The 223960-nt window shown below is 67.1% G+C and carries 203 protein-coding genes and 8 pseudogenes (1 of these 211 running past the window's edge); 127 read left to right on the plus strand and 84 right to left on the minus strand.

Going from position 1 to position 223960, the window contains the following annotated elements:
* Positions 1-1494: thioredoxin family protein (locus AC2A1N_RS18830; RefSeq protein ID WP_484373139.1), on the minus strand; the 1494-nt coding region annotated here is incomplete at its 3' end.
* Positions 1495-1590: 96 nt separating this feature from the next.
* Entirely contained in the window at positions 1591-2040 is a 450-nt protein-coding gene (locus AC2A1N_RS18835; RefSeq protein ID WP_061480007.1) for a GNAT family N-acetyltransferase, read from the minus strand.
* A 66-nt stretch (positions 2041-2106) separates the two neighbouring features.
* On the opposite strand from AC2A1N_RS18835, the gene AC2A1N_RS18840 reads away from it, so the two are divergent.
* The 9 genes from AC2A1N_RS18840 (at position 2107) to AC2A1N_RS18880 (ending at position 13194) form a co-directional block, all read left to right on the plus strand.
* Complete coding sequence (locus AC2A1N_RS18840) at positions 2107-3042, plus strand: TIGR03571 family LLM class oxidoreductase (RefSeq protein WP_061480006.1); 936 nt, start codon at positions 2107-2109, stop codon at positions 3040-3042.
* Between the two features lie 125 nt (positions 3043-3167).
* A complete protein-coding gene (locus AC2A1N_RS18845) occupies positions 3168-3479 on the plus strand; it encodes a DUF3817 domain-containing protein (RefSeq protein ID WP_242893664.1) in 312 nt (103 codons plus the stop codon).
* Between the two features lie 154 nt (positions 3480-3633).
* Positions 3634-4830 carry an MFS transporter gene (locus tag AC2A1N_RS18850; RefSeq protein ID WP_242893640.1) on the plus strand — a complete coding sequence of 399 codons (1197 nt, stop codon included), beginning with the start codon at positions 3634-3636 and terminating at the stop codon, positions 4828-4830.
* The gene (locus AC2A1N_RS18855) at positions 4827-6020 is read left to right on the plus strand and encodes an isochorismate synthase (protein WP_242893638.1); all 1194 of its coding nucleotides are present in this window, start codon (positions 4827-4829) and stop codon (positions 6018-6020) included. The genes AC2A1N_RS18850 and AC2A1N_RS18855 overlap by 4 nt, the downstream gene beginning before the upstream one ends.
* Positions 6017-7669 (plus strand): (2,3-dihydroxybenzoyl)adenylate synthase, encoded by a 1653-nt coding sequence (locus AC2A1N_RS18860; protein ID WP_242893636.1) that lies wholly within the window; start codon positions 6017-6019, stop codon positions 7667-7669. The genes AC2A1N_RS18855 and AC2A1N_RS18860 overlap by 4 nt, the downstream gene beginning before the upstream one ends.
* Positions 7669-8301: an isochorismatase family protein gene (locus AC2A1N_RS18865; protein WP_484373143.1), complete on the plus strand. Its 633-nt coding sequence runs from the start codon at positions 7669-7671 to the stop codon at positions 8299-8301. The genes AC2A1N_RS18860 and AC2A1N_RS18865 overlap by 1 nt, the downstream gene beginning before the upstream one ends.
* On the plus strand, positions 8301-8558 hold the full coding sequence (locus AC2A1N_RS18870) for a phosphopantetheine-binding protein (protein ID WP_019659922.1): 258 nt from the start codon (positions 8301-8303) through the stop codon (positions 8556-8558). Before AC2A1N_RS18865 ends, AC2A1N_RS18870 begins: the two co-directional genes overlap by 1 nt.
* Complete coding sequence (locus AC2A1N_RS18875) at positions 8555-12445, plus strand: enterobactin synthase subunit F (protein WP_242893634.1); 3891 nt, start codon at positions 8555-8557, stop codon at positions 12443-12445. Before AC2A1N_RS18870 ends, AC2A1N_RS18875 begins: the two co-directional genes overlap by 4 nt.
* Complete coding sequence (locus AC2A1N_RS18880) at positions 12436-13194, plus strand: 2,3-dihydro-2,3-dihydroxybenzoate dehydrogenase (protein ID WP_242893632.1); 759 nt, start codon at positions 12436-12438, stop codon at positions 13192-13194. The genes AC2A1N_RS18875 and AC2A1N_RS18880 overlap by 10 nt, the downstream gene beginning before the upstream one ends.
* Before the next feature lie 149 nt (positions 13195-13343).
* Here the strand turns inward: AC2A1N_RS18880 and AC2A1N_RS18885 are convergent, their stop codons facing one another.
* The 4 genes from AC2A1N_RS18885 to AC2A1N_RS18900 are packed head-to-tail and all read right to left on the minus strand — an operon-like array spanning position 13344 to position 17265.
* Positions 13344-13778, minus strand: a complete 435-nt coding sequence (locus AC2A1N_RS18885) for a DUF2894 domain-containing protein (protein WP_429001061.1) — start codon at positions 13776-13778, stop codon at positions 13344-13346.
* Positions 13702-14340 (minus strand): OmpA family protein, encoded by a 639-nt coding sequence (locus AC2A1N_RS18890; protein WP_061479995.1) that lies wholly within the window; start codon positions 14338-14340, stop codon positions 13702-13704. The genes AC2A1N_RS18885 and AC2A1N_RS18890 overlap by 77 nt, the downstream gene beginning before the upstream one ends.
* Positions 14337-16601 carry a DUF802 domain-containing protein gene (locus tag AC2A1N_RS18895; protein WP_242893630.1) on the minus strand — a complete coding sequence of 755 codons (2265 nt, stop codon included), beginning with the start codon at positions 16599-16601 and terminating at the stop codon, positions 14337-14339. The genes AC2A1N_RS18890 and AC2A1N_RS18895 overlap by 4 nt, the downstream gene beginning before the upstream one ends.
* A gap of 10 nt (positions 16602-16611) precedes the next feature.
* Positions 16612-17265, minus strand: coding sequence for a DUF3348 family protein (locus tag AC2A1N_RS18900; RefSeq protein WP_242893627.1), 654 nt, complete (start codon positions 17263-17265; stop codon positions 16612-16614).
* Between the two features lie 146 nt (positions 17266-17411).
* On the opposite strand from AC2A1N_RS18900, the gene AC2A1N_RS18905 reads away from it, so the two are divergent.
* Entirely contained in the window at positions 17412-18335 is a 924-nt protein-coding gene (locus AC2A1N_RS18905) for a M14 family metallopeptidase (RefSeq protein ID WP_242893624.1), read from the plus strand.
* 51 nt (positions 18336-18386) lie between these two features.
* On the opposite strand, the gene AC2A1N_RS18910 is transcribed toward AC2A1N_RS18905, so the two are convergent.
* The 4 genes from AC2A1N_RS18910 to AC2A1N_RS18925 all read right to left on the minus strand — a co-directional run bounded on the left by AC2A1N_RS18910 (position 18387) and on the right by AC2A1N_RS18925 (position 20736).
* Positions 18387-18779 (minus strand): diacylglycerol kinase, encoded by a 393-nt coding sequence (locus AC2A1N_RS18910; RefSeq protein ID WP_242893620.1) that lies wholly within the window; start codon positions 18777-18779, stop codon positions 18387-18389.
* An 82-nt stretch (positions 18780-18861) separates the two neighbouring features.
* The gene (locus AC2A1N_RS18915; RefSeq protein WP_061479990.1) at positions 18862-19488 is read right to left on the minus strand and encodes a hypothetical protein; all 627 of its coding nucleotides are present in this window, start codon (positions 19486-19488) and stop codon (positions 18862-18864) included.
* A 49-nt stretch (positions 19489-19537) separates the two neighbouring features.
* Positions 19538-20068, minus strand: a complete 531-nt coding sequence (locus tag AC2A1N_RS18920) for a Cif family virulence factor (RefSeq protein ID WP_061479989.1) — start codon at positions 20066-20068, stop codon at positions 19538-19540.
* Positions 20069-20103: 35 nt separating this feature from the next.
* Complete coding sequence (locus tag AC2A1N_RS18925) at positions 20104-20736, minus strand: YbbD-related protein (protein WP_242893617.1); 633 nt, start codon at positions 20734-20736, stop codon at positions 20104-20106.
* A 483-nt stretch (positions 20737-21219) separates the two neighbouring features.
* Between AC2A1N_RS18925 and AC2A1N_RS18930 the strand changes: the two genes are divergently transcribed.
* Positions 21220-21537, plus strand: a complete 318-nt coding sequence (locus tag AC2A1N_RS18930) for a hypothetical protein (RefSeq protein ID WP_061479987.1) — start codon at positions 21220-21222, stop codon at positions 21535-21537.
* A 50-nt stretch (positions 21538-21587) separates the two neighbouring features.
* On the opposite strand, the gene AC2A1N_RS18935 is transcribed toward AC2A1N_RS18930, so the two are convergent.
* The 5 genes from AC2A1N_RS18935 to AC2A1N_RS18955 all read right to left on the minus strand — a co-directional run bounded on the left by AC2A1N_RS18935 (position 21588) and on the right by AC2A1N_RS18955 (position 26564).
* Positions 21588-21935 (minus strand): RcnB family protein, encoded by a 348-nt coding sequence (locus AC2A1N_RS18935; protein ID WP_021204235.1) that lies wholly within the window; start codon positions 21933-21935, stop codon positions 21588-21590.
* 134 nt (positions 21936-22069) lie between these two features.
* The gene (locus tag AC2A1N_RS18940) at positions 22070-23506 is read right to left on the minus strand and encodes an efflux transporter outer membrane subunit (protein WP_242893614.1); all 1437 of its coding nucleotides are present in this window, start codon (positions 23504-23506) and stop codon (positions 22070-22072) included.
* A complete protein-coding gene (locus AC2A1N_RS18945; RefSeq protein WP_484373149.1) occupies positions 23503-24387 on the minus strand; it encodes an HlyD family secretion protein in 885 nt (294 codons plus the stop codon). The genes AC2A1N_RS18940 and AC2A1N_RS18945 overlap by 4 nt, the downstream gene beginning before the upstream one ends.
* A 1-nt stretch (position 24388) precedes the next feature.
* Complete coding sequence (locus tag AC2A1N_RS18950; protein WP_154350967.1) at positions 24389-24598, minus strand: DUF1656 domain-containing protein; 210 nt, start codon at positions 24596-24598, stop codon at positions 24389-24391.
* Positions 24599-24602: 4 nt separating this feature from the next.
* Positions 24603-26564: an FUSC family protein gene (locus tag AC2A1N_RS18955; RefSeq protein ID WP_242893608.1), complete on the minus strand. Its 1962-nt coding sequence runs from the start codon at positions 26562-26564 to the stop codon at positions 24603-24605.
* A 79-nt stretch (positions 26565-26643) separates the two neighbouring features.
* Between AC2A1N_RS18955 and AC2A1N_RS18960 the strand changes: the two genes are divergently transcribed.
* Positions 26644-27438, plus strand: coding sequence for an AraC family transcriptional regulator (locus AC2A1N_RS18960; protein WP_061479982.1), 795 nt, complete (start codon positions 26644-26646; stop codon positions 27436-27438).
* 35 nt (positions 27439-27473) lie between these two features.
* Here AC2A1N_RS18960 and AC2A1N_RS18965 read toward each other — a convergent pair.
* Positions 27474-27602 (minus strand): annotated as a pseudogene (locus AC2A1N_RS18965) (alpha/beta fold hydrolase); the annotation flags it as partial.
* A 265-nt stretch (positions 27603-27867) separates the two neighbouring features.
* On the opposite strand from AC2A1N_RS18965, the gene AC2A1N_RS18970 reads away from it, so the two are divergent.
* From AC2A1N_RS18970 to AC2A1N_RS19000, 7 genes and pseudogenes are all read left to right on the plus strand, one after another.
* Entirely contained in the window at positions 27868-32583 is a 4716-nt protein-coding gene (locus tag AC2A1N_RS18970) for an RHS repeat-associated core domain-containing protein (protein WP_484373152.1), read from the plus strand.
* Between the two features lie 521 nt (positions 32584-33104).
* Positions 33105-33632: pseudogene (locus AC2A1N_RS18975) on the plus strand (RHS repeat domain-containing protein); the annotation flags it as partial.
* 407 nt (positions 33633-34039) lie between these two features.
* A pseudogene (locus AC2A1N_RS18980) lies at positions 34040-34216 on the plus strand (RHS repeat domain-containing protein); the annotation flags it as partial.
* A 170-nt stretch (positions 34217-34386) separates the two neighbouring features.
* Complete coding sequence (locus tag AC2A1N_RS18985; protein WP_154350965.1) at positions 34387-34827, plus strand: YbbD-related protein; 441 nt, start codon at positions 34387-34389, stop codon at positions 34825-34827.
* Positions 34828-35002: 175 nt separating this feature from the next.
* Complete coding sequence (locus tag AC2A1N_RS18990; RefSeq protein ID WP_154350964.1) at positions 35003-35326, plus strand: hypothetical protein; 324 nt, start codon at positions 35003-35005, stop codon at positions 35324-35326.
* 491 nt (positions 35327-35817) lie between these two features.
* A complete protein-coding gene (locus AC2A1N_RS18995) occupies positions 35818-36207 on the plus strand; it encodes a hypothetical protein (RefSeq protein WP_154350963.1) in 390 nt (129 codons plus the stop codon).
* Between the two features lie 150 nt (positions 36208-36357).
* Entirely contained in the window at positions 36358-36837 is a 480-nt protein-coding gene (locus tag AC2A1N_RS19000; RefSeq protein ID WP_242894338.1) for a hypothetical protein, read from the plus strand.
* 19 nt (positions 36838-36856) lie between these two features.
* On the opposite strand, the gene AC2A1N_RS19005 is transcribed toward AC2A1N_RS19000, so the two are convergent.
* Positions 36857-37231: a hypothetical protein gene (locus tag AC2A1N_RS19005; RefSeq protein WP_049413538.1), complete on the minus strand. Its 375-nt coding sequence runs from the start codon at positions 37229-37231 to the stop codon at positions 36857-36859.
* Between the two features lie 566 nt (positions 37232-37797).
* Here AC2A1N_RS19005 and moaA point away from each other — a divergent pair.
* The 11 genes from moaA (at position 37798) to AC2A1N_RS19060 (ending at position 45768) form a co-directional block, all read left to right on the plus strand.
* Positions 37798-38778 carry a GTP 3',8-cyclase MoaA gene (gene moaA / locus AC2A1N_RS19010; RefSeq protein ID WP_154350961.1) on the plus strand — a complete coding sequence of 327 codons (981 nt, stop codon included), beginning with the start codon at positions 37798-37800 and terminating at the stop codon, positions 38776-38778.
* Between the two features lie 8 nt (positions 38779-38786).
* Complete coding sequence (gene moaCB, locus AC2A1N_RS19015) at positions 38787-39785, plus strand: bifunctional molybdenum cofactor biosynthesis protein MoaC/MoaB (protein ID WP_154351730.1); 999 nt, start codon at positions 38787-38789, stop codon at positions 39783-39785.
* A complete protein-coding gene (locus AC2A1N_RS19020) occupies positions 39782-41035 on the plus strand; it encodes a molybdopterin molybdotransferase MoeA (protein WP_242894334.1) in 1254 nt (417 codons plus the stop codon). The genes moaCB and AC2A1N_RS19020 overlap by 4 nt, the downstream gene beginning before the upstream one ends.
* Positions 41035-41295: a MoaD/ThiS family protein gene (locus tag AC2A1N_RS19025; protein WP_005413671.1), complete on the plus strand. Its 261-nt coding sequence runs from the start codon at positions 41035-41037 to the stop codon at positions 41293-41295. The genes AC2A1N_RS19020 and AC2A1N_RS19025 overlap by 1 nt, the downstream gene beginning before the upstream one ends.
* A 3-nt stretch (positions 41296-41298) precedes the next feature.
* Entirely contained in the window at positions 41299-41799 is a 501-nt protein-coding gene (locus AC2A1N_RS19030) for a molybdenum cofactor biosynthesis protein MoaE (RefSeq protein ID WP_061479973.1), read from the plus strand.
* 107 nt (positions 41800-41906) lie between these two features.
* Entirely contained in the window at positions 41907-42449 is a 543-nt protein-coding gene (gene mobA, locus AC2A1N_RS19035; protein ID WP_242894331.1) for a molybdenum cofactor guanylyltransferase, read from the plus strand.
* Positions 42446-42811, plus strand: coding sequence for a hypothetical protein (locus AC2A1N_RS19040; RefSeq protein ID WP_242894329.1), 366 nt, complete (start codon positions 42446-42448; stop codon positions 42809-42811). Before mobA ends, AC2A1N_RS19040 begins: the two co-directional genes overlap by 4 nt.
* Positions 42812-42879: 68 nt before the next feature.
* On the plus strand, positions 42880-43656 hold the full coding sequence (locus AC2A1N_RS19045) for a helix-turn-helix domain-containing protein (RefSeq protein ID WP_154350957.1): 777 nt from the start codon (positions 42880-42882) through the stop codon (positions 43654-43656).
* 23 nt (positions 43657-43679) lie between these two features.
* Positions 43680-44423, plus strand: a complete 744-nt coding sequence (modA, locus tag AC2A1N_RS19050) for a molybdate ABC transporter substrate-binding protein (protein ID WP_484373158.1) — start codon at positions 43680-43682, stop codon at positions 44421-44423.
* Positions 44424-44426: 3 nt separating this feature from the next.
* Positions 44427-45110, plus strand: coding sequence for a molybdate ABC transporter permease subunit (gene modB / locus AC2A1N_RS19055; RefSeq protein WP_484373160.1), 684 nt, complete (start codon positions 44427-44429; stop codon positions 45108-45110).
* The gene (locus AC2A1N_RS19060) at positions 45100-45768 is read left to right on the plus strand and encodes a sulfate/molybdate ABC transporter ATP-binding protein (RefSeq protein ID WP_484373162.1); all 669 of its coding nucleotides are present in this window, start codon (positions 45100-45102) and stop codon (positions 45766-45768) included. The genes modB and AC2A1N_RS19060 overlap by 11 nt, the downstream gene beginning before the upstream one ends.
* A 93-nt stretch (positions 45769-45861) precedes the next feature.
* Here the strand turns inward: AC2A1N_RS19060 and AC2A1N_RS19065 are convergent, their stop codons facing one another.
* From AC2A1N_RS19065 to AC2A1N_RS19085, 5 genes are all read right to left on the minus strand, one after another.
* Positions 45862-47391 carry a diflavin oxidoreductase gene (locus tag AC2A1N_RS19065; RefSeq protein WP_484373164.1) on the minus strand — a complete coding sequence of 510 codons (1530 nt, stop codon included), beginning with the start codon at positions 47389-47391 and terminating at the stop codon, positions 45862-45864.
* The gene (locus tag AC2A1N_RS19070) at positions 47388-47816 is read right to left on the minus strand and encodes a PAS domain-containing protein (RefSeq protein ID WP_242894460.1); all 429 of its coding nucleotides are present in this window, start codon (positions 47814-47816) and stop codon (positions 47388-47390) included. Before AC2A1N_RS19070 ends, AC2A1N_RS19065 begins: the two co-directional genes overlap by 4 nt.
* Positions 47817-47951: 135 nt before the next feature.
* Positions 47952-48506: a ubiquitin family protein gene (locus AC2A1N_RS19075; protein ID WP_484373166.1), complete on the minus strand. Its 555-nt coding sequence runs from the start codon at positions 48504-48506 to the stop codon at positions 47952-47954.
* Between the two features lie 591 nt (positions 48507-49097).
* A complete protein-coding gene (locus tag AC2A1N_RS19080; protein ID WP_134968986.1) occupies positions 49098-49412 on the minus strand; it encodes an AzlD family protein in 315 nt (104 codons plus the stop codon).
* Complete coding sequence (locus tag AC2A1N_RS19085; RefSeq protein WP_242894464.1) at positions 49409-50140, minus strand: AzlC family ABC transporter permease; 732 nt, start codon at positions 50138-50140, stop codon at positions 49409-49411. Before AC2A1N_RS19085 ends, AC2A1N_RS19080 begins: the two co-directional genes overlap by 4 nt.
* A 127-nt stretch (positions 50141-50267) precedes the next feature.
* Between AC2A1N_RS19085 and AC2A1N_RS19090 the strand changes: the two genes are divergently transcribed.
* From AC2A1N_RS19090 to AC2A1N_RS19160, 15 genes are all read left to right on the plus strand, one after another.
* Positions 50268-50732: an Lrp/AsnC family transcriptional regulator gene (locus AC2A1N_RS19090; RefSeq protein WP_242894466.1), complete on the plus strand. Its 465-nt coding sequence runs from the start codon at positions 50268-50270 to the stop codon at positions 50730-50732.
* Between the two features lie 535 nt (positions 50733-51267).
* Positions 51268-51948 carry an STN domain-containing protein gene (locus AC2A1N_RS19095; protein WP_343235607.1) on the plus strand — a complete coding sequence of 227 codons (681 nt, stop codon included), beginning with the start codon at positions 51268-51270 and terminating at the stop codon, positions 51946-51948.
* Between the two features lie 16 nt (positions 51949-51964).
* Positions 51965-52495, plus strand: coding sequence for an RNA polymerase sigma factor (locus tag AC2A1N_RS19100; RefSeq protein ID WP_061479455.1), 531 nt, complete (start codon positions 51965-51967; stop codon positions 52493-52495).
* A 69-nt stretch (positions 52496-52564) separates the two neighbouring features.
* Positions 52565-53545 (plus strand): FecR family protein, encoded by a 981-nt coding sequence (locus AC2A1N_RS19105; protein ID WP_242890711.1) that lies wholly within the window; start codon positions 52565-52567, stop codon positions 53543-53545.
* 58 nt (positions 53546-53603) lie between these two features.
* A complete protein-coding gene (locus AC2A1N_RS19110; RefSeq protein ID WP_005416804.1) occupies positions 53604-54155 on the plus strand; it encodes a hypothetical protein in 552 nt (183 codons plus the stop codon).
* 120 nt (positions 54156-54275) lie between these two features.
* The gene (locus AC2A1N_RS19115; RefSeq protein WP_061479453.1) at positions 54276-54857 is read left to right on the plus strand and encodes a hypothetical protein; all 582 of its coding nucleotides are present in this window, start codon (positions 54276-54278) and stop codon (positions 54855-54857) included.
* A 57-nt stretch (positions 54858-54914) separates the two neighbouring features.
* On the plus strand, positions 54915-55352 hold the full coding sequence (gene gspG, locus AC2A1N_RS19120; RefSeq protein WP_242890713.1) for a type II secretion system major pseudopilin GspG: 438 nt from the start codon (positions 54915-54917) through the stop codon (positions 55350-55352).
* Between the two features lie 9 nt (positions 55353-55361).
* Positions 55362-56267 (plus strand): type II secretion system minor pseudopilin GspK, encoded by a 906-nt coding sequence (gspK, locus tag AC2A1N_RS19125; protein WP_061479458.1) that lies wholly within the window; start codon positions 55362-55364, stop codon positions 56265-56267.
* Complete coding sequence (gspL, locus tag AC2A1N_RS19130) at positions 56264-57427, plus strand: type II secretion system protein GspL (RefSeq protein ID WP_242890715.1); 1164 nt, start codon at positions 56264-56266, stop codon at positions 57425-57427. The genes gspK and gspL overlap by 4 nt, the downstream gene beginning before the upstream one ends.
* A complete protein-coding gene (gene gspM / locus AC2A1N_RS19135; protein WP_242890718.1) occupies positions 57424-57951 on the plus strand; it encodes a type II secretion system protein GspM in 528 nt (175 codons plus the stop codon). Before gspL ends, gspM begins: the two co-directional genes overlap by 4 nt.
* On the plus strand, positions 57948-60329 hold the full coding sequence (gene gspD, locus AC2A1N_RS19140; protein ID WP_242890721.1) for a type II secretion system secretin GspD: 2382 nt from the start codon (positions 57948-57950) through the stop codon (positions 60327-60329). Before gspM ends, gspD begins: the two co-directional genes overlap by 4 nt.
* Complete coding sequence (gene gspE, locus AC2A1N_RS19145; protein ID WP_111200557.1) at positions 60326-61759, plus strand: type II secretion system ATPase GspE; 1434 nt, start codon at positions 60326-60328, stop codon at positions 61757-61759. Before gspD ends, gspE begins: the two co-directional genes overlap by 4 nt.
* A 7-nt stretch (positions 61760-61766) precedes the next feature.
* The gene (gspF, locus tag AC2A1N_RS19150) at positions 61767-62966 is read left to right on the plus strand and encodes a type II secretion system inner membrane protein GspF (protein WP_061479448.1); all 1200 of its coding nucleotides are present in this window, start codon (positions 61767-61769) and stop codon (positions 62964-62966) included.
* A 254-nt stretch (positions 62967-63220) separates the two neighbouring features.
* Positions 63221-64396, plus strand: coding sequence for a substrate-binding domain-containing protein (locus AC2A1N_RS19155; protein ID WP_134969228.1), 1176 nt, complete (start codon positions 63221-63223; stop codon positions 64394-64396).
* Between the two features lie 199 nt (positions 64397-64595).
* A complete protein-coding gene (locus tag AC2A1N_RS19160) occupies positions 64596-76979 on the plus strand; it encodes a filamentous haemagglutinin family protein (protein ID WP_484373173.1) in 12384 nt (4127 codons plus the stop codon).
* Positions 76980-77338: 359 nt separating this feature from the next.
* On the opposite strand, the gene AC2A1N_RS19165 is transcribed toward AC2A1N_RS19160, so the two are convergent.
* The 3 genes from AC2A1N_RS19165 to gspH are packed head-to-tail and all read right to left on the minus strand — an operon-like array spanning position 77339 to position 78755.
* A complete protein-coding gene (locus AC2A1N_RS19165; protein ID WP_242890726.1) occupies positions 77339-77953 on the minus strand; it encodes a prepilin-type N-terminal cleavage/methylation domain-containing protein in 615 nt (204 codons plus the stop codon).
* A complete protein-coding gene (gene gspI / locus AC2A1N_RS19170; protein ID WP_242890728.1) occupies positions 77950-78312 on the minus strand; it encodes a type II secretion system minor pseudopilin GspI in 363 nt (120 codons plus the stop codon). The genes AC2A1N_RS19165 and gspI overlap by 4 nt, the downstream gene beginning before the upstream one ends.
* Entirely contained in the window at positions 78309-78755 is a 447-nt protein-coding gene (gene gspH / locus AC2A1N_RS19175; protein WP_061479443.1) for a type II secretion system minor pseudopilin GspH, read from the minus strand. The genes gspI and gspH overlap by 4 nt, the downstream gene beginning before the upstream one ends.
* 115 nt (positions 78756-78870) lie before the next feature.
* On the opposite strand from gspH, the gene AC2A1N_RS19180 reads away from it, so the two are divergent.
* Positions 78871-79320, plus strand: coding sequence for a general secretion pathway protein (locus AC2A1N_RS19180; RefSeq protein ID WP_242890730.1), 450 nt, complete (start codon positions 78871-78873; stop codon positions 79318-79320).
* 90 nt (positions 79321-79410) lie between these two features.
* On the opposite strand, the gene AC2A1N_RS19185 is transcribed toward AC2A1N_RS19180, so the two are convergent.
* Complete coding sequence (locus AC2A1N_RS19185; RefSeq protein ID WP_242890732.1) at positions 79411-79746, minus strand: hypothetical protein; 336 nt, start codon at positions 79744-79746, stop codon at positions 79411-79413.
* A 201-nt stretch (positions 79747-79947) separates the two neighbouring features.
* Here AC2A1N_RS19185 and AC2A1N_RS19190 point away from each other — a divergent pair, with 201 nt between their 5' ends.
* The 6 genes from AC2A1N_RS19190 (at position 79948) to AC2A1N_RS19215 (ending at position 86732) form a co-directional block, all read left to right on the plus strand.
* On the plus strand, positions 79948-81564 hold the full coding sequence (locus AC2A1N_RS19190) for a ShlB/FhaC/HecB family hemolysin secretion/activation protein (protein WP_242890734.1): 1617 nt from the start codon (positions 79948-79950) through the stop codon (positions 81562-81564).
* A 38-nt stretch (positions 81565-81602) separates the two neighbouring features.
* On the plus strand, positions 81603-83387 hold the full coding sequence (locus AC2A1N_RS19195; RefSeq protein WP_242890742.1) for a DUF2341 domain-containing protein: 1785 nt from the start codon (positions 81603-81605) through the stop codon (positions 83385-83387).
* A 10-nt stretch (positions 83388-83397) separates the two neighbouring features.
* Positions 83398-83811: an ExbD/TolR family protein gene (locus AC2A1N_RS19200; protein ID WP_049413909.1), complete on the plus strand. Its 414-nt coding sequence runs from the start codon at positions 83398-83400 to the stop codon at positions 83809-83811.
* Positions 83812-83850: 39 nt separating this feature from the next.
* Positions 83851-84516: a cell envelope integrity protein TolA gene (gene tolA, locus AC2A1N_RS19205; protein ID WP_005416762.1), complete on the plus strand. Its 666-nt coding sequence runs from the start codon at positions 83851-83853 to the stop codon at positions 84514-84516.
* Positions 84517-84559: 43 nt separating this feature from the next.
* Entirely contained in the window at positions 84560-86305 is a 1746-nt protein-coding gene (locus AC2A1N_RS19210; RefSeq protein ID WP_242890756.1) for a putative porin, read from the plus strand.
* 97 nt (positions 86306-86402) lie between these two features.
* On the plus strand, positions 86403-86732 hold the full coding sequence (locus tag AC2A1N_RS19215) for a hypothetical protein (protein ID WP_005416760.1): 330 nt from the start codon (positions 86403-86405) through the stop codon (positions 86730-86732).
* A 110-nt stretch (positions 86733-86842) separates the two neighbouring features.
* Here the strand turns inward: AC2A1N_RS19215 and AC2A1N_RS19220 are convergent, their stop codons facing one another.
* Entirely contained in the window at positions 86843-87241 is a 399-nt protein-coding gene (locus AC2A1N_RS19220) for an OsmC family protein (protein ID WP_134968770.1), read from the minus strand.
* A gap of 321 nt (positions 87242-87562) precedes the next feature.
* Here AC2A1N_RS19220 and AC2A1N_RS19225 point away from each other — a divergent pair, with 321 nt between their 5' ends.
* The 10 genes from AC2A1N_RS19225 to AC2A1N_RS19270 all read left to right on the plus strand — a co-directional run bounded on the left by AC2A1N_RS19225 (position 87563) and on the right by AC2A1N_RS19270 (position 98632).
* Positions 87563-88066, plus strand: coding sequence for an RNA polymerase sigma factor (locus AC2A1N_RS19225; protein WP_065177682.1), 504 nt, complete (start codon positions 87563-87565; stop codon positions 88064-88066).
* Between the two features lie 82 nt (positions 88067-88148).
* Positions 88149-89105, plus strand: coding sequence for a FecR family protein (locus AC2A1N_RS19230; protein WP_231352136.1), 957 nt, complete (start codon positions 88149-88151; stop codon positions 89103-89105).
* Between the two features lie 182 nt (positions 89106-89287).
* Positions 89288-92410 carry a TonB-dependent receptor gene (locus AC2A1N_RS19235; RefSeq protein ID WP_484373179.1) on the plus strand — a complete coding sequence of 1041 codons (3123 nt, stop codon included), beginning with the start codon at positions 89288-89290 and terminating at the stop codon, positions 92408-92410.
* Positions 92411-92462: 52 nt separating this feature from the next.
* A complete protein-coding gene (locus tag AC2A1N_RS19240) occupies positions 92463-93227 on the plus strand; it encodes a Slam-dependent surface lipoprotein (protein WP_134968720.1) in 765 nt (254 codons plus the stop codon).
* Positions 93228-93317: 90 nt separating this feature from the next.
* Positions 93318-94772 carry a surface lipoprotein assembly modifier gene (locus AC2A1N_RS19245; protein WP_154350934.1) on the plus strand — a complete coding sequence of 485 codons (1455 nt, stop codon included), beginning with the start codon at positions 93318-93320 and terminating at the stop codon, positions 94770-94772.
* A 136-nt stretch (positions 94773-94908) separates the two neighbouring features.
* The gene (locus AC2A1N_RS19250) at positions 94909-95313 is read left to right on the plus strand and encodes a response regulator (protein WP_005416747.1); all 405 of its coding nucleotides are present in this window, start codon (positions 94909-94911) and stop codon (positions 95311-95313) included.
* A 9-nt stretch (positions 95314-95322) separates the two neighbouring features.
* Complete coding sequence (locus tag AC2A1N_RS19255) at positions 95323-96909, plus strand: sensor histidine kinase (protein ID WP_242890774.1); 1587 nt, start codon at positions 95323-95325, stop codon at positions 96907-96909.
* 70 nt (positions 96910-96979) lie between these two features.
* Entirely contained in the window at positions 96980-97321 is a 342-nt protein-coding gene (locus tag AC2A1N_RS19260) for a type II toxin-antitoxin system prevent-host-death family antitoxin (protein WP_484373182.1), read from the plus strand.
* A gap of 3 nt (positions 97322-97324) precedes the next feature.
* Entirely contained in the window at positions 97325-97951 is a 627-nt protein-coding gene (locus AC2A1N_RS19265; protein WP_242890776.1) for an ATPase, read from the plus strand.
* A gap of 63 nt (positions 97952-98014) precedes the next feature.
* A complete protein-coding gene (locus tag AC2A1N_RS19270; RefSeq protein WP_484373184.1) occupies positions 98015-98632 on the plus strand; it encodes a hypothetical protein in 618 nt (205 codons plus the stop codon).
* Positions 98633-98686: 54 nt separating this feature from the next.
* On the opposite strand, the gene proP is transcribed toward AC2A1N_RS19270, so the two are convergent.
* Both proP and AC2A1N_RS19280 read right to left on the minus strand, forming a co-directional pair.
* Positions 98687-100174 carry a glycine betaine/L-proline transporter ProP gene (gene proP / locus AC2A1N_RS19275; RefSeq protein WP_484373186.1) on the minus strand — a complete coding sequence of 496 codons (1488 nt, stop codon included), beginning with the start codon at positions 100172-100174 and terminating at the stop codon, positions 98687-98689.
* Positions 100175-100422: 248 nt separating this feature from the next.
* Positions 100423-100551, minus strand: a complete 129-nt coding sequence (locus AC2A1N_RS19280; protein WP_258010766.1) for a hypothetical protein — start codon at positions 100549-100551, stop codon at positions 100423-100425.
* 180 nt (positions 100552-100731) lie between these two features.
* Between AC2A1N_RS19280 and AC2A1N_RS19285 the strand changes: the two genes are divergently transcribed.
* Both AC2A1N_RS19285 and AC2A1N_RS19290 read left to right on the plus strand, forming a co-directional pair.
* Positions 100732-101148: a host attachment family protein gene (locus tag AC2A1N_RS19285; protein ID WP_134968715.1), complete on the plus strand. Its 417-nt coding sequence runs from the start codon at positions 100732-100734 to the stop codon at positions 101146-101148.
* Positions 101149-101153: 5 nt separating this feature from the next.
* On the plus strand, positions 101154-101477 hold the full coding sequence (locus AC2A1N_RS19290) for a thioredoxin family protein (protein WP_242890789.1): 324 nt from the start codon (positions 101154-101156) through the stop codon (positions 101475-101477).
* A gap of 59 nt (positions 101478-101536) precedes the next feature.
* Here the strand turns inward: AC2A1N_RS19290 and AC2A1N_RS19295 are convergent, their stop codons facing one another.
* The gene (locus AC2A1N_RS19295) at positions 101537-101779 is read right to left on the minus strand and encodes a hypothetical protein (RefSeq protein ID WP_032962604.1); all 243 of its coding nucleotides are present in this window, start codon (positions 101777-101779) and stop codon (positions 101537-101539) included.
* 462 nt (positions 101780-102241) lie between these two features.
* On the opposite strand from AC2A1N_RS19295, the gene AC2A1N_RS19300 reads away from it, so the two are divergent.
* Positions 102242-104593 carry a GH92 family glycosyl hydrolase gene (locus tag AC2A1N_RS19300; RefSeq protein WP_242890799.1) on the plus strand — a complete coding sequence of 784 codons (2352 nt, stop codon included), beginning with the start codon at positions 102242-102244 and terminating at the stop codon, positions 104591-104593.
* A 143-nt stretch (positions 104594-104736) separates the two neighbouring features.
* Here AC2A1N_RS19300 and AC2A1N_RS19305 read toward each other — a convergent pair whose 3' ends face one another.
* A complete protein-coding gene (locus tag AC2A1N_RS19305; protein WP_242890807.1) occupies positions 104737-106110 on the minus strand; it encodes a sensor histidine kinase in 1374 nt (457 codons plus the stop codon).
* Complete coding sequence (locus AC2A1N_RS19310) at positions 106103-106777, minus strand: response regulator (protein ID WP_049411549.1); 675 nt, start codon at positions 106775-106777, stop codon at positions 106103-106105. The genes AC2A1N_RS19305 and AC2A1N_RS19310 overlap by 8 nt, the downstream gene beginning before the upstream one ends.
* A 62-nt stretch (positions 106778-106839) precedes the next feature.
* On the opposite strand from AC2A1N_RS19310, the gene AC2A1N_RS19315 reads away from it, so the two are divergent.
* From AC2A1N_RS19315 to AC2A1N_RS19325, 3 genes are read left to right on the plus strand one after another with little or no spacing between them, the layout of a single operon-like run.
* Positions 106840-108084: a TolC family protein gene (locus tag AC2A1N_RS19315; protein ID WP_278252395.1), complete on the plus strand. Its 1245-nt coding sequence runs from the start codon at positions 106840-106842 to the stop codon at positions 108082-108084.
* Complete coding sequence (locus AC2A1N_RS19320; protein ID WP_231352133.1) at positions 108084-109256, plus strand: efflux RND transporter periplasmic adaptor subunit; 1173 nt, start codon at positions 108084-108086, stop codon at positions 109254-109256. The genes AC2A1N_RS19315 and AC2A1N_RS19320 overlap by 1 nt, the downstream gene beginning before the upstream one ends.
* A complete protein-coding gene (locus tag AC2A1N_RS19325) occupies positions 109253-112330 on the plus strand; it encodes an efflux RND transporter permease subunit (RefSeq protein ID WP_242890811.1) in 3078 nt (1025 codons plus the stop codon). Before AC2A1N_RS19320 ends, AC2A1N_RS19325 begins: the two co-directional genes overlap by 4 nt.
* A gap of 139 nt (positions 112331-112469) precedes the next feature.
* Here AC2A1N_RS19325 and AC2A1N_RS19330 read toward each other — a convergent pair whose 3' ends face one another.
* Entirely contained in the window at positions 112470-113213 is a 744-nt protein-coding gene (locus tag AC2A1N_RS19330) for an SDR family oxidoreductase (RefSeq protein ID WP_061479418.1), read from the minus strand.
* 105 nt (positions 113214-113318) lie between these two features.
* On the opposite strand from AC2A1N_RS19330, the gene AC2A1N_RS19335 reads away from it, so the two are divergent.
* Positions 113319-114272, plus strand: a complete 954-nt coding sequence (locus AC2A1N_RS19335; protein WP_061479417.1) for a LysR family transcriptional regulator — start codon at positions 113319-113321, stop codon at positions 114270-114272.
* Between the two features lie 19 nt (positions 114273-114291).
* Here the strand turns inward: AC2A1N_RS19335 and AC2A1N_RS19340 are convergent, their stop codons facing one another.
* Genes AC2A1N_RS19340 through dkgB form a run of 4 tightly spaced genes read right to left on the minus strand, consistent with a single transcriptional unit; the run spans position 114292 to position 117332 of the window.
* Positions 114292-114615 carry a MoaF-related domain-containing protein gene (locus tag AC2A1N_RS19340; RefSeq protein ID WP_061479416.1) on the minus strand — a complete coding sequence of 108 codons (324 nt, stop codon included), beginning with the start codon at positions 114613-114615 and terminating at the stop codon, positions 114292-114294.
* Complete coding sequence (locus AC2A1N_RS19345; protein WP_082783332.1) at positions 114612-115550, minus strand: cyclase family protein; 939 nt, start codon at positions 115548-115550, stop codon at positions 114612-114614. Before AC2A1N_RS19345 ends, AC2A1N_RS19340 begins: the two co-directional genes overlap by 4 nt.
* 19 nt (positions 115551-115569) lie before the next feature.
* Positions 115570-116517 (minus strand): TIGR03571 family LLM class oxidoreductase, encoded by a 948-nt coding sequence (locus AC2A1N_RS19350; protein WP_061479415.1) that lies wholly within the window; start codon positions 116515-116517, stop codon positions 115570-115572.
* Between the two features lie 11 nt (positions 116518-116528).
* Positions 116529-117332, minus strand: a complete 804-nt coding sequence (dkgB, locus tag AC2A1N_RS19355) for a 2,5-didehydrogluconate reductase DkgB (RefSeq protein ID WP_061479414.1) — start codon at positions 117330-117332, stop codon at positions 116529-116531.
* A 118-nt stretch (positions 117333-117450) separates the two neighbouring features.
* On the opposite strand from dkgB, the gene AC2A1N_RS19360 reads away from it, so the two are divergent.
* Positions 117451-118353, plus strand: coding sequence for a LysR family transcriptional regulator (locus tag AC2A1N_RS19360; RefSeq protein WP_061479413.1), 903 nt, complete (start codon positions 117451-117453; stop codon positions 118351-118353).
* 73 nt (positions 118354-118426) lie between these two features.
* Here AC2A1N_RS19360 and AC2A1N_RS19365 read toward each other — a convergent pair whose 3' ends face one another.
* Entirely contained in the window at positions 118427-118903 is a 477-nt protein-coding gene (locus AC2A1N_RS19365; RefSeq protein WP_061479412.1) for a MerC domain-containing protein, read from the minus strand.
* Between the two features lie 32 nt (positions 118904-118935).
* Here AC2A1N_RS19365 and AC2A1N_RS19370 point away from each other — a divergent pair, with 32 nt between their 5' ends.
* The 8 genes from AC2A1N_RS19370 to AC2A1N_RS19405 all read left to right on the plus strand — a co-directional run bounded on the left by AC2A1N_RS19370 (position 118936) and on the right by AC2A1N_RS19405 (position 125554).
* On the plus strand, positions 118936-119469 hold the full coding sequence (locus tag AC2A1N_RS19370) for a ZrgA family zinc uptake protein (RefSeq protein WP_061479411.1): 534 nt from the start codon (positions 118936-118938) through the stop codon (positions 119467-119469).
* Positions 119466-120161 carry an ATP-binding cassette domain-containing protein gene (locus tag AC2A1N_RS19375; RefSeq protein WP_061479410.1) on the plus strand — a complete coding sequence of 232 codons (696 nt, stop codon included), beginning with the start codon at positions 119466-119468 and terminating at the stop codon, positions 120159-120161. The genes AC2A1N_RS19370 and AC2A1N_RS19375 overlap by 4 nt, the downstream gene beginning before the upstream one ends.
* The gene (locus AC2A1N_RS19380; protein WP_061479409.1) at positions 120154-121407 is read left to right on the plus strand and encodes an ABC transporter permease; all 1254 of its coding nucleotides are present in this window, start codon (positions 120154-120156) and stop codon (positions 121405-121407) included. Before AC2A1N_RS19375 ends, AC2A1N_RS19380 begins: the two co-directional genes overlap by 8 nt.
* A 2-nt stretch (positions 121408-121409) precedes the next feature.
* On the plus strand, positions 121410-121961 hold the full coding sequence (locus AC2A1N_RS19385; protein ID WP_061479408.1) for a DUF3299 domain-containing protein: 552 nt from the start codon (positions 121410-121412) through the stop codon (positions 121959-121961).
* Positions 121951-122571, plus strand: coding sequence for a DUF3299 domain-containing protein (locus tag AC2A1N_RS19390; RefSeq protein ID WP_061479407.1), 621 nt, complete (start codon positions 121951-121953; stop codon positions 122569-122571). The genes AC2A1N_RS19385 and AC2A1N_RS19390 overlap by 11 nt, the downstream gene beginning before the upstream one ends.
* Entirely contained in the window at positions 122571-123311 is a 741-nt protein-coding gene (locus AC2A1N_RS19395) for a hypothetical protein (protein WP_061479406.1), read from the plus strand. The genes AC2A1N_RS19390 and AC2A1N_RS19395 overlap by 1 nt, the downstream gene beginning before the upstream one ends.
* 148 nt (positions 123312-123459) lie before the next feature.
* Positions 123460-124992, plus strand: coding sequence for an MFS transporter (locus AC2A1N_RS19400; protein ID WP_061479405.1), 1533 nt, complete (start codon positions 123460-123462; stop codon positions 124990-124992).
* A gap of 4 nt (positions 124993-124996) precedes the next feature.
* Positions 124997-125554 (plus strand): TetR/AcrR family transcriptional regulator, encoded by a 558-nt coding sequence (locus AC2A1N_RS19405; protein WP_061479404.1) that lies wholly within the window; start codon positions 124997-124999, stop codon positions 125552-125554.
* Between the two features lie 128 nt (positions 125555-125682).
* Here AC2A1N_RS19405 and AC2A1N_RS19410 read toward each other — a convergent pair whose 3' ends face one another.
* Entirely contained in the window at positions 125683-126561 is an 879-nt protein-coding gene (locus AC2A1N_RS19410) for an AraC family transcriptional regulator (protein WP_061479403.1), read from the minus strand.
* Positions 126562-126667: 106 nt separating this feature from the next.
* Between AC2A1N_RS19410 and AC2A1N_RS19415 the strand changes: the two genes are divergently transcribed.
* Positions 126668-127204, plus strand: a complete 537-nt coding sequence (locus AC2A1N_RS19415; protein ID WP_061479402.1) for a carboxymuconolactone decarboxylase family protein — start codon at positions 126668-126670, stop codon at positions 127202-127204.
* A 38-nt stretch (positions 127205-127242) separates the two neighbouring features.
* Here AC2A1N_RS19415 and fdhD read toward each other — a convergent pair whose 3' ends face one another.
* Entirely contained in the window at positions 127243-128091 is an 849-nt protein-coding gene (gene fdhD / locus AC2A1N_RS19420; RefSeq protein ID WP_061479401.1) for a formate dehydrogenase accessory sulfurtransferase FdhD, read from the minus strand.
* 483 nt (positions 128092-128574) lie between these two features.
* Here fdhD and AC2A1N_RS19425 point away from each other — a divergent pair, with 483 nt between their 5' ends.
* Positions 128575-129114, plus strand: a complete 540-nt coding sequence (locus AC2A1N_RS19425; RefSeq protein WP_484373196.1) for a DUF411 domain-containing protein — start codon at positions 128575-128577, stop codon at positions 129112-129114.
* Positions 129115-129230: 116 nt separating this feature from the next.
* On the opposite strand, the gene blaL1 is transcribed toward AC2A1N_RS19425, so the two are convergent.
* Complete coding sequence (gene blaL1, locus AC2A1N_RS19430; RefSeq protein ID WP_242890852.1) at positions 129231-130103, minus strand: L1 family subclass B3 metallo-beta-lactamase; 873 nt, start codon at positions 130101-130103, stop codon at positions 129231-129233.
* A gap of 206 nt (positions 130104-130309) precedes the next feature.
* Between blaL1 and AC2A1N_RS19435 the strand changes: the two genes are divergently transcribed.
* Entirely contained in the window at positions 130310-130576 is a 267-nt protein-coding gene (locus AC2A1N_RS19435; protein ID WP_154350913.1) for a hypothetical protein, read from the plus strand.
* A gap of 9 nt (positions 130577-130585) precedes the next feature.
* Entirely contained in the window at positions 130586-131758 is a 1173-nt protein-coding gene (locus AC2A1N_RS19440; protein ID WP_484373199.1) for a low temperature requirement protein A, read from the plus strand.
* Positions 131759-131827: 69 nt separating this feature from the next.
* On the opposite strand, the gene AC2A1N_RS19445 is transcribed toward AC2A1N_RS19440, so the two are convergent.
* The 8 genes from AC2A1N_RS19445 to pip form a co-directional block, all read right to left on the minus strand.
* Entirely contained in the window at positions 131828-132379 is a 552-nt protein-coding gene (locus tag AC2A1N_RS19445; protein ID WP_061480325.1) for a DUF1697 domain-containing protein, read from the minus strand.
* Positions 132376-133017 (minus strand): response regulator transcription factor, encoded by a 642-nt coding sequence (locus tag AC2A1N_RS19450; protein WP_061480324.1) that lies wholly within the window; start codon positions 133015-133017, stop codon positions 132376-132378. Before AC2A1N_RS19450 ends, AC2A1N_RS19445 begins: the two co-directional genes overlap by 4 nt.
* Positions 133010-134065 carry a sensor histidine kinase gene (locus tag AC2A1N_RS19455; protein ID WP_134967826.1) on the minus strand — a complete coding sequence of 352 codons (1056 nt, stop codon included), beginning with the start codon at positions 134063-134065 and terminating at the stop codon, positions 133010-133012. The genes AC2A1N_RS19450 and AC2A1N_RS19455 overlap by 8 nt, the downstream gene beginning before the upstream one ends.
* A 162-nt stretch (positions 134066-134227) precedes the next feature.
* Positions 134228-134965 (minus strand): MgtC/SapB family protein, encoded by a 738-nt coding sequence (locus AC2A1N_RS19460; RefSeq protein ID WP_061480322.1) that lies wholly within the window; start codon positions 134963-134965, stop codon positions 134228-134230.
* A gap of 30 nt (positions 134966-134995) precedes the next feature.
* The gene (gene mgtA / locus AC2A1N_RS19465) at positions 134996-137755 is read right to left on the minus strand and encodes a magnesium-translocating P-type ATPase (RefSeq protein WP_242890872.1); all 2760 of its coding nucleotides are present in this window, start codon (positions 137753-137755) and stop codon (positions 134996-134998) included.
* Positions 137756-137818: 63 nt separating this feature from the next.
* A complete protein-coding gene (locus AC2A1N_RS19470) occupies positions 137819-138118 on the minus strand; it encodes a hypothetical protein (protein WP_005416698.1) in 300 nt (99 codons plus the stop codon).
* 293 nt (positions 138119-138411) lie between these two features.
* Complete coding sequence (locus AC2A1N_RS19475; protein ID WP_061480319.1) at positions 138412-138711, minus strand: EF-hand domain-containing protein; 300 nt, start codon at positions 138709-138711, stop codon at positions 138412-138414.
* 320 nt (positions 138712-139031) lie between these two features.
* Positions 139032-139979: a prolyl aminopeptidase gene (gene pip, locus AC2A1N_RS19480; protein WP_242890874.1), complete on the minus strand. Its 948-nt coding sequence runs from the start codon at positions 139977-139979 to the stop codon at positions 139032-139034.
* 114 nt (positions 139980-140093) lie between these two features.
* On the opposite strand from pip, the gene AC2A1N_RS19485 reads away from it, so the two are divergent.
* Both AC2A1N_RS19485 and AC2A1N_RS19490 read left to right on the plus strand, forming a co-directional pair.
* Positions 140094-140759: a TraX family protein gene (locus AC2A1N_RS19485; RefSeq protein ID WP_242890882.1), complete on the plus strand. Its 666-nt coding sequence runs from the start codon at positions 140094-140096 to the stop codon at positions 140757-140759.
* A 462-nt stretch (positions 140760-141221) separates the two neighbouring features.
* Positions 141222-141578, plus strand: coding sequence for a hypothetical protein (locus AC2A1N_RS19490; protein ID WP_061480316.1), 357 nt, complete (start codon positions 141222-141224; stop codon positions 141576-141578).
* Positions 141579-141657: 79 nt separating this feature from the next.
* Here the strand turns inward: AC2A1N_RS19490 and AC2A1N_RS19495 are convergent, their stop codons facing one another.
* A complete protein-coding gene (locus AC2A1N_RS19495; protein WP_242890897.1) occupies positions 141658-143046 on the minus strand; it encodes a phosphatase PAP2 family protein in 1389 nt (462 codons plus the stop codon).
* 373 nt (positions 143047-143419) lie between these two features.
* Here AC2A1N_RS19495 and AC2A1N_RS19500 point away from each other — a divergent pair, with 373 nt between their 5' ends.
* From AC2A1N_RS19500 to AC2A1N_RS19520, 5 genes and pseudogenes are all read left to right on the plus strand, one after another.
* Entirely contained in the window at positions 143420-143707 is a 288-nt protein-coding gene (locus AC2A1N_RS19500) for a hypothetical protein (RefSeq protein WP_134967820.1), read from the plus strand.
* Positions 143707-143928, plus strand: a complete 222-nt coding sequence (locus tag AC2A1N_RS19505) for a hypothetical protein (RefSeq protein WP_242890899.1) — start codon at positions 143707-143709, stop codon at positions 143926-143928. Before AC2A1N_RS19500 ends, AC2A1N_RS19505 begins: the two co-directional genes overlap by 1 nt.
* Positions 143901-144033, plus strand: a pseudogene (locus AC2A1N_RS19510) (autotransporter outer membrane beta-barrel domain-containing protein); the annotation flags it as partial. The gene AC2A1N_RS19505 and the pseudogene AC2A1N_RS19510, both read left to right, overlap by 28 nt.
* A gap of 86 nt (positions 144034-144119) precedes the next feature.
* Positions 144120-144947, plus strand: a complete 828-nt coding sequence (locus AC2A1N_RS19515) for a hypothetical protein (protein ID WP_484373205.1) — start codon at positions 144120-144122, stop codon at positions 144945-144947.
* A gap of 167 nt (positions 144948-145114) precedes the next feature.
* Positions 145115-146548 carry an autotransporter family protein gene (locus tag AC2A1N_RS19520; protein ID WP_484373207.1) on the plus strand — a complete coding sequence of 478 codons (1434 nt, stop codon included), beginning with the start codon at positions 145115-145117 and terminating at the stop codon, positions 146546-146548.
* Between the two features lie 121 nt (positions 146549-146669).
* On the opposite strand, the gene AC2A1N_RS19525 is transcribed toward AC2A1N_RS19520, so the two are convergent.
* A complete protein-coding gene (locus AC2A1N_RS19525; protein ID WP_242890903.1) occupies positions 146670-148865 on the minus strand; it encodes a TonB-dependent receptor in 2196 nt (731 codons plus the stop codon).
* Between the two features lie 238 nt (positions 148866-149103).
* Between AC2A1N_RS19525 and AC2A1N_RS19530 the strand changes: the two genes are divergently transcribed.
* Genes AC2A1N_RS19530 through AC2A1N_RS19540 form a run of 3 tightly spaced genes read left to right on the plus strand, consistent with a single transcriptional unit; the run spans position 149104 to position 150967 of the window.
* On the plus strand, positions 149104-149706 hold the full coding sequence (locus tag AC2A1N_RS19530) for a TetR/AcrR family transcriptional regulator (protein ID WP_061480310.1): 603 nt from the start codon (positions 149104-149106) through the stop codon (positions 149704-149706).
* 12 nt (positions 149707-149718) lie between these two features.
* Entirely contained in the window at positions 149719-150831 is a 1113-nt protein-coding gene (locus AC2A1N_RS19535; RefSeq protein WP_241776799.1) for a DNA glycosylase AlkZ-like family protein, read from the plus strand.
* 13 nt (positions 150832-150844) lie between these two features.
* Positions 150845-150967, plus strand: a complete 123-nt coding sequence (locus AC2A1N_RS19540; protein ID WP_260619799.1) for a hypothetical protein — start codon at positions 150845-150847, stop codon at positions 150965-150967.
* 116 nt (positions 150968-151083) lie between these two features.
* Here AC2A1N_RS19540 and AC2A1N_RS19545 read toward each other — a convergent pair whose 3' ends face one another.
* From AC2A1N_RS19545 to AC2A1N_RS19555, 3 genes are all read right to left on the minus strand, one after another.
* Complete coding sequence (locus AC2A1N_RS19545) at positions 151084-151677, minus strand: mechanosensitive ion channel domain-containing protein (RefSeq protein ID WP_061480309.1); 594 nt, start codon at positions 151675-151677, stop codon at positions 151084-151086.
* A gap of 6 nt (positions 151678-151683) precedes the next feature.
* A complete protein-coding gene (locus tag AC2A1N_RS19550) occupies positions 151684-152550 on the minus strand; it encodes a glucose 1-dehydrogenase (protein WP_019659796.1) in 867 nt (288 codons plus the stop codon).
* A gap of 100 nt (positions 152551-152650) precedes the next feature.
* Positions 152651-153034, minus strand: coding sequence for a sensory rhodopsin transducer (locus tag AC2A1N_RS19555; protein WP_242890907.1), 384 nt, complete (start codon positions 153032-153034; stop codon positions 152651-152653).
* 59 nt (positions 153035-153093) lie between these two features.
* Here AC2A1N_RS19555 and AC2A1N_RS19560 point away from each other — a divergent pair, with 59 nt between their 5' ends.
* Entirely contained in the window at positions 153094-154080 is a 987-nt protein-coding gene (locus tag AC2A1N_RS19560; protein WP_242890909.1) for a TIGR03885 family FMN-dependent LLM class oxidoreductase, read from the plus strand.
* Here the strand turns inward: AC2A1N_RS19560 and AC2A1N_RS19565 are convergent.
* A complete protein-coding gene (locus tag AC2A1N_RS19565; protein ID WP_484373211.1) occupies positions 154050-155636 on the minus strand; it encodes an alpha-amylase family glycosyl hydrolase in 1587 nt (528 codons plus the stop codon). The genes AC2A1N_RS19560 and AC2A1N_RS19565 overlap by 31 nt on opposite strands.
* 160 nt (positions 155637-155796) lie before the next feature.
* Here AC2A1N_RS19565 and xth point away from each other — a divergent pair, with 160 nt between their 5' ends.
* Entirely contained in the window at positions 155797-156588 is a 792-nt protein-coding gene (gene xth / locus AC2A1N_RS19570; RefSeq protein WP_154350895.1) for an exodeoxyribonuclease III, read from the plus strand.
* Here xth and AC2A1N_RS19575 read toward each other — a convergent pair whose 3' ends face one another.
* The 6 genes from AC2A1N_RS19575 to AC2A1N_RS19600 all read right to left on the minus strand — a co-directional run bounded on the left by AC2A1N_RS19575 (position 156589) and on the right by AC2A1N_RS19600 (position 161655).
* On the minus strand, positions 156589-158307 hold the full coding sequence (locus AC2A1N_RS19575) for a sensor domain-containing diguanylate cyclase (protein ID WP_242890929.1): 1719 nt from the start codon (positions 158305-158307) through the stop codon (positions 156589-156591). It lies immediately after the preceding gene.
* 120 nt (positions 158308-158427) lie between these two features.
* Positions 158428-158622, minus strand: a complete 195-nt coding sequence (locus tag AC2A1N_RS19580; protein WP_061480303.1) for a hypothetical protein — start codon at positions 158620-158622, stop codon at positions 158428-158430.
* Entirely contained in the window at positions 158622-159257 is a 636-nt protein-coding gene (locus AC2A1N_RS19585; protein WP_061480329.1) for a DNA-3-methyladenine glycosylase, read from the minus strand. Before AC2A1N_RS19585 ends, AC2A1N_RS19580 begins: the two co-directional genes overlap by 1 nt.
* A gap of 72 nt (positions 159258-159329) precedes the next feature.
* Complete coding sequence (locus AC2A1N_RS19590) at positions 159330-160289, minus strand: cation diffusion facilitator family transporter (protein ID WP_061480302.1); 960 nt, start codon at positions 160287-160289, stop codon at positions 159330-159332.
* Positions 160290-160358: 69 nt separating this feature from the next.
* Complete coding sequence (locus AC2A1N_RS19595) at positions 160359-160928, minus strand: AprI/Inh family metalloprotease inhibitor (RefSeq protein ID WP_180867125.1); 570 nt, start codon at positions 160926-160928, stop codon at positions 160359-160361.
* An 82-nt stretch (positions 160929-161010) separates the two neighbouring features.
* Positions 161011-161655 carry a TetR/AcrR family transcriptional regulator gene (locus AC2A1N_RS19600; protein ID WP_242890931.1) on the minus strand — a complete coding sequence of 215 codons (645 nt, stop codon included), beginning with the start codon at positions 161653-161655 and terminating at the stop codon, positions 161011-161013.
* 123 nt (positions 161656-161778) lie between these two features.
* Between AC2A1N_RS19600 and AC2A1N_RS19605 the strand changes: the two genes are divergently transcribed.
* Both AC2A1N_RS19605 and AC2A1N_RS19610 read left to right on the plus strand, forming a co-directional pair.
* Positions 161779-164067, plus strand: coding sequence for a TonB-dependent receptor (locus AC2A1N_RS19605; RefSeq protein WP_242890933.1), 2289 nt, complete (start codon positions 161779-161781; stop codon positions 164065-164067).
* A 17-nt stretch (positions 164068-164084) separates the two neighbouring features.
* A complete protein-coding gene (locus tag AC2A1N_RS19610; protein ID WP_242890935.1) occupies positions 164085-164981 on the plus strand; it encodes a tyrosine-protein phosphatase in 897 nt (298 codons plus the stop codon).
* Positions 164982-165074: 93 nt separating this feature from the next.
* Here AC2A1N_RS19610 and AC2A1N_RS19615 read toward each other — a convergent pair whose 3' ends face one another.
* The 9 genes from AC2A1N_RS19615 to AC2A1N_RS19655 form a co-directional block, all read right to left on the minus strand.
* Positions 165075-165332, minus strand: coding sequence for a hypothetical protein (locus tag AC2A1N_RS19615; RefSeq protein WP_061478325.1), 258 nt, complete (start codon positions 165330-165332; stop codon positions 165075-165077).
* Positions 165329-166681, minus strand: coding sequence for a TFIIB-type zinc ribbon-containing protein (locus tag AC2A1N_RS19620; protein ID WP_242890936.1), 1353 nt, complete (start codon positions 166679-166681; stop codon positions 165329-165331). Before AC2A1N_RS19620 ends, AC2A1N_RS19615 begins: the two co-directional genes overlap by 4 nt.
* Before the next feature lie 20 nt (positions 166682-166701).
* Entirely contained in the window at positions 166702-167841 is a 1140-nt protein-coding gene (locus AC2A1N_RS19625) for an SPFH domain-containing protein (protein WP_061478323.1), read from the minus strand.
* 137 nt (positions 167842-167978) lie between these two features.
* On the minus strand, positions 167979-169283 hold the full coding sequence (locus tag AC2A1N_RS19630; RefSeq protein ID WP_227836742.1) for a transporter: 1305 nt from the start codon (positions 169281-169283) through the stop codon (positions 167979-167981).
* Positions 169284-169332: 49 nt separating this feature from the next.
* Positions 169333-170082, minus strand: coding sequence for a hypothetical protein (locus AC2A1N_RS19635; protein ID WP_242890938.1), 750 nt, complete (start codon positions 170080-170082; stop codon positions 169333-169335).
* Between the two features lie 13 nt (positions 170083-170095).
* On the minus strand, positions 170096-170800 hold the full coding sequence (locus AC2A1N_RS19640; RefSeq protein WP_069138471.1) for a C39 family peptidase: 705 nt from the start codon (positions 170798-170800) through the stop codon (positions 170096-170098).
* A 99-nt stretch (positions 170801-170899) separates the two neighbouring features.
* Positions 170900-172216, minus strand: coding sequence for a hypothetical protein (locus tag AC2A1N_RS19645; RefSeq protein WP_061478319.1), 1317 nt, complete (start codon positions 172214-172216; stop codon positions 170900-170902).
* A 43-nt stretch (positions 172217-172259) separates the two neighbouring features.
* Positions 172260-172838 carry a hypothetical protein gene (locus AC2A1N_RS19650; protein ID WP_278252399.1) on the minus strand — a complete coding sequence of 193 codons (579 nt, stop codon included), beginning with the start codon at positions 172836-172838 and terminating at the stop codon, positions 172260-172262.
* A 35-nt stretch (positions 172839-172873) separates the two neighbouring features.
* Positions 172874-173404: a hypothetical protein gene (locus AC2A1N_RS19655; RefSeq protein WP_242890946.1), complete on the minus strand. Its 531-nt coding sequence runs from the start codon at positions 173402-173404 to the stop codon at positions 172874-172876.
* Positions 173405-173801: 397 nt separating this feature from the next.
* Between AC2A1N_RS19655 and AC2A1N_RS19660 the strand changes: the two genes are divergently transcribed.
* Positions 173802-175157 (plus strand): sigma-54 interaction domain-containing protein, encoded by a 1356-nt coding sequence (locus AC2A1N_RS19660; RefSeq protein WP_061478316.1) that lies wholly within the window; start codon positions 173802-173804, stop codon positions 175155-175157.
* A 7-nt stretch (positions 175158-175164) separates the two neighbouring features.
* On the opposite strand, the gene AC2A1N_RS19665 is transcribed toward AC2A1N_RS19660, so the two are convergent.
* Together AC2A1N_RS19665 and AC2A1N_RS19670 are read right to left on the minus strand one after the other, a co-directional pair.
* Entirely contained in the window at positions 175165-176046 is an 882-nt protein-coding gene (locus AC2A1N_RS19665; RefSeq protein WP_061478315.1) for a TolB family protein, read from the minus strand.
* Positions 176043-177083: pseudogene (locus AC2A1N_RS19670) on the minus strand (hypothetical protein). Before AC2A1N_RS19670 ends, AC2A1N_RS19665 begins: the two are co-directional and overlap by 4 nt.
* 91 nt (positions 177084-177174) lie before the next feature.
* Here AC2A1N_RS19670 and AC2A1N_RS19675 point away from each other — a divergent pair.
* The 4 genes from AC2A1N_RS19675 to AC2A1N_RS19690 are packed head-to-tail and all read left to right on the plus strand — an operon-like array spanning position 177175 to position 179222.
* Complete coding sequence (locus AC2A1N_RS19675) at positions 177175-178101, plus strand: LysR substrate-binding domain-containing protein (protein ID WP_061478313.1); 927 nt, start codon at positions 177175-177177, stop codon at positions 178099-178101.
* Positions 178098-178559, plus strand: coding sequence for a helix-turn-helix domain-containing protein (locus AC2A1N_RS19680; RefSeq protein WP_061478312.1), 462 nt, complete (start codon positions 178098-178100; stop codon positions 178557-178559). The genes AC2A1N_RS19675 and AC2A1N_RS19680 overlap by 4 nt, the downstream gene beginning before the upstream one ends.
* A gap of 10 nt (positions 178560-178569) precedes the next feature.
* Positions 178570-178995, plus strand: a complete 426-nt coding sequence (locus tag AC2A1N_RS19685; RefSeq protein WP_061478311.1) for a VOC family protein — start codon at positions 178570-178572, stop codon at positions 178993-178995.
* On the plus strand, positions 178992-179222 hold the full coding sequence (locus AC2A1N_RS19690) for a hypothetical protein (RefSeq protein ID WP_061478310.1): 231 nt from the start codon (positions 178992-178994) through the stop codon (positions 179220-179222). Before AC2A1N_RS19685 ends, AC2A1N_RS19690 begins: the two co-directional genes overlap by 4 nt.
* 7 nt (positions 179223-179229) lie before the next feature.
* Here the strand turns inward: AC2A1N_RS19690 and AC2A1N_RS19695 are convergent, their stop codons facing one another.
* From AC2A1N_RS19695 to AC2A1N_RS19705, 3 genes are all read right to left on the minus strand, one after another.
* Positions 179230-179925 (minus strand): HAD family hydrolase, encoded by a 696-nt coding sequence (locus tag AC2A1N_RS19695; protein WP_242890961.1) that lies wholly within the window; start codon positions 179923-179925, stop codon positions 179230-179232.
* Between the two features lie 104 nt (positions 179926-180029).
* Positions 180030-180770 (minus strand): DNA/RNA non-specific endonuclease, encoded by a 741-nt coding sequence (locus tag AC2A1N_RS19700; RefSeq protein WP_072167103.1) that lies wholly within the window; start codon positions 180768-180770, stop codon positions 180030-180032.
* A gap of 311 nt (positions 180771-181081) precedes the next feature.
* Positions 181082-182095: a hypothetical protein gene (locus AC2A1N_RS19705; RefSeq protein ID WP_242890963.1), complete on the minus strand. Its 1014-nt coding sequence runs from the start codon at positions 182093-182095 to the stop codon at positions 181082-181084.
* A gap of 159 nt (positions 182096-182254) precedes the next feature.
* On the opposite strand from AC2A1N_RS19705, the gene AC2A1N_RS19710 reads away from it, so the two are divergent.
* Positions 182255-183829 carry a S15 peptidase family protein gene (locus AC2A1N_RS19710; RefSeq protein WP_242890965.1) on the plus strand — a complete coding sequence of 525 codons (1575 nt, stop codon included), beginning with the start codon at positions 182255-182257 and terminating at the stop codon, positions 183827-183829.
* Between the two features lie 531 nt (positions 183830-184360).
* On the opposite strand, the pseudogene AC2A1N_RS19715 reads toward AC2A1N_RS19710, so the two are convergent.
* Positions 184361-185056, minus strand: a pseudogene (locus AC2A1N_RS19715) (TonB-dependent receptor plug domain-containing protein); the annotation flags it as partial.
* Positions 185057-185204: 148 nt separating this feature from the next.
* Here AC2A1N_RS19715 and AC2A1N_RS19720 point away from each other — a divergent pair.
* The 3 genes and pseudogenes from AC2A1N_RS19720 (at position 185205) to AC2A1N_RS19730 (ending at position 187475) form a co-directional block, all read left to right on the plus strand.
* Entirely contained in the window at positions 185205-186368 is a 1164-nt protein-coding gene (locus AC2A1N_RS19720; protein ID WP_229298448.1) for a serine hydrolase domain-containing protein, read from the plus strand.
* Positions 186365-186839, plus strand: a pseudogene (locus AC2A1N_RS19725) (trypsin-like serine protease). Before AC2A1N_RS19720 ends, AC2A1N_RS19725 begins: the two are co-directional and overlap by 4 nt.
* A 78-nt stretch (positions 186840-186917) precedes the next feature.
* Positions 186918-187475, plus strand: a complete 558-nt coding sequence (locus AC2A1N_RS19730) for a hypothetical protein (RefSeq protein WP_082783285.1) — start codon at positions 186918-186920, stop codon at positions 187473-187475.
* On the opposite strand, the gene AC2A1N_RS19735 is transcribed toward AC2A1N_RS19730, so the two are convergent.
* Genes AC2A1N_RS19735 through msuE form a run of 3 tightly spaced genes read right to left on the minus strand, consistent with a single transcriptional unit; the run spans position 187432 to position 190127 of the window.
* On the minus strand, positions 187432-188466 hold the full coding sequence (locus AC2A1N_RS19735) for a methionine synthase (protein WP_061478303.1): 1035 nt from the start codon (positions 188464-188466) through the stop codon (positions 187432-187434). The genes AC2A1N_RS19730 and AC2A1N_RS19735 overlap by 44 nt on opposite strands.
* Before the next feature lie 39 nt (positions 188467-188505).
* The gene (locus AC2A1N_RS19740) at positions 188506-189483 is read right to left on the minus strand and encodes a DUF1852 domain-containing protein (protein ID WP_061478302.1); all 978 of its coding nucleotides are present in this window, start codon (positions 189481-189483) and stop codon (positions 188506-188508) included.
* A 56-nt stretch (positions 189484-189539) separates the two neighbouring features.
* Positions 189540-190127 (minus strand): FMN reductase, encoded by a 588-nt coding sequence (gene msuE / locus AC2A1N_RS19745; protein WP_242890979.1) that lies wholly within the window; start codon positions 190125-190127, stop codon positions 189540-189542.
* A gap of 75 nt (positions 190128-190202) precedes the next feature.
* On the opposite strand from msuE, the gene AC2A1N_RS19750 reads away from it, so the two are divergent.
* Positions 190203-191117 carry a LysR family transcriptional regulator gene (locus AC2A1N_RS19750; RefSeq protein ID WP_061478300.1) on the plus strand — a complete coding sequence of 305 codons (915 nt, stop codon included), beginning with the start codon at positions 190203-190205 and terminating at the stop codon, positions 191115-191117.
* Positions 191117-191986: a methylenetetrahydrofolate reductase gene (locus AC2A1N_RS19755; protein ID WP_061478299.1), complete on the plus strand. Its 870-nt coding sequence runs from the start codon at positions 191117-191119 to the stop codon at positions 191984-191986. The genes AC2A1N_RS19750 and AC2A1N_RS19755 overlap by 1 nt, the downstream gene beginning before the upstream one ends.
* A gap of 6 nt (positions 191987-191992) precedes the next feature.
* On the opposite strand, the gene AC2A1N_RS19760 is transcribed toward AC2A1N_RS19755, so the two are convergent.
* Positions 191993-192271 (minus strand): hypothetical protein, encoded by a 279-nt coding sequence (locus AC2A1N_RS19760; protein WP_061478298.1) that lies wholly within the window; start codon positions 192269-192271, stop codon positions 191993-191995.
* A gap of 205 nt (positions 192272-192476) precedes the next feature.
* On the opposite strand from AC2A1N_RS19760, the gene AC2A1N_RS19765 reads away from it, so the two are divergent.
* On the plus strand, positions 192477-193004 hold the full coding sequence (locus AC2A1N_RS19765; protein ID WP_242890982.1) for a DUF6622 family protein: 528 nt from the start codon (positions 192477-192479) through the stop codon (positions 193002-193004).
* Between the two features lie 108 nt (positions 193005-193112).
* Complete coding sequence (locus tag AC2A1N_RS19770) at positions 193113-193487, plus strand: hypothetical protein (RefSeq protein WP_242890984.1); 375 nt, start codon at positions 193113-193115, stop codon at positions 193485-193487.
* 61 nt (positions 193488-193548) lie between these two features.
* On the opposite strand, the gene AC2A1N_RS19775 is transcribed toward AC2A1N_RS19770, so the two are convergent.
* Positions 193549-194451, minus strand: coding sequence for a LysR family transcriptional regulator (locus AC2A1N_RS19775; protein ID WP_010485668.1), 903 nt, complete (start codon positions 194449-194451; stop codon positions 193549-193551).
* Between the two features lie 109 nt (positions 194452-194560).
* Between AC2A1N_RS19775 and AC2A1N_RS19780 the strand changes: the two genes are divergently transcribed.
* From AC2A1N_RS19780 to AC2A1N_RS19800, 5 genes are all read left to right on the plus strand, one after another.
* Entirely contained in the window at positions 194561-195682 is a 1122-nt protein-coding gene (locus AC2A1N_RS19780) for a 4-oxalomesaconate tautomerase (RefSeq protein ID WP_242890998.1), read from the plus strand.
* A 75-nt stretch (positions 195683-195757) separates the two neighbouring features.
* The gene (locus AC2A1N_RS19785) at positions 195758-196816 is read left to right on the plus strand and encodes an ABC transporter substrate-binding protein (RefSeq protein WP_242890986.1); all 1059 of its coding nucleotides are present in this window, start codon (positions 195758-195760) and stop codon (positions 196814-196816) included.
* Positions 196817-196830: 14 nt separating this feature from the next.
* The gene (locus tag AC2A1N_RS19790) at positions 196831-197664 is read left to right on the plus strand and encodes an ABC transporter ATP-binding protein (RefSeq protein ID WP_484373225.1); all 834 of its coding nucleotides are present in this window, start codon (positions 196831-196833) and stop codon (positions 197662-197664) included.
* Positions 197648-198424: an ABC transporter permease gene (locus AC2A1N_RS19795; protein WP_005409726.1), complete on the plus strand. Its 777-nt coding sequence runs from the start codon at positions 197648-197650 to the stop codon at positions 198422-198424. Before AC2A1N_RS19790 ends, AC2A1N_RS19795 begins: the two co-directional genes overlap by 17 nt.
* 134 nt (positions 198425-198558) lie before the next feature.
* Positions 198559-199992, plus strand: a complete 1434-nt coding sequence (locus tag AC2A1N_RS19800) for an OprO/OprP family phosphate-selective porin (RefSeq protein WP_242890992.1) — start codon at positions 198559-198561, stop codon at positions 199990-199992.
* Between the two features lie 24 nt (positions 199993-200016).
* Here AC2A1N_RS19800 and AC2A1N_RS19805 read toward each other — a convergent pair whose 3' ends face one another.
* Positions 200017-201264, minus strand: coding sequence for an arsenic transporter (locus AC2A1N_RS19805; RefSeq protein WP_242890994.1), 1248 nt, complete (start codon positions 201262-201264; stop codon positions 200017-200019).
* A 451-nt stretch (positions 201265-201715) separates the two neighbouring features.
* Between AC2A1N_RS19805 and AC2A1N_RS19810 the strand changes: the two are divergent.
* Together AC2A1N_RS19810 and AC2A1N_RS19815 are read left to right on the plus strand one after the other, a co-directional pair.
* A pseudogene (locus AC2A1N_RS19810) lies at positions 201716-201955 on the plus strand (penicillin-binding protein); the annotation flags it as partial.
* A 106-nt stretch (positions 201956-202061) separates the two neighbouring features.
* Positions 202062-202274: a hypothetical protein gene (locus AC2A1N_RS19815; RefSeq protein ID WP_134968614.1), complete on the plus strand. Its 213-nt coding sequence runs from the start codon at positions 202062-202064 to the stop codon at positions 202272-202274.
* 97 nt (positions 202275-202371) lie between these two features.
* Here the strand turns inward: AC2A1N_RS19815 and AC2A1N_RS19820 are convergent, their stop codons facing one another.
* The gene (locus AC2A1N_RS19820; RefSeq protein WP_061478290.1) at positions 202372-202932 is read right to left on the minus strand and encodes a fasciclin domain-containing protein; all 561 of its coding nucleotides are present in this window, start codon (positions 202930-202932) and stop codon (positions 202372-202374) included.
* A 415-nt stretch (positions 202933-203347) separates the two neighbouring features.
* Between AC2A1N_RS19820 and AC2A1N_RS19825 the strand changes: the two genes are divergently transcribed.
* The 8 genes from AC2A1N_RS19825 to AC2A1N_RS19860 all read left to right on the plus strand — a co-directional run bounded on the left by AC2A1N_RS19825 (position 203348) and on the right by AC2A1N_RS19860 (position 216967).
* A complete protein-coding gene (locus AC2A1N_RS19825) occupies positions 203348-206476 on the plus strand; it encodes a TonB-dependent receptor (RefSeq protein WP_484373228.1) in 3129 nt (1042 codons plus the stop codon).
* A 130-nt stretch (positions 206477-206606) separates the two neighbouring features.
* Positions 206607-207365, plus strand: coding sequence for a SapC family protein (locus AC2A1N_RS19830; protein WP_242892841.1), 759 nt, complete (start codon positions 206607-206609; stop codon positions 207363-207365).
* Positions 207366-207368: 3 nt separating this feature from the next.
* On the plus strand, positions 207369-208391 hold the full coding sequence (locus tag AC2A1N_RS19835; protein WP_242892831.1) for a cupin-like domain-containing protein: 1023 nt from the start codon (positions 207369-207371) through the stop codon (positions 208389-208391).
* 11 nt (positions 208392-208402) lie between these two features.
* Positions 208403-209935, plus strand: a complete 1533-nt coding sequence (locus AC2A1N_RS19840; protein ID WP_242892827.1) for a tryptophan halogenase family protein — start codon at positions 208403-208405, stop codon at positions 209933-209935.
* Positions 209936-210099: 164 nt separating this feature from the next.
* A complete protein-coding gene (xylB, locus tag AC2A1N_RS19845) occupies positions 210100-211593 on the plus strand; it encodes a xylulokinase (protein WP_242892824.1) in 1494 nt (497 codons plus the stop codon).
* A 43-nt stretch (positions 211594-211636) separates the two neighbouring features.
* Positions 211637-212971 (plus strand): xylose isomerase, encoded by a 1335-nt coding sequence (xylA, locus tag AC2A1N_RS19850; protein WP_072167081.1) that lies wholly within the window; start codon positions 211637-211639, stop codon positions 212969-212971.
* A 31-nt stretch (positions 212972-213002) separates the two neighbouring features.
* On the plus strand, positions 213003-214412 hold the full coding sequence (locus AC2A1N_RS19855) for a sugar porter family MFS transporter (protein WP_134968618.1): 1410 nt from the start codon (positions 213003-213005) through the stop codon (positions 214410-214412).
* Positions 214409-216967 (plus strand): glycoside hydrolase family 3 protein, encoded by a 2559-nt coding sequence (locus tag AC2A1N_RS19860; RefSeq protein WP_242892821.1) that lies wholly within the window; start codon positions 214409-214411, stop codon positions 216965-216967. The genes AC2A1N_RS19855 and AC2A1N_RS19860 overlap by 4 nt, the downstream gene beginning before the upstream one ends.
* Before the next feature lie 8 nt (positions 216968-216975).
* Here AC2A1N_RS19860 and AC2A1N_RS19865 read toward each other — a convergent pair whose 3' ends face one another.
* A complete protein-coding gene (locus AC2A1N_RS19865) occupies positions 216976-218034 on the minus strand; it encodes a LacI family DNA-binding transcriptional regulator (protein ID WP_242892818.1) in 1059 nt (352 codons plus the stop codon).
* Between the two features lie 92 nt (positions 218035-218126).
* Here AC2A1N_RS19865 and AC2A1N_RS19870 point away from each other — a divergent pair, with 92 nt between their 5' ends.
* The 3 genes in view from AC2A1N_RS19870 to AC2A1N_RS19880 are tightly spaced (at most 53 nt apart) and all read left to right on the plus strand, a layout consistent with a single transcriptional unit that may run on beyond the window.
* Positions 218127-220301 carry an alpha-glucuronidase family glycosyl hydrolase gene (locus tag AC2A1N_RS19870; RefSeq protein WP_242892815.1) on the plus strand — a complete coding sequence of 725 codons (2175 nt, stop codon included), beginning with the start codon at positions 218127-218129 and terminating at the stop codon, positions 220299-220301.
* Entirely contained in the window at positions 220298-222286 is a 1989-nt protein-coding gene (locus AC2A1N_RS19875) for a sialate O-acetylesterase (RefSeq protein ID WP_242892805.1), read from the plus strand. Before AC2A1N_RS19870 ends, AC2A1N_RS19875 begins: the two co-directional genes overlap by 4 nt.
* A 53-nt stretch (positions 222287-222339) precedes the next feature.
* Positions 222340-223960, plus strand: the 5' portion of a protein-coding gene (locus AC2A1N_RS19880) for a glycoside hydrolase family 43 protein (protein WP_242892803.1). The gene runs 74 nt beyond the window's last position; 1621 of the gene's 1695 nt are visible here — the first part of the coding sequence; the start codon lies at positions 222340-222342; its stop codon lies off the right edge, out of view.

Consider the following 223960-nt stretch of genomic DNA (forward strand, 5'->3'; position numbering starts at 1 on the left):
ATCCACCTGTTCACCGCACGCCTGCTGCATCCGCTGCTGCAGTCGCGCCAGCGTCTCCGCACCCTGGTGCTTGCCGCTCCACGCTTTCAACTGCCCGGCAAGGCGTTCGAAGCGCTGGCGGGTGCGCTGGTGGTAGCCCGACGGCTGCGCCTCCAGTTCGGCGATCAGCGAGGCGGTGGCCTGCTCGATGCGCGGCGCGTCGTTCGGCGCCAGCTTCAGCAACCCTTCCACGTACAGCACGCCCCATTGCACGCGGGTGGCCGGGCCCTGCGCACCGTCGTAGGCACGCTTCAACCACTCCAGCGCCCCGGCGGTGTCGCCGCGCTGCTCGGCCAGTTCGGCCAGCTCGGGCATGTAGTAGTAGGGCTGCTCGCTGCGCTTCAGCTCCGCCAGCAACAACGCCTCGGCACCGGCGTCGTCACCGACCTGGCGCAATGCGTACGCCGCGCTGCTGATCGTTGCCTGGCGCGCGTGCGCATCGGTGGCGGCGGCATCGGCAGCGGCCACGCGCTGCTTGACCCGCTCAACCAGGGCCGGGGGCAGTGCGCCCTTCGGCTGCTGCTGGCGGGCAAGCGATACTTCGATCAGCGCCCGCGACAATGCGTCGTCGGCGCGGTCGCCGCGCTCGGCATCTGCGCGTTCCAGCGCGACCAGCAGCTGCTGGCCCAGCGTGTTGCGGGTGGCCGGCCCAGTACTGGCCTGCGTGACCAGCTGTGCGCCTGCATAGCCCAGCAACTCACGGTTGCGGCGGACTTCCGCCGGTTGCGCCAGCACCGCCTGCAGCAGTTCGCGCACTTCGGTGGGCGAGGCATCGGGCTTTTCGGCGGTTGCCAGGGCAAGCAGGGCGAAGCGGCGCTGCAGGGCGGCATCCGGTGCCGCCTTGGACAGTTGCCGCAGTACATCCTGGCTCCTGCGCTCGCCGGCCAGGCGGTTGGCGTCGACTTCCCAGCCGTAGTCGCCCAGCACCTGCCAGTCTTCGGCAGCCAACTTCTCCGGCGTGGCCAGGGCAATAGCCAGGGTGGCAGCGATTGCACTGCGGCGCCCGGCGGCGACGGTCAACGCCCGGGTCAGTTCGGCGGCGTCGTTGCCACCGGCCACGCGGGTGATTTCGTTGCGCTGTGGGTCCAGTACGATCAGGGTCGGGTAGCCGCGCACCCCGAAGCGTTCGCCCCAGGCCTGCGCACCTTCCTCGTCGCCATCCAGATAGACAGGAACGAATTTGCCGGTCAGCGCGATGAAGGCCGGGTCCTTGAACAGGCCCGCCTTGAGCTGGTTGCACGGCGGGCACCAGACCGCGCCCCAGTACAGCAGCACCGGCTTGCCGCTGTCGGCGGCTTCGGCGAAGGCATCATCGACGTCGCCCTGGCGCCACGCGATTCCCTTGGCCGGCGCAGGTGCCTCGGCGGAGTTGGCGGTGGAAACCGGGGCCGGGGTGCAGGCGCTCAGCGCCGACGCCAGCAGCAACACGGAAAGCGCGACGCGCATCGGCGGCATCTCGAAGGGGGACAGTCCATTGTAGGAATGGCCGGGGAGTGTGCTGATTCAGTTTGCTTATATCGGCTGGGCAGCTGGGCATGACACCCGCTGCCTTCAGGCGGCCGCCCGCACCATCTGCTGGTAGACCAGTCCGTTGAACTCGCCGGCCTCACCGTCAACCACGAAGCCATAGCGCAGATAGGTCGGCACAGCATTGAGCGAGGCGCGCACGGTCAGGACCGGCTCGCGTACCTGCGGCAGCACCGCCTCGAACAGTGCATGGCCGATGCCCTGTCCTTGGCAGGCGGGATCGACGAACAGCATCGCCAGGTGGCGGCCTTCCTTCAGCTCGACCACGCCGACGATACGGCCGTCCTGCTCGGCCACCAGGATATGGTTGTCGCCGCCGAGGCGTTCACCGAACGCATCGGCGGCGGCGACATTGCCGAACGTGGCGATGCCGGCTGCGCTGAGCGAAGGCGCGACCGCCGCAGTGAACGCGGCCAGGCACACCGCGCTGATCGCGGGCAGGTCATCGACGTGGGCAGGGCGAATCGTCGGCATGCAGTGTTCTTCCGGTAGTGGGCGGCGCGTCATCGTCGCCGCATGACTACACGCTAAGCTGCCGGCATGAGTGATTTCAATCCCGCTTACGCTGCGTTGTTTCCGCAACAGGGGCTGAGCCTGGGCCTGATGACGCCTGTCGCCGCGCATGGGCTGGCCGATCCGCATGACGCCAGGCGCATCGCACGGCTGGCCGATGACCTGGGCTTTGCCGCGTTGTGGACGCGTGATGTGCCATTGATGGTGCCGCAGGGTCCGGACGCGGTAGCGAGCGCGCTGGATGACCCGTTCCTGTGGCTGGGCATGCTGGCCGCTGCGACCGAGCGCATCGTGATCGGCAGCGCGGCCATCGTGCTGCCATTGCGCCAGCCGCTGCAGGTGGCGAAGTCGGCCCTGAGCCTGGACCGGATCAGCGACGGACGCTTCGTGCTGGGGCTGGGTTCGGGTGATCGCCCGGAAGAATTCGCTGCGTTCGGCGAGGATCTGGAGGGCAGGGCGGCGACCTTCCGTGAGCGCTGGTCGCTGCTGCGCGCGGCGCTGTCACCGGCGGCCGATGAGCGGAGCGCCGTACTGCAGGCCACGGGTGGCTTCGACGTGCTGCCGGCGCCGGCGGCGCGCATTCCGATGCTGGTGGTGGGTACCGCGCGGCAGAGCCTGCAGTGGATCGCGCGTGAGGCCGAGGGCTGGGCCACCTATCATCGCGAGGAAGCCGCGCAGGAAGGGCGCATCGGTCTGTGGCAACAGGCGCTGATGCAGCGCGGTGGGCCAGGCAAGCCGTTCGTGCAGTCGATGCTGCTGGACCTGCAGGCCGATCCGCAGGCGCCAGCCGAGTCGCTGCCGCTGGGCCTGAAGGTCGGCCGCGATGGCCTGCTTGACTACCTGCTGCGCGTGCATGCGCAGGGCGTGGCGCATGTGATGTTCAATCTGGTCGACAACGGGCGGCCGATGGACGCGGTGCTGCGTGAGATCGGGGAGCAGGTTCTGCCGCATATGCTCGGGTAGGTGTCTACCTTGGTGGACACGCTCCAGCAGTCGAGCACGGCTCGACTCTACATGGGGTTCGCATCTGCGTATCATTCGCATTTGATACCCCGATGCCGGAGCCCCACGTGACCCAACCTTCCCCCATGCACCCGACCGGACGTCTGTTCGCCGCGGTCGCTTTCATCGAGGCTGTGACCTGGGCCGGCCTGCTCATCGGCATGTGGATGAAGTACGGCCCAATGGCCAACGTGGCGCTGGTGAAGCTGTTCGGGCCGCTGCACGGCGTGGCCTTCCTGGCCTATGTGGCAGTCACCCTGTTTGCGGCTGTGCGCCTGCGCTGGCCGTGGTGGGCCAGTGCACTGGCCCTGTTGGCGGCGATCCCACCGCTGGTGACGTTGCCGCTGGAATGGTGGTTCAAGCGCCGTGGCCTGCTGGGCCTGCGTCCGATGCGCTGAACCGACTGTTGCATGCCCATTCAAGAGAATGGGTATCAAACGCAAATACGAGCCGTTATCATTTGAGGATGGCGTCCGGTCCTGAGCGGGGCGGATGCCGGGCGGGGCGCGCAGGCGCGTCCGGCCAATCCTTCCCTGTTACGGCTGGTGTTTCATGCACGCACGTCCCGTCGTTCCCGGCTTGCCGACGCTGGTGTTGGCTGCCCTGATCGGCACCATGGCGATGATGTCCTTCGTCGCGGTGATCGGTCCGGTGGTCCGCATGCTCGGCTTGTCCGAGTGGCATGCCGGACTGTCGGTCACCGCCGCGGGCGTGTTGTGGATGCTGGCCGCGCGCCCCTGGGGCCAGCTCAGCGACCGCATCGGCCGCAAGCGTGTGCTGATGCTGGCGATGAGTGCCTACACCGTGGTCTACATCGCGCTGGCGGTGTTCATCGACGTGGCCCTGCAGGCAGTGCCGCCGGTACTGGTGTCAGTGCTGGTGCTGGTCGGTGCGCGCGGCCTGATCGGCCTGTTCTACGCGGCGGTGCCGCCTACCGCAGCGGCACTGATCGCCGACAAGGCACCGACCGGCCAACGTGCGAAATTCCTCGCCCGCCTGGGCAGCGCCAATGCGCTGGGCATGGTGCTCGGCCCCGCCGCTGCCGGCTGGCTTGCCTATACCAACCTTTCGCTGGCGCTGTACGTGGCCGCGTTGCTGCCGTTGCTGGCACTGGCATTGCTGGCCTGGCGGCTGCCGGCCACGCCGCCCGTGGTGGGTGCGTCCTCACAACGCCGCACGCCGATGAGTCGCCTCGACCCGCGCCTGCGCCTGCCGCAGCTGGCGGCGTTCATCGCGATGGTCTCGGTGACCATCGCGCAGGTCACGGTCGGCTTCTTCGCGATTGATCGCCTGGGCCTGGATGCGGCTGCGGGCGCACGCATGGCCGGCATTGCACTCACCGCCGTTGGCGTCGGCCTGATCCTGGCGCAGGCACTGGTGATGAAGCTGGAGGTCCATCCACGCCGCTGGATCGTCCTCGGCGCGCTGATTTCTGGCATTGGCTTTGCTTCGGTGGCGGGCGTGCAGCAGGGCTGGCAGTTGCCGGCGGCGTATGCGCTGGCAGCGTTCGGCATGGGTTTTGTATTCCCCTCGTTCCAGGCGCTGGCCGCCGACGCGGTGGAAGCGCACGAGCAGGGTGCCGCAGCAGGCACCGTCGCGGCAGCGCAGGGCCTGGGCATGGTGGCCGGGCCGATGCTCGGCACGCTGTTGTATCGCGGCGGGCCCAGCCTGCCATACCTGTTGGTCGGCGCGTTGCTGCTGTTGCTGTGCGCGCTGGCTGCAGCGCATCGGATGAAGGAGACCCCATGAACGATTCCCTGATGCAGGGTGCGTGGCCGGAGGCCGCGCCCGCGCCGCAGGAGAGCAGCGACGACGCGTCGCTGTTCCTGCTGCAGCACGCTGGCCAGCACGTGCACGCACGCGGTTGCCGCGCCACGCTGCCGGCCGGTGCGCTGGCGACGTTGGCAGAGCGCGTTGCGGCGTTCTTTGCCCAGCAGCGTGGCGGCCCGGGCCTGCTGGTGGGGGCGGTGCCGTTCGAACCGCGTGCGGACGACGCGTTGTACCAGCCCGAGCGCCTGCTGCCAGCCCTGCCGTTGCCGCCGCAGGCCGCGCCGGCGCTGGAGGGTGCCCTGCAGGCCGAGCCCGCGCCCGAGGCATACGCGGCGTCGGTGGCGGCTGCGGTGCAGGTACTGCGCGCGCCCGGACTGGACCTGCAGAAGGTGGTGCTGGCGCGCAGCCTGCTGGCACGCACGCGGCAGTCACTTTCCCCCGAGGTGCTGCTGGCACGCCTGGGCGCGGATCCTTCGGTGGCGACCTACGCGGTGCCGTTGCCGGTGGCGCCGGGGCAGGCACCCGCCTGGCTGGTGGGCGCGACGCCGGAACTGCTGCTGCGCAAGCGCGGCGCCGAGCTGTTGTCGCATCCGCTGGCCGGTTCCGCGCGGCGCAGCGCCGATGCCGCCGAGGACGAGCGTGCGGCGCAGGCGCTGCTGGCCTCGACCAAGGACCACGACGAGCACCGCCACGTGGTCGAAGCCATCGTCGAGGGCCTGGCACCGTACTGCAGCCACATCGATGCACAGCCGCGGCCGGCGCTGCATGCCACCGCCAGCATGTGGCATCTGGGTACCCGCATCCATGCCACCCTGAAGGATCCGCAGACATCGGCGGCCGCGCTGCTGGCGCAGCTGCATCCCACGCCGGCGGTCTGCGGTACGCCGCGGTTGGCGGCGCTGCAGCGCATCCGCGAGCTGGAACCTGTACCGCGTGGCTTCTATGCCGGCGCCGTGGGTTGGTTGGACGCGCAGGGTGACGGCGACTGGTACGTGGCGATCCGCTGCGCGCGCCTGCAGGGCACGCAGCTGCGCCTGTTCGCCGGCGCTGGCATCGTTGCCGACTCGCAGCCCGAGGCCGAGGTGGCCGAGACCGCAGCGAAGTTCGCTGCCCTGTTGAACGCGCTGGGTGTCCATGAATCCGCGCCTGCGATCGAGCCTGCCGCATGACTGCCTCCACTGACGCTTCCCGCCTGCCACTGCAGCAGGTGTGGCCGGATGACCTGATCGCGCGCTATCGCGAGGCCGGTCATTGGCGTGGCGAGACCTTTCCGGCGTTCCTGCGCGAACGTGCAGAACGCTATGCCGATGACATCGCGGTGGTCGCCGGCGACGTGCGCCTGAGCTATGCGCAGCTGTGGCACGAGGCCGGACGCATCGGCGCCGGCCTGCTGGCGCTGGGCCTGCAGCCTGGCGAACGGGTGCTGGTGCAGCTGGGCAACACCGCAGGCTTCATCACCACGGTCTGCGGCCTGTTCCGGGCCGGCCTGGTGCCGGTGTACGCGCTGCCGGCGCACCGCATCACCGAGCTGGCGCACTTCGCCAACAAGGCCGAAGCCAGTGCCTACATCACCACGGCACTGCACGATGGCTTCGATCATCGCGGGCTGGCGCGGGCACTACAGGCCGAGGCCCCGGCAGTGCGCCATGTGGTGATCGAAGGCGATGCGGCGGAGTTCATCGCGCTGGAGGCGCTGCAGGGCGATCGCAGCCAGCTGCCGGTCGATCCGGACCCGCAATCGGTGGCGTTCCTGCAGATTTCCGGAGGCAGCACCGGGCTGTCCAAGCTGATTCCGCGTACCCACGACGACTACATCTACTCGTTCCGCGCCAGCAATGACCTCTGCGGCATAGACCGCGACAGCGTCTACCTGGTCGCGCTGCCGGCCGCGCACAATTTCCCGATGAGCTCGCCCGGCTTCTTCGGCGCGTTGTACGCCGGCGCCCGCGTGGTGCTCAGCCCCGGCCCCGGGCCGGACGCCGCATTCCCGCTGATCGCCCGCGAAAAGGTGACCTGCTGCGGCCTGGTGCCGCCGCTGGCGCTGCTGTGGGCGCAGGCCGCCGCCACCAGCAAGCATGACCTGTCGAGCCTGCAGGTACTGCAGGTGGGCGGTGCCAAGCTGGTGCCGGAAGCCGCGCGGCGGGTGATCGACGGCCTCGGCTGTACCTTGCAGCAGGTATTCGGCATGGCCGAAGGGCTGGTGAACTACACCCGCCTGGACGATCCGGAAGAACTGATCGTGGCCTGCCAGGGGCGGCCGATCAGTCCGGATGATGAAGTGCGCGTGGTCGATGACCATGACCAGCCGGTGGCCGAGGGCGAGGTGGGGCATCTACTCACCCGTGGCCCGTACACCATCCGTGGCTACCACAACGATGCGGTGGCCAATGCGCGCTCGTTCACCGACGACGGCTTCTACCGTACCGGTGACCGCGTGCAGCAGCTGCCCGGGGGCTACCTGGTGGTACAGGGGCGTGCGGGTGACCACATCAACCGGGCAGGCGAGAAAATCTCTGCTGAAGAGATCGAGGACCACTTGCTGGCACATCCCGGCGTGTTCGATGCGGCCGTGGTCTCAATTCCCGACGAGTACCTGGGCGAGCGCAGCTGCGCCTTCGTGATTCCGCAGGGCGAACCGTTCAAGGCGCCGGCGCTGAAGTCCTGGATGCGCGGTCGTGGCCTGGCGGCGTTCAAGGTGCCCGATCAGGTCGTGTTCGTCGACAGTTTCGATACCACCGCGGTCGGCAAGATCAGCCGCCGCGAACTGCGCGCGCAACTGCGTGCGCGTCATCTGCAACAGACAGGAGGAACGCGCTGATGGCGCTGCCCCGTATCACTGATTACCCCTTGCCGACCGCCGCCGAACTACCGCAGGCGCGTGGCCCGTGGCGCCCGCAGCGCGATCGTGTCGCGCTGCTGGTGCACGACATGCAGCGTTATTTCCTGGCCGCATTCAACGCCGGCAATGCACCGCTGCGGCCTGCCGTGGACAACATCGCACGCCTGCTGGCGCACTGCCGCGCGCAGGGCATTCCGGTGTTCTACACCGCCCAGCATGGCGACCAGGACCGGCGTGATCGTGGCCTGCAGGCCGACCTGTGGGGACCGGGCATGCGTCGCAGCGCCGATCATGAGCCGATCATCGAGGCGCTGGCGCCGCAGCCGGGCGAGCATGTGCTGGTCAAGCATCGCTATAGCGCCTTCCAGCGCAGCAACCTGGAGACGCTGATGCGGGTACGTGGGCGTGACCAGCTGCTGGTGACCGGCGTGTACGCCCATATCGGCTGTACCGCGACCGTCGTCGAGGCCTTCCAGCGTGACATCGAGGCCTTCATCGCCGCCGATGCGGTGGCGGACTTCTCGCGCGCCGATCACGATCAGGCGCTGCACTGGATCGCGCGCACCTGTGGTGTGCCGATGACCACCGATCAGCTGCTGGAGGTGCTGTGATGGCTGCCATGGGTGAGGCGCTGGATCTGGAGCGGATGCGTGCCGACGTGGCGCGCGTGCTGGAGTGCACGCCAGCCGAGATCGGGGACGACGACAACCTGATCGACCTGGACCTGGACTCGATGCGCATGCTCGGCCTGGTCCTGGCCTGGGGCAACACTGGCCTTCCGCTGGAGTTCTCGCAGTTGGCCGAGCACACCACGCTGCGCCAGTGGTGGGGTGTGGTGCAACAACTGCAGGCCGCGCAGAACGCATGAACGCCGCAGCGCTGGCCACGCCGGTGGCGTTGACCGAGGCCCAGGCGGGGCTGTGGTTCGCACAGCGGCTGGCACCGGACAATCCGTCATTCAATACCGCGCACGCGGTATGGATCGACGGCCCGCTGGACGTGGCCGCGTTCGTCGCAGCCGCAGACCAGGCTGCGCGCGAGGCTGAGGCTTTCGCATTGCGCTTTGCCGAAGGTGCCGATGGCCAGCCGCTGCAGTGGCATGACACGGCACACGTGCCGTTGCTTTCGGTGCGCGATGTTTCTACCGAGGCGGATCCCGCCGCTGCGGCACGCAACCTGATGCACGCCGACCGGCTGAGCCCGGTCGATCCCACCAGGGACCGGATCAGCCAGCAGGTACTGTTCGATCTGGGGGGCCTGCGCTGGGTCTGGTACCTGCGCGTGCATCATCTTGCGGCCGATGGCTACGGCATGGCGCTGTTCACTGATCGGGTGTGCGCGTTGCATGCCGGTCGTACCGGTGAGTCACTGCCGGGGCTGGCGGGCGTGCTGGCCGATGATGCCGCCTACCGTGCCGATCCGCGCCGCGTGCAGGCCGGGCAGTGGTGGCGTGAGCACATGCAGGGTGCACCGGCAGGCGCAGGCCTGGCCGGCACGCTCGCGGCCAGTGACGACGCGCTGCGCTGGGTGCAGCCGCTCGATGCGGCCTTCCGTGAGCTGTTGCTGCAGGCTTCGGTGCGTTGGCTGCAGCCTTGGCCGGATGTGCTGGTCGCGCTGGCGGCCGAGTACCTGCGGCGGATGAGTGGCGCCGATGAAGTGGTGCTGGGCGTGCCCTACATGGGGCGGTTGGGCAACGCGTCGGCGCGGGTGCCGGCGATGGTGATGAATGTGTTGCCGCTGCGCGTGGCGGCCGGCGAGGGCAGCGTCGAGGCCTTTGCCCGGGGCCTGGGTCGCCAGCTCAGTCAAGGCCGCAGGCACGGCCGCTACCGGGGCGAGCAGCTGCGCCGGGACCTGGGCCTGGTCGGCACGCAGCAGCGCCTGCACGGCCCGCTGGTGAATGTGCAGCCGTTCTACAGGCCGCTGGCGCTGACTGGCGTGCAGGCGGCGCTGGAGGTGCTGTGCACCGGGCCGGTGGATGATCTGGCGCTGGGTTTCCGTGGCGATGGCCAGCACCTGCTGGATCTGGAGATCGAGGCCAATCCCGCGCTGTACAGTCGCGAGGATGTCGAGGCGCACGCGGTGAGGCTGCTGCATTTCGTGTCGGCGGCGCTGCAGGCTGACGATATCGCCGCCGTGCCCCTGGCGACGCCCGCGGAGGCGCAGCAGCTGCTGCAGGGTTTCAACGCCACCGCGCACGCGCTTCCTGAGACCACCTTGGTTGAATTGCTGCAGCAGGGCATGGATCGGGACCCGCACACGCCTGCGCTGGTGTTCGGCGATGCGACGCTGGATTACGCGACGCTGGAAGCGCGCAGTTTCGCGCTGGCGGCACAGCTGCGGGCAATGGATGTCGGCCCGGGCAGCGTGGTGGCGGTAGCATTGCCGCGCTCGCTGGAGCTGGTGATCGCGCTGGTCGCGGTGCTGCGTGCAGGCGCGGCCTATCTTCCGTTGGACCTTGCCCATCCCGACGAGCGGCTGGCGCGCATCTTCGCCTCGGCGCAGCCGGTGTGCGTTCTGGCTGCGGCGGAGATTTCGGCGCGCACGGCCGGCGTACCGGTGCTCGCGCCGGAGCAGTGGGCCGCGCTGAGCTTCGCTGCGCCCTGGGCGGATCCGGCGCCCAGCGATGCGGCCTATGTGATCTACACCTCCGGTTCGACCGGCGAGCCCAAGGGCGTGGTCGTCGAACATCGCGCGATCGTCAATCGCTTGCTGTGGATGCGCGAGCACTACGGCATCCGTGCCGACGACCGCGTGCTGCAGAAGACCCCGGCGACCTTCGATGTCTCGGTCTGGGAGTTCTTCCTGCCGTTGCTGTGCGGGGCCACCCTGGTGGTCGCCGGGCCGGACGCGCATCGTGATCCCACCGAACTGGCGCGCTTGATCCGCGGGCATGGCATCACCACGGCGCATTTCGTGCCGTCGATGCTCGACGCTTTCCTCGCTGCGCCCGCTTCGGAAGGGCTGCAGCTGCGCCGGGTATTCACCAGTGGCGAGGCGCTGGACGCCGCGTTGCGCGACCGCTTCCACGCGCGCATGCACGCCGAGCTGCACAACCTGTATGGCCCGACCGAAGCCGCGGTGGACGTCAGCTACTGGCCGGCGTTGGCGCAGGATCGATCGCGGCCGGTACCGATCGGCTTCCCGGTCTGGAATACCCGACTTTACGTGCTGGACGCGCGGATGCAGCCGGTGCCGGTCGGTGTGGCCGGTGACCTTTATCTGGGCGGCGTGCAGCTGGCGCGCGGCTATCTCGGTCGCGAGGACCTGACTGCCGAACGCTTCCTTGCCGATCCTTTCCTGGCGGGCGAGCGCATCTACCGCACCGGCGACATAGCGCGCTGGCGCAGCGATGGCGCGGTGGAGTACCTGGGCCGCAGCGACCATCAGGTGAAACTGCGCGGCCTGCGCATCGAGTTGGGTGAGATCGAGGCGGCTTTGCGCGAACTGCCGGGCATGGAGCGGGTGGAAGTGCTGCTGCGCCAGGATGCGCCCGGCGACGCGCGTCTGGTGGCGTATGTGCCGACTGCGCTTGCCGACGCCGTGATGCTGCGCAGCCATCTGGCCACGCGCGTGCCGGACTACATGGTGCCCTCGGCGTTTGTCGGCGTGGACCACTGGCCGGTGACCGCCAACGGCAAGCTCGACCGCAACGCGTTGCCGAAACCACCACAGAATGAGGTCGCCGGATTGGCGCCGCGCACGCCGTTGGAACAGGAGCTGGCGTCGCTGTTTGCCCAGGCACTCGGGCGAGAAGCGCCGGTGGCGGTGGATGCGGATTTCTTCAGTCTCGGCGGTGACTCGCTGTCGGCGGTGCACCTGCTGCTGGCGATCGAACAGCGCTGGCGCTGCGATCTCGGTCTGGGGTCCTTGTTTGCCCAGCCCACCGTGGCCGCGCTGGCGGTTCGCATTGCCGAGCCACCCGCGCTGGCCGATCACGCGCTGGGGCCGGTGATCGCGCTGGCCGCGGCCGAAGCGGCCGGGACATCGCCGCTGTTCGTGCTGCACCCGGCCGGCGGCATCGCCTGGAACTACCGCACCCTGGCCCGGGCAATGCAGCCGGCACGCCCGGTGTACGGCCTGCAGTCGCCTGCACTGGACGCACGGCTGCCGCTGCCGAGCAGTATCGAGGCGATGGCCAGCGACTACGTACAGCGCGTGGTCGCACTGCAGCCAAAGGGGCCGGTGCACCTGCTGGGCTGGTCGGTGGGGGGCATCCTCGCGCAGGCGATGGCGGTGCGCCTGCATGAGATCGGCCGCGAGGTCGGCGAACTGGTACTGCTGGACGCCTATCCCAGCGAGTGCTGGCGGGCCGAGCCGGAACCCGATGCCATCACCGCATTGCGGGCACTGCTGGCGATTGCCGGGCATGACCCGGATGCGCATCCGGAACTGGACAGCCGGGAGCGCATTCTCGCGTTCCTGCGTCGTGGTGGCAGTGCGCTGGGTAGCCTGCCGGATGTCGTGCTGGATGGCGTGGTGCGCGCCGTGACCGGCGCCAATCGACTGATCCGTGAACATATCCACCGGCCGTTCGATGGCACGCTGGTGCATGTGCGTGCCGGCCGGGATCACCAGGCGCGGCCACAGTTGCAGTCGGCGTTGTGGCGGACACACGCGCGCAGGGTGCAGTCGTTGGAACTGCCGTTCCTGCATGCAGAACTGACTGGCCGCGATGCGGTGGCGCAGCTGGCGCCGTGGTTGTCGGCGCGGTTGCGCCAATGGGACGAGCAACAGGAGATCGCAGCATGCAGTTGACCGGCTTTGAAGGCCGCGTGGCACTGGTGACCGGCGCTGCCGGCGGCATCGGCGAGGCACTGGTACGGTTACTGGCCGAGGCCGGTTGCACCGTGGTGGCGACCGATCGCGAGGCGCCTGTTACGGCAGATGTGCGTGTGCATACCTTCGCACTCGACGTGACCGACAGTGCCGCCGTGGACGGCTTGGTGGATCAGGTCGAGTCCAGCATCGGGCCGATCATGCTGGGCGCCAGCGTGGCCGGTGTGCTGCATGTGGGCGGCGTGACCGAGACCGGCGATGACGACTGGCGCCGGGTGTTCGCGGTGAACACCGACGGGGTGTTCCATGTCGGGCGCGCCCTGGCGCGGGTGATGTCTCCGCGCGGGCAGGGCGCGATGGTTACCGTCAGCTCGAATGCGGCCGGTGTGCCGAGGCATGGCATGGCCGCCTATGCGGCATCCAAGGCCGCCGCCACGATGTTCACACGCTGCCTCGGGCTGGAGCTGGGGCCGTTGGGCATCCGCTGCAACATCGTCGCCCCGGGCTCGACGCTGACCCCGATGCAGACCGGCATGTGGCAGGACGAGCACGGCGCCGAGCGGGTGATCGCCGGCAACCTGGAGACCTACAAGGCCGGCATTCCGCTGCGCAAGCTGGCCGCCCCCGAGGACATCGCAAACGCGGCGATGTTCCTGCTCTCCGAGCAGGCCGGGCACGTAGCGATGAGCGATCTGTATGTCGACGGCGGCGCCACTCTGCGCGCCTGAGCCCCGACCGCCGCTGCCCGGCAACGGTAGTGCCGGCCGCTGGCCGGTAGTCCATAGCCCCCGGTAGTGCCGGCCGCTGGCCGGCAACCGCACGAACCGACGCGGAGATGCGTAGCTGCCGGCCGGCGACCGGCACTACCATTCAGTGTTCAGCGCGGCTTGCGCGTACGCTTTGGCTTTGTGGTATCACCGCCGCTGGCGGCGCTGTCCTGCAGCGCCTGCAGCCAGGACAACGTGTCCACATAGTCGATGAAGTGGCGCAGGTAGCCGGGGCTGGTGGCCTGCATCATGTCGAGCATGCGTTGCACCAGCACCGCCGAGTTCAGTGGGCCGCCATCGGCCGGGGCCTCGGCGCGCAGCGAGCGGCGCACCTGCAGTTCGCTGCGCAGCTCCGACCATTCGCGCCGCACCTGCTGCAGCATCGGCACCTGCGGGTAATGCGGCAGCGAGCGCGACCCCGCATTGAGGTCACGCACCAATGCGCGCAGGCCTTCCAGCGCGGGCGGCTTACTTGGCATCCGGGGCCTTGGGCTTGGGAATCGGGGCGATCTCCACGCGACGGTTGCGCGCGCGGCCTTCCTCATTGGCGTTGGAACTGACCGGCTGCTCGCTGCCGAACGCGGCGGCGAACACGGCATCTGCGGGTACGCCGTCGGCAATCAGGGTACGGGTCACGGTCAGCGAGCGCTGCGCGGACAGCTCCCAGTTGTCGGCGAAGCGGCGGTTGCCTTCGCGCACCGGCGCATCATCGGTGAAGCCGCTGACCATCAGGATCTCTTCGCGGCTGCCCAGATAGGCGGCCAGCGGTGCGGCCAGACTGCGCAGCAGCTCCTGGCCTTCCGGCTGCAGCTGGTCCGAGTTCAGCGCGAACAGCACGCTGCCGCTGATGCCGATGCGGCCGTCGACCAGCGTCACGCGACCGGCAGCCAGCGGGCCAGCCAGCGCCTGTTCCAGGGTCTGCAGGCGCTTGGCCTCGGCCTGGCGCTGCTTCACTTCCTGCTCCAGCCGCTGCGACAGCTCCAGCTGCACCGCGACCACACCCACCAGTATCAGCACGAACGCACCCAGCAGCACCGACATCAGGTCGCCGAAGGCGGCCCAGATCGGTGCGTGCGAGCCGCCATCGACCTCCAGCTCGTCACTCATGCGCTACCGGCCTTGCCGCGGCGGGCGGCCAGCTGCTGCAGCTCTTCCATCACCTGTTTCTGCGACAGCAGGCTGAGGTCGACCACCTCACGCGCCTGCGCCACGTAGTAAGCCAGCTGCTCATCGCTACGGGCCAGCGAGGCATCCAGGGCGCCACCGATCTGTTCCAGGCGGCCGGACAGCGCGGTGGCGGCGGCGCCGAACTGCGCGACCGCTTCACCGAAGGCGCCGGCCAGCTGGCCGACGTCATCCGCGCTGCCGGTGAGTGCTGCCGCAATGCCGTCCAGCTTGCCGGTCTCGGCAGCGATATGGTCGGTGAAGCGGTTGCCGACGCGTTCCAGCAACTCGGCCGAGCCACCGACCAGCGCGTCTACGGCGGTGCGCTGTTCGTGCGACGCATGGTTGACCGCATCGAGCAGCGTCTGCACGGTGGCCAGCAGGCGGCCGCGTTCTTCCAGCATTGCGTTGTCGCGTACCAGGCTCTCGGACAGCGTACTGCGCAGCTCGTTGATGACGTCGGCCGCAGCCTTCGGAGCGGCGGCCGCGGTCTGCAGCAGGGTGGACACTTCGGCCAGCGTGGCACTGGCCTGCGCGCGACCGTTCTCGCCGATCTGCTGTGCGGTGGCCGCCAGCGCGTCGCAGACCTGTTGCTGCTGTGCAGCCAGGCGTTCGCCATTGGCCTGCAGGCGCTCGGCCAGCTCGGTGGAAACGTGCTGCAGGGCATCGCTCCAGCGCTGCAGGCGCTGTTCGTCACCGGCCTGCAGTTGCGCCTGCAGGGCGGCGTGGGCCTGCTGCAACTCGGCGCTGACCGCGTCCCAGCGCGCTTGGCGCTGCTGCTCGCGGCTGTCCAGGCTGGCCTGCAGTTCGGCGTGCGCAGTCGCGGCGGCGGCCTGGGCGGCTTGCCACTGCTGCGAGCGCTGCTGTTCGTGGTCCTGCAGCAGCGACTGGCTGGCCTCGTGGCGCTGTTCCAGTGCCTGCAGCAGTGCCTGCGCGTGCTCGTCCAGCTGCTGGCCGGCCGCCAGCAGCGCCTGCTGCTGGCGCTCGATCAGCGCGCTGTTCAGTGCCTGCTGCTGCTCGATGGCGGCGCGCCAGGCCTCGGCGTTGCCGTTGGCATCGGCCTGCAGGCGCTCGCCGATACGCGCGACGAGTGCTTCGGCGTGCGTGCCCTGGCCATCGCTGAAGGCCTGCAGGTGCTGGCGCAGATCACTCACCAGCGCCTGCTGCGCCTGGGACTGTTCACTCACCACCTTGGCCCAGCTGGCTTCGGTGGCGACCCGGCTGCGTTCGAATCCGTCGCTCAGGCCCGCCAGCTGCTGTTGCACGGCCCGCTCGACACGGGCATGCAACGCTTCGCCATGGTGAGCCAGACCGGCCAGGGTGGTCTCGGCCATCGGCTGCAGCGCGCCACCGATGGCCGCGGCACTGGCTTCGGCACCTTCGCGCAGCGACTGCTGCAGCGACAGGGCCAGGCGTTCCTGCAGCGCCTGGCTCTGCGTCAGGAACTCGGCCTGGCCTGCCAGCAGGCGCTCATTGGCGGCCGCACTGTGCTGTTCAAAGGTGCTGGTCATCGCCTGCAGGCGGTCGACCAGCGCCGGCAGCGCGGCGGACTGTGCCTGCAGCAGGCGCAGCGATTCGGCGCGCTGCCAGGCCTGCGAATACGGGTGCAGGTCGCCGGCAATGGCGCGGTCCAGCTGCTGCACGGCCTGCAGGCGGTCGCGGCGCAGCAGCGCGGCCAACAGGCCGAGCATCGCCGAGCTGGCCACGCCGGCGATCGAGGTACCGAAGGCCACCGCCAGGCCCTGCACCGGCGAGGCCAGCGAGCCGCGGATCGCGGTCATGTCGGTCGCGCTCTGCAGGGCCAGTCCGGTGCCGCGCAGGGTATCCATCATGCCCAGCAGGGTGCCGAGCATGCCCAGCAACACCAGCAGGCCGACCAGGTACGGGGTCAGCACCGGCGCGGGCAGGGCAGTGCGCTCGCCTTCCACGCGCAGGCGCACGGCGTTGCGCAGGCCCACCGGCACGCGCTCCAGCCAGGGGGCGAGGCTTTCCTTCGCGCTGGACAGGTCGTTCAGTGCGGCGCGCAGGCCGTTGCTGGCCTGGCGGTAACGGTACAGCTCCACGCCGCCGGTGATGTAGCAGGCCGCGATGATTGCCGCCACCGCTGCACCCAGCGGATGCACCGAAACGTAGCCAATGCCGATCCAGCACACGGCCAGCAGGCCGACAAGGAAAACAACGACATGGAGAGCAGTTCTGGACATGGTGTTCCGGTCAGTGGGAGCGCAGGGCATCTTGCAGCCCTTCGATCGGGTGGAAGCGCAGCTGCAGCTCGGCGAGCAGCAGCGTGCGCATGTCATGGCGGAAGGCCGCGCGCCAGCCGGGCTGGCCATGCACGCGTTCAAAACGGGCGCCGAGCACCGCAGGCGCGGTGGTCAGCAGGCTGTGCTCGCGCGGGGTGAGGGTCTGTTCCATCACCGCATCAACCTCGGCCAGGCGCGCCAGCTCCGGCGAGACCTGCACCAGCTGGTCTCGCAGGCGGCCGCGCAGGCGCCCGGTGGCGGTCTGGATGGCCTGCTGCAGCACCCGGTAGCGCTGGCGCAGTGAAGCGAAGTCGGGTGCGGCCGCGGCCTCGGCCAGGTCCAGCAGGCGCTCGGCCTCGGCGTCCTCGCGGATCGAGGCCAGCAGGCTGGCATGGGCCTGGGCGCAGTCGGCCAGTACATCCTCGGCCGCCTCGGCAGCTTCGCCGGGCTCGGGCAGGCGTCCGCCCAACGCGCCGGACAGGGCCACGGCACGGCTCCAGTCCACCCACTGGCCGAGGCGATCGGTCAGGACGGGACTGCTGGCCGGCATCGCGCCGTCGCTGAGACGGGCGAGCAGGCGGAGGAACTCCGGTCCACCCAGGACCGGCTGCGCTGCGTTCGCCATCAAGGGGTGAGGGGCCAAAAACCGCTGATTTTACAGCCAGATGACCCCGGCTGGATGAAGGCGGGGCCTGGGTGGCGGTACCCGCAGGCGCGACAAGGCTTAGAATGTCCGGCTGCATCCCCCCGTTCGACCCCTGGAGTACCCCCATGACTGTTGCGCAGTTCTACCCGATCGGCACCCCCGGACAGCCCTGGGGCGACGTGGAACGCGCACAGTGGCGGGCCCGCCAGCAGCGCCAGCGCAGCTACCACGATGACGTGGTGGCCGCCCTCGAGCGCCTGGACGACAGCGTTTTCGACGTGATCCAGTACGGCCAGCTGGACTATGCACCGGACCATTACCCGCTGTTCGCGGTGGTCAACCACGACTGGAACCCGGCGCTGCCGACCGCGCTGATTACCGGCGGCGTACATGGCTACGAAACCAGCGGCGTGCACGGCGCCCTGCAGTTCCTGGAAAAGCAGGCCGAGCGTTACCTGGGCCGGCTGAACCTGATCGTGGCGCCGTGCGTCAGCCCGTGGGGCTACGAGCGCATCCAGCGCTGGAACCCGGGTGCGATCGATCCGAACCGCAGCTTCCGTGACGGCGGCCAGATCGAGGAAGCGGCAGCCCTGATGCGCTGGGTGGCCGAGCGCAAGCCGAACCTGCTGGTGCATCTGGACCTGCACGAAACCACCGACAGCGACCTGCACGAATTCGATCCGGCGCGTTGCGCCCGCGACGGCAAGCCGTTCGAGCGCGACACGATTCCCGATGGCTTCTATGTGATTGGCAACAGCGAAGACCCGCAGGCCGAGTTCCAGAAGGCCCTGATTGCCGCCGTGGCCCCCATCACCCACATCGCCCCGGCAGATGCCGACGGCAACCTGGTCGGCCTGCCGCTGCAGTCGCCGGGCGTGGTCTGGGGCGAGTCGCGTTCGATCGGCGCCTGCGCCGGCTTCACCGACGCACGCTTTGCCACCACCACCGAGGTCTACCCGGACAGCCCGCGCACCAACCCGCAGGAATGCAACGACGCCCAGGTGGCGGCGGTGTGCGCCGGCCTGGATTTCGCCCTGTCGGCGCAGTAGCGCATCAACACGAGGTAGCGCCGGGGCCCTGCCCGGCGGGTCGGGCGTGCGCTAGCCCAGCAGGATCACGCCCCACACCGTACCGACCATCAGCAGCGCGGTGGTCTGTGCGGCGCTGCCCATGTCCTTGGCGTTCTTGGATAGTGGGTGGTGGTCAAGCGAGATGCGGTCGACCACCGCTTCGATGGCCGAGTTGAGCAGTTCCACCAGCAGGCTGATGAAGCAGGCCGCCAGCACCACGGCGCGTTCGACCCTGCTGATGTCCAGCAGGAACCCGGTGGCGATCAGCAGTGCATGCAGCAGCAACAGCTGCCGGAAGGCTGCTTCGCCACGGAAGGTGGCAATGAAGCCATCGCGCGAATGGATCAGCGTATGGAAGATACGGCGAAGCCCGGTCTTGCCGTGCGGGTACTTGCCGCTGTCCCTGGGGTGAAGTGGCTGCATGCCGGTCCTGCCATGAATTGACCTCACGACAGGATGTGCAGGCGGGCGTCGGGAACGCGTCGGACGCGCGTTGGATTTTCCTTCAGCCGCCTTGGCGCTGCGCCTGGATGGCCTGGTCGAGGGCGTCCAGCTCATCCGTCGGCGAGGCCAACCATGCCGGGTACGCCTCGGTCTCGACGAAGGCGGAGGATCGCAGCACGTCATCGAACGCCGGATTGTCCTTCTCCGCATGGCGCAGCAGGCCGGACATCAGCCCGCAGATGCGGACTGCGGCCTGGAAGGCGCCCTGCAATGAACCGGCCGGCTCGGTGACCGTGTTGAGGAAGGCCGCATAGGCCGGCCCATCGAAGACGAAGTCCTCGCGCCGCTGGAAGGCATCACCGTTGAGGTTGGCTTCGCCAGAGACGTGCCGCGAGAATCCCCAGGACCAGATGTCGAGGAAACGCAGGTCATCCAGCATCCGGCGCGCATCGTCATTCAATGGAACGGCGCCGGACAGGGCGTGCTCCAGCGTGGCCGCCGCGAAGGGCTCGGTGCCCTCGTGGGCCAGGAAATCGCTCAGGCAGCGCAGGGCACCGGGATGATGCGGGTCCAGCTGCAGCGCCCGGTAGATCACCCGCGCACCTTCGACGTGACGGCCCTGGGCGATGAAGATGTTGAGGGCATGGTGCGCGAGCTGGTCGGCGCTGAGGTCGGCAATGCGGGTCATCGGGTCTGGCGGGCATGGACGAAAGGTGTGCGCCAGTCTGACAGATCGCTCAATCGGCCGGGCTGCGTGAATCGCGGATCGAATAGATCACCGAGAAGATCTTCCAGCCCTGTTCGGTCCGGACCAGCTGCCACATTTCCTTGCCCCAGTTGGTCTTCACCCCATCGTCGTGAAAGCTGTAGTCAAACGCTACCGAGGCCACATCGCCGTCCGTCTCGATCTTCGTGTTGGAGAACTTCTCCTCCTTCGGCCTGGGCGAGGCCACGGCCCCGTCGATCAGCGCGATGAAGTTGTTGGCGGGGATCTGCCGCGCCTTGATCGCATCGGGCTTGGCCTTGCGGATGTCCTGCAGGCGCGCGTCCTCGGAAACGAACTGCCAGCCGATATCCTCCGGCTTGTCAGAGAAGAACAGGCTCATGTAGGTCGGCTTGTCCTTGTTGATCAGCGAGGTGCGGAACGATTCGACCACCTGTTCGATGGCCTTGACGTCTGCAGGGGCGTTCTGCGCAGCGAAGACCGGCAGCCACGCTGGGAGCAGAAGGACGAGGGCGGCGAAGCGTGCACGTGCGTTGGGCATCATGGGGCCTGGGGAGGAATAGGGGTGGCGCTGGCGCATCACCGCGCGTAGGTTCGCCAGAAGAGCACGTGGTCTTCGGTCCTGTTGATGGAGACGAAGACTGATTTTCCGGATTCCGGCGCGCAGCGAAAGACGCGGTACGACGACTTGAGCGTCCCGTCGCCCGGCCACCAGTATCGATCGAACGCAACAGGATCGCTGCTAGTGAATGTCGTTGCCTGGCAATCCGCAGGCAGCTGCAGTGATACCGCAGGGGGTTTGGTGAAGGCCAGCGCGCTGGTGTTCGAGTCGAGGTCGTGCACCTCGCGCAGGTCGGTCGCCTCGTGGGGCACCCAATCGGGAATCCACCCCTTGTTCACCATGTCGGCGTCGATGGCCTGCTGCTGGGTGTCGAACGAACTGTCCATCACCATACCGCAGGCGCATAGCGCGCTACAGAACGTCAAGGCAATGGCGCGCCTGGCCAATGCGACGGGGCTGGTCATCCTCGTCATCCTCTGCGGCAAGCAGCCTACCCACTTCTTCCGGCGGCAAGCGCTTGAGCCGCTCTCCCAGCCCCGGTCGTACGGCCGGTCGTAGGGTTCTGCATGGCCCTGCGCCTTGCGCGCGCACTGCTTCTCCAACAGGCCGATCTCCTGCGCGATCCTGTCCTTCCGCCTCTTGCCTGCCATCGACGGGCGTCCTTGTGTTCATCCTGAATCATCCGTCGGCGCACGCTATCACGGATGCTGGGCGCCGCAACAGGCCGGTTTGACGTTGAGGAAGGTCTGTGAGGATGATGCGCGGGCGCGCGGCGCAGGAGGGGATCTGTCAATGAGGACACTGATATTGGGGCTTGCCGGTTTGTTCGTGGCATACGTTGCCGGTTGCTCGGCAGTCTCGGCGTGGCATTCCCGCGCGCTTGCCTCGGTTCGGCCGGGGGCGGGCAAGGCCGAAGTACTCCGGGCGCTGGGGCAACCTGACGTGGTGGAGCATGCCGGTCTTCCCTTTACCCGCTATGCCAGCCGTGGATGCAGTGGCCGCTGTGCGCAGCGATGGTGGTATGAGAACCGGCTGGGCCTGGATACCGAGGCGTGGTCGGTGGAACTGGATGCCTCCGATCGCGTGCTCGCAACGTCGCGCTTGACGTCACCCTAGAAGACCGCGAAGAGCGCATGCGTATCCATCGACCTTTCATCTTCATTGCAAGCCTGGCCCTGATGGCGTTGTGCGGGCTGATGGGCGTACTGGTGCTCGTCCATGGCTTCAACGAGCAGGGCCTGCGCTGTGGCAGGCTGTGCTCACTGGAGGTCTCCATTCGCCTGCTCTTCGGTGATCGGGGATTCGAACTGCTGGTGGCGATGGGGCTGTTTGCCACAGCGCTGATGTGCGGGCATATCGCACTGCGGGAGGGCATGCATGCCGGGCGGCCGCGGAGGCAGGTGCAGCGTCGGGGGCGTAAGCGCCGCCGACCGTCACAGCCCCGGTCGTGAGTATCCCTCCACGTGGCGTGCTGCCGCGCGGAGGGACACCGCAGGAGGTCTCAGCGATGCAGCGCGTCGATGATCAAGCCGGTCGCGATCTCCACCAACAGGTACTCGGTGTCGGACTGGCGCACCCAGCGCTGGCCGCGACCCGGATTGCGCAGGTCATAGCGCGCGTAGTCGTCTACCCAGTAGCGGCGGTCCACTTCGGCCCAGGGCAGGCGGTCGCCACGACGCCAGGCCTTCTTCTGCCAGCCCGGCGGCGGCGCATCGCGGTTGTGCGGGCCGCCTGCATGCGGCGGCGGGCCGTTGCCGCGGGCGTGGTGCGGCGGATCGGCGAAGGCGGGGGCCGCAGCCAACGCGGTGGCGGTGGTCAAGGCGATGGCAAGCAAACGTGTGGTCTTCATGGAGATGCCTTCGTCATGGCCGCGGCATGCGGCGCTGTGGCGGGAATATAGGGCAGGCAGCGTGAATGAATACGGGTGTGCGCGGCACTTTCCTGAACACACGGCGTGACGTGCAGTCGCCGCCCCGGAACGGATCAACGGGTCCCGTCCCGGGCCGGATCCGTTGCGCCCCAACCACCGCCCAGTGACAGGAACAGATCCATCTGGCGATCGACCCGGTCCGCGCGCGATGCGGCCAATGCGGACTCCGCATCTGCCAGTGCGGCTTGGGTCGAAAGCACATCGAGAAAATCGATCCTGCCGAAACGGTAGAGCTGCTGCGCCTGCCCCGCGGCCCGCGCTGCGTCCCCACGCGCCTGTGCCAGGCTGTGCTCGCGTTCGAGCTCCTGCGTGCAGGCAGAAAGCGCAGTCTCGGTCTGGCGCAGTGCCTGCAGCACCGCGCCGTCAAAGGAAGCAAGAGCGGTATCTGCATTGGCACCGGCCGCTGCGATGCGGGCCTTGGCCACGCGGCGGTTGGGCCAGTGCCATGACAGCAGCGGCCCGACGCTCGCCCCGAAACTGTCGGCGGAAAGCAGCTGCCGTCGCATGCCCGCCGTGCCCAGGGAAGCGCCCAGGGTGACCCGCGGATAAAGTTCCGCAGTCTCTACGCCGATCATCGCTGTGGCCGCGGCAAGGCTACGCTCCGCGGCACGTATGTCGGGGCGCCGCTGGAGCAGCTGCCAGCCCTCACCGACCGGCAGCGCCTGCCCCAGCTCCGGGGGGCGCGGGCACGCTTCCGCCTCCCTCGGATAGTCTGCCGGCACCCTGCCCATCAGTGCGGCCAGTTCGAACAGTGCGGCCTGGCGCTTCGCCAGCAGGTGCGGTATCCCCGCCGCGCTGCGGTTGACCGCGGCTCCGGCACGGCTGACATCGAAGTCCGTTCCGCGCCCGCCCGCGGCCAGGCGACGGGTTGCCTCCAGCGTGGCGCGCTGTATCGCCAGCACCTGCCGGGTCGCAGCGAGCGTGTGATTGCTTGTGCAGATCTGGAGATAGGCACGGGTGACGGCCGCAGCGACGACCACGCGGACCTGGTCCCGTGCTGCAGCGACAGCCTCCGCGTCCGCGTTGGCGGCTTCGATGCCGCGGCGGATGCCGCCTGCAAGATCCAGTGGATAGGAGAGGTGAAGGCCCAGCGCATAGGACTGCGGCGCGGCCGACGCCTGGGTGTAACCACCGGCATGGGTGAGCGTGCCCGATGCATCCACCTCGGCCTGCACGGCACCGCGCGCGCGGTACTCCAGCACGGTAGCGCTGGCGCGCCGAAGATTGGCATCAGCGGCGCGCAGGTCGGTGTTGGCCGCCAGTGCTTCGCGCACGTAGCCGTCAAGCTGGGTGTCGCCATACAGTTCCCACCACCGATCCGGTGGCGCGTCGTGGCTGAACGATGCCTCCCGGCCCGAGACGAACGCCTGCGCCGCGTGTGTGGAGGCAGCGACGGCATTCGCAGGCAGGTGATAGTCGGGGCCGGAGACGCAGGCCGTCATCGGCAGCAGCAGGGCAAGCAGCCCACCGCGTAGTGTTTGCAGGCTCACTTGCAGGTTCCCTGTGCCGAGGGCGTGATGGTCACACTCGCAGTGCGACCGACGATCAGGCGGGTATCCGGCGGCGCATCATCGATACGGATGCGTACCGGAATGCGCTGTGCCAGCCTCACCCAGGTATAGGTCGGCGCCACGGCGGGCAGCAGGTTGTGCGTGCTTGAGCGCTGATCGTCGGCAATGCCGGCGGCGATGGTATCCACGTGCCCGCGCACGTCGTGGTCGTCGCCCATCAGCCGGGCCACCGCGGCATCGCCCTCGGTGATGCAGCCCAGCTTGGTTTCCTCGAAATAGCCCTCGATGCGCAGGCTGCGGGTGTCGATCAGCGCCAGCGCCTGTGCCCCCGGCTGCAGGTAGTCGCCCGCGTGCAGGTCCAGGTTGGTGACGATGCCATCGGTGGTCGCGCGCACCTCGGTGCGTTGCACATTGAGCCGGGCAACGCGCTGTTCGGCCCGCGCCTGCGCCAGGGCGGCCAGCTCGGTATCGACCTTGGCGGCATTGCGTTCGCGGGTTTCCGAAGCGACCAGGTTGCCCAGTGCGTTGTCCCGCGTCGATTCGCGGCGGGCCAGCGCCAGCGTGGCGCGTGCGCTGCTGGCCGCTGCGTCGGCCTTCTCAAGTGCGGCAGCGAAGCGCGGCTGGTCCAGCACCAGCAGCAGCTGTCCGGCGCTCACCCGCTGGTTATCGTGCACCAGCACCTGGGTGACCAGCCCCCCCATGTCTGATGCGACGCGCACCACGTCGGCGCGCACCCGTCCATCGCGCGTCCACGGGCGTGTTTCGTAGCGATGCCAGATGGCCAGTGCAGCGACGACGGCAATTGCGAACACCACCAGGGTTGCGCTCCAGCGCCCGATGACAGCAAGCGTGTGTGTCATCTCATTTCTCGAACAGGGGCGCGAGCCGGATCATCAGCTCCGCCAGGATCACGAACAGGGACAGGCCCACCAGTGGCCACGCGGCAAACAGCCGGTACAGGCCGAGGCTGGCGAGCAGGCGCGAGGCCACTATCGACAGCGCCAGCGCGGCGACGGCCACCGCAAGCAGGCCGGGAATCAGCACGCCATCAATCGAAAGATCAGGAAGCATGAGCTCAGCGCCGATGAGTGAGCGGAGATACGAGAAGGTCGCGGCGCAACCCGCAGAGCAGGTGCGACAGTTGCTCCCGATCAGCCCCGCTGCTGGCCGCCGCAGCCTCGCGCATGCGGTCCAGCAGTTTCAGAAGATGGATGTCGCCACTGCTTGGCGCGCGAGTGCGCATCCTGAAATGTGCGGCGATGCGCTCGACCAGCGCGGCGTGAAGCGACTGGGTGCGCGGATCGTCCAGGCGCCTGCCCAGTGCGCGGAGTTGGCTGGATGCACGTGCCGCACGAACCTCCGCAAACAATGCCCGCAGGTCGCGTCCCGCACTGGAACGGCCCTGCAGCCTGGGAGCGAGCAGCCCGATTCGATCCAGCATGCGGCTGAGCCAGGCGCGTGTCACATCACCTTGTCCGGCGGCGTGTCGTGCGATGTCCCGGCGGATCGAACGCTCCAGCCGAGCGCGGTTGCGGCCCGCATCGGCGGTCTGGAACAGCTGCATGCTGCACAGTGCCACCGTCGTACCGACGAACAACGCAACGCTGTTGTTGAGTGCGCCGACGATGTTGAACGAATTGGTCGCGCCCAGGCCTGCGATGATCGGGAAGGTCAGTACCACGCCCAGGGCGGCCATGATGAAGGGCGGCCGGGCCAGGAACGATCCGCACAGCAGCAGCACCGGCGCGAGCGCGGCAATCAGGCCGGTGATATCGGGCAACGCGGGGAAGATCAGCAGACCGTAGAGCAGGCCGACGGCCACGCCGATGCACGATCCCACCAGGTAGCGCATGACATGCGGCGCAGGCGCTTCGATCGTGCCGAACAGCACGCACGCCGTGCCGACGATGGACACCGCCGTGGCGCCCTCCGACCAGCCGGTAACGATCCACAGAACGCAGCTCAGCAGGATGCCGACGAACGCGCCCAGCGCGCTGCGCAGGGCAAGCCGATGATCCCGGTGAAGTACCGCACCCTGCACATGTCGCGCAAGGCGGGCAGGTACATGCCGGCGCCAGTCGGGGCGGGCAATGTGCAGTTGTGCCTGCAGCACGCGGCAGTCGGCGTGGGCCAGGTCGAGCTCGGCCTGTTGCGCGGCGAGGCCGGTCTGCATCAGCTCGCGCCAGCCAGGCGAATCCATGGCGCTGGCCTGTGATGAGCGCAGCCGTGCGATGGAATCTTCCACCGCGCTGGACAGCAGCAGGACGTCCAGCATCCGGTCATGCACGGCACGCAGGATCTGCACCTGGGCCACGCCGTGGGCGCTGTCGAAGGGCAGGTGGATCGACAGCACATGCAGCTCGAGCAGGTCGGCGGCCACTTTCGAGCGGTCCGTCGCCAGTACCGTGTCCGATGCACCGGCGCGCATGTCCCGTGTCCATCGTTCCGCATCATCCAGCACGGCAGCAACCCGTGCGTGCACGCGCGACGAAACCCGGCGCGGCAGCACCAGCCCATGGACCAGCGTGGCGGCCAGGATGCCGATGGCGATTTCCTGCACCCGTGTGATGGCGATGGTGAACACGTCTGCCGGCACCATCACCGCCGGAAACCCGATCAGGCTGGTGGTATAGCCGGCCAGCAGGAACGCATAGGCACGTGGCGTGCGGTCGAGCATCGCCAGATACAGGCACAGCGCCATCCACGTGGCGAGCGCGGCGCTCAGCACCAGGGGAGCATTGGCGAAACGTGGCACCAGCACGACGGTGGCGACGGCCCCGCCCACGGTACCCAGCAGGCGGAACAGGCCGCGGCTGAGGGTCGCCCCGGACAGGGGCTGCGACACCAGATAGACCGTGCCGATCACCCAGAACGGGCGATTCAGACCGATCCTTAGAGAGACATACAGCCCGAGCGACGCTGCGAGCAGGCATTTGAGCGAGAACAGCACCGCCTCCTGATCGGTCCTGAGGGTAGGGCTTTTCAACCTGGCGAATGCCTGGAACACGCGCGGACGGGCAGGGGTGGGGGAGTGCATGCGGCTCATGCTAGTGATCGGCCGCACTGGCGAATTTCGCTACAATGACAACCAATCGCTAAAACCGGTCAATGTGAGAATGGCTCGCATTTCGCTCCCCGGCTTTGACCTGGACCCGGACGAGACCGATCGCCCGGCGGTCGCCAGCCGCCTGCAGGTGGCTGAGCACGACGCGGAAATTCCCGTGCATGAGCACCGCAAGGGCCAGCTCATTCTTGCTCTGCATGGCGCGGTGACCTGCGAAGTGGCCAATGCGTTGTGGATCGTGCCGCCCCAGTGTGGCGTCTGGATCCCGGGCGGCATGCCGCACAGCAATCGCGCCACCGCCAACGCGCGCCTGTGCTACCTGTTCGTCGAGCCCGGCGTCGTCGACCTGCCGGCGCAGTGCGTGACGCTGGCGATCTCCCCGATGCTGCGCGAGATGATCCTGCACCTGGCCGACGCGCCGCTGGACTATCCGCATGGCAGCCACACCGACCGGCTGGCGCGGGTGTTGCTGGACGAGCTGGTACAGATGCCGGCCGAGCACCTGTCGTTGCCGGTCAGCCCTCACCCGAAGGTGCGGGCGTTGGCGGCGGCGCTGTCGGCGGATCCGGCAGATCGCAGCACCATCGGCCAGTGGGCCATGCGCCTGGCCCTGGGCGAGCGCACGTTGACCCGCCTCATCGAACGCGAAACGGGATTGTCCTTCGGGCGCTGGCGGCAGCAGCTGCACCTGCTCATCGCCATTCGGGAACTCGCCGCCGGTGCACCGGTACAACGCGTTTCCGAGACGCTGGGCTATGAGTCGGTGACGGCCTTCATCACAATGTTCAAGAAAGCGCTTGGCCTTTCCCCGGCGCGGTACTTCGCGGTGCGCCTGCGCGGGCAGTAGCGGGGAACAACGGGGGAAGCCGTTGCCCGGAACGGCTACTTCGAGGTGTCGGAGACCGATTGAATCGCGGCCACCACCGCAGCAGGTTCCTCGCGCTGGAGGGTGTGGCCGGTTGCCAGGTAGCGGTGCGAGCCGCGCGTGAAGCCCGAGAAGAGCAGGGCGTGTGCTGGTAGTGTTGTGAGCTATGAACACGGACTCCCTGTAGAAGAAGTCATGGGAGCCGGGCGTAGGCCGCTGAATGGCCACGGATGCTTGAATCTGTGACCGGTTACGCGACTCCACACTTGAACGTGCAAACGTCTTCAACGATAAAGGCGGCATGTGGCACTGCCGCATACCGGACCAGGGACGATCCGAAGCATGACGCGGGGCACAGCTCCGCGTTCTCGTTCCCGCCGGCGCTGTGTTCGTCCAGGAAGGAGAACAGGGATGTTGGAACGACTGAAGACCATTTCGTGTGCCGTGCTGGCGATCGTTGCCGTTGGCTGCTTCGGCCCTGCAGTGGCCCAGGCGCAGGAAAGCAAGATCACGTGGCGTATTTCGCAGCCCGGCGGCAATTCGACGCAGTACAAGACCCAGCAGGCGGCAGTGCAGGCGATCAAGAGCCTGCCCGCACCCAGCCCGTTCCCGCCCGAGTTCCAGTTCGGCTGGCAATCTGTCGACAAGATCAAGTCGAAAGTCGTGGACTTGAACGGAAACACGTCGATCACCTACTGGATGGGAAAAGCGCAACCTTCGGATCCAGACTGGACCTATCTGAGCACGGCGGAATTTACGACCGAAGAGGCGATGGTCGCGAGCTATCTCGCGGGCGTCCAGGCCGCCAATCCTGTCTGTCCGGGGGCTGCTGTGACTCCACAGGGAGACTGGTTCTCCGGTGTGCCCGAAATGGAGGGCGTGGTCGAGTCCAGGTACTATCAGATCACGCGTATGATTGGGCAGAACACAGCCGAATCGCCCTGCACGCCCCACGTGAGTCAGGCGGCCTTCGGCCGCAAGCGCCGCCTTGATTGCCCTGTTCCGCTTACGCAGTGGTCCAACAAGCACAACGCCTGCGTCAACGAGGACTTCGTTGCGACCATCACCTCGAAGTCGCAGAAGTGCGACAAGGACGGCGGCAACGGTAGCTGCCCCATGTCCCGCAACGATACAGCGGCGAACATGAGTCCGATTCCCGACAAGGACCCGGCCTCCAACGGCGGTACCTGCGACGGCAATGTCGGCAACCCATGTGATGTCAAAACGGGCGAGAAGTACGAGATCGCGCCGGACTTCGATCTGGGCTGGATCGCGCTGACGCGCTTCTATCACTCCGGCATCTCCACCTCATCCGGTGGCTTCGGCTATGGCTGGACCCATTCGCTGGGCGCCCACCTGGCACTGGACGGCGTTGACAGCGTGGGCATCATTGAAAGCACCGGTTTCCAGCGTGCATTCAAGAAGATCGGCCAAGCCTATGAGGCGGACGACGACAGTGGTGACCGTCTGGTCCAGAACGGCAACTGGACACTGTACTCGGCGGGCTCCATCTCGACCTTCGGCGCGGACGGACGTCTGACCGCCAAGCGCTTCCCGGATGGCACGTCGCTGACCTACATCTATGACGACAGCGACCGCCTTGCGGCGGTCACCCACAGCAGTGGCCGCACACTGGAGTTCGTTTACCAGTCCAATGACTATGAGGCGCTGATCAGTTCGGTGCTGGTCGAGGGCGTTGCGCTCGCCACCTATACCTACACGCCGCAGAACCAGGTCGCCACGGTGACCTATGCGGGTGGTGGTGTGCGGACATATCACTACGAGAACCAGGACTTCCCCCAGCACCTGACCGGCATCACCGCCGAGGACGGTCGCCGCTACAGCACCTTTACCTACGATTCCATCGGTCGTGTGATCTCCAGTCAGCATGCCGGCGGTGCCGATGGCGTGACACTGGCCTACAGCCCCAATGGTGGTGCGGTGGTGACCGACGCGCTGGGGCGGCAGACCGATTACACCCTGACACCTGGCGGCGACACCGCGCCGTCGCGCAAGGTAACTGGCCTGACGGATTCGCAGGGAACCGTCAGCCGGACCTACTACGACCAGAGTGTCGACTTCCGCCGGCGCCTGGATACCTACACCGATCGCCGCGGTATCCAGACCAAGCACACCTATGCGCAGGGTTCCGATCCGGTGAGTGGTCGTGCCGTCAGCATCCATACCGTGACCGAAGCGTTCGGCCTGCCCGAGCAGCGGGTGGTGACCACCGCGCGCGACGTCGAAACCAATGCGGTGCTGACCACCCGCATCGGCAATCGTGAAACCCGAACGTCCTTCAATGCCCGGCGCCAGCCAACAACCAACACGGTGACCGACATCGCGTCCGGTCAGACGCGCATCACCAGCTACACCTACTGCGAAGCCGCTGATGTGGCTGCGGCAGGGGGCTGCCCTGTGGAAGGGCTGCTGAAGAGCGTGGATGGCCCGCGCACGGATGTGGCCGATGACGTTACCTATGCCTATTACTCGGCGGATGATGCAGGGTGCGCGACCGGAGGTGCCTGCACCTATCGCAAGGGCGACCTGCGCAGCGTGACCAATGCGCTGGGCCAGACGGTCGAGACCTCGGCCTACGACGCGTTCGGGCGGCCGTTGTCGGTCAAGGACGCCAACGGCGTGGTGACTGATTACACCTACCATCCCCGCGGCTGGCCGACCTCCATCACCGTGCGCGGCGCGACCACTGCCGAGAATCGGGTCACCCAGATCAGCTACTGGCCGACCGGTCAGGTGCAACAGATCACCGAGCCCGACGGCAGCAGCGTTTCCTATGTCTACGATGCGGCGCTGCGCTTGACCGATATCGAGGACAACGCGGGCAACACGATTCACTACACGCTGGACAATGCCGGCAATCGCCTCAAGGAAGACACGCTCGATGCAGGCGGTACCCTGCGCCGTACCCTGGCACGGACGTTCAACACGCTCGGCCAGCTGACCGCACTGAAGGACGCAGGCAACCACGCCACCGGCTTTGCCTACGATGCCAACGGCAACCCGCAGACGATCACCGACGCCCTGCAGCGCGTGACCAGCCAGCAGTACGACCCGCTGAACCGCCTGGCACAGACCCTGCAGGACGTCGGCGGCGTGGCGGCGGAGATCCGCAGCCAGTACAACGCGCTGGACCAGGTCACCCAGGTCACCGACCCGAAGGGCCTGCACACCATATACGCCTATAACGGCTTCGGTGATCTGACTGGACAAGTCAGCCCCGACACTGGCGCCAGCAGCTTCACCGTGGATGCGGCAGGCAACCGCAAGACGGCCACCGATGCACGCGGCGTCACCGCCACCTATCACTACGATGCACTCAACCGCCTGATCGGCATCGCCTATCCGGACCCCAATCTGGACGTGGGCTACAACTATGACGTGGCGCCGACCGCCTGTGCCGCCGACGAGCGCTTCGCCAAGGGACGGCTGGGGCAGGTGCTGCATGCCAATGGCAGCACCCAGTACTGCCATGACCGCTTCGGCCAGGTCACCCGCAAGGTGCAGACCGTCAACGGCGTTGCCAGTACGCTGCGCTATGCCTACAGCAAGTCGGGGCGCCTGACCGCGTTGACCTACCCCGACGGCAGCGTGGCTGACTACGTGCGCGATACCCAGGGCCGCATCAGCCAGATCGGTCTGACCCGCCCCGGCCAGGCGCGCCAGATCGTGGTGAACAACGTGACCTATGCGGCCTTCGGCCCGGCGACCGGCTGGACCTACGGCAACGGCCGCCAGCTGCAGCGTCCGTTGGATCTGGATTACCGCCCGCAGGCGGTGCACGACCCGGCCGCGGGCGGACTGTCGCTGGGCTATGGCTACGATCCCGTCGGTTCGATCACCGAGCTGAAGAACGGCACAGGCTCGACGGTGCTGGCCAAGTACGCCTATGACGCGCTGGGTCGCCTGACCCAGACCCAGGACGGCGCGACCGGCACCCCGATCGAAACCTATGCCTATGACGCCACCGGCAATCGCACCGCGCTGACCACCTCGGCAGGCACCGCCAGCTACACTTATCCCGCAACCAGCCATCGCCTGACTGCTGTGGATGGCGAGGCACGCAGCCATGACGCAGCGGGCAATACCACCAGTATTGGCAGCAAGGCGTTCACCTACAACGATGCCAACCGCATGAACGCGGTGAAGCAGGGTAACGCCACACTGGAGAGTTACGTTTACAACCACCGCGGCGAGCGCGTGCTGCGTACCCCGGCTGGTGGCGCAGCACAGATCACGTTGTACGACGAAGCTGGGCAGTGGCTGGGGAACTACTCGGCCACGGGCCAGGCGCAACAGCAGGCCATCTGGCTGGACAACTACCCGGTGGCACTGATCAACACGCCGGCTACCGGCGTGCCGGAACTGGCCTACTTGCAGCCGGATCATCTGGGTACGCCCCGTGTGGTGATCGACGCGGCGCGCGATGTGGCGATCTGGGAGTGGAGCAACAAGAGCGAGGTGTTCGGCAACCAGATTCCGAGTGCCGATCCGGATGGCGATGGTGTGGCGTTTGAACTGGCGCTGCGCTTCCCGGGGCAGCAGGCGACGGATGCGAGTGGGTTGTTCTACAACTACTTCCGTGACTATGATCCGGCGTCGGCCAGATACGTGGAGAGCGATCCCGTTGGGTTGAACGCCGGCATCAGTACGTATGGCTACGTGATCTCGAACCCCGCCCGATTTACTGATCCGCTTGGGCTGACGACGACGCTAATAACGACATACGATTTCGGTATTGCAAACCATTCGGCGATTCATGTTTCGATACCTGGCAAGCCTGATTTCCTGTACGACCCTTCCGGCACCTACGCACCTGGTGGTCGTCGAGGAACCGGTGGGCTATTTGAGGGGCGCGATGCTAGCTTGGCCAGCTACAAAAAGTATCAGGTGGGAACTGGTAGCCGAGTTGAATTAACGGTAATCCCTTTGACTCCGGAGCAAGAGTTAACTCTCATTGCGAACGCGGAGGAATGGGGGGATGCACGTGGCTTCTGGTGTGCGAGCCACGTGTCCGGCGCGTTGGATGGAATGTGTGGGATAAAGCAAACACTCTTCCCGGGTGTTCTTCACAAGAGTGCAAAGGCGGCAGAATGTCCAGTCAAATGAAGGATAGGCTTATCTCATCATTGATATGCTTCACTCTATCTGCTTCTGTGAATTCTGCGGGATGGATATGGATATCCGCTTTCATGAAGATAGGAGCGATGCGAGTTCCATACGTACTGCTTCTCTCACTACTTCTTTCGGTTACATTCTATGCGCTCTCTCGATGCGAAAGTATGCGCCGCATCCCGCGAAGTTTAGTGGTGGGGTTGATCGCTGGTCTCGTACTCGGGGTCGTGGCTGTCACTTCTTCCAATCTGGCAATTGATGGGGGGGGGCGCTTGCTTCTACAGAGCCTTGAGAGATTCGGAGCAACGGCGTTGGTAGCAGACCTTTGGCCGTCGCTATTACTTGGAAGCTGGCTTGTGGGGGCGGTCGCATTTTGCGGGGCGTCGGTTTACTTAAGGCGAGCGTTCCTGGGGACGCCATGAATAATCGCCGCAGAGCCTTGGATTTCGACCGCGCTGAATTGATCCTATGCCTGCGGCGCCACCGGTAATGGCCGCGCTGACCACCTCGGCGGGAACTACCAGCGGGAATACGACGCTGCGACCGGACGCTATACGCAAGCGGATCCCATAGGCCTGTCCGGCGGCATCTCCGCCTACGGGTACTCGAGTGCCTCTCCGCTTCGCGCGGTTGACCCACTTGGGCTTGAGCCTGTGTTCGACACAAGTACGTGTGGCGGACAACTGGGAATGGTGACTTGTGATGGCAATGGAGGGTTCCTGGTCAGTGTCTGCAATTCGGGCTGCGACAAGATATGCACCGTTATGCATGAGCGAAACCATAAGACGTTACTGGAAAAGAGGGTTCCTAATGCCTGCGTGGGTAGGCCCAAAGGTGCAAGTCCATTCCCAAAGAACTGGGAATATGGTGGGATCGAGCATCGGCAGCTGGCAAATGAGCTTGAGTGCCTTGCATATCAAGAGCAGATGATCTGTGCAACTCGGCTGCGCGGCGGCGGACTCGGAGGCGCCGCAGTAGACAAGGCTTACAGCAGGGCAGTAAAGGAAAGGAGCGACAGGCAATGCGATGCAATCGGATACTAGCCATCCTCTCGCTCGTTCTGGGCCAGCTGGGGTGCCGTGATGAGGTGGAGAGTTCAACGTACCCCATGGGTCAGACGGGAAAGACTTGCACTGTCTACAAAGGCTTTGATCGCCAGCCTCCAGAAGTGGTTGTTGCCGAACTGGTCAGACGGGGGGTGGACAGTCGCAGGTTGATCCATAAAACAGTTTGCGGCTCGATCACCAGTTGGGAGATCCTTCCTGCAGGGGCGTCGATCAATCGGATACCTCCCCCAGATACCTATGTGAACCTCTGGCTGAGGGAAGACGGCTCTGTCTCCGTCAGTACGGACCGCCCTTGATGTCGGCGCTGCCCCTGATGCTCACGCATCGGACCAGCGCCCCTGTGCAATAGGCCTGCCAAGTGGGGAACTGCGCTCACTCAGCGTCATCCGGGTGAGCCTCGCGTGGTGATCGATCGGTCGTCCGATGTCTGGGCTTGGGAGTGGAGCAACAAGAGCGAGGTGTTCGGTGGCTGGATCCGGAGTGCTGATCCGCAAGACGATGGAGTGGTGTTTGAACTCGGCCTGCGCTTTCCCGGCCAGCAGGTGACTCGCGCGAGTGGCTCGATCAAAACATCAAGGACGACTCTGCCGCTGACTCCGCTGCGGATCAGCTGGCAAATCGCCTCGGACGATCATCTGGACAAATGGACCGTACGGGGAGTTGCTCGCAGATGTGCGGGAGCTTATCGTCCGGGTGGAAGCTTCCCCTACTGATGACTCGGACGCCTCAAATGCACGCTGCCAAGCTGCTCCCAATCGTGACGCTGTCAATCACACTTTCTGGTTGCATGGAAGTTGCCAGCACCGAGTATGCAGACCGCAACCAAGCCGTCTCAAGACAAGCAATCGGTGAATCGAAGTGGTTGCCTTCATGGTTGCCTGAGGACGCAGTCAACATACGCGAGTCGCACGACATGGACACAAATGAATCGTGGCTGGTTTTCCGCCTTACCAGTGGGGTTCTTGCTTTGCCCGAAGACTGCAGGCTAGTGAGCAGGCCGGAGATGTCCGACGCGCGAGTCATGCGGAGATTTCCTCAGTTTGCCCGCAACGCGTGGTCGCGAGCGTCAAGCTATGGCGGCAAGTTCTATCTGTGCCCGGAGGGTAATGTTGGTCGCTGGGTCATGCGCGATGAACAGCTGGGCCTTGTTTACAGCGGAATAAAATTCTAGGTGGATGGACGGTCTCACCTGGCAAGCGAATGCGTGAGTGGCATTTGGCAGCCTCCTTTTCCGGCACCTGATTCGGCAGTTTCCGGCTGAGCGTCGTGTGTGGGAGGGGTTCTGGGATATCGGCCCCATGGGCTATGGTGGCTGTAGGACAGGCGGCAAGTAGAGGCGAATAGAAATGAAAGGCAATCTGAGAGAAAGAGATGCGCTGTCGCCAACTGGCTTCTATGACCAATACTATGCGGATAGTGGCCTGGATCAGGAAATCGTAGGGGAGCTGCTGGAGCATGTTGCAGACGAGCTTCGTTTGCCCTCCGGGAAGCTTCGTCCTGGAGATCGATTTTCGAAGGAACTGTCGCCTGGTGAAGCTCATAGCTGGGACTCGGGCTATGGAGTTTTAATATTCGAGCTTCAATCGCTCGCAAGAAAACGTGGTATTGCAGTCGATCGGCGGGTGGATTCGCTCGACGACTACATTCGTATCATGGCGGGTATCTATTGATGAGATTGATGCGTTCCTGAATGGCTATTGGCATGAGACGTCGCAGTGCGTACTGAGGATTCGGGGATGCCAAAGGTGAGGTGGGTGTGCCGCAGCTGTCATTGCCGGTCTGGTTCTGGCCGGCTGTGCAACATTGGGTGGCGATATGATCGTGCGCGTCTCGGGAAGCGTGCCGCCAGGTCAGGGTGACGTTCGCGCTCTCGATTGTGAGCTGAGCATGCTCGGGGAGGGCGAAGGTGTAGTTTCGTCGAAACCGGTTGGAAGCACATTCTCGGTCCCCATGATGGTCGTTGCAGGGCCGGAACCCCAGAGCTACCAATTCGCCGTTGAATGCAGGGACGGCCGGAGGTTCGCATCCAAGCCGGTGCAGATCAGTAGTCGGCGGTCCTATGCCCGGGATCTCAATCTTGGGGAGCTTCAGGAGCGGTGAGAGAGAGGAAGGGGCGACCGGGGTCGCACCTCCGTGGTATGCATCTGACGGATTCCAGTGGATGAATGATGATTTCAACTTGCTCGAATGGTGTGACGCCACGTTGCTGGCCATCAACATTGACAGGAGCAAACCTGGCGTATGCGACGAGGTAAAGGTCCACGTGCGCTGGCCGGACGGCCGGCAGGCAACCGTCTGCTTCTCGGAAGCCTACGGGTGCTCGGCGCTCATGAACTTCGGCGTACTGGGGGAGGAGGGAATAGAGTTCGCCAGGGTCGAGGACGACGAGCCGGGGCTTGCTCATCTTCTTGATCGTTGGAAGGCGGTTGGCTATCCGTTGTCCGGCCTGAAATGTTTCCGTATCGAGACCACCTCGACCGGAAGCGTAATTCTCATCTACGCCAGGACATGGCGGATCGAGCATCTGCCGATGGCGGGTGCAGTGCCCTGAAGGACATTCCGTGCCCAGATTCCTCACCCCGACAAGGTCTCCCTCATCCGGGGGAAGGCGCCTGAGAAGACCGAGCGGAGACGTGCTTGGTTTCACGATTTTTGGCCCTGCGGCGACGTTGGCCGCCACACTCTGCAAATTGAGGCCTTGATGATGGTGAGGATCCTGACAGCACTACTTCTGATTGGAGTCGGACTTGGATTCTCTGGCGGCGCATGGGCTGTAGGAAAGCGGCCCTTCAAGATGATTCAGTTCTGCGTGCATGACCAAGAGGGCGTGAATCGGTTCAAGCAGACCCTCAGCTCTATCGCCAAGGACGAAGGAATGCAGTACTTCGATGGCAGCGCTGAATTGGATCGCCAGCTTGCCAGGGCAAAGGTGGACGTGAGGCGCCCTGTCGTCTACGTCGGAGTGAAGCGGGAAGATGGCTCAGGACTGGAGGCGGGGAACCTCGGATTGGATCGCTTCGAGATAGCTATCGGCTTCTCTGAAGGGAAGATGCCCGCCGAGGCACTGTCATTCTCTGTTCGCGTCGAACGTACCTTGGCCGAGCGCTGGAATGTACTCGCGATTCCCTCGGCGAAGGGCGCTACGCCGCTGGCATGTCGGGTGGAAGGCGGTTCTCGTTGAAGTCCGTTGCACATGACATTCACCCTTCGGGCTGCAACCGCCCCACCGCCTGCGCGCACAGCGACTGGCAAGCCATGACCAACCCCTCCATCACCCGGTCGCCCACGTACTCTTCCGGTTCGCCGTTCTGCCGGGTGCGTTCGGCCGCCAGCAGCATTTCCAGCACCACCCGCAACCCGGTCAACGCGCAATCGGCGTCGGCCAGGGCGAGGCAGCGTCCGGGCAGCTGATGCCGCTCCGGCCACGGCTGCCCGTCAGCCGCCGCACCGGAGCCGATGCGGTGGAGGTTGGCAATGAAGGTGTTCCTGTCCACTGTTGGCGCAGCCTGTGGCGAACCGTCGTCGCCGGCGGTGCTGCGGTAGGCGTGCAGATGCGGGAAGTCCGATTCGTTCATGGCAAGGCTCCGTGCAGGGCAATCGGTAGCCGCCACCCATAAAAGTGGCGGGCGGTGCATGGTTCGAATCCGGGTTGGTCCCAAGCCGGTGGGCGCGAACGCCCCCACGCACCGCCCGCCATAGCCGGCAGACGGATTGCCAGCCGGCGCCACGGAATGTGGACGCCGACTGGCAAGCGCAATCACTCAGGACCAACTCGGGATTCGAAACCCGGCCACCCTTTTCCGGTGGCACGCCATCTGAGCCCCTGGCGCTGTGCAATGCCAATCAGAAGAGTTGTAAACATCACTCGATTGGAGACGCTTTCGGCATTCTCCCACGCTGTTAAGCCCCGCCAGTGCTGGCTGGCGTAGTGATCCGCCCGCAGCGTGCAATCTGCGACAGGTGTCGAGGTTGTCACGGCGAACGGGATGGGCCGGGAGGGCCTATCACGACAGGCGGTGCCAATTCAGGCTGCGGGCTGTCCCGGGTTGACGCTTTCAACGCCCCAGCGCACTCTGCGGGCTGGGGTCGACAACCCGTTCAGGGGCAGGGCTGCAGGGTGGTACCAGGAGGCGGAACAGCCATGAGCCAACTCACCGACAGCTTCGGACGCAGCTTTCCGTACCTGCGCTTGTCGCTCACCGAAGCCTGCAACTTCCGGTGCAGCTACTGCCTGCCCGACGGTTACCAGGCCGACGGCCACCCACGTTTCCTGCAGGTGGATGAGATCGGCCGTCTGGTGCGGGCCTTTGCGGCGCTGGGGATGAGCAAGATCCGCCTGACCGGCGGCGAGCCCAGCCTGCGCAAGGATCTGGACGAGATCATCGCCACCGTGGCGGCGGTGCCGGGTATCCGCAAGGTGGCCATCACCACCAATGGCACGCTGCTGCCGCGGCGCCTGCCGGGCTGGCACCGCGCCGGCCTGACCGCGCTGAACGTGAGCATGGACAGCCTGCAGCGTGAACGGTTCAAAACCATCACCGGGCATGACCGCCTGCCGGAGATCGAACAGGGCCTGGCGCTGGCGCAGGCGTTGGGCCTCCCGGCGATCAAGCTCAACGCGGTGCTGCTGCGTGGCCTGAACGACGACGAGCTGCCGCAGTGGATGGACTACCTGCGTGACCGACCCTTCAGCGTGCGCTTCATCGAACTGATGCGCACCGGCGACAACGAAGCCTATTTCCAGCGCCACCATCTGCGCGCCGATCGGGTGATCGAGCAGCTGCTGGCCGCTGGCTGGCACGAGCGGCCGCGAGCCGCCGATGCCGGGCCGGCGCGCGAGTTCGTGCACCCGGAGCATCGCGGCAGCATTGGGATCATCGCGCCGTATTCGCGTGACTTCTGCAAGGGCTGCAACCGCCTGCGGGTGACCGCCAAGGGTGACCTGCGGCTGTGCCTGTTCGGCGAGTTCGGCGTGCCGCTGCGCCCGCTGCTGCAACGCGATGATGACCATGACGCGCTGCTGGCACGCATCACCACCCAGCTTGGCCTGAAAGCGGCCGGGCACGGACTGCACCAGGGCCAGACCGGGCTGATCCCGCACCTGGCCTCGATCGGAGGATGAGCAACACGATGAGTGGGGAATTGAATGCGGCCTTCCATATGGCCGATGTCCGCGACAAGCGCATCAGCCGCCGCCGTGCGGTGGCAGTGGGCGAGCTGCATGCCGGTCCGGTGGCGTATCCGCTGATTGTCGAGCGCCGCCTGCCCAAGGGCGATGCGCTGGTGATGGCCGAGATTGCCGGCCTGCAGGGCGCCAAGATGGCCTCGATGCTGATGCCGCTGTGCCACCCGCTGCCGCTGGAACTGGTGCAGGTGTTCTGCGCGGCGGTGCCGGAGCGGCAGGCGATCCGCGTGTGGTGCGAGTGCGCCAGCGAGGCGCGCACCGGCGTGGAGATGGAGGCACTGGCCGGCGTCAACGCCGCGCTGCTGACCCTGTACGACCTGAGCAAGCCAGTGGAGCCGGCGCTGCGCATCGAAGGCATCCGCCTGCTGTTCAAGGAAGGCGGCAAGCGTGGTGTGTGGCTGCACCCGGACGGCATGGACGAGGCCGAGCGCGCGCGTTTCAAGCCGCGTGCACCGAAGGGGCTGCAGGGCGCGGCCTGCGCGGTGATCACGCTGAGCGATCGCGCCAGCGAAGGCACCTATGAGGATGTGTCCGGCCCGACCCTGGTGACCGGCCTGAAAAAGCTGGGTGGCGAGGTGGCGGCCGCCGAGATACTGCCCGATGGCATCGAGCCATTGGCGGGCCGCCTGCAGGCGTTGGCCGCCGAGGGCGTGCGCCTGTGCCTGTGTACCGGAGGTACCGGGCTGGGCCCGCGTGACCTGACCCCGGAGGCGCTGCGTTCCTTGAACGCGCGGCCGGTGCATGGCCTGGCGCAGATGGTGCGGGCACTCAGTGCACAGCACACGCCGATGGCCTGGCTGAGCCGCGCCGAGGTGGTGCAGCTGGGCAATATGCTGGTGTTCGCATTGCCCGGCAGCCCGAAGGCAGCGGCGCAGTGCCTGGACATCCTGGCGCCTGTACTGGGCCACGCCCTGGCGATGGTCGATGGCGGTGGGCACGGATGATTGCCTACAGCGAGGCCTTGCAGCACCTGCTGGAGGCGGCCACGCCGCTGCCGGCCGAACATCTGCCGCTGCATGAGGCCGGCGGCCGCACTCTGGCCAGTGACATCATCAGTGGGCAGTCGTTGCCGCCGTTCGACAATTCGGCGATGGACGGCTTCGCGCTGCGCGCCAACGGCGCGACGTTCGAAGCTGGTACCGAGTTCGCTGTGCAGGGCTGGCAGGCAGCAGGCGATGCCGGCGCCGAAGGCGGCGAGGGTGCCTGGGAAATCATGACCGGTGCGCGCATGCCGGTCGGGCTGGATACGGTGGTGCCGGTCGAGAATGTGGAGATCCTCGCCAGCGAAGAAGGACGCCCGACCCGCATTGCCCTGAAGGGCACGGTGAAGCCAGGCCAGAACGTGCGCCTGCGCGGCGAGGATGTGAGCGACGGCGAGCGCGTGCTGCAGGCCGGGCAGGTGCTGGACATCAACGCGCGCACCCTGCTGCATGCCATCGGTGTGGGCGAGGTGGCGGTGGTGGCGCAGCCAAAGGCGGCGGTGATCGCCACCGGCAAGGAGCTGGTGACCGAGGCGGCGCAGACGCTGGCATCCGGGCAGATTCGTGACAGCAACCGGCCGTATCTGGTCGGCCGCCTGCAGGCCGCCGGTGCCGAGGTGGTCTGGCAGGGCACGGTGGGCGATGAGGTGGCGGCGTTCAACGCGGTCCTGGATGAAGCGCTGGACGCGGGTGCGCAGCTGTTGATCAGCACCGGCGCGGTGTCGGCCGGCCGCTACGATTTCGTTCCCGACGCGCTGCGCGGACGGGGTGCGCGCATCCTGTTCCACAAGGTGGCGATCCGCCCCGGCAAGCCGTTGCTGTTCGCGGTGCTGCCCAATGGCGCGCTGTATTTCGGCCTGCCGGGCAACCCGGTCTCCGCTGCAGTGGGCCAGCGCTTCTTCGTCGAGCCGGTGCTGCGCCGCCTGCTGGGGCTGGCACCGGAGCCGGTGCTGACGTTGCCGCTGCAGGCCGACGTGCGCACGCCGCCCGGCCTGCGTTTCCATGCGCGGGCGCGGGTGGAAGTGGATGCGCAGGGCCGCCTGAGTGCGCGCGTGCTGGCCGGGCAGGAGTCGTTCCGTTTGATGTCCATGCTGCGGGCCAACGCCTGGGTGGTGCTGGAAGGCGAGGGCGGCGTGGTCGCCGCCGGCACGCCGGTGCGTGTGCAGGGCTGGGGTCATCAGGACCCGGTGCAGCTGGCGAGCCAGGAGCCGTAATGAGACAGGTAAATCTGCAGTTGTTCGGCGCGTTCTCCGATCTGGATGCCAGCCGCGAGATTGCCGTGGAGGTGGCCGGCGGCACCGTGGCCGATCTGCGCCAGGCGCTGCGTGAACTGCTGCCGCTGCGTTGGCCGGGATTCCGTGCCGGCCTGCTGGATTACTCGGCATTCGCCGACCAGCAACGCGTGCTGCGCGACCACGAGGCGTTGCCCGACGATGGCCGGGTGGCGATCCTGCCGCCGGTGAGCGGGGGCTGAGCCATGAACGAGAAGATCATCGCGAAGGTGGTGGACCGCGCGCAGGCGGCGATTGATCCGGCCGAGGGCATCGCCGCGGTCTCCGATCCGGGCTTCGGCGGCATCGATGTGTTCATCGGCAAGGTGCGCGACGTCAATGTGGGCCGGCGGGTGACCGGGATCACCTACGATCTGTTCGAGCCGCTGGTATTGAACGAGTTCAAGCGCCTGGCGGCCGAGGTCGAGGCTACGTTCGGTCCGAAGCTGAAACTGTATGTGGCCCATGCCAAGGGCCGGCTCGGCATCGGCGATGTGGCGGTGGTGGTGGCCGCCGGCAGCCCGCACCGCGACGAGGCGTTCCGCGCGTGCCGGCAGCTGATCGAAGCGGTGAAGCACCAGTGCCCGATCTGGAAGCAGGAGCATTACGAGGACGGCGACAGCCAGTGGAGCGAAGGTTGCAGCCTGTGCCATGCGGACAGCGAAGCTTCGCACTCCCACGACCACACACATGACCACGGGCATTGACCGCGCCCTTCGGGAGGCGCCGGGTCCAGCAGATCCACGCCATGCGTGGATGAGGCGTTCCCGATGAATCCGGCCGGCGCAGCCACGCATGGCGTGGCTCTACTGCGATGAGCATCAACGGCATCGTGCTGGCCGGTGGCCTGTCCAGCCGGATGGGCCGCGACAAGGCGCTGCTGCCCTGGCAGGGCCGCACCCTGCTGGAACACATGCACGGCGTGTTGAAGCAGGCCGGCGCCGGGCGGGTGTGGGTGAGCGGTGACTACCCGGCGTTCGGCGGCGTGCCGGACCGCGTGGCACGTTGCGGGCCGCTGGGCGGGCTCTACAGCGTGGCGATGCAGATGCCTGACGGGCCGGCCTGGGTGGTGCCGGTCGATACGCCACGAGTGAGCCCGGCACTGCTGCAGCGACTGGGTCTGTCAGAAGACACCGCCTGCACGGTATTCGACGATGAACCGTTGCCGATGCGGTTGCAGATCGATGATCATTGCCGCCGCGTGCTGCGGGACTTGATTGATGATCCGATGGCGCGACGTTCACTGCGCGCCCTGCAGGAACGCCTGGGCGTGACCCGGCTGCCATTGGCACCCGAGGATCAGGCGTTGCTGCTCAACTGCAATACGCCATCAGAGTGGGAGTCCATCACAGCATGAAGGTCCAGCTGCAACAGCAATCGATGCGCCTGCGCGTGGATGAGGAAGAACTGGCACGATTGCTGGCAGGTGAGTCGGTCGAGAACCTGACCCGCTTCGGCGGCAGCGGCGGCTGGGGCGTAGCGCTGTCGCTGCATGCCGGCGATCAGACGGTGCTGCTCGATGGCGGGACGTTCTGCCGGTTGGTATTGCCGCGCCAAGCCGTTGAGTCGCTGGCGGGGCGGTTGCCCTGCCGGGATGGCTTGGGCTTCGGTATCGCACTGGATGACGACAGCATGCTGCAGCTGCAGTTCGATGTGGATGTGCGCGACAGCATGCGCCAGCGCGGTCCGCAGCGACGCGCTGAACCTGCGCCGGAGTAGGCGCATGATGCGCAGGGCCGGGTGGCGCGCTGTCGTATGATGGGCGCCTTCGCTCCTGCGTTGCTGCAATGCCCCTGAACCCCTCCGCTCCCTCTGCGTCCCGACCGGCTACGCCCAATCCGGCAGCGGCCGATGACGGTGACGCGCTGCACTTCTGCAGTACCTGTGCGTTCTCCGACGCCTGCATGTCGCAGGGCTATGACAAGGCTGCGCTGGGCGAGTTGCATGTGCTGGTCGACCACGTCGGTCCGTTCCAGGCCGGAGACTATATTTTCCGTGCGGGCGATCCGTTCGATTCGATCGCAGCGGTCCGCGCGGGCATGGTCAAGACCTTCGTCGATGACAGCCAGGGCAACGAGCAGGTACTGGGGTTCAGCCTGCCCGGCGAGGTGATCGGGCTCAATGCCATCCACGGTGCGCGCTTCCCCTGCAATGCGGTGGCACTGGATACGGTCTACCTGTGCCGGATCTCGTTTCCGCGATTGAGCCTGCTGGCCACGCGCATGCCGGGGTTGCAGGCGCGGCTGTTCAGCCTGCTCAGCGCCGAAATCGGCAAGGTCGCCACGCTGGCGGCCAACCATCGCACCGAGGAGCGCATGGCGGCGTTCCTGCTGGATCTTTCCGAGCGCTATGCCCGGCGCGGTTTCTCGGCCACCCGTTTCAACCTGAGCATGGCCCGTACCGAGATTGCCAACTACCTGCGGATGGCGCCGGAGACGGTGAGCCGGGTGCTGCGCCGGTTGAGCGACGAGGGTGTGATTGCGGTGAACCAACGTGAGATGCTGTTGCTGCAACCCGAGCGGCTGGCGGAACTGGCCGTGACCCGGGAATCCGGACTGGACTGATCAGGCAAGCGAGGGGCCGACCCATGATGCGAGCGGGGCTGTTGGTGCTGGGAATACTGGCTGCAGTACCGGCCTGGGCGGCCGACTTGACGGTGTCGGCGGCGTCGAGCCTGACCGAGAGCTTCCGCGAACTGGGCACTGCCTATGAGAAGGCGCACCCGGGGACCAAGGTCGATTTCAACTTCGCCGCCTCTGGCGTGTTGCTGCAGCAGATCAGCCGCGGTGCGCCGGTGGATGTGTTCGCCTCGGCCGATGAAACCACGATGGACCAGGCCCAACAGCAGCATCTGCTGGCGGCCGGCACTCGTGAGGTGTTCGCAGTGAACGCGCTGTGGGTGGTGGTGCCACCGCAGGCCAAGGCGCCGCCGCGCACGTTGCAGGACTTGGCCGGTGCCGGTGTGCAGCGCATGGCACTGGGCAACCCGGACAGCGTGCCGGTCGGCCGCTACGCCAAGGGCGCGCTGGAAGCTGCCGGGCTGTGGCCCGCAGTGCAGGGCAAGGCCATCACCACCCAGAACGTGCGCCAGTCGCTGGATTACGTGGCACGGGGCGAAGTGAATGCGGGCTTCGTCTATGCCACCGACGCGCAGGCGATGCCCGGCCGGGTGCGCCGTGCGTTCGCGGTGCCGGTGTCCGGGCGCATCGCGTATCCGCTGGCGGTGACCAAGGCCAGTACGCAGCCGGCGGAAGCCAGGCGCTTCGCTGCCTTCGTGCGTTCGCCGCAGGGTCAGGCGATCCTGGCCAGGCACGGATTCGGCAAGCCCTGACGCATGGATCTGGACTGGAGCGCACTGTGGTTGTCGCTGAAGGTGGCCGGTTGGGCTACCGCGATCAATCTGGTGCTGGGTGTGGCGCTGGGCGCGCTGCTGGCGCGTCGCCGCTTTCCCGGCCGTGAGCTGCTGGATTCGTTGCTGACCTTGCCGATGGTGCTGCCGCCGACGGTGCTGGGGTACTACCTGTTGGTGCTGATCGGCCGCAATGGCCCGGTCGGCGCGTGGCTGCAGTCGTGGTTCGGCATCAACCTGGTGTTCACCTGGCAGGCGGCGGTGATCGCTGCGGCGGTGGCCTCGTTGCCGCTGGTGTTCAAGCCGGCACGCGCGGCGTTCGAGGAAGTGGACAGGCAGTTGGAGCAGGCCGCACGCACGCTGGGTGTGTCCGAAGTGGCGGTGTTTTTCCGCATCACGCTGCCACTGGCGTGGCGCGGCATCCTCGCCGGCCTGCTGCTGGCGTTTGCGCGCGCGATGGGCGAATTCGGCGCGACGCTGATGGTGGCCGGCAGCATTCCGGGGCGGACGCAGACGTTGTCGATCGCCATCTACGAGGCGGTACAGGCCGGGCAGGATGGGAAGGCCAATGCGCTGGTGATCCTGACCTCGGTGGTCTGCATCGTGATCCTGTTGCTGGCCGCGCGGCTGGTGGGCGGGCCTCGCCGGGAGCTGCGTGATGTGGCTTGACCTGCGCGTGCAGCGCCGCCTGAAGGCCGCAGGCCAGGCATTCGTGCTGGACGTATCGCTGCAGTGCACGCAGCGCCAGGTGGTGCTGTTCGGGCCTTCGGGCGCGGGCAAGAGCCTGACCTTGAAGGCGGTGGCCGGGCTGCTGCGGCCGGGCCAGGGTCATGTGCGCGTGCAGGGGCAGACCCTGTTCGACGCGGCCACTGGCGTGGATCTGCCGCCGCAGCGCCGCCGGCTGGGCTATGTGTTCCAGGATTACGCGTTGTTCCCGCACCTGAGCGTGCGCCAGAACGTGGCGTTCGGGCTGGAGAAGAGGTGGTTGAATCCGCGCGTGGGCCAGCGCTTCGATGCGGTGGAGCAGTGGTTGCACGCCTTCCGCATCGACACGGTGGGTGATCTGCTGCCTTCGCAGATTTCCGGCGGGCAGCGCCAGCGCACCGCACTGGCGCGGGCGCTGGTGACGCAACCGCAGGCGCTGCTGCTGGATGAACCGTTCTCCGCACTGGATCATGACCTGCGGCAGCATCTGCGCCAGGAGTTGGAGGCGGTGCTGGACAAGACCGGCATCCCGTTGTTGTTGATCAGCCATGATCCGCAGGACGCGGCCATGTTCGGCCAGCAGGTGGCGCGCATGGTGGACGGCCGCATCGTCGGCGATTGACCTGCACCTGTAGAGCCGAGCCCATGCTCGGCTGCTCTGCGCGACACCGCCAACAGCAGCCGAGCGTGGGCTCGGCTCTACAGGATCAATGGATCAATACAGTTCACAGTGCGTGCGGCCTTCATTCCGCAGCGCGTCCCATTGCCCTGCACCGGCGACGGCATCGATGGCCTCGCGCACCGCGCCTTCCAGGTGGCGCTTGCTGCCGCACAGGTACAGATGCCCACCGCGGGCCAGAACGTCGCGCACTTCGCTGGCGCGCTGCTGCAGCACGTGCTGCACATAGACCTTTTCGACGCCATCGCGCGAGAACGCGGTATGCAGGCCAGCCAGCACGCCCCGGGTATGCCAGTCCTGCAGCTGGTCGCGGTACAGGTAGTCGTGCTTGCTGTGCTTCTCGCCGAACACCAGGTGCACTTCACATTCGCAGGCGTTGGCCTGCAGTTCCTGCATCAGGCCCATCAAGGGCGCGATGCCGGTGCCGGTGCCGACCAGCAGCAGCGGCGCTTGGCCGGTATCGGGCAGGTGGAAGCCAGGGTTGGAACGGCAGTACACCCGGGCGTGGTCGCCACCGTGCAGCAGGCTGCCGGTAGCGGTGCCGAAGCGCTCGCGGCCGCGCAGGGTGTAGCGCACTTCGCGCACGCACAGGCTCAGTTGGTCGTGGCACGGGTGCGAGGCGATGGAATAGGCGCGCGGCAGCCGCGGTGACAGCAGTTCGTGCAGCCTGGCCAGCGGCACGCTGTGCGGCGTGGCGTGGTCCTGCAGCACGTCCAGCAGGTCCAGGCCATGCAGGTAGGCGTCGAGCTCGCACTTCTGGTTGACCTTCAACAGGCGCTTCAATCCCTCGCTGCCGCCGAGCCTGGCCAGTTCGCGCAGCACGCCCTTGCTCAGCAGGCGCAGCTCGCGGTCATGCAGGGCGGCCACGGCGGCGGTGTCGCCGTACCAGGTGGCCAATGCCTGCAGCAGGGCAGGATCGTTCTCCGGCACCACGTGCAGGGTGTCACCCGCGCGGTAGGCCATGCCACTGCCGGCAATGTCCAGCTGCAGGTGCCAGGCAGCGGGGTCGCTGCTGTTCAAGCGGCGACGTTCGAGAATGCGGGCGGCAAAGGCATTGTCTTCGCCATAGGCGGTGACCTGCAGGTGCAGGTCGTGGCCAGCGTTTAGGTCGCCCTCCAGCACCTGGCCCAGTACCGGCTGCCATTGCTGGAAGAACTGCTCGTAACCCAGGTCGGCGTCCACCCGACGCAGCAGCGGCTGCGCCTGGCGCTCGCTCAGCGCAGCATCCAGCGCCTTGGTGAAGCCGCAGAAGCTGGGGTAGCCGGTGTCACCCAGGCCGAACACCGCATAGCGCAGCCCAGCCAGCGTCGGGGTCTGGCGCAGTGTTTCGAAGAACTGTTCGCCATTGGCCGGCGGTTCGCCATCGCCGAACGAGCTGGAAATCGCCAGCAGCACGTCGCCGTGGCCGAGACTGGCCACGTCGATGTCGTTGAACGGGAGCACCTGCGGCGCGTGCGGCTGCAGGCCCGCGCCCAGGCGCTGGGCCAGGGCGCGGGCATTGCCCGACTCGGACGCGAAACCCACCAGCAGGCGGCTGAAGGGCGTACTGGTCGGGAGGGCGTTCACGCGGCCTCGTAGAAGTCGTCGAACTTTTCCTTGCTGAACTCGACCAGGTCGTAGTTCTGCATCAGGTCGTTCACCACGCGGCGGATGCTGATGTACGAGGTGATGTTGCCGTCGGCGTCGAACAGCGGCTGCACGGTGGTGTCGACCACGTAGAGCACGCCGCCCTTGCCGAGGTTGGGCACGATGCCGGTCCAGGTCTTGCCGGCCTTGATGGTGTCCCACATGTCCTTGTAGACCGCCTTGGGCACATCCGGGTGGCGCACGATGCTGTGCGGCTGGCCGATCAGTTCCTCGCGGGCGAAGCCGGTGAGCGTGCAGAACAGGTCGTTGGCGTAGGTGATGTTGCCCTGCAGGTCGGTGGTGGAGATCACCATGACGTTCTGCATGGCGTTCAGCAGCTGGGCGTTGTCGGGGGAGTAGCTCATCGCAGGGTCCTTGTGGAGCCGGTAACGCCGGCGTGTTCGGGTTCTGCATAGGAATACGCCCGCGTGGCAGCGGGCGGTTTGACATTGGTCAAGCGCGTAGCGCGAAGGCCTGCGACCGGGTGTCGCAGGGAGCGTTCACTGCTGCAGGGGAAAGCCGATCGTCTCGTGGCAATGCTGCACGAGGTGGCGACCTCCCTCATTGATGTGCAAGGTGTCTGCGTCACCGAAGAACCGCAGCAGTGCTGCCCCGGTCGTATTGCCCGCGTGCGCGGAGCTTCTGGCAGCAGATGGCAGGAACGGATCAGCTCGCGGATCGTGTCCGCCCGGGAGGTTCGCGCGCGCAAGGGTGCCTTCGATCAATAGCTGCGCACATGCGCCAGCCAGATAGGCGTCTGGTTCCCGTTGCCGGCCGCGCCGAGGCTGGCCTGACAATGCGGTGGCGATATGCTGGAACTCATGCGCGGTGGTGGCGATCACGCGCCTGCGCAGCGAATCAGCGTCCGGGCTGGAGGGAAACCAGAAGCTGACCATTTGGCCCGGCCGCTCTGGTCCTGGCAGTTGTCGCCAGATGCCGCCTCCGTCACTTACGATCGTGAGCTGATAATGCACAGGCGTCCGTTCCTGCCCATTGGCCTGGAGCGGCAGTCCAGCGGATCGTGCAGCGGCCTCGCAGAGCTGTGATGCTTGCATGGCCGAAAGCGCTCCATCTGCCCAGAGAAGTCGAGTTGCGACGGATGACCACCCGCACTCGATGGACCGATTGGGATACTCCGAGCTTTCCGGGCCGGGTAGCACCGACACTGTGCTGATCTTCAGATGTGAGGATGGGCCTCGCAGCAGGGTGGCATACCCTCCATCGGGACTGACCAGGTCCCGGGGAGGCAGTTGGATGGATTGGCACGCACTTGTGGCCAGAAGGATTGCCGTCAGCCCAGCATAGAGCGCGAGGGCGGAGCCCGGTTGGGTACGCTTGGGCTGACGGCGCTGCATCAGGGGAGCAGCACGCCAGCAGAGATGAAGGTGATACCGATTGCCGCCACGATTGCTCGTAGATTGCTCATTGGTACGCTCCAGGTTTGACGTCGATTGACCGATCAGCTCAACCCGCTGGCTCGGTAGTCAATGCGTATCGACTCTGGCTCGATCAGACAATCGGAATTGTTTCAAACACTTGCAGTAGTTGGCTCCGGGCCACATTCGATGCGCCAGAGACATGCGCAGGTCGCGCCAATGGCGACACTTGCGCCTCCAGTCACATCATGTGGGGAAGTCGCGGGCGCGTCAGCCCATCGAATAGCGCAGCACACCCGCCGAGACCACGCCGATCAGCACCGTCGGCAGCATCGACAGCCGCGTGGCGGCCAGCAGGGTGATCGCCAGCGCGGCCAGGTCGGCGGGCTTGTCGGCGACGAAGTCCGGGGCGATCACCGAGATCAGCACGCAGCCTGGTGCGGCTTCCATCACCGTCACTGCGCGCTTGCTCAGCGTGCGGTTGCGCAGGGCGAGGAAGCCGACGATGCGGGTCAGGTAGGTGGCGGCGGCCATCAGCACGATGGTCAGCACCGAGGTCCAGTGGATCAGTCCGTTGAAGATCATGCTGCGTCCTCCGCCAGCAGCCAGGCAGCCGCCAGGCCGGCCAGGGCGCCGCTGGCCACGTACCACGCGCCCGGAATCAGCAGGTAGGTGGCAGCGGCCACCACCAGGCTCACCAGCCACGGCCGCGCCGCTTTCATGCCTTGCCACATGCCGCGCAGCAGCACCAGGAATACGGCGGGGAAGGCCATGTCGAAGCCATAGGCGTGGATGTCGCCCAGCATCGGCCCGACGATCGCGCCCAGTGCCGTGCAGGCCACCCAGACCGTGTGCAGCCCTGCCGAAACGCCCAGGTAGTAGGCCAGGCTGAAGCCGAGTGCGCGGCGACGCGCGTCGGCCACACCCAGCGCCCAGCTCTCGTCGCACATGAAGAACAGCGCCGGCAGCACACGACGGCGCGGCAGGTGCTGCAGCAGTGGGGCCAGGCTGGCGCCCATCAGCAGGTGGCGGCTGTTGACCAGCGCGGTGATGGCCACGATCAGTGCGATGTGCGGTGGCGAGGTCCACAGTTCGACGGCGGCGAATTCCGAGCCGCCAGCGAAGTTGAGGCCGGTCATCAGCGGCACTTCCAGTGCGCTCAGGCCCTTCTGGGCCGCCTGCGCGCCGAGCACCAGGGCGAACGGAATGAAGCCGATCATCACCGGCACGGCGGCACGCAGGCCGCGCAGGAATTCGGCACGCGGGGCCGTGTCGCAGGCGTCGGGCAGGGGGAGGGTGGTACGGGCGTCCATGGAACGGCACAACGAGATGGGGGTGGCCCATGCTAGCGGTCCGATCGCGAAATCGGGTTGCGTTGATGCCACTGGATTCGGAATGATTGATATTCCATGCGGCCAGAGTCGACCAGGACGAAATTTCATGCAGTACCAGCTCGACAACCTGGATCGCCGCATCCTCGCCGCCCTGCAGCGCGGCGGCCGACTGCAGAATCTGGAGCTGGCCCGTCTGGTCGGGCTGTCGCCGTCGGCGCGCCTGCGCCGGGTGCGGCTGCTGGAGGAGGGCGGCTACATCGACCGCTACGTGGCCTTGTTGAACGAGGCCAAGGTGGGGCGGGGCTTCACGGTGTTCGTGCGGGTGTGGCTGCGCGGGCAGGACGAGGACACCACCAACCACTTCATCAACAGCATCAAGTCTTTCCCGGAAGTGCTGGAATGCCATCTGATGGCCGGTGACTGCGATTTCCTGCTGCGGGTGGCGGTGGCCGACCTTGATGCCTACCGGCAGTTCCAGATGCAGCACCTGAACCGGATCGCCGGCGTGCAGAACACCAAGACCGAGATTCCGATGCAGCGGATCAAGCAGACGACCCAGTTGCCGCTTTGAGGGATGGGGTTTGCGGCCGGGTTGCACCCGGCACCCGCGGGTAGTGCCGGCTGCTGGCCGGCAACCTCAGGAGCAACAGCAACAGCGGGCCTGCTGAGGGATGGCGGGGTGGGTCCGGTTGCGGGGGACGCTGCAAGTACGTCCATGTAAGCTCGGTCGCCGCATCCATGCGGCTCACGCCCCCGCAACCGGACCCACCCCGCCTTCGACAGATTTCCATGATCTGCCGCAACGGCATGAGCTGCTCCTGGTGGGTGTCGACCTTGGTCGACACGTTTGGGTCGGTACGGGGTCGGATCCCGTTGCTTCGCAACGGGCTCTGACCCCCGTGCGTAGATAGCATGGTCTGTTCGATTCATTGATTCCTGATGGGTGACTGGGTTCACGGAGCCTGGCTCCACGTCGCCCGTGGGCGGCGGTCATCGCAATGACATGTGCCCCCGGTACGGTTTGAGCCCGCTTGCGGGTCGCGCGCGTGCCGGGGTTCCGGTCGTGGTGCGCGTCCACTGCAGCTGCTGTCGCTGCCGAGGGTCATGTGTTCTACGTCAGGGGGCTGAATGGACACCACGCGGTCAGAACTTGGAAGGTGGCCATCGCCGCATGGCTGCTGCTGTCCTTTACCGCTGCCGCACAGGACGCGGTTCATGCCTACGACATCCCTGCGCAGCCGCTGGAACAGGCGGTCGAGCGCTTCAGTGTCATCAGTGGGTGGTCGGTGATGTACCCCGGCGACCTTGCTTCGGGCCGCAGCAGCCATGCGCTGCGCGGGAGCCTGGCGCCGCTTGCGGCGCTGGAGTCGCTGCTGCAGGACACCGGGATCGAGGCCGAGGTGATCGGCGAGCAGCGCGTGGTGCTGCGCCGGGGCATGCCCTCGCCTGCGGAACCCGGTGTTGGCGCGGGGCTGCCCGAGGCCGAACGCCGGCGTCGCTACGGCGGGCTGCAGCAGCGGCTGCGTGCGGCGTTCTGTGACGACCCGGAGATCGCGCCCGGCCGCTATGCCGCAACGCTGCGCTTCCGCATCGACGGCGCGGGCCAGGTGAGCGAGCCCGAGCTGCTGTCCGGCAGTGGCAGTGATCGCCGCGACGCACGCCTGCTGCAGGCGATGCACGGCCTGGTGCTGGCGACCGAGGCCGCCGCGCTGCCACAGCCGGTGACGCTGCAGATCCGTCCTTCCGGCACCGACCACGACTGCGGCCGGCGCGCGCCCCATCCATGACTTCAAGGATTCGAACATGAACAACGGTACGGCTGGGGCGGTTGATCTGATGGACCACCTTCTGGGTGCCTACGACGAGCTGAAACGCCGGTTGGTGCGCAAGCTCGGATCGGAAGAGCTGGCCGGCGACGCGCTGCAGGACACGTGGATGCGCCTGAGTGCGCGCCGTGACCGCCTGGACGCGGTGCAGAACCCTGCGGCCTACCTGCTGCGGATGGCGATGAACACCGTGATCGACCGCCAACGCGCAGACCACCGCCTGCTGAGCCTGGAGGAGGTGGATACGCTGATGGACATGGCCGACCCGGGGCCGGGGCCGGCGCAGGCGGCTGAGCTGGACTTCGCGCTGGAAGACATGGTCGGCCTGCTGCAGCGCATGCCCGAGCGCCGTCGTCGCATCCTGCTGGCGATCCGCGTCGATGGCCTGCAGCAGCGCGACGTGGCCGACCACCTCGGTGTGTCGCTGCGGTTGGTGCAGCGGGAGCTGAAGGCAGCCCAGGACTACCTGGCCGAACGCAGCGGGCAGGGGCGCCAGGTGCGGTTCTGAGCGACGGCATCCGTCTACACTTTGACGCCGAGCAGAACCCCGCAGCGTGCGGGTCCGGCATGAGCTCCCATGGATCCTGACGACCGCCCGCAACGCCCGCTGGATGCCGTTGAGCGTCAGGCCCACGCGTGGGTGGTGCGGCTGACCTCGGGCGAGGCGACCGCTGCCGATGGGCGCCGGTTCCGTGCATGGTGCGAGTCCGACCCGCGTCATCGTGAAGCGTTTGGCCGTGCGCGCCGGCAGTGGGAGCAGGTGCGGCTGGCCGGCGAGCAACTGCCCGCCGCCGCGCGCCAACCGGTCGCGCCGACGCCGGCCCAGCGCTGGAGCCGGCGCGCCTTCCTGGGCGCTGCGGTGGCGGCGCCAGCCAGTCTGGTGGTGGTGGCGGCGCTCCGCCCGCCGCTGGGATTGTGGCCGTCGGTGACGGCGATGGCGGCCGATTTCCACACCGGCACCGGTGAACGACTACAGATCGCGCCCTCGCCGCAGCTCAAGATCGAACTGGATACGCAGAGCAGCCTGCGCCGCCGCGCGCACGCGCAGGGCGAAGGCTTCGAGCTGGTGCAGGGCCAGGCCGCGATCGAAACCGGTGCTGGCCTGCGCCTGGCACTGTTCGCGGGCCCGGGTTGCGTGATTGCCGATGAAGGTGCTGTGCGCCTGGACGTGCGCAACACCCACGGCCAGGTACGGGTGACCTGCCTGCAGGGTAGCGCCCGTATCGAGCACCCGCAGGGCCGCCTGCAGCTGCAGGCCGGCCAGCAGACCCGGTTCGACGAGCGCCTCAGTGGCGTCGTGGCCGAGGCCGTGGCTTCGGAAGTGAGTGCCTGGACCGAAGGCATGCTGGTCTTCCGCCGTGCACCGCTGCGCGAGGTGGTGGACGAGATCAACCGTTACCGGCGGGGCAAGGTACTGCTGGGTGAATCGGCATTGGCGCGCGCGCCGGTCAGTGGCCGCTTCCGCATCGATGATCCGGATGCGGCGCTGGAGCAGCTGCGACTGACGATGTCGCTGGATCTGCGTCGCTTTCCGGGTGGCATCGCCGTCCTTGGATAGATGAAGGCGCTGGCCGTGCGCACCGCGCAGGGCTGTTGCAAGCGAGGAGAGGCCAAGGATGCGCAACGAGACCATCGGTGTGCTCGATCTGCGTCGCAATCTGTCTGCATTGCTGGAAACCACCCAGCGAAGGCCCCTGATGGTGCATCGTTATGGTTCGCCCTGGGTGTGCGTGGTGTCTGACGCGCAGTGGCAGCAGCAGGCGGTGCTGCTGGACTTCAATCCGCAGTCACACCCACTGGCGATGCTGCTGCGGCTGCAGCAGCAGGAGATGCCCTTGGTTGAATCCGGTGCGCTGCCGCCTGCGGCGCTCGCACGCGCACTGCTGTTGGCGGACATCCATGGCATTGACGATCTCACGCAGCTGCATGAGCAGGTACTGCATCATCGGCTCTGGCACTGGTTCGTGGCGGGCGCCCATGGGGTGATGGACGGGTGGCAGCTGCCCGCGCTGCGCGTCGCGCTGGCGTCATGGTGCGATGACGTGGACATGACCGATGCACTGGTCGCATTCGCTGCCCGCAGCGACGTGGCGGTACTGGCCCGCCGTTGTGGGGGTGACGCACCGCGGCTGCAGCGCGAAGCCTGCAGGCGGATGACGCTGCGATGACGTTGCCGATGAAGCGCCACCCCGTGCACAGAGTTGCATTCGCGGTGTCGCTTCACTTGCCTTGCTGACGTCTTCTCCAGAGTACGACGCACCACGCGTCGCGGAGCACGGGCGGCGCAGATGGAAGACAGTCGCAGGATCAGCATGCTGGAGCTGGATCGCCACCTGAGCCAGTCACTGGAGCAGGCACGGCACACGCCCCTGAACGTGCAGCGTTACGGGCGCTCGTGGGTCTGGGTGCTGTCCAGTGACGCCTGGGCGGATGCGGCGCGCTGGGCGGCACTGGACAGCAGTGCGCATCCACTGGCGGCACTTCGAAAGGCCCTCGACCTGCGGCTGTGGCCCTGGCCCGACGCGGCCATGAGCGCGCTGCCACTTGGCGCAGCCGATGCGCGACTGCTGCAACGTGCGGCCTTGCTGGTGATCGTGCGTGACCTCAACAGTGCGCAGCGTGTGTACGACGACCTGCGCTACCACCAGGCCTACCGCATGTTCATCGGCCTCGACCACGGCACCGCGTGGTCGCCGACACAGTGCGTGCGCCTGCTGCAGGCGTGCGTGCATCCGTTGCTGCGCGAGTGCATCGACCAAACACTGGCCAGCGTGCCGCCGCACCTGCTCGAGGCGGCACGCGTGCCGGCTGCACGTGCGCCCGCACAGGCAACCGCGCAGCGAATCGCAGGCGGATGTTTATCGTACTGACACATGCACCGCTGACCATGGTGCAGCGGTCTCTTCCGGGATGACGAGGGCGGAACAATGGCAAGGCAGGCAGGTGGTCGCAGGGCTCGGCAGCAGGGCTTCAGCCTGATCGAGATCATGGTGGTGGTGGTGATCATCGGCATCCTTGCCGCGCTGATCGTGCCGCGGTTGATGGACCGTCCGGACCAGGCGCGTGTGGTGGCGGCGCGCCAGGACATCGCGGCATTGATGCAGGCCTTGAAGCTGTTCAAGCTGGACAACGGTCGCTATCCCAGTGCCGAGCAGGGCCTGCAGGCGCTGGTGAAGCCGCCGCAGGGCAGCGGTGGGTTGCCGGTGACGCCGTACCTGGATCGCCTGCCGAATGACCCGTGGGGCCATCCGTACCAGTACCAGGTTCCAGGCACTCATGGCGACATCGATGTGTTCTCGCTGGGTGCGGACAGCAAGCCCGGTGGCGACGCCGGGAACGCAGACATCGGCTCCTGGCAGCTGTGAGGCGTGCTGATGGCAGCCCGGACGCGTTCGGTTTCATGCATCCACCAGCGTGGCGTGGCGGTGATCGTCGCCTTGCTGGTGGTGGCATTGGTGGCCGTGATTGCCACTGCGCTGCTGACCCGGCAGTCGGCGCAGCTGCGCGCGCTGCGCGGCGACCAGTTGCGCGCACAGGTACGCATGGCGGTGGATGCCACGCTGGAGCGTGCGGCGCAGCAGCTGCGTGAGGATGTCCAGGAACAGCTGACCACGGTGCGCAGCGGGCGCTGGGCGCGCCCGTTGCAACTGCAGGCGCCGTTGCCGGTGCAGCTGCAACTGGTCGATGCGCAGTCGATGTTCAACCTGCGCAACCTGCTGGCACAGGGCAGGCCGGACCCCGAGGCGCGGGGCGCGTTCGTCGCGTTGTGTGCCGGGCAGGGGCTGGGCCAGGGCACCTGCGCATCCGCGGTGGACCACATCCAGGCGCGCCTGCGCGACGGCGATATGCCGGCGCAGGCGCCGCTGCCGCGCGAATCACTGATCGAACAGGCGCTGGCCGGCGCCGACCCGGTGGCGTTGCAGGCGCTGGCGCGGCGCACCGTGGTGTTGCCGGCGCAGACCCTGGTCAACGCCAACACCTGCGACCTGAGCGTCCTGCAGGCGGTGGCGCCTGCGGTGGAACCGGCAAGGCTGCAGGCGCTGCTCGCTGAGCGCGACGCCGGCCACTGGCTGCTCAACCGCGGTGACATCGCCAACCGACTCGAACTGAGCAACGAACAGATGGCCGTGCTTCCGCTGGGTATCCATAGCGAGTGGTTCCTGGCCGTGGGCCGGGTGCAGGCTGACGGCAGCGCGGTTGATTTTCGCGCGCTGCTCTGGCGCGAGTACCGCGACGACGGCGTGCGTGTGCAACGCGTGTGGACGAGGATCGGCGCATGACCGTGCAGCTTCGGGTGCGCTTGCCGGTGCTTGAGCGTCTGCGCGCCGACAGCGCGGTGGACTGGGCGCAGCTGCACAAGGGCGAGGTGCTGGCTCACGGCCGCGACACGCTGGCGGCGCTGGGTCTGCGGCATCCGCGGGCCACGGTGCATGCCTGCCTTGATCCGAACGATCTGATCCTGCTGGAACTGCAGCTGCCGCCGCTGTCGGGGCGCCGCCTGCAGGCGGCGTTGCAGGGCGAGGTGGAGGCCATGCTGCTGGATGACCTGCAGGAGGTGGCGCTGGCCCACGGTGCGCAGGCGGCAGACGGTACGCTTCCGGTGGCCTGGCTCGGCCAGCAGGCCATCGCGCAGGCGCAGCAGCTGCTGGCCTCGTGTGCGCTGCAGCTGCAGGCGTTGTATCCGACGCCACTGCTGCTGCCTTGGCAGGACGGCCACGCCACGCTGCAGGTCAGCGGCGAGCATCTGCTGGTGCGCAGCGGGCGCGATCGGGGACTTGTCCAATGGTATGGCGGACGTGACGCGTCTGCGGTGATGCAGGCGTTGGCCACCCGGCTGCAACAGGCCGGCGTGCGGGCCGTGCAATGGATCGACAGCGTACCGCCAGCGTGGCCGGACAGCCTGCCGGGCACCGCAGTCGCGCATGAACGGCAGGCCTGTGGCCCTTTGCCGGGGTGGTCATTGCCGCTGCCCGGCGCAGGCCGTCAAGCGCCGCGACTGGCGATCGGCCTGGCACTGGCGGCGGTGCTGCTGGCTGCACTTGGCCTGCAGTGGCAGGTCTCGCGTTGGCGGGTCGAGGGTGAGGCGCTGCAGCAGGACATGGCACGGCAGTTCAGCGCACGCTTTCCGGAGATCACCGACGTGGTGGACCCGGTGTTGCAGGCAAGGCGAGCGCTGGCGGTTCCGCCGCCAGCGCCGCCGTTGCCGGCGCTGCAGCGTCAGGTCGCCAGCACGCTGCATGCGGTTCCGGAGCTGGCGGGTCAGGTGCACAGCCTGCACTACCAACCCGGGCAGGTGTACCTGGAGCTGGACGCCGATGCCCAGGGATTGGCCGACGATCCACAGCGGCTTGAGCACTGGCAGCAAGCGATGCAGGCGCAGGGGCTGCAGCTGGCGCGCGACGCCGGTGGACGCCTGCGGGTGAGCGGAGCGGGACAGTGACGACCCGAACCCTGCGGCTGAGCGAGAGGCTGGCGGGCCTGCAGCAGCGCTGGCAACGCCTGCCACCGCGCGACCGGCTGATGCTGTGGGTGATGGTGGTGGCGCTGCTGGTGGCGGGCCTGTGGTCGCTGTGGCTGGAGCCCCTGCTGAAGCAGCGCACGCACTGGCAGGCCGAACTGCCACGGCTGCAGGCGCAGCATCGCGCACTGGCACCGCTGCTGCGCGCCCGTGAGCGCCAGCAGCTGGCGCAGGGCCAGCATCCGACCCTCGCCGGGCTGCGTGACCAGATCAAGTCCGCCGGTCTGGCTGGCGGCCTGCATATCGAAGCGCGCGACGGGTGCTGGCACCTGCAGGTACGGGCCGTACCCGCCGATGCGCTATGGAACTGGCTGCTGCCGCTGCTGGCCGACCCGGCCATCGAGTTGCAGCAGTTGCAATTGACACGCACAGGGGATGCGAACATGCCGGCGGCAAGGATTTCCGGAAACATCGTGATGGTGGCTCCTGCGGGTGCCCATCCATGAGGGCGATGCGCAGCCTTGCCTGCAGTGCCGCATTGGCACTGATCGTGGGCATGGCCCACGTGCCGGCGCCGGTGGCGGCGCAGGACACAGGCGATGAGCCGGTGCAGCTGAACCTGGTGGATACCGATATCGGTGGTGTGCTGCGCATGGCGGCGCGCTTCACCGGACGCCAGTTCCTGGTCGACCCACGCGTGACCGGCAAGATGACGGTGGTCTCCGATGGCCCGGTCAGCCGTACCCAGGCCTACCAGCTGCTGCTGGGCGCACTGCGCATGCGTGGCTTCGCCGTGGTCGAGAACGGCGGCGTCAGCCGGGTGGTGCCGCAGGCCGATGCCAAGCTGCTCGGTGGCCGGGTGGGTAGCGGTGGTGCAGGGGGCGAGATCGCCACGCGTACGTTTGCGCTGCGCTATGAGAATGCGGCGGCGCTGGTGGCTGTGCTGCGGCCAATGATCAGCCCGGACAATCCGATCACCGCCAATCCGGGCAACAACACCCTGGTGATCACCGACTACGCCGACAACCTGGAGCGCATCGCGCGGGTGATCGCCAGCGTCGATACACCGGCCGGTATGGACACCGATGTGGTGAAGCTGCAGCAGGGCATTGCCGTTGACGTAGCGGCGATGGTCGCGCCGCTGCTGGATGCGCAGGGCGCCGAGCCGGGCCAGAAGGTGGTGGTGATGGCCGACCCGCGCAGCAACAGCGTGCTGCTGCGTTCCAGCAGCCCAGGCCGCACCCGCCTGGCGCGGCAGCTGGTGGAGAAGCTGGACCGCGCGCAGGACGAGTCCGGCAACCTGCATGTGGTCTACCTGCGCAACGCCCAGGCCAACCAGCTGGCCGGTGTGCTGCGTGGCGTGGTGGCCGGACAGAGCGATGCACCGGCCATGGGCAGCAACGAAGGCATCACCCCGCTGCCGGGTGACGCCAACCGTTCCACGCCCATCCAGCCGTCGCAGTCGCAGCAGGCCAAGCCCGGAGGCAATGCGCTGGAATCGCAGCGGCTGGACCCGAGCCGGGGCGACCCGATCGATGCAGGAAGCACCGGCTTCAGCCATAACGGCATTTCGGTACAGGCGGACGTGGCCACCAACACCCTGCTGATTTCGGCGCCGGAGCCGGTGTACCGCAACCTTCGGCGGGTGATCGACCAGCTCGACCAGCGCCGTGCGCAGGTGCTGGTGGAAAGCCTGATCGTGGAGGTCAACCAGACCGACGCGGCCGAGCTGGGCGTGCAGTGGATGCTGGGCAATGGCCGTACCTTTGGCGGCACCCACTTCGGTGGCGCCACCGGCGGTAGCGGGCTCAATACCGGTGCGCGTACCACGCTGGACGTGCTGCCCAAGGATGGCCTGAAGATCGGCGTGATCGACGGCACCATCAACCTGCCCGGTGTCGGCCAGATCCTCAACATGAAGGCGCTGGCCACTGCGCTGCAGAGCAAGGGCGGCGCCAACATCCTGTCGACACCGAACCTGATGACGCTGGACAACGAGGCAGCCAGCATCATGGTCGGCCAGACCGTGCCGTTCGTCAGTGGCCGCTACGTGACCGACGGTGGCGGCGGCAGCAACAACCCGTTCCAGACCATCGTGCGCGAAGACGTGGGCCTGAAGCTGCGGGTGCGCCCACAGATTTCCGAGGGCGGTACGGTGAAGCTGGACATCTACCAGGAAGTCAGCAGCATCGACGCGCAGAGCGCGAACAGCACGGCCGGCATCATCACCAACAAGCGCGCACTCGATACCAGCGTGCTGCTGGACGATGGCCAGATCATGGTGCTCGGTGGCCTGCTGGAAGACAGCGTCAGCCATGGCCGTGATGCGGTGCCGGGGCTGGGGAAGATCCCGGTGCTGGGCGCCTTGTTCCGCAGCGACACGCGCAAGCGCGCCAAGACCAACCTGATGGTGTTCCTGCGCCCGCACGTGGTACGCGACCCGGCCGCCGGACAGCGCCTGACCCGCGACCGCTACGACTACATGCGCAATGCGCAGGCCGGCGCGCAGCCCGTACAGAGCTGGGCCTTGCCCGCGCTGTCGGCGCCGCAGCTGCCACCGCAGGACCTGTCGGTACTCGGCCAGGGCAATGCGCGCGATGGCCACGGCCAGCCGTTGCAGAACACCAGCCTGGCAGCGTTGTATCCGGCCGGTGACGGCGATGCGCAGCTGGTGCAGTTCGCACAGGGGCTGGAGCCGAGCCGTGCCAGCCAGAGCGTGGCGCAGGTGCGGGCGCTGGGCCTGCAGGCCTACGCGGAGGCGACGCCGGGCGAGGGTGGGCAACGCCTGCGCGTGCGGCTGCCGCGTGATCCGGCGAAGTTGGATCCGGCATTGCAGCAGCTGCGCGGGCTGGGCTACACGCCGGAACTGGTGATCGGGCCGTGAGCGCCGTTGTGCCGCTGCCATACGCGTGGGTGCGCAGCCACGGCGTGATGCTGTCCGAAGCCGGTGGCGAGCCGGTGCTGCTCGGCACGGCCGACACGGCGGCGTGGGCCGTGGCCGAGCTGCGCCGCCGGCATGGCCCGCTGCCGTTTCAGGCCCTGGATGCGGCGACCTGGCAGCAGCGGTTGGGTGAGCAGTACCGTGACGGTGGTGATGCCGCGGCCGTGGTCGGTGCCGCCGAAAGTGAAGTCGATCTGGACCGGCTGATGCAGGACATGCCGGAGGTCACCGACCTGCTGGATGCGCAGGATGATGCGCCGGTGATCCGCATGATCAACGCGCTGCTGGCACAGGCTGCACGCGACGGTGCCAGCGATCTGCATATCGAGCCGTTCGAGACCCATTCGGTGGTGCGCTACCGGGTGGACGGCACGCTGCGCGACATGGTGCAGCCTCGGCGCGCACTGCACGCAGCGCTGGTGTCGCGCATCAAGATCATGGCCCACCTGGACATTGCCGAGAAGCGCCTGCCACAGGATGGGCGCATCGCGATCCGCGTGGGCGGGCGGCCGCTGGACATCCGTGTTTCCACGGTACCGACCGGGCATGGCGAGCGCGCCGTGCTGCGATTGCTCGAAAAGGATGCCGGCCGCCTGCAGCTGCAGCGCCTGGGCATGGCCGATGACACCCTGGCCACGTTCACCGGATTGATCCGGCAGCCGCACGGGATCGTGCTGGTGACCGGGCCGACCGGCAGCGGCAAGACCACGTCGCTGTACGCCGCGCTGGGCCAGCTCGACAGCAGCACCAGCAATATCCTCACCGTGGAAGATCCGGTGGAGTACGACTTTGCCGGCATTGGCCAGATCCAGGTCAACGCGCGCATCGGCATGAGCTTCGGCACCGCGCTGCGCGCGATCCTGCGCCAGGACCCGGACACCATCATGATCGGCGAGATACGTGACCTGGAGACCGCACAGATCGCGGTGCAGTCGTCGCTGACAGGGCACGGTGTGCTGGCTTCGCTGCACACCAACGATGCGATCTCGGCGGTGACCCGCCTGGCCGACATGGGCGTGGAGCCCTTCCTGCTGGCCTCGTCGTTGCGTGGTGTGCTGGCGCAGCGACTGGTGCGGCGATTATGTACGCAGTGCCGGCGTGCCGAGGTGGACGGCGAAGGCCGGACCGTATGGCGCGCAGTGGGCTGCACGGCCTGTGCCAACAGTGGCTATCGGGGACGCACCGGCATCCATGAACTGTTCGTGGTGGACGACCGGGTACGCGCACTGATCCATGAAGGGCAGGGTGAGCCTGCGCTACGCGAGGCGGCGCGGCGGGCCGGCATGCGGACCCTTCGACAGGACGGCCAGCGCTGGGTCGACAGCGGAGTGACCACGCTGGAAGAGATCCTGCGCGTCACCGGCGACGATTGAGGCCTGCATGGCACTGTTCGACTACCAGGCTGCCAATGCGCAGGGCCGCATCGAGAAGGGTCAACTGGATGCCGACAGCCCGCGCGGTGCGCGCCAGCTGCTGCGTGGGCGCGGGCTGACACCCGTGCAGGTGAGCGCGGCGCGCAGTGCCGGCAGTGGCTGGGGCGCTCGCCGCCTCTCGGCCAGCGAGCTGGCCTGGGCCACCCGCCAGCTGGCCAGCCTGCTGGCGGCCAGCCTGCCGTTGGAAGCTGCATTGAGTGCGGTGATCGAGCAGGCCGAGCGCCCGCACGTGGCCCAGGCACTCACCGCTGTGCGCGCCGACGTGCGTGCCGGCCAGCGCCTGACCGTGGCGCTGGCAGCGCGGCCGCGCGATTTTCCGCCGATCTATCGGGCGCTGGTGGGTGCAGGCGAGGATTCCGGCGATCTGGCGCGGGTGATGGAGCGCCTGGCCGACTACATCGAGGAACGCAATGCGCTGCAGGCCAAGGTACTGACCGCCTTCATCTACCCGGCGGCGATCAGCCTGGTGTCGGTGGCGATCGTGATCTTCCTGCTCAGCTACGTGGTGCCGCAGGTGGTGACCGCGTTCGTGCAGGCGCGGCAGACGCTGCCGATGCTGACCCAGGTGATGCTGGCCGCCAGCGCGTTCGTGCGCAGCTGGGGCATGTGGGTGGGGCTCGGCATCGCTGCGCTGGTGGTGGCCTGGCGGTTGGCCCTGCGCAAGCCCGGGTTGCGCCTGCGCTGGGACGCGATGCTGCTGCGGGTGCCGATGGTCGGGCGTTTCGTGCTGGGTGTGAACAGTGCGCGCTTCGCCTCGACACTGGCGATCCTGCTGGATGCGGGTGTGCCGCTGCTGCGTGCGCTTGAAGCTGCCCGGCAGACCCTGGGCAATGCGTTGCTGGCGCGCTGTGCCGATGACGTGTCCGCGCGTGTGCGCGAAGGTGCCGCGCTTGGTTCTGCGCTGAAGGTGCAGAAGGTGTATCCGCCGATCCTGGTGCACCTGGTGGCCAGTGGCGAGAAGACTGGTTCGCTGGCGCCGCTGCTGGACCGCGCCGCACAGACCATCTCGCGCGAGATCGAGCGTCGCGCGATGGCACTGACTGCGTTGCTGGAGCCGACCATGATCCTGGTGATGGGCGGCGTGGTGCTGACGATCGTGCTGGCGGTACTGATGCCGATCATGGAAATGAACCAGCTGGTGCAGTGATGCGCAAAGCGCAACACGGGTAGCGCCGGGCCATGCCCGGCGAGCGCGCAGCACGGCGTGCCTTCGATTCTCCACACAATCCTCCACACCTTTTTCCGATCTTCCACAGGTTTCTTAAGCGGCCTGTCATCGGCGCGGACCAGCATGGACCCGTCGCCGCAGAGTGGGCTGGGAGGCCCTCGGCGGCAGCAGGCGTGTAGTGACCGTTCCTCCCTTGGCGTTTCCCTTCGCAGTAAACCCTTCAGGAGAAGATCATGACCAAGTACAAGACCCTGGCCGCGCTGGTTGCCACCGCGCTGCTCGCTACCGTGGGCGCCGCCTCGGCGCAGACCGTTACCGGCGGCGGTGCCTCGCTGCCGGCCGACCTCTACAAGGGTTCGGCCGACAGCATCCTGCCGGCGAACTTCACCTACGCCGTGACCGGTTCGGGCACCGGCAAGAAGGCCTTCCTGGAAAACAACTCGGCGCTGTTCTCGACCACCGGCACCGTGCATTTCGCCGGCAGCGATTCGGTGCTGAGCAGCACCGAGCTGAGCAACTACACCACCAACTTCAACCAGGCGACCAACGCCAACCGCTACGGCGCGCTGATCCAGGTGCCGTCGGTGGCCACCTCGGTCACCATTCCGTTCAACAAGGCCGGTTCGGCGGTGGACCTGAGCGTGGCGCAGATCTGCGGCGTGTTCTCGGGTGCGATCAGCGACTGGTCGACCATCGATGCCAACCGCAGTGGCCCGATCCAGGTGGTGTACCGTCCGGAAAGCAGCGGTACCAGCGAAATGTTCAGCCGCTTCCTGACCGCGGCCTGTGCCGCTGAGAACGCTGAAACCTCGAAGCTGGTGGGCGGCAAGTTCGCCATCAAGTCGACCTTCGCCGACCTGTACAAGCGCGATGCCAACGGCAACCTTCCGGCGTTCCTGGTGGCCGCCCCGGCCACCGGTGGTACCTCGCTGTACAACGCTGTCTACGCTGCTGAAGGCCGTATCGGCTACGTCGGCCCGGACGTGATCCCGAGCCTGACCGATGCAACCAAGGTCGCCAAGGTCAAGGGTTTCTCGCCGGACCAGGTGAGCGTGCAGGCCACCCTGGACACCGTCGCTCCGCCGACCGGCACCGACGCTGAGAACCCCGCCAACTGGGTGCCGGTGTTCGGCAACCCGTCGGCTGGCTATCCGATCGCCGGCTACACCAACCTGGTGATCGGCCAGTGCTACAAGGATTCGAGCGTCGCCACCAGCCTGCGCGGCTTCCTGGCCCGCCACTATCCGGCGACCTACACCGTCGCGTATGAGAAGTCGATCACCGACCACGGCTTCATCCCGCTGACCAAGGCGTGGCGCGATGCGATCCGCAACCGCTTCGTGCTGGCCAGCAGCACGGCCGGCCTGAACAACCCCAGCACCTGCGCCGGCATCGGTCGTCCGCTGTAATCCGCAGTACCGGTTGAATCCTGCTCGACGCGACGCCGGCCTCTGGGCCGGCGTCGCCATTTCCGTGATGGTGCCGCCGCCGCAGTGTTTCGCTGTCGGCTTCGTGTCACGTGGACCGTCTATCAGTGGCAGGGCATGCGTTGCGCGTGCCTCCCCGATCGTCGCCGCAGCCGCGGCCCACCAGGTTGATGAGGTTCCGATGTCGCACCCGCTCCCGTCCGTTGTTCGTCCGGCCGCGTTGATGCGCCGCAATCATCCGATGGCGTGGGCCATCGCAGTCGCACTGGGGAGCATGGTGGCCCCGGCCAGCCAGGCGCAGCAGGCGTTCAGTCCGGGCTGGTTCGCCGAACGGGGCGCGGCCCAGGGCAGCGCGGCACAGAGTGGCCGCATGCCCAACGGCGTGCCGATCCAGTTCCAGTTGCCGGCCCAGCAGCAGGATGCAGCACGGCAGAAGCTGCAGCAGTCGATCGACAATCTTGGCACGGCGGCGCAGGCGATCGCCCTGCAGCAGCGCCTGCAGGAACAGGCGCGGCAGGCGCGCCGCGAGGCTGGCTTCATTGTTGCCGATGGCCTCGGCAAGGACGGCCTGAGCGTCGACCAGAACCCGCTGACCCGCGGCTGGCTCAATGCGCGCGAGGCGATCCAGTCGCAGGGCAGCGACGGGCGGGTGCAGGTCACGGTCGAGCAGACCGCGGACAAGGCGATCCTGAACTGGGAGACCTTCAACATCGGCGGCAACACTACGCTGAACTTCCTGCAGAGCCCTGACTGGGCAGTACTGAACCGGGTCAACGATCCGCAGGCGCGGCCCAGCCAGATCCTGGGCCAGCTGAAGGCCAATGGCACGGTGTTCGTGGCCAACCGCAACGGCGTGGTGTTCGGCAACAACAGCCAGGTCAATGTACGCAATCTGCTGGCGGCTGCAGCACGGATCAGCGATGCGCAGTTCCGCGACAATGGCCTGTACAGCCCCGACGCCAGCAGCAGCGCGCTCAGCGATGCATTCGGCAAGGTGACGGTGGAGCAGGGCGCCCGCATCGCGACCCATGAGCCGACCAGTGCGACGCGCGGCGGTGGCTACGTGCTGCTGGCCGGGCACAGCGTGGAGAATGCTGGCCATATCGAGGCGCGCAAGGGCCAGGTGCAGCTCGCTGCGGGTGACAGTTTCGTGATCCGGCGTGGCGTGGGTACGGCCGCCAACACCAGCTCCACCACCCGGGGCAATGAGATCGCGCCGCGCTTCATCGCTGGCAGCACGGCTGGCGGCGTGCGCAACACCGGCCTGCTGCGCGCGCTCGAGGGTGACGTGACTCTGGCCGGGCGCAGCGTCGAGCAGGCCGGTGTGGCCGTGGCCAGCACCACGCTCGCACAGCGCGGCACCGTGCATCTTCTGGCCTCGGCCAGCGATGCCGGCAGCAGCGTCACGCTCGCCGATGGAGCCACCACGGCGGTGCTGATCGAGGACGACGGCAAGGCCACGGCGCTGGATACGCAGCGCGACAGCCTCATCAAGGAGTCGGCAGAGCAGGTCGCGATCCGCGCTGGCGCGCGCTCGGCCACCTTCGACAATCTGTCCCAGCACAATGATCGCCGGGACCAGTCGCGGGTGGAGATCGTCTCGGGTGGCAACATCCATTTCAGCAGGGATTCGCTGACGGTCGCCACGGGCGGCCAGATCATCGCCGATGCGGCGGCCCGCAGCTACGTGGACGACGCCGCGCGCGTGGACGTGTCCGGCGCAGTGGGCGTGCAGGTGTCGATGGAGAGCAACAATGTCCAGGTCAAGGTGCAGGGCAACGAACTGCGCGACGCCCTGGACAACCGCGACAGCGGCAAGCTGACCAGCAGTGAAGTCTGGGTCGACCGCCGCAGGCTGGTCCACGTTCCGGCCGGAACCGGGGGCTACGAGGGGGAGCGCTGGTACGCTGCTGGCGGCCTGCTGGAAGTGGGGGGCTACCTCGACAACCAGGGGCACTCGATCGGCGAATGGGCCGCGCAGGGAGGCACCGTCCTGCTGGGCGGCAGGGAAGTGATCACGAACGGTGGCTCACGCATCAACCTTGCCGGCGGCAGCCTGGATGTGCAGAGCGGCGTGGTCCGGCAGAGCTGGGTGCGCGGCGTCGACGGCCAGGTCTACCGCCTTGATGAGGCGCCGGCGGAGATGCTGTTCGATGGCCTGTACAGCGGCCATGAAGTGAAGCAGGAACGCTGGGGCATCACCGAGACCTTCCGTGATCCGATCGTATTCGCGGCGCAGCGTGTCGACAACGGGTACACGGTCGGCCGCGATGCAGGACGGCTGATCGTCTCCGCACCGACCGCGGTGCTGGATGGGAAGGTTGAGACGGCCACCTTCCAGGGCGCGCAGCAGAACCGCAGGCCGGAGGCCGCACTGGATGGCTATGCGCAGGCGCAGACGGCGGTGGCGCGCAATGCGCAGCTGTACCTGGGGCGCTACGACGGCCAGGGCCGCAGCGGTGTGTTCGGCTCGGATGTGCGCCTGGATGACAAGGCTCCGACGAAGGCGGCGTGGTCGCTGCTGGCTCCGGTCGACGAGGAGCGGCGTGACACCGTGTGGCTGGATATCGCAGCGCTGAGTGCCCAGCAGTGGGGACGGATCGACCTGGCGACCGCCGATCGCATCCGCGTCGACGGCAGCCTTCGGCTTCAGGCAGGCGGACAGCTCAACCTGACCGGCAGCGAGGTGGAACTGGCAGGCGACATCGGCATTGCCGGCGGCCAGCTGTCGGCGGGCAACCTGCTGGATGTCCAGGGCCGGCCGACGGCGCTGCTGCACGATGGCCGCGCCCGCACCGCCATTGCCGACGGCACGCGGATCGATCTCTCCGGTGAATGGAGCAACGCGTCACTGGCGACGCCGCTCGACGCCAGCGGTGCCTGGACAGATGGCGGCCGCCTGAGCCTGAGCAACAGTCATGACGTGGTCGTGGGCGCCGAGGCAACGGTGGACGTCGAGGCCGGCGCCGCGCTGGACCTGCGCGGTAAAGGCCGCATCGGCAAAGGGGGCAGCGTCAGCCTGCAGGCCAACAGCAGCACGGTTACGACCGACGGCAGTGGCCGGGTGCAACTGGGCGAGGGGAGCCGGTTCAGTGGCCGAGGCCAGGGCAGTGGTGCCTTCTCGCTGGGAACAGGTGGCCACGTTCGGGTGGGCGATGCGGACCTGGCGGGCGTGTCGCTGCGACTGGACCCCGGCCTGTTCGGCAGTGGCTTCGCACAGTACGACATCAACGGCCACCAAGGCGTGGAGGTGGCCGACGGCGCGCGGCTGGTCGCTGCCCTGCCAGGCCTGCGCATGACCCAGGACGCGCAGACGGCAACCGATCGGGCGTCCGCACTGGCGGCATGGGATGCGCCGCTGTACAGCGCCGATCCGTCGAACGGGCGCGTCAGCCAGCGCGCCGGTGCGAGCATCAGCCTGCGTTCGGACCGCAACAGCGTGGGCGGTGACCTGCGGGTCGGCAAGGATGCACTGGTGGCGGTCGATCCAGGGCAGACGATCTCGCTGCTGGGTGCAGGCAACATCGATGTTGAAGGCACACTGCGTGCGAAGGGCGGCCGCATCGTGATCGACGATGTGCGTCCGCAGAATGCGCTGTACGCCGGGCAGCGCACCGAACGCACCTGGCGTTTCGCCGAAGGCGCGCTGCTGGATGCCGATGCAGACGCGATCTCGCTGCCCGATCCCAGCGGCCGCCTGCGCGGGCAGGTGCGCGCGGGTGGACGCATCGAGATCGGCGGGGCGCTGGACTGGGAGACCACAGCATTCGTCGAAGACCGACCACCGGAAGCCTTCGTGGTGGTCGAACGCGGTGCGCGCCTGCAGGCACGAGGTACGTCGGCCGAGCTGGATATCGACGGCCAGGGCCGTGTACGCGTGGACAGCGACGGCGGGCAGATCGTGCTGCGCTCGGCCAATGCACTGTATCTGGAGGGCGGGATGGACGCGGCCGCCGGTGGTGCCGGCGCACGCGGCGGCACCCTTGGGCTGGCCTTCGGCGGCAGCATCCATGCACGTGGCGCCAGCGAGGAGGTACTGCGCGCACGTGCGATCACCCTCAGCCAGCACAGCGCACCGGTGCAGCCACTGCCGGCCGCACTGGAGTATGGCCACGCCGCGCTGTCGGTCGAGCAGCTGCAGGCGGGCGGCTTCGACAACCTGTCCGTGTTCGGTGACATCCGCGCCGTCGGCGATGTCGACCTGCGCCTGGCCCAGAGCCTGCGCATCCATGGCCAGGGCACTTCGAGCCTGGGCATGGCCGTGGATGCCGGGGCGTCGTCGGCGTTGCGGCTGAGTGCACCCTACGTCCGCCTGGCGCAGGCGCGCTGGGGCCAGCTGGCGGGCGAGAACCTGCAGGGTACCGTGGCGGTCGCTTCGGCCGGGCCGGACGATCACGCGCTGGCGGTGCAGGCCGCGCTGATCGACATCCGCGACGTCACCTGGCTGCCCGGGTTCGACCACGTGGCGCTGGAAAGCCGCAGTGACGTGCGCCTGACCAACGGCATTGCCAGCAGTGGCAACACCAGCGCGTTGATGACGGCCGGTTCGATGGACGTGACCGCCGCCCGCCTGTACCCCACCGCAGGCGCGGTCGGCACGCTGGTGGCCGGCGCTTCGGCGCAGACCGTGCAGACCGCTGATTACTGGGCCGATCCAGCTGCCGTGCTGCGAATCCACGGCACAGGTGCGGCCACGCAGCCGGCGCCGGAATCGGCGCTGGGCACGCTTCGCCTGGTGGCTGCCACGGTGCAGCAGGGCGGCAACGTGCAGGCGCCGATGGGCACGCTGCAGCTGGGCGGCCTGATCCAGAGCGGAACCATCGGCAGCCGGGTGGAACTGCTGCCAGGCAGCGTTACCTCCACCAGCGGTGCCGGCCTGTCGCTGCCCTATGGTGGCACCGTCGATGGTGTCGACTGGCGAGTAGGCACGCGCAGCCTGAGCTCGCTGACGCCGGCCGGCATCTCCTCGATGGGGGTGACCCTGAAGGCCAACGCGATCGAGGTGGCGCCGGGGGCACTGCTGGACATGTCCGGCGGCGGTGAGTTGACCGGTGCCGCCTTCGTGTCCGGGCGCGGCGGCTCCGTCGACGTGCTGCGCACGGCGTTGGCCGACGCCAATCCGCGCTACGCGTTCAGTGCGTCGGGCAACCCGGTGTACGCGATCGTACCGGGACGCGCCGAGGCGTTCGCCCCCAGCGGCGAAGAAGGATTCTCAGCTCCGGCGGTGGGCCAGCAGATCACCGTGCCGGCTGGCGTGCCCGGCCTGGCGGCCGGCACCTACACGCTGATGCCGGCAAGCTATGCGCTGCAGCCCGGTGCATTCCGGGTGGAGCTGGGCGCTACCGGCACCTCCGGCATCGTGCAACCGATTGCGACCGGCACCGGCACCTGGCGTGTGTCCGGGCAGCAGCGCACGGCGCTGGGCGCGGCATTCTCGCCGTTGCTCACCGACATCCTGCTGACGCCCGCCGCAGTGGTACGCCGGCACTCGGGCTACAACGAAACCTCCTACAACAGCTTCGCGCAGTCGGTGGCCGACCGCCGCGGCGAGTCGTGTGGCTGGCAGACCATCGATGCGCTCGGGTTGACCCTTGCGCTGGGCGAAGGTGCAGGTCGTGCAGACACGCCTGCCATCCGCTTCGCTGGCACCGCGCGGTTCGGCGCCGCCGCCGACAAGGGGCGCGGCGGCACGCTGGCAGCCACGTTGGCGAGCCCGGCGGTCGGTTCACTGGAGATCGTTGACGGCAGCGCGCAATCGCAGGCGCGTGATCGCGGCGCCACCTTCAGCGACGACGCGCTCAATGCCTTCCTGCCTGCGCGGATGATCATCGGCGGGCAGTTCAGCCAGGAGGCCTCGCAGGTGGCGGTGACCGGCCAGGCGCGCAGTGTGGCGGTGCGCTCCGGTGTCACCCTGAACGCACCGGAGGTGCTGGTGGCAGCGGCCTCCGGTGGCAGCGGCGTGCTGGTCGAGGCCGGTGCGACCCTCGATACACTGCCGTTCGCAACCGCCAACGCAGGTGCCAGCGCGACGCCGCCTTACCAGGTCTCCGGCGGTCTGCTTGCAGTGTCCAACCAGCGCCTGAACCTGATCACCGGCACCACGGGCGTGGAGGCCGGTCCGGTGGCGATCGACATCGGGGGGTGCCAGGCGGCGTGCGACGGCCAGGCCCGGCTGGTTTCCGATGGCAGCATCGCGGTAGCGACCGATGGCACGCTGCAGATGCGCGACTCGGTCAGCTATGGCACCCGTCAGCTCGGCCTGAGCATGGCGGCGCTGAACCTCGGCAGTGCCGAAGCGATCGCGCAGGCCGCTGCGGCAGGGGCGCTGCCCAGTGGCATGACCATGAACCAGTCCGTGCTGCGGCAACTGCTGCGCGGCAATGACGCCACCGGCGCGCCGGCGCTGGACACGCTGAGCCTGGTCGCGCGGGAGTCTGTCAACGTGTTCGGCAGCGTCGACCTGGACGCGCGCGACAGTGCCACCGGCCGCAGTGGCCTGCAGACGCTTGTGCTGGGTGCGCAGGCCATCCGCGGCTACGGCGCGGCGACCGACCGTGCGCGCATCCTGGTGGACACGCTGGTCTGGGACGGCGCATTGGCGGCGAGCCAGGCGCCGGGCAGCGACGCGTCGGTACCGCCGGCCGATCCGATGGTGGACCGGCTCGGCGCCGGGCAGCTGGACATCGTCACCCGCCAGCTGCAGCTGGGGCGGGCGCCATTCAGCCGTCCCAGCTCTGAAGTACCTGCGAACCGGCAGGTGCTCGGATTCGGTGCGCTGAACCTGAGTGCTTCGGAGCAGCTGTCGTTCTCCGCGCAGGGCACGCTGGACGTGTTCCAGCAGCGCGGCGACTATCTGGCCGACAAGGGCTGGCAGTACAGCGGAGGCAGCCTGGGTATCGATACACCGCTGTTGACCGCCGATCCCGCCGCGCAGCTGCGCGTGCGCACTGGCGGCGAGTTCCGCCTGCAGGGGGGCACCGGCAAGGCGGGTGGCGATGCACTGGGCAGCGAGCTGAGCATCGACGCCAACCGGATCACGCTGGACAGCACGATCGCGCTGGCGTCAGGACGGCTGTCGGCGAGCGCGCGCGAGGGCATCACGCTTGGCGGCCGGGCGGCGCTGGACCTGGCCGGGCGCAAGGTCCCGCTGTACGACGTGGACAAGTTCAGCTGGGGCGGTGATGTCCTGCTGTCCAGCGACACGGGTGACATCCGCACCGATGCTGCCTCCCGCATCGATGTTTCTGCCCGCAACAACCGCGCCGGGCGCATGACGGTCACCGCAATGGCCGGCCAAGCCGATCTGGCCGGTGTTCTGCAGGGTGCCGCCAGTGGCCGCTACGATGCCGGCGGCACGCTGGTGCCCTACGACGGTGGTGAACTTGTGGTGCGGGCACGCCAGCTGCAGGACTTCGCCGGCCTCAACCAGCGATTGACCGCCGGCGGTGTCGTCGGCGGCCGCAGCTTCCAGATCGGTGAAGGCGATCTGCGGATCGGTGACGAAGTGAAGGCGCGCCGGGTCGACATCAGTGTCGACGCGGGCAGCCTGACCGTGGCCGGCCGCATCGATGCCAGCGGCGAGCAGGTCGGCAGCATCCGCCTGTACGCCCGCGACCAGCTGCAGGTGGACGGCACGCTGGACGCGCACGGTACCGGCCTGCGCGTGGACAGCCATGGCAAGATCATCGACAGTCCGAACCGGGCCACGATCACGCTGGGCAGCGCCGAAGGCGCCGTGGGCCTGGGCAGCGCGGCGCACCTGGACCTGCGTGCCGGCAGCGACGTTGCCGTCGGCGACGGCCCTGGACAGAACGACGGCATGGCGCGGGGCTCGCTGAAGATCGATGTGCCGCGGGTGGGCAGCAACGACGCGGCGATTGCCGCGGCCAACGGCCTGCGCATCGATGGCGCGGCTGACATCCAGCTCAATGGTGTCCGCCGCTACGACGATGCGCCCCTGGCCGGCACCGCCGATGTGCGCGGCAACCGCGCGCAGCTGGTCACCCAGCAGTGGCTGGACCAGGTGGTCGATCCGCACAGCGTGGCGTGGATCGATGGTGCGCTGGGCAACCCGGACCTGCAGCAGCGCACGCGCGCGCTGGGTGATGTCCGCCTTCGTCCCGGCGTGCAGGTGGTGGCGCGGCGCAGCGACGCCAACCCGGACGGCGACCTGACCATTGCCGGCGACATCGATCTGTCCGGCTACCGCTACGGGCCCGAAGCCAACCGCGCCGATCCATCGCGGCGTGGCTTCGGCGAATCGGCCTCGCTGGTGCTGCGGGCCGAAGGCAACATCAACGTCTACGGCAGCATCAACGATGGCTTCGCACCGTCACCGTCCACGCCGGATGAGGGCGGCTGGCAGCTGTATGAGGGTCGCAATGGCAGCGCGGGGCACACCCCGTTCGGCAGCGGTCTGGTGGTGCCGGTGGACGGGGTGAAGCTGCAGCCCGGCACCGAGTTCCAGGCCGGCACCCGCCTGAACTACGACGTGCCGGTCGAATCGGTAACGCTTCCGGTTGGTACCGTGCTGCCCGCGCCGATGGTGATCTCGCAGACCCTGCGCCTGCCAGCGGGCACCGTACTGGGTGCGGCGGTGACCACCGACTCCGGGCAGACGCTGGCCGCGGGCACCGTGCTGCAGGAGCCGCTGGTGCTGGCGGCAGGTGCGCGGCTGGGAGCCGGCTTCCGCCTGCGCAGTGCGGTACAGGTGGCGGCACAGGAGTGGCCCGCCGGCGCGGTGCTGCCGGTTGCGCTGCGCCTGGCACGGGAAGTCGCGCTCAAGGTGGGCGCGTACATTCCCTCGTTGACCAAGGTGGAGCTGCCCGGCGACGCGCCGGTGAATCTGCGGCCGACCGATGCCAACGGCAACCAGGGGCGCAACTGGGCGTTGGCGCCGATGCTCGCCGAGGGCACCAGCTCCTGGGACTTGACCGTGGTTGCCGGTGCCGATGCCGGGGCGGCCGATCCACGCAGCCGCCGCTGGGGCAGCGAAGGCAGCGTGGTGCTGGCCGATACCCACCAGGGCTCGATCGGCACGGTCAAGACCGAGATCATCTGGGTGGGTGATCGTGCGTTGACCGAGCGGGCATCGCTGGACTGGATCGGCGACACGTCCTATGCGGGCCGTCCGATCGCGGAGCTGGCCGACATGTTCGGCTTCACCGAAGATGAGTTCTGCGCGATGTCGGCCGACTACTGCGGCCCGGCACCCCGCCAGGTGGCCGCGCAGGGCTCGCTGGATTACTGGGGCGACGAGTCCTACGTGGGCACCCCTGCGAAGGACTTCGCCGCGATGTTCGGCATGACCGAAGATGAGTTCTGCAGTACCGCGCCCACCTACTGCGCCGGCGGCGGCACGCAGACCGAAGTGACCACCTACGGCAAGCGTGCGGGCACGCCGGCGTGGAGCGTACTGCGCACCGGCAAGGGTGACATGGAGCTGCTCGCTGCCGGTGACGTCGTGATGAAGTCAGGCTTCGGTGTCTACACCGCCGGCACTCCCACCGCGCTGGGTGGGGGCCGCGACGCTGCCTTCAATTCGCCCCGCGCAGCGGCTCCCTGGAACACCGCACTGCTGGGGCCGAACCTGGTGCCGGGCAGCTATGACGCAGCGATCGCAGGCTACCAGGCCTGGTATCCCGATCATGGTGGCAACCTGCGGGTCGAAGCCGGGCGCGATATCGTCGGCGACGCCTGGACCGCGCGCGCGGAGTCGGGCACCAGCGAGCGCGACTGGGCGCTGTACTCCAGTGCCTCGGTCGGCAATTGGCTGTGGCGGCAGGGAACCGGCAGCACCACCGGCGTGGAGCCGGTGCCGACCAGCTGGTGGGTGAACTTTGGCACCTACACCAACGTCTCCGCTGCCGCTGGCGCCTCTCCGCGGATGGTCGGCTTCACCGGCTTCGGCACCTTGGGCGGCGGCGACCTGACGCTTGAGGCTGGGCGCAATGCCGGCGTCCGCGATCCGATGGGCGACGCGCTGGGCTCGCTGAGCGCACCGCGCTCGGGCGCGATCATCGCGGCGGTGGGATCGACCGGCCGGGTCAGCGATGGCCAGCTGCACCTGACCGGCGGCGGCGACCTGCGGTTGCGCATCGGTGGCGCACTGAATCCGAATCTGCAGGCGACGATCTCCAGCCTCAATCCCTCCAGGGCGGGACAGAATCTCGACCTCAACGGTACCTTCAGCAATCTGCGTGGCAGCCTGCAGCTCGATGCCGGGCGCATCGGTGCAATGGGCGTCACCCTGGAAAACTACGCGACGCTGCGTCAGCAGCGCGCCGCAGACCTGTTTGCGCCCGACGCCGCCCGCGCGATGGGCGGACCGGTGCTGGTGCTGGGCGATGCGGTCGCGCAGCTGCAGGCACGGGGCGATGTGGTGCTCGGCGGGGTCGCCGATGCAGGCCGGGTGCCGCTGGCCAACTACAGCGCGGTGCTGCAGGATGATGGCGCGCACGCTGCAGGCAGCACGTGGTTCTCCCTGTGGACGGCCAACACGGCCGTGGATCTGTTCAGTGCCGGTGGTGACCTCGCGCCAGGCCTCGCCGGGCCGGATAACGTGACCGGCAGCAATCTGTGGCGCGAGCAGGTCCAGCTTGTTGTGCGTGGTGGTGATGATCTGCTGAATTACTGGCTCTATCCTTCGCGCTTCAGCGCCATTGCTGCGCAGGGCGACATCAAGCTGGACCGGATCAGCGCCACGCCGGGGACGCAGGATGTGATCCTGCTGGCACCCTCGGCAACAGGACGGCTGGACGTCCTGGCCGGTGGCAGCATCTTCGCCCAGCGTGGCGCGACCCAGATCGCGCGCTCGGGTGCGGACGCGCGGCTGCCGGGACCCTTCGACCCCGCATTCCTGGCCCAGCAGGGGGATTCCGGCGGCAATGTGACCCGCTCGCGGCACAACCTTTCGGTCGATGGCAATACCGCCTCGCCAGAAGCGTCGCTTCCGCTGTTCGCATTCGGTCCCAATACTCCGCTGTCCACTGTGTCTGCGGCACTGGCGCCGAGCCGCTTCTACGCGGTGCAGGGCGACATCATCGGTCTGGCCACCGGCGCCCGGCGCACGCTGAATCCCAACGTGGGGCAGCGCACGCAGCTGAACTGGTTCGAGGCCGCCGGCGCCGTGCAACTGCGGGCAGGCCGGGACATCCTCGGGGTGTCGATGACCGCGTTGAACAGCGCGCCCACCGACATCACGGTGGCGGCGGCGGGCCGCGACATCGTGCATCTGAACGCGACCATCGCCGGCCCCGGCAACACCGAGATCAGTGCCGGCCGCCAGCTGCGCCAGGAGGATGCGGGCAGCATCGTCAGCCTCGGTGGCATCGTGCAGGGCGACACCCGTGCCGGCGCCAGCATCGCGCTGACGGCCGGCAACCAGCAGATCGATTTCGCGGCCCTGCGTGCACGCTATCTGGATCCCGCCAACCTCGCCGATCCGGCGCAATCGCTGGCGTCGCAGCCGGGCAAGGCAGTCAAGGTGTACGACCAGGAGCTGAAGCAGTGGCTGCAGCAGCGCTTCGGCGTGGCTGCTGACGGCGACGGGGCGCTGGCCGCGTTCGATGCGCTGCCGCAGGAACAGCAGCACATCTTCCTGCGCCAGGTCTATTACGCCGAGCTGCGCGAAGGTGGACGGGAATATACCGATGCAGAAGGGCCCCGCTTCGGTTCCTACCTGCGTGGGCGCGAGGCCATCGCCACGCTGATGCCAGACAAGGCTGCGACCGGTGCGACGATCGACCGTACCGGCGATATCGTGATGTACGGTGGCTCCGGCGTGCGTACCGAAGCGGGCGGCAACATCGAGCTGATGGCACCGGGTGGGCAGATCGTGATCGGTGTGCAGGGTGTGGTGCCCCCGGCCAGTGCCGGACTGGTGACCCAAGGGCAGGGTGATATCCGGCTGTTCAGCCAGGACAGCGTGCTGCTGGGCCTGTCGCGGGTGATGACCACCTTCGGCGGCGACGTCCTGGCATGGTCGGAGCAGGGTGACATCAATGCCGGTCGTGGTTCGCGCACGACCTTGCTGTACACGCCACCGCGCCGCGTCTATGACGGCTGGGGCAATGTGATCCTGTCGCCGCAGGCCCCGGCCAGCGGTGCTGGCATCGCGACGTTGAACCCCATCGCCGAAGTACCGCCGGGCGACGTCGACCTGATCGCTCCGCTGGGCACCATCGATGCGGGCGAGGCCGGTATCCGCGTCTCCGGCAACATCAACCTGGCCGCACTGCAGGTGCTCAACGCGGCCAACATCCAGGTGCAGGGCGAGAGCAAGGGCCTGCCGGTGCTGGCATCGGTCAACGTCAATGCGCTGGCCGCGGCCAGTGCCGCAGCCAACAGCGCCAGCCAGGCGGCACAGGACGTGATGCGCAAGAGCCAGGACGACGCACGGCGCAACCAGCCGTCGGTGATCAGCGTGCAGATTCTGGGCTTCGGCAGCGGCACGAGCAGCGTAGCGCCGCCGGCCCGTGGCACTACCGCCAACAGCGGCTACGACGCCGACAGCGCGTTCCAGTTCCCGCAGGCCAGCCGCGACGACGGCACGCAGCGCCGGTAGGCATCGAGCGATCCCGGTAGGTGCCGACCTTGGTCGCCAGCAGTTCCACGCCATGCGTGGATGCAGCTGCACCGCCGGAGCGGACAGCATCGGGCCAGCCGCCAGGGAACGGTGGCGGCCCCAGCCAGGACGGCACGGAGGGCAGGGAGCGCCATCAGCGGTGAGGACCACCGAAGCGGCGCCGCCGGGCGCAGGAAGGCACCCGGCGGCAGGCTCGGCAGTAGATCCACGCCATGCGTGGATGGCTGGGCCAGCATCAGTGCCGACCAACGGTCGGCACCCACCAGGGCAGGCCGGGCAGTAGAAGCCGCTCGGCAGTAGATCCACGCCATGCGTGGATGCTTTGCCTGGGAGGAATCCTAAAGCTCCAGCACCCGCCGGTAGCTCAGCGGCCCACGCCCATCGCGCAGGCCCAACCGCAGTTCCAGCCCGGTGGCCGGCAGCACCTCGCCTTCGCTCGGCAACAGCGCCCACCCAGCGCCCGGCTGCCAGGCGCGTACCTCGAACCGCTGCACATCCCTGGCCACCGCAATGCCTTTCGACGGCTCAGGCGCGGGCAGGGGGTATCGATCCGTCGCCGCGCCACTGGCCCGCCACAGCGTGGTGCCCTGCCGCCACCAGCGCACCCGCTGCCAGCGTAGTCCATCACTGCCGACACTGCGGGTGATCTCCAGCGCGAAGCTGCCATCTGGCTGCCGTTCGCTTACCAGGGACGGAGGCAGCAGCCGCTGCGGTTGATCGGCCGGACGCACTGCACCATTCATCAGCGCGTCGTCGGCACGCATCTCGATATCGCGCTGGAACTGCTGCAGGATGCGCAAAGCCGTCGTGGTTTCGGCATCGGCCCGGCGCAGGCGCTGGTCGCTGCCGGCCACGCTGTCCAGCGCACGCCAGCAGATCAGCGCCAGCACACCCATGATGGTGATCGCGATCATCACTTCGATCAGGGTGAAGCCACGTGCGGCGTGCTTCATGGCGCTGCTGTCCACGGCAGCTGCATCCGCGCCAGCGACTGCCGCGGTGCCTCTTCGGCCACCACGCTGAGATCCAGTTGCGGCTGTCCGTCACTTCCCGTGCCGACATGTTGCAGCACCAGGAACGTGCTGCGCCCCTGCACGCAGCGCTGCCGTGCATCCTGCGGCGGCTGCCCGGCCAGGCGCAGCTCCTGCCAGCGGTCCTGCGCACACATCAGTGCCAGCCGACGATCGCGCAGGCGCGACTGATCGTCGGTGGCCACCGCCACCGAACGCATCACCGCCGCCAGTGCGATTGAAACGATCGCCAATGCGATCAGCACTTCGATCAGGGTGAACCCGTGCCTGTTCCGCTTCACTGCACGACCTGCAACTGTCCGCTGCCATCATCACGAAGACGCAGCTGGCGGCCCTGCAACGACAGCGTCACCTCCCACGCCACGCCAATCCATTCGGGGCTCAGTTCAATCGGCGTGCTCGGCTGCACCGCGATGCCCGCCGGTTGCCATTGCTGCTGACGCAGCAGGTCGTCGCGCTGAACGTCCACCCAGCGGCTGCCTTCGCGGCGGCTGAAGCGGTAGCCGGCGGCGTCGGCCTGCCAGCGCAGGGGGCGGCCATCGATACGCGCCTCGTCGCGCGCCACCTGCAGTCGCTGGGCCAACCGTTCGGCTTCCTGTCGCAGCTGCCGGCCCGGGTCGAGCAGGCTGCCCAGGCCCAGCCCGATGCCCGCCGTGCAGATACCGATGATCACCAGCACCACCATCAGTTCCAACAGGGTGAAACCACGCGGCATGCGCTGCATCGACGTTGCCTCCTGTGCTGGCCGATGCCTACCAGCCTAGGCCTGCATGATGAAACAAAAGCGTCAGCCGCAGCTGCTAGCGTGGGCAGGGACGAACGTGGCGACGGTGCGGAACATGGATGGCAGGCGCTTGGATCGCAATCGCATACTGACCCTGCTGGCGGCAACGTTGCTGCTGGCCGTGGTGGCCTACTGGGGCGTCACTCTGTCTGCGGTAGCGCCCGTGGCGGCCGCCAGCGAAGCGAAGACCGAGGCGGCGGTGCGGCCGATGTTCGATGCGGTGGCAAGCCTGCCGCTGGTGCGCCTGTTGTCTCCCGGCGCAGTGCAGACCGAGGTGGTGGTGCTGGGCGTGATGGCCGGTGACCACGCACCGCTTGCGCTGCTGTCGGTGGATGGGCGTCCTGCCGAGGCCTACGCGCCGGGCCAGCGGTTGGGGCCCTGCACGGTGCTGGCCAGCATCAGTACCAATACGGTGGAGCTGAACCAGGCAGGGCAGTCGCGCAGCCTGGCGGTTCCCACGCTGCCACCGGTGCCGAGCGATGGCATCGTGCCGGCCGCCCTGTAGAGCCGAGCCTGCGCTCGGCTGCTTCTGCTTGGCCTCGCCGACGGATACAAAGACAGCCGAGCAGGGGCTCGGCGCTACAGAGGCGCAGGCTCAGCGCGCAGGTCGCTGCGGCACCACCGAGCGACCGAACGCATCGCCCATACGCTGCCGCGTGCCTTCCAGGTTGTACTGCATCAGCTGGTTGCCGGGCTGCCGCATCAGGCGTTCGGCTTCAGGGAGCGCCGCCGACTTCGCCGGCCTTGTCGCAGGCGCCAGCTTGCGTTGCAGGCAGTCCCAGGCCGGAATCCGCTCGCCGTTGACCTGCACTTCGATGCAGGGCGCAGCTTCTTGCTGCTTCTTCGCCTCGTCGGCGCGACCCGATGGCAGCGCCAGCAGCAGGGCGAGGGTGAGAGCAGCGCGCAGGCGCGGCATCAACGATTCACACATCTCGAATCTCCCGCAGCAATCGATGTTCTGCAATGAAGACGGGTAGCCAAGGCTGGGTCCGCCTGCGTGCGTTGCGGCGCTATCAAAAGATGACAGCGCTGTCACAAAACTGTTGGCGGTTTTGACGCGATGTACACGTCCTGTTGGTAGATCCACGCGCCGCTCCCTGGCCCCTCCCTTCGATACGACGCGATGCCTTCGATGACTCCTGTTCCGTGCCGAGCCGTTCGCCTTCCGCTGCGCCTGCATCCGTTGGTGCTGGCGCTGGCAGCGCTGCCGCTGCCGCTGCTCGCGCAGGAGGCAGCACCCGCGCCCAGCGTGAACATCAACGAATTCATCGTGCGCGGCAACACGGTGCTCGATCCGCGGGAGATTGAACGCGCGGTGGAACCGTTCCTCGGCCCAGGCAAGAGCCTGGCCGATGTCGAGAAGGCGCGCGATGCCGTCCACGCGCTCTACCAGCAGGCCGGCTACCAGTCGGTCTACGTCGAGTTGCCCGAGCAGCAGGTCAGCGGTGGCGTGGTGCTGCTGAAGGTGCAGCAGACGCCGATCGGCCAGCTGCGCGTCGTCGGTACCCGCCACGAATCGCCCGAACGCATTCGTGAACGCGTGCCGGCATTGGCGGAAGGCAAGGTTCCCGACTTCGACCAGGCCCAGAAGGAACTGACCGCACTGAACGAAGGCGGGCGTCGGCAGGTGATGCCATTGGTGCGCGAAGGCCAGGTGCCGGGCACGATGGATGTGGACCTTCAGGTCGAGGAGAAGTCGCCGTGGCGTGCCAGTGCGTCACTCAACAACGACCATAGCGCCGACACCGAGAAGCTGCGCCTGAGTGCTTCGCTGGCCTACGACAATCTCTGGAAGCGTGGGCACAGCGCCAACCTTGGCGTGTATCTGGCGCCGGAAGACACGAAGCAGGCCAAGGTGTTCTCGGCCTCGTACACAATGCCGTTCGAAGGCACGCCGTGGAGCCTGGAAGCCTCCGGCTACAGATCCGACAGCCGCGTGTTGAATGCAGGTGGGCAGGTCGGCACCGGCACCGGCACCAATGTGATCGGCAACGGCCATTCGATCGGCCTCAAGCTCAACTACCGCCTGCCGGGCAGCAGCCAGTGGTGGCGCCAGCTCAGCCTCGGCGTGGATTTCAAGGACACCGAGGAGGACACGCAGATGGGCAAGGACAGCCTGAAGACGCCGCTGAAGTACGCGCCGATCACCCTGGCCTTCGTCGGCGTGCGCCAGGGCGAGCACGATCAGCTGAGCATCAACACCCAGCTGGTGGCCGGTACCCGCCGCCTGTTCGGTTACGGCAGCGACGCCACTGCGTTCGGGCAGAAGCGCTACTGGGCCGACCCGAGTTTCGTGGCGTTCAAGGCCGACGTGGCCAACACGCATACCTTCGGCAGCGACTGGCAGTGGTATGCGCGCGGCTCGCTGCAGGTAACCGATGCGCCACTGGTGTCGGCCGAGCAGTTCGCCGCAGGTGGCATGTACACCGTGCGCGGCTACCTGTCGGCCGAGGCGATCGGCGATTACGGCGGCCTGGCCAGCCTGGAATGGCGCACGCCTGCGTGGTCACTGTGGCGCGGCACCGACCTGCGCGTCTACAGCTTTGCCGACGCGGCCTACCTGCGCCTGCGCCAGCCGCTGCCCGAACAGCGCGACAAGTACAACCTGGCCTCGGTCGGCCTGGGCGCGCAGCTGCGCCTGGGTGAACACCTGCAACTGCGCCTGGACTACGCCTGGCCGTATGCCGATGGCCCGGTCACGCGCAAGGACGACCCGCGCCTGCATTTCAACATCAGCACCAGTTACTGACCCTTCCCTTGAACATGCGTTCTCCGGAGACCCTTCGCATGGACCGTTTGCTTTCCCGAGTGTTGTTGCTGCTGGCCGCGCTGGTTGCGCTGCCGGCGGCTGCGGCCGATGCCAATTGGTGGCAGGCCGAATGGAAGTACCGCAAGCCGATCACCATCGACGCCGGACCGCAGGGCGCGGGCCTGGCCGGTGACCCGGGCCGCACGCCGCTGCTGCTGCGCCTGCATACCGGCAACTTCGGCTTCGACGGCACCCAGGATGCGGGCAACGACCTGCGCTTCGTCTCGGGTGATGGCCGTACCGTGCTGGCCCACCAGATCGAACAGTTCGATCCCCAGATGGGCCTGGCCCTGGTCTGGGTGGACGTGCCGGCGGTCAGTGCCGCCGCGCCGCAGACGATCTGGATGTACTACGGCAATGAAAAGGCCCCGGCCAGCGGCAACGGCCAGCAGGTGTTCGATCCGGACTATACGCTGGTCTACCACTTTGCCGAGGCCAACGCCCCGGCGCGTGATACCACCGCCTACGGCAACAACGCCGGTGCCGTGGCACCGCCAGCGGAAGGCTCGGTGATCGGTCGCGGCGTTCAGCTGGGCACCGCGCCGCTGCCGCTGCCGGCCAGCGCCTCGCTGGCACAGGAAGCGGGTGCACCGCTGACCGTCTCGGCCTGGATCAAGCCCGGCAGCAACACCGCTGCGCAGGCCATCTACGCCCGCCGAGATGGCGCGTCCGAACTGGTGCTGGGCATCGAGAACCGCGTGCCGTTCGTGCAGCTCAATGGCCAGCGCAGCACGCCTGCGCAGCCGGTTCCGGAAGGACAGTGGGCACACGTTGCACTGACGGCAGAGAAGGGCGCGTTGCAGCTGTACCTCAACGGGCGCGTCGTTGCCCAGCTGAGCGGTGCGCTGCCGGCGCTGGGCACGGCTCCGGTGGTGGGTGCCGATGCGCCGGGCGCGGTGCAGCCACTGGCCAACTTCGAAGGTGCGCTGGATGAACTGCGCATCTCGCGCGTGGCACGGCCGGCCGCGCTGCTGCTGGCCGATGCCACCGCACAGGGTGCCGATTCGCGGCTGATCAGCTACGGCGCCGACGAGCAGTCCACCGGCCAGAGCCACTTCGCCTTCATCCTCAAGGCGATGCCGTTCGACGCCTGGGTGGTGGTCGCGATCCTCGGCCTGATGATGCTGCTGTCGTGGGCGATCATGATCGCCAAGGGGCGGCACTTCGGCCGTACCAGCAAGGCCAATGCAGTGTTCACCGAGAGCTTCGGCAAGCTGTCCGGTGTGCCGCTGCGCACCCTGTCCGACATGGACCGCCAGGGCAAGGCCCCCACCGCGATGCACGACGGTTCGTTGTGGCGCATCTACCAGGTGGCCATCGATGAAATGCAGCAGCGCCATCAGCGCGACGGCAACAGTGGCTACCTCAGTGGCGCCACCATCGCGGCGATCCGCGCGTCGATGGATGCGGTGATGGTGCGTGAGCAGGAGGCAATGGCACGACGCATGAACTGGTTGTCGACCACCATCGAGGGAGCCCCGTATGTGGGCCTGTTCGGCACCGTGATCGGCATCATGCTGGTGTTCGTGGTGGCGGCGATGGCCGGCGCGGTCGACATCAACTCGGTGGCACCCGGCATGGCCGCAGCGTTGCTGTGTACGGCGGCCGGCCTCGGCGTCGCGATCCCGGCACTGTTCGGCTACAACTACCTGGGCGCGCGTGCCGAAGCGATCGGTGCGGACATGGCAGTGTTCATCGACGAGTTCGCCGCACGCCTGGCCGAAGAGCAGGACGGGCGCGGCCCGGCCGCGGTGCAGGGCTGAGGGGCGCGCCATGGGCCAGAAGGCGAAGTTCGGCATCAAGAAGCGCGAGAAGGGCATCAACGTGACGCCCTTCGTCGACGTGCTGCTGGTGGTGCTGGTGATCTTCATCCTGACCAGCAACGCCTCCATCCCCGGCATCGAGGTCAACCTGCCGAAGGCCAGCAACGCCGTAGCGCTGGAGAAACCAAAGACCAAGGCGATCACCATCGACCCCAGTGGCCAGGTGTTCCTGGATGCCTACCCGGTGACGATGGCCGAGCTGGAAGACCGGCTGCGCACCGAGCGCGCGACCACGCCGGATTTTCCGGTGATCGTGCGGGGTGATGCGCAGGTGCAGTACGCCCGTGTGGTCGAGGTGCTGGACCTGCTGCGGCGCCTGGAGCTGGCCCAGGTCGGCCTGGTCACCGGCAAGGCGCAGGGCTGAGGCATGACCGCCCATCAACCCCCTCGGCCGGAGCCCGGCATGCGTGGTCGCCCGTTGCTGGTGACCGTCGCGCTGGTGCTGGTCGCGTTGCTGGTGCTTGGCGTCGCGCTGTGGTGGCTGTTGTTCAAGGACACCGCAAGCACCCGCCGGCCGGTGGTGCAGCCGCCGATGCTGGCGTTGCCGCCACCGCCTCCGCCACCCCCGCCGCCGCCGGAGAAACCGCCGGAACCGGAAACGCCGCCGGAAGAGGCGATGCCCGAACCGGAGCCGCTGGATCAGCCGACGCCGGCCGAAGAGCCGACGCCGACCCCGGACAACAGCGATCCGGTGACGATGAATGCCGACGCGCAGGCCGGTGGCGACAACTTCGGCATCCAGTCCGGCAGTGGTGGCGGTTCGTCCGGTGTCGGTCGTGGCGGTGCCGGCAACGCCACCTATGGGCGCTACCTCGGCTACCTGATGCAGCAGGCGATCTCGCGCGACGACAAGGTCAAGCGTCTGGCGTTCCAGTTGCAGGTGAATGTGTGGCTGGCCAGCGATGGTCGCCTGGAAAAGGTCGAGCTGGTGCGTGGCAGTGGCAACGAGGAGGCCGACGCGGCCGTGCTCGATGCACTGCGTCGCATCGGCAAGGTCGACCAGGCACCGCCGCCGTCGCTTGATTTCCCCGCCCGCGTCCTGATCCAGGGCCGCCGGCCCGGGGCCTGATTCCCCGACCTCCGTGATTTCCCTTCATTCGATGAGAACCGTGATGAACGACCACGTCCGCGCACGAACCGATTCCCGCCGCCCGCGGCCGGCCCGACGGGCGCTGCTGTGCTGCGCCGTGCTGCTCAGCCTGGCCGCCCCGGCCGGCGCGATGGCCGCCGAAACCACCATGGTCAAGCTGATCAAGGGGCTGATCGCCAGCGGTGCACTGAAACCCGAAGACGGCCAGGCATTGCTGGTGCAGGCGCAGGCCGAAGCAGCGGCGTTGCAGCACACCGCGGCCGCCGGGACACCGGCCGCCAGTGGTGGCGTGGCCCTGGAGCCCGGTGACGTGCGCGTGCCGTACGTACCGCAGAGCGTGCGCGACGGCATTCGTGACGAAGTGCGCCAGGAGGTGATGGCGCAGGCCAGGTCCGAGGGCTGGGCGGCGCCGAACGAAGTGGCTGAGTGGACCAAGCGCATCAAGGTTACCGGTGACACGCGCGTGCGCAGCGAGTCGCGCTTCTTCTCCGAACGCAACAGCGACATCGTCAGCAACTGGTCGTCGATCAATTCCGGCAACGGCTTCGACACCAACACCAACACCAACCTGCAGCTGCCGCCGCTGCTGAACACCCGCCAGGACCGCCGCAACCTGTGGCGCATCCGCGCTCGCCTCGGCATCGAGGCGACCATCGGCCAGCACACCACGGCCGGCGTGCGCCTGGCCAGCGGCAGCAGCAATGGCCCGGTGTCGACCACCGAGCAGCTGGGCGGTGGCCTGAGCAAGAAGGACGTGTGGCTGGACCACGCCTGGCTGGCCTACAGTCCGGCCGATTGGGTGACGGTGCGCGGCGGCCGCTTCGGCAATCCGTTCTGGACCAGCGATACGCTGTTCTCCAACGACCTGAACTTCGACGGCCTGGCCGCCAACCTGCAGTACGATTTCGACGGCGGTGACCTCGGCCTGTTCGCCAACCTGGCAGTGGTACCGCTGGAGTACACCTCCGACAGCGCACCCAGTCAGAGCCGGGTCAAGACCCCGAACGAGAACAAGTGGCTGTCCGGCGCACAGGTGGGCGTGAACTGGCGCTTCAACGACGACAACGCGCTGCGCGCCGCGTTGGGCTACTACGATTTCAAGAACATCAGTGGCCGCCTGTCCTCGCCGTGCGCGCTGTACGCAGGCGCGGTCGGCTGCGACACCGACTGGTCGCGCCCGGCCTTCATGCAGAAGGGCAACACCCTGATGCTGATCCGCGACATCGCACGCAACCCGCTGGATCCAGCCAACACGCCCACCCCGCAGTACGTCGGCCTGGCCTCGGCATTCCGCCTGGCCACGCTGAACCTGCGCTGGGATACGCAGCTGGCCCAGGGCATCGGCCTGCGCCTGGATGGCGACTACATCCGCAACCTGGCCTACGACAAGCAGGCGATGTTCAGCCGCGCCAACAATGGCATCGTCAACAACTACGGTGCCGGTGGCACCGCCAGCACCGATACGTTCCGCAGCGGCGACACCGCCTGGATGGTGCAGGCCACCTTCGGTGCCACCGACCTGAAGGAGAAGGGGCAGTGGCAGGCGCTGCTGGGCTACAAGCGCATCGAGGCCGATGCGCTGCCGGACGCCTACAACGACCCGAACTTCCACCTCGGAGGCACCAACGCCCGCGGCTACTACGTGGGCGGTGCCTACGCGCTGGACGCGCGCAGCTGGATCAGCGGCAAGTGGATGGCGGCCAAGGAAGTGTCCGGTGCTCCACTGTCGATCGACGTGTTCCAGCTGGAGTTCAATACCGGGTTCTGAGTGACGGCGTGATGTGGATCACGTAGTGCGTGGCGGGGGTGCAGCGATGCGCCCGTCTAGGGAAAGGAGACCACGCGCTGCACATAAGGAGGAGTGGATGAGCCGTCGCAAGCTGTTCGAGAGTTCCGAACCGTCCAGCCGATCGCTGGGCATCGGCCCGGCCTATGTCTCGGTGGAGGGGCTGCGCCAGCACCTGGCGGAGTTCCTGCTGTATGCGGGCCGGCCGGTGGTGATCATGCGCGGGCGCAGCGAAGTGGGTTACTTCCTGCCAGCGCGCTGCTGGCGCCAGCGTGACGATGATCCGCTGGCGGCCGCCGCCGCCGACCAGCTGCTGGACGCGGCCGGGTTCCAGGCCGAGGATATCCAGCAGGTGGAGCAGGAATTCAACGCGATGCGCCAGCGCACCGTACTGCATTCACGGCGCTGAGTGGCCGCCGGGCATGGCCCGGCGCTACCCGATGGCCCCGCGCCGCTCCGGTAGCGCCGGGCCATGCCCGGCGAGCGTCGTCTGTAGATCCACGCCATGCGTGGATGGGGTTACGCAGCACTCCCGCGCTCACTGGTGATGCGTGCACCCTCGCGCATCACCAGGGTCACCGGGGTCTTCTCCACCACCTCCAGCAACCGCTGCCACTGCGCATCACTCAGCTCGGCGCTGGCATGCAGCACGCGGTGCACGTGGAAACGCCCATCCTCGTCACGTTCCGAGCGCAGCTCGGCATGGAACTCGCCCAGCTCCCAGCCCTTGCGCTGCGCATACATGCGCAGGGTGATGGCGGTACACGCCGCCAGCGAGGCCAGGTACAGGTCGAACGGCGCAAAGCCCTTGCCCTGGCCACCCAGCGAGGCAGGCTCGTCCGCATCCACATCAAAGCTGCCGTTGCTGATGTGGTGCAGATAGTTGTCGGCGGTCGAAACAATGCGTGCGTAGGCCATCACGTTCTCCATCTGTCTGTGGCGTCGAGCCACGCTCGACTGCGCTAAAAAGGGCGGCCCCAGCCAGGACCGGGGCCGCCACCCCATCACTCGGTACGATCGTACGAGAACTGGATGCCCGCGGTACCACCGGTTGCGATGAAGAGGTTCATGAAATCCGGGACCGTTGCCGAGCGGGCCCAGTCGCGCTGCAGTTCGCAGAGCACCTGCCATGCGTGGATGAACGAGCCCGCGGCTTGCCGCCTGCGGCCGCGCAGCCCACAATCCACGTCCGGACCGTCGCCATCACGCCCATCATTCCCCGGTCCGGCCTTGGCACCTATGTCTCCCAATGCCCTGGCGCTGGTCGAGCTGCTGATCCGCGAGCGCCGTGCGTTGTCCCGCTTCATCGCACGCTATCTCGACCCGGCCAGTACTGAGGACACCCTGCAGAACCTGTACCTGAAGGCCAGCAGCGTGCCCGGCGATCCGCCCATCCTGGAGCCGCGCGGCTATCTGTACCGGATGGCCTACCATCACGCGCTCAACCGCAGCCAGGCCGACGCCCGCGAGCGGCGAGCGATGGCCGAGTACGCCGTCGACATGGGCGATGCAGGGCATGATGGCGAGGCGCAGGCGCTGGACCAGGCGCAGCTGCGCGAGATCACCCAGACCATCCTCGCCCTGCCGGCCCAGGTGCGCGAGTGCTTCGTGCTCAACCGCTACCTGGGCCTGAGCGAGCGCGAAATCGCCGCGCGCCTGGGAATCTCCAAGAGCCTGGTTGGCAAGCATGTGCTGCGCGCAGCGCTGCTGATCCAACAACAGCAGCAGGGAATGCGTCGATGAGCGGCGATTACCGTGGGCAGATCGCGCCCGCCGTTGTCACAACAGGAAAGCGCACCTGTTCGTGGTGCGGCAGGCCACAATCATGACCACCTCCGAACCCTCGCCGCGTCAGGCCAGGCAGGCGTTGCGCTGGGTGATACGGCGCAGTGCAGGCCCCCTGCCGGAACGCCAGCAACGAGCCCTGCAGCGCTGGCTGCAGGCCGATCCCCGCCACGCGCGGGCCTGGCGCCAGCAGCAGGCCTTCTGGCAGCGGTTGGACGCTGCCGGGCCCGAGGTGCTGGCCGCGCTGCCCGAGCTGACCGCAGATCAGCAGGGGCTGCGCCCGATCGCACCGCGCCGCCGTCTGCCCTGGCTGCTCGCCAGTGCTGCGGCCGCAGTGCTGATGGTCGCGGCCGCACCGCACGCGTTGCTGCTGGCGCGCAGCGATGTGCGCAGCAGTGATGCGCCGCGCGTGGTGCGGCTGGACGACGGCAGCACGGCGGTACTCGATGCCGGCACCGCACTGGCATTCACGTTCGATGGCCAGCAGCGGCGCGTGCAGCTGCTGCGCGGGCAGGCCTGGTTCCAGGTGGCGCATGAGCAGCGACCGTTCCAGGTCGAGGCCGGCGGTGGCCAGATCCGCGATATCGGTACGGCGTTCAGCGTGTCGATGCAGGGCGCCACCATCACCACCGAAGTCAGCGAGGGCGTGGTCGATGTGCGCCCGGGCGATGGCAGCGTGCAGCGCCTGCGCGCCGGGCAGGTGCGTGCGTTCCGTGACGGGCGCTGGCTGCAGCCGCTGCAACAGGCCGCGCCGGAGGCGATGGCGCCGTGGCGTCGCGGTGAGGTGGTGATCGACGGTCTGCCTGCCGCGCAGGCCATCGCCGATCTCGGCCGCTACCGGCGTGCCCCGGTCTGGGTGGTGGGCGGGCAGGGTACACGCGTGCGGGTCAGTGGCCTGTTCCATCTGCAGCAACCGGACACGGCCATCGACGCCGTGGCCGCGCAGGCGGGACTGCGAGTGCAGCGCTTGCCCGGAGGTGCGTTGCTGGTGTGGTGAAGCGCCCGCGGAGCACGCATTAACCGGCTGCATGAAAAAACATGAAAAAACCGTGGGCAGTCGTCGTACCCCGCTGTCTATAGAGGTATAGCCAGAGCGAAACCGCGTTTCTTCTCAAGCCAGACACACCACCGGGCACCGGACGTGGCCGTGGTCCCGCCCCGCTTGAGGAGTTCCTGTCCATGCCGTCCACGGCATCCGCCTGTCATCGTCGCGCTACCGTCCTGGCCCTGGCCATCTCCACCGCATTGCTGCCGCTGGCCTGGGTGCCGGTGGTGCAGGCGCAAGCCACAGTGGCCGCACCGCTGCGCACTTACGCCATTCCGGAACAACCGTTGGCCGATGCCGTGCGCAGCTTTGGCCGCCAGGCCGATGTGCAGGTGGTCTTCCGCAGTGACCTGGTGGAGGGCCGTCGATCCAGCGCGGTGAGCGGCGAGTACAGCCAGATGCAGGCCCTGCAGCAGCTGCTGCGCGGCAGTGGGGTGCGTGCCCAGCGCGGCATGGATGGCACCTGGAGCCTGCGCGCCGCAGCGGAGGCGGGGGAAGGGGACGGAGAAGGGGTGCGGGTGACCGAAACACTGGACGTGGCCGGTCGCCTGCAGTCGGAAGGGGGCGAGGCGCGTGATCGGCGCGGCTACGATGATGTGTTCGCGCTGGATCTGACCACGGCGTACTCGGGGCGCGACCGTGTGGAGCGCTATCGCGGCTCCAACCCGGCCGACGTGGTCAAGGATCTGGTCGGTGTGTTCAGCGGTGATGCGCGCAACAGCGGCGCGCTGGACATCAACATCCGCGGCATCCAGGGGCCGAGGCGGGTGCCGGTCAGCATCGACGGTGGCGAGCAGGCGCTCACGGTCTGGCGCGGCTACAACGGCGTCAGCAACCGCAACTACATCGATCCCAACCTGATCGGTGGCATCCAGGTCATCAAGGGGCCAGGGCTGGTGCGCGATGTGCACAGCGGGATCGGTGGCGCGCTGGTGATCAAGACCATCGATGTTGACGACATTGTTGCTGCCGGCGAGCGCTTCGGCGGGGAGCTGAAGATCGAAGGCAGCAGCAATGCGGTGGCGCCACGCCTGCCGCGGCTGCATACCGGCGAGGACTACCGCACGGTGCCGGGGTTCCCGCAGGGCTCACCCTCCGCACCGTATGCCGACAGCACGCTGCTGGTGCCGGTGAAGTCGCGCGGTTCTGAAACCCATGTGTTCGCCGGGGAAGACCAGGCCTGGCGGCTGGCGCTGGGCCTGCGTGGCGAACACGTGGACCTGATGGCGGCCTATGCCTGGCGCAAGCGCGGCAACTACTTTTCCGGCACCCGGGGCGCGGCGTACTACGACCAGGATCCGCGCGAGCAGTTCGAGTACAAGGGCCTGGACTACATCACCACGCTGGCGCGCTACTTCAAGCCCGGCGACGAGGTGCCCAATACCTCCAGCGAGCAGGAATCGTGGCTGCTGAAAGCGACCTGGCAGATCAACGACGACCAGCAGCTGCGCGCGACCTGGCGGCGCACGCTCTCGCACTACGGCGAGATCATGCCCTCGCGCATCCTGTCCGCGCCCGACTACGGTCGCATCCAGTGGCCGCTCAGCCGCGTCGATGCCGATGCCTGGAACCTGGAATACCACTGGCAGCCTGCCGGCAGCCGCTGGCTGGACCTGCGTGCCAACCTGTGGCGCACCGAAACCACCAGCGATACGTACACCGCTGGCGGCTTCCCCAATTTTGCCAGCAACCCCGACTGGAACCCCGGCAGCAGCCCGATCCTGCGCAATACCGCGCTGGCCAATGCCCGCAACGACCGCACCGGCCTGACCCTGAGCAACCGCTTCGCGTTGCATTCCACCCTGGACCTGACCGTGGGCGGCAACTGGCAGTTCGAGAGACTGCGCTCGGCGGACCCGTACTTCGGCGTCAGCGATGGCTGGCGCATGTATCCGCGCGCGGGGCGCCGCCAGGAAGGCGAGGGCTACCTGGTGCTGGACTGGCGGCCGGTGGATTTCCTCTCCCTGAGTGCCGGCGTGCGCTACGCGCGCTATTGGGCCTTCGATGATTTCCTGCAGGACCACCCGGAGCTGATGACCACCTCGGTGTTCCCCAAGGAGGCCCGCTACCGCGTCAACGAACTGCCCGAACGCCCGGCCAGCCTGCAGGGCGAGATCGACGCCATCGAGTCGCAGCGCGCGTTCTGGGACAGCATCGGCATGGGCTTCATCGTTGATGATCTGCTGAAGGGCCTGCTGGGCAGGTATGAGACGCCGGTTGCGGTGGACCACACCATTCCGTGGCTGCCGGATGCGGACGGCAACTACAGCCGTGCCAGCAACCCCTGCCTGAATGGCCAGGTGGCGGCCATTCCCGGGCTGTTGCCGGTGCAGGGGGCGCAGATCCTGTGCAGCATCCAGAGCGGGCCGCCGCAGACGGTGTCCGGGCGCAATGAGCGCAGGCGCGACCATGCCTGGCTGCCGACCTTCTCGGCCACCGCGCATTTCTCGCCCAATGCGCGCGCCTACGTCCGCTACAGCGAGGCGGTGCGTTTCCCCAGCATGTTCGAGAGCACCATCGCGTTCTCCAGCAGCCTGAGCCCGCTGTACCCGCTCAAGCCCGAGCACGCCTACAACTACGAAGTGGGCTACGTGCACAACCTGTCGGCGCTGTTCGGCAACACCGCTGATGCCGACGTGAAGTTGGCCTACTACGTGCACAAGACCCGCAACGTCATCGAGCGCGACGGCAATTTCCTGTTCGACAACCTGGACAAGCAGCGCATCCGCGGCGTGGAGCTGCAGGCGCGGTTCGACAACCGCCGCTTCTTCACCGACCTGGGCATCACCCGCACGCTGGAAAACAAGGTCTGTGACGAAAGCATGGCGGTGCAGCTCGATGCACTCGCCGGCAAGGTGCCCAACTGCGTGCAGGACGGCTTCGTCAGTGGCTACCTGCTGACCCAGGCCATTCCCCGCTTGTCGGTGAACGCGTCGCTGGGCACCCGGCTGTTCGATGAGCGCCTGGAGCTGGGCAGCCGCGTCGTGCATTACCAGCGCCACCAGAACCCGGACCTGCAGGCCTACCGTGACCGCCTGTACGCCGGCAGTGGTGGCCTGATCTGGCAGAACGTGCCGTTCACCTGGGGAAACATCACCACCGTCGATGCCTACGCGCGCTGGCGCATCAACGACCATGCCAGCGTCGAGCTGGTCGGCACCAACCTCGGCAACCGCTACTACGTCGACCCGGCCACTCGCTCCACGCTGCCGGCGCCAGGGCGCACGCTGAAGCTTGGTGTCACCGCGCGCTTCTGATGACCTGTTCCGTTGCTGTACCCGTAGTTCCCTCAACCCAAGGAGTAGTTCCATGAAGATGATCTCCCGTTCCGTACTGGCCGTGACCGCCACCTTTGCCCTGGCCGGTGCTGCCCAGGCTGCCGACATCGTCGGTGCGGCCAGCCCGGCCACCGATTCGCAGCTGTACGTCAAGGTCGGTGCTTCCGAAGTCAACGGCGGCCCGCACAGTGCCGGCAAGGCCGGCATCGGTGTCGGCACCGTCTCCAACGCCAAGCCGGTCGATTTCCAGGGTCTGGCCGCATACTCGGCCCCCACCACCGTGGGCAACGTGACCGTGCGCACGCTGGCCATGCCGATCACCGGCACCCCGGGCAACCATGCCGGCATGGGCCACTTCAACTTCGTCAAGGTGGGCAGTGGCGATGTGTGGTTCGGTGAATGGTCCAAGGATGGCGCCGCGGGTGGCTTCAACAACCGCCAGGTGTACTTCGCTGGCGACCGTGCGGGCACCACGTTGCCCAGCGGCACCGCCACGTACGCGGTGGCCGGCCTGAACAAATTCAACGGCAGCAACCTGCTCAGCGGCACTTTCGCCGCGAACTTCGGTACCGGCAAGCTGACCGGCGGCCTGGCCGGTGGTGGCCAGACGCTGGCGATCAACGCCAACATCAACAGCGCTGATGCGTCCTTCGCCGGCACCGCTGTGGCCAACGGTTCGGTCACCGGCAACAGCCAGGGCCAGTTCTTCGGCGCCAACGCCGCCACCCTGGCCGGTATCGCTACGTTCGCCGGCAACAGCCAGTACGACACCGCCTTCGGCGGCAGCAAGAACTGATTGCCACGCCCCTGACGGGGCAGGGCAGGGACAAGCCGCGATCCGCCAGTCCCTGCTTCGGCCCGCTGCATGCACCGCCACGGATCGCCCATGCGCCACCCCATCTTCCTTGTGTTCCTGCTGCTGGTTGCCGCCGACGTGTGCGCCCAGCAGGACGATCTGCGCCGCGTGCTCGAACAGGGCAGCGAACTGCGCCACCAGCAGCAGGACCAGCAGCGCCTGCAGCAAGCCGAATCACAGCGGCCGACGCTCACCATCGATGGCAAGACCGTGCGGGTGGAGCGCACCGTTGATGATCTCGGCCAGGCCCTCTACCTGTCGTTGCAGCACCAGCAGTGGCCGGCCGCCGCGGCGTTCCTGGCCGAATACATCGAGCTTCCGGGGCACGATCCGCTGCTGCGCCACTACGCGCAGGGTGCGTTGGCCCGCGTGGCCGGTGACCATCCGCGCGCTGCACAGGAGTACGAAGCGCTGCTGGCAGCGCAGCCGGACTTCCTGCCCGCCCGCCTTGAACTGGCACGCGTCTATGCCGAAGACCAGCGCGACCGCGAGGCGGTGGCATTGTTCGGTGCAATCAAGGCCGGTATCGACAGCAACGATCCGGCCACCGCAGGTGTCCGCGCTCGTGTGGACAGCTATCTGGACGCGTTGCAGGCACGCAGGCGCTGGAAGGCGGCGGTCGCCGCCGGGCCTGCATGGAGCGACAACATCAACCGCAGTTCGGCCAGCCGCACCTGCCTGTTCGTCGTCGGCGACACCTGCCTCATCGAACGCACGCTGCCCGAAGCGCAGCGCGCCACCGGCCTGGACTACGACGCCAACCTGGAACGGCGCTGGGCGTTGGCCGGCCATCATGGACTTTACGTGCGCGGTCTCGCTTTCGGTCAGGCATGGCGCGGGTACAGTGCATACAACGAGCTCAACGCCAGCGTGCAGGCCGGTTACAGCTGGCGCAGTGCACGGCACACCCTGCAGCTGGCGCCGAGCTATGACTTCCAGGCGCTGGGCAACCACGCTCTGCAGGGCGGCAGCGGCGTACACGGCGAGTGGCAGTACGCCCTGGACGGGCGCAGCCTGCTCAAGCTGGAGGCCGACTGGAAGCGCCAGCGCTATCGGCAGCCGGGCCTGGCTGACAACTACGATGGCGATCTGGCAGCGCTGTATGCCACCTGGTTCCGCGCGCTCAATCCGCGCTGGACCCTGTTCGCGGGCATGGACCTGAGCGACAGCAGCGCTGCCGACCCGGCCAACGGCTACCGCCAGCGCGGCCTGCGGCTGGGCGCGGCGCGCCAGTGGAGTGGCACCACGGCCACGGTGTTCGTGTCGTTGCGTCACCGTCACTACGATGCCTGGAGTCCGTTGCTGGAGGCGCGCAGGCAGGACGACGAACAGAACCTGATCGCCATCGTGCGCAGCGAGCGGCTGGCGGTGGGCGGGCTGGTGCCCAGCCTGAGCCTGCGCTACGCCCGTATCGACAGCAACGTCGGTTGGCTGTACAGCCATGACCGCGGCCTGCTCAGCCTGAAATGGGAGCGTGCGTTCTGAACGCACCGCTGCAAGGCCGGAGTGAATGCGCCGCGGCTCCGATCTTCATCGATCATCACGCGCCCTTGTAGCCCGGTTCGCGCATCCTACGACCGTTGCGGCGGAGGTGGGCCGCGTGTATCGAGGAGCGCCGGTCGTGCTGGAAGCGGGCAACAAACCAGAAGGCCTGAAAGGGTTGAGAGTACTGGTGGCGGAAGATGAATTCGCCATCGCGATGTTCCTGGTGGACTACCTGGAGCTGAAGGGCGCGCAGGTGGTGGGGCCGGCCGGGGACCTGCAGGCACTCGGCCGGCTGCTGGATGACAATCCCATCGATGTGGCCCTGCTGGACATCAACCTGGGCGGTGAACAGGTGTACCCGCTGGCCGACCGGTTGGCCGAAGCGGGTACGCCGTTCATGCTGACCTCTGGCTACGATGACAACCTGCCCAGCCGCTTCGCGGATGCCCCCCGCTGCACCAAGCCCTATCACATCGAGGCCCTGGTCCAGCAGCTGGCGGGACTGGTGGCGACGCCGCAGGCCCCTGCGGGCATCGCCTGATTGCGCGGCATGTCGCGCCGCACCGAAGGCCTCCGGGCCGTTGAGCGCCCGGCGGGCATGCCGCCGTCGCTGCAGGCGGATGCGCGCCATGACGGCATGGCCGCCCGTATTGCCCGGCACGACTGGTCAGGCACGCCACTGGGTGCGATCGAGCAATGGCCGCCGCACCTGCGCGCCACCGTCGACCTGATGCTTGCGCACGGCTTTCCGATGATCGTGCTGTGGGGCGAGCAGCTGGTGCAGCTCTACAACGATGGCTATGCCGAGATCCTGGCTGACAAGCATCCTGGCGGACTGGGCCAGCCGACGCGCGAATGCTGGCCCGAGGTCTGGCACATCAACGGCCCGATCTACCAGCGTGTGTGGCAGGGCGAGACCATCACCTATGAGGACAAGCTCTATCCGCTGGCGCGGCGGGGGCGCTTGGAGGATGTCTGGTTCACCATCACCTACAGCCCCATACGCGGAGAGGACGGGTGCATCAACGGCGTGCTGGTGACCATGTTCGAAACGACAGCCGCGCACGTTGCGCAGGCGGCCCGCGAACGCGAGGAACAGAAGCGCCGTGAGAGCGACCGCCGGTTGGCGCTGGCCTTCAAGGTGCTGCCGGTGGGTGTCTGCATTGTCGATGCCGACGGCAACCTGCAACTGTCCAACGACCAGATGCGGACCTATCTTCCCACCGGCAAGGTGCCCTCCACGGATCGCCCCAACCACTACCGGTGGCAGGGTACGCATCCCGATGGCTCGCGCATCGAACCCCACGATTTCGCCATCGCCCGCGCCCTGCGGGGGGAGACGATGGTCCCAGGCCTGGAGTTCCAGTTCATCCATGACGATGGGCGCGCGCGCTGGACGCGTGTCGCCGCCGCACCGCTGCGTGATGCCGATGGCGGGGTGAGTGGCGTGTTCGCGATCGCCGTGGACATCGACGACCTCAAGCGTGCCACCGAGCGCCAATCGGTGCTGCTGGCCGAACTGCAGCATCGCGTGCGCAACATCATGTCGACCATCCATGCCCTTGCCTGGCGGACCCGCGCATCGGTCGGCAGCGTGGACGAGTATGCCGAGCGCCTGTGCGCGCGGCTGATGTCACTGGCGCGCACGCAGAGCCTGTTGACCCGTGGCGCCAATGTAGGGGTCTGCCTGCGCGGCATGCTCGAGCAGGAGATCGCGGCGCAGACACCGGCCGCCGCCGCCTATCACCTGCAGGGTGAGGATGTGCTGTTGCCACCGAAGGCGGCCGAAGTACTGTCGCTGGCCATCCATGAGCTGGCCACCAATGCGTTGCGGTATGGCGCGCTGGCCCACGAGGACGGCCGGATCGATGTCTGCTGGCACCTGCAGGTGCAGGATGGGCAGCCGTGGCTGGGCCTGCACTGGTGCGAGCGCCATGCCGAGGTGGAGGGGTGGGAGATGCCACGCCAGCGTGGCCTGGGCCGGGTCCTGATCGAGCAGCGGGTGCCCTATGAACTGGCCGGCAGCGGCGAGCTGCGCTTTACCCCGCAAGGCCTGGATGCCTGGATCCGCTTCCCGCTGCGCGAGCGTGACAGCCTGCTGCAGACCGACGCCCCGGACGCTGGGGCGCCGGGGTGAAAAGGGATTTATCCCCAATTTGGCCAAATTGGGTATAGTGGCTGTCATCCACCCTGTCTGGAGCCGTGCCATGACCCTGCCGCTGGATCTGCCTTGCCTTGAAAAAGCCCCGGCCTCGTCGGTGAAGACCCGGGGCTGGCCGAGCCTGATGCGCACCGTGCGCGAAAAGCAGGCGCTGGTCATCACCAACCACAATCACCCGGAAGCGGTGATCGTGGACATCCGTACCTACCAGGAGCTGCTGGCCAAGGCCGCGGGTGGCGATGCCGGTGAGCGCAACGAAGAGCTGCTGCGCCTGCGCAGCGAATTCGACCAGAAGCTGGCCGGGCTGCAGCGCGGGGAGGGGCTGGGCAAGGTGCTGGGCCAGCCGATCCGGCGCGGCCGCAAGGTCACCCTCGGCCGCCCGCTCTGATCGATGGGACGCATCCTGGCGCTGGCCGGCGTCAATGGCGCCGGCAAGAGTTCGCTGCTGGGCAACTGGCTGGACGCCGAAGGGCTGAGCTGGTTCAACCCGGACTCGTTCACCCGTCGCCTGGTCGACGCCGGCTGGCCGCTGCCGGAGGCCAACGCCGAGGCATGGCAGGAAGGCACCCGCCGCCTGCGCCAGGCCATGGCCGAGGGCACCGACTTCGCCTTCGAGACGACGCTCGGCGGCAACACCATTCCGCGCCTGCTGCTCGAGGCCTGCGAACGGCATCAGGTGGCGATCTGGTTCTGTGGGCTGGCCGATGTCGAGCTGCACATCGCCCGTGTTGCGGCGCGGGTGGCCGCTGGCGGCCACGATATTCCGGTGGAGAGGATCCGCGCGCGCTTCGATTCCGCGCGCGCGAACCTGCTGGAGCTGCTGCCACACCTGGCCGAGCTGCACGTCTACGACAACAGCGCACCGGCCGACGCACAGGGCTGCGTGGTGCCGCTGCCGGTACTGGCCATGGCTGCAGGCGAACTGCAATACCCCATTGCGGTAGCCGACCTGCTGCACACGCCCGGCTGGGCCAAGCCCATCGTGATGCGTGCGATGGAATTGAACAGCCTGCGCTAGATCCACGCCATGCGTGGATGCCTTGGCTGTGGTTAGACTGGCCGCACACCCAAGGAGGATGACATGCACGGACCTGCGATGTTCCGCTCCACTTCGATCTGCCTGGCGCTTGCTGCGCTGGCGCTGTCCAGCTTGACGGCGGTGGCTGCGCCGGCCGCGTCCAAGCGGGTGGTGGCGCCGCCCAGCCTGGTACAAGCGTATCGGGCCGCCGAAGCCAATCTGCGGCTGATTCCCGGCGACGACATTGAATCCGAGTTCCGTCCGGTGTGGACCGCTGTTGCCGATCTCGATGGCGACGGCCGTGCCGAGGTCGTGTATTTCTACACGTCCACCTACACCGGCGGCAGCTTCGCCCAGCGCAACGTTGTTGCGGTGATGACCGCGTTGGCCGAGAACGATCCGCGGGGCCAGGAGAACCCGAAGAGCCTGTCGCCGGTGGAGGCAGAGGACTATGCCGCCATCCGCAGGTATGGCTATGGCGACGACGCGTTCGAACAGATTCCAGGCGCCATCCATGCCATCCGCATCCAGGGTGATCGCATCATTGTCGATTTCACCGTCAGTGCCGGGGCGACGGTCTGCGAATGGAAGAGCCCAAATCGCCACGTCTGTCCGCCGGACGGGAACTACACCTGGACGCTGCGTTGGACGCCGGGAAAGCTGGCGCGCATCAAGACGTAGCGCCAGTGGCGCCGCAGATCCACGCCATGCGTGGATCGCGTTTTGCACCCGATCTCAGGCAGGCTTCACCTGCTCGGGCTCGGCAACATCCGGCAGCGGCGGCAGGGTCGGGTCCACCGTCACCGGCACATCGCTCTTCAGCAGCGCAGCGGCTTCCTTCCTGCAGCCGACCGCCGGCGGTGAGCCGCGCAGCGGCAGGCCAGCGGTTTCCTTCACGAACAGCATGGTCACCAGGCCGATCACCGCCGCGCCCATCAGGTAATAGGCCGGCACCAGCGGGTCGCCGGTGCGTTCCACCAGCCACGCGGTCACCAGCGGCGTGGTGCCGCCGAACAGCGACACCGACACATTGAAGGCGATCGACAGCGCGCTGTAGCGCACCGGGGTGTAGAACAGCGCCGGCAGCGTGGACGGCATCGAACTGGTGAAGCACACCAGCGCCAGGCCCAGCAGCATCAGGCCGAGGAAGATCAGCCCGTCATGGCCGCTGCCGACCAGCAGCAGGCACGGAATGGCCAGCACCAGCAGCGCGATGCAGGCACCGATGATCATCGGGCGGCGGCCCAGCTTGTCACTGAACACGCCGCCGACGATGTTCAGCGGCATCATCACCAGCATCACGATGATGATCAGCAGCAGGCCCTTGCTCTCGGCGTAGCCCATGGTGACGCTGAGGTAGCTGGGCATGTAGGTCAACAGCATGTAATCGGTGACGTTGAACACCAGCACCAGGCCCATGCACACCAGCAGCTGGCGGCCATGCACCTGGAACAGCGCGCGCAGCCCCGGCCGGTCGTGTTCGCGCTTCTCGGCTTCCTCGGCGAAGGCGCGGAACGCCGGGGTTTCCTCCAGCTTCATGCGCATGTACAGGCCGAGCAGGCCCAGCGGGCCGGCCACCAGGAACGGAATGCGCCAGCCCCAGTCCAGCATCTGCTCGCTGCTCAACAGCATGTGCAGCGCGGTCACGGTACCGGCGCCGGCGATGTAGCCGCCCAGCGTGCCGAACTCCAGCCAGCTGCCCATCAGGCCGCGGTTGCGGTCGGTAGAGTATTCGGCGATGAAGGTCGCCGCGCCGCCATATTCACCGCCGGTGGAAAAGCCCTGCACCACGCGTGCGAGCAGCAACAGCACCGGTGCCCAGATGCCGATGCGCTCGTAGGCGGGGATCAGGCCGATCGAAAAGGTGCCCAGCGCCATCAGGACCATGGTGAACGCCAGCACTTTCTGGCGGCCGTAGCGATCACCCAGCGGGCCGAACACCAGGCCGCCCAGCGGCCGTACCAGGAACGCCACGGTGAAAGTGGCGAACGCGGCGATCACCTGCGCGGTGGGATTGCTGGAGGGGAAGAAGACTTGGCCGATGGTGACCGCCAGATAGCCGTAGACACCGAAATCGAACCATTCCATCGCGTTGCCCAGTGCAGCGGCGCCAACGGCGCGCTTGAGCATGGGCTTGTCGACCACCGTGATCTCATCGACCTTCAGGTGGCGGCGGCGCTTGAACCAGCCAAAGTGGGCGTGTGCATCGAGGGTGTCCTGCATGGGGACTCCTTGTTGAGTAAATACGGTGCGGAATAGACGGTGTGGTGTGTCCCGAGAAACGGAAACGGCGATGCAGGCGCAGGTGGAGCAGGGGCATCGGGGCTGGGGGAATGTGCGCACGCACGACGCCACGCGCACGAGATCGCACCGCAGTAACGGTGGACATGCGGAAACACACCGCTGCAGCCGCGCAATCAGCGGCCAGCGGTCACATCAGCGTGGGAATGCAGGCAGAGCGCCTGCGGGCGTCATCCGCCGGGATCCAGCGCGAGGCGATGGAAGGGCAGGGCGGGCGCCATCGTGGCAAGCGAAGCGCCGGTCGGCAGTGCTTCCCACGTAACAGGTGCGCCCGTCACGTAGTGGGTCGTGTCGATCATCGGTTCATGATAACGGCATCGGTGTGAGCATGCGGAGAAGCGGGCTGATCTGCACGCTGTGTTCCATTGCGCCTGTTCATCCGCAATGCATGCGATGACACGCGTTGAACGAACCTTGGCCGCAGCCCTCACGCAGTGCTGTCTACGGTAGTGCCGAACGCAATCGAGAAGGAGCATCGCATGACCCGTCGCATTCCCGAAGGCACCCTGATCGTCGTTGCCGATGGTGGTTCGGCCCGCGTGTTCACCAACGTGGGCAGCGAACATCAGCTTGCGTTGAAGCAGGAAGGTGAGCTGCGCCTGCAGGACATCAGCGAGCAGGGTATCTCAGGTCAGGGGCCGGCCGGTGCGGTGCCGAAGGACATGTCCATTTCCCAGCTCAACGAGGCGACGTTCGCCAAGCAGGTGGCTGAGCAGCTCAACGAAGATGCCTTGAATAATCGCTATGCACACCTGGTACTGGTGGCAGACCCGACCACGCTGGGCCGTATCCGCCCGCTGCTGCACAAGGAGGTCCAGGCGCGCCTGCTGGGCGATATTGCCAAGGACCTGACCAATTCACCGGTGGAGGACATCCAGAAGGCCTTGGCGGGGTAACGACCATGCCGTTCATGCGTGACTACCCGGCGGCGGAGCCCGCCGACGCGGACGTGGAAGCTCAGGCGGGCTGGCTGCTGCTCGAGTTCGGTGCACCCTGGTGTGGCCATTGCCAGGCCGCGCAGCCCACACTCCAGGCGTTTGTGGACGCCCATGATCTGGTGCATTGGAAGATCGAAGATGGCAAGGGAAAGCCACTGGGGCGTGCCTTCAAGGTAAAACTGTGGCCCACCGTGGTGCTGCTGCATAACGGCCAGGAAGTGGCGCGGGTGGTGAGGCCGGTCGAAAGCGCCGACCTCGCTACGTTGCAGGGCGCATTGCCGGGTTGACGGCAGCAGTCGCTGCCTGCGGCCCGAACCGCGCCGAGCAGGCTTGGCTGCATTGCGGTCTAGTGATAGGTCACCTTTTCCGCTTCCGCGCGCAACTTCTGCAGCAGGCAACGCCCATGCTGGCTCAGCATGACCATCGCATTGGCGATCTCTTTGGCGTTGTAGCCCATCGGTGCGGGTGGCTTCGGCTCGGGGCCGTACTGCTCGCCGATGAGGATGGCCATGCCTTCGGCACTGTTGAGGGCGTGTTCGATGCGCTGGAACAGCGATTCCATGGCCGGGCTGAGCGGACGTTGGGTCATGCGGGAACTCCTTGGGAAGCGAAGGCCACCGCAAGGGTGGCGGGCGATGCGAGGTTGGAACTTCGGCTGAGCTTTGGGAAAAGCCGGAGGGCCATTCGGCCGCCGCGCACCGCCCGCCGTAGTTACGGCAAGCAGATCCCAAAGCTCAAAACGGGGTTCCAATCCCGGCAGCGGCGTTTGCGCTGCGTTGCCATCCTGGGCAGATCGAGGCGCTGCATACCAATTGATGGTTCGTCTCGCTTTCTCCCGTTTCGAAGGCGCGGTCTTTCAGAGGTGCATGTGTGGACATCCATTGGCGTATCGGCACCGATCGGGAGGCGGGAGACCGCAAGGCTATGAGGCGACTCGTCGTCCGGCCATGCAATTACGTGCAAATCATCGTGCCGGTTCCGGCGGCCGCACTGCAGCATGCGACAAGACAGGCCCGGTGCTAGGATCCGACTACCACCTGAATCGATCCAAATGCCGATGCCCACGCTGGACCGTCGCCTCCTGATCGCCTTCGCTGCCACCGCCATGCTTGTCACCGGTACCGCCTTGGCGGCCCCGTCGAAATCCGCCGCCGAACGCGCCTATGCCTCGGTCGACCCGTTCATCGGCACCGGTGGCGAAGGCCACACCTACCCGGGGGCCACGGTGCCGTTCGGCATGGTCCAGCTCAGCCCGGACACGCGCATCCAGCCGCGCGAAAAGGCCTATGGCTGGGCCGCAGGCTACCGCTATGACGACAGCAGCATCGTCGGCTTCTCGCACACGCACTTCTCCGGCACCGGTCATTCAGACCTGGGCGACATCCTGCTGATGCCGTTCACCGGCAATCCGGGCCTGGAGCGCGGCGATCCGGAGAAGCCGCGCAGCGGCTATGCATCGCGCTTCCGCCACGCTGACGAGAAGGCCGAGCCGGGCTACTACGCGGTCACCCTGGATGACTACAAGGTACGCGCCGAACTGACCACCAGTACCCGCGTGGGCGTGCACCGCTATGCCTTCCCCAAGGGCACCGACGCCAAGGTGCTGCTGGACATGCGTACCAGCATGTATGACTACCCGGGCAAGGTGCTGTGGTCGCGGGTACGGGTGCGCGCCGACGGTACGGTGACCGGCTTCCGCGAGACGCGCGGCTGGGCGCCGGGCCGCCAGCTGTATTTCGCGATGCGTTTCTCGCGCCCGCTGGCCGGGCACGAGCTGCACAACACCGAGCAGGACATCGTCTACAAGGGCTTCCCGCCGCCGGGTGAGAAGGATCCCGCGCAGCGCGCCCAGATCGAAGGCCGACAGCTGGTCGGCACGTTCGCATTCGGCAAGCTGGATGCACCGCTGGTGGTGAAGGTGGCGATCTCGCCGGTCAGCGAAGCCGGCGCCATCGCCAACCTCGACGCGGAAGTGGCCGACTTCGATTTCGATCGCGTGCGTGCACAGGCGAAGCAGGAGTGGACGCAGGCGCTGTCGGTACTCGATATCGACGCCCCCGAGCATGCGCGGCGCAGTGCCTATACCGCGCTGTACCACACCCTGCTGGGGCCGACGCTGTTCATGGATGCCGATGGCCAGTACCGCGGTTCGGACAACGCAGTGCACAAGGCCGACGGCTTCACGCACTATTCCACGTTCTCGCTGTGGGACACCTACCGTGCGCTGCACCCGTTGCTGACGCTGGTGCAGCCGGAGAAGCGCAACAGCGACTTCGTCAATTCCATGCTTGCCCACCATGAGCACAGCCCGTACGGCATGCTGCCGGTATGGTCGTTCCATGGCCTGGAAGACTGGTGCATGATCGGCTACCACGCCGTGCCGGTGATCGCCGATGCCTACGTGAAGGGCATTCGTGGCTTCGACGCCGACAAGGCGCTGAAGGCAATGGTCGAGACCGCCAATTACGGTCCCTATGACGGCATCGCGCAGTACCGCGAGCTGGGCTACGTGCCGATCGACGAGGAGGGCGAAGCAGCCAGCAAGACGCTGGAATACGCCTTCGACGACTGGACCATCGCACGCATGGCGCAGGCCATGGGCAAGGCCGATATCGCGGCGACCTTCGACAAGCGCGCAGGCAACTGGCGCAATGCCTTCGACAAGGACACCGGCTTCATGCGCGCACGCAAGCGCGATGGCAGTTTCCGCACGCCCTTCGACCCCAGCGCCAGCGGCTACGGCACCGACTACACCGAAGGCAATGCCTGGCAGTATTCGTGGTACGTGCCGCAGGACGTCGCCGGGTTGGCGGCCGCGCACGGTGGCAGCGACCAGCTGCTCGCGCGCCTGGACGAGGTGTTCAACGCCAAGGTGGATCCATCGATCTTCGAGCACATGGAAGACATCACCGGCCTGATCGGCTGGTATGCCCACGGCAACGAGCCCAGCCACCACGTGGCCTACCTGTATTCGTATGCCGGCCAGCCGTGGCGCACGCAGGCGCGCCTGAAGCAGATCATGGATACCCAGTACGCCGACCGTCCCGATGGCCTGGCCGGCAATGATGACGTCGGCCAGATGTCGGCGTGGTATGTGTTCACCGCGCTGGGCTTCTACCCGGTTGCACCGGGTTCGGGCGAGTACATTCTTGGCCGTCCGTTCCTGCCGAAGACCGCGATGCGCCTGCCCAACGGCAAGACGTTCACCATCGTGGCCGAGGGGCTGGATGACGCGCACACGTACGTGGGCAGCGTGACGTTGAACGGCAAGCCGCTGCAGCGTACCTTCCTGCGCCACGACGAGATCCTGGCCGGTGGCGAACTGCGCTTCAGCATGCAGGCCGAGCCGAACAAGGACTGGCCGGGGCAGGGCGCGCAGGCGCCGTATTCGATGAGCCGATGACGCGCACTCGGTAGGTGCCAACCTTGGTTGGCACGCTTCACGGGTGACCGGGAACCTGTAGAGCCGAGCCCATGCTCGGCTCAGGCATCGTGCCAGGAGCAGCCGAGCATGGGCTCGGCTCTACAAGGGCAATTCAACAACGCTCAGCGGAACCGCAGCCCCACGCGCGCGCCACCGAGCGGCGCCGTTTCGATCTTCAACATCGCACCATGCCGTTGCGCGATCTCGGCCACGATCGCCAGGCCCAGCCCGCAGCCGTCGCCCTCGCTGCTGGCCCGGTAGAAGCGTTCCGTGACGCGCGCGCGTTCCGCTTCGGCGATGCCGGCGCCGTCATCGTCCACCCCCACCTGCACGCCGTCGGTCTCCTGCCGAACGCCGAGGGTGATCACTCCGGGCGCGGCGCCATAGCGCAGCGCGTTGTCCAGCAGGTTGCCCAGCGCCTCGCGCAGCAGCTGTGGATCGCCCTGTACCTGCACGCTGTCGTCGGGTCCGTCGTAACCCAGATCCACGCCTGCAGCCAACGCACGATCGGCGTAACGCTCGACCACGCCACGCGCCAGCGCGGCCAGGTCCAGCGGCCGCAGCGGCAGCGCGCTGCCCTGTGGATCTTCCGAGCGGCTGAGCATCAGCAGCTGATTGACCAGGTGCTGCAGCCGCGCCAGCCCGGCCAGCGTGCCGGACAGCGCCAGTTGCTGCGCTTGTGGATCATGCTGGCGCAGGGAACTCTCCAGCTCCACCTGCATCGCAGCAAGCGGCGTGCGCAGCTGGTGCGCGGCGTTGCTGACGAAGCGCCGTTGCGCCGCCTGCATCGCATCCAACCGGTGCAGCAGCGCGTTATAGGCTTCCACCGCCGGCCACAGTTCGCGTGGCGCTTCCTGTGCGGGTTCCAAGGGCGCCAGTGGGTCCGGGCGGGGGCTGGCCAGCTTCCGTGCGACCAGGTTGGCGTGGCGTGCGGCGGCTCCGGTGCCCGACCACGCCAGCCACGCCGCCAGTGCCAGGATCGCGGCCTGGAACGGGATGCTGGTCAGCAGCAGCTTGCGTTCCAGCCGGTGGCGCTTGCGCAGCGTCTCGGCCACGCGCAGCCGGATATCGTGGCCGGGCCCGGCGCTGACCACGACTTCGACCATGCGCACCGGCTGCCCGCGTAGGCGCGCATCGTAATAAACCGCGTCGTCGCTTGAAGCGGCGGTGGCCGGGCGGGGCAGGGCTTCGGCCAGGTCGCCATACAAGCGTGCACCCGCAGTATCGACCACTTCGCCATGCACTTCGTCGGCGGTGTCCCAGCTGAACATACGTGACACCGCGGGCGTGATCTCGATCGAGGCATGACCCTCCTGCACTGTCACCAGCTCGGACAGCGACATCGCCGAGTCCAGCAGCCAGCGGTCGTAGACCTGGCCGGCGTAGAAACGGGCCAGCGCGAACGAACCCACCGCGCTGCACAGCAGCAGCACCAGCAGTGGCAGCCACAGGCGTCTCAGCAGCAGGCCACGCAGGCTGTGCACGCGCTCAGTCACCCACGGCCTCCAAGCGGTATCCAAGCCCACGCAGCATGCGGATGCCGACGCCGGCACGCGCCTGTTCCAGCTTGCGGCGCAGGCGGCTGACATGCACTTCGATCACCGACAGGCTGGCCTCGTGGTCCCAGCTGTACAGCGCGTCGAACAGGCGCTGCTTGGTGACGGTGCGGCCAGGATGCTGCATCAGTGCCTCGACCAGCGACAGCTCGCGGGCGGTCAGTTCGATGCGCTGGCCGTCCACCTGCACTTCATTGCGGATGCTGTCGAAGCACAGGCGACCCAACCGCTTCTGCGCAGGCGCGTCGCTGCGGCGGCGTGACAGCGCACGCAGGCGTGCTTCCAGCTCTCCCAGTGCGAACGGCTTGGCGAGATAGTCGTCGCCTCCCCGGTCGAGGCCGAGGATACGGTCTTCTACACCGTCGCGCGCAGTGAGGATCAGCACCGGCAGGGTCACACCGTCGTTGCGCAGGCGCGAGAGCAGGTCGAGGCCATCGACGTCGGGCAATGAAAGGTCGAGCACCATCACGTCATATGGCGCGCTGGCCAGTGCAGCGGGTGCATGCAGTCCGCGCGAGAGGTGGTCGCACAGATGACCCGTGCCCTGCAGGGCACGGATCAGTCCATCGGCCAGGGCGGCGTCGTCTTCGATCAGCAGGATTCGCATTGCAAGCTTCGTGCAAGGTTGGGGCAAGATTGGCGCAAGTGCGTCACCTTACCGTGACGCGCATGAATTTCTCCCCTTGTCTTGCGGTTGTGTTGGCTGCCCTCCTGTGCGCACCTGCGGCATCGGCACTGTCCCTGCAGGAGGCGCAGCGCGCCATGGAAGCGCATAACCCGGACCTGCGTGCGGCGGCGCTGGAGCTGCGCGGGGTGCAGGGCGACGCGCAGGCCGCCGCGCTGCGCCCGCCCACCGAGCTGTCGATCGGCAGCAGCAAGATCAGCCCGAAGCACGGCATCGGCCCGGGACGCTGGCAGGACAAGCGGGTGGACAGCACGCTGGGCCTGGGCTGGACCTGGGAGCGCGGTGGCAAGCGCGCATTGCGCATCCGCCAGGCCGATGCACTGCTGGAAGTGGCCGGGCTGGAGATGCTCGATACCCGGCGCCGGCAGCAGGTAGCGCTGCATGAGGCCTACTTCGGCCTGAAGCGCGCGCAGGAGCGGGTGCAGATTGCCGAGGCCAACCGCCAGAGTTCGGCCGAACAGATGGCGGCAGCCGACAAGCAGGTTGCCACCGGGGCGATGGCGCCGGTCGATCGCGCGCGGCTGGCGGTGGACGACCTGGCGGTGGCCGACGCGGCGCGCGAGGCAGTGCTGGATCTGCGCGATGCGCGGCATGCGCTGGGCCTGCTGCTCGGCCGTGACGACAGCGGCGACCTGAGCGCCGATGATCCCTGGCCCGACCCCGCAGCCGTTGCCGCAACGCGCGCGTTCGATCCGCAGCAGCGTGCCGATCTGCGTGCGGCGCGTTCGCGCCTGGCCGCGGCCGATGCCGGTGTAGCATTGGCGCGCAGCGAGCGCCATCGCGACGTCCAGCTGGGCGTGGAAGCCGAACGCGAGCCGACCGACATCAGCGGCGTCACCTGGGGTGTGTCATTGACCATCCCGCTGGGCGGCCCGTCGCGTGCACGCGGCGCGATCCAGCGTGCCGAGGCCGACCGTGACAGTGCCGCGCTGGAACTGCAGGTGCTGCAGCGCGAAGCGCGCGCCGAACTGGACCAGTTGCAGGCCAGCGCGCAGTCCGCCGCGCAGCGTCGCAGCGACTATGAAGGGCTGCAGTCCGACGCTTCACGCAAGGCGGTGCGGGGCATCGAACTGGCCTACCGCCGCGGTGCCGCCAGCCTGACCGATCTGCTGGATGCGCGCCGTAGCTGGCGCGACTTCGAGGCTGCGCTGATCGAGGCGCGTGCCGACCATGCCATTGCGTTGGCGCGCTGGGAAGCGGCCACATCCGTTGCTGAAGGAGAGTCCTGATGAAGTCCACTGTCGCCCATCGCCTGCGGGCGCGACACGCCGTGCTGCCGGCCTTGCTGGCGCTGACGCTGCTGGGTGGCTGCGGCCGCGAGCCGGCCTCGTACATCGAGGACGCGCCGCAGATCAGCGGCGGCCAGATCCAGTTTCCGGCCGGCAGTCGCCAGCTGGACGTGCTGCGCAGCGAGGCGGTGACCGCCGGCGCCAGCGCCAGCCTGCAGCTGCCGGGTCGGGTGGCCTGGGACGAGACCCGCTCCAGTGCACTGCGCACGCCATTGGCGGGGCAGGTGGCGCGTATCGATGCGCAGCCGGGGCAGAAAGTGAAGGCGGGCCAGGTGATCGCCTGGATCACTTCGCCCGAGTTCGGCCAGGCCCAGGCCGACGGCGTGCGCGGCCGCGCCGAACTGCAACAGGCCCGCAGGGAACTGGATCGCACCCGCGAGCTGCATGCGGCGGGTGTGGCATCGGGCCGTGAACTGGACGAGGCCGAGGCCAACTTTGCCGGCAGCCAGGCCGATCACGCGCGTGCGACCGCCTTCGCCAAGGCGTATGGCAATGGCCTGCACGTCGACCAGCGCCTGCCGCTGCGCGCCCCCATCGACGGCGTGCTGGTGGAACGGCGGATGAGCCCGGGCATGGCGGTCAGCCCCGACAGCGAACAGCCGTTGGCAGTGATTGGCGATCCGGACCGCTTGTGGTTGCTGCTGGATGTTCCCGAGAGCCAGGCAGGGCGCTTGAGGGCGGGCATGCAGGTGAGCCTGGCCGGCGCCGATGGACGGCCGCTGCAGGCGACTCTGCAGCACGTGGATGACTTCGTCGACAGCGAGCGCCGCGTGGTGCAGGCGCGCGCCGAGCTGGACAACCGGGCACGGGCATTCAAGGCCGGCCAGTACGTGCGTGCGCAGGTGGCGTTGCCGGCCGAGGGCGGTGTCTCGCTTCCGGATGCGGCGGTGCTGCTGATCGACGGCAAGCAGGTGGTGTTCGTGGAGGAAGCAAAGGGCCGCTTCGTGCGCAATGCCGTGCACGCCGAGGAACTGGGTGACGGCCGCCTGTGGGTGCGTGAAGGCCTGGCGGCGGGCAGCAGGGTGGTGGTCGAGGGTGGCCTGCTGCTGCAGCAGCTGGTGGATAGCGCGCCGGCAGCCACCAGCACCGGCACGGGGCACGCCGCCCCATGATCGATCGCCTGATTGCCTATTGCCTGCGCCAGCCACTGATGGTGATGCTGGCGCTGCTGCTGTTCATCGGCGCTGGCATTGCTGCGTTCCGCGTGTTGCCGGTGGAGGCCTTCCCGGATGTGTCCGATACCCAGGTGACGGTCGTATCGCTGCACCCGGGCCGCGCCGCCGAAGAGGTCGAGCGCGAGGTGACGATGCCGCTGGAAGTGGCGCTGTCCGGCATTCCGCATTCGGTGCGGGTGTTCTCGCACACCCAGTTCGGCCTGTCGATGATCATCCTGACCTTCGACGACAAGGCCGATGACTACTTCGCGCGCCAGCAGGTGCTGGAGCGCCTGCAGGGGGTGGAGCTGCCGGAAGGGGTGACCCCGGAACTGGAGGCGATGAGTTCGGCGGTGGGTGAGATCTACCGGTACGTGCTGAAAGGCCCGCACATGAGGCCGACCCAGTTGCGCACCGTGCAGGAATGGACGATGGAGCGCAGCCTGCGCACCGTGCCGGGCGTGGCCGATGTGATCAGTTTCGGCGGCTTCGCGCGCACCTTCCAGGTCAAGCCGGACCTGGACAAGCTGCGTGACCGCGGCATCAGCCTGGGTGAGTTCGCCGAGGCGCTGGAGAAGGGCAGCTCGAATGCCGGCGGCGGCTACGTGGAACGCGGCCAGCAGCAGTTCCTGATCCGTGGCGTAGGCCTGATGCGTTCGCCGGCCGACATCGGCAACGTGGTGGTTACGCAGCGCGGGGGCACGCCAATACTGGTGCGCGACCTGGCCGGCATTTCCGACACCGGCCTGCCCCGGCAGGGCCTGGTCGGCCAGGACGACAATGACGATGCGGTGTTCGGCATGGTGCTGATGCGCAAGGGCGAGAATCCGTCCGACGTGCTCGACGCCCTGCATGCGCGCATCGCGGAGATCGAAGCCAACCAGCTGCCGCACGGGGTCAGCATCGAGCCGTTCTACGACCGCTCGTGGCTGGTCTCGACCACGCTGAAAACCGTCTTCCGCAACCTGCTGGAAGGCGCGGTGCTGGTGTTCCTGGTGCTGTGGCTGTTCCTGTACAACGCCCGCGCCGCACTGATCGTGGCGGCGATGATGCCGCTTGCGCTGCTGTCGACCTTCCTCGGCCTGCATCTGTGGGGCGTGCCGGCCAACCTGCTGTCGCTGGGGGCGATGGACTTCGGCATCATCATCGATGGCGCGGTGATCGTGACCGAGCACATCGTCTCGCGATTGTCGAAGCTGCCACCTGCGGCCGACCGTAAGACACGGTTCTCGACCATTCTTTCGGCAGCGTCGGAAGTGGGCCGGCCGACGTTCTTCTCGATGCTGATCATCATCGCCGCGCACATCCCGATCTTCACCCTGCAGCGCCAGGAAGGCCGCATGTTCGCGCCGATGGCGTACTCGGTGACCTCGGCATTGATCGGCGCGCTGATCCTGGCGCTGACCGTGGTGCCGTTGTTCTGCTACTGGTGGCTGCGGCGCGACCGCATGCGCGACGGCAATCCACTGATGGACCGCCTGACCGGCTGGTACAAGCCGATCCTGGAACGCGCACTGGCCCGCCCGCGTGCGGTGGTGCTGACTGCGGTTGCGCTGCTGGTCGGCACGCTGGCGCTGGGCACAAGGTTGGGTTCGGAGTTCCTGCCCGAGCTGGACGAAGGATCGATCTGGCTGACCGCAACGCTCGACCCGAGCACCAGCCTGGCCGAGGCGCAGCAGCAGTCGCGGCGCATCCGCGAGCTGGTCGGCACCTTCCCGCAGGTATCGACGGTGGTGGCCAAGCTCGGGCGCCCGGAGGATGGCTCCGATGCCAAGGGTGCCAACCAGATCGAGGCGCTGGTGGCGTTGAAGCCGGAGGAAGAGTGGCCGAAGGGCGTGGACAAGCGGCAGCTGGTGAGCGATCTGCAGCGCACGCTGGAGCAGCGCATTCCAGGGCCGGAGTTCTCGATCTCGCAGCCGGTGCGCGACAACATCCTGGAGAGCATCTCGCAGATCAAGGGTCAGGTGGTGATCAAGGTGAGTGGCTCGGATCTGGACGTGCTGAACCAGCAGGCGCAGGCGATCCTGGCCCAGGTGCGTGCGGTGGACGGCGTGGAAAGCGCGTTCATCGATCGCGACGGTTCGCTGCCGCAGTTGCAGATCGACATCGACCGCGACCGCGCCGCGCGCTATGGCTTGAACGTGCGCGACATCGACGCGGTGATCGAGACTGCACTGGGCGGGCGCCAGGTCGGCGAGCTGTGGGAGGGTGACCGCAGGTTCCCGATCACCCTGCGCCTGGACGATGCTGATCGTGACCTGCAGCGGCTGCGCACGGTCCCGGTCGGCATCGGCGATGGGCACACGGTGACATTGTCCGACGTGGCCGACTTCCGCATGGCCAGCGGCGCGATCAACATCTCGCGCGAGAACGCACAGCGGGTGAAGGCAGTGAGCATCTTCATCGCCGGGCGTGACATGGGCAGCGTGGTGGCCGACATGCGCAAGCGCGTGGAGGCCAGCGTGCAGCTGCCGGAAGGCTACCGGCTGGAGTGGTCCGGCGAGTTCGAGAACCAGCAGCGTGCGATGAAGCGGTTGGGCTGGGTGATTCCGCTGTCGGTGCTGATCATCTTCGTGCTGCTGTTCGATGCCTTCAAGGACATCAGCAGCGCGGCGCTGATCCTGGCCAACGTGCCGCTGGCGATGATCGGCGGCATCCTGGCCTTGTGGTTGACCGGCATCCCTCTGTCGGTGTCGGCGGCGATCGGGTTCATCGCGTTGTTCGGGCAGGCGGTACTGAACGGGGTGGTGATGCTCAGTCGCTTCGCCCAGCTGCGCGAGCAGGGCATGGACCTGCTGCAATCCGTGGTGCAGGGCTCGCTGCAGCGCCTGCGCACGGTGCTGATGACCGCGCTGCTGGCGATGTTCGGTTTGCTGCCGATGGCGACCTCGCATGCGATCGGTGCCGAGACCCAGAAGCCGCTGGCTGTGGTGGTGATCGGTGGCCTGCTGTCGGCGATGCTGCTGACCCTGCTGGTACTGCCCACGCTGTACTACTGGGTACACCGGCGCCGCGAGGACCGTAGCGCCTGACCCAACTGTAGAGCCGAGCCCACGCTCGGATGCGTCTGGCCTTCGCGCGAAGAGCAGCCGAGCGTAGGCTCGGCGCTACCGAATCCCCGAGCCACGCGCAGATGCGATCCACGCCATGCGTGGATGCCGTCCGCGCGACCTACACCATCCCACCGTTGGCGCGCAGTACCTGGCCATTGATCCATCCGCCATCGGCACCGGCCAGGAAGGCCACCGCACCGGCGATGTCCTCTGGCGTACCCAGCCGCTCCAGGGGGGGCATCTTCGCCAGCCGCTCGATCAGCTCCGGCGATTTTCCATCCAGGAACAGCTCGGTAGCGGTCGGGCCCGGCGCCACGGCGTTCACGGTGATGTTGCGCCCGCGCAGCTCCTTGCTGAGGATCGCGCCCATCGTCTCCACCGCCGACTTGCTGGCCGCATACACGCTGTAGTTCTCCAGCCGGGTCCCGACCACGCTGGTGGACAGCGTGACGATGCGCCCGGCGTCGCGCACCCGTCGTGCACTTTCGCGCAGCACATTGAAGGCGCCCTTGAGGTTGATGCCGATCACCCGCTCGAACAGGGCATCGTCGGTGTCGGCCAATGGTGCCAACTGCAGTACGCCCGCGCTGTTGACCACCACGTCGATGCCGCCGAAGCGGACTTCGATGGCGTCGAACAGCTGCCGCACCGCCTGCGGATCGGCGACATCGGCCTGAAGCGCAATGGCCTGCGCGCCGGCTGCGCCGAGTTCGGCCGCCAAGGCTTCGGCGTCGCCGCGGCGGCCCGCATAGTTGATCGCGACCGCGTGGCCGTCGGCGGCGAGCCGGCGGGAGATGGCGGCGCCGATGCCACGGGAGCCGCCGGTGACCAGGGCGACAGAGCGGGCGGGGGAGAGGGTCATGGTGGCTTCCACTGGGCACGCCGGAGCGACGCAGGGCCATCTTCGCGCCATCGCACGTTCGGATAATCCTGCATAATCCGCCTACATCATCCGGATAGCCGAACAATGGACCGCTTCACGGCCATGCGCGCCTTCGTCCGTATCGTCGAGCGCCGCAGCTTCACCCGGGCCTCCGAGGACCTCGGGCTGCCGCGCGCCACGGTGACCGACGCGATCAAGGCGCTGGAACAGCGGCTGGGCGTGCGCCTGCTGCACCGGACCACGCGGCAGGTGGTGCCGACGCTGGAAGGCGAAGCCTTCTACGGGCGATGCCTGCGCCTGATCGCCGACATGGACGATGCCGAGGCCGCGTTCCGTGACGCGCCGCCGCGCGGCCCGTTGCGCATTGAAGTGCACGGCACGCTGGGCCGGCACCTGCTGTTTCCGCAGCTGCCGGACTTCCTGCAGCGCTACCCGGAGATCGAACTGGACGTCAGCGAAGGCGACCGCTATGTCGATCTGCTGAGCGAAGGCGTGGATGCGGCGTTGCGGGTGGGGACGCTGGCCGACAGCGATCTGGCGGCGCGCCGGTTGACGATGCTGCGCGAGGTGACGGTGGCCGCGCCGGGCTACCTGCAGGCCAAGGGCGTCCCAGGCAGCATCGAGTCACTGCTGGACGGGCATGAAATGGTTGGCTATCGCTCCAGCGCCACCGGCCAGCTGATTCCCCTGGAGTTCCAGCAGCGCGGGCAGGTGCGTTACCTGCCGCTGCCGGCGCGGGTGCGTGTGTCCGGCGCGGATGCGTTCCTCGGTGCCGCGCTGGCAGGCCTGGGCATCATCCAGGCGCCGCGCTACCGGATGGACCCGTACATCGCGCGCGGGCAGCTGGTCGAGCTGCTGCCTGATGCGCCGCCGACGCCAAGCCCGTTGAGCCTGGTCTACCCGCGCAACCGCACGCCGTCGCCGCGGTTGCGGGTGTTCATCGACTGGGTGGCTGGGGTGTTCGACCAGGCCGAGGTTGCCGGCCAGCGGCCGGCACTACCGGGCCCGGTCAAACAGAGTGGGGTATTGCTTGGGTAGTGCCGGCCGCTGGCCGGCATCACAGCGCTGCCAACGACCCCTGCATGCGATGGAAACTGCCATCGGTGGCGGTGAACCAGGCCAGCGAACGCCCGCCGACGAAGTCATCGACATGCACCACCGATGCGCCATCGGCTTCCTGCCACGAAATGGCATAGACCCCTTCGCTGATCTGCTGCCACTCGCAGGCGGCTTCGCCCTGCGCACCGGCATAGGCGCCGGAGACGATGGCGTACTGCACGTGGCGGCCATCGGCGCTGTAGATGTTGTCAGCGGCCAGGCCGTCATAGCGGACGCGGAAGCGCCGGCCAGCGAACACGGGCAGGTCGGTTGCAGCGTTCATCGAATCGCCACCGGGTTGATGTTGACCTGGGTCGAGCCCACGTACAGCGGTTGGCCGAGTACGAATAGGAATTCCCAGGCCTTGTCTCGGACCAGGGCACGGCTGTCGATCAGCTCCAGGTTGTAGATGCCGCGCTTGGCCAGCATGTACTGGTTGACCGGAAATTCCTCGGCACCGTTCGGGTTCGGGTAGACCTCCGAGGCCCAGGTGTCGCCACCGAAGGCGACGATGCCCTGGTCGGCCAGCCACTTCGCCGCCTCCATGCCGATACCCGGTTCCACGTCCAGGAATTGCGTGTTGTCCTTGCCGATCAGTTCCAGCCAGCCGGTGTTGAACAGCACCACGTCGCCCTTGCGCAGGCTCAGGCCCTGCTTCTTCAGCACGGCCTGGATGTCGGCCACGGTGAACTCGGTGCCGCCGGGCACGATCGCCTTGCCGTAGTACGCGGTCATGTCCAGCACCACGCCGCGGGTGACCATCGGCGGCACCTTCTCGACGCCGAGCTTGCGCACGCCGTCCACGGTGACGAAGTCGGCGGCCCTGTTGCCGTTGTAGTAGACGTTGTCGATGCCGATATGGCCGATGCCGTTGAGCTGGGTGCCAACGCCGGTCCAGGCGTTCACCAGTTCATCGTTGAAGGTGAACCTGTTGGGGCCCAGCGACCTGCCGGCCTGCTGGCCGACCTGCACGTTGTACAGGCGGAAGCTGCGATGGCGGAACGCGGGCAGGTTCTTGTCCACCGGCACCGCCAGCGGATAGGTCTTGCCGGTCCTGACCAGCGAGACCGCGCGCTTGACCACATCCGCGGTCAGCAGGTTGGCCGCGCCGATCTCATCGTTCGCGCCATAGGCAGAGGGATACCAGTCCTCGGCGGTGGCCTGGAAAGACAGCGGTAGGGTAGCCAGTGCAAGCGCGGCCAGGGTCTTCATCTTCATGGCAAAGCTCCGGTAACGGTCAGGCCGCCGCGGCGGCGCCGGCATGGGCCGGGAAGTGCGGCAGCACGTACTCGGCGATTTCGTGGAAGGTTTCGGCCAGGGGCCGTTCGTTGCGGCGGAACTGCAGGCCGATGTGGTGGACACCGGCCGCCTGCATGGCGCGCAGTTCGGCCAGCAGGGCGTTGCGGCCGCCGCGCAGGCCGAAGCGCCAGCGCTGCAGGGGGGCATTGGCATCGGCCACCAGGTCCAGGTGGATGAAGCTGGCATAGGGCTTGTTGCCGGCCACGGCGCGCCAGGCCGCTACACGTTGCGCATGGTCCTGTGGCCTGCCCGGGTAGGCCAGGCAGCCGTCCATGTGCTGGCCGATCCACGCCGGTTGCTGCTGGGCCAGGCCGGCCACGAAAAGCGGCAGGGCCGGGCCATCCGCGGGCAGCACATCCAGGCCCTGCGGCAGGTGCGCGGCGGCGCCTTCGCGCAACAGTGCGATCTGCTCGCGGAAGCGGCTGCCACGGCTGTCGAAGTCGCGGCCGAACAGCGGGTACTCCACCGGGCGGTCGCCGCTGGCCACGCCCAGCAGCAGGCGGTCGCCGCTGAGCCGCTGCACGCTGCGCGCCGACTTCAGGGTCAGCAACGGCTCTCGGATCGGCAGCACCACCGCACCGGTACCCAGCAGGATGTGCGCGGTGATGCCGGCCAGGTAGCCGAGGTAACTGAACACCTCGAACACCTGCGCCGCATCGCCGAAGGCCGGGTCGTACACCGGCACGTCGCGTACCCACAGCGCACGGAAGCCGAGACGGTCGGCCAGCCGTGCCAGCTCCGCATGGCGCTGCAGGTCCGGTTCGCCGGGCAGGCGTCGCGCGGCGCGTCGCGCCTGTTCGCCCAGCGGCGTCCAGTCATTGTCCAGCGGTGCTTCGATGCCGATGCTGAAACCCCCGGCCTGCAGCCGCGCCAACGCACTGCCCATGGCGAAGCTCCTCAGTCCCAAGCCGGGGCCAGGCCCGGCGGATCGACTTCGCGGCCGTTGCGGTCAAGCGCGGCGATCGCGGCCATGTCGTCGGCATCCAGGCGCAGGTCCTGGGCGAGCAGGTTGCTGGCCAGGTTCTCGCGCTTGGTCGACGACGGGATGACCGCGTAGCCCAGTTGCAGCGCCCACGCCAGCGCGACCTGGGCTACGGTGGCCTGGTGCTTGTCGGCGACGGCGGCCAGTACCGGGTCCTTCAGCACCTTGCCATAGGCCAGGGTCATGTAGGAGGTGACGGTGATGCCCTGGTCCTGCAGGAAAGCAGTCAGTGCCGGATTCTGCAGGTAGGGGCTCAGTTCGATCTGGTTGGTGGCGATCTCGCCAACGCCGACCACCTCGATGGCCTGCCGGGTCAGTTCGATGTTGAAGTTGGACACACCGATCTGGCGGGTCAGGCCCAGCGTCTTGGTTTCGGCCAGCGCGGTCATGTACTCGCGCAGTTCAACGCCATTGCCCGGCGCCGGCCAGTGGATCAGCAGCAGGTCGACGTAGTCGGTGCGCAACTTGGCCAGGCTGTCGCGCAGGCTCGGGATCAGCTTGTCGTCGGCGTAGTTGTCGACCCAGATCTTGGTGGTCAGGAACAGCTGGTCGCGCGGGATGCCGGATTCGGCGATGGCCTGGCCGACCTCGGCTTCGTTGCCGTAGATCTGCGCCGTATCGATCGCACGGTAGCCGACGTCGAGGGCGTTGCGCACCGAGTCGATGACGGTCTGGCCGGTCAGGCGGAAGGTGCCGACGCCAAAGGAAGGAACGCTCATGATGGACTCCAGGGACTTCGTTGAGAGCCGGCGGGCTCGGGACAGGGCGAAGTGTGGGCGCTTTACATTTGTTGATTAAGCCGTGTATACGGGAAATTCTTTTGCAACGAGGTAAATAATGAAAACCACCCTGGATGAGCTGAAGGCCTTCGTGGCGGTGGTCGATGGTGGCTCGATCACGGCGGCGGCCGAGGCGCTGGAGCTGACCATCTCGGCCACCAGCCGCACCTTGGCGCGGTTGGAGGACAAGCTGCAGACCACGCTGCTGCGGCGGACCACGCGCCGGCTGGAACTGACCGAGGAGGGCGCGGCGTTCCTGGAGTACGCGCGCACGATCCTGGCCACGGTGGACGAGGCCGAGGAACAGATGGCGGCGCGGCGGCTGCGGCCGGTCGGGCGCCTGCGCGTGGACGCCGCCACGCCGTTCATGCTGCACGTGATCGTGCCGCTGCTGGAGGGCTTCCGCGAGCGCTACCCGCAGGTAGAGCTGGAGTTGAATTCCAACGAGGGCATCACCGACCTGATCGAAAAGCGCACCGATGTGGCGTTCCGCATCGGCGTGCTGCGCGATTCGACCCTGCATGCGCGGCCGATCGGCCACAGTCGCATCCGCGTGGTGGCCAGCCCCGAATACCTGCGAAGGCACGGCACGCCCACGCGCGTGGAGCAGCTGCGCCAGCACGACCTGCTGGGCTTCACCCAGCCCAGCTCCTTGAACGAATGGCCGCTGCAGGATGCCGATGGCGGGCCTTTCGTGATCGCGCCGGCCATCGCTTCATCCAGTGGCGAGACACTGCGGCAGATGGCGGTGGCCGGGTTGGGCATCGCCTGCCTGTCCGACTTCCTGACCCGCCAGGACCGGCGCGAGGGCCGACTGGTGCAGCTGTTCGGCAAACAGACGCAGGACGTGCGGCAGCCGATCAATGCGGTGTACTACCGCAACACCGCGCTGGCCGCGCGCATCACCTGTTTCGTCGACCACGTGACGCAGACGCTCGGCCAGCGCCCGTTCGATGAATAAAGATCGGTAGAGCCGGCCGCTGGCCGGCTTCCCCATCTGCCGGATCACCGCCGCTGCCGGCCAGCGACCGGCACTACCGGCGGTTGTGCAGCGCGCGCCGGTTTCCGATATGCGCGCATGCCAGCAGCACGCCACCGCTGGCTGTCGCCACGCCGTGCCAGAGCAGCGATTCCTTCAACGGCAGGTACAGCGAGGCCGACAACAGCAGGATGGCGCCGACGCACGCCAACCGCAGGGGGCACCAGTACCGATGCCGATACACCCCGGCCGAGGTACTCGCCAAGGCCAGCGACGAGGCCAGCAGCGCGAACAGCCATTCCCAGCGCGACATCATCAGCAGCAATGTCATTGCGCCATGGCCGGGATGCTGGAACGAGCGCAGCGCCATCATCGCGGCCGGCACGAAGGCCAGCAGCAGGGGCAGGGCGATGCAGTGGGCGGCGCAGGCCAGGGACAGCCAGGCCCCGGCAAGATCGAAGCGGGGGTGCCAGCGTGCCGAACGTGGCGGCTGGGCCAGGGCCCTTGCGGGCGTCGTGGGGATGTGGTCCATAATGTTACATAGTAACAATTGGAGCATCCCCCATGAAGTCTTCTGCTGCTCTTTTCCTGCTGCTGGCGGCCAGCACCGCGCAGGCCCATGACGTCCGCCAGTTGGGTGCGCATGTGCACGGCCAGGCCACCGTCGATGTTGCGCTTGACCAGCAGACGCTGGAGTTCGCCCTGCAGGCCCCCGGCATCGGCATCCTTGATTTCGAGCGGCCGCCGGCCAACGCGGCCGAGCAGGCCGCGCTGGCGCGTGCGACTGCGCTGCTGCAGAGCGGCAGCTGGGTCACCCTGCCTACCGCGGCGGGCTGCCGCCTTTCCGGCAACGATGCCAAGGCCGAGGGCTTCGATGCGTCGGCTGCCGCGCCGCCGCCAGGCCAGCACCGGCACGCGGGGTTCAGCGCAACGCTGCAGTACCACTGCGCCAGGCCGGCCGAGCTGCGGGCCATGGTCGTGCGCCTGCCCGTACTGTTCCCGGGCCTGCACGAAGTGATCGTCAACAGCGCCACCGGACGTGGCCAGAACCGCAGCGTGTTGACTGCGGACAATCTGCGCGTGGTGCTGGCACCGTGAGCCTGCGACCGGTGATCGCGCTGGATGGCGTGCAGTTCGGCTATGGCCGGCGCCTGGTGCTGGATGTGCCGCGGCTGTGGATTGAGCAGGGCAGCAGCGTGCTGCTGCGCGGGATCAGCGGTGGCGGGAAGAGCACGCTGCTGGGCCTGCTGGCGGGCGTGTTGCTGCCCGGCAAGGGCAGCGTGGAGGTCGCCGGCCACGCACTGCAGGCGATGCGTGGCGCCGCACGCGACCGCTTCCGTGCCGACCACCTGGGCGTGATCTTCCAGCAGTTCAACCTGCTGCCGTTTCTCAGTGTGCGCGACAACATCGCACTGGGCCTGCGCTTCTCGCGCGTGCGCAGCGCGCGCATCAGCGGCCCGGTGGATGCCGAGATCACCCGCCTGCTGCAGGCCCTGCAGCTGGACCCGGCGCTGATGCAGCGGCGCGCAGGCACACTCAGCGTTGGCCAGCAGCAGCGCGTGGCGGCGGCACGCGCCCTGATCGGCCGCCCGGCGTTGCTGCTGGCAGATGAGCCAACCTCGGCGCTCGATCGCGACGCGGCCACCGCGTTCCTGCAGCTGATGTCTGCGCAGTGCCAGGCGGCCGGCACCACGGTGCTGGTGGTCAGCCATGACGACAGCCTGGAGCGGTTGTTCGACCGCACGATTGCCCTGTCTCAGATCAACCAGGCAGGTGCCGGCCATGCTTGAGCTTGCCTGGGCCAGCCTGCGCAGCCGTGCGTTGAGCGTGGGCCTGACCGTGCTGGTCATCACCCTCAGCGTGGTGCTGTTGCTGGGCGTCGAGCGCGTGCGCACGCAAGCACACGAAGGCTTCGCCAGCACCGTGTCCGGTACCGACCTGATCGTCGGTGCGCGTTCGGGGCCGGTGAACCTGCTGCTGTACTCAGTGTTCCATATCGGCGACCCGACCAATAACGTGTCCTGGCAGTCCTACCAGGCGCTGTCCGCAATGCCGCAGGTGAAGTGGGCGGTGCCGCTTTCGCTGGGCGATTCCTGGCGTGGCTACCGCGTGGTCGGTACCAGCGATGCCTATTTCGAGCACTACCGCTACGGCGCCGGGCACGTGCTTGCGTTCGCGAGCGGACGGCCGTTCGATGACCTGTATGACGTGGTGATCGGTGCCGAGGTGGCACAGGCACAGAAGGTCGTCCTCGGCGATGAGATCGTGCTGGCGCACGGCACCGGCGCGGTCAGCCTGGCCACGCATGCCGACAAGCCATTCCGTGTCGCCGGCATCCTGCAGCGCACGGGCACGCCGGTCGACTCGTCGCTGCTGGTCTCGCTGCCGGCCATCGAGGCGATCCATGTCGACTGGCGCTCGGGCGTGCAGCTGCGCCGCCAGAGCGTCAGCGCCGAGCAGGCGCGTCATCTGGACCTGACCCCGACCAGCATCACCGCCTTCATGCTCGGCTTGAACTCGCGCATTGCCACGTTCTCGGTGCAGCGCAGGATCAACGAGTACCCGGACGAGGCGATGCTGGCAATCCTGCCCGGCGTGACGCTGCAGCAGCTATGGCAGTCGCTGGGCACCGCCGAGCGTGCGTTGCAGCTGATCAGTGCGATGGTGGTGCTGCTGGGCATGGTTTCGCTGGTGGCGCTGCTGGTTTCGACCCTGCAGGAGCGGCGGCGTGAGATGGCCATCCTGCGTGCCACCGGGGCACGGCCGGGTTACATCGCTGGCCTGCTCGTGGTGGAAGCGGTGGCGACCAGTGCGGTGGCGTGCGTGCTGGCCCTGTCGCTGCTGGTGGTCGCCAGCATTGCCGGGCGCGGCTGGGTACTGGCCACCTTCGGTTTGTCGATCAGCCATGTGTGGCCGGACGGCCGCGAGCTGGGATGGGTGGCGGGGGTGCTGCTGATCAGCACAGTGGCCGGGCTGGTGCCGGCATTGCTGGCTTACCGGCGCACCTTGGCCGATGGCCTTTCACCGGGAGGCTGAGCATGCGATGGATGCGGGTAGTGCCGATGGTGCTGGCGCTGGCCGCCTGTGAGCGGCCGGTGGATACCGGTTTGCAGGCCTTGCCACCTGCGCCGGTTGTCGACCGCGCTGACGCTTCGGTTGCGGCAGAGCAGGAGCTGGACTGGTTGCAGATGATGCCCGAGGACGAACTGGCCGCGCTGGAGCGGGGCGAGGGCCCGGAGGTCGAGCACAACGGCAACCGGCGCATGCCGCAGTTCGGCACCTTCCGCACGGTGGACACGGTCCTGCAGCGACCGGTGCGCCTGCCAGGCTACGTGGTACCGCTGGCCAATGCGCAGGACGGGCGGCTGACCGAATTCCTGTTCGTGCCGTACTACGGCGCCTGCATCCACGTGCCGCCGCCGCCGCCGAACCAGATCGTGCACGTGGTGCTGCCGCGCCCGATCGAGATGCCGGACATGTACTCGCCATTCTTCCTGGCCGGCACCCTGCGTGCCGAACGGCTGGATGACGATCTGGCCGGCTCGGCCTACACCATGCGCGATGCGGAGCTGAGGCCGTATGAACCGTAGCCCCCTTTTGCTCATGCTGGGATGCCTGTGGCTGGCGGGCTGTACGTCGCCGGGCGGCGATGCCGTGGTGGTCACGCCGCAGGACAAACCGGCGCCCTCCGCCACGGCCGAAGCCCCCATTGACCGCTGGGACGCGCTGCGGCCCGACGAAGTGACCTATCAACGCCCACCCCCGCAGATCGGCCTGTCACGCAATGGCATGGACGGGGTGGGCGGGCTGATCGACGACACCGGCTCCGGCACGCCACCGGGACAGCAGATCGATCATTCCAGCCCGGACCGCGCAAGACAGTTCGGTTCTTCGCAGGTGGTCGATGCTGCCGATGGCCGCGCGGTGGACCTGGATGGCTACGTCGTACCGCTCGGCACCAACGATGCCGGCCTGGTGGATGAACTGCTGTTCGTACCGTTCTACGGTGCCTGCATCCACGTGCCGCCACCGCCGCCGAACCAGATCATCCACGTGACCCTGGCGACGCCGATCACGCTGGGCGATCTGTGGGATCCCTACCGGCTTGTCGGCCGCCTGCAGGTTAAGCGCTTCGACGCGGACATCGCCAGCGCCTCCTACGATGCTGCCGCGGCCACGCTGACGGCGATCCACAACTGATGCGCCGGCGCTGGATCATTGCTGCGGGGATGCTGCTGGGCGCACTCGTGCTGCTGGTGTGGTGGCAGCACGCCCCCACCGCGCCGCCGTCGGTCGCATTTCCGGCGCCTTCTTCCGATGCCCGCCAGCGCATCGAACAGCGCCTGGCTGATGACCACGCCTTCCGCAACGACGTGCTGTTCCTGCTCGCGGCAACAGTGCGCGACCGCTGCCAGGCGGCGCAGGCAGGTCTGTTGGCGCGCATGGCCAATCGTGCATCGCTGCCGGTGCTGGCGGCGGTGAGTGCGGTGACCCAGCAGGACCCATCGCTGGACCGGCCGATCTACCAGTACATCCAGCATCGCGCTGATGCGACGCCGTGCGGCCAGCCGCTGCAGATGCCGCTGGCCGGTGGGCGCAGCATGGCCGTGGACATCGAACAGTACGCACGCACGTTCCCGGACAGCTACTTCGACCCGCAGCGCAGCAGCGAACCACGGGATTTTGATGGGGTGTCGTTGCAGCAGCGGGCCGGCAATGCCTGCAACAGCGTGGTGTATTCGGTGTTGCCGCTGGGTGGCACCGATTGGCGGTGCAGCAGCCTGCGCGCCAATGCCCGGGCGCGGGTGCGCGGGCTGTGCGAGGACGAACTGCGGCGCCAGCATGGGAATACAGGTGGGGAGCTGGACATGGCCGTAGGGCAGGGCATGCAGGCGGCCGTGGTATCAGCCATCGCCGCGCTGCCGGAAGACTGCCGGTGATGATCCCTGACACCGGCCACACTCGGCAGGAGCGGCGCGGCAACATGAACATTGGCCGGACCCCAATCTGAACCAGTGAGACTGTTTCCATAACTATACCGGATATCCTGTATAGTTATGGTGGTACTTCACCGCATCAGGTTCTCCCATGGCTCTGTCCCAGCCCTTGGCCGGTGCTCCGGCCCTGTCGCGTGCCCGTCGCTGGGCACTGTTGTTCACCGTCGCCGCCGGCCTGCTGCTGGTCACGCTGGATAACTCGGTGCTCTACACCGCACTGCCCACACTGACTGGGGAACTCTCGGCCAGCGCCGGCCAGGCGCTGTGGATCATCAATGCCTATCCACTGGTGATGGCCGGCCTGCTGCTGGGGGCGGGCACGCTGGGCGACCGCATCGGCCACCGCCGCATGTTCCTGATCGGCCTGGTGGTGTTCGGCGTGGCGTCGCTGGCAGCGGCGTTCGCAGCCAGCGCAGCGCAGCTGATTGCCGCACGCGCGTTGCTGGCCGTCGGCGCGGCCGCGATGATGCCGGCCACGCTGGCGCTGATCGGCCTGAGCTTCCACGAAGAGCGCGAACGCAACATCGCCATCGCCATTTGGGGTTCGGTGGCCATCGTCGGTGCGGCGCTCGGCCCGATCATCGGTGGCTGGCTGCTGCAGCATTTCTGGTGGGGCTCGGTGTTCCTGATCAACGTGCCGGTGGTCGTGGTCGCGTTCGTGGCCACGCTGCTGCTGGCACCGGAAGGCCAGCGCGACACCTCGCGGCCGTGGGACCTGGTTTCGTCGCTGCTGGCTCTGGCGGCACTGTCCGGCCTGGTGCTGGCGATCAAGTCGCTGATCGCGACGCCGCCGTCGTATGCGCTGGGCGCAGGCGCGCTGCTGTTGGCCGTCATCAGCGGCGCAGCGTTCGCACGCCGCCAGCATCAGCTGCCGTACCCGCTGCTGGACTTCGCGATCTTCCGCAACCCGGCGTTCCTGGCCGGCACGCTGTCGGCAGTGTTCACCCTGTTTGCGATGGCCGGCCTGCAGCTGGTCACCACCCAGCGCTTCCAGCTGGTGGCGGGCTTTACGCCGCTGCAGGCGGGCCTGCTGGTGTCAGTGGCGGCGCTGGGCAGCCTGCCCAGTGCGCTGCTGGGCGGCAGCATCCTGCACCGGGTGGGCCTGCGCCCGCTGATCTGCGGCGGCCTGGCCGCAGGAGCGCTGGGCGTCGGCGTGGTGGCGTTCGGCTTCCCGCACGGCCTCGGTTGGGTGATCGCCGGTATGGCCATCACCGGCTTCGGTATGGGCGCGGCCATCTCGGTGGCGTCCACGGCCATCCTCAACAATGTGCCGGCGCACCGGGCGGGCATGGCCTCGTCGGTGGAAGAAGTGTCCTACGAGTTCGGTGGCCTGTTGGCGGTGGCGATGCTGGGCAGCCTGAGCGCAGCGATGTACAGCGCGTTCCTGCCGGTCTCCGCCGATATGCCCGCGCTTGCCCGCGAGGGTTTCACCCAGGCGCTGCATGCCGCGCGCGCGAGCGGGCAGGGTGATTGGTTCGCACTGGCTGCGGCGGCATATGACCGTGGCTACCAGAGCGTGCTGCTGGTGATCACGGCGGTACTGGCGCTGGGCGCGACGATCCTGGCGCACCTGCTGCGTGGCCGGGCCGGCAGCCGTGAGGGCGCCGCCGATCGCGTAAAATGACGCCATGAGAACCAGCAAGCGCGACCGCATCCTCGACGCTGCCGTCAACGTGATCAATCGTGACGGCGTGCGTGCGGTGACCTTCGAGTCGGTGGCGGCCGAGGCCAAGCTGACCCGCGGCGGCCTGCTGTACCACTTTCCCTCGCGCGAGGCGCTGCTGCGCGGGATCGACGAGTACCTGGCGCAGGCCTGGGAGGCGTCCATGGAAACGCTGCTGGGCAAGCGTGCGGACGAAGCCTCGGCGCTGGAGCGTTACCAGACCTTCGTGCGCGTGTCGGCCCAGAGCGCCACCCGTGCCGAACTGATGTTCATGCTCGAATCGGCCGACCCGGAGGCGGGCGAGCGTCCGTGGGGCCCGGCGGTTCAGCGCTGGGCACCGTCCGCGCCGGAGGCCGGGAATGTGGATCCGACGACGCTCGACAATTTCGTGGCACGCCTGGCCGCCGACGGCCTGTGGATCTACGAGGCGATGTACGAAGGGCAGCTGGATGAAGGCGTACGTGCCCAGGTGGCCGAGCGCATCGCCGGGCTGCTGGCAAAGTCTGACGGCACGTCCAGTTGAGCGGCCGGCCGGCGCGCAGACATCGCCCGTGGTAGAGCCGACCGCGGGTCGGCTGCTCTGCGGCCAAGCCATGAAAACCCCGCGCTTTGCGCGATGGTCGGCCAGCGGCCGACCCTACCCTGACGCATTTACCGAGCCTGCGTGGCGCTCGCGGCCAGCCACGCCCTGGGCGATGCCCCCAGCCGCTTGCGGAACGCCTTCGACAGTGACGCGGTATCGGCAAACCCCACCTCGATCGCCACCTGCTTGACCGCCACGCCGGCCCGCAGCTGCGCGCAGGCCAGGCTCAGCCGCCAGTCCAGCAGATAAGCGGCCGGCGTCGCCTGCATCACCTCCTTGAACACGGCCGCGAACGCACTGCGCGACATGCCGGCGGTCGCGGCCATGCGCGGCAGCGTCCATTCGTCCTGCGGCGCCTGGTGCATCGCCACCAGCGTACGAGCCAGCCGCGCATCGGACAGCCCGCGCATCAGCCCATGGCTGACGCCCGCTGCATCCGGATGATCGACCACCCAGCGCAGGATCTGGATCAGCGCTACCTCGAACAGGCGGTTGGTCAGCAGCCGTGAACCGCAGCGCTGGCGATCGGCCTCGGCAAACAGCAGCTGCAGGGTGTCATCCAGTTCGCCGATGGCCGCCAGCGGCACCACCATCACCGGTGGCAGCGACTGCACGATCGGATTGCGCGCACCGCCATCGAAATCCAGCGTGGCGCAGGTGAAATCCGGGCCATCCAGCGGCGCGTTGAAGAACACATGGTGCAGCGGCTGCGGGTACAGCAGCAGGCTGGGTGTGTCGATCTTCAGCCGGGGCAGCGCGATATCGCCGTCGGGATGGCGGACTTCCATTTCACCCTGGCGCAGGATGTGCAGGAACGCACGACCGGGCTGCGGCTCGAAGACATGCTGCCCGCACAGCGGGCCACTGTGGAACAGCGCCGCCTGCACCCGGAAGCGTTCCAGCAGGGAGGAGAGGCGATCTGGCGCAGGGGCGGCGGGCATGCTCATGGACGTATGGACAACATGTGTGGCGAATTACGACTGATGCGTCCGGAGAGTCTCCCTAGGATGAGCGGGTCGTCCAATCCCGGGCGCTTTCCCAAGGAGATCCACCCTGTCCCGTGTCCCTCTGATCGATGCCGCCAACACCACCGCCGACCGCCAGGTCCTGCTGGGCCAGGTCCACGCCGCTTTCGGCGCCACCCCGGCCATGTTCCGCGCCGTGGCCAACTCGCCGGCCGCCCTGAAGAGCATGTGGGGTTCGTTCGGCGCACTCGGTGGCGGTCGCCTGTCGCCGCTGCTGGGCGAGCAGATCGCCGTGGCCATTGCCAACCGCAATGCCTGCGAGTACTGCCTGGCCGCGCACACGGCACTGGGCCGCAAGGCCGGCGCCAGCAGCGAGCGGATGGCTGCCGCACAGATCGGCCAGTCCAGTGACCCTGCGACTGCCGCTGCCCTGGATTTCGCGCTGAAGGTGGTCGAGCAGCGTGCGCAGATTGCCGACAGCGATGTGCAGGCGCTGCGCGCGGCCGGCTTCGACGATGAGCAGATCGTGGAGATCATCGCGCATGTGGCGCTCAACCTGTTCACCAACTACGTCAACGTCGCGTTCGACGTGCCGGTGGACTTCCCGAAGGTCGCGCTGCGCTGAGGTCTACCGGGCCGGGGGCGCTGTGCTCCCGGCCATCTTCAGCGGGCGTGGCCGTCGTCCGCCTGCAGCCGCTCCGGATGGGTATACACATTGAACCCGCTCTCCCGCGCGAACCCGACCAGGCACAGGCCGGCGCTGCGGGCCAGGTCGATCGCCAATGCGGTCGGTGCCGAGACTGCAGCCAGCACGCTGGCACCGGCGCGCACCGCCTTGCTGACCATTTCGTAGCTGGCCCGGCTGGAAATCACCAGCAGGCCGCCTTCAATGGTGTGTTCGTTGTGGTGCAGCGCGCCGATCAGCTTGTCCAGCGCGTTGTGGCGGCCGACGTCCTCGCGGACCCAGCCGATGCGCCCACTGGCATCGGCCCAGGCGGCGGCGTGGATGGAGCCGCTCACCGCATTCATCGGCTGGTGCTGCGCCAGCGTGGCCACCGCGCGCTGCAGAGCGGCGGCGGCATAGCTGCGTCGTTCGCGGACCTGCGGTAGTGGGCGCAGCACTTCCTCCAGCTGGCGCGTGCCGCACAGGCCACAGCCACCACGGCCGGGCAGCAGGCGTCCATTGGCCGGGTCCAGGTCGGCACCGGATGCCTCCTCGGCCACGGTCATCTGTAATTCGATGCCTTCCAGCTGCGGGCGGATCTCGATCGACAGCAGCTGCGAGGGCGTGTCGATCAGGCCCTCGCTGAGCGAGAACCCGAGCGCGAAGTCTTCCAGGTCGCACGGGGTGGCCATCATCACTGCAAAGGGGGCATCGTTGTAACGCAGCGCCACCGGCACTTCTTCGGCCACCATGTCGACCTGCTGCTGTTGCCTGCCGCCGCGCCAGCGCTGCAAGGGGCGCTGGGCGGTGCCGGCAGGCGGGATGTGCGGCGGGATCGAATAAGGCATGCAGCGCGTCCGGGCAAGGGGGAAACGCGGGCGGGCCACCGCCTGCGGTTTCGAGGATAGCGCAGTGGTCGCGTACAGACGCGGCTGTAACCGTTGCCCTGGCAGGTTGTGCTGAAAACAGCCAGTGCCCTCTGGCGAAGCGGCGTGGGCCGTGCTTGACTGTGGGGCTTGCTGCGCAGCCGAAACGACCGCCCGCCGGCGTCGTGCCGTTCGTTGCAGCGTTCCTCCCGCCGACCTGCCTTGGCATGCTGGCCACGTTGAATGGAACGCCAGCCTCGCCGTGGCGCGAGGCGCCGGCAGCCGCCAGTTCCCCGCAACGGGCATCGCCGCCGATGCCTGACCCGTTGCGTCCCCCCATTGCGTGATTTCCTGCAGGCGCTCAAGCGCCTGCCATGACTGTTCGACTTTTTCTCGACTCTGCCTGCGACTTCGATGCGCGGGCGGCGGGCTGCGTTGCCCGACTCTGCAAAGGAATCACTCCCTATGCACCGTACTCTCTCCCTCGGCCTGCTGCTCGGCACCGTGTTTGCCACGACCGCCTGTGCACGTGTCGCCGAAGAATCCGCCGCCGCACCGATCGCCAGCGCAGCATCGGTGGCACTCATCCAGGCCAGCCCGGCCAAGGTCGATCCGGCCTTGCCGGTGGCCATCGTGCACAAGACCGCCAGCTGTGGTTGCTGCGGCATCTGGGTCGACCACCTGAAGGCCGCGGGCTTCCAGGTCAATGTGCGCGACACCGATGACATGAATCCGATCAAGGTTCGCCTGGGCGTGCCGGTCGGCAAGGCCTCCTGCCATACCGCCGAGATCGGCGGGTATGTGGTCGAGGGCCACATCCCGGCCGAGGACCTCAAGCGCCTGCTGGCCGAACGCCCGGTCGCGCGCGGGCTTGTGCTGCCCGGCATGCCGGCCGGTTCGCCGGGCATGGAAATGCCGGATGGCTACGTGCAGCCGTATACCGTCGAGCTGGTGCGCACCGACGGCAGCACCGAGCCGTTCGCCCAGCACGGACAGGGTGGCTGATGGACGGCGGGTGCCGGTCGTCCTGACCGGCACACTTCGACGCGTCCTGTGTAGAGCCGAGCCCACGCTCGGCTGTTGTCGGCCGGCAAGACGAGCATGGGCTCGGCTCTACAGGATCAGCGTGCCGTGGCCGTTTCCTTGGCCAGCTGCGCGTCGAACTTCTTCTCGGCCGCATCCGCGTAGGCTTTGCAGCTCAGTACCTTCTCGCTGGCCTTGCTGCCGGCAGCATAGTTCCAGTTGCTGGCGCCCGGATGCGGGGTCAGCAACAGGTCGCAGGGCAGGCCGCGCACCGTAGCGAAGCTGCGTCGGTAGTCCTCGACCAGGCGGGGATAGCGGGCATTGCCCTGCAGCTGGTAGCCCGGCGCGCTCAGGCTGTCGGCATAGGCGATGCGCACCGGCTTGCCATCGCGCGTATCGGTCCAGGTCCAGGCGGTGCTGCCCGGCGTGTGCCCGGGCATGAAGTGGGCGGTGAACGCGATGCCGCCCAGCTTGACGACCTCCCGATCCATGACGATGCGGTCTGCATTGACCGGTGGAAACGTGATTTCGTCGCCGAAATGAAGGTCGTCGCTGCCGCCTCGGGCCAGCAGCACTGCGGTTTCGGCGTTCACGACCACCTGCGCCCCCGTGCGGCGCTTGATCTCGGCCACAGGGCCGGCGTGATCGGTGTGCGCGTGGCTGAGCAGGACCATGCGCAGGGGACCGGTATTGGTTCCGCTGGCCTTCATGTTGGTCAGCAGGTAAGAGGCCATTTGCGGCATGCCACCATCGATCAGGACGAGGCCATCAGCCGTCTGGACCAGCAGCGCCGTCAGGTCATGCGTGCCGATCTGCCAGGTGTGATCGGCAATCTGCAACGGCGCCATCGGTTGCAGCCAGGAAGGGTCCACCGTGTAGGCCTGCAGCTGTGGCAGCGATGCGTCGGCGGCGGCGCCGTCGAAGGTGATGAGCGTGGCGGCCAGGGCGAGCGACGAGAGGCGAAGGCGCATGATGGAAAGAAGGTCGAAAGGGAGGAGGATGAAGTTAACACGCACCTGGCGGCGCGCAGTTTCGCGAATAACTCATGACTCCGATAAGGGCGACCTCGGTATCGGCAGCGGATTGTTCGGCCGATCTGGACTGTGAATCCATGTACACGGGCTGGAGCGAAGAATCGGCCGGGGCTAGCCTGTTCTCAGGCTCAAGGAGGTGGACCATGCATGTGCTCATGGTGATGCTCGGTGGCGTGCTCCTGCTGGGGGTGTTCCTGCTGTTTGGCCAACTCTGGAGCGTGGGCACCTCGCAGCTGCGCACGGCGCTGATCGCCTTCATCGCCACCTGGCTGCTGGTGGCCGTCGCCAACATGTGGGTGGGGGTCAGCAAGGCCGGTTACGCAGTACGCGAGGAGCTGCCGATCCTGCTGCTGGTGTTCGCCGTGCCGGCGCTGCTGGCCGGGTTGCTGTACTGGCGCCTGGCGCGCTGAAGGCGTTGCATGCGTACCCGACCGCGCCTGCCCGCGCTGCGCCACCGAGATGGTCACCATGCCCGCGTGACCTACGAAGAACTGTTCTTCGATCTGGTCTACGTATTTGCGGTCACCCAGCTCAGTCATCACCTGTTGCACCACCTGGACCTGGCTGGCGTGCTGCAGACCCTGGTGCTGTGGTTCGCAGTCTGGCTCGGCTGGCAGTACGCGTGCTGGGTCAGCAACTGGTTCGACCCGCAGGCGCCGCGCATCCGCGGCTTGCTGTTCACCACAATGCTGTTGGCGTTGTTGATGTCCTCGTCCATCCCCGAGGCGTTTGCCGAGCGTGCGTGGATCTTCGCCGGAGCGTACGTCACGATGCAGGTCGGACGCACCGCGTTCGTGCTGTTCGAGGTCGGCCGCAACCATCCGTTGGCGCCTAACTTCCGTCGCATGCTGGCCTGGGTCAGCGTCTCGGCCTGCTTCTGGCTGGCCGGCGCAGTGGCCGAGGGCAATCTGCGGCTGGCACTGTGGGCGGTGGCAGTTGCCTGCGAATACACCTCGCCGATGTTCGGCTTCGCCTTCCCGGGCATGGGTCGTTCGCACACCCGCGACTGGACCATCGAAGGGGGGCACCTGGCCGAACGCTGCCAGCTGTTCGTCATCGTCGCGCTGGGTGAGACGATGCTGGCCACCGGTGGCGTGCTCAGCAACGTCGAGCATTGGAGCCTGGAAGTGGTTTCAGCGGTGCTGGCCACCTTCGCCGGCACGATTGCCATGTGGTGGCTGTACTTCGGCATCTCCAGCCACGATGCCACTGAGGCCATCACCCACGCCGAAGACCCCGGAAGGATGGGCGCCAACTTCCACTACGTGCATGCATTGCTGATCGCCGGCATCATCGCCACGGCGGTGGGCAATGATCTGGTCATGGACCATCCGGGGGTGGCCGCCACCACGGTTTACGCCAGCGTGATGGTGGCAGGCCCGCTGATCTATCTGCTGGGCAGTGCCCTGTACAAACGCGTGGTCTATGGGCACGCGCCGCGCTCGCATCTGCTGGGCGCGGTGGCGCTGCTGGTGCTGGGGCTGATGCTACCGCACGTGCACCTGCTGGCCGCCGGATGGCTGACCAGCCTGGTGCTGCTGGGCGTGGGGCTGCTGGATACGCGATTGAAGCGCCGCTTGCTGCGGGCGTGATCCGTTGGGTCCGCCCACTGCTTCAGCCTTCACGGAGCGCGAGCGCGGCGCAGTGCCTGAGGGTCGACGCTACCGCCTCCGGGCAGCACGCGGATTGCTGGCAGGCCAGGTAAGCGCTGCGGCCATCACTGCAAGCTTGCCGATTGTGTTCATATTGCGGGCGGTGCCGTGCTGGGCATAGGGCACCCGCAAGCGCGAGTCGGCCATGCCGGCACCGTAGTGGATGAAGATCTCGCGCGTGCCGAGTGCAAGCTGTTCGTCGCGCCGGCCGGTCACGCCGTCCAGCGGATCGGCAGGCAGGCTGCCGTCGAGGAACAGGGCGACCACACGGTTGCCGGCCGCCTGCGCAAACGGGTTGCGTGCCACCACACCGGCAATCTCGTTGGCCGAGCGCACCAGCACGCCCACCGGCTTGCCGGCATAGGCCTGGAGCCGCTGGCCGAGGGCCTGGCGCACGCCTGTTTCGTCGAGCGAGCTGCGCAACACCACGTTGCCGCTGGCGATGTACGTGCCGACATCGGCGAAGCCTGCGTCCTCGCACATTGCCACCAGTTCGCGCATCGGCAGCTTGCCGGTGCCGCCGACGTTGACCGCGCGCAGCAGCGCGACGTGGACGTTCATGGCGTACCCGCCTGCAGGCGGTCGTACATGCGCACCAGGTCAACCAGGGTGCGTGCGCCCATCTTGCGCATCACCTGCGCACGGCGCACCTTCACCGTGATCTCGCTGACGCCCAGATCGCCGGCAATCTGCTTGTTGAGGCGGCCGCGCACCACGCCATCGACCACCTCGCGCTCGCCGGCATTGAGGGTGTGCCAACGCAGCTGTAGCGCGCCGAGCGCCTCGTCCTCGCGGCGGCGCTGGCGGTCGATCTCGATGCCCTTGTGGATGGCATCAAGCAGTTCCTGGTCACGGAAGGGCTTGGTGAGGAATTCGATGGCGCCGTCTTTGATCGCGTTGACGCCCATCGCGATGTCGCCGTGGCCGGTGATGAACACCACCGGAAGCTGCAGGCCGTGGTTGCCCATCGTGCGATGGAATTCAAGACCGCTCTGGCCGGGCATGCGCACGTCCAGCACGAGACATGCCGGTGCGTCTTCCAGCGCGTGTTCGAGGAAGGCCTGGGTGGAGGCGAAGGCCCGCACCTGCAGGCCCATCGAGGCCAGCAGGTCTTCCAGTGCCGCGCGCACCGACGGATCGTCGTCGACCACATAGACGATGGGTGCCGGATCGGGGTTGGCGGCAGTCGGCTTACGCATGGTGGGCGTCCGTGGCAATGGGCAGGTCGAACACAAAGCAGGCACCGCCGCCTGCCGGTCGTTCGGCACGGATCTGGCCGTCGTTGGCTTCGATCATCGAGCGGCTCAGGCTGAGACCCAGCCCCAGACCGTGCGACTTGGTGGTCCAGAAGGCATCGAAGACGCGTTCGGGATGGTCGGCGGGCAGGCCGACGCCGCGGTCACGCACACTGAGGCTGACCCGCTGGCCGTCGCGCCGGGTCAGCAGGGACAAGCGGCGGTCGGCGGTGGGCACGGTCTCCATCGCGTCCACCGCATTGAGGATCAGGTTGCCGATCACCTGCTGTACCTGCACGCGGTCGGCCTGCACCGGTGGCAGCTCGGCGTCCAGCAGCAGCGCCACGGCCACGCCATGCCGGTCCAGCTCGCTGCGCGACAGCGCCAGCATTTCCTCCACCGCCTGGTTCAGATCGAAGGCGCGTCGCTGCGGTGCCGCGCCCTGGGTCAGGCCACGGATGCGGGCGATCACGTCGCCTGCGCGGTGTGCATCGGCGAGGATGCGGGCCACGGTCTGGCGGGCCTTGTCCACGTTCGGTGGGTCCTGCGCGAGCCAACGCTGGCAGGCTTCGGCGCTGCTGGCGATGGCCGCCAGCGGCTGGTTCACTTCATGCGCGATGGAGGTGGTGAGCTCGCCCACGGTGGAGGCGCGCGCTACCCGCAGCAGGCGGCCCTGTGCTTCCTGCACGGCGGCCTTGGCCGCTTCCATGTTCAGGGCAAGGTAGGTTGTGATGCCGATCACCAGCATGCCGATGACCGAATTGACCAGGCCGATGCGGTAGGTGCCGAAGCGGGTCAGGAAGAAGCTCACCCCGGTCAGCGCGATGCAGGCCAGGGCAAGCGTGATCAACCCGCGTGCGCCCAGCACGCGCGATGCGGCCAGGATGACCGCCGCGTAGAAGCAGGCAGCGGCAACCGCGTAATCGGTGACGGTGTCGATCAGGAAGATCGCCGCCATCACGACGATCAGGACCAGCAGCACCAGTGGGCGGCGGGGCGACAGCGATGGCATCGGGGAAGCTCCCTGGCGTGGGCGGAAAGGATAGCAAAGCCACCATCGGTGGATACCGACCCTGTTCGGCACCGGTCAAAGCGATGCCTGGTAGTGCCGGCCGCTGGCCGGCATCTGCAGGGTGCTTCCGGAGATCATGAGGTTGCCGGCCAGCGGCCGCCACTACTCCTCCAGGCTGGCGTTCCAGAACCCCTGCAGGACGCCGGGCGTGGTCGCCAGCGTGGCCAATACCGCATCCAGTTCGCCGGCATCGACGGTGGTGGCATACAGCACCGCTTCGATCTCCACGTCGCGCTCGCCAAACGGGCGCTGGTCGACCGCGCGCACCGGGTACTGCGCCTGTTCAAGCAGCAGCAACAGCTGGTCCAGTACCTCGGCCTGCTGCTCGCGCTGGCAGACCACGTTGATCGCATAGGTTGCCTCGCTGAACGCTTCCGGCAGCGGCTGCCGATGGATGCGGTTCACCACCGGCCGCAGCAGGGTGTTGGCGGCCAGCACGAACACCGCGGCGAGCACTGCTTCGGGCAGCAGCTTGATACCGGCACATGCTCCCACCGCCGCCGATCCCCACAGGGTGGCGGCGGTGTTCAGGCCGGACACCTGCGCGCCGTCCTTCATGATCGCGCCGGCACCAAGGAAGCCGACGCCGGAGATCACATAGGCCACCACATGCAGCGGTGACGGTGGGCCGCCGTACAGGTCATGGAAGCGCACCGCCAGATCGACGAACACCGCCGCACCCACCGCCACCAGCGTGTTGGTACGCAGGCCGGCGGTGCGTTGCCGCAGCTGCCGTTCCAGGCCGATGATCGTGCCCAGCACGAACGCCACCGACAGGCTGATCAGCGAGCTGAGCGTGGCGCCGGCGTTGAACGCCGGCAGGTTCGGATTGATGTCCATTGTGTTTCTCCCTGGACAAGCGGCGGGCGCTTACTGCCAGCCGTAACGACGGATGTAGAACCGCTTCAGCGCAGTGGTCAGCACCGCGTAGCCGAACAGGATGGCCACCAGGAAAGGCCAGTAGCCGGCCGGCAGCGCCTGCAGCTTGAAGTAGCCGGCCAGCGGGCTCATCGGCAGGGCCACGCCAATCGCCATGATCAGGCCGGTCATCAGCAGCAGTGGCGGCGCGGCGATGCTCTGCAGGAACGGCACCTTCGGCGTGCGGATCATGTGCACGATCAGGGTCTGGGTCAGCAGGCCGACCACGAACCAACCGGACTGGAACAGACCCTGGTCGGCCGGCGTGCGTGCATCGAACACGTACCACATCAGCGCGAAGCAGGTCAGGTCGAAGATCGAGCTGATCGGCCCGAAGAACACCATGAAGCGGCCGATGTCCGCCGGGTTCCACTTCAGCGGCCTGCGCACCAGCTCCTCGTCCACATTGTCGAACGGGATGGCGATCTGCGAGATGTCGTACAGCAGGTTCTGCACCAGCAGCTGCAGCGGCAGCATCGGCAGGAACGGCAGGAAGGCCGAGGCCACCAGCACCGAGAACACATTGCCGAAGTTGGAGCTGGCGGTCATGCGGATGTACTTCAGCATGTTGTTGAACGTGCGCCGGCCCTGGATGACGCCTTCCTCCAGCACCATCAGGTTCTTTTCCAGCAGGATGATGTCGGCGGCCTCCTTGGCGATGTCCACCGCACTGTCCACGCTGATGCCGATATCGGCTGCGCGCAGCGCCGGTGCATCGTTGATGCCGTCGCCGAGGAAGCCGACCACCTTGCCCTGTGCGCGCAGTTCGCGCACCAGGCGCTCCTTGTGCAGCGGCGTCAGCCGGGCGAACACGCGATGGTGGTGCAGCGCCCGCGACAGCGCGCCGTCGTCCATGCGCTCGATCTGCGGCCCGGTCAGGATGGTGTCGGCATCCAGTCCCACCTGTGCGCACACACGGGCGGTCACCAGTTCGTTGTCGCCAGTGAAGACCTTGACCTCGACGCCGTGTGCGGCCAGCGCCTGCAGCGCCTGCGCGGCCGATTCCTTCGGCGGGTCCAGGAAGGCCACGTAGCCGACCAGGGTCAACCCGCACTCGTCCGCCTGCGAGTAGGTGGTCTGGCTGGCTGCGGTCTCCTTCATCGCCACCGCCACCACGCGCAGGCCCTGTTCGTTCAGTTCCTCGGTGGTCTGCCGCACCCGCGCCAGGCGGCGCTCGTCCAGTGGCATGTCCTGGCCGTTCTCGCGCACGGTGCTGCACACCGCCAGCATCTCTTCCACGGCTCCCTTGCAGATCAGCTCATGGTGGTCCTCGCGCTCGGAGACCACCACCGACATGCGGCGGCGCTCGAAGTCGAACGGGATCTCATCCACCTTGTGGTAGTCCTGCGACAGCCGCAGCGAACTCTGCAGCTCCACGTGTTCCAGTACCGCACGGTCGAGCAGGTTGATCAGGCCGGTCTGGAAGTGACTGTTGAGGTAAGCGAACTTCAGTACGTCTTCCGAATCGTGGCCGAACACATCGGTGTGGCGCTCCAGCGCGATCCTGTCCTGGGTGAGCGTGCCGGTCTTGTCGGTGCACAGCACTTCCATCGCGCCGAAGTTCTGGATGGCATCCAGGCGCTTGACGATCACCTTGCGCCGCGACAGCAGCACCGCGCCCTTGGCCAGGGTGGAAGTGACGATCATCGGCAGCATTTCCGGCGTCAGGCCCACCGCCACCGACAGCGCGAACAGGAACGCCTCGGTCCAGTCGCCCTTGGTCCAGCCGTTGATCAGCAGCACGAATGGCACCATCACCAGCGCGAAGCGGATCAGCAGCCAGCTGACACTGTTGACGCCGGCCTGGAACGCGGTGGGCGCACGGTCGGTGGCGGTGCTGCGCTGGGCCAGCGTGCCGAAGTAGGTGCGGTTGCCCGTGGCCAGCACGATGGCGGTGGCCGTACCGGACACCACGTTGGTACCCATGAACAGCAGGTTGTGCTGTTCCAGCAGGCCGGCCAGGCCATCGCCCGGGTGCGCGAACTTCTCCACCGGCAGCGATTCGCCGGTCATCGCTGCCTGCGCCACGAACAGGTCCTTGGCGGTCAGCACGCGGCAATCGGCCGGAATCATGTCGCCTGCCGACAGCACAATGTGGTCGCCGGGTACCAGTTCGCGGATAGGCAGGTCCAGCAGGCGTGCCGGGCGACGGCTGTGCAGGTGCGCGCCGAAGTACTGATCGGCCACATCCGCAGCCTCGGTGCCGGGATTGCGGCGCAGCACGCGCGCAGTGTTGCCGACCAGTGCCTTCAGCCGCTCGGCAGCACGGTTCGAGCGACCCTCCTGCACGAAGCGGATCAGCGTGGACAGCAGCACCATCGCACCGATGACGATCGTCGCCTTGATGTCCTCGGTCAGCCAGGACACCGCCGCCAGCACGGTCAGCAGCAGGTTGAACGGATTGCGGTAGCACTGCCACAGGTGGCGCCACCACGGCAGCGGCTTCTCGTGATCCACCTCGTTGGGGCCGAGCGTGGCCAGTCGCTCCTCGGCCTCATGCGGGCTGAGGCCATCGGCATGTGATTCCAGCGTGGTCAGCAGCTCGGCTTCGTCCTGCTGGGCGAGGGTGACCAGGCCGGTGGTGAGCGCGAACGGCGCGGCCTCGGCGCTGCCAGGGCCGAAGCCGGCTTCGGGCATCGCACGGCGGCGGAACAGGTTGCCTGCGCGGCGGCTGCGCAGGAAGGCGTTGAACCAGGCGTTGAGCAGGCTCATGGGACGCTCCTCGAATGTCAGAGCCGGCCGCAGCCGGAACACGAACGGAATGGGTGAGACAGATCAGGCGTGGCGCATGGCCAGCACCGCCGGCGACCACGGCTGCATGTGCAGGCGCTGGCTGCCGCCGATGCATAGCGGCTTCATCGCATCGCGCAGGGGATAGGGCAGATGACGCAGCACGGTGATGCGCTCGCTGATCGGCAGCAGCGACAGCGCATCGGCCACCACGCGTGGCGAACCGAGCGACAGCGAACGGGCAAACATGACCGGGCCGTACTGCAGCAGCTGGCTGCGCAGGGCGGCGACATCGCGCTCGCCGATCAAGCGGCGCAGCGTGATGTAAAGGATCTTGTAGGACATGGGGGCGATCTCCAGGCAGGCGGCGCCTGGCGGTCCCCCGTCACTCAGGCAGGCAGGGACCGGCGGGCAGGCGCCAGGAACAGGCAGCAATCAGGCATACGGGTCGCGGTGCGCCCGGAAGGGTCGGGGTCCATCTGCGTCTCCATGAGGGGAGGGGGCCGGCCAGGGTTGCCCTGGCCAGTGGCGCTATTGTCCGCCCCTGAACGGGGCAGGCCTAGAGGCCGGTGGGTTAGCCCGGCTATACCTTGGTATAGCCGGGCATGCACAGCGCCAATCGAGGGTTCAGTGATGGATCAATGCGGAGCGCTGGTCTGCTTGCACACGTCGTACTCGCCATGGCTCAGCGTCTTGTCACGGTCGGTATCGCAGGCATGCAGGCGTTCGGCCCAGTCCGGCGCCACCGCATCGACTTCCGCCAGGGTGACGATGCCGTCCTTGTCCTTGTCAAGCGAGTCATAGGGCGGTATCAGCTTCACTTCGGTGACGTCTCCGGCGGCGGTGGCCCTGCTCGCCTCCTGGGTTCTGGAACAGGCGCCCAGCAGCAGGGCCGCACAAAGCGAGAGTGCAATGGGAAGGTAGCGACAAGCGATCATGGCGTGCTCCTGAAGAAAAGGCGGACGACCGGTGCGGTGGTCACGGCAGGATCTTGTGCGCGGGCCTGTAAGTGGGCTGCGAAGAATGGGGTCCGTCGACCATTGCCGGTGGGCCGCCATTCACCGGGCCGCGCAGCAGCGACTGTGCGCGGACGCCTTGGGGGAGGTGGCTCGACGGAGATGGCTCGGTAGCGTCGTGTGCTGGTCGACTATCGCGCGCAGCGCGGGGCCTTCAGCTTCCTGCCAAGAGCAGTCGACTAACAGTCCACTCTACCCTCGAACGGCAGGAAGCCGGCCAGCGGCAGGCACTCCCGTCTGCTTCAGAAGCGGTCTGCAAAGGCGTCCGTGGCTCGCACCAGCGCATCCACCGTGGCCGGCTCGTTGGCACTGTGGCCGGAGGTCACCATCTCCAGCCGCGCTTCCGGCCAGGCCTGGGCCAGGTCCCACGCACTGCGCGGTGGGCAGATGATGTCGTAGCGCCCCTGCACGATCACGCCCGGCAGGTGACGGATGCGATCGATATCGCGCAGCAGCTGGTCGGGTGCCAGGAAGATGCCGTTGCGGAAGTAGTGCGCCTCGATGCGGGCCTTGGCCAAGGTATCCAGCGGATCATCAGTGGATTGGGCGTCGACGTCGTGCTGCAGGGTTGCCGCGTTGTCTTCCCAGCCCAGCCAGGCCTGCGCGGCCTCGATGCGGGTCGCCTCATCCGGGCCGTCCATGCGGCTCCAGTAGGCCGCAATCATGTCGCCGCGCTCGGCTTCCGGGATGTAGGCCTCGTAGCGGTCCCAGCGCTCCGGAAAGATCCAGCGCGCACCGCCATCGGCCTCGGCGAACCAGCGATTCTCCATTTCGCGTCCGAGGAATACGCCGCGCACGATCAGGCCGGTGGCGCGCTCGGGATGCGCTTGTGCGTAGGCCAGTGACAGCGTCGACCCCCAGGAGCCGCCATAGACCAGCCAACGCTCGATGCCCAGGTGCTCACGCACTTTCTCGATGTCGGCCACCAGGTCCTGCGTGGTGTTGTGGCGCAGCTCGCCGAACGGCGTGGAACGGCCACTGCCGCGCTGGTCGATCAACACGATGCGGTAGCGTGCCGGATCGAAGAAGCGGCGATGGGTGGGTGAAATGCCCGCGCCTGGGCCGCCGTGCAGGTACACCACCGGAATGCCGCCCGGTGTGCCGCACTCTTCGACATGCAGCGTGTGCAGATCGCTCACCTTCAGGGTGAACTCGCGGTAGGGTTCGATGGCGGGGTACAGGGTGCGCATGGCAGGTGTCTCACAAGCAGGGGCGGCCAGCATAGCGCCGCCACCTGCGGGCTGCAGCGACGGGCTCCTGCGCGGCGCTGGAAATGGGCTGGCCGATGCGCATAAGCTTCCGCGATGCAAGCGACCACGACAGGGACGTCAACCTTCAACTTCACCCTTGGCAGCGGCGCGCGCGAGCTGCTGAAGTGGGTCGCACTGCTGGCCATGACGGGTGATCACGTGGCCAAGGTGGCCTTCGGCGGCTACGTGCCGGTGGTCAGCGAACTGGGGCGTATTGCCTTCCCGCTGTTCGCGCTGGTGATGGCCTGCAACCTGGCCCAGCCCGGGGCCGACCTGCGCAAATCGATACGCCGGCTCGTGCTTTGGGGGCTGATCGCCCAGCCAGTGCACGCATTCGCGTTTGGTTCCTGGCTGCCGCTCAACATCCTGCTTACCTTCACGCTGGCGGCCGTGGCCGTTCATGCGCTGGCGAACCATCGGCCCGTTCTGCTGTTGCTGGCTGCCGGCGTGCTGCCGATGTTCGTGGATTACCAGTGGGCGGGTGTCGGCTGCGTGCTGGGGGGTTGGATCGCGTTCCGGCATCGCGCGCGGTGGCTGCTGCTGGCCGGGCTCGCAGCGGTGTGCTGGGCGAACCACAACGGCTGGGCGCTGCTGGCGATACCGGTGGTGCTGCTGGCCGCGCGGGTGAATTGGCCACTGCCGCGCTGGCGGTGGGTGTTCTACGGGTACTACGTGGGACATCTGGCGGTGCTGGCGTTGATTGCCTATCTGCTTGCGTAATGTCGCAACTGGCGCGTCGCCTGTCTTGAATGCCGGATGCGGTCAAGGAATGCGCGGTGCCGATGCGGGTGAAGCATGCCGCCATCGGCATGGTGCAAGTTGTTGAATCTTCGGCTCGATTGTCGATATGCGACAATGCTGCCACTGCGTGAACGTTGCTGTCTTTGCACGTGGGTTGTTGGCGCCTGCCACCCCGTTGTGCACATGATGGGGTGCCATCGAAAAAGGATGGCCGGGGGCTGGAATCCCCGCTGGTTGTGTTGTTCGCGCTTGTCAGCCGGCGTCGCCTTGTGCGGCGCCGGCTGACAACCCGTCCGCGCCTTATGGCGGGCGGTGCGTGGAGGTGCGCGCAAGCGTGCCTACCGGACTGTCTTCACGCAACCACCGGATTCCAGCCACGTACCGTCCGCCGCCTTGACTGTTAAGGGCGGTGGTCCCGCATGCCTTGCACGGAGACCTGCCATGAACGCATCGGAGTTCCCCCATCAGCACGCCCCGGCCAATGCCGATGAAGGCCACGACATCCCGCCCGAGCCCAACAACCTGACGGCCCTGCTGCATCGCATCGGGTTGGGCGCGGCTGCCGACGGCCAGCCCTGGCCCGAGCGCCATCAGCTGCCGGGCCGGTGCCTGGCGTTGGCCGACGCCGACGGTGCACTGGCCGGGCTGCGTATCGTGCAGGAGATCCTGCTGGCGGCCGAACGCGCCCGCCAGAATGGCGGCCCGGAACAGTACGTGGGCGATCGCGTGATGGAAGGTCTGAAGCTGGCCGCGCTGGCGTTGACCAGCCACGCCATCTACCGCCTGCATCCCGAGTAGATCCACGCCATGCGTGGATGCCGTTCATGTAGAGCCGGACAAGACGCAGCCGAGCATGGCTGGGCGCCATGCGCGGCCGCTACCGCGGGTGCCTCATCGGCCACCACGCGGCAGCCGCACTGGCACCCCACGCCACCCACGCGCCCAGCCCCGCGTAGACCAGTGCCTGCAGGCCGGCCGCAAGCACGAACGGTTCGGCGCGCTGTGCCATCGGCAGGCACACGCCACCCAGCACCAGCAGGCCGGCCAGCAGCCATGCTGCCGAGCGCATCGACGCTCGCTCCCGGGTTGCACGCGGCAGCACCGCGCAGGCGGCTGCTACGCAGAACGGCAATAGCAGCGGCATGGCCTGCCAGGCCACACCCACGGCCAGGCTGACGCAGGCAATGGCAGCCCAGCAGATCCGCTCGCGCACCGCCGGGTGTTCGTGGCGTGCCAGCGATGTCCCCAGCGCATGGATTCCAGCCGCGATCGCACTACCCAACAGCAACCCTGCAGCAACATCGCTCCAATAGTGAACCCCCAGCCAGACCCGGGCCATTCCGGCGATCACCCCGGCCAGCAGCGCGATACCCAGCACTGCCGAGCGTTTGAACCTTCCGGTGATGTGTTGGCGTGCCAACAACCACAGCGCGACCAGCACGAAGAAGCAGGTGGCGCTGGTGGTGTGCCCGCTGGGCAGGGAAGGGCCGGCGGCACCGGCCAGGCTGAGCGTGGCGTCGAAGCTGAAGGGGCGTGGCACCGGTGCGAAGACCTTGATGCTCTGCACGGCCAGCGTGACCACCATCAACGCCATCAGCATCAGGCGGGATGCCTGCGCGCCGAACGCAACCCACAACACGGGCATCGCCAGCAGATAGAACCAGAATTCGCCCAGGACGTTGCCGATCATCGCCAGCCCGCGCACCGGCCACTGCTGGGTGCGGTGCACGCGATCCAGCTCCGCTTGGCGGAAGGCCGAGGCGGCCCCGAAGCGCGCGACGGGGCGTACTTCACTCTCGGCTACTGCGTGCAGGCGCTGATACGCGTGCTCCAGCTGCTGCGGGAAGCGCGTGCGCAGCTGGCGGGCTTCGTCACGGCTGACCCAGCGCGCCTGGATGATCTCCCGCCCGAGGTGCGGCGCATCCAGCACATTCACCGCATTGCCGTGCACCTGGACGGGTTCGAGGGCACGGCAGGCGAACACATACACACCCGCCCTGTCGTCCAGCAGGTCGGTGGTGGCGACGGCAAACCCAGCTTCTTCCAGCGCTTCGCGGGCGGCGGTCTGTTGCGGCAATTCACCGTGTTCTGCCGTTCCGCCAGGCAGCTGCCAGCGCGAGGTGACATCCTGCACCAGCAGCAGGCGCTCACCCGAGCGCATGACGCAGACCGAGGCGGCGGTTGCCAGCGGGGGTACGAGCAGGAGTGTTGCGAGCAGCACATGTCGCAACGACGTGGTGAACGAGGGAAAGGCTGGAAGGCGCATGGCACCACCGCGTGGGGAGGGTCACGCCGATGGTGGAGTACGGCCGGGAAGGGCACTATCGGATTCGTACGAATCCGATAGTGCACTTTTGTAGGTCCACGCCATGCGTGGATGGCGTTCGCGAATTGCCTGACGATCCGTCGAGCCGTGCCCGCGCTCGGCTCACCGGACCAGACGGAGCCTTGCATGGCTCAGCGCTACAGCAACCGCGTTGTGCGGGCGTACTGCGAGAAAAGACAATCGCGATGGGGCATGTCTTGTTTAGCTGGCTGCAGCGTTCGTAGTGCGGATGGATTTGCAGCAAGTTGCATGGAATTCGGTGGCGTACGGCGCGAAAGTTTCCGGGCATAACACCTTTCGATTCCTGGACGCCATGAACAACCTCACCCGACAGCCTCTGGCGGCAGCACTGGTGCTGGCCCTGGTTCTGCCCGCAGCATCGGTGGCCGCCGCTCCTCCCGGCGTGCCTTGCCCGAGCATTCCGCGCCCGGCAGATCCGGGTGATCCGGCTGTAGAGGTGTCCTACCTGTGCGGCGTTGAGATTGCCGCACACGGTCTCTGGTTCGATCGGTCGCTGGAGGTCTACGACGCCACCGTGATCGGCAGTCGCGATCGCTGGCCTGGCGTGGAGATGGACATCATCACCATGGCTATCTGGTGATGGACGACAGCCCGGTCGAGACTGAAGGGATGATGTCCGACGCCGTGGTGATGGCCAGCAACCATGTGGACGGCGCAAGGATCGGCCGGTCGCACCTGCGGATCTCCGGCGAGGCTTCGACGGGGTTGTACGCAGGCAACATTTCGCCGGACGCGTCAGGTCTTATCGCCAAGGCGAATATGACCACACCGCCTACGAAGTGCAGGCCGGCGCCGAGCTGAAGCTGGGCCAGCGCTGGGGGGCCGTGGGGCGGCCTGAGCGTGCAGCGCGGTGACCGTGGCTATCGCAACGTGGGCGGCCAAGTGGGTCTGCGCATGGCCTGGTGATGTCTGTCTGGGTGCGACGAATCAGCGGTAGCTGACAATGAATGGCGTAGATCGCCATAGTTTGTCGTGATCAACTTTGAAACAAGTTGTATTCAGATGCTCTGGGTGAACTGACACAGTGGCCGCTTCTGAAATCCGCCTTTTCTCCGGATACACAACAAGTAGAAGCATCGATGCGTTCGGCGCCACCTCGTCATCTCCTTGCCGCCTCATTGGCCGGCATCCTGTTTCACATCCCGCTGGCCATGGCACAGCATGTTGTCGCTGATGGCAGCATCGCGGGTGAGGACTTCAAAATGCCTGCAGCGGGTGACTATGTCACCACTGATCCTGCCCAGCACGCCTTCCATGCACTTAATGGCGGCATGATCTTCGGGGACGACGGCATCCACTTGTCAACCCAGGGTGAGAAAGCTGCCGGCGTGCGCGTGGAGGGAGCGGGCAGCGCCGTGTTCCTGGGTCGCTCCAGCAGCATTCTGACCACGGGTCATGGCGCGGCGGGTATTGCGGCAGTGGCGGCGGGGTTCGATGGAACGCAGATCGCCATTGAAACCCGCGGTGACGCTGCAAGGGGTGTCGACCTGGACAACGCGCAGCTCGCGTTGTCGCAGGCGACAGTGCAGACCTCGGGAAATGCGGCACACGGTATCGTCGCCACAGGAGGCAGCCACGTCCAGTTGCAACGCACTGATGTGATGGCTCTGGGGCAGGCGCGTGGGGCGCGGTACTGCGCGATGCCAGCCAGCTGCAGCTGGATGGCACGGTGGTTTTCAGTGAAAAGCATGGCTCAGTGCGCATTGAAGGTAGCGGCGACACCCGTATTGAATTGTCCAACGGCGCATTCCTGTATGGCGGGAATGGCACAGCGGTATCCCGGGATCCAGCAGCTAGCGGACGCGTCGATGTCGTGCTGAGCGGAGGCTCGGAAATCCGCGGCGATATTGTTTCGGCACCGGGCGTTACGTCGAGCCCTGTCGGCGCGGCGGCGGATCTGCACGTGCGGCTGTCCGGTGCGTCAACGTGGACGGGACGTTCGGACGCCGTGCGTTCGTTGTGGCTGGAGAATGGTAGTACCTGGGCGTTGAGTGGAGATTCGCGTGTCGGATCGCTTGATGTCCGCGGCAGTGCGCTGCATCTTTCCGAGGGAGCGCGCTTCAACTCGCTGACGGTTGAGGGTGATCTGCATACGGAGGATGCGCACCTCTACTTCCGTGGGGCGCTGGAAGGCGATGACTCGGCCGTGGATCGCCTGCATGTGGTGGGTGACACCCATGGCGATGCGCGCGTCTACGTGTCCAACGTCGGCGGTGTGGGTGCAGCGACGCTTGAAGGCATCACCGTGATCCAGGTCGATGGCAGGTCGGATGCGAGCTATACGCTTGCTGGGCGTACCGTTGCCGGCACCAACGAGTATTTCCTGCACAAGGGTGGTGTGGCCGGCGGTGAAGGCAACTGGTACCTGCGTTCCGAATTGCCGACGACGCCCGATCCGTGCGAGGTCGATCCGTTGGCGCCGGGCTGTGCGCCGATCGAGCCGATCGAGCCGATCGAGCCGGTTGACCCGGTTGACCCGGTTGACCCGGTCACTCCGCCGTCTGTGCTGCGCCCGGAGGCCGGTGTCTACCTGGCCAATCAAATCGCTGCGCTGGGCATGTTCAGCCACCGGCTGAGTGATCGGCTGGGCAGCCTGGATGGAGGTGATGCACGCAATGCCTGGGCACGGGTCGGGCATGGTCAGGCCAACTTCACCGTGGTGGGTGGCCAGCTGTTGGCCAACAGCAACACCTCGGTGCTGCAGATCGGTACTGACCTGCTGCGGCGTGGCAACGCGGCTGCCGGGGTGATGCTGGGCAGTGGTCGCGCCGACAGCAGCGCAGTGTCTGATCTGACTGGCTACAGTGCCAAGGGTCGGGTGCGTGGCAGCGCGGTGGGCGTGTACGGCACCTGGTTGCAGGAGGCCGATGGCACGCGAGGCGCGTATGTGGATGCGACCCTGCAATACGGCCGATTCGACAACCGGGTGCAGGGCATCGGCCTGGCGCCGGAGCACTACGATTCGCGCATGGCCAGTGCGTCGCTGGAGACCGGCTACACCTTCAACGTGTGGCAGGGTGCCGCAAGCGCACTGTATGTGCAGCCGCAGCTGCAGCTGAGTCATGTTGACTTCCGCGCCGATCGCCACGTGGAGCGCAATGGCACGGTGCTCAACCACGCCGATGCCGGTGGCCTGAGCGGGCGCCTGGGCGTGCGCGTGTTCGGTCATGGCACTGCCGCCGGCAACACCGTGCAGCCGTACCTGGGCGTGAACTGGCTGCGTGGCAGCGGAACCAGTACGTTGCAGTTCAACGGTGACACGCTGGGCGCGGACGTGCCGCGCAACCGCTACGAAGTGCAGGCCGGTGCCGAGCTGAAGCTGGGCCAGCGCTGGGGCGCGTGGGGCGGCCTGAGCGTGCAGCGCGGTGACCGCGGCTATCGCAACGTGGGTGGTCAAGTGGGTTTGCGCATGGCCTGGTAAGTGAGCCTGCATCGGAGTCAGATCCCCTTGCCAAGGCAAGGGGATCTGACCCCGGCTGCTGCTGGAGAGCCGAGTCTATGCTCGGCTCCACAGCAGATCCACGCCATGCGTGGATAACTTCTCAAAAATCCATGGTTGCCGAGAACAAAGCCGTTCTCGGTGCCCCCAGCGCCAGGCTGGAAAGCAACGGCATGCCCCAATACGCCTTGTTGGTCACGTTGTTCACCGTGGCGCGCAGCGCCAGCGGCCTGCCGGCCAGTGTGGTGCTGTAGCGCGCGCCCACGTCGAACAACGTGCGCCCCGGCACCGACAGGCGGTTGTCGGCACTGATGTACTGCTTCGACATCGCCGTGGCATTACCGGTCAGGGTCAGGCCTTCCAGCGCGGGCACATCCCACTCCACGCCCAGCTTGGCCTGCCGCTGCGCAATTGCCGTGGCCATGCGGCCTTCATTCACGCCGCCCGCCGTGCGGGTCAGTTTCGGCTGCACATAGCCCACGCCGCCCAGCAGGCGCACGCCGTCCAGCGGCGCACCGAAGAAGCCCCATTCCATGCCCCGGTTCCGCTGTTCGCCGCCGAACGAGAAGATATTCGTGACCGGGTCGGTGTAGCTGCTGGGGCGCTTGATTTCATACAGGCTGAAGGTGTGCGCGAAGCGGCCCAGGTCCAGCTTCAGGCCCAGCTCCTTCTGCCTGGTGCGGAACGGCGCGAATACATCGCCGGCATTGGCGGCGGTCATCGGCGCGGTGGCGCCCTGGCTGAGGCCCTCGATGTAGTTGGTGTAGAGGGAGATCGTGTCGGTGGCCTTCACCAGCAGCGCCGCTGCCGGGGTGGTGGCGCTCTCGTCGTAGCGCGAGGTGCGTGCACCCGTGGCGACGTTGAAGGTCTCACTGACCACCTGCTGGCGGCGCACGCCCAGGGTCAACTGCACGCGCTCATCGGCGAAGGACAGGGTATCGGCAACGCCGAGGCTGTCCAGCTGCAGTTCGGTATGCGAGATGTGCGGCGCTACGAACGGCGCGGCCGGGCCCCACACCGGGTTGTAGAGGTTGGTGGTCCAGTCCCAGCCCGGCACGCTGCGGCGGCCGTAGTCGTTCTGGGTGTGCTGGTAGTGGGTCACGTTGGCAGCCCACTGGTGGCCGACGCTGCCGGTCCGGAACGAACCGCGCAGGCCGGCATCGCCGGACTGCTTCCTGATATCGAAGGCGAGCTGGCCGATCACCGTGGTGAAGTCGCCGGCCGGGTTGAGGATCTGCGCGCTGATCGAACCGTTGTAGCGGTAGTCGGTCCTGCTGGTGCCGTAGGCCAGGTAGGCCATCAGGGTATCGCTGATATCCAGTTCGCCGCGCAGCATCGCGCCCTTGTCCTGGCTGTCCACGTAGGCCCAGTCCGGGTTGATCAGCGTATCGCCACGCGGCGGCCGCGGAATGGCGACGCCGGGTGCCAGGCCGACGCCACGTGCGGGGCCGTCAACACGGTCATCGGCGCTGTACAGATCGGCCGACAGCCGCGCACGTTCGCCGCGCCAGTCCAGTGCCAGCGAACCGAGCTGGACCTTCTTGCGTTGCTTGCCCACGGCGCCATCGCCATCACGGTACGCGCCGTTGAAGCGGATGCCGAACTGCTTGTCCGCGCCGAGCCGACGGCCCATGTCCACATGGGTGCCGAACTGCGCGTCGGAGGCGAAGTTGGCGCTGACCCGCAACAGCGGCTGCTCGCCAGCGCGCTTGGGCACCAGGTTGACGCTGCCGCCGACCGAACCACCCGGCAGCATGCCGTTGAGCAGCGCGGAGGGGCCCTTCAGTACCTCGATGCGTTCGAACATTTCCGGCGAGGTGCGGTAGTAGGGCGCCATGCCACTCAGCCCGTTGAAGGTGGTGTCGCTGGTGCTGGAGGCGAAGCCGCGGATTGCGTAGTTCTCGCTCCAGGAACCGGTGACGCCGTTGCTGAACACCGTGGGGTCGGTGGCGGCGATGACGTCGGTCAGGTCCTTGGCCTGGCGGTCGCGGATGAAGGACTCGGTGTAGCTGACCGTACTGAACGGCGTATCCATGAAGTCCTTGTCGCCGAGCAGGCCGATACGGCCGCCGGCGGCCACCTGGCCGCCGGCATAGTCGCCGGTCACGCGGCGCTGTTCCTGTACCTGCACCGAGGGCAGGGTGGACGGCGCGGTTTCGGCCAGCGCGGCACACGATGCCATCAGGCCAAGCGCGAGCGCCGATGCGCGGTAGCGCCGGGCCAGCCCGTGTGGAAGTGGCTGGCTGCAGGACACGGCGGCAGCTTGGTTCTGTGAAGCGGAGAAGGGGGATACGGTCATGCCAGGGTCCTGTGAATCGCGAGGGCGAGCGCGCCTGGCGCGCGGCCAACGGCAAGCACGGGGGAGGGCGCAGCGCGGGGTTGTCGGCTGGGTGGGGACCTGGCGGGAAGTGAGCCACGGGCTCGATCCGGACGGCGCCATGATTGCGAACCAGACGCATTCCGAATTAGTTGAGTAAATTAAACTAAAGAGACCGAAGCGGACAAGAGGGTCCCTTTGCTGGCACCCTCGGCAGGGTATGAGCACGCAACGCGAAACCACGGTGCCGCCTCGCGGCCGTCCACCGACCATCACCCCCGAGCGCCTGGCCGACATCGGCATCCGCCTGGGTCTGCCCAACCTGACCATGGCCAACGTGGCCGCCGAACTGGCGGTGACCCAGGCCGCGCTGTACAAGCGCGTGGCGAACCTGGAGGCGTTGAAGCGGCTGGTGGCCGAAGCCGTGTTCCAGCGCTGGCAGGTCCCGCGCGCGTCGGCCGATGCGGCGGGCGGCCTGCAGGGCTATCTGATGGTGTTCGTGGAATCGTTGTGCGAGGTGGTGAAGGCGCATCCCGGGTTGCCGCCATACCTGCTGCGGCGCACGGTGGCGACCGCGCCGATGCTGGAAAAGATTGCCTCGCACCAGGCGCATGTGGCCGAAGTGTTCGGCCTGCCGATGGACAAGGCACGCTGGCTGCTGGCCACGATCGCGTTCTATTGCATCGCCGGTGCCGACACCATCTACGCGATTGCGGACGACGAAGAAGGCCAGGTGATCACCGAGTTCAAGCAGGGCATGCGGGCGCTGGTGATCGGGTCGTTGCAGTTGTTGGATGCGGAGGACGCGGACGGGTCACCGTGATGCCATCCACGCATGGCGTGGATCTACAATGCGGCCATGCCAGCCACGCCCACCTTTGAAGATCTGCGCCGCTATGCGGTGGCGCGCACCCTGTTCAAGCCGACCACGCTGCTGACCGCGATCCGGAAGCTGGGCTTCGTGCAGGCCGACCCGATCCGGGCACCGGCACGCGCGCAGGATCTGACCCTGCGGCACCGGGTGAAGGACTATCGCGCGGGTGATCTTGAACGTCGTTATGCGCGCTTGCCGGTGGAAGAGGACTGCCTGGTGAACTACGGCTTCCTGCCGCGCGAGCATCTGGCGCTGATGCACCCGCGCGTGTCCAAGCGCGAGTGGGACGCCGAGACCCATCGCCGCGCGGCCGAGGTGCTGGCGTTCGTGCGCGAGCGCGGCAGCGTACACCCCCGCGAGGTCGACCAGGCGTTTGCGCATGGGCGGGTGACCAACTACTGGGGCGGCACCAGCAACGCCAGCACGCATCTGCTGGACGGCATGCACTACCGCGGCCTGCTGCGCGTACAGCGGCGTGATAGTGGCACGCGCATCTATGCAGTGGCCGAGCACGCCGAACCGGATGCCAGCGAGCAGGCACAGATCGAACGCGCCGCTGCCCTGATTGATCTGGTGGTGCGCAAGTACGCGCCGCTGCCATCGGCCAGCCTTACCTATCTGGTGCGCCTGCTGGGCTATGGTGCACCGCATCTGGCCGAGCAGACCCGCAAGGCATTGGCGCTGGCCAAGCAGCAGCTGGCCAGCTGCACGCTGGAGGGCACCACCTGGTACTGGCCGGCAGACGAAAATCCACGCTCGCGCCGGCACGCGCCAGACGAGCAGGTGCGCCTGCTGGCGCCGTTCGACCCGGTGGTATGGGACCGCCGCCGTTTCGAGCTGTTGTGGAATTGGGTCTACAAGTTCGAAGCGTACACGCCTGCGCCGAAACGCCAGTACGGCTACTACGCACTGCCGGTGCTGTGGCACGACCAGGTAGTGGGCTGGGCCAACCTGAGCGTGCGCGACAGTGAGTTGGTGTCGAGCGTGGGTTATGCCGGCAAGTCGCTGGCCCGCGACAAGGTGTTTGGTGGCGCGCTGGACGACGAGCTGCAGCGCATGGCGGAGTTCCTGTAGCGCCAAGCGGCGCATGGGTACCTATCTGGTGCTGGCCGCGTTGGTGTGTTCGTCTGTGATCGGGTTGGGCTTCGGCTGCTTCCCGGCACGCAGTGCTGCACAGCTGGACCCTATCCAGGCACTGGCGGCGGAATAGGGCCGCCCGCTATGGCACCTGTAGAGCCGAGCCCGCGCTCGGCTGCACTCCGTTCAAGTCGCGCGCACCGAGCGCTGCGCGCAGCAATCCGAGCATGGGCTCGGCTCTACAGCTACTCAGCGCACCTTGCCTTTGATTGGCACGCTTCCTGGCAGCTGGGAATAGCCGCCGTCACCCCAGTGCCGGGTGATGCGCTGGAAGAACAGCGAGTTCGGCACGCGCAGCAGGCAACCGCGCGCGCCGTCGCCACGATCACTCAGCGTGGTGTAGATCAGGTTGATATCAACCACCTGACCGCACAAGCCCGGCTTGTCCACGCTTTCCAGCACTTCGATGGTGTCATTGATGCGGAACGGGCGCGTGGCGACGATCAGGAACGAACAGAACAGGTTGGACAACACGCTCCACGCGGCGAAGAACGCCACCGCACCGACCGCCATGAACCCGGTCAGCGCGGTCCACAGCACCGAGCGCGACACGCCCAGTCGCTCCAGTATCAGCAGCGCGGCCGCCAGATACAGCAGCAAGGCACCGCCGCGGCGCAGGCCCACATGAAGCTCTGGTGCCAGCCTGCCGCGCCGCCGCGCCTGCACCAGCAGCCACGCCAGGGCATGCACCATCACCCATGCGACGCCGAGGATGGCCAGCACCTCGGCCACCGGCACAACGACGGTCAGCCAGTCCTCGATCCAGGCGGGCAGTCCGGCCATGAGGGGTCACAGTGTTGCCGCGCCGCCGGAGATGGTCAGCAGCGCACCGGAGGTGTAGCTGGCGCTGTCCGAAGCCAGCATCACATAGGCCGAGGCCAGCTCGGCCGGCTGTCCGGGGCGGCCGAACGGCGTCTGTGCGCCGAACTGTTCGACCTCTTCGGCGGCCATGCCTGCGGGAATGAACGGCGTCCAGATCGGGCCGGGCAGCACGGCATTGACGCGGATCTGATGCTCGGCGAGCAGCCCGGCCAGCCCCAGCGTCAGGTTGGCGACGGCACCTTTGGTTGCAGAATAGGGAAGGATGTTCGGCGTCGGTCGCTTGGAATTGACCGACGCCGTGTTGATGATCGCACCGCCACCGCGCAGGTGTGGCACGCACAGCCGGGTCAGATTGAACACGGCATGCACGTTGGTATCGAACGTCCGCTTCCAGTCATCCAGGGTGATGTCGTCGAAGTGCTCGTAGTAGCGCTGGTAGGCCGCGTTGTTGACCAGGATGTCGAGACCGTCCAGTTCACTGGCCACGCGGTCTACGAGCGATCGCGCCTGCGCCGGGTCGCTGATGTCACAGGGCACCAGCACGGCCTTGCGCCCGGCCTGTTCGATCTGCTGCTGCACATGGCGGGCGTCGTCCTGCTCGCCATCGAGGAATGCGATGGCAACGTCGGCGCCTTCGCGCGCGAAAGCGATCGCCACCGCCGCGCCGATACCGCTGTCACCGCCGGTGATCAGTGCCTTCTTGCCCTGCAGCAGGCCATGCCCGCGATAACTGTCCTCGCCGTGGTCTGGCCGGGGCTGCATCTGCGCAGTCTTGCCGGGGAAGGATTGCTGCTGGGCCGGGAAGGGCGGGCGTGGGTAGTCGGGCAGGGCCATCGTCACTCTCCGAAAGGAAACCGGCGCCAGTCTCCCTCCAAGCGGGTAAACGGCTGGAGGGCGCGGTGTCGTTGCAGCGTGGACGCCTGCGCGCGCGGCTTCACACTGGATGCGCGATGGTGGTCATGATGCTGTTGGCCGGTTGCCGTGAATCCAGCCGCGTGTGCTGCACGATGATCGGCTGGTCGGATTCGACGAGGGTGGCGAAGCCCGTGCCGCGCGGCACAGGTGCCGGATCCTGCAGGTCGTTGAAGCGCAGATGGCAGGTGCGCCGTGCCGGCACCGTGATCCGGTAGGGGCCCACCGGATCGCGGTCCTCGAAGTAGAGGGTCAGGGTGACATGTGCGTCCTCGTTGCCGGCATTGAGGACGCAGCATGTTTCGTGACTCTGCATCTCCGGTGACGGGCCGTTGCTCCAGGCCGGAATGTAGCCTTCGGCGATAGCCCAGCGTCGATGCCCGATGCAGGAAGCGTTCGTTTCCATGACGCGGTTTTAGCTGGAGGGGTGTTGCCATCGTGTCCAGTCCCCGCACGGAATCCGTGATGACCATCGGCTACCACGCATCGCATGAGCAGTTCCCGCCCGCCACCTTGCTGGGCCTGGCGCTGCGCGCCGAACAGGCGGGATTCGAGGCCCTGATGTGCTCCGACCATTTCCACCCGTGGACGACCGCACAAGGGCAGTCGGGCCACAGCTGGGTGTGGGCCGGCGCGCTGGCGGTGCAGAGCGCGTTGACCCTGGGCATGGTGACGTGCCCGATGCTGCGCCAGCACCCGGCCTTGGTGGCACAGGCAGCGGCGACGCTGGAGCAGCTGGCGCCGGGCCGGATCTGGCTGGCGCTGGGTACCGGCGAGGCCCTGAACGAGCGCATCACCGGCCAGCCGTGGCCAGCCAAGCGCGAGCGGCAGAAGGCGCTGCGCGATGCTGCCGAGGTGATGCGGCGGCTGTGGGGCGGCGAGCGGGTCGACCACAGCGGCGGCTTCCAGGTGCGCCAGGCACGGCTCTACAGTCGCCCGGCGCTGCCCTTGCCGCTACTGGGGGCGGCCGTCACTGAGGAAACCGCACGCTGGATGGGGGGCTGGGCCGATGGCCTGATCACCATCAGCCAGCCACTGGCGCAGTTGCGGCGTGTGGTGGCGGCGTTCGAACAGGGCGGTGGCAGGGGCAAGCCGATGTATCTGCAGGCCAAGCTCTCCTACGCGCGTGCCGAACAGGCGGCACTGGAAGGCGCGATGGAGCAGTGGAGCGCCAATGTGCTGCCACCGGAACTGGCCGAAGGCCTGGACCAGCCCGAGCAGTTCGAGGCACAGGCCCGGTCGGTCAGTGCCGAGGTGCTGCGCCAGCACGTGCATGTCTCGGCGGATCTTGGCCAACACCGGGCCTGGCTGCAGGAACTGCACTCACTGGGCTTCGATCGCATCTACCTGCACAACGTGAACCGCGAGCAGGACCGCTTCATCGACGACTTCGCCGAACACGTGCTGCCCGCACTGCGCACTCAGACGCCCTCGGCGGCCAGCCACGCATAGCCGTGGCCCTGCAGGAAGCAGCGGTTATCCTGCATGGTGGTGCCGTGGCCCACCAGCGTGTGCAGCGGGCCGTGCAGGGGTACGTCCACCTCAACCGGGTTGTCGCTGAAGTTGATCAGTGCAAGCGCCTGGCGGGGTGCGTCGCCGTAGCGGAGCATCAGCAGCGCGGGAGAGGGTGGATCGAGCGTGTGTGGCCCCTGCTGCAGCACGGGATGGGCATTGCGTTGCTGCAGCAGCTCGCGCACACGCCGCAGCAGCGAGCCGGGCGTCGCGCGTTGCGCCTCGACATTCACCGTCCGGTAACCGTAAGCGCCGTCTGCCGGAGGCGCGCGCCACGCATGCCGTGGCTGATCGGTAAACCCCGCCCCTGGGCGATCGTGCCAGTGCATCGGCATCCGCACGGCGTTGCGCTCGGGCAGTTCCAGGCAGTCGCCGAGGCCGATTTCCTCGCCATACCGGATCACCGGCACCTGACCCAGCGACAGCAGTGCGGCCCAGGCCATGGCCTGCCACGCGGTGTCGCCGTCCAGCATGGGCGCCAGCCGGCGGCGGATGCCGCGGCCATAGATGCGCATGCCAGGTTCGGGCGCGAAGCGCTCCATCACCGCTTCGCGTTCGTCGGGCCGCAGCTGCTCCAGGTCAAGCTCATCATTGTTGCGCAGCCAGGCGATGCGGGTGTGCGGCGGCGCCTGCGATCCGTATTCGGCCATGACCCGGGCCACTTCGCTGGCGTCGCCGCGCGCCAGGGCCAGGAAGAAATGATTGTTCAGATGGAAGTCGAGCAGGTGCGAAAGCCGCCGCCCCTGGCACAGGAAGTCACCGTAGCGGGACGCGCGGACATCCGCTTCGCCGATCAGCGGCAGGCCTGGCTGTTGCGCATCTGCCGTGGCGCGCATTTCCTCCAGCAGCCACAACCCGTCGTCGCGCGGGTCCGCGTGGCGGGCGCGCTCGACCATGTACGGGACCGCATCCACGCGGAAGCCGGTCACGCCGCGCTGCATCCAGAACGCCATCACCCGCAGCAGTTCGTCGCGTACTGGCGCATGGGCCAGCTCCAGGTCTGGCTCGTGCCGGTAGAACATGTGACGGTTGAACGCGCCGGCCTCGGCGTCCCATGTCCAGGCAGACGCCTCGATCGGTGGGAACATCGGCTGCAGGCCGTCGTCGGGCACGTGGTCGCTCCACAGGTACCAGCGGCGCCATGCCGGGTCGCCCCGCTGCGCGGCGACGAACCACGGGTGGGCGCTGGCAGAGTGCTGCATGACCAGCTCGACGATGATGCCGATACCGCGTGCGTCGGCAGCATCGACCAGGCGCTGGAACGCCGCCTCGTCACCCAGGCGTGGATCGATGCGGTAGTGATCGGTGACATCGTAGCCACCGTCACGGCCGGCATTGCAATAGAACGGCAGCAGCCACAGGTGGCTGACACCGAGCCACTGCAGGTAGTCCAGCTTTTCCGTGATGCCATCCAGGGTGCCCCAGCCGCGCCCATTGCTGTCGCGGAACAGGTAGGGGTCGACCTGGTAGATCGCGCGCAGCGGGCGCACCGCCATGGGGCTTCTCCGTCACTGGCCACGGGTGACCAGCCTGCTGTCGCCCGTGGCAGCGGTTCGTGAAACGGATGGCACCCTGTCATGACATGGCATCCACGGACTCTGCATGCGCGGGCGCGCACAGTGAATGCTCATTCCCGGCGCCGAGGAGTCTTCCTGCATGGCCCGACGTAAAACGCTTCGCATTGCCACGTTCAACGTCAACGGCATCGGCACACGCTTGCCGCAGCTGTTGGACTGGCTGCACAGGGAATCGCCGGATGTGGTTGCCCTGCAGGAACTGAAGGCGACCGACGCCGCGTTTCCGGCTTCAGTATTGGAAGAGGCGGGCTACGGCGCGCTCTGGCAGGGCGAGGCGCGGTGGAACGGCGTGGCGCTGCTGGCACGAGGGACCACGCCGGTCGAGAGCCGCCGCCGATTGCCGGGCGAGCCCAAGGACACCCAGAGCCGCTACCTGGAGGCGGCGGCGCATGGGGTCATCGTGGGTGCCCTCTACCTGCCCAACGGCAACCCGCAGCCCGGGCCCAGGTTCGACTACAAGCTGCGCTGGATGGAGCGCCTGATCCGGCATGCGCGCAGCCTGGTCGAGCTGCCGCATCCGGCGCTGCTGCTGGGTGATTTCAACGTGATTCCCACGGACGCCGATGTCTATGACCCGAAGGCCTGGCGCCGCGATGCGCTGTTCCAGCCTGAAGTGCGCGAAGCCTTTGAACGACTGCTGGCGCAGGGCTGGACCGATGCGGTGCGGGAGGTGCACGGCGACGCCACGATCTATACCTTCTGGGACTATTTCCGCCAGCATGCCGAGCGCGACCGTGGGTTGCGCATCGATCATCTGCTGTTGAACCCCGTACTGGCGGAGCGACTGAAGGACGCTGGCGTCGACCGCTGGGTACGCCTGCAGGAAAAGGCCAGCGACCACGCGCCGGCCTGGGTGACGGTAAGCGCGTGATCAACGCGCGGCGGGGTCCTCGCGTCGCTCGCGGCGTACCCGTGCGCGGGTGCGATACAGGCGGCTGTCCGCTTTCTGGATGGTGTCGGCCACCGGCTCGCCGGGCGTGTTGATGGCCGCACCCATCGAGAACGCGCTGGGCGAGAGCGCGGCGTGGTCCTGGTACCAATGCTCCAGTTCGCTCAACCGGCCGTCCGCGGGCGCGACCAGTACCACCATGAATTCGTCGCCGCCCAGTCGCACCACTGTCTCATCCTTGCCCAGCGGTGAGCGCAGGAACGTGGCGAACTCGACCAGGACGGCGTCGCCACGCCGGTGGCCTTGGGTGTCGTTGATGTGCTTGAAGTGGTCCAGGTCGAACATCACGCAGGCCCAGCGCTCGTCAATCAGTTCATCCAGCCGGTGCAGGTAGCGCCGGTTGTAGCACTGGGTGAGCGGATCCTTGAAGGACATTTCGCGCAGCTGCTGCTCCTGCATCCGCAGCGCGGTGACGTCCTGTGCATGTCCCAGCACGTAGGGCGGGCTGGCCTCGCTGTCGAGCACGTTGTGGTACGCCCAGTAGTGGCGCGTACCGTCGGCGGCAATCAGCTCGATCACGCCAGCGTCGGTGTGATTTGCCCGGATCCGAGCGAGGTAGGCCTTGAAGCCCTCGCGTTTTTCCGGCGGCATCAGGTCACACAGGCTGCGCCCGATCATCTGGCTTTCCTCGAAGCCCAGCGACTGCACCGCCGCGGGATTCACCGAGGTCAATGTGCCGTCCAGCGCGTGGGTGCAGATCAGGCCCAGGCTGTAGTGGAACAACCGCCGGTAGCGGGTTTCGCTCGCTTCCAGCGCGTCGAGCGCGGCTCGCTCGTCCGTGATGTCCTGGATCGCCCCGACCAGGCGCGGATGGCCGTCGACCTGTTGCCGGCTGCCAACGACCCGGGTCCAGATCGCACGACCGTCGGCGGTGGTCATCGGTAGCTGTACTTCCCAGGAAGCGCCTTCGTCGATGCAACGCTGCACTGCTGCCCGGATGATGTTGCGGCTGTCTTCGCGATAGAACGAGAGTGCGGTCTCCAACGTAGGCTCGAAGTTGCTGCGTACGCCATGCAACTGCTTGGTTTCCCGTGTCCAGCGCACATCGTTGGTCAGCAGGTCCATCTCCCAGCCGCCTACCCGTGCGGCACGGTTGGTACGCTCCAGGAAGTCCTCGCTGCGTTTCAGCTCGCGGTGCAGCGCCTTGGCCTGGCCCACCTGCGCCATCAGGGTGCTGCGCTGTTCCAGCACCTGGGTGGTGACCCGCGCCAGATGCACCATCAGTTCGCGCTGGGAGGGGGACAGCACACCGGGCATCGGGTCGAGCAGGCACAGCGTGCCGATACGTGCGCCGTGCGCCGAGCCCAGAGGGATGCCAGCGTAGTGGCGGATACGCGGCCCACCCGTCACCAGGGGATTGGTGGAGAAACGTGGGTCCTGGCGCGCATCGGGTATCTCGAACAGCTCGTCCTGGCGTATGGCATGGGTGCAGAAGGAAATTTCGCGGGCCGTTTCGCGGACGCCCTCAAGGCCGATGTTGGCCTTGAACCACTGGCGGTCTTCGGCCACCACGCTGATCAGGCCCATGGTCATGCCGGTTGCGGCGCGGGCGGCGGCGACGATGGCATCGAACACCGGCTCCGGCGGCGTATCCAACAGGTGCAGTCGTTCGATTTCGAGCAGTCGTTCGGCTTCGTCCATGGCGCTTTTCAGGGCTGGGTGGCGAGGGCGGTTGCGGCGGCTGTCTGGGACTAACGTAGTAGGTGCGGCGTTATGTATCGCCATGGCTGGGTGATGCCGACGTGAGCTGGGTGCGCCGGTTCAGTGCTCGCGCAGCGACGCCTGCAATGCGGTTGCCAGTGCCGCGTCCCCGGACACCAGATCCTGCCAGCGCAACGCAATGCCCTTGCGTCGCCCCTTCTCCGCCAGCTTCAGGCCTTCAGGGTCCACAGTCAGGGTGTAGGGCTGGCCATCGATCTCCAGTTCGCGTCGCAACGGCTTGTCGAGAGGTGTCATCAACGTTTCCTTGCGGGGGCGGAGATGCGGCGTCGCCGCACCGATACGTGACGGTGGTCACGGACGTGCCATCGCCAGGGGAAATCGACGGCTCGGGTGATGCCGATGCGTGGACCAACTTCCGGGTCGGACGGAGGCGGGGTGCCATCGCTGGCGATCACGATGCCATGGCTGCCTGTTACCAGATCGGCGCCGTCGAAGCTGCGGTCCAACCCGAAGGCCTGCGAGAGCTTGCCGGGGCCACTGGCCAGATCGTGGTCGCGGCGCGCGGCGGGGCGCAGTTCGCGCATACGCTCCAGGCCCAGCAACGGCTCGATGGCCCGCAGCAGCACCGCCACGCCTTCACCGACCTCTCCGCAGACCACGTTGCTGCCCCAGTGCATGCCGTACGTGAAGTAGACATAGAGGTGGCCGGCCTCACCGAACATGCTGGCCGTGCGCGGCGTTGGCCCGCGATAGGAGTGCGCGGCGGGATCGTCGCTGCCGGCATAGGCTTCAACCTCGACGATGCGGCCAGCGCGACCATCGTCGCGCACCAGCAGCTTGTTGAGCAACTCCGGCGCAACGTCGGTCGATGGACGCCGGTAGAAGCGGCGCGGCAGGATCTGCAGGGAGGCGGGCAACCAATCCGGCACGGTGGTGGCAGGCTCGGGTGAAAGACCGTGGCACTGTGGCATCGATCAGGTGAAACGGGCGCGGACGCCGCGTCATTCCGGCGCAGGCGGTGCGGCCAATGCAGCGCGCCGGGCGGCATACACCTCCGGCGTCTGCGGCTTGATGAACAGTGCCACCAGTTCCGGATACTCGCGCTTCACCGCCGTTTCGATGCGGGTGATGCAGGCTTCGATCTGCGGGGTCCGGCGGTCATCCTCGAACTCGGCGCTGAGCATGGCCACGACCTGTTCCGGGCCCATCTGCATGGTGGTCACGCCATTGGCGCGGCGCAGGTCCGGATCGGTTTCGGCCACCGCCATGATCCGCTCGGCCACTGCTGGATGGGCAGGTTCTCCGACCAGCAGGCCCTTGGTCTCACGGGCCAGGAGGAAGGCGGTGGCGGCCAGCACGCCGGCGATGCACAGTGACGCAACGCCATCAAGCACCGGCATGTCCAGCACCTGCGCGGCCACCAGGCCGATCAGTGCGAAGCCCAGCCCGAGCAACGCAGCGCTGTCTTCCAGCAGTACGGTGAAGGTGGAAGGATCCTTGCTGCGGCGGAAGGCTTCGAAGTAGCCAAGTTTGCCTTTGGTACGCCGGAACTCGCGCAGCGCCACCCACCAGGAGCCACCCTCGAACAGGATGGAAATGCCCAGCACGCTGTAGCTCAACGCATGGTTGGTGGCCGGCTCCGGCCTGCGGATGTGCTGGATGCCCTCGTAGGCCGAAACGCCGGCACCGGCCGCGAACACCAGCAGGGCGACGATGAAGCTCCAGAAGTACAGCTCGCGGCCATAGCCGAACGGATGCAGGGAATCCGGCGCCTTGCCGGCACGGCGCAGCCCGTACAGCAGCAGAAGTTCATTCAATGTGTCGACCAGCGAATGCACGCCTTCGCTGAGCATGGCCGAGCTGCCGGAGATGCCGGCGGCGACGAACTTTGCAATGGCAATGGCGAGGTTGCCGGCGAGTGCGGCATAGATGACGAGACGGGAGCCGGAGGGAGCGGACATGTCAGCTGCGGGGTGGGGCGGATGCCTGATATTCCCGATCAGCGCGTGCCTGCTGCGTGCACGGTGCGATCAGCGCCCCTTGGGATTGAGATACAAGCGCGCACCATCCGATTCACGGTACCCCGTCCAGCGTCCGCCGCCCGACGCGCGGAAGCGCCCGAATACGGTGTTGCTGGTGTCTGTCAGCAGCAGCTGGTTGCCCGACAGCACCCAGCGGTTGGCCGAGAAGAAGCCATCCGGGCAGCCGGCAGGCACATAGGCACTGTAGCCGCCGAACCACTCGATGTTCTTCAGCTCGATGGTGCAGGTGCTGCCGTTCTCCTGGCCCAGTGTCCAGCTGCCGACCAGGTCGCTGTCGCGTGTATCGCGGTCATCGCGCCAGTCGTCGTTGTTGTCATGGACGCCGAAGCCCACGTCGATGCCTTTGCTTTCGCTGCGCGACTCGGATTGCGAGCTGCCGCTGGTAGTGGTCTGCGTGGTCATTGAGCCACTGTTCTGGATCTCGGTGCTGCTCGAATGGGTGGTCTGGTCGGTGCGGGCGGTCTGCTGGCCGAAGCCGAACGAGGCCTCCTGGGCGAGGGCGGGCAGCGCCAGGCAGCACAGCGCGAGCAGGCAGGTACGGGGGAGCACGGCGGCCATTGCAGCATCCTCGGCAGGTTGGATCGCGCGAGTATCGAACCGGTAGGGCGGGAGGCGGTGTGAGGGCGCGCCTCAACGCCCCTCAATCGGCCATCACCCGCGCAATGGCATCGGCCAGCAGGGCGCGTACCCGTTCCGGCGGCAGGTCCGGGTCGCGTACCGCACGCATCGCCAGGCCTTCCACCAGCAGCCGCAGCAGCAGGGTGCGTCCGGCAATCTGCTCTTCGTCCACGCTCCGGCCCTGATCGACATCACGCTGGCGCAGCCAGGCATGGATCGCGGCACTGGTCTGCTTGTCATGGGTGCGCAGCACCCCGGCCAGCACCGGGTCGCGATGCGCCTCGGCGTTGATTTCCGCATACAGCGCCACGCTGGCGATGGCATTGCCGTGGATCGGCAGCACCTCGCCGCGTGCCCATTGCTGGTAGCACGCGAGCAGGCCATCGACCAGATCCGACGCCGCCGGCATCTGGCTGATCGAGGCCTGGTCGTGGCGCAGCTGGCGCTCGATCAGGGCCAGGATCAGGGCGCGCTTGTTGGCGAAATAGCGGTACATCAGCCCCTGGCTGATCTCGGCCTCGGCGGCGATGTCGCCGATCGAACCTGCATGGAATCCGCGGGTGATGAAGCACTTCTGGGCGGCGTCGAGGATGCGACGGCGCTGGGATTCGGCATGGGCGGCGGCTGGGGCGTCAGCGGCTACTGCTACGGCGGATTTCGGCGTCATTGGGTGAAGTCGGGGCATCCAGAGGCGGGATAGTACGTCACAGAAGGTGTGAATGAACGGTCATTCATTTGTAATTCCCGCCTCCCAGACTGCGCCGGTCCTCTCCTCCCGCGAATGAGTCCGATGCGCCACGCCACGCTGCACTGCCCGTTGCTCACCCTCGCCATCGCCGCCGCTCTGCCGACGCTGGCCCATGCCGAAGACAGCCCTGGCGCCGACGCCGGCGCATCCGCCGATGCGGCTCGCACCGTGGTCGCCCTGGACCAGGTGACGGTGACCGCACAGAAGCGCGCCACCAACCTGCAGGACACGCCGATCTCGGTGTCGGTGGTCGACGCCGAAGCGCTGAAGGATCGCAGCGCGATATCGCTCGGCAGCCTGTCCGATGGCTCCATTCCCTCGCTGCGGGTCACGCCGTTCGCCACCCGCAGTTCTGCGCTGAACATCGGCATCCGTGGCATCGGCGCCTCCGGCGACGCCAACCAGCCGGCGCGCGATGCCGGTGTCGGCCTCTACGTCGACGGGGTGTTCATGGGCCGCGCACAGGGGCTGGGCAGCATGCTGTACGACGTGGAGCGCATCGAAGTGCTGAAGGGCCCGCAGGGCACGCTGTTCGGCCGCAATACAGAAGGCGGCGCAGTGAGCATCGTGACCAAGGCGCCCACCGGTGAATTCGGCGGCAGCATAAGCGCCGGCGTGTCCAACTTCAGTGGGTACAACAGTGCGCTGCACCTGGACCTGCCCAAGGTGGGCGATGTCAGCTTCAAGATCGACGCCGTACAGGCCAAGCGCGGCGGCACCACCGAAAATCCCATGCGCGGCGAGCGCGACTTCAACAGCTACGACAAGCGCGGCGCACGCCTGAGCGCGCTGTGGCAGCCGAGCGATGACTTTTCGCTGCTGTACGCCTTCGACCGCTCCTACGATGCCACCACGCCGTATCACACCCAGGTGCTGGTGCCAGGCGCCTACCTCAGCCCGCTGCAGAAGGCAGGTGCCAGCCAGGACCGCCGCGACAGCGCCATCCTGGGCGGGCCGCAGGAAGACAATATCGGCCGCACCAGCGGCCATCTGTTGAACCTGTCGTGGGCATTGAATGACAACCTTGAGCTGAAGTCGATCAGTTCCTACCGCGAGCTGACCCAGGGCCAGTTCGACATGGGCCTGGTCGATGCGATCTCGGCCTATGGTGGCGCCGGCACGCCGTTCGGCCGCTACAGCCTGGCCCAGGTCTACCAGCACCAGTACAGCCAGGAATTCCAGCTGATCGGTAACACCTCGCAGGTGCAGTTCCTTGGCGGTGCGTTCTACTACCACGAGACCGCTGGCGACAATGCACAGACCCCGAACATGCTGGTGTGGGGGCCGGGTGGCAACAGCTACACGGTGAACCCCGCGACCAATCCGCTGGATCTTTCCCGGGTGCGTATCGACCGTGCCAGCAAGGCGTGGACCGACAGCCTGGGCGTGTTCGGCCAGGCCACGTGGACACCGGAAGCACTGCAGCGCCTGCACTTGACCGCCGGCGGTCGCTACACCCGTGATGACAAGAAGGGCAACCTGTACATCGTCAACGGTGCCGCCACCAACCTTGCGTTCAAGGACCGCTGGAGCCGCTTCGACCCGATGGTCAACATTGCCTACGACCTTGGCGAACACGCCATGGTCTATGCCAAGTACAGCACCGGCTTCAAGGCGGGTGGCGCCAACTCACGTTCGACCAATTACGCGGCCTTCGGTCCGGAGGAAGTGACGGCCTATGAGCTCGGCTTCAAATCGCAGTTCTGGGACAACCGTGCACGCCTGAACCTGGCCGTGTTCGATTCGACCATCGCGCACAAGCAGATGGACTTCTCGCTGCCGTTCGACCCGAACAGCGGTGAAACACGCACCACCATGGTCACCACCAACGCACTGAGCGATGGCAAGTCCCGGGGTGCGGAGCTGGAATTCAACGTGGTGCCGGTGGACAACCTCACCCTCGGCCTCAACTACGCCTACACGAAGATCGATGCGCAGACCGCGACGGACCCGTTCGGCGCTGGCGTGCAGGTGACCGTGCAGCCGCTGCTGGCACCGAAGAGTGCGGGCAGCCTGTCGGTCGACTATCTGGTGCCATTCGCCAACTTCTCGGCACTGAAGTTCCATGTGGACGGCAACTGGTCCGACGGCTACTACACCAGCGAGTACGACCAGATGCTCACCGACAGCTCGTTCGTGGTGAATGCACGGGTGGCATTGGTAGATGTGCCGGTCAACAGCACCGGCACCACGATGTCGTTCTCGCTGTGGGCACGCAACCTGCTGGATGAGCAGCACCTGTTCTACAAGATCAACAGCGCGGCACTGGGCCAGAGCGGCATCTTCAACGACCCGCGCACCTTCGGCCTGGATGTGGCCGTCAACTTCTGATTCGAACGGAGAACCCCATGAAGACCCGCCATACCGAACTCGCCCTGGCCCTGATGCTGAGCCTGCCGCTGGCCGCGACGGCTGTTGCCGCTGATGCGCCACACGCCGTCGCCGCGAAGGCCTCCGCCGCCGCCAATGTGAAGCCGGTCGCTGCCGATGCACAACGGGTGATTCCGCTGCAGGGTGCCTGGAATGTACGTACCTTCGCCGGCCTCCAGGGCCGCCACGGTCCGATTCCGGCCGATGCATTCGTGCGCACCGCCGATCTCGGCCGCCTGACCGAAGCCGACCGTGATGCCCTGGTCGCCGCCGGTGTGAAGCTGGACATCGATCTGCGCACCGCCGATGAGGAGGCACAGTCGCCGGACCTGCTGGCCCGCGATGATCGTTTCGATTATCAGCGCATCTCCCTGATGGGCACCGAGAAGATGGACCTGCAGAAGATGATGACCAGCTTCCCGGATTCGCTGGGCGAAGCCTACGTGCAGTGGCTGGGCCACAGCCAGCCGCAGTTCAAGCAGGTGTTCCAGCGCATTGCCGCGCAGCAGGACGGTGCGGTGCTGTTCCATTGCACGGCCGGCAAGGACCGCACCGGCATCATCGCAGGCCTGCTGCTGGACCTGGCCGGCGTGCCGAAGGCCGAGATCGTGCACAACTACGCGATCTCCGCGCATTACCTGGAAGGGCAGCCGAAGGATAGCGCGATGAACGCGCAGATCATGGCGCTGGTCAAGCAGAACCCGGAGATCGGCCGCAAGTTGGCGGGCATGGCCGGTACTGCGCCGGACAACATGGAGCAGTTCCTGGCGGCGCTGCACAGTCAGTACGGTGGTGCGGAAGGGTACCTGAAGTCGATCGGGGTCAGCGAGCAGGAGATCCAGCAGTTGAAGGTGCGGCTGGGTCAGGCTGGCTGATAGGTCGTGCCGGCTGTTGGCCGGTTGACGTGCAGATACCGAAGGGATGCCGGCCATCGGCCGGCATGACCCGCAGCCAGGCATGGCCTGGCGCTACTGATCCGGCTTCACCCTTGCCACCCGTTTCCGGTACTCATACACATTGTCACCGCGGATGCGCTTTTCCTCGGTGCCGGTGACCCGGCCGACCTGCTGGTCCGAGCCGGTGACCGGCTTGGCCTCGATCTCGGTCTCGTGCTCGAAGGAGTGCGATTTGTCGGTGTTGCGGTAATAGCGGTACAGCGCCCAGTACAGCGCGGTTGCGCCGGCCGGACCTGCCGCCAACAGCCAGAGGCCACTGTCGTCGCTCATGTCGATGCCACCAGGAAGGCAATTGCGAGGGCTTCAATGACGGTGCCGGTGGCCAGGGCCGCCAGCAGCATCTTCCATTGCTGCACGGGCACACTGCCCATGGTTTCGCCGGTACGGCCGTTCACCGCGATGTAGTGCAGCATGCCGCCGTTCTTTCCGGGCTGGTGATACGAGTACAACCACACCGGCAGGTACATCGACACCCAGCGCGTACCATGCACCTCCAGCTGTTCCTGTTCCCAGCGCACGCCACGGTTGTAGCGCCTCACCGACCCTTCCACCTGCGCGCGGGCGATCGACAGCAGCTGGTCTTCCAGCCGCGGCCGCAGCTTTTCCACATCCAGGTTGCGCTTCTCGGAGGTGAAGCCAGCCAGGTATGAGGCGTTCCATTTCACCGCGTTCTTGGTGTCGAACGGCAGGATGGTGTTGATGATGTTGTTGGTGTTGGCGCGGGTATCCAGATTGCCGCGCTCGGCCGAGGATTCCAGAGGCAGGTCATCAACCGTGAAATCCACCTGGCGTTCGACCTGGTAGACATCGGCGTCGTACAGGGTGCGCTTGTTCTTCTCGCTGCCGACCGTGTATTGCCGGGTCTGGATCTCGCCCTTGCCGGCCACGGCCACGCTGACGTTGCTGTCCACGATCATGTAGGGCAGGAACACGCCCACCACGTTTTCCGGGGTGAACTGCTCCTTGAACGCCTTCAGCGCGAACATGCGGCGCTTGTCGACGAACTGGCGGATGCGCGCGACCGCATCGTCCTTCTTGATGTGGAAGGGCAGCACCGCGTCGGGCACCGCACCATTGCTGATCTGTTCGTTGACGCCGAAGACGTGGCGGCACCAGTGGCAGCGCGCCGTCATCGTGCTTTCGGTGTTGACCGTGACTTCGGCGCCGCAGCCCGTGCACTTGAACGTCATCAACGCCGAGGTGTCGGCGTCGATGTCACGCGCGCCGGAGGCGATGACCGTGCCACGCAACTGGTGGATGGCCTCGCCCAGCCCGAATTCCTCCTCGACCCGCGCGCCATGCCATTCGTGACGGCAGTACAGGCAGATGAGGATATCGGTGCCGGCCTTGGGCCGGATGTCGGTGGCGCCGCACTTCGGGCAGCGGTTGAGGCCGTCCTTCAGCTCGCTGGCCGAGGTATCAATGGCCACAGGATCGGGCGCTTCCACTTCATCGCGGATGGCCTGTGGCAGTTTCGAGGTGTCCAGCGGGAAGCTGCCGGGCAGGGGAGGGACGTCCTGCGGCGAACCGGGCCCATCCAACGACGCCGCCGGCAAGGACGGCGGCGTCGCGGGCACGGATCCGGGCAGCGGCGGTGGGCCGTTTCTGGGATCGGACATGTGGGTTGTGCGTCCTGCTGTTACAGGCCCAGCGCCTTGGCTTTCAGGGCGTCATAGTCGCCCTGGGTGATCAGGCCCAGGTCCAGCATTTCCTTGGCCTTCTTCAGCTTGGCCACCGGATCGTCGGCAGCCGGCGTGACCGGCTGCTGCATGCCGCCGACACCGAACATGCCTGAGGCCATGCCGACACCGACCAGGCCAGCCGCACCGCCGTTCTCGCCGGCCGACTGGATGCCTTGGGCGACGCTCGCCTGCAGGTTGGAATTACCGCGCGAACCCGACAGGGCATCGGCGCGCTGCACGGTCTTCAGCAGTTCGCGGGTGTTGGCGTCGTACTCGATCGAGACAATGGCGGTCTTGACGATGGCCAGGCCGCGATCCGACTTCCACTGGTAGCCCTGCTCGACGGCGGCCGACAGGCTCTGTGCAAAGCCCAGCGAGTCCTGCTGCAGCCTGGTGATGCGGTTGCCCTTGCCCGGATCGTTCGTGTACAGGCTGAAAGCCGGCGCCAGCGAACCGACCACTTCATTGAACAGCTGGCTGGCGGCGGCGTTGTCCAGGTCGGTGAAGTCGAACACCTGGCCCGGCTGCAGGTAACTGGCCGGCACGAAGTTCTTCACGAACAGGATCGGGTCGACGATCTTCAGCGTGTACGAGCCACGCGTGACTGCACCCACCTGGGTATTGAGGAAGCCGTCGTCCCAGTAGATTTCCGACTGGGTCCCGAAGCGGTTGTCCGGCAGCTCCTTCAGCGAGACGAAATAAGCCGCCTGCTGAGAACCGGGCTGGCCGCCGAACTTGAAGCGTTCCCAGCTCTGCTTGATGAAGGTGCTGACCAGGCCGTCACCGGCGAAGATCGATTGCGAGTTCAGGTCGTCCGAACGCCACTCGTAGCCGCCCGGTTCGGCGACGAACGCGGTGATCGCGCCGTCCTGGAACAGCAGCAGGCCGTAGCCCTCCGGCACGATGATCTTCGAGCCGTTGCTGATGATGTTGGACGAGCCGCTGGTGTTGGAGCCGCGGCCGGCGTTGGTGCCGCGCGGCACCGCCGCGAACAGGGCCGCCGTCGAGGGCAGGCCCGTGGGCACGGTGTAGAAATCCTTCCACTGGTCGGCCAGCACACCACCGACCGCACCCTTCACCGCCTGTACCAGACCCATGTCCAACTCCCTGTGATTCGAGGGCAGGCACCATGCCTGCCGAGCTGGGCTGAATATAGCAGCGGGCAGGGACCGCTGTGGTGCCGGAAGATGAATCCAGGCCCTGCCGGGGCGCAGGACCGTGCCTGGCGCTGTCTCTACAACATGTACGGGATCTTGAAGGCGAGAGTGAAGTCCGGTGCATCCGGGGTCAGCCCGATGCCGAGCAGGGTCACCAGTGTGGTGTGCTGGTTGAGCGCGTAGGTCACGCCCAGATTCAGTGATGCCGCGTTGGCGTCGCTGCCGATCACTTTCATCCACTTCCCGCCTTGGAAACGGGTGGAAGCGCGGGCGCTGATGCGGTCGCTGAAGGACAGGCTGAGGCTGGTGCGCTCGTTGAACGCAAAGGCCACGCCAGCGCCGAAGTAGACCGCGCCGCCGAGCTTCACGTCACCCGGGTTGACCGTGTCGGGGTTGCTGTCGATATCACTGAAACCACGCGGGAACGAATGCACATAGCCAACGTTGGCGAACAGGATTGCCGGATCGGCGGTCTTGACCATCGACAGGCCCACATTGGCCTGCCACACGCCATTGCCGGTGGGCTGTTCCCTGGGAACGGCGAAGCGGATGTAGTCATCGTCGTCGCGCTCGATCACCTTCCAGTCCAGACCGTAGGGTGCGCGCCCGGTAGGGGCGGTGACTCCGGCGGTGAGCACCGTTTCCGGGCGCCAGCCGCGTTCGCCGAACAAGCGGTAGTTCGCACTCAAACCGATATCGCCCAGCCCGTTGCCATTGGTTTCTTCCTGCGCGATCGCGGCCGCCGCGCCGCCGGCGCCGCCCTTCTGGTAGACGGTGCGCCGCGCCAGGTAAGGCACGTCCAGGTTGAGCGTCAGGTTCGGGCTGACACCCCAACGTGCGGCCAGGTTGTAGGTGAGCGAATCGGATTCAACGTTCTCGATGGCGATGTTGCCGAGGAAGATCGCGTCCAGCGCCAGGAAACCATTGAGGGTGAGCTGCTTGCGGTCGTAGCGGGCGTAGGTGAGGCTGTTCTCGACGGTGAAGCGGCGCGAGAAGAGGGCCGACTGCTGTTGTTTCACGTCATCCACGCTGCGCCGCGATTCCTGCTTCGCCTGCTGTGCCTCGGCCGCCGTGCTGGCGTAGCCCTCGCTACCCTGCGACGTCTGTAGCGTCGAGCCATGCTCGACTGCGGCGCCCGTTGCCGCCGCCGTTCCCGGCCCGGTGGGCCCGGTGCGTCCACTCAATCGCGCCTGCATCGCCTGCACCTGCATGTCCAGTTCGCGCAGCCGCCGCACTTCCTGTGCATAGTTGGATTTGAGCTGCTCCAGCTGGCTGGCCAGTGCCTGCACGTCGGCGCCATCGTCCGCCGCTGGCGGTGCGGCAAAGGCGGTGCCCGCCAGCGCCGCCAGCGCCAACGGGGTGATCCTCATCAAGGTGTGCATGTTCGTGTCCTGCGTTGTGGAACGCTTCCCCCAACGCCGTGCCGTGGTGCTATCGGCCCGGCCCCATGCCGCGGTTCATCGCAATCGCCTGGGCCACGTTCTGGCTCAACGGCAGGTTGCCGCCCGCGGTATCCCGCACCAGTTCCAGCCGCAGCTGGTTGCTGGCGATCTGCCCGTCACCGGCCAGGGCGATGCCCTGGCCGACGCTGCCGTTGCGTATCCATTGCTGGACCATGCCCTGGCCCTCCACCTGCAGTTGCAGGCGTGCCTGGTTGCCGTCCAGCACTGCGGAGGCCGAGGCGCCTGCACCCTGCGCACTGAGCGAATGGGCACCGTCATCGGAAAGGCCCGGTACCGTGCCGTTGCGCACCACCAGCGTGGTCGCATTGCGGGCGACGTTGCCATCGCCGGCCACCTGCACGCTCTGCACCAGGCCATTGGCGTTGGCCAGGCCGGTGCTGTCGATATGGCGGCCCTGCGTGTCCGGCAGCGGCGCATCTGCGGCAGTCACGTGCACGCTTGGCTGGAAGCTCAGTTTCGGGCTGCCGCCGCCGCGGAAGTCCATGCCCAGGGTCAACGCACCCTGCAATACGTTTCCGTTGCCGGCCTGCCACTGCGAGACCATCGTCACCCCGAACCACGCGACGGTATTGCCGCCCACGGTGTAGCGGCCGCGCATCAGGTTCAGTTCGGGATCCGGAATCTCCTTCAGGCCGCGTCCCGGCGCAGCATCCGCCGCCTGCAGGGGCAGGGCGGAGCTCGCCAGCAGCAGGAGCATCAACAGACGGTGGCGGAACATGGCGGAACCTCCTTCAGAACAGGTCGGCGTGGCTGAAGCCGAAATCGACCAGTTCGGCATCGGTGATCGGCCCCTGTCGCGCGTAGAGCGCGCGGGCACTGGGCCGTTCGCTGGGTTGCAGCAGGACTGTGTTGCGATCGAAATCACTGCCGATCACCACGAATACGGCACGCGATGGCCACGCAGCGAGGAATTCAGGCAGCGCCAGGCTGCGGTTGCCAAGGATGGGATCAGCCACCTCGACCACACCGCCGCGCACCTGCTTGAGCACCACGAAGTGGCGGAAGCCGCGCACGTCCATCAGCACAAGACCCGGAACCCGAAGCGTGCGCAGGCGTGCCTCATCGATGCGATAGCCGCGCCCGCGCATGCCCAGCGATTCCACGTAGCGCTTGATGTCGAGCAGCGAAAAGCCACGCTCGGCTACCAGCGCCGGGTCGGACACCCCCATCATCCCTTCGATCACCGTCGCCTCGTCGGTGTCCAGGTGGTAGGCATGGCGCAGGATGGTCGCCAGTGCGGCCGCTCCGCAGCTGTAATCGGTGTGCTGGCGTACCACGTTGCGGTAGCGCCGTTCCTGCATGCTCTCCACCTTCTGCTGCAGCAGCGCACCATTGGGCAGTACGCCGGCGAAGCCGACGTCGCCCGCCCGCGCGGACGCGCCGCCCAGCAACAGCAGGCAGGCCAGCAGGCGTATCGAGAGACGGTGGCCGAACATCGCATTCTCCGGCAGCAAGGGGGAGCCCCTGTCCCAAGGGGGAGGAGGAACAGGAGCTCCCGGGAACCCGGCCATTGGCGGACGGCCGGGGTGTTGCGCTTACTCGCCGCTGCCACCACCGCCGCCGGTGCTGGGCTGGGCGACTGCCAGGGCCAGGCTGTTGGCCTGCAGGTTGCCGGTGCCCGCGGCCACGTTCACGCCGATGTTGCCCGAGGCGCCGGAGAAGGCGCTGCCCGACAAGGCCGAGGTGTTGGTCGCGTTGACGTTCACCCAGCGCGTGGTGCTGACCGTGCCGCTGAGGCTGGCATACAGGTCGGCCACGCCCAGCTCGACGAACTGGCTGGTGCCACTCTCACGCGTATCGAAGCCCAGGCCACCCACCCCCGGCCGGTTGGGGTTCATCGTGGCGTTCTGGATCTGGTTGTCCAGATCGATATGGCCGGTGCTGTTGCCACCCGGGTGCGGCAGCTCGCCACTCCAGGTATCCAGATAGTAGTTGGCCATCTGGTAGGCGTTGCCGGTACCGCGGTAGGTGCCGGCGCCATAGGCCAGGGTCAGGCCGCTGACGCCGCCACGCATGCCGACCTGCACGGTATCGGTGTAGGACTGCACGAAGCCGGCGTTGCTGACCGTGTTGCCGGTGGAGACCTGGTTGGAGCTGATGCTCGACTGCGCCACCGCGGTGGTCGCGACCGACGCCGCCAGCGCGTTCTTCTGCTCGTTGTTGTTGCCCGAAGCAATGTTGACGCCGATGTTGCCTGACGCACCGCCGAAGGCATTGCCACCGAGACCTGCGGCATTGGTGACGCCGGAGTTCATGGTCGCGTTGCCGAAGCCGGCCTGGTTGACGAACACCTCGGCATCGGCCATGCCGAAGCTGAAGGACGCGTCGGCGGCGGACAATGACGCGGCGTTGTCCTGGGCGTTGTTGTCGCCTGATACCACGTTGAAGCCGAGGTTGCCGGAGGCACCTGCGCCCACGCTGTCACCGATGGAGGCACTGTTGGTGACCAGGCTGTTGCTGGTGGCGTTGTTGCTGATCGACTGGCGGTTGTCGATCACGGCGATGGCCGCCGAGTCGAGGTCGATGTCGCCGGTGATGTTCGGGTCGCCGGAGAAATTGATGTCAGTGCTCAGTCGCAGGTCCTTCTCCAGGTTCACGTCGACGCCGTGGTTGTTCTTCTCCTTGCGTTCGTCGGCCTGGATGGTGCTGTGCTTCTGCACATTGACGTTGACGGTGCGGTTGCGCACGTCGTTGTCGGTGTGGTTGTGCGTCTCGTTGCGGGTTTCGCTGACGGTGTGGGTGTGGTTGATGTTCGCGTTGGCGTTCTGGTTGTCCCAGCCATTGGCCGCAGCGGCGGTCGAGGCAGTGGCAATCGCCATGGCGAGCATGGTCCGTTTGACGGTCGCTTTCATGGTGCCCTCTCTCTCATCAGGTGGTGCATCGGTTGGGTGGTTGTCACGGGCGGTCCTGCACGACCAGGCCCAGTACATTGGCCGTGTCATTGCCGCTGCCCGCGATCTGATTGAGTTGCAGGACCCCGTCGAATCCCCGCAGCGCGGTGCTGGTGACACCGGCGCTGCGGGTGCCCGTCGCGACGCCGCGACCGGCGTCGTCCCGCCCCCCTGCCAACGCGGAACCCTCGGCGGCCAAGGCCGTATCGTCGGTTTCGCGTATGCCCTGTCGGGCCAGCGTCGCGCTGACGACGTTGAGCGTCGTGTTGGCGATGCCGCTGGCCTGGTTGATGGATGCGATGCCGCTGGCACCGGCCAGCGCCTTGCCATCGATGACGGCGGTGGCGTGCATCGGTGCACCCAGCACGCGGTCGCCACCGCGCAGTTGTCGGTTGGCGATCGAGACGTCGGCATGTTCGCCCGTGGCGATGCCGCGCAGGTTGGCCTGCAGATTGAGGTCGCCGGCCGCCTGGTTGACCGCGATGGCGCCGTTCGCGCCGGCCAGTGCATGGCCGTCGATGCGGGCAACGTCGAGGTAGGCGAGCATGCCGCTGTAGTCATCGGCCTGCGCGATCAACGGCATGGCAGGCAGGATCAGCAGCAGCCAGTGCGCCCGCCTCACTTGCCACCTGCCGGGGCCATGCCCTGCAGCGGGAACTGGCCGAGCGCGCCGCGCACGGTCTCGCCGATGCCGCGGGTACTGTTGCCGACCGCGCCGAGCGGCCCGCTCATGGCGCCACCGAGACTGCTGCCGACCATGCCGTCACCGTTGCGGCCGAGCGTACCGCCCAATGCCTGCTGCGTCACACGTTCGACCGTGGTGCCTGCGGGTGCGGTGGCTGTGGCTGCCTGACCTGCCCCCATGCCTGCGTAGTCCTCATCGCTCAGCTCGTCCATCCTGTTTGCCGGGGCACCCGCACCGAGGGCCGCCGCGATCTCGCGCTGGGGTTTCGGGTCGGCGATCAGCGCCATGCCGGGCGGCGCCATGCGATAGGCCGGGCGTGCGGACACATCACGCAACAGGACGATTTCGCCCGGTTGAGCCTTCACGCCCTGGCGTGCACCGGAGGCAGAGGCGCTCGCGCCAACCGACAGCAGGGCCACGGCCAGCGTTGCCAGCAGGCCGCGAATGGGGGTGATGCCGTCCATGCCGATCTCCCGTGGTGGGTGCGGCGGAAGCACGCATCAACCGTGCCAACCCTGCAAGGCTTGGCTGCCCTGGCGCCAGGCGCTGGCGGGAGTCGGGTGCTGCTGCCGCGCTGTTACAGCACCATCGGAAAAATGTTGGGATCGCGCTGTACCTAGCGCCGCAGGGCAAGGCGGGCGCCCGACTGTCACACTGGCGTTACAGGTGCCGTCGCGGACTGCAACGATGCCGCTTCAGCCGGTGCTTTCTTGACGCGGCGCTCATTGCGCCGCCGTTTAGCGCAGCGCTAGGATCCGCCCATCAAAGGCCGCTGCGGTGGCCGTAAAGGGTCCCGGCGGAGGGCGGCACGCCGGTGATTGCCTGACAGTCCGCCGACGGTGTCCGGATGCTGGGGGAAGCATGGCGGCGGTCCCGGAGGCTTCTACATCACGTTGCGTGCTCTGGTTCGGCGAGCCGCTGGCGAACGAGCGCAGCGCAATGGCGGCCGCAGGCTGGTACGTGCGCCGCATCCATCCCGACCCGGCGATGGCGATCGGGCTGCGCGGGCGTGACCGGCTGCTCGCTGTGCTGGATCTTCGCCATCTGGATACGCCCGCGCTGCAGTTGCTGGCGCCATGGATCGAACAGCACGTGCATCTGCCCTGGCTTGCGGTGCTGCCACCCGGCGCAGGGCCCACGCCTGCAGCGTGGCTGCCCTTGCTGCAGCGTTGCATCTCGCGGTTCACGCTGCCTTTCGGCCTGCAGGACCTGGTGGCTGCGATGCGCCAACAGTTCGACGCGGATGATCCTTCTGCCAGCGAGGTATGCGGCGGCCAGGGGCCACGCGCACTGATCGGCGAGAGTCCTGCGTTGCATGCGGTGCGCACCGTGTTGCACAAGTTCGCGCCGGTCGAACTGCCGGTGCTGGTCACCGGCGAAACCGGTACCGGCAAGGAGCTGGCGGCTCACGCGCTGCATGCGTTGTCCGGCCGTGCGGGCAAGCCGTTCATCGCGGTCAACTGCGGTGCCATTCCGGCCAACCTGGTGCAGTCGGAGCTGTTTGGCCACGAGCGCGGCTCGTTCACCGGCGCCGACAAGCGCCAGATAGGCGTATTCGAAGCCGCACACGGCGGCACCGTGTTCCTCGACGAGGTGGGCGACCTGCCGGCGGAGGCGCAGACCAGCCTGCTGCGCGTGCTGCAGGAAGGCACCTTCGAGCGCGTCGGCAGCAGCCAGCCGCTGCGGGCCGACGTGCGTGTACTCGCGGCCACCCACGTCGAACTGGAGCACGCGGTGGCGCAGGGGCGGTTCCGCAGCGATCTCTACTATCGGCTCAATGTGCTGCGCCTGCTGATGCCGCCCTTGCGCGAGCGTGGCGCCGATGTGCAGCTGCTGGCCGAGCACTTCCTGCGCTGCTTCCGCCTGCGCCACAGCGTGCGTGCACGTGGCTTTGCGCCCGCTGCGCTGCATGCGATGCGGCGCTTCGGTTGGCCCGGCAACGTGCGTGAACTGCTCAACCGGGTGCAGCGGGCGGCGATCATGGCCGAAGGCGAGCTGATCAGCGAGCGCGACCTTGAACTGGGTGGGGCCGAGCATGCGCCGCCGGGCGCGATGCTGCAGGATGCCCGCGGCCAGGCCGAGCGCGATGTGCTGCTGCAGACCCTGCGCCAGACCGGCTACAACGTCTCCGAGTGCGCACGGCAGATGCAGATCTCGCGGGTGACCGTGTATCGGCTGTGCCGCAAGCATCGTCTGGAACTGCCGGCGCAGCGTTGAGTGCGGATCATGGTTCGCCCGAACGGTAGCGGATGCGGTACAGGTCCAACCCCGCACCGTCTGCGCGCCGCGCCGAATAGGTCAAAGTGTCAGGTTGCGAGCCATCCAGCATCGCACCGTAGCTGTCGCCGGAGGCTTCGTTCACCGGGGAGGGCAATGCATGGCCCGCGTCATAACGGCCTCCACGCTCGTAGGCCATGAACTGGCGGACCGGTGCAGTGGCGAAGTCCAGGGCGCGGGCAAACACCACCGTTTGGCCGTCGCCCAGGAACGTGGCATCGAACTCCTGTGCGGCGGTATTGATGCCACCCGCCAGCGGCCGCGCCGGCTGCGCCACGCCGCCGATCATCGTGGCGCTATAGAGGTCATGGCCGCCGGCACCGCCCGCGCGATCGCTGGAGAACAACAACGTACGACCGTCCGGCGAGAGCATCGGCGCGAACTCGTCGGCCGCGCTGTTCACCGCGGGGCCCAGATTCTCCGGTTCGCCGAATCGACCGTCACGTCCAATGCTGACCCGGTACAGATCGTCGCCGCCCTGGCCGCCTGCTCGATCCGAACAGAAATACACCGTGCGGCCATCGGCAGAAAAGGCGGGATCGAAGTCTCGTCCCGGCGTGTTGAACGAGACCGGCGTCGCCGGCCGCCAGCCCTGCCCATCGTGGCGGGAGACCCAGATGTCATACCCGCCCGGACCGCCGGGACGGTTGCGGCTGAACCACAGCGCGGTGTTTCCGTCCGGGCTCAGGGTCAGTCGAATCTCGTCGTACTGCGTGGATGCAACGCCCGGCGCAAAGCGTTCAGCGGAGCCGACGATCTGCAGCACGCTTGAGGGAGTCGCGGGGGGCGACGCAGCAACCAGCAGCATCACGGCCAGCCGCGCTTTCATGCCTGCCGCTCGAAGTCGCTGACCCAGTTGGTTTCCCAACTGCGTCCCCCATCGGTCGAAGCCGCCTGTTCCCAGCGCGCCGAGCGCGGGGTAATGCGTGACCAGATCACCCGCGTCTGGATCGCCCGTCCGTCGTGCTGGTCTTCGCCGAAGAAGCGGCCGACACCGGCCTCGAAACCACCGCGCAGCGGCGCGCCGATCCGGGCAGGCTCCCGGCCATCCAGCCACCAGCTCAGCCAGTGCCGCTCAGCGGCGTTCCAGGCGCGGATACCCATGCCGCGCAGCGGTGCTCCCGGCACGTCCATCAGGTTGTCGCCTACGTTGCCGAATCCTCCGAGTACCGCCCAGTTGTGCAGGGTGCCGTTGAACGCGTCCCACGCATCACTGCCTGCCAGCCGAGCGCGCAGGCGACGATGGCGCACGTTCCAATGGCCCACCAGGAAATCAAAATCGCGCGGTGCATCCGGCAGCTTCGGAAGCGGAGAGGGGACCGCCGCAGTGCGGCGGAACCAGTTGCGTCAGTTCACTTCCCAGTGCGCGCCGGCATCGTCGGAGAACGCCTGCTCCCACCACGGCTCCTCGCCATGGATGTCATGCCAGCGGAACCAGACGTCGATGGGGCGTCCCTTGAAGTGATCACGACCACGGAAGCTGCCGCCATCGCCTTCGAAGACACCGCGCACGGGCGCTTCGATGTGGGCAGGGTTGCGCCCATCGATCCACCAGATCGACCACGTGGAAGACACTGGATCAAAAGCACGCACGCCGAGGCCTCTGTACGGGCCCGAAGGCAGCGCCATGACGTTGTCATCGATGGTGCCGAGCCCGCCCAGGGTGAGCCAGACCGCGCTGGCGCCGGTGAAGGCTTCCCAGCGGGTGTCGCCCACCAGGCGCTCCTTCAGGCGTTGGTGCCGGACCTGCCAGTTGCCCTGCAACCATTTCCAGTCTTCGCTGTGGCTGGACAGGGGCCGCCCCGAGGGTAGGGCGCTTGAGGCTGCCACTGCGGCCAAGGTGGCCAGGAACTGCCGTCGATCCATGTGCGTGACCCCTTGCCGGAAGTGCCTCCATCGTTGCGGGTGCGAGGGGGATTGACCACGCAGATATCCGGGCTCAGGCTAAGCCACACTTATGGTGACCCAACGCCAGCTTCCATCGCTTGCCGCCATCCGCGCCTTCGAAGCGGCGGCGCGGCTGGGCAGTTTTGCCCGTGCCGCCGAGGAGCTCGACACCAGCGCGGCATCGGTGAGTTACCACGTGCGCCGGCTGGAGGCCCAGACCGGCACCTGCCTGTTCCTGCGCCACGCACAGCATGTGGAGCTGACGGAAGCGGGTGCCAGCGTCGCGCAGGAGGCCACCCGGGCATTCGATGCACTGCGCGCCAGCTTCATGCGCGCCGCAGACATGGATGCGGCGCGACTGCGCCTGTCCGTGCTACCCACGCTGGGCACCAGTTGGCTGACACCGCGGCTGGGCAGTTTCCGCAGCCGCCATCGGAGCATCGTGCTGGAACTGGACCTGTCGGCAGAGCCGCAGGACCTGGCCGCCGGGCATTTTGATGCTGCCATCCGCAATGGGCATGGCGAGTGGCCCGGGCTGCAGGCCACGCCCCTGTTCCCCAGCATTTTCACCCCGTTGTGCGCGCCAGCGCTGCTGCCGGCGGCAGACGGGCTCGGGCGCCGGGCCTTGGAGGTTCCGCTGCTCGGCAGGCCCGACTGGTGGGCACTGTGGTTTTCCGCACATGGCGCGGTTCCGCCGCCGGCCGAGGAGAGCCTGGTCAGCCCCTTTGCGGTAGAGCATCTGGACGTCGGCGCGGCCATTGCCGGGCAGGGCATCGCCATTGCTTCGCCAATCCTGTTCCAGGCCGAACTGGACAGCGGGCGCCTGGTGCAGGCACATCCCGGTGTGGCCAGCGACGGGCGTGGTTTCTGGTTCGTGGCACCGACGGCGCGCAGCCGGAGCGCCAAGGTCATTGCATTCGGTGACTGGCTGGGCGAGCAGGCCGCGCAGGCCAGGCATGCGGCGCGACATCATCTGGGGCGCACGGTGGCGGCATGAACCAGAGCCCTGAACTGCTGCGACGCCTGCTGCGTGCCAAGGACCGGATGGACCATGCCAGTCACGAGGACTGGCCGGTGGCCCGCCTGGCCGAAGTGAGTGCCGTATCGCCCGCGCATTTCGCGCGTTCGTTCAAGCAGGCATTCGGGCTGCCGCCGCACCGCTACCTGTTGAGCCGCCGCATCGAACGGGCCGTGGCGATGTTGCGTGACACCGATCTGCCGGTCACCGAGATCGCCGCGCAGACCGGCTGGAGCAGCCTGGGCACCTTCGGCCGCATCTTCCGTGACATCACCGGCGACAGCCCGGGCAACGTGCGCGAGCGTGAGCGGGCCGGCCAGGCGACGCCGGCCTGCGTGCCGGAGTGCCACGCACGTGCCGCGCAGCGACCGGACCTGAACATGGCAGTTTTGGAGAAGCGCCGACGCGCGGCGGTTGCTAACGTGGATCCCACGTGAGGGAGGTTCCATGACAAACACTGTGAACACGGTCGGCCTCTATGTGCGCGACCAGGATGAAGCGCTCGCGTTCTACGTCGGCATGCTCGGTTTCGAAGTGCACACCGATGTGCGCAATGGCAGCTACCGTTGGCTGACGGTACGCAGCCCCGACCAGGACGGATTCCAGCTGGGGCTGTTCGTTCCGGGCCCGCCCACACACGACGCGGCCACCGCGCAGGCACTGCAGCAGCTGGTGGCGAAAGGCGCAATGCCGCCGCTGGTGCTGGCCGTCGATGACTGTCGGGCGCGCTATACGCAATGGCTGGCACGGGGCGTCGAGTTCACCCAGGAGCCGGTCGAACGCTATGGCGCCATCGATGCCGGATTCCGTGACCCGTCCGGCAATGGCTGGAAGATGATCGAAGCCCGCTCCGAAGCGAGGCGCCGTCAATGAGCCGGGGTGGCTGGGCGCGGCCCGTGCATCGCTGGACCTCGATCGTCTTTACCCTGGCGGTGATCGCCAATTTCGCCGCTCGCGGGCTGGGGCAGGGCGAGCCGGCAGCGTGGATCACCTATTCGCCGCTGCCGCCATTGTTCCTGCAGCTGTTCACTGGCCTGTACCTGTTCGTGCTGCATTACACCGGGAAACGCCGCAGCGCCACGCTGGGCGCTGCAGGCTGAGGCCGCCTCAGGCGGCAGCGTCGGCGGCGTAGGCCGCCAGCAATGCCGGCAGCTGGTCCATGCGCTGGAAGATCACCTTCGCACCCGCAGCGCGCAGGGCCTCCGGCGTGCTGTGGTGCGGGCCGCCCTCGCTGAAGCCAAACACGGTTGCACCCGCCGCGACGCCGGCGGTCGCGCCGGTCACGGTGTCTTCAATGACCGCGCAGCGCTTCGGATCCACACCCAGCGCGGCAGCGGCCGCCAGGTAGACGTCCGGGTGCGGCTTGGTGTTCGGCATGTCCTGGCCGCTGTAGACGTGGTCGCAGAAGGCATCGAGGATGCCGACCTTGCCCAGCTGCAGTTTCACCTTGATCAGGTCGGCACCGGACGCGCAGGCAATGCGGCCACCGGTCGCTGCGGCGATCGCACGCACGGCCTCGGGCGCCCCCCGGATCGGCTCCAGATCCCGTTCCAGCGCCCGGTTGCGCTGCTGGCGGAACTCCTCCAGCCATTCCTCGGTGAACGGCTTGCCGGTGCGCTCTGCGATCAGCCCTGCCAGATGGGCCACGGACTGCCCGAGGAAGACTTCACCCGCCTGCGCCGCGGTCAGCGGCCAGCCGCGTGCGGTCAGCATTTCCGAGAGAACGCGGGCGACCAGCGGCTCGGAATCGACGAGTACGCCGTCGCAGTCGAACAGCACGGCATCGAAGGGGAAACGGGGCATCTACAACTCCAGGGCGCAATGCGGTGGTGCAATTGCCCGTCATTTTCCCACAGCCATCCTTGCCTGGCACCCGGACCGGGTGCCACGCATTCCCGGCAGGCCGATCAGCCCAGATCACAGCCCGCCGGCTGCGGCCAGGTGCTGGCAGGCAGCATGTTCTTCAGCGAGGTCGGTGCGTTGATCGCCACATAGCTGGCGCCCAGCAGCTCCTCCAGATCGGCAATCGTCACCAGGTAGTTGTCGAGGCTGCCCAGGTTGGCCTCGTTGGGAATGATCCAGCTGATCGCCTTGGCGGTTCCGGTGTTCGGGTCACGGGTGATGATCGTCTTCCAGAAGAACTCCGGGGTCGGGATGCCATGGCTGGCCAGGAAGTAATCGTTGGCGGCGTCGCCGTAGACCACGCCACCGTAGACGTCCACTGGTGCGATGTCGCGGTAGCACTCGGCCACGTTCTCGGCCTTCACCCAGATGCCCTGGTTGAAGCTGGACACCTGCGGCACGATGTTGGTCATGTAGTTGGCGCGACGGATGTAGGTCGCGTCGTAATCCATGTGGTTGGACGTGACCAGATGGCCACGGTCGTAGCCGGATCTGATGCTGGCGTAGGACGCGGTGCTGGTCTGGCCCAGGCAACCGGCCGGCAGGTCCGGGTCCTTGTAGAAGCTGGACGGCCGTGCGGCCGAACCGGTATCGGCGGTAAGCGTGTACTCGTAGCGGGTGGCGCTGTGGATGCTGCAGTCGTAGGTCAGCACGAAGCCGCCCTTGTTGAGGGTGACCACCTGGGCCTGTGCAGCACCGGCAAAAGCACTGAGTACGAAAGCAAAGACAAAGCTTGCAAGGCGCATTTCGATTCTCCAGCAGAAGATTCAGGGCGCAGCCGCCCGTCACGACCTGGCCAGGGCGAGGACATGCGGAGATGCTGCGGAGACGGATGCTGCGGATTGCGGTGGAACCTGGCCGCGTTGTTGGGCCATCAGCCCTGCGGTGTCATAAGCGTCACAAGCTGGCGCCTTGTGGTCAATGACGAAAGGGCGAAGCTGTGATCATGCGCAAGCACTGGTGATATGTCAGATCACGCGGCGCGTGGATGACACGCGCGCGTGCTAGGCGCCTGGCAGGCCTGCCAGCTGCGCGCCTGGGCCTGCGGCGTCGGGCGCTACAGGAATGTTTCCTGTTCTTCGTCCGGCGCCAGGCATGCGGCCTTGCTTTGCTCGGTCGAGCGCGCAATGGCCGCCTCGTCGAAACCGCTGCGGCTCAACCACAAACGATTCCAGCGGGCCAGTGCGTCGCTGTCGCGTGCCAGGCAGGCATAGCGGACGATCGATTCCAGGTTGTCGATGGTCGGGTACTGCTGGGCGATTTCGTCCAGTCCCTGGCGCATCAGCGGCCAATCGGGCTTCGCCGCGCGGAAGTGATCGGGCGAATACTCGGTGGCCGACCAGTACAGCCGTGCGTAGCGCATGGCCCGCTTCTTCTTCGGTGCGCTGGCCATCGAGTGCCGCGCGAAGGCTTCCATCTTCTGCGCGCTGCCACCCCAGGCCGGCGTGAAGTACTCCATGGCAATGAGGTGCAGTGGTTCGTAGTCGGGGAAGGCCTTCGCTGCGCGATCAACGAGCGCCAGCATTTCGTCGTCATCCGCGCTTTCGCGCAGCGCGATCAGCACGTTCATTTCGTGCCAGAACGGGTCGCCGCCGGCAACATCCTCATGCGATTGCAGGTAGGCCCGCGAAACCGCGTTGTACTCATGGAACTGTGCCCAGTCTTCGGCGTTGACGGTGTTGGCGTAACCGTTGCCGCGGTAGCTCCAGGCCAGGTTGAGTGGAATCCGTGCGGTGATCAGATGGGCCGCCGCAGACTTCGGCGCGTACTGAACCCAGCGCGCCGCCCATGCAGACCAGTCGTTCCAGGCTTGAACCTCCTGCCGCGACGTGCCGATTGCACGCGACATGCAGATGTAGAAATGGCCGAGCCGGGATTGGCCGGCGGCGTTGAGCTCGCCCTTGCGGAAACGCGCGGCCATCGCGTCGAGTGCCGCAAAGTCGTCGTTGGCCATCAGCCGCGCAATCTCCGCGCAGTCGTTGGCCGGTTCGGGGGCATCTTCCGCCAACACTGAAGGGGCGAACAGACAGGCGACGCTGGAGAGCGTGCCTGCGACGAGCATCCTGTGCATCGGGGGCGTCCTTGCTTTGATGGGAGACTGCGGAGGGCCCGCAGTGCCTCGAAGCATAGCAAGGCGCGCTTTGCGGCATGTTGCGTCGCAAGGTGCCAGCCACCATTCGCACTGGTACGGTCCGATCCGTTGCACCACCACCGACGGGGAGAGACAACGATGCGCAAGGTTCTGCTGCTGTTGATCCTGCTGACCGGGCTGGCGCCCACGGCCCTGGCGGCCACGGTCAAGACCACCCATCGCACCATCCCCAGCTGGGATGGCACGCCCCTCGGGGCCTTCGTCATCGAACCCCAGGATGCCGGCAGTGGCCGCTATCCGCTGCTGGTGATGCCCAGCAGCTGGGCAGTGCCCAGCGTGGAGTACGTGGGCGTGGCACAGTCGCTGGCGCAGCGCGGCTATGTAGTCATCAGCTACAGCTCGCGCGGCTTCTGGGAGTCCGGCGGCAGCATCGACATCGCCGGGCCCGCCACGGTCGAAGATGTCAGTGCCGTGATCGACTGGGCGCTGGCCAACACCCGGGCCGATCCGGCCAGGATCGGTGTCTCTGGCATCTCCTACGGGGCCGGCACCAGCCTGCTGGCGGCGGCACGCGACCCGCGCATCAAGGCCGTTGCCGCGCTGAGCGGCTGGGCCGACCTGCAGGCGTCGCTCTACAGCCATGACACGCCCAGTGCGCAGGGCATCGCCCTGCTGGTGGCAGCCGGCCTGGCGACTGGCCGCCCCGGAGCGGAGCTGTCCACCATCAACCGCAATGTGCTGGTCGGCAACTACCAGGGGGCGGTGGACTCGCTGCTGCCGGTAGCGGCACAGCGCAGCCCGGCCAGCAGCCTTGATGAGATCAATGCCAACCAACCCGCGGTATTCCTCGCCAACGCCTTCAACGACAGCCTGTTTCCGCCGGGCCAGCTGGTCGACTTCTTCACCCGTCTGAAGGGACCCAAGCAGTTGCAGCTGCGCCATGGCGACCACGCCCTCAACGAAGCCTTCGGTGCGCTCGGCATTCCGAATGAAGTCTATTCCGCGGTGGGCGACTGGTTCGACCACTACCTCAAGGGCGTGGCCAATGGCATCGACCGCCAGCCGGCGGTGCAGTTGAAGTCGCAGAAGGGCAGCTGGAGCCGTTATCCGGACTGGCAGGCCACCTCTACCGGCGCCGTAAGCTACGGGCTGACCGCGCCGACCGGGTTTCTGCTGCCCACCGGAGGGCTGGCCGAGAGCGGTGGCGGCACCGGTTGGAACTACCGGATCGGCAGCGGCCTGCTGACCGCCGCCAACTCCGGCGTGGTGATGGCGTCCGGCGCGCTGCAGATGTTCAACCTGCCGCCCGGCGCCCATGTGCCGTTCGTTGGCCGCAACGCCGCAGGCGTCTGGCAAGGCCCGATCTACTGGAGTGCACGCCGCCTGGATGGCGCACCGGAAGTGCGGTTGACGGTGACGCCCACGCGCGCCAACACCACGCTGTATGCCTACCTGTATGCCGAGGATATGCTGGGCAACGGCCAGCTGATCAGCCACAAGCCGTACACCCTGCGCGGTGCCACGCCCGGCCAGCCGAGAACCATCGATCTTCGCCTGGAAGCCAGCAGCTGGAACCTACCGACCGGCAGCCGGCTGACCCTGGTGGTCGATACCGTGGACCTGCGCTATGCGGGCATCAGCCAGCTGGGCGGTGCGGTGACCTTCAGCTCGCCGGCCAACGCGCCATCGGTGCTGAAGGTGCCGCTGCATTGATTCAAAGCCACACGGCCTTCGCTCGACGCCATGCCGGGCGAAGGCGTTTCCGGGTGGATCAGTTGCTCCGCACCCGCGCTGCGGCGGAGCTTGCGCGACGGATGCGATCCAGGTGCAGGGCAGGGTGGCGCGGCTCACTCCCCCTGCGGCAGCAACACTCGGATCATTTCGTGCTGCCTGGACGGGTTGGCCCGTTGCACGAAGCCTTGGATGATCGAGGCCGCCACCTTGCGCTGGTTGTCCATGTCCAGCAACGGCGCGATGGCCTGCCCGGAATCCTCGGGAACGTCACGGAACGGGCAATCGACCGGGCCAGCCGTGGTGAACGTCAGGATTGCCTTGGCGACGCGCGCCGACGGCGAACGCGGCGCATCGAAGATCACCAGCGTCCGCTCGTAGCTGACGCCTGTGGCGCGTACGGTCGAGTGCAGGGAATCCTCGATGGTCATGTGCGCGCCGAGATCCTCGACAATCACAAGATGGTTGCGGATGATGTCCGACCACACTGTCACGGCCTCCACGGTATCGCGTGCGCATGCCCGAGCGGATGTCATAGCGGCTGTCCATCGGCGGGTAGGCGCGCAGGAACGGATTGGGCGCCAGCATCTTCGAGCCGCGCATGCCGGACTGATCGTCGATCCAGTCCAGTGCGAACTGCACGTCGAAGTCATCGCCCGCATACGCGCCCAGGTTCAGGCGTGCCGCGTTGATCTGCTTGTCGCTGACCGGCTGGCCGTTGAAGGTGTTCTCGCCAAACCCGTCGTGGTTCATGCTGGCCACTGCCACACGGGCGCGCAGGCCACTGTTGGCACCGCCGATCGGGCCGCCGATGGCCGCCTTCGCATCCAGCTGGCTGTAGTTGCCCATGGTGATCTGGGCGAAGCCCTCGGTCTGGGTGGGCAGGCCGCGCGAGATGTACTTGATCGCGCCGCCGATGGTGTTCTTGCCACACAGCTTGCCCTGCGGGCCGCGCAGCACCTCGATGCGCGAGACATCGAACACATCCAGCAGCGCACCCTGCGGACGCGCGATATAGACGTCGTCCAGGTAGATGCCCACACCCGGATCCGCGCCCCAGGTGGGATCGGACTGGCCGATGCCGCGGATGTAGGCGGTAATCGTGCTGCTGGCGCCGCGGGCGGCGTAAATGGTCAGGTTGGGCACCTGCGCATCCAGGTTGCTGATGTCCTGGACATTCATCTTGTCCAGCGCCTCGGAGGTAAACGCAAGGGCTGGGTCAAGGCCAGTTCGGGGGCGGCCATGGTCGAGTCCCGCTGGAGGTGCCAGATGGCACCTCCAGACGCGGCTGACAATGGGCTATCTTGAGCGCCCGTTCCCACGCCGCCTGGATCGCCCACGCATGGAAGCCCGTTCGATGACTGTCCGAAGCAAGGTGTGGCTGAGCGCCTTTGTCCTGTCCACTGCGTTGCTGGCCGCAGGCTGCACGCACAAGGACGTACCGGCGAAGGATCTTGGGACGGATATCGAGCAGGTGGCGCAGACACTGATCGAGCAGCCACTGCTGCACTCCACTTCGATCGCCGTCGTGCACCGTGGCAGGACGTTCATCCGTCATCACGGCGAGATGGTTGCCGGCAAGCCTGGCGCACCGACCGATGCGACGCTCTACGAGATCGGCTCGTTGAGCAAGACCTTGGCTGGCACTCTGATCGCCCATGCGGTCCTGGAGGGCAGGCTGGGGTTGGATGACGATGTTCGCAAGTATCTGCAGGGTGACTATCCCAACCTGCAGTTCAAGGATGAGCCCATCCGCATCCGCCATCTGCTGTCGCATACCAGTGGCCTGCCGAACATGCTGCCGGAGCGCGCGAATACGGTGCTGGAGGACTTCACCGATCAACGCACGCCCGGTGAGCTGAATGCCATCTATGCCAGCTACGGCAAGTCGGACTTCCTGCGGGACCTGCATGCGGTGCAGATCCTCCGGGCGCCGGGAGGCGAGTACGCCTACTCCAGCGCCGGAACGCAGCTGGTCGCGCACATTCTGGAACAGGTCCATCAGCGCGATTACGAGGTGCTGCTGCGTGGCTTCTTCAGTGATTCGGCCGGAATGACGGGCATCAGGATCGGCCTGGACGACACCGAGGCATCACGCCTGGCGATCGGTTACCACAGCGACAACCCGGTGCCGACCACCCCCATGCCGACGTTGCCGTGGGGCGCCTCCGGGAACGTGAAGGCCACCGTTCCGGACATGGTGAAATACCTTGAATTCCAGCTGGCCAACGGTCCGGTGGTAACCGAATCGCATCGTGCACTGGCCAGGTTCGACGACACCTTCAGCATCGGCTACTTCTGGAACATCGTTTCCGGCGATCGCCTGAAGGGCGTGTATTACGCCCACCATGGGGGAGTGCCGCGTTCGCAGTGCTACGTCTACATCATCCCCAAGCACGATCTTGGCATCTTCGTCATCACCAACCAGAGCGGTGACCAGACGGCGCACGCCATGGAAACGGCGATCGATACGCTCGTCGAAAGAATTGCTGCACGGGATGGCAATGGAGGGCTCCGATGATCTGCCGCCTCATCCTGGTGCTTGCCTTGATCCCGTTCGCCGCCGGTGCCGTGGTCATCCGCGACGATGTTGACGATGCCCGATACCACATCGACGCATCGGTGTTCCCCGCACTGGCCGACATGCCGGGTGAGGGTCATGGCGTCCTCATGCTCCGCAATGGGTGCTGACCGCTGCGCATGCAGCACCGAACCATCACCGGCGGCAACGAACGCTATCTCTGGTACCGGTTCGATCCGCCCGCGCGGGGGGCTGCCACTGGAGGGCGTGTTGGGAAACGGCGACAGCGGTGGTCCGCTGCTGATCGAGGATCACGGAACGCCAGAGGTGGTGGGTCTTGGATCGTGGATCACCGCCGTTCCCGAGCATGCGCTAGAGGCGGGCTTCTATGGCCAGGTGGTTTACAACGTCCGCGTGTCCCGCTACCTCGACTGGATCGAAGGCGTCATCGAACGTGACGCGTCACGTTGATCATGCATCCGGGCAGCCTTCCGCGCAGATGTTCGCCCGGTCTCAAGTCATGCGACGGGTGTTCGTATCCTTCCCGCCATGGCCTCTTCGTCCAAATTTCCTGCGTGCATGACCGCCTCCCGGCCATCCGGCTGGGTGCAGAGCGGCGAGCGCTGGGATCTGTGGTGGAACGGCCGTTCGGTGGCCAGTATCGTGCCGCATGCCGCGCTAGGGTTCCGCCTGTACCTGGACGCACGCAAGATGTCACAGGTCAAGGTCGTGTCCGCCACCAGCACCCGTCAGGCCAAGCGCTACGCCGAGCGATGGTGTGCTGTACGGCTCTGCCCGCAGTTGCCTCTGCGCGATGCGGTGGCGCGATTGGTGGATGCCGGTACTCCACCGCCTCCGGCGCTCACGCGGGAACAGCGGCAGCAGGCCCGGCGCCTGGCCGAAGCCGGGGCAGGGGAGATGGGGCGGATCAAGGAAGCGCTGGCACCACGGCCGCGCATGACGGCCGCCAGGCCCGAGGTGCAGGGGCGAGGTGGAGCCTGGTCTGTACCCGGCCAGGTTCCATCCTCCCCGCGCCGAAACGGGAACACATCCCCAGCCAGGGCTACGCTGAAAGCTCCTCACGTACGATCCTCGCCCCCGCGCTGAGTGCGCGCAGCTTGCCCCTGGCCACATCGCGCGCCAGCGGCGCCATGCCACAGTTGGTGCTCGGGTAAAGCTTGTCAGCATCCACGAACTGCAGGGCCTTGCGCAGGGTGTTGGCTACTTCATCGGCGGTCTCCACCGTGCTGGAGGCCACGTCGATGGCACCGACCATCACCTTCTTGCCACGCACCAGCTCGATCAGGTCCATCGGCACGTGCGAGTTCTGGCATTCCAGCGAGATGATGTCGAGGTTGGAGGTCTGCAGCTTGGGGAACGATTCTTCATACTGGCGCCATTCCGATCCCAGCGTCTGCTTCCAGTCGGTGTTGGCCTTGATGCCGTAGCCGTAGCAGATGTGCACGGCGGTCTCGCACTTCAGTCCTTCGATCGCACGCTCCAGCGCGGCCACGCCCCAGTCGTTCACTTCGTCGAAGAACACGTTGAAGGCCGGCTCATCGAACTGGATGATGTCCACGCCAGCCGCCTCCAGCTCCTTCGCCTCCTCGTTGAGGAGCTTCGCGAATTCCCAGGCCAGTTTCTCGCGGCTCCTGTAGTGCGCGTCGTACAGGGTATCGATCATGGTCATCGGGCCGGGCAGCGCCCACTTGATCGGCTGCGTGGTCTGCCGGCGCAGGAACTTCGCATCCTCCACGAACACCGGCTTCGGACGGCTCACTGCGCCGACCACGGTCGGCACGCTGGCATCGTAGCGGTTGCGGATGCGCACGGTTTCGCGCTTCTCGAAATCAACGCCGCTGAGGTGTTCGATGAAGGTGGTGACGAAGTGCTGCCGGGTCTGCTCGCCGTCGCTGACGATATCGATGCCGGCATGCTGTTGTTCCTGCAGGGACAGGCGCAGGGCATCCTGCTTGCCCTCGATCAGGCCTTCGTCCTGCAGCTTCCACGGTGACCAGAGCTTCTCGGGCTCTGCCAGCCAGGAGGGTTTGGGCAGGCTGCCTGCGGTCGAGGTGGGGAGCAGCGTCTTCGTCGGCATCGTGTGGTGTGTCCTGGGGGCGGATGGAGAATCGATGGATCAGCGGGCGGCCCACTGCTCAAGCACGGCGCGATAGGGCTTGATGAAGTGCTCTTCGGTGAACCGGCCCTGCTTGATGGCCAACTGGCTGCGCTCTTCGCGGTCGTAGACGATTCGGGTGGAGGAGTAATCCTGGTGCTTCAGGCTGGGCTGGTAGACCTTGCCGGCCACGGAATTGGCGTTGTAGATCTCAGGGCGGTAGATCTTCTGGAAGGCCTCCATCGTGCTGATGGTGCCGATCAGTTCCAGGTTCGAGTAGTCTCCCAGCAGGTCGCCCTGGAAGTAGAAGGCAAGCGGCGCGACGCTGCCCGGTGGCATGAAGTAGCGCACCTGCAGGCCCATCTTGTCGAAATACTGGTCAGTGGGGGAGGACTCGCCCTGGCGGTATTCCACGCCCAGGATCGGATGGTGGTTCTCGGTGCGGTGGTAAGTCCTGCTGCTGGAAACACTGATGCAGATCACCGGCCCCTTGCTGAAGTTGGCGCGGTAGGCGTCCGAGCGCAGGAAGTGCTGGAACAGCTTGCCGTGCAGGTCGCCAAAGCCCTCCGGAAGGCGGAAGGTGTCCTTGCCTTCGTTGCTGGCCGGCAGCACGACGCTGAAGTCGTAGTCACGGACATAGGACGAGAAGTTGTTGCCGACGATGCCTTCGGTGCGCGCGCCGGTGTGCGTGTCAACGATGGTCGGGCGCAACACTTCGATCAACGGGAAAGGATCGCTGCCGTCGGCGCCGTCGATGTGCATCTCCACCGAGATGATGTCCAGCTCGACCGCGTAGCGATCGGCGCTTGGGTTGTCCCAATGCGCCAGATCATTGAAGCGGTTGTTGATCATGCGGATGGTGTTGCGCAGGTTTTCCTTCCGGGACGCGCCGCGCGCCAGGTTGGCGAAGTTGGTGGTGATGCGCGTGCCTTCGGCCGGCTGGTAATCCTCGTTGAAGGGGATGCGCGTGATGCTGAAGGTGAAAGCGTCGGTCGTCATGGGCGGCGTTCCGTGTTGCGGGGTGGCACCCGGATGCGGGCGAGGGCATCCGGCATTCAAAGAGCTGCGGCGGTCTCAAGGGCGGTGGCACGATGGCGGGGCAGCGCCAGCAGCGGCATGGCCCGCCGTACCGCCAGTCGCGCCCGCTCGATCAGGGCGTCGCTGTGCACGCGGCCGTCGGCGAAATCGCGATCGGTGGCGTAGATACCCAGTGGCAGGGTGCGCGCCTGGAAGAAGCTGAAGAGCGGGCGCAGCTGGTGATCGATCACCAGTGCATGGCGGTCACTGCCGCCGGTCGCGGCCAGCAGGATGGGGGTATCGACCAGCGCGTCCTGGTCGATGAAGTCGAAGAAGTGCTTGAACAGCCCTGTGTAGGAGCCGCGATAGACCGGCGTGCTCACCACGAGGACATCGGCCCGTTCGACGGCCACCAGCTGGCGCTCGACAACCTCCGGGAGCTGCGAACGCCAAAGCGCACCGGCCAGCTGCGGCGCCAGCTCGCCGAGTTCGATCAGCTGTTGTTCGCTGCGCATGTTCTCGCCGATCAGGCCCAGCAGATGCTGGGCCAGCGTGGCGGCCCTGGAAGGGCGTTGCAATCCGCCGGAGACGGCGACGATTCGAAGGGGGCGGGCAGGTGAAAGCATGACCCGATCCTAGTCAGTGCCTTCCATGACGTAAAATGGTATTACTTCACCAATCCATGAGCGAGATTCATCATCATGCTGGAGCGGATCCACCTCAGCATCGTGCAGCAGGTCGAGCTGCAGGGCTCGCTCACCGCTGCTGCCGGCGTGCTCAACCTGACCCAGTCGGCGCTCAGCCACAGCATGAAGAAGCTGGAGCAGCAGCTGGGTACCGATGTCTGGCTGCGCGAAGGCCGAAGCCTGCGGCTGACCCAGGCCGGGCAATATCTGCTGGCAGTCGCCAACCGGGTGCTGCCACAGCTGGACCTGGCCGAGGAGCGGCTGGGCCAGTTCGCACAGGGCGAGCGTGGCGCGCTGCGCATCGGCATGGAATGCCATCCCTGCTACCAGTGGCTGCTGAAGATCGTCTCGCCGTATCTGGCCGCGTGGCCGGATGTGGACGTGGACGTCAAGCAGAAGTTCCAGTTCGGCGGCATCGGCGCGCTGTTCGGCTACGAGATCGACCTGCTGGTCACCCCCGACCCGCTGCTGAAGCCAGGCCTGAAGTTCATCCCGGTGTTCGACTACGAGCAGGTGCTGGTGGTGGCCAGCAATCACGCCCTGGCCAAGGTCGACCACGTAAAGCCGCGCCAGCTCGGCCAGGAAGTGCTGATCAGCTACCCGGTGCCGTTCGAGCGCCTGGACATTTACAACCAGTTCCTGCTGCCGGCGGGCGTCACGCCGCGGCGCCACAAGGCCATCGAAACCACCGACATCATGATGCAGATGGTGGCCAGCGGCCGCGGCGTGGCCGCCATGCCGCGCTGGCTGGTTGAGGAGTACGCCGCGCGCATGGACGTGGTGCCGGTGCGCCTGGGCGCCAAGGGCATTCCCAAGCAGATCTATCTGGGTGCGCGCGAGGCCGATACCGGCATCGACTACCTGCAGGCCTTCATCGAACTGGCCCGTAACAGCTCGCCGCTTGCCGGCAATGTGGGCGGAGCGCGTTGATGCCGGCAGGCCTGTCACTGCGGGCGGACGCCTTCATCAACGCCTTTTCACTGGAAGTCAGTGCGAAGGCCATGCCCGCGCTGTGCGCCGAGGCGGATCGGATCCCGTGCGGTACCGTCATCTCCATTCCCTGGCTGGCCAGCGAGGATGACGACGCCCGACTGGCCGCCGCGCGCACGGTGCGCGCGCTCGGATTCGAGCCGATGCCGCATCTGTCTGCGCGGCGCGTCGGGTCACGCGCAGCGCTTGAACGCTTTCTGCAGCGTGCCGCCAGCGAAGCCAGGGTCGCGCGTTGCCTGCTGATCGCGGGCGACTTGGCCACGCCTGTCGGACCGTTTGCCGACAGTGCTTCGATCATCCAGACCGGTGTTCTGGAGCAATCCGGCATCAAGGTCGTTGCTATCGGCGGGCACCCGGAAGGGCATCCTGTAATGAGCAGTGACGAACGCTGGCAGGCGCTGGAGGGAAAATGCCAGGCCATCGAAGCACGTGGCATGGCCCCCTTGGTCGTCACCCAGTTCGCCTTCGATGCCGATACCGTGCTGGCCTGGCTGGATGCACTGCGCGCGCGTGGCATCACGGCTCCGGTGCTGGTCGGGGTTCCGGGGCCGGCAAGCATCCCCCGGCTGATGCGCTACGCCGCGATGTGCGGCGTGGGCGCCAGTGCATCGATGTTGGCCCGGTATGGCATCTCGATCGGCCGGCTGCTGGGAACGGCGGGGCCGGAGGTGTTCGTTGACCGCCTGGTGAAGGGGCTGACCAGCGCCCATGGCCCGGTCAGCCCGCACTTCTTCCCGTTCGGCGGTGTTGCGCCGTCGCTGGAGTGGATGGCGCAGTACCGGCGGCGCATTTCCGGCACCGGTGGTTGAATCGCCTCAGCCCGGCAGGTCGCACTTCATCCTGCCGTCCACGTAGTACGGCTTGGGTACGTTCGGGTTCGGGCTGGTCTTCTCGAAGACCACCTCGAACGAGGCAGCATCGGGCGAGCCCTTGCGCTCGGTACACGCGTCCTGCAGTTTCTTCTTGACCGCAGTGATACCGGCATCGCGGTTGGCGCCCTCGGCGCTGTTGGTCAGATTCACGGTCTCGGCCGAGGCCAGCGGGCTCAGCGCGAGCAGGCCGCCGGCCAGCATCAGTGCGTGCAGCTTGGTCATGGTTTTTACCTCGCAGGTCTCCAATGAGGCCCCAGCATAGGGCCGGGCCGTTAACGGCATGTGCCCGGCCGGGTGAGGGCAGGGCGGGCGCGCCTCGGCGTAACCCGCGATGGCTGACAGCTGTCACTGGCTGCAACCCGGGCGGAAGCGAATAGTGAGCGCCAAGGCGAGGGAACCTCGCCACCACTCACCAAGGGGACCGCTCATGAGCATGCTTCAGCACCTCGCCTCGCAGACGCCGATCTGGGTCTGGCTGCTCCTGGCCTTCCTGGTCACCCGTGGCGTCGCCGCCATGAAGCCGGCCGAGACCTCGCTGCAGAAGCTGGCGATCGTACCCGCCTTGTTCGCCGTCTGGGGTGCGTGGTCGGTCAGTCATCGCTTCGGCGCGTCGCTGAGCGCCTGGAGCGAATGGCTGGCCGGCATCGCCACGGGCGCCGCGCTTGCCTGGCTGCTGCTGAATCGGTTGAAGCTGACGCTGGACCGCAGTACCGGCAAGCTCTGGCGCAACGCGGATTTCAGCCTGCTGCCGCTGCTGTTGATCACTTTCCTGGTGAAGTACGGGTTCGAAGTCGCATTTGCGGTGTCGCCGTCGCTGTCCGCCAATGCTGGTTTCAATGCCGCCTACCTGCTGCTGGCAGGCGGATTCACCGGCATCTTCGTCGGCAAGTACGGCCGATACCTGGCCTCGCTGCGGATGGATGCGGCAGGCAAGGGGCTGGAAACCGCAGGCTGATTGAACTGGTAGTGCCGGCCGCTGGCCGGCTTCCCCATGCAGGGTTGTGCGGGGCTGACGCAGGCGTCACGATGCCCACCACTGGCCACCACCGGAAACGCTGACGTCATGAAGACCACATCCTGGTTCTGGATCAACGTGGCCAGTCACTTCAGCATTGTCGCCGCCCTGGCCTGGCTGCCCGCACGGTGGACGGGCCAGCTTGTAGAGGGTTTGGCCGGCACTCAGCCGGCTATTGGCGATGCCCAGCATGTGGCCCTCATTGGTTCCATTTTTGGCTTCTGCGTGACCGCACTGATCTTCATGGGGGCGCTGACAGTCACCGGCGAACTCCTGGGTTTCTCCAGGCCCTATGCGCGACGGTCGGAGGCCCAGAACGAAGCGCAGGCCGTCCACCGGAAGGTACTGCTGACTGCATTCGCCACGCTCTCATGGGGGGCCGTGGGATCGCTTGCAGGTATTGCGTTCGCGGCTTCGTCATGAAGGGCGGCCCTGCCAGCGTCTGGCGCGCCGGAACGCATAGGCGCGTGAACCGCGCAGTTGCTCACGCCTCCCCGCGCCACTGGCTCATCAGCATCTGCAGGAATCGCTCCGCCGTGGGCGAGAGCAGGGCGCCGCGGCGGCGGACGATGCCGATCGTGCGTGACACCACCGGGTTGCCGATCGCGCGTGTCACCAGGGTGGGGTGATCCCCGTCCGGCGTGGCCATCTTCGGTAGCACCGACACGCCGATGCCTGCCTCGACCATGCCCAGTGACGTCGACAGGTGGGTCACTTCGTAGTGCCAGCTCAACTTGAGGTTCTCGCGCGCCAGCGCACCATCCAGCAGCGTGCGGTTGCCGCTGGTGCGATGCACGGTGATCAACTGGTGCTCGGCCAGGTCGGCCCATTCCACCTTGCGCTTGCGCGCCAGCGGATGATCGCGACGGCACGCCAGCACGAACGGGTCCTCTGCCAGTACGTCGAAATCGAGATTCGGATCGTTGGCGCCCATGAAGTTGATGCCGAACTCCACTTCGCCACGTTCCACTGCCTGCAGACCCTCCGTCGCCGGGATATCCAGGATGCGGAAGCGCACGTTCGGGTGCGCTTCGTGGAAACGCGCCATCACGCTGGGCAGGAAGTAGAACGCCGCCGTCGGCAGGCAGGCGATGGTCACTGTCGCGCCGCGGGTGTCTTCGCGGCCGCGCAGCGAGAACAGTGATCCATCGAATTCCTCCAGCATGCGGCGCACCAGCGGCAGCAGGTTCTCGCCGACAGCGGTGGTACTGACGCTGCGCGTGGTGCGCTCCAGCAGCGGCGACCCCACCGCCTGTTCCAGCTTCTGGATCCGCCGGCTGAGTGCTGGCTGGGAGACGTGCAGGATTTCCGCGGCGCGATGGAAGCTGCGGGTCTCCGAGACCAGCAGGAAGGCGCGTAGATCCAGGATTTCGCAATTGATGCTCATGGGGTATCAATCATCCAAAAATCAGCAATTCACAGATCAATTGGGGCCATGCCAGTATCGAATCACAGAGGGGTCATTCATCCCCTATACGCATCAATCTAGCACACGTATGTCCAACGATCTGCTCAGCATTCCCTGCGTCCTCATGCGCGGCGGCACCTCCAAAGGCCCGTTCTTCCTGGCCAGCGACCTTCCGATGGACACCGCCGAACGCGATCGCCTGCTGCTGGAAGTGATGGGCTCGGGCCATCCGTTGCAGATCGACGGCATCGGCGGTGGCAACGCGCTGACCAGCAAGGTGGCGATCATCGACCGCTCCAGCCGTCCGGACGCCGATGTCGACTACCTGTTCGCCCAGGTACGGGTAGAGCAGCAGGTGGTGGATACCTCGCCGAACTGCGGCAACATGCTGGCGGCCGTAGGCCCGTATGCCATCGAGCGTGGGCTGGTGCAGGCGCAGGATCCGCAGACCGAGGTGCGCATCCACAACGTCAACACCGGCAAGCTGATCATCGCCACGGTGGAAACGCCCGGCGGCAACGTGGTGTACCGAGGTGACACGCGAATTGCCGGCGCGCCGGGCTCGGCCTCGCCGGTCAGGCTCTCCTTCCTTGATGCGGCAGGCGCCCGCACCGGCAAGCTGCTGCCCAGCGGCCACGCGCAGGAGGCCATCGATGGCGTGCCGGTCAGCCTGGTGGACTGCGCGATGCCGATGATGCTGGTGCGCGCAGAAGATCTGGGCGTGCGCGGCGATACCCCGCCCGCCGAACTGAACGCGGACGCAGCGTTCATGCACCGGCTGGAAGCGCTGCGCATCGAGGCAGGCGCCCGCATGGGCATCGCCGACGCCGGCAACAAGGTCATCCCCAAGCCGGTGCTGCTGTCGGCGCCGCAACATGGGGGCGATCTGCAGGTGCGCTATTTCATGCCGCATCAATGCCACACCGCGCTGGCCATTACCGGCGCGGTCGGCCTGGCCACCGCGGCCGTTACGCCGGGCACGCTGGCCCACACTTTGGTCGGATGCCTGTCCGTTCCCGGCAGCATTACCCTCGAACATCCGAGCGGGGCCCTGGAGGTGGGCCTCAGTCGCAGCTCGCAGGACGCGCCGGTCGTTGCCAGCGTCGTGCGCACCGCACGCCGGCTGTTCGAAGGACGCGTGTTTTCCACCACGCCAGCACTTGCCGTGGCCGGTTCCACCCAAGCCCGCCAATGGACGTCAGCGGCATGATCTGAACCCGGACGGGCCGGCGCAGGTGCGCATGCCCGCCATTACAACGTAGATGCTTCACTCCTGGGAGGGATGATGTACAAGCAGTTCTTGATGGCCGCGCTGTGCGCGGCTGGTCTGGCCGCGGCCGGATGTAGCAACAGCGGGCGCACCGAAGGCGCATCCGCCGGCGGTGGTGACAATGCACCGGTACGCATCAGCGTCGGCTCCTACAACCTCAACAACCTGCCGTTCTTCATCGCCGACGCCAAGGGCTACTTCAAGGACGTCGGCCTGCAGGTGAAGACCGAGAACTTCGCCCAGGGCGGCTCCAAGGTATTGCAGGCGCTGGTGGCCAATTCCACCGATGTGGCCGTCGGCTTCTACGACCACACCATCCAGATGCAGGCCAAGGGCAAGGACGTGGTGGCCTTCGTGCTGCTCTCGCGCAACTCCGGCCTGGTGATGGCCGGCCGCGAGGATGCCAGCTTCGATCCGGCACGGCCGGAAACCATCAAGGGCCAGAAGGTCGGGATCACCGCGCCGGGCTCATCGTCGGACTTCTTCGTCCGTCACTTCCTCGCTCAGCACGATATCCCCGTCGACAGTGTCTCGCTGATCGGCGTCGGCTCGGGCGCCGCTGCGGTGGCCGCGCTGGAGCAGGGCAAGATCGACCTGCTGGTCAACTACGACCCGGCCGCCACCCTGATCACCGAGCGCAAGGTCGGCAGGATCCTCCTCGACGCGCGCAGCGATGACGGCGCCCGCCAGGTCTATGGCGGCCTGTACCCGACCTCGGTGATGTACGCCAATCAGAGCTTCCTGGACAAGCGCCCCGAAGCGGCCGAGAAGATCGCCCGCGCCGAACAGATGGCGTTGAAGTTCATCGCCGACAACAGTGCTGAAGACATCGTTGCGGCGCTGCCGGACAGCTACGTTTCTGGCGACCGCGCCACCTATGCGCGCGCGGTGGAGAACGCCCGCGCGATATTCACCCGCGACGGTCATTTCACGCCGGCTGATCTGGAAACGCCGTTGAAGGTGCTGCGCGAGTTCAATACGGATGTGGCCAAGGCCAACATCGATCTGTCCCGCACCTACACCAATGCCTTCGTCGAGCGTGCCAGCGCTGCGGCGCCGGCTGCCCAACCGTAAGCGGAGGTAACCCCATGGCCCTCAATGCCACCGTGCGCCAGTTCAATGGCGCGCCGCAGCTGGAGCCTGCACAGACCATGGTCGCCATCAACAAGGTGACCATGTCCTTCGGCGAATTCACCGCCGTCCGTGATGTCGACATCCAGGTGGGGGACGGCGAGTTCCTTGCCATCGTCGGGCCGACCGGCTGCGGCAAGAGCACCATCCTCAATTCCGTGGCGGGCCTGCTGAAGCCGTCGTCCGGCCAGGTCAGCATCGATGGCCGCGCCGTCAGCGGCGTCCAGGAGTCGGTCGGCTACCTGTTCCAGCAGGACGCGCTGCTGCCGTGGAAGACGGCTTACCAGAACGTTGAGCTCGGCCTGCGCTTCCGTGGTGTGCCCGAAGCCGAACGCAAGGCCAAGGCCAACGCGTGGCTGGCCAAGGTCGGCCTGGCCGGTTTCGAGGACCGCTATCCGCACCAGTTGTCCGGTGGCCAGCGCAAGCGCGTGCAGATGGCGCAGGCGCTGATCGTCGAGCCGAAGGTGATCCTGATGGACGAACCTTTCTCGGCGCTGGACATCCACACCCGGCACCTGATGCAGAACGAACTGCTGCGCCTGTGGCAGGAGGACCGGCGCTCGGTGATCCTGATCACCCACGATCTGGAAGAAGCGATCGCCCTGGGGGACCGCGTGGTGGTGCTGTCCTCCGGCCCAGCCAGCCGTGTCGTGCGCAGCTTCGACGTGGATCTGGAGCGTCCGCGCAATGTGGCCGAGATCAAGCTGGATGACCGTTTCACCGACCTGTACCGCGACATCTGGGCCTGCCTGCGCGGCGAAGTGGAGAAGAGCTATGCACGCCAAGACTGACAAGTTCATCCAACTGGCCCTGGTAGTCGCCGTGTTCGGCGGCTGGGAGGGCGGCATCGCGCTGGGCGTGATCGATCCGTTCTTCTTCCCGTCGCCAACGGCGATCGTGCAGCAGGCCTGGACCTGGCTGTCCGATACGTCGTTCTACCAGCACGTCTACATCACCCTGACCGAAACCGCGCTGGGCTACATCATCGGCACCGGCCTCGGCGTGGCCGGCGGTGTCTGGTTGGGCCTGAGCCGCCGCTCGGCGCGCATCCTCGATCCCTTCATCAAAGGCTTCAACGCAATTCCGCGCGTGGTGCTGGCCCCGATTTTCGTGTTGTGGCTGGGGCTGGGCCTGTGGTCGAAGGTGGCGCTGGCGGTCACCCTGGTGTTCTTCACCACGTTCTTCAATGCCATGCAGGGCGTACGCGAGGTGAATCCGGTGGTACTGGCCAATGCCCGCATCCTGGGCGCAAGCCGCAGCGACCTGCTACGCCATGTCTACTTCCCGGCAGCAGCCAGCTGGATCCTGTCCTCGCTGCGCACCTCGGTGGGCTTCGCCGTGGTAGGCGCGATCATCGGCGAGTACCTCGGCGCCTCGGCGGGCCTGGGCTACCTGATCGCGCAGGCAGAAGGCAACTTCAACGCCGTCGGTGTGTTTGCCGGCATCATCATCCTGGCCGCCTTCGTGCTGGTCATCGACGCGCTGCTGGACGTGGTCGAAAACAAGCTGATCACCTGGCGTCCCAACGCCCAGGCCCAGGCCACCAGCTGACCGGGCCGGGCTGAACCCGCCTGCCGCGCCGCCGGGACGATCCGGCGGCGCGCGCTTCCTCCCCCGATCTTCCCCCGCACCACCGCAACAGGCCAGCGCCGGGCCAGGGGGCCGGCTGGCCGGAGAGAGAGTCCATGAACCATTCCACCGTGCTGCCACCGGCAGCGCTGTCGGTCGCGCTCGGCCTGCTGTTGGCCAGTGGCCATGCTGGCGCACAGGCTGTTTCGTCCCCACCCGCACCACTGAGCCAGGCCGAACTCTCACGCCTGGTGCAGCAGCAGGCGCTGCAGATCCAGCAGTTGGAGGCGCGCCTGCGTGCCGTGGAGGGCGGGCACAGCACCGCCGGTGCGGCGGCCGCAACGCAGCCCCCCGCGCTGGACACCCGCGTCGCCGCACTGGAATCCAGCCAGGCCAAGGCGCCCAAGGTCACCTGGTCCAAGGGCGCACCGGAGTTCAGCAGTGCCGACGGCACCGTGGCGTTCCGTCCGCGCGGACGCCTGTTCGTCGACGCATCCAGCACCGATGGATCGTCAGTGAGTGACCGCAACATCTCCGGTACCGAGATCCGCTCGGTGCGGCTGGGCGCCGAAGGCCGCTACGGCATCCTCGGCTGGGCGGTGGAAGGTGACTTCGCCGACAACGCGGTGGCGTGGAAGTCGGTCTACGCCACCGTGGACCACCGCCTGTTCGGGCTGCCGGCCGACCTGACCGTGGGCAACCGCCTCAACGACCGGGGTATCGACGGCTCCAGCAGCACGTCCAACACGCCGTTCCAGGACCGCAACGTGGTCGGCACGCTGATGCTGCCGCAGCGTGGCCTGTTCGGTGTCGGCCTGACCGAGCGCGTGTACGGCAAGGACTGGCATGCCAGCCTGTCGGTGGCCGGCAACGATCTCAACAACGCCGGCACCGACAACGACAGCCAGACCTGGGCCACGCGCGTGCATTGGAACCCGGTGGCCAACGACGCAGTCACGGTGCACCTGGGGGCCTGGGCCTTCCACGAGGAGATTGCCGCAGGCGCCAGCGGCGTCGTCCGCAGTTCGGCCATCGCCGGGCACTTCAACGACCTGGTCAAGATCGTGCCGGGCACACTGCTGGGCGCCGAGCGCAGCACGTCCTATGGCGCGGAACTGGCAGGCTTCTTCGGGCCGGCCTGGGCGACCGGCGAATGGGGTACGCGCAACCTGCGCGGGGCCGACGCCAGCGGGCGCTACGATCTGGACCACGAGGCCTGGGCGATTTCGGCGGGCTGGTTCCTGGCCGGTGCAAGGCCGGCCTATTCGGGCAAGGCCGGCACCTGGGGCCGGGTGAAGGTGGCTGACCCGGTCACCCGCGGCGGCGCCGGGGCATGGGAACTGAAGGGGCGCTACGAGGACGTGGACTATGCCGAGCTGCCCAGTGGCGGTACCGGCCACGCGTGGACGCTGGGTGCGAACTGGTATCTCAACGACTTCAGCCGCGTGATGTTCGAGGCGATCCGTTGGCAGACCCGCAACCGCAGCGGCACCGGCCAGGGCAGGGATGAAGGCACCACCTTCAACACCCGCCTGCAGGTGGCCTTCTAGAAGCGCATGCCGCTCGCGCGCCGATCAGAGCAGCAGCAATGCTCCGATCAACGCCGGCGGCATCACCAGCGCGCCGACGCGCAGGAAGTCGAGCGCGCTGACATGCTCGCCCTCGCGGCGCAGCGCCACCAGCCACAGCATCGTCGCCAGCGAACCGGTGACCGACAGGTTGGGTCCCAGATCCACGCCGACCAGCAATGCGGCACGGGTCTGCGCCGGCAGGTCGGCCATCTGCCCCAGCGAACCGGCGGCCAGGCCGACCGGCAGATTGTTGGCCACGTTGCTCAGCAGCGCAGCCGCGCCACCGGCCAGCCAGCTGGCCTGGCGGGGAGACGCCTGCGCCACGGCCTGCAGCGCGCTGGCCGCGCTCTGGATGACACCGGTCTGCGCCACCGCTTCCACCAGCACGAACAGTCCCGCCACCAGCGGCAGCACGCCCCAGGACACGTGTCGCAGCAGTGGCAGCGGGCTGCGCCGCTGGCGGATCGCCACCACGGCCACACTCAGCGTGCCCGCGCAGAACGTGGTCAGGCCCAATGGCCCGTTCAAGGCGGACGTGACCAGCAACACGGTGCCGGTGAACAGCACGCCCAGTGCGCTCAGCCGGCCGCCGTCGGTCAACGGGCGATGCGCCGGCGCGGCCACCAGCGGCTGGGCGATCTCGCGCCGGTGCACCCAGCGCAGGACCAGATAGGTGGCACCGATCGCCGCCGCCGACGGCAGCGCGAACTGCGCCAGCCACTGCAGCAGCGGCGGCATGTGCTGGCCGTACACCACCAGGTTGGCCGGATTGGAAATGGGCAGCACGAAGCTGGCCGCATTGGCGATGAAGGCACAGACAAACAGGTAGGGCAGGGGGTTGGCGCGCGCCGCCTTGCAGGCGGCGTAGACCGCCGGCGTCAGCACTACGGCCGTTGCATCGTTGGACAGGAACACCGTCACCAGCGTGCCGACCAGGAACACCAGGTCGAACAGGCGTCGCCCGGATCCGCCCGCATGCCGCACCGCGTACAACGCCAGCCAATCGAACAGGCCTTCGCGCCGCGCCAGTTCGGCCAGCACCATCATGCCGACCAGGAACAGGTAGACGTCGCGGCCTTCGGCCACCGCGCCCCATGCGGTGTGCAGCGACACTGCGCCCAGCAACGGCAACACGGCGGCAGCGCCCAGCGCCCACACATATTCGGGGATGCGGAAAGGACGGAACAGCAGGCCGAGGGTGGCAACGGCGACCGCTGCCCAGATCAGGAGGGGGGCTTGGGAGGCAAGCATGGAGTGGGGCTTCAGCGGCACCTGCAGCGACCCCGGCGCAGGGGGGGCCTGGCGCGCGCGATCAGCGGATGGGCGGCCGCTGCAATCATCGCAGGTTCCGGGTCGCCGCATCATACCGTGCGGCGCGGCATGGCGACCGCGCGGACGACCGCGTTGCAGGTGGGCCGGGGCGGCGCCCAGCCCACGTCCAGCACGCAAGCGCGCCATCACTTCAGCCACTGCAGTGGGACTACACATGTAGTCACGCTGCACGCACACTCATTGGACGAGATTGCGATGCCAGGATCCTGCTGGTTGTCCTGCGCCCTGGCCCTGGTGTTCGGCATCACCGGGCCAGCCAAGCGGCGCCGCGTGCCGAAGCCCTTGCCGCGATCGAGCGCAACGCGCGCGCCGCGCATTCCGATGCGGTCCTGGTGATGCACCACCGGGAGACGCTGCTTGAGCTGAAGCCCGCCGCCGCAGCCAGATCTCCGCGCGCGGACTGAAGCTCGCCGATCTCTACGACATCACACGGGGACCGGTCGTCGGCTTTGCCGCCAACGGCTACCTGGGCCAATACCTGATGATCGTCCCGGAACAGCGGGTGGTCGCCGTGCGTCTGGTCCACCGGCGCGAGACCCACAGCGCTCCACAGGACGACTATCCCTCCTTCTTCGCCGATGTCCTGCAGTTGGCGCGGACACTGCGATAGGCCCTGTCGCCATCATGTCCACGCGCGCTGAACATCTTCCTGGAGCGTTCTTCACTGGCGTGCCGCCTAAAGTGGGATGACATCCTGGCCGCACACCAACTTAGGCATGTTTGATTATCAGGACTGGACCTTCCACGCCAATGGCCGAACGGTAGTGGCGCGGGTAGCGCTGGACGGCGACGGTGGCGGCACCATCAACCGCTACCAGCTGGTGCCGGGGCCGGCGCAGTCGGGGCTGTGCATCAAGGTCGCCTCCCAGGACGAGGCCGTGCAGAAACTGGAGGCCGAAGTGACCAAGCTGCTCGGGCCGGAGTGGTAGCCACGACGCCATGCCGGGCAGGGATCCGCATGGTGACGTCGGGATGACGGGCCCCGGGCAACGGGCATCGCGCCGGATGCCCGTTGCGTGAGGCCGCTTACTTGGGCATCAGCACGGTGTCGACCACGTGGATGACGCCGTTGGACTGGCCGACATCTGCAATGCTGATGCCTGCCTTTCCACCCTTTGCGTCGATGACCCAGAGCTTGCCATCGTGGAGCGCCACGGTGAGAGGCTCACCCTGCACGGTCTTCAGGGTGGCCTTGCCGCCGTGCTTGCGGGCATCGGCCAGAAGCTGGGCCGAACTGTAGCTGCCCGGGACGACGTGGTAGGTCAGGATCCGGGTCAGCTGTGCCTTGTTTTCGGGCTTCACCAGTGTATCGACAGTGCCTGCAGGCAGCTTTTCGAAGGCCGCATTGGTGGGCGCGAAAACAGTGAAGGGCCCGGCGCCGTTGAGGGTGTCGACCAGGCCGGCTGCTTTGACCGCTGCAACCAGCGTGGTGTGATCCTTGGAATTGACGGCGTTCTCGACGATGGTCCTGGTGGGGTACATTTCTGCCCCGCCCACGATGACGGTGTTGGCGGCGAAAACCGAGGAGCCGGACGAAACGAGTACGGCGAAGCCGACTGCGGCGGCGATGCGCTGAAGAGCGTTCACGGTGCGTTCCTTTCTGGATGACCCGCAAGTGCGGGCATCTTTCCTACGTCGGGTGAGCGTGACCGGATGCAGCAACGGCCGAGTCATTGGCGCGCTGCCGGTTTTGCTGCGCTGCATGGTGACAACGGCGAACCTCGGTGATTACTCTCCGCTGCAACGCGATGGTAGCGCTACCAGTCGGACGGGGATCCAGGGTCCGGGAGGCTGCCTTCTTTGCCGCGTGTTTGTCCTGGCAGGCTTGAAAAGCAAGTGTAAGTCGCGGCGTGCCCGAGCACCCGTGCTGTTCGGTTTGGAATGCGGGCCACGCCCGTGCGTGCCCCTGGGAGGGGGCGGTACATCCATTCGATCGTATGTCAGAGGGGACTTTCATGAGCACCTGCAGTTTCCGTGGCACCCCGGGCCCGAGGTCCGGTTCATGAGCCGCGCGTTGGCGAAGTTCCGGTCCCGGGCCATGTTCACCTTCGTGGGTGGTGCCCTGGTCATCAATCCCGCCTTTGCGCAGGACGCCGCACCGGCGACCGGGCCGCAGCCGCAGAGCCAGTCGCAACCCACCCAGCTTGATGCAGTGCAGGTCACGGGCATACGCAACAGCCTGAGCCAGGCCATGGACATCAAGCGCGACTCGGCGGGCGTGGTCGACGCGATCAGTGCCGAGGACATCGGCAAGTTCCCCGATACCAATCTTGCCGAGTCGTTGCAGCGCATCACCGGCATCTCCATCGAGCGCCGTGACGGCGAGGGTGCGCAGGTGACCGCGCGTGGCTTCGGCCCCCAGTTCAACATGGTCACGCTCAACGGTCGGCAGATGCCGGGTGCCGATGCATTCGGTGCCTCTGGACAGGTCGCCATCGGCGGTGTCGACGGCGGCACCCGCGCCTTCAATTTCGCGCAGCTGGCCGCCGAGGCCATCAATGGTATCGAGGTCTACAAGACCAGCCAGGCGCAGGTGCCCAGCGGTGGCATCGGCGCGACGATCAATATCCTGACCTCGCGCCCGCTCGATCACGCCGGCATCGTGGCCAACGCCGGGGCGAAACTGGTGTCCGACCAGAGCCAGCCGTTCGACAATGACCTGACACCGGAGCTGTCGGGCATTTTCAGCTACAGCAATCCGGAAAAGACCTTTGGCGTCAGCCTCAGCGCGAGCCAGCAGAAGCGCAAGGGTGGCTCGGTCCAAGCCACGGAGAACTACTGGAACGTGCAGCCGTGGACGGGGTCGATGCCGGGCAACCCGACCGTGGTCAATGCCCCGGCCGTCGGCCAGCTTTACGCGCGGCCCAACGACCTGCGCTACGCGTTCTCCGAATTCGAACGCGAACGCATCAACGGCCAGGCCGTGCTGCAGTTCGCACCGACGGACAGCCTGACCCTGACCGTGGATTACACCTACTCGACCAACGAAATCACCGAGAATCGTGGCGAGCAGGGCATGTGGCTGCAGAACAGCAACTACACCAACGTCGAGTTCGACACCAGTGGCGCCGTCGCGACGCCGGTCTACATCCGTGAAATCGCCGGCACCAAGGATTTCGGCCTGGAACAGCAGCGCAGCATGCAGGAATACAAGCTGGGCTCGCTGGGCTTCAACGCCGTCTGGAATGTCAGCGACCGCTTCAAGCTCAGCTTCGATGCGCACAACTCGAAGAACGAGAGCCGACCGAATGACCCGCTCACCGGCGGTGGTTCGATCTTCATGAGCATCGCCGGCACCAACAACTGTACCCGTGGCCCGCATTGCGGTGGCTCCTGGGTACAGGAGCTGAACTTCAACAATGGCCTGCCGGTTGGCACCCAGGTCTGGTATCCCAGCACCGCCGATGCGGTCGCCGGGACCAATGGCGTGGTCAACCCGGGCTTCCAGGAAGGCGAGGTTGGCACGCAGGTGCTGCGCGTCAACGCGCAGACCCAGATCAGCGAGATCAAGCAGGCGCGCGTCGATGGCGAATGGAACTTCGACCACGGGCGCTTCCAGTTCGGCGTGGACACCAACAAGTCCACCACCCACCGCATCCAGGCCGCCGAGGCCTACTCGACCCTGGGCGACTGGGGCGTGGCCAACGTGGACCGGGATACCGCCGCAGGCCTGATGGACCTGCTGCAGCCGGTCAGCATCGTCGGCCTGTTCGACGACTACAGTGCCAACAGCTGGCCCGCCTGGCGCGGCAATGCCGGGCAGCTCGCGCAATGGGCATCGCGCGAGTACGGCGTCGGCCTGGGTGTGAACCCGCAACGCGCGGCCGACAACTTCGTGGAAGAGAAGACCAAGGCGGCGTACTTCCAGGTGGAGCTGGACGGGGAGCTGGGTGGCATGCGCACCAACACCCGCCTGGGCGTGCGCTATGAAACCACTGACGTGGTGTCGACCTCGGTCATTGCTGTCCCCGAGTCCATCGAGTGGCAGGCCAACAACGATTTCCGCATCGTGCTGTCCGATGAGCAGCAGCCCTTCACAGAGAAGGCGCGCTACAGCTACATCCTGCCCAACCTTGATTTCAGCATCGACCTCACCGAGGAACTGAAGGGCCGCGTTTCGTTCGGCAAGAGCATCGCCCGCGCGCCGTACGGCAATCTCTATGCAGGACCCGGGGCCCAGCAGCCGTTCGGCTCGGTGCTGATCGATCCCTCGTCGCGCGCCAGCGGCAATTCGCAGAACCCGAGCCTGAAGCCGCTGGAATCGGACAACCTCGACCTGGGGCTGGAGTGGTACTTCGCCGATGCCAGCTACGTGTCATTGACCTACTGGAACAAGTCGGTCAGCAACTTCATCGGCAACACCGTCGTCCAGGAAAGCCTGTACGGCCTCACCGACCCGACCTCCGGGCCGGATGCGCGGGCGGCGTTGGACTTCCTGACCAGCGGCGCCTGCGTCGCCCAGGTCGGGCCGACCAACGCGGCCGCCTGCTCGGCCAACGACACCTCGCTGTTCACCGCGCTGGCGTTGCTGCGCAACAATCCTGCTGGCCTGGGCGCCTACAACGGAACCGATGCGCAGGTTCTGGCTACCGAAGCGGCCTACGATCTGTATGGGCAGGCCAACGATCCGCTGTACCAGTTCAACGTCAATCGCCCGATCAACCAGAACAAGTCCAAGCTGCACGGCTGGGAGCTGGGCGGGCAGTACTTCTTCGGTGACACCGGGTTCGGCGTACTGGCCAACTACACGGTGGTGAAAGGTGATGTCGGCTACAACAACGGCGGCGATCCGGGCATCGACCAGTTCTCGCTCACCGGCCTGAGCGACACCGCCAACGCCATGCTGATGTACGAGAAGTACGGGTGGTCGGTGCGCCTGGCATGGAACTGGCGCGACCAGTACCTGATCCTGGCCAACCAGGGCTCCAGCCGCAATCCGTACTATGTGGAGCCGTACGAGCAATGGGATCTCAGCGTCAACTACGCGCTGGATGACCACTGGTCCTTCAGCCTGGAGGCGATCAACCTGACCGGCGAGGATGTGCGGTGGCGCTCGCGCACCTCGCAGATGATCGTCAAGCTGGCTGACCAGAGCCCGCGCTACATGCTGGGCGTCCGCTACAAGTTCTGAGCCTGGTTGCCGACGCGTCCGGCACGGCACCGCTGCCCGCCAGCGGTGCCGTGCCGGGACGGTGTCGCCGCACCTGTCGCGCCTGCGCTACGCTGCCGGCCAGCCACCCCGCACTGGACTGGATACCCTGATGGCCCGCTACGAAATGCTCAACAACATCGCGCATCGGGACCTGAAGGTCGCCACCGGATTCGGGCCGCAGTTCGGCGATGCGGTGGGCATGGTGCCGGCCTATCCCAGCGAGTTCGCCGAACTGCAGCGTGAGTATCCGATCTTCCTGCGCAGGGAAACCGGGACGGAAGCGTGGCAGTCGGTGGCCCTGCTGGGTTTCGAACAACACGAGAACCTGTTCCTGCAGGACGGGCGCTGGAATGCTACCTACCTGCCAGGCGCGGCCGCCAAAGGGCCGTTCCTGATCGGCTTCCAGGAGCACTACGTCGATGGTCTGCTCACGCACGATGCGGTGATGCACGTGGACCTGGACCATCCGCGCGTCACCGACGGGGGCGGGGAGCCGGTGTTCCTGCCGCAGGGCGGCAACACCCCTTACCTGGATCACATCGCCGGGGTGCTGCGCGGCATCCACGAGGGCAGCGCCTTCGCGGCCAGTATGTTCACGATGCTCGACGACTGCGGCCTCATCCAGCCGGTCACGCTCGACGTGCAGATCGCGCCGCACCACCGGGTGAGCGTGAGCGGATTGCATGGCATCGACCGCGAGCGCCTGGCGGCGCTGGACAGTTCGCGACTGGCTGCGTTGAACCGCGCCGGTTACCTGGAAGGTGCGTACCTGATGCTTGCCTCGCTGCATAACATGCGCCGCCTGATCGCCGAGAAGCAGCGCCGTCTCCGCGTCCAGGACGGCACCGCGCAGGCGGCCAGGAACTGACCGGTGCACGCCAGCCTGCCGATGCGGATCCTGGAAGGCATCGATCCTGCCGCCCTGCCACTGGCTGCCCTGGTGGAGGCCGGTGAGCCGGTCGTACTGCGTGGCATCGCCACCGATTGGCCACTGGTCCAGGCCGGGCTGGGCGGGGTGCAGGACGCAATGGCATACCTGTGCAGCGTCGATGCGGGTGCGCCCATCCAGTACTCGTTCGGCGGCGCCGAGATCGGGGGGCGCCCGTTCTACAGCGCGGACTTCACCCGGTTGAACTTCGAAGTGCGGCGCGGTGGGCTGGCCCAGGTGCTGGAAGAGATCGCCATGACGCTGCATGCACCGCAACCGCCAACCTACTACGTGGCCTCGCTGCCGATCGCGCGGGCACTGCTGCCGGCATTCGCGCAGGCCAACGACGCCGGTCTGGCGAAGCAGGGCATCGACGCCACCGCCAGCATCTGGATCGGCAACCGGGTGACGGCCTCGTGCCATTTCGACACACCCGACAACCTCGCCTGCTGCGCGGTGGGGCAGCGCGAGTTCACCCTGTTCCCGCCCGACCAGATCGACAATCTGTATCCGGGCCCGCTCGATCCCACGCCGGGGGGACAGGTGGTCAGCGTGGTGGACTTCGAACAGCCCGACTTCGATCGGCATCCACGTTTCCGCGAGGCGCTGGCGCACGCGCGCCGCGCGGTGCTTGGGCCCGGCGATGCGATCTTCATTCCCAGCATGTGGTGGCACCATGTACGCAGCCTGGAACCGTTCAACGTGCTGGTGAACTACTGGTGGCGAAGCTCGCCGGCCTGGCTGGGATCCGCGCTGGCGGCGCTGCACCACGCGATGTGGTCCGTGCGTGATCTGCCAGCGCGCGAAAAGCAGGCCTGGGAAGGGCTCTTCCGCTACTACGCATTCGGCCCTGGCGAGCGCGCGGGGCAGCACCTGCCTGACGCCGCGCGCGGGGATCTGGCACCGTTCGACGAGCAGCGCGCCCGCCGCATGCGCGCGATGCTGCTGGGCAGGCTCAACCGTTGAGAGAGGGCACCATGTTGGATACCCAGAGCACGCCTTCAGGGCGCATCCGCAAGGTGGTCATTGCCGGTGGCGGTACGGCGGGTTGGCTGGCCGGCTGCGCGCTTGCGCACCAGTTCCGTGACCAGCTGCAGATCACGCTGGTCGAGTCCGAGCAGATCGGCACGGTCGGTGTCGGTGAGTCCACTGTGCCGCCGATCCGCACCTTCCACCGCTTCCTGCAGATCGACGAGCAGGAGTTCCTGCGCGCGGTGGCAGGCACCTTCAAGCTGTCGATCTCGTTCGAGAACTGGCGGCTGCCGGGCGATCGCTTCTTCCATCCGTTCGGCACCATCGGCCATGGCACCTGGGCGGCCCCCTTCCATCACTTCTGGCTGGACAGCCTGCGCCGCGGCATGCCCTCGGACCTGGGCGACTTCTGCCTGGAGAGCATCGCCTCGCGTGGCGACCGCTTCTCGCTGCACACCCAGCCGCAGGCCAGCTATGCGTATCACTTCGATGCCGGGCTGTATGCGCGGTTCCTGCGCGGCAGGGCCGAGGCCCACGGCCTGCGCCGGATCGAAGGCCGGATCGCCCAGGTCAGGCAGCACGCGCACGACGGTTCGGTGCAGGCGCTGGTGCTGGACGACGGCCAGATGATCGAGGGCGATCTGTTCATCGACTGCACCGGCTTCCGCGGCCTGCTGATCGAGCAGGCACTGGGCACCGGCTACGAGGACTGGCACGAATGGCTGCCGTGCGACCGGGCCGTGGCGGTGCAGACCGAAGCGGTGGCGCCGCCGGTGCCCTATACCCGGGCGATCGCCCACGAGGCGGGGTGGCGCTGGCACATCGCGCTGCAGCACCGCGTTGGCTGCGGGCTGGTGTATGACAGCCGCCATCTGTCCGATGACGAGGCCGCCGCGAAACTGCTGCGCGACGCCGGGGCTCCACCCTTGCGCGATCCATGGAAGGTGCCGTTCCGCAGTGGACGCCGGCTGAAGGCCTGGAACAGGAACGTGGTGTCGCTCGGGCTGGCCAGCGGCTTCATCGAACCGCTGGAGTCGACCAGCATCCATCTGACGATCAGCGCGGTAGTGCGCCTGATCCAGCTGTTCCCGTTCGACGGCATCAGTGCGTCGCTGGTGCAGCTGTACAACGATGTCAGCCGCCAGGAAATGGAGCATGTGCGCGACTTCATCATCCTGCACTACCACGCCACGCAGCGCAGCGAACCGATGTGGAAGGCCTGTCGCGAGATGCGCGTGCCGGAGTCGCTGCAGCAGCGGCTGCAGGCGTGGCGCGAGCGTGCGCATGCGTGGCAGGACCCCGGCGAGCTGTTCCGCGTCGAATCCTGGACCAGCGTGCTGCTCGGGCAGGGCATCGCGCCCGGTCCTGCGCACCCGCTGGCGCGGGCCGTGAGTGATGCCGATCTGCGCACCTTGTTGAAGGGCATCCAACGGCCTGTGCAGCAGGCCGCCGCGCAGATGCCGGCGCAGGCGGAGTTCATCGCGCAGTACTGCAGGTCCGGCGTGGACGTGTGGCGTTCGACGGCAGCAAGCGCGTAGCAGGGTTTTGCGTTGCAGCACGCTTTTTCCGCTGCAGCTGGTTACAGTGCGGCAACACCGCGGGCGATGACGCACGCGGTGGCAACGAGGGGGGCCGGACACCACGCCCCCTTTTTGAGTCCACGGAATGTTAGCGCTACCTTTTTTGATCGGAGGCGGTTTCGATGGGTCTGGTTGCAGGGATCGATGCAGGGACGCAGAGCCTGAAGGTGCTGGTCTATGACCCGCGGAAGCAGGCGGTGGTGGCCTCGGCCAGCGCGCCGCTCGCGCTGGACAGCGGTGCCGATGGCAGCCGTGAACAGGCGCCTGCCGACTGGGTGTCGGCCCTGCGCGACTGCTTTGCCCGGATCGATCCCTCGCTGCGCGCGCGCATCGTCGCACTGGCGGTATCGGGCCAGCAGCATGGGTTCGTGCCAGTTGACGATGCTGGCGAGGTACTGGCACCGGCCAAGCTGTGGTGCGACACCAGCACCTCGGCCGAATGCATCCAGATCATGGACGCCGTGGGCGGGTTCCAACGAACCATCGCGCTGGCGGGCAACCCGATCCTGGCCGGCTACACGGCCTCCAAGCTGCCCTGGACCCGCACCCACCGTGCCGACGCCTATGCGCGGCTGGCGACCATCCTGCTGCCACACGACTACCTGAATTTCGTGTTGACCGGGCAGCGGTTCTGCGAGCTTGGCGATGCGTCCGGCACCGGCTGGCTGGACGTGCGCACGCGCACCTGGTCGCAGGAACTGCTGCGCGCCACCGATCCTGATCGTGATCTTGCTGCCTGCCTGCCGCTGATCGCTGCGCCCGATGCCCTGTTCGATATCGCGCCGGAGGCCGCGGCCGCGCTCGGGCTTGCAGCGGAGGTGAAGGTGGCCGTTGGTGGCGGCGACAACATGATGGCGGCGATCGGCACCGGCTGCGTCACGGAAGGGCGGCTGGCGATGAGCCTGGGAACCTCCGGAACGCTGTTTGCGTATTCCGGCTCGCCGGTGATCGATCCGGATGGCGCGTGGGCGGCGTTCTGCTCGTCCACGGGGGGCTGGCTGCCGCTGATCTGCACCATGAACTGCACCGTGGCCACCGAACGCGTGGCCAGCGCCTTCGGTTTCAGCACCCGCGACGGCGACGCGCATCTTCGCGCAACGCCGCCGGGGGCAGGGGGCCTGGTGATGCTGCCGTTCCTCAATGGCGAACGTACCCCTGACCTGCCGCTCGGCAAGGGCGTGCTGGCGGGCCTGGATATCGCCAATTTCACCCCGGCGCATCTCTACCGCGCCGCCATGGAGGGGGCGACCTACAGCCTGAAGTACGGCTACGACGCCTTCGTCCGCGCGGGCATGCAGTTCGATCGCATCGTGCTCACCGGCGGCGGCAGCAACAGCGCTGCCTGGCGTCAGCTGGTGGCCGATGTATTCGGCCTGCCGGTGGAGGTCCCGGTGCAGGCCGAGGGTGCGGCGTTTGGAGCGGCGCTGCAGGCGTTGTGGGCGCTCGCCCGGGCGCAGGGAGACGCCACTTCGATCAGCGACATCACCGCACGGCACGTCAGCGTCGACCCCGCGCTGTCCGCGCGCCCGGATCCGGATCGCAGCGATGCCTATGCACGGGCCTACGCACGCTTCCTCAGTCATCTTGATGCCATCACGCCGCTGCAGCGCGGTTGATGGCTCCTTCACGACACCCCGTACAACGACAGGAGCACGCACCATGAGCACGCAGCCCTTCATCGGCGCCAAGGAATACTTCCCCGGCGTCGGCCGCATTCCGTTCGAGGGCAAGGGCTCGGACAATCCGCTTGCCTTCAAGGTCTACGATGCCAGCCGGGTCATCGGTGGCAAGACCATGCAGGAGCATCTGCGCTTCGCCGTGTGCTACTGGCACACCTTCTGCAATGCCGGGCACGATCCGTTCGGCCCGGGCACCCGGCAGTTCCCGTGGGAGGCCGCCTCGCCACTGGCCACGGCAGAAGCAAAGGTGGACGCGGCGTTCGAGTTCTTCACCAAGCTGGGGGTGCCGTACTGGTGCTTCCACGATATCGACCTGGCGCCGGATGCCGACGACATCGGCCAGTACCAGAAGAACCTCTCGCACATGGTGGGCCTGGCCAAGGCACGCCAGGAGGCCACTGGCGTCAAGCTGCTGTGGGGCACGGCCAACCTGTTCTCGCACCCGCGCTACATGAACGGCGCATCGACCAATCCCGACTTCGCGGTGGTCGCGCGTGCAGCCGTGCAGGTCAAGGCCGCCCTGGAGGCCACGGTCGAACTCGGTGGCGAGCACTACGTGTTCTGGGGCGGGCGCGAAGGCTATGCGTCGCTGGCCAATACCCAGATGAAGCGGGAGATCGAGCATTTCGCGCGCTTCCTGACCATGGCACGCGACTATGGCCGCAGCATCGGGCTGAAGGGCAACTTCCTGATCGAGCCCAAGCCGATGGAGCCGATGAAGCACCAGTACGACTTCGACAGTGCCACGGTGGTGGGCTTCCTGAAGGAACACGGGCTGGACAAGGACTTCAAGCTCAACATCGAGGCCAACCACGCCACGTTGTCCGGCCATACCTTCGAGCACGACCTGCAGGTCGCGTCCGATCATGGCCTGCTCGGCAGCATCGATGCCAACCGCGGCAACGCACAGAACGGTTGGGACACCGACCAGTTCCCCAGCGATCTGTACGACACCGTGGGCGCAATGCTGGTCGTGCTGCGTCAGGGCGGGCTGGAGGGCGGGTTGAACTTCGATGCGAAGGTGCGCCGTGAGTCGACCGACCTGGAGGATCTGTTCATTGCCCATATCGGCGGCATGGATGCGTTCGCACGCGGGCTGGAGGTTGCCCATGCACTGCTGACCGAGTCGCCGTGGGAGCAATGGCGTGCGCAGCGCTACGCCAGCTTCGATTCCGGCGCCGGCCAGGATTTCGAGCGTGGCACGCTCAGCCTGCCGGACCTGGCGGCACTGGCCGCCCGCCTCGGCGAACCGCGCCAGGCCAGCGGCAAGCAGGAGCGTTACGAAAACCTGCTCAACCAGTACCTGCTGCGCTGAGCGCGGCAACGGTGCATTCAAGGGGACGGGGATGAACCAGGCAGCAGGCAGCGGTGAGAACACACGACTGATCGTACTGATCAGCGTGGTAGCGACGATTGGCGGTTTTCTGTTCGGCTTCGACAGCGGTGTGATCAACGGCACCCAGGATGGCCTGCACCAGGCGTTCCGGTCCGGCGAGTGGATGCAGGGCTTCGAGATCGCGTCGATGCTGCTGGGCTGTGCGGTGGGCGCGTTCAGTGCAGGCCGGCTGGCCGACCGCCTGGGCCGTCGCAACGTGTTGATCCTGTCGGCAGTGATGTTCCTGCTGTCGGCACTCGGTGCCGGGGCGGCGGTCTCCTCGGGTTGGTTCATTGCGGCGCGGGTGGTGGGTGGATTCGCGGTCGGCGCAGCCAGCGTGATCTCGCCGGCCTACATTGCCGAGGTCGCTCCGGCCCGTTACCGCGGCCGCCTGGCTACGGTGCAGCAGATCGCGATCATCACCGGGCTCACCGCCGCGTTCCTGTCCAACTACCTGCTGGCGGCTGCAGCGGGCGCGTCGACCGAACCGCTGTGGGGTGGGCAGGCCGCCTGGCGCTGGATGTTCTGGATGCAGGCCGCGCCATCACTGGTGTTCCTGCTGCTGTTGCTGACCATTCCGGAGAGCCCGCGCTACCTGGTGGTGAAACGGCGCAAGGACGACGCCCTGCGGGTACTGACCCGGCTGCTGGGCAGCGACAAGGCCAGGGCCACGCTCGAGGAGATCGATGCCTCGCTGTCCAACGACCATCATCGCCCGCGCCTGTCCGATCTGAAGAGCCGGGCGACCGGGCGGATCCGCCCGATTGTGTGGGTCGGCGTCGGGCTGGCCTGCTTCCAGCAGCTGGTCGGCATCAACGTGGTGTTCTACTACGGCGCCGTGCTGTGGCAGGCGGTCGGCTTTTCCGAGAACGACGCGCTGCTGATCAACGTGCTGTCCGGCGCGCTGAGCATCGGCGCCTGCGTGGTCACCGTGCTGCTGATCGACCGGATCGGCCGCAAGCCCTTGCTGTGGTTCGGCTCGGCCGGGATGTCGCTGTCGCTTGCTCTGGTGGTGGTGGCGTTTGCCAGCGGTTCGCTGGCCGACGGGCATCTGCAGCTGCCCGGCCGCATGGGCACGCTGGCGCTGGTGGCGGCCAATGCCTACGTCGTGTTCTTCAATCTGTCCTGGGGGCCGGTGATGTGGGTGATGCTGGGCGAGATGTTCCCGAACCAGATCCGCGGTTCGGCACTGGCAGTCGCCGGCGCGGCGCAGTGGACCTCCAACTTCGTGGTCACGGTGACGTTCCCGATGCTGCTGGCCGCGGCAGGGCTGGCAGCCACCTACGGCATCTACCTGGTCGCTGCCGTGATCTCGGTGATCTTCGTCGTCCGACATGTGCACGAGACCAAGGGCAAGGAACTGGAGCAGATGGAAGGATGAGCGCCATGACATCGCAGACCTTCGTAATCCGCAGCGGCGCGCTGGTCGCCGCACTGATGCTGGGATTGCTCGGCTGCCGCGGCCAGGACCGGGCTGCCGCCGCCGTAGCCACCGACAAGGATCCCTGGCCGGAGGTCACCTGGCCGCTGGCTGCGGACCCGGCGCTGGAGAAGCGCATCACCGACCTGATGGCCGGCATGACGGTGGAAGACAAGGTTGGCCAGCTGGTGCAGGGCGACATCGCCAGCGTCACTCCAGATGATGTGCGCCGCTACCGGCTCGGCTCGATCCTGGCCGGGGGCAACTCCGATCCCGGTGGCCGCTATGACGCGTCGCCGGCCGAATGGCTGGCGCTGGCCGACGCCTTCTACGACGCCTCGATGGATACCTCGAAAGGCGGCAAGGCCATTCCGCTGCTGTTTGGCATCGATGCCGTGCACGGGCAGAGCAACATCATTGGCGCCACGTTGTTCCCCCACAATATCGGGCTGGGCGCCACGCGCAATCCGGAGCTGCTGCGGCAGATCGGTGGCATCACCGCGCTGGAGACCCGCGTCACCGGCATGGAATGGACGTTCGCGCCGACCGTTGCCGTACCCCAGGATGATCGCTGGGGACGCACCTACGAAGGCTACTCCGAATCGCCGGACGTGGTGGCCAGCTATGCCGCCGCCATGGTGGAGGGGCTGCAGGGCAAGGTGGGAACGCCGGAGTTCCTCGATGGCCGCCATGTGATCGCCTCGGTGAAGCACTTCCTGGGCGATGGCGGCACCACTGACGGCAAGGACCAGGGCGACACCCGCATCAGCGAGTCAGACCTGGTGCGCATCCACGCCGCCGGATATCCGCCGGCAATCGCCGCCGGCGCGCAGACCGCGATGGCGTCGTTCAACAGCGTCAACGGTGAAAAGATGCATGGGCACCGGCACTACCTTACCGATGTACTCAAGGGCCGCATGAACTTCGGTGGCTTCGTGGTGGGTGACTGGAATGGTCATGGACAGGTCAAGGGCTGCACCACCACAGACTGCCCGGCCACCATCATCGCGGGCCTGGACATGGCGATGGCCTCGGACAGCTGGAAGGGTTTCTACGGGACGACGCTGGCTGCGGTAAAGGATGGGCGGATCACGCCGCAACGCCTGGACGATGCGGTGCGCCGGATCCTGCGGGTCAAGTTCCGCCTTGGGCTGTTCGAGGCCCGCAGGCCATCCACGCGGGCCGTCGGCGGGCAGTTCGCACTGATCGGCGCGCCGGCACATCGCGCGGTTGCCCGGCAGGCCGTGCGCGAATCGCTGGTCCTGCTGAAGAATCAGAACGGCCTCCTGCCGCTGTCACCGAAGCAGCGGATCCTCGTGGCCGGCGACGGTGCCGACGATGTCGGCAAGCAGGCCGGCGGCTGGACGCTCAACTGGCAGGGCACCGGCACCACCCGCAAGGACTTCCCCAATGCGGACACGATCTACGAGGGCATCGCGCGCCAGGCCAGCGCGGCGGGGGGTGAAGCCGTTCTTTCCGTCGACGGTCGCTACGCAGTGAAGCCCGATGTGGCGGTGGTGGTGTTTGGCGAGGACCCCTATGCCGAGTTCCAGGGAGACCGGCCGACGCTGGCCTACAAGCCCGGCAACGAAACGGACCTGGCGCTGCTCAAGCGGCTCAAGGCCGATGGCATACCGGTTGTCGCGGTCTTCCTGAGCGGGCGGCCGCTCTGGGTGAACCGGGAAATCAATGCCGCCGATGCCTTCGTGGCTGCGTGGCTGCCGGGTTCGGAAGGCGCCGGGATTGCCGATGTGCTGCTGCGCGGAAGCGATGGCCGCGTGCAGTACGATTTCAAGGGCAAGCTCAGTTTCAGCTGGCCGCGCACTGCCACCCAATACGCCAACAACGTCGGCCAGAAGGACTACGATCCATTGTTTGCGTTCGGCTTCGGCCTGACCTACGCCGACAACGGCGACCTGGACGCGCTGCCGGAGGCATCGGGCGTGACCGGCAACGAGGGCGCGACCGGCGTGTTCTTTGCGCGCGGTGACGCGGGTCCTGGCATGGCGCTGCGGCTCGAGGATGCTGCTGGCCAGGGCCTGAGCGTGACCCGCGTGCCGGATGCATTGCCCGATGATCGGCTGAAGATCACCGGCGTGGATCATCTGGCGCAGGAGGATGGGCGACGCCTGGCCTGGTCGGGCAATGGCGAAGCCGTCGCGGCACTGCAGTCGCACACGACGCTGGACCTGCAGCGCGAATCCAACGGCGACCTGATGCTGCTGACCACGCTGCGGGTGGACGCAGCCCCGAAGGGTGATGCGTGGCTGTCGGTCGGTTGCGGCGTGGGCTGCTCGGCGCGCATCGCCATCGGGCCGGCGCTGGCGGCGCTTCCACAGGGCCAGTGGAAGCGTGTCGGCGTGCCGCTGAAGTGCCTGGCCAAGGCGGGCGCCAAGCTGGACGCGATCGACCGACCGTGGTCGGTGGCGACGGGCGATGCGATGACGATCTCCGTGTCACGCGTCGCGCTGGGTGCGCTGAACGAAGCCGAGGTCACTCTCGGATGCGGAGCATGAGGCCTGCGCTACCGCGCACGGGGCGGCGCGGCGACCGAACCGCGTGCGATCAGCCGATGCGGCATCACATGATCGCGCAGCACCGTTGCGTCCCCCGCCGGACGGCGGATGGTGCGCAGCAGGATGTCGACGGCCGCGTTGGCCATCGAGGCGATGGGCTGGTGGATCGTGGTCAGTTCCGGCCACACGGTAGTGGCGGCCGAGGTGTCATCGAATCCCACGACCGACAGGTCGCGCGGCACTTCCAGCCCGCGTCGGTGCGCGACGGATATGGCGGCAGCGCCCATGTCGTCGTTGCTGGCGAAAATCGCGGTCGGTGGCCGGCGTTGGGACAACAGCTTTTCGGCCGCAGCCAGGCCGGATCGGTAGGTGTAGTCACCGTGCTGGACCAGGCTGGGTTCCACCGCCAGCCCGGCCTCGCGCAGGGCGGTGACGAAGCCGTCGTAGCGGAGCGCACTTGCGCTCAGGTCATCGCGCCCACGGATGAAACCGATGCGGGTGTGTCCCTGCCGGAGCAGGTGATCGGTCATTTCCTTGCCGGCACTGAAATCGTCGATGCGGACGCAGGACAGGGCCTCGCTCAGGCGCCCCGATGCGATGGCTACCACCGGAATGCCAGCCTTGACCAGTTCGCTTACGGCGGCCTGCGATTCGCAAAGGGGCGGCGGCAGGATCACCCCGTCGACGCGTCCGGCGAGCGCGCGCGCCGCCCTGCGTTCGGATTCGGCATCCAGGTTGTCCCAGTAGTCGATGACCAGCTGGATGGCGGAACTGGAGGCGACGCGCAGCAGGCCCACCAGCAGTTCGCGCAGGTAGGCGCCGCTGGGGTTGGTGTAGATCAGCGCAATGCGCGTGTGCTGTGCGGCGGCCAGCGAACTGGCGGCAAGATTGGGCGTATAGCCCAGCTCACGCACGGCGCGCAGCACGCGCTCGCGGGTGACGTCGCGCACCTTGCCCTGGTTGATCACCCGCGACACGGTCATCGGCGAAACGCCGGCAAGGGCCGCAACCTCGTCGATCGTCACGCCAGCGGTTCTGCGGCGAACCGATTTCTTCGGCTTGTCCAATGCACGATCCCTTTGTTCTTGGTGGCGCTGCCGCGCGGGTGCGAAGGACGATGATGCGCTGCCCCGGGCCCGGACGTAGTCTACAAAGGCGCATGTTAACGCCGTTGTTGCGTGCTGTCGGCACGCGCCTGTTGGCCGTGGTCGCACTGCTGGCCTGTGCTGGCGGGGCACGGTCGGAGGATGGCTATGCGCTGTGGATGCGCTACCAGCCGGTTGCCGCAACGGTTGCTGCCGATTACCGGCGGCAACTGGCCGAAGTGGTGGCCCCGGATGGCACGCCGATGCAGCGCGCCACCCGCGACGAGCTTGCGCGGAGCCTTTCTGGATTGCTGGGAACGGCGCCGCCAATGCGAACGGCAATCACTACTGACCATGCCCTGGTGCTGGGTACGCCGCAGTCTTCGGTGCTGGTTGCCGCGTTCGACAACGAGATCGCCACGTTGGGCGACGAGGGCTTCCTGATCCGGCAGGTCCGGACCGAGGGGCGCGATGTGCTGCTGGTGGCCGCACGCCGGGATGTCGGCGTGCTGTATGGCACGTTCCACCTGCTGCGCCTGTTGCAGCGTGGCATGCCGCTGCGGGGGCTGAACGTGCGGGAGTCGCCGCGGGTCGCACTGCGTGTGCTCGACCATTGGGACAACCTGGACCGCTACGTCGAGCGTGGCTATGCAGGCAGCTCGCTGTGGGACTGGCAGACGTTGCCGCAATGGCGTGACCCGCGCTACACCGACTACGCCCGTGCCAACGCTTCGCTCGGCATCAACGGCACCGTCCTCAACAATGTCAACGCCAGTGCGCTGAGCCTGTCGCCGGCCTATCTGGCCAAGGCCGCCGCGCTGGCCGACCTGTTCCGCCCCTATGGCATCCGGGTCTACCTGAGCGCACGCTTCAGTGCGCCCATCGAGCTCGGCGGCCTGGCGACGGCTGACCCGTTGGATCCAGGCGTGCGGCGCTGGTGGCGCGACAAGGTCGATGAGATCCATGCGCACATACCGGATTTCGGCGGCTTCCTGGTCAAGGCGAACTCGGAGGGGCAACCCGGCCCGCAGGATTACGGTCGTTCCCATGCCGACGGCGCCAACCTGCTGGCCGACGCGCTGACGCCCTACAACGGCGTGGTCATGTGGCGGGCCTTCGTGTACTCGCACGAGGTTCCCGAAGATCGCGCCAAGCAGGCATACAGCGAGTTTGTCGGGCTGGACGGCGCCTTCCGCCCCAACGTGATCGTGCAGGTGAAGAACGGCCCCATCGACTTCCAGCCGCGCGAGCCGTTCCACCCCTTGTTTGGCGCGATGCCGCGCACGCCGCTGATGATGGAGCTGCAGATCACCAAGGAGTACCTGGGTTTTGCGACGCACCTGGTGTACCTGGGAACGCTCTACGAAGAAGTGCTGCAGGCCGACACCCATGCCCGTGGCGAAGGCTCCACGGTTGCCCGCGTGGTCGATGGTTCGCTGGAGGGCCACGCACTGACCGGTATCGCCGGCGTCGCCAACATCGGCATGGACCGTACCTGGAGTGGCTCGCACTTCGACCAGGCCAACTGGTACGCCTTTGGCCGACTGGCCTGGAACCCGCAGCAATCCGCGCGCGCGATTGCCGAAGACTGGGCAGCGCTGACGTTCTCGACCGACCCGCAGGTGACCGGCCCGATCGTGCGGATGATGATGGACTCGCGCGAGGCGGCAGTGGATTACATGACGCCGCTGGGCCTGCATCACCTCATGGCACGCGGCCATCACTACGGCCCCGGCCCCTGGGTGGACGGCGGCCCGCGTGCGGACTGGACGTCGGTCTACTACCACCGCGCAGATAGCCAGGGCATCGGCTTTGACCGCAGCGCCAGCGGAAGCAACGCCGTGGGCCAGTACGCGCCGCAGGTGGCCGAGGTCTATGGCGACCCCGAGCGCGTGCCCGAGTCACTGCTGTTGTGGTTCCATCATGTGCCGTGGGAACGCCGCATGCGCTCGGGCAGGACGCTCTGGGAGGAACTGGTCGGGCGCTATTCGCGCGGCGTGCGCCAGGTGCACTCGATGCAGGCGACCTGGGCCGGCCTGCGCGACCGGATCGATCCGCAGCGGCATCGGCACGTCGCGGCGTTCCTGCAGATCCAGCACGACGAAGCGCAATGGTGGCGTGACGCCAGCGTGGCGTACTTCCAGTCGCTCAGTGGCCGGCCGCTGCCCGCCGGCGAACAGCCGCCGCCGCATCCGTTGTCGTACTACCAGACGTTGCAGTTTCCGTTCGCACCGGGAGATGGCCGATGAGCAGGTTCGGAGCAGTCGGGTGTGCGCTGTTGATGATGGCCGCGCTAGTGGTGGCGATGCCGGCCTCGGCGCGGGAAGTGGCGGGCCTGCTGCATCCCCTGTTCAGGGATCACGCCGTCCTGCAGCGCGACCGGCCCATTGCGGTCTGGGGGCACGCAGGCCCCGGGCAGGCGGTTTCCGTGACGTTTGCCGGGCAGGCGGTAAGCACCCGGGCGGATGCCGCAGGCGGCTGGCAGGCGACGCTGCCCCCGGTGGCCGCGGGCGGTCCGCATACGCTGGAGGTAAACGCCGGGACACGTCGAGAGATGGCGCGCGACGTGCTGGTCGGCGACGTGTGGCTGTGCTCGGGCCAGTCGAACATGGAACTGCCGGTGTGGCGCTCGCTCAACGCAGCCAGCGAGATCGCCGCAGCCACGATGCCACGGATCCGGCTGTTCACCGTGCCGCAGCACGCCGCCGTGCAGGCACAGGAGAGCTTCAACGGCAGCACTGCCTGGACATCGGCAACGCCTGATACGGTGCGCGATTTCTCCGCCACCTGCTTCTACTTCGCGCGCGAACTGCAGCGCACCGTCGACGTGCCGATGGGGCTGATCGAGGCGGCGTGGGGCGGCTCGCGGATCGAGGCCTGGACCAGCGTGGGTGCACTGCGAGAGCAGGGCGGCCTGGACGAGCCCCTCGATATCCTCGCGCGGTCTGCGCGTGATCCGCTGGAGGCACGCGCAGCCTGGGGCCGCTACTGGCAGCACTGGTGGGCCATGCGTGACGGCGCGCTGCCCGGCGACGAACCTTGGCGCGCGGACACCGATGACGGCGGCTGGTCACGCGCACCGGCCGCGCTGGGGGCGTGGGAGCGGTGGAACGTGCCCGCGCTTGCCGACTACAACGGCATGGTCTGGTATCGCACGCAGGTGGTGCTGAGCGCTGAACAGGCTGCACGCGGCGCGACCCTGGAGCTGGCATCGGCCGACGAGGTGGACGTGACCTGGGTGAACGGCGTGTCCGTGGGCAGCCAGTACGGCTCCGGCCAGAGGCGCTACCCGTTGCCCGGCGGCCTGCTGAAAGCAGGGTCCAACAGCATTGCGGTCAACGTGCTGGACACCTACGGTGAAGGCGGCCTGGCTGGCCCCACCACGGCATACGGCCTGCAGTTCGACAACGGTGAGCGGGTGGCACTGCAGGGTCCGTGGAAGTACCGGGTGGCGCCGAGCCAACAGGCGCCGCCATTCGCCCCCTGGCAGGCCGCCACCGGGCTGTCGACGCTGTACAACGGAATGATCGCACCGCTCGGCGCTTTCGGGCTGCGCGGCATGCTGTGGTACCAGGGTGAATCGAACACCGGTGATGGCGCGGCGTACGCGGCGCGGTTGCGTGCGCTGCGCGACGATTGGCGGCGTCAGTTCGGTGCGCGCACGCCACTGCTGTTCGCGCAGCTGGCCAGCTATGGCCAGCCGCCGGTTGCGCCCGCCGACAGCGGTTGGGCGCAGGTGCGCGAGGCGCAGCGGCGCGTCGCCGCCGAGGACGCGCAGAGCGGGCTCGCCATCGCCATCGACATCGGCGATGCCTACGACATCCACCCGCCGAACAAGCAGGAGCTCGGGCGCCGCCTGGCGCGCGTGGCCCGCTACGTGGTGTACGGCGAGCAGGATCTGGCACCGTCAGGTCCGCGGGCGGTCACGGCCGTGCGGACGCCCACGGCCGTCGCCATTGCGTTCGAGGATGTCGAAGGCGCGCTCACCGCAACCGGTGCGCTGCGTCCGATCGGCTTTGAACTGTGCGAGGCCAGGGGCCATGCGCGCCACTGCGAGTACGCCGACGCCGAACTGGATGCACGCCGGATCCTGCTGCGAGGCCCGCTGTCGACGCGCGCAACGCATGTCCGCTACTGCTGGGCCGATGGCCCGGTGTGCACGCTGCGCGATCGCAGCGGGGCGCCGGCCGGCCCGTTCGAACTTCCCATTGCCGAAGCCGAGGCCCGACGATGATGACGTTGTCCACGCAGTCCCCTGTGGCCCGCGACAGGGCCCGCCTGAGATCCATGGCGCGCAAGCTGCTGGCGGCAGTGTTCCTGCTGTCGGCCGCAGCCGCCCGGGCCAGCGCGCCGCCGGACGCTCCGCCGGTGTACTTCGACTGGTTCGAGTACCGCGGCAATGACCAGGCGTTTGAAGTGCCGCTGCCGGCCGGGCACTACCGCAATCCGGTCCTGGCCGGCTTCCATGCCGATCCCAGCATCGTGCGCGCGAACGGCCGGTTCTATCTGGTCAATTCCAGCTTCACCTACTTCCCGGGCATTCCGGTGTTCGAGAGTGCCGACCTGGTGCACTGGAAGCAGATCGGCAACGTGATTGACCGCCCCACGCAGCTGGATTTCGACGGGCTGAGCGTGTCGCGCGGCATCTTCGCGCCGACCATCGAGTACCACGACGGTACCTTCTACGTCGTCACCACCGCCACCGACAGTGGTGGCAACTTCATCGCCACCGCGCGCGATCCGGCCGGTCCGTGGTCCGATCCGCACTGGCTGCCCGGCATCGATGGCATCGACCCGTCACTGTTCTTCGACGACGACGGCAAGGTGTACCTGGTCAACAACGATGCACCGCCCGGTCCGCCGCGCTACGACGGGCACCGCGCCATCTGGATGCAGCAGATCGATCTGCCGGCATTCAAGCCGGTCGGGCCACGCCGGGTGCTGGTTGATGGAGGCGTGGAGCCGGCGAAGAATCCGATCTGGATCGAGGGACCGCACATCTACAAGCGGGAGGGCTGGTATTACCTGTCCGACGCTGAAGGAGGTACCGGGCCGCAGCATTCACAGGTGGTGCTGCGTAGCCGCGCGGTGTGGGGACCCTACGTTCCCTATGCGGGCAATCCGATCCTGACCCAGCGCGAGCTGCCGGACGACCGTCCGCTGCCGATCACCAATGCCGGCCACGCCGACCTGGTCGAAGGCCCGGATGGCTCGTGGTGGGCGGTGTTCCTGGCCAGCCGCAACTATCAGACGCGCCACTACAACACCGGGCGCGAGACCTACCTGTTGCCGGTGCGATGGCAGGATGGCTGGCCGCAGATCCTGCCGACCGATCAGGCCATTCCCTACGTGGCCAAGGCGCCGTCATGGATGCAGGGCGAGGCATCGCAGGCCCCGTCGACCGGCAATTTCGTGGCGCGCGACAATTTTGATGGCCCAGCGCTCGATCGCCAGTGGCTGCGCGTGCGCGTGCCCAGGCATGCCTGGGCTGACCTGCACAAGCGCCCGGGCATGCTGGCCGTGCACCCGCTTGCCGAGGATCTGGACACGTTGCGCAATCCGGCATTTCTCGGCCGCCGCCAGCAGCATCTGCGCTTCGAGGCGAGCACCGCGATGACCCCGCCAGCCCCCGGTGTCGCCGCCGGTCTGGCGGCGTTCCAGAGCGAGGCGTACTGGTACTTCCTCGGCGTTCGTGACCTTGGCGGGGGGCGCCTCTCGCTCTTCCTCGAAGCGCGTGACGGGGGTGGCAGCACGCGCACGCTGGCCAGCCATGACGTGCCGGCGTCTGCAGCACTGCGCCTGAAGATTGCCGGCAACGAGGGCGACTACGCGTTCTGGTTCGACACCGGCGACGGGCAGGGCTGGCAACTGCTCGCGGGCGACGTGGACGGCACCGTTCTGAGTACGG

This window comes from Stenotrophomonas maltophilia group sp. SKK55, from assembly GCF_057179845.1.

Bases quoted from the DNA above. Each gene is read 5' to 3' on its own strand.
- AC2A1N_RS19100 (WP_061479455.1), top strand. From the start codon at position 51,965: ATGAACAACGGTACGGCTGGGGCGGTTGATCTGATGGACCACCTTCTG.
- AC2A1N_RS19160 (WP_484373173.1), top strand. From the start codon at position 64,596: ATGTCGCACCCGCTCCCGTCCGTTGTTCGTCCGGCCGCGTTGATGCGC.
- AC2A1N_RS19365 (WP_061479412.1), bottom strand. From the start codon at position 118,903: ATGGACCACATCCCCACGACGCCCGCAAGGGCCCTGGCCCAGCCGCCA.
- AC2A1N_RS19075 (WP_484373166.1), bottom strand. From the start codon at position 48,506: ATGCAAGCATCACAGCTCTGCGAGGCCGCTGCACGATCCGCTGGACTG.
- AC2A1N_RS19560 (WP_242890909.1), top strand. From the start codon at position 153,094: ATGACCATCGGCTACCACGCATCGCATGAGCAGTTCCCGCCCGCCACC.
- AC2A1N_RS18880 (WP_242893632.1), top strand. From the start codon at position 12,436: ATGCAGTTGACCGGCTTTGAAGGCCGCGTGGCACTGGTGACCGGCGCT.
- AC2A1N_RS19735 (WP_061478303.1), bottom strand. From the start codon at position 188,466: ATGCCGACGAAGACGCTGCTCCCCACCTCGACCGCAGGCAGCCTGCCC.
- AC2A1N_RS19595 (WP_180867125.1), bottom strand. From the start codon at position 160,928: ATGGCCGCCGTGCTCCCCCGTACCTGCCTGCTCGCGCTGTGCTGCCTG.
- AC2A1N_RS19325 (WP_242890811.1), top strand. From the start codon at position 109,253: ATGATCGATCGCCTGATTGCCTATTGCCTGCGCCAGCCACTGATGGTG.
- gspF (WP_061479448.1), top strand. From the start codon at position 61,767: ATGGCACTGTTCGACTACCAGGCTGCCAATGCGCAGGGCCGCATCGAG.
- mgtA (WP_242890872.1), bottom strand. From the start codon at position 137,755: ATGAGCCTGCTCAACGCCTGGTTCAACGCCTTCCTGCGCAGCCGCCGC.
- AC2A1N_RS19645 (WP_061478319.1), bottom strand. From the start codon at position 172,216: ATGAAAGCGACCGTCAAACGGACCATGCTCGCCATGGCGATTGCCACT.
- xylB (WP_242892824.1), top strand. From the start codon at position 210,100: ATGGGTCTGGTTGCAGGGATCGATGCAGGGACGCAGAGCCTGAAGGTG.
- AC2A1N_RS19490 (WP_061480316.1), top strand. From the start codon at position 141,222: ATGAACGCATCGGAGTTCCCCCATCAGCACGCCCCGGCCAATGCCGAT.
- AC2A1N_RS19270 (WP_484373184.1), top strand. From the start codon at position 98,015: ATGCACGGACCTGCGATGTTCCGCTCCACTTCGATCTGCCTGGCGCTT.
- AC2A1N_RS19610 (WP_242890935.1), top strand. From the start codon at position 164,085: ATGAAGACCCGCCATACCGAACTCGCCCTGGCCCTGATGCTGAGCCTG.
- AC2A1N_RS19230 (WP_231352136.1), top strand. From the start codon at position 88,149: ATGACCACCTCCGAACCCTCGCCGCGTCAGGCCAGGCAGGCGTTGCGC.
- tolA (WP_005416762.1), top strand. From the start codon at position 83,851: ATGCGTGGTCGCCCGTTGCTGGTGACCGTCGCGCTGGTGCTGGTCGCG.
- AC2A1N_RS19460 (WP_061480322.1), bottom strand. From the start codon at position 134,965: ATGGACATCAATCCGAACCTGCCGGCGTTCAACGCCGGCGCCACGCTC.
- AC2A1N_RS19700 (WP_072167103.1), bottom strand. From the start codon at position 180,770: ATGCGCCTTGCAAGCTTTGTCTTTGCTTTCGTACTCAGTGCTTTTGCC.
- AC2A1N_RS19800 (WP_242890992.1), top strand. From the start codon at position 198,559: ATGAACCATTCCACCGTGCTGCCACCGGCAGCGCTGTCGGTCGCGCTC.
- AC2A1N_RS19630 (WP_227836742.1), bottom strand. From the start codon at position 169,283: ATGCACACCTTGATGAGGATCACCCCGTTGGCGCTGGCGGCGCTGGCG.
- gspG (WP_242890713.1), top strand. From the start codon at position 54,915: ATGGCAAGGCAGGCAGGTGGTCGCAGGGCTCGGCAGCAGGGCTTCAGC.
- dkgB (WP_061479414.1), bottom strand. From the start codon at position 117,332: ATGAGCGTTCCTTCCTTTGGCGTCGGCACCTTCCGCCTGACCGGCCAG.
- AC2A1N_RS19240 (WP_134968720.1), top strand. From the start codon at position 92,463: ATGAAGATGATCTCCCGTTCCGTACTGGCCGTGACCGCCACCTTTGCC.
- AC2A1N_RS19525 (WP_242890903.1), bottom strand. From the start codon at position 148,865: ATGACCGTATCCCCCTTCTCCGCTTCACAGAACCAAGCTGCCGCCGTG.
- AC2A1N_RS19615 (WP_061478325.1), bottom strand. From the start codon at position 165,332: ATGAGCGACGACAGTGGCCTCTGGCTGTTGGCGGCAGGTCCGGCCGGC.
- AC2A1N_RS19710 (WP_242890965.1), top strand. From the start codon at position 182,255: ATGCGCAAGGTTCTGCTGCTGTTGATCCTGCTGACCGGGCTGGCGCCC.
- gspD (WP_242890721.1), top strand. From the start codon at position 57,948: ATGAGGGCGATGCGCAGCCTTGCCTGCAGTGCCGCATTGGCACTGATC.
- AC2A1N_RS19860 (WP_242892821.1), top strand. From the start codon at position 214,409: ATGAGCGCCATGACATCGCAGACCTTCGTAATCCGCAGCGGCGCGCTG.
- AC2A1N_RS18845 (WP_242893664.1), top strand. From the start codon at position 3,168: ATGCACCCGACCGGACGTCTGTTCGCCGCGGTCGCTTTCATCGAGGCT.
- AC2A1N_RS19625 (WP_061478323.1), bottom strand. From the start codon at position 167,841: ATGGGTCTGGTACAGGCGGTGAAGGGTGCGGTCGGTGGTGTGCTGGCC.
- AC2A1N_RS19830 (WP_242892841.1), top strand. From the start codon at position 206,607: ATGGCCCGCTACGAAATGCTCAACAACATCGCGCATCGGGACCTGAAG.
- AC2A1N_RS19485 (WP_242890882.1), top strand. From the start codon at position 140,094: ATGCAAGCGACCACGACAGGGACGTCAACCTTCAACTTCACCCTTGGC.
- AC2A1N_RS19315 (WP_278252395.1), top strand. From the start codon at position 106,840: ATGAATTTCTCCCCTTGTCTTGCGGTTGTGTTGGCTGCCCTCCTGTGC.
- AC2A1N_RS18945 (WP_484373149.1), bottom strand. From the start codon at position 24,387: ATGACACACACGCTTGCTGTCATCGGGCGCTGGAGCGCAACCCTGGTG.
- AC2A1N_RS19235 (WP_484373179.1), top strand. From the start codon at position 89,288: ATGCCGTCCACGGCATCCGCCTGTCATCGTCGCGCTACCGTCCTGGCC.
- AC2A1N_RS18970 (WP_484373152.1), top strand. From the start codon at position 27,868: ATGTTGGAACGACTGAAGACCATTTCGTGTGCCGTGCTGGCGATCGTT.
- xth (WP_154350895.1), top strand. From the start codon at position 155,797: ATGGCCCGACGTAAAACGCTTCGCATTGCCACGTTCAACGTCAACGGC.
- AC2A1N_RS18875 (WP_242893634.1), top strand. From the start codon at position 8,555: ATGAACGCCGCAGCGCTGGCCACGCCGGTGGCGTTGACCGAGGCCCAG.
- AC2A1N_RS19805 (WP_242890994.1), bottom strand. From the start codon at position 201,264: ATGCTTGCCTCCCAAGCCCCCCTCCTGATCTGGGCAGCGGTCGCCGTT.
- AC2A1N_RS18985 (WP_154350965.1), top strand. From the start codon at position 34,387: ATGCACGCTGCCAAGCTGCTCCCAATCGTGACGCTGTCAATCACACTT.
- AC2A1N_RS18860 (WP_242893636.1), top strand. From the start codon at position 6,017: ATGACTGCCTCCACTGACGCTTCCCGCCTGCCACTGCAGCAGGTGTGG.
- AC2A1N_RS18855 (WP_242893638.1), top strand. From the start codon at position 4,827: ATGAACGATTCCCTGATGCAGGGTGCGTGGCCGGAGGCCGCGCCCGCG.
- AC2A1N_RS18995 (WP_154350963.1), top strand. From the start codon at position 35,818: ATGAATGATGATTTCAACTTGCTCGAATGGTGTGACGCCACGTTGCTG.
- AC2A1N_RS18850 (WP_242893640.1), top strand. From the start codon at position 3,634: ATGCACGCACGTCCCGTCGTTCCCGGCTTGCCGACGCTGGTGTTGGCT.
- AC2A1N_RS19640 (WP_069138471.1), bottom strand. From the start codon at position 170,800: ATGTTCGGCCACCGTCTCTCGATACGCCTGCTGGCCTGCCTGCTGTTG.
- AC2A1N_RS19290 (WP_242890789.1), top strand. From the start codon at position 101,154: ATGCCGTTCATGCGTGACTACCCGGCGGCGGAGCCCGCCGACGCGGAC.
- mobA (WP_242894331.1), top strand. From the start codon at position 41,907: ATGAGCATCAACGGCATCGTGCTGGCCGGTGGCCTGTCCAGCCGGATG.
- AC2A1N_RS19705 (WP_242890963.1), bottom strand. From the start codon at position 182,095: ATGCACAGGATGCTCGTCGCAGGCACGCTCTCCAGCGTCGCCTGTCTG.
- AC2A1N_RS19330 (WP_061479418.1), bottom strand. From the start codon at position 113,213: ATGACCCTCTCCCCCGCCCGCTCTGTCGCCCTGGTCACCGGCGGCTCC.
- AC2A1N_RS19345 (WP_082783332.1), bottom strand. From the start codon at position 115,550: ATGAAGATGAAGACCCTGGCCGCGCTTGCACTGGCTACCCTACCGCTG.
- AC2A1N_RS19300 (WP_242890799.1), top strand. From the start codon at position 102,242: ATGCCGATGCCCACGCTGGACCGTCGCCTCCTGATCGCCTTCGCTGCC.
- AC2A1N_RS19540 (WP_260619799.1), top strand. From the start codon at position 150,845: ATGGGTACCTATCTGGTGCTGGCCGCGTTGGTGTGTTCGTCTGTGATC.
- xylA (WP_072167081.1), top strand. From the start codon at position 211,637: ATGAGCACGCAGCCCTTCATCGGCGCCAAGGAATACTTCCCCGGCGTC.
- AC2A1N_RS18870 (WP_019659922.1), top strand. From the start codon at position 8,301: ATGGCTGCCATGGGTGAGGCGCTGGATCTGGAGCGGATGCGTGCCGAC.
- AC2A1N_RS19165 (WP_242890726.1), bottom strand. From the start codon at position 77,953: ATGAAGCACGCCGCACGTGGCTTCACCCTGATCGAAGTGATGATCGCG.
- AC2A1N_RS19220 (WP_134968770.1), bottom strand. From the start codon at position 87,241: ATGGCCTACGCACGCATTGTTTCGACCGCCGACAACTATCTGCACCAC.
- AC2A1N_RS18960 (WP_061479982.1), top strand. From the start codon at position 26,644: ATGGCTCGCATTTCGCTCCCCGGCTTTGACCTGGACCCGGACGAGACC.
- AC2A1N_RS19255 (WP_242890774.1), top strand. From the start codon at position 95,323: ATGTCGCGCCGCACCGAAGGCCTCCGGGCCGTTGAGCGCCCGGCGGGC.
- AC2A1N_RS19115 (WP_061479453.1), top strand. From the start codon at position 54,276: ATGGAAGACAGTCGCAGGATCAGCATGCTGGAGCTGGATCGCCACCTG.
- AC2A1N_RS19265 (WP_242890776.1), top strand. From the start codon at position 97,325: ATGGGACGCATCCTGGCGCTGGCCGGCGTCAATGGCGCCGGCAAGAGT.
- gspK (WP_061479458.1), top strand. From the start codon at position 55,362: ATGGCAGCCCGGACGCGTTCGGTTTCATGCATCCACCAGCGTGGCGTG.
- AC2A1N_RS19380 (WP_061479409.1), top strand. From the start codon at position 120,154: ATGCTTGAGCTTGCCTGGGCCAGCCTGCGCAGCCGTGCGTTGAGCGTG.
- blaL1 (WP_242890852.1), bottom strand. From the start codon at position 130,103: ATGCGCCTTCGCCTCTCGTCGCTCGCCCTGGCCGCCACGCTCATCACC.
- AC2A1N_RS19070 (WP_242894460.1), bottom strand. From the start codon at position 47,816: ATGAGCTACTCCCCCGACAACGCCCAGCTGCTGAACGCCATGCAGAAC.
- AC2A1N_RS19740 (WP_061478302.1), bottom strand. From the start codon at position 189,483: ATGACGACCGACGCTTTCACCTTCAGCATCACGCGCATCCCCTTCAAC.
- AC2A1N_RS19450 (WP_061480324.1), bottom strand. From the start codon at position 133,017: ATGCGTAAGCCGACTGCCGCCAACCCCGATCCGGCACCCATCGTCTAT.
- AC2A1N_RS18905 (WP_242893624.1), top strand. From the start codon at position 17,412: ATGACTGTTGCGCAGTTCTACCCGATCGGCACCCCCGGACAGCCCTGG.
- AC2A1N_RS19650 (WP_278252399.1), bottom strand. From the start codon at position 172,838: ATGCCGTTGATCGCGCAGGCCGATGACTACAGCGGCATGCTCGCCTAC.
- AC2A1N_RS19720 (WP_229298448.1), top strand. From the start codon at position 185,205: ATGACTGTCCGAAGCAAGGTGTGGCTGAGCGCCTTTGTCCTGTCCACT.
- AC2A1N_RS19575 (WP_242890929.1), bottom strand. From the start codon at position 158,307: ATGGACGAAGCCGAACGACTGCTCGAAATCGAACGACTGCACCTGTTG.
- AC2A1N_RS19110 (WP_005416804.1), top strand. From the start codon at position 53,604: ATGCGCAACGAGACCATCGGTGTGCTCGATCTGCGTCGCAATCTGTCT.
- pip (WP_242890874.1), bottom strand. From the start codon at position 139,979: ATGCGCACCCTGTACCCCGCCATCGAACCCTACCGCGAGTTCACCCTG.
- AC2A1N_RS19750 (WP_061478300.1), top strand. From the start codon at position 190,203: ATGCTGGAGCGGATCCACCTCAGCATCGTGCAGCAGGTCGAGCTGCAG.
- proP (WP_484373186.1), bottom strand. From the start codon at position 100,174: ATGCAGGACACCCTCGATGCACACGCCCACTTTGGCTGGTTCAAGCGC.
- AC2A1N_RS18990 (WP_154350964.1), top strand. From the start codon at position 35,003: ATGAAAGGCAATCTGAGAGAAAGAGATGCGCTGTCGCCAACTGGCTTC.
- AC2A1N_RS19155 (WP_134969228.1), top strand. From the start codon at position 63,221: ATGACCAAGTACAAGACCCTGGCCGCGCTGGTTGCCACCGCGCTGCTC.
- AC2A1N_RS19500 (WP_134967820.1), top strand. From the start codon at position 143,420: ATGAACAACCTCACCCGACAGCCTCTGGCGGCAGCACTGGTGCTGGCC.
- AC2A1N_RS18950 (WP_154350967.1), bottom strand. From the start codon at position 24,598: ATGCTTCCTGATCTTTCGATTGATGGCGTGCTGATTCCCGGCCTGCTT.
- AC2A1N_RS19660 (WP_061478316.1), top strand. From the start codon at position 173,802: ATGGCGGCGGTCCCGGAGGCTTCTACATCACGTTGCGTGCTCTGGTTC.
- AC2A1N_RS19210 (WP_242890756.1), top strand. From the start codon at position 84,560: ATGAACGACCACGTCCGCGCACGAACCGATTCCCGCCGCCCGCGGCCG.
- AC2A1N_RS19825 (WP_484373228.1), top strand. From the start codon at position 203,348: ATGAGCCGCGCGTTGGCGAAGTTCCGGTCCCGGGCCATGTTCACCTTC.
- AC2A1N_RS19400 (WP_061479405.1), top strand. From the start codon at position 123,460: ATGGCTCTGTCCCAGCCCTTGGCCGGTGCTCCGGCCCTGTCGCGTGCC.
- AC2A1N_RS19565 (WP_484373211.1), bottom strand. From the start codon at position 155,636: ATGGCGGTGCGCCCGCTGCGCGCGATCTACCAGGTCGACCCCTACCTG.
- AC2A1N_RS19760 (WP_061478298.1), bottom strand. From the start codon at position 192,271: ATGACCAAGCTGCACGCACTGATGCTGGCCGGCGGCCTGCTCGCGCTG.
- AC2A1N_RS19185 (WP_242890732.1), bottom strand. From the start codon at position 79,746: ATGTGTGAATCGTTGATGCCGCGCCTGCGCGCTGCTCTCACCCTCGCC.
- AC2A1N_RS19285 (WP_134968715.1), top strand. From the start codon at position 100,732: ATGACCCGTCGCATTCCCGAAGGCACCCTGATCGTCGTTGCCGATGGT.
- AC2A1N_RS18865 (WP_484373143.1), top strand. From the start codon at position 7,669: ATGGCGCTGCCCCGTATCACTGATTACCCCTTGCCGACCGCCGCCGAA.
- AC2A1N_RS19435 (WP_154350913.1), top strand. From the start codon at position 130,310: ATGCATGTGCTCATGGTGATGCTCGGTGGCGTGCTCCTGCTGGGGGTG.
- moaA (WP_154350961.1), top strand. From the start codon at position 37,798: ATGAGCCAACTCACCGACAGCTTCGGACGCAGCTTTCCGTACCTGCGC.
- AC2A1N_RS19335 (WP_061479417.1), top strand. From the start codon at position 113,319: ATGGACCGCTTCACGGCCATGCGCGCCTTCGTCCGTATCGTCGAGCGC.
- AC2A1N_RS19785 (WP_242890986.1), top strand. From the start codon at position 195,758: ATGTACAAGCAGTTCTTGATGGCCGCGCTGTGCGCGGCTGGTCTGGCC.
- AC2A1N_RS19190 (WP_242890734.1), top strand. From the start codon at position 79,948: ATGACTCCTGTTCCGTGCCGAGCCGTTCGCCTTCCGCTGCGCCTGCAT.
- AC2A1N_RS19005 (WP_049413538.1), bottom strand. From the start codon at position 37,231: ATGAACGAATCGGACTTCCCGCATCTGCACGCCTACCGCAGCACCGCC.
- gspL (WP_242890715.1), top strand. From the start codon at position 56,264: ATGACCGTGCAGCTTCGGGTGCGCTTGCCGGTGCTTGAGCGTCTGCGC.
- AC2A1N_RS18920 (WP_061479989.1), bottom strand. From the start codon at position 20,068: ATGATGCCCAACGCACGTGCACGCTTCGCCGCCCTCGTCCTTCTGCTC.
- fdhD (WP_061479401.1), bottom strand. From the start codon at position 128,091: ATGCCTTATTCGATCCCGCCGCACATCCCGCCTGCCGGCACCGCCCAG.
- AC2A1N_RS19445 (WP_061480325.1), bottom strand. From the start codon at position 132,379: ATGAACGTCCACGTCGCGCTGCTGCGCGCGGTCAACGTCGGCGGCACC.
- AC2A1N_RS19395 (WP_061479406.1), top strand. From the start codon at position 122,571: ATGCGCCGGCGCTGGATCATTGCTGCGGGGATGCTGCTGGGCGCACTC.
- modB (WP_484373160.1), top strand. From the start codon at position 44,427: ATGGATCTGGACTGGAGCGCACTGTGGTTGTCGCTGAAGGTGGCCGGT.
- moaCB (WP_154351730.1), top strand. From the start codon at position 38,787: ATGAGTGGGGAATTGAATGCGGCCTTCCATATGGCCGATGTCCGCGAC.
- AC2A1N_RS19545 (WP_061480309.1), bottom strand. From the start codon at position 151,677: ATGGCCGGACTGCCCGCCTGGATCGAGGACTGGCTGACCGTCGTTGTG.
- AC2A1N_RS19775 (WP_010485668.1), bottom strand. From the start codon at position 194,451: ATGAGCATCAATTGCGAAATCCTGGATCTACGCGCCTTCCTGCTGGTC.
- AC2A1N_RS19695 (WP_242890961.1), bottom strand. From the start codon at position 179,925: ATGCCCCGTTTCCCCTTCGATGCCGTGCTGTTCGACTGCGACGGCGTA.
- AC2A1N_RS19530 (WP_061480310.1), top strand. From the start codon at position 149,104: ATGAGCACGCAACGCGAAACCACGGTGCCGCCTCGCGGCCGTCCACCG.
- AC2A1N_RS19025 (WP_005413671.1), top strand. From the start codon at position 41,035: ATGAGACAGGTAAATCTGCAGTTGTTCGGCGCGTTCTCCGATCTGGAT.
- AC2A1N_RS19655 (WP_242890946.1), bottom strand. From the start codon at position 173,404: ATGGACGGCATCACCCCCATTCGCGGCCTGCTGGCAACGCTGGCCGTG.
- AC2A1N_RS19680 (WP_061478312.1), top strand. From the start codon at position 178,098: ATGAACCAGAGCCCTGAACTGCTGCGACGCCTGCTGCGTGCCAAGGAC.
- AC2A1N_RS19180 (WP_242890730.1), top strand. From the start codon at position 78,871: ATGGATGGCAGGCGCTTGGATCGCAATCGCATACTGACCCTGCTGGCG.
- AC2A1N_RS19295 (WP_032962604.1), bottom strand. From the start codon at position 101,779: ATGACCCAACGTCCGCTCAGCCCGGCCATGGAATCGCTGTTCCAGCGC.
- AC2A1N_RS18930 (WP_061479987.1), top strand. From the start codon at position 21,220: ATGCGTATCCATCGACCTTTCATCTTCATTGCAAGCCTGGCCCTGATG.
- AC2A1N_RS19080 (WP_134968986.1), bottom strand. From the start codon at position 49,412: ATGATCTTCAACGGACTGATCCACTGGACCTCGGTGCTGACCATCGTG.
- AC2A1N_RS19440 (WP_484373199.1), top strand. From the start codon at position 130,586: ATGCGTACCCGACCGCGCCTGCCCGCGCTGCGCCACCGAGATGGTCAC.
- AC2A1N_RS19815 (WP_134968614.1), top strand. From the start codon at position 202,062: ATGTTTGATTATCAGGACTGGACCTTCCACGCCAATGGCCGAACGGTA.
- AC2A1N_RS19780 (WP_242890998.1), top strand. From the start codon at position 194,561: ATGTCCAACGATCTGCTCAGCATTCCCTGCGTCCTCATGCGCGGCGGC.
- AC2A1N_RS19870 (WP_242892815.1), top strand. From the start codon at position 218,127: ATGTTAACGCCGTTGTTGCGTGCTGTCGGCACGCGCCTGTTGGCCGTG.
- AC2A1N_RS19425 (WP_484373196.1), top strand. From the start codon at position 128,575: ATGCACCGTACTCTCTCCCTCGGCCTGCTGCTCGGCACCGTGTTTGCC.
- AC2A1N_RS19855 (WP_134968618.1), top strand. From the start codon at position 213,003: ATGAACCAGGCAGCAGGCAGCGGTGAGAACACACGACTGATCGTACTG.
- AC2A1N_RS19410 (WP_061479403.1), bottom strand. From the start codon at position 126,561: ATGAGCATGCCCGCCGCCCCTGCGCCAGATCGCCTCTCCTCCCTGCTG.
- AC2A1N_RS19390 (WP_061479407.1), top strand. From the start codon at position 121,951: ATGAACCGTAGCCCCCTTTTGCTCATGCTGGGATGCCTGTGGCTGGCG.
- AC2A1N_RS19105 (WP_242890711.1), top strand. From the start codon at position 52,565: ATGGATCCTGACGACCGCCCGCAACGCCCGCTGGATGCCGTTGAGCGT.
- AC2A1N_RS19690 (WP_061478310.1), top strand. From the start codon at position 178,992: ATGAGCCGGGGTGGCTGGGCGCGGCCCGTGCATCGCTGGACCTCGATC.
- AC2A1N_RS18895 (WP_242893630.1), bottom strand. From the start codon at position 16,601: ATGTCCAGAACTGCTCTCCATGTCGTTGTTTTCCTTGTCGGCCTGCTG.
- AC2A1N_RS19605 (WP_242890933.1), top strand. From the start codon at position 161,779: ATGCGCCACGCCACGCTGCACTGCCCGTTGCTCACCCTCGCCATCGCC.
- AC2A1N_RS19000 (WP_242894338.1), top strand. From the start codon at position 36,358: ATGATGGTGAGGATCCTGACAGCACTACTTCTGATTGGAGTCGGACTT.
- AC2A1N_RS19085 (WP_242894464.1), bottom strand. From the start codon at position 50,140: ATGGACGCCCGTACCACCCTCCCCCTGCCCGACGCCTGCGACACGGCC.
- AC2A1N_RS19495 (WP_242890897.1), bottom strand. From the start codon at position 143,046: ATGCGCCTTCCAGCCTTTCCCTCGTTCACCACGTCGTTGCGACATGTG.
- AC2A1N_RS18915 (WP_061479990.1), bottom strand. From the start codon at position 19,488: ATGACCCGCATTGCCGACCTCAGCGCCGACCAGCTCGCGCACCATGCC.
- AC2A1N_RS19060 (WP_484373162.1), top strand. From the start codon at position 45,100: ATGTGGCTTGACCTGCGCGTGCAGCGCCGCCTGAAGGCCGCAGGCCAG.
- AC2A1N_RS19770 (WP_242890984.1), top strand. From the start codon at position 193,113: ATGAAGACCACATCCTGGTTCTGGATCAACGTGGCCAGTCACTTCAGC.
- AC2A1N_RS19040 (WP_242894329.1), top strand. From the start codon at position 42,446: ATGAAGGTCCAGCTGCAACAGCAATCGATGCGCCTGCGCGTGGATGAG.
- AC2A1N_RS19200 (WP_049413909.1), top strand. From the start codon at position 83,398: ATGGGCCAGAAGGCGAAGTTCGGCATCAAGAAGCGCGAGAAGGGCATC.
- AC2A1N_RS19580 (WP_061480303.1), bottom strand. From the start codon at position 158,622: ATGACACCTCTCGACAAGCCGTTGCGACGCGAACTGGAGATCGATGGC.
- AC2A1N_RS19550 (WP_019659796.1), bottom strand. From the start codon at position 152,550: ATGGCCCTGCCCGACTACCCACGCCCGCCCTTCCCGGCCCAGCAGCAA.
- AC2A1N_RS18910 (WP_242893620.1), bottom strand. From the start codon at position 18,779: ATGCAGCCACTTCACCCCAGGGACAGCGGCAAGTACCCGCACGGCAAG.
- AC2A1N_RS19795 (WP_005409726.1), top strand. From the start codon at position 197,648: ATGCACGCCAAGACTGACAAGTTCATCCAACTGGCCCTGGTAGTCGCC.
- AC2A1N_RS19875 (WP_242892805.1), top strand. From the start codon at position 220,298: ATGAGCAGGTTCGGAGCAGTCGGGTGTGCGCTGTTGATGATGGCCGCG.
- AC2A1N_RS19245 (WP_154350934.1), top strand. From the start codon at position 93,318: ATGCGCCACCCCATCTTCCTTGTGTTCCTGCTGCTGGTTGCCGCCGAC.
- AC2A1N_RS19840 (WP_242892827.1), top strand. From the start codon at position 208,403: ATGTTGGATACCCAGAGCACGCCTTCAGGGCGCATCCGCAAGGTGGTC.
- AC2A1N_RS18935 (WP_021204235.1), bottom strand. From the start codon at position 21,935: ATGAAGACCACACGTTTGCTTGCCATCGCCTTGACCACCGCCACCGCG.
- AC2A1N_RS19555 (WP_242890907.1), bottom strand. From the start codon at position 153,034: ATGGAAACGAACGCTTCCTGCATCGGGCATCGACGCTGGGCTATCGCC.
- AC2A1N_RS19600 (WP_242890931.1), bottom strand. From the start codon at position 161,655: ATGACGCCGAAATCCGCCGTAGCAGTAGCCGCTGACGCCCCAGCCGCC.
- AC2A1N_RS18955 (WP_242893608.1), bottom strand. From the start codon at position 26,564: ATGCACTCCCCCACCCCTGCCCGTCCGCGCGTGTTCCAGGCATTCGCC.
- AC2A1N_RS19665 (WP_061478315.1), bottom strand. From the start codon at position 176,046: ATGAAAGCGCGGCTGGCCGTGATGCTGCTGGTTGCTGCGTCGCCCCCC.
- AC2A1N_RS19020 (WP_242894334.1), top strand. From the start codon at position 39,782: ATGATTGCCTACAGCGAGGCCTTGCAGCACCTGCTGGAGGCGGCCACG.
- AC2A1N_RS18890 (WP_061479995.1), bottom strand. From the start codon at position 14,340: ATGAGTGACGAGCTGGAGGTCGATGGCGGCTCGCACGCACCGATCTGG.
- AC2A1N_RS19590 (WP_061480302.1), bottom strand. From the start codon at position 160,289: ATGTCCGCTCCCTCCGGCTCCCGTCTCGTCATCTATGCCGCACTCGCC.
- AC2A1N_RS19685 (WP_061478311.1), top strand. From the start codon at position 178,570: ATGACAAACACTGTGAACACGGTCGGCCTCTATGTGCGCGACCAGGAT.
- AC2A1N_RS19215 (WP_005416760.1), top strand. From the start codon at position 86,403: ATGAGCCGTCGCAAGCTGTTCGAGAGTTCCGAACCGTCCAGCCGATCG.
- AC2A1N_RS19635 (WP_242890938.1), bottom strand. From the start codon at position 170,082: ATGTTCCGCCACCGTCTGTTGATGCTCCTGCTGCTGGCGAGCTCCGCC.
- AC2A1N_RS19505 (WP_242890899.1), top strand. From the start codon at position 143,707: ATGGACGACAGCCCGGTCGAGACTGAAGGGATGATGTCCGACGCCGTG.
- AC2A1N_RS19790 (WP_484373225.1), top strand. From the start codon at position 196,831: ATGGCCCTCAATGCCACCGTGCGCCAGTTCAATGGCGCGCCGCAGCTG.
- AC2A1N_RS18885 (WP_429001061.1), bottom strand. From the start codon at position 13,778: ATGAGGAAGGCCGCGCGCGCAACCGTCGCGTGGAGATCGCCCCGATTC.
- AC2A1N_RS19385 (WP_061479408.1), top strand. From the start codon at position 121,410: ATGCGATGGATGCGGGTAGTGCCGATGGTGCTGGCGCTGGCCGCCTGT.
- AC2A1N_RS19340 (WP_061479416.1), bottom strand. From the start codon at position 114,615: ATGAACGCTGCAACCGACCTGCCCGTGTTCGCTGGCCGGCGCTTCCGC.
- AC2A1N_RS19280 (WP_258010766.1), bottom strand. From the start codon at position 100,551: ATGATCGACACGACCCACTACGTGACGGGCGCACCTGTTACGTGGGAA.
- modA (WP_484373158.1), top strand. From the start codon at position 43,680: ATGATGCGAGCGGGGCTGTTGGTGCTGGGAATACTGGCTGCAGTACCG.
- AC2A1N_RS19470 (WP_005416698.1), bottom strand. From the start codon at position 138,118: ATGTCCTACAAGATCCTTTACATCACGCTGCGCCGCTTGATCGGCGAG.
- AC2A1N_RS19370 (WP_061479411.1), top strand. From the start codon at position 118,936: ATGAAGTCTTCTGCTGCTCTTTTCCTGCTGCTGGCGGCCAGCACCGCG.
- AC2A1N_RS19030 (WP_061479973.1), top strand. From the start codon at position 41,299: ATGAACGAGAAGATCATCGCGAAGGTGGTGGACCGCGCGCAGGCGGCG.
- gspH (WP_061479443.1), bottom strand. From the start codon at position 78,755: ATGCAGCGCATGCCGCGTGGTTTCACCCTGTTGGAACTGATGGTGGTG.
- AC2A1N_RS19350 (WP_061479415.1), bottom strand. From the start codon at position 116,517: ATGGGCAGTGCGTTGGCGCGGCTGCAGGCCGGGGGTTTCAGCATCGGC.
- AC2A1N_RS19455 (WP_134967826.1), bottom strand. From the start codon at position 134,065: ATGCCATCGCTGTCGCCCCGCCGCCCACTGGTGCTGCTGGTCCTGATC.
- AC2A1N_RS19360 (WP_061479413.1), top strand. From the start codon at position 117,451: ATGAAAACCACCCTGGATGAGCTGAAGGCCTTCGTGGCGGTGGTCGAT.
- AC2A1N_RS19310 (WP_049411549.1), bottom strand. From the start codon at position 106,777: ATGCGAATCCTGCTGATCGAAGACGACGCCGCCCTGGCCGATGGACTG.
- msuE (WP_242890979.1), bottom strand. From the start codon at position 190,127: ATGCTTTCACCTGCCCGCCCCCTTCGAATCGTCGCCGTCTCCGGCGGA.
- AC2A1N_RS19195 (WP_242890742.1), top strand. From the start codon at position 81,603: ATGGACCGTTTGCTTTCCCGAGTGTTGTTGCTGCTGGCCGCGCTGGTT.
- AC2A1N_RS19320 (WP_231352133.1), top strand. From the start codon at position 108,084: ATGAAGTCCACTGTCGCCCATCGCCTGCGGGCGCGACACGCCGTGCTG.
- AC2A1N_RS19475 (WP_061480319.1), bottom strand. From the start codon at position 138,711: ATGATCGCTTGTCGCTACCTTCCCATTGCACTCTCGCTTTGTGCGGCC.
- AC2A1N_RS19045 (WP_154350957.1), top strand. From the start codon at position 42,880: ATGCCCCTGAACCCCTCCGCTCCCTCTGCGTCCCGACCGGCTACGCCC.
- AC2A1N_RS18840 (WP_061480006.1), top strand. From the start codon at position 2,107: ATGAGTGATTTCAATCCCGCTTACGCTGCGTTGTTTCCGCAACAGGGG.
- AC2A1N_RS19405 (WP_061479404.1), top strand. From the start codon at position 124,997: ATGAGAACCAGCAAGCGCGACCGCATCCTCGACGCTGCCGTCAACGTG.
- AC2A1N_RS19620 (WP_242890936.1), bottom strand. From the start codon at position 166,681: ATGTCCGATCCCAGAAACGGCCCACCGCCGCTGCCCGGATCCGTGCCC.
- AC2A1N_RS18900 (WP_242893627.1), bottom strand. From the start codon at position 17,265: ATGGCGAACGCAGCGCAGCCGGTCCTGGGTGGACCGGAGTTCCTCCGC.
- AC2A1N_RS19535 (WP_241776799.1), top strand. From the start codon at position 149,719: ATGGCGTGGATCTACAATGCGGCCATGCCAGCCACGCCCACCTTTGAA.
- AC2A1N_RS19765 (WP_242890982.1), top strand. From the start codon at position 192,477: ATGAGCATGCTTCAGCACCTCGCCTCGCAGACGCCGATCTGGGTCTGG.
- AC2A1N_RS18925 (WP_242893617.1), bottom strand. From the start codon at position 20,736: ATGGCAGGCAAGAGGCGGAAGGACAGGATCGCGCAGGAGATCGGCCTG.
- AC2A1N_RS19260 (WP_484373182.1), top strand. From the start codon at position 96,980: ATGACCCTGCCGCTGGATCTGCCTTGCCTTGAAAAAGCCCCGGCCTCG.
- AC2A1N_RS18835 (WP_061480007.1), bottom strand. From the start codon at position 2,040: ATGCCGACGATTCGCCCTGCCCACGTCGATGACCTGCCCGCGATCAGC.
- AC2A1N_RS19755 (WP_061478299.1), top strand. From the start codon at position 191,117: ATGCCGGCAGGCCTGTCACTGCGGGCGGACGCCTTCATCAACGCCTTT.
- AC2A1N_RS19730 (WP_082783285.1), top strand. From the start codon at position 186,918: ATGGCCTCTTCGTCCAAATTTCCTGCGTGCATGACCGCCTCCCGGCCA.
- AC2A1N_RS19675 (WP_061478313.1), top strand. From the start codon at position 177,175: ATGGTGACCCAACGCCAGCTTCCATCGCTTGCCGCCATCCGCGCCTTC.
- AC2A1N_RS19090 (WP_242894466.1), top strand. From the start codon at position 50,268: ATGCAGTACCAGCTCGACAACCTGGATCGCCGCATCCTCGCCGCCCTG.
- AC2A1N_RS19225 (WP_065177682.1), top strand. From the start codon at position 87,563: ATGTCTCCCAATGCCCTGGCGCTGGTCGAGCTGCTGATCCGCGAGCGC.